The organism is Pseudoalteromonas luteoviolacea (assembly GCF_000814765.1).
GTDB lineage: Bacteria > Pseudomonadota > Gammaproteobacteria > Enterobacterales > Alteromonadaceae > Pseudoalteromonas > Pseudoalteromonas luteoviolacea_H.
In genome coordinates this window covers 1-230686 of record NZ_JWIC01000005.1, presented here as the reverse complement: position 1 = coordinate 230686, position 230686 = coordinate 1, and the positions used below count along the sequence as shown (strand labels likewise).

183 protein-coding genes, 5 tRNA genes and 4 pseudogenes (1 of these 192 cut by a window edge) are annotated in these 230686 nt (G+C 41.2%); 106 read left to right on the top strand and 86 right to left on the bottom strand.

Annotated elements, in window-relative coordinates; genetic code table 11:
- From JF50_RS08565 to JF50_RS08540, 6 genes are all read right to left on the bottom strand, one after another.
- Positions 1 to 288, bottom strand: the 5' portion of a protein-coding gene (locus JF50_RS08565) for an ExbD/TolR family protein (protein WP_039609044.1). Its footprint begins 123 nt before the window's first position; the window shows 288 of its 411 coding nt (coding positions 1-288); it begins with the start codon at positions 286 to 288; its stop codon lies beyond the left edge, outside the window.
- Positions 285 to 668 carry a MotA/TolQ/ExbB proton channel family protein gene (locus JF50_RS08560; RefSeq protein ID WP_039609043.1) on the bottom strand — a complete coding sequence of 128 codons (384 nt, stop codon included), beginning with the start codon at positions 666 to 668 and terminating at the stop codon, positions 285 to 287. The genes JF50_RS08565 and JF50_RS08560 overlap by 4 nt, the downstream gene beginning before the upstream one ends.
- Positions 661 to 1911, bottom strand: a complete 1251-nt coding sequence (locus tag JF50_RS08555) for a MotA/TolQ/ExbB proton channel family protein (protein ID WP_160290460.1) — start codon at positions 1909 to 1911, stop codon at positions 661 to 663. Before JF50_RS08555 ends, JF50_RS08560 begins: the two co-directional genes overlap by 8 nt.
- 47 nt (positions 1912 to 1958) lie before the next feature.
- Complete coding sequence (locus JF50_RS08550) at positions 1959 to 2747, bottom strand: DUF3450 family protein (protein ID WP_080760213.1); 789 nt, start codon at positions 2745 to 2747, stop codon at positions 1959 to 1961.
- 320 nt (positions 2748 to 3067) lie between these two features.
- A complete protein-coding gene (locus JF50_RS08545; protein ID WP_039609040.1) occupies positions 3068 to 5602 on the bottom strand; it encodes a TonB-dependent receptor plug domain-containing protein in 2535 nt (844 codons plus the stop codon).
- A 123-nt stretch (positions 5603 to 5725) separates the two neighbouring features.
- Positions 5726 to 6646 (bottom strand): LysR family transcriptional regulator, encoded by a 921-nt coding sequence (locus tag JF50_RS08540; protein ID WP_160290459.1) that lies wholly within the window; start codon positions 6644 to 6646, stop codon positions 5726 to 5728.
- A gap of 95 nt (positions 6647 to 6741) precedes the next feature.
- On the opposite strand from JF50_RS08540, the gene JF50_RS08535 reads away from it, so the two are divergent.
- A complete protein-coding gene (locus tag JF50_RS08535; protein WP_039609038.1) occupies positions 6742 to 7110 on the top strand; it encodes a cupin domain-containing protein in 369 nt (122 codons plus the stop codon).
- Positions 7111 to 7309: 199 nt separating this feature from the next.
- Entirely contained in the window at positions 7310 to 9334 is a 2025-nt protein-coding gene (locus JF50_RS08530) for a methyl-accepting chemotaxis protein (protein WP_039609526.1), read from the top strand.
- A 235-nt stretch (positions 9335 to 9569) separates the two neighbouring features.
- Here the strand turns inward: JF50_RS08530 and JF50_RS08525 are convergent, their stop codons facing one another.
- The 7 genes from JF50_RS08525 to JF50_RS08495 all read right to left on the bottom strand — a co-directional run bounded on the left by JF50_RS08525 (position 9570) and on the right by JF50_RS08495 (position 20860).
- Positions 9570 to 11504, bottom strand: coding sequence for a YcaO-like family protein (locus JF50_RS08525; RefSeq protein WP_039609037.1), 1935 nt, complete (start codon positions 11502 to 11504; stop codon positions 9570 to 9572).
- Positions 11504 to 12415, bottom strand: a complete 912-nt coding sequence (locus tag JF50_RS08520) for a Gfo/Idh/MocA family oxidoreductase (protein ID WP_039609036.1) — start codon at positions 12413 to 12415, stop codon at positions 11504 to 11506. The genes JF50_RS08525 and JF50_RS08520 overlap by 1 nt, the downstream gene beginning before the upstream one ends.
- Before the next feature lie 49 nt (positions 12416 to 12464).
- Positions 12465 to 13244 carry a hypothetical protein gene (locus JF50_RS08515; RefSeq protein WP_039609035.1) on the bottom strand — a complete coding sequence of 260 codons (780 nt, stop codon included), beginning with the start codon at positions 13242 to 13244 and terminating at the stop codon, positions 12465 to 12467.
- Positions 13245 to 13256: 12 nt separating this feature from the next.
- Positions 13257 to 17342, bottom strand: a complete 4086-nt coding sequence (locus JF50_RS08510; protein ID WP_052262191.1) for a TOMM system kinase/cyclase fusion protein — start codon at positions 17340 to 17342, stop codon at positions 13257 to 13259.
- Between the two features lie 616 nt (positions 17343 to 17958).
- Positions 17959 to 18477, bottom strand: a complete 519-nt coding sequence (locus JF50_RS08505) for a hypothetical protein (protein ID WP_152614488.1) — start codon at positions 18475 to 18477, stop codon at positions 17959 to 17961.
- Between the two features lie 197 nt (positions 18478 to 18674).
- Entirely contained in the window at positions 18675 to 19460 is a 786-nt protein-coding gene (locus JF50_RS08500; protein ID WP_039609033.1) for a nucleoside-binding outer membrane protein, read from the bottom strand.
- An 86-nt stretch (positions 19461 to 19546) separates the two neighbouring features.
- On the bottom strand, positions 19547 to 20860 hold the full coding sequence (locus tag JF50_RS08495) for a Na+/H+ antiporter NhaC family protein (protein ID WP_039609032.1): 1314 nt from the start codon (positions 20858 to 20860) through the stop codon (positions 19547 to 19549).
- A gap of 350 nt (positions 20861 to 21210) precedes the next feature.
- Here JF50_RS08495 and dapB point away from each other — a divergent pair, with 350 nt between their 5' ends.
- The 6 genes from dapB (at position 21211) to ccoG (ending at position 30245) form a co-directional block, all read left to right on the top strand.
- Positions 21211 to 22011: a 4-hydroxy-tetrahydrodipicolinate reductase gene (gene dapB / locus JF50_RS08490; RefSeq protein WP_039609031.1), complete on the top strand. Its 801-nt coding sequence runs from the start codon at positions 21211 to 21213 to the stop codon at positions 22009 to 22011.
- 209 nt (positions 22012 to 22220) lie between these two features.
- Entirely contained in the window at positions 22221 to 23357 is a 1137-nt protein-coding gene (gene carA, locus JF50_RS08485) for a glutamine-hydrolyzing carbamoyl-phosphate synthase small subunit (protein ID WP_039609524.1), read from the top strand.
- Between the two features lie 18 nt (positions 23358 to 23375).
- The gene (gene carB / locus JF50_RS08480; protein ID WP_039609030.1) at positions 23376 to 26594 is read left to right on the top strand and encodes a carbamoyl-phosphate synthase large subunit; all 3219 of its coding nucleotides are present in this window, start codon (positions 23376 to 23378) and stop codon (positions 26592 to 26594) included.
- Between the two features lie 46 nt (positions 26595 to 26640).
- Positions 26641 to 27117 carry a transcription elongation factor GreA gene (gene greA / locus JF50_RS08475; RefSeq protein WP_039609029.1) on the top strand — a complete coding sequence of 159 codons (477 nt, stop codon included), beginning with the start codon at positions 26641 to 26643 and terminating at the stop codon, positions 27115 to 27117.
- Between the two features lie 167 nt (positions 27118 to 27284).
- Positions 27285 to 28724, top strand: coding sequence for a sigma-54 interaction domain-containing protein (locus tag JF50_RS08470; RefSeq protein ID WP_039609028.1), 1440 nt, complete (start codon positions 27285 to 27287; stop codon positions 28722 to 28724).
- A 138-nt stretch (positions 28725 to 28862) separates the two neighbouring features.
- Complete coding sequence (gene ccoG, locus JF50_RS08465) at positions 28863 to 30245, top strand: cytochrome c oxidase accessory protein CcoG (RefSeq protein ID WP_039609027.1); 1383 nt, start codon at positions 28863 to 28865, stop codon at positions 30243 to 30245.
- Positions 30246 to 30683: 438 nt separating this feature from the next.
- On the opposite strand, the gene uspE is transcribed toward ccoG, so the two are convergent.
- From uspE to ccoN, 10 genes and pseudogenes are all read right to left on the bottom strand, one after another.
- The gene (uspE, locus tag JF50_RS08460; protein WP_039609026.1) at positions 30684 to 31607 is read right to left on the bottom strand and encodes a universal stress protein UspE; all 924 of its coding nucleotides are present in this window, start codon (positions 31605 to 31607) and stop codon (positions 30684 to 30686) included.
- 95 nt (positions 31608 to 31702) lie between these two features.
- The gene (locus JF50_RS08455) at positions 31703 to 32431 is read right to left on the bottom strand and encodes an FNR family transcription factor (RefSeq protein WP_039609025.1); all 729 of its coding nucleotides are present in this window, start codon (positions 32429 to 32431) and stop codon (positions 31703 to 31705) included.
- Positions 32432 to 32616: 185 nt separating this feature from the next.
- Entirely contained in the window at positions 32617 to 33285 is a 669-nt protein-coding gene (locus JF50_RS08450) for a sulfite exporter TauE/SafE family protein (RefSeq protein WP_039609024.1), read from the bottom strand.
- Positions 33275 to 33448, bottom strand: coding sequence for a cbb3-type cytochrome oxidase assembly protein CcoS (gene ccoS, locus JF50_RS08445; protein ID WP_039609023.1), 174 nt, complete (start codon positions 33446 to 33448; stop codon positions 33275 to 33277). Before ccoS ends, JF50_RS08450 begins: the two co-directional genes overlap by 11 nt.
- Complete coding sequence (locus JF50_RS08440; protein ID WP_039609022.1) at positions 33445 to 35817, bottom strand: heavy metal translocating P-type ATPase; 2373 nt, start codon at positions 35815 to 35817, stop codon at positions 33445 to 33447. Before JF50_RS08440 ends, ccoS begins: the two co-directional genes overlap by 4 nt.
- Positions 35818 to 35822: 5 nt before the next feature.
- The gene (locus JF50_RS08435; protein WP_039609021.1) at positions 35823 to 36314 is read right to left on the bottom strand and encodes a FixH family protein; all 492 of its coding nucleotides are present in this window, start codon (positions 36312 to 36314) and stop codon (positions 35823 to 35825) included.
- A 122-nt stretch (positions 36315 to 36436) separates the two neighbouring features.
- The gene (gene ccoP / locus JF50_RS08430; RefSeq protein WP_039609020.1) at positions 36437 to 37402 is read right to left on the bottom strand and encodes a cytochrome-c oxidase, cbb3-type subunit III; all 966 of its coding nucleotides are present in this window, start codon (positions 37400 to 37402) and stop codon (positions 36437 to 36439) included.
- Complete coding sequence (locus JF50_RS08425) at positions 37399 to 37584, bottom strand: cbb3-type cytochrome oxidase subunit 3 (protein ID WP_039609019.1); 186 nt, start codon at positions 37582 to 37584, stop codon at positions 37399 to 37401. Before JF50_RS08425 ends, ccoP begins: the two co-directional genes overlap by 4 nt.
- A gap of 6 nt (positions 37585 to 37590) precedes the next feature.
- Positions 37591 to 38214: a cytochrome-c oxidase, cbb3-type subunit II gene (gene ccoO, locus JF50_RS08420; protein WP_039609018.1), complete on the bottom strand. Its 624-nt coding sequence runs from the start codon at positions 38212 to 38214 to the stop codon at positions 37591 to 37593.
- 12 nt (positions 38215 to 38226) lie between these two features.
- Positions 38227 to 39661: pseudogene (gene ccoN, locus JF50_RS08415) on the bottom strand (cytochrome-c oxidase, cbb3-type subunit I).
- A gap of 613 nt (positions 39662 to 40274) precedes the next feature.
- Between ccoN and JF50_RS27135 the strand changes: the two are divergent.
- The 6 genes from JF50_RS27135 to JF50_RS08385 all read left to right on the top strand — a co-directional run bounded on the left by JF50_RS27135 (position 40275) and on the right by JF50_RS08385 (position 48792).
- Positions 40275 to 40445, top strand: a complete 171-nt coding sequence (locus tag JF50_RS27135) for a hypothetical protein (RefSeq protein WP_160290458.1) — start codon at positions 40275 to 40277, stop codon at positions 40443 to 40445.
- A 607-nt stretch (positions 40446 to 41052) separates the two neighbouring features.
- Positions 41053 to 44121, top strand: a complete 3069-nt coding sequence (locus JF50_RS08405; RefSeq protein ID WP_039609016.1) for a hypothetical protein — start codon at positions 41053 to 41055, stop codon at positions 44119 to 44121.
- Between the two features lie 52 nt (positions 44122 to 44173).
- Positions 44174 to 45253: a hypothetical protein gene (locus tag JF50_RS08400; protein WP_235423407.1), complete on the top strand. Its 1080-nt coding sequence runs from the start codon at positions 44174 to 44176 to the stop codon at positions 45251 to 45253.
- Between the two features lie 10 nt (positions 45254 to 45263).
- Complete coding sequence (locus JF50_RS08395; RefSeq protein WP_039609015.1) at positions 45264 to 47153, top strand: hypothetical protein; 1890 nt, start codon at positions 45264 to 45266, stop codon at positions 47151 to 47153.
- A gap of 58 nt (positions 47154 to 47211) precedes the next feature.
- The gene (locus JF50_RS08390) at positions 47212 to 47688 is read left to right on the top strand and encodes a GreA/GreB family elongation factor (protein WP_039609014.1); all 477 of its coding nucleotides are present in this window, start codon (positions 47212 to 47214) and stop codon (positions 47686 to 47688) included.
- A 504-nt stretch (positions 47689 to 48192) separates the two neighbouring features.
- The gene (locus JF50_RS08385) at positions 48193 to 48792 is read left to right on the top strand and encodes a class I SAM-dependent methyltransferase (protein WP_039609013.1); all 600 of its coding nucleotides are present in this window, start codon (positions 48193 to 48195) and stop codon (positions 48790 to 48792) included.
- Here the strand turns inward: JF50_RS08385 and JF50_RS08380 are convergent.
- The gene (locus JF50_RS08380) at positions 48781 to 49770 is read right to left on the bottom strand and encodes a GlxA family transcriptional regulator (RefSeq protein ID WP_039609012.1); all 990 of its coding nucleotides are present in this window, start codon (positions 49768 to 49770) and stop codon (positions 48781 to 48783) included. The two genes, JF50_RS08385 and JF50_RS08380, sit on opposite strands and share 12 nt — an antisense overlap.
- A 120-nt stretch (positions 49771 to 49890) precedes the next feature.
- Here JF50_RS08380 and JF50_RS08375 point away from each other — a divergent pair, with 120 nt between their 5' ends.
- Positions 49891 to 51792, top strand: a complete 1902-nt coding sequence (locus JF50_RS08375) for a beta-ketoacyl synthase (RefSeq protein WP_039609011.1) — start codon at positions 49891 to 49893, stop codon at positions 51790 to 51792.
- 49 nt (positions 51793 to 51841) lie between these two features.
- Here JF50_RS08375 and fghA read toward each other — a convergent pair whose 3' ends face one another.
- Both fghA and JF50_RS08365 read right to left on the bottom strand, forming a co-directional pair.
- On the bottom strand, positions 51842 to 52687 hold the full coding sequence (gene fghA, locus JF50_RS08370; protein WP_039609010.1) for an S-formylglutathione hydrolase: 846 nt from the start codon (positions 52685 to 52687) through the stop codon (positions 51842 to 51844).
- A gap of 81 nt (positions 52688 to 52768) precedes the next feature.
- Positions 52769 to 53890 (bottom strand): S-(hydroxymethyl)glutathione dehydrogenase/class III alcohol dehydrogenase, encoded by a 1122-nt coding sequence (locus JF50_RS08365; protein WP_039609009.1) that lies wholly within the window; start codon positions 53888 to 53890, stop codon positions 52769 to 52771.
- 99 nt (positions 53891 to 53989) lie between these two features.
- Here JF50_RS08365 and JF50_RS08360 point away from each other — a divergent pair, with 99 nt between their 5' ends.
- Positions 53990 to 54865 carry a LysR substrate-binding domain-containing protein gene (locus tag JF50_RS08360; protein ID WP_039609008.1) on the top strand — a complete coding sequence of 292 codons (876 nt, stop codon included), beginning with the start codon at positions 53990 to 53992 and terminating at the stop codon, positions 54863 to 54865.
- On the opposite strand, the gene JF50_RS08355 is transcribed toward JF50_RS08360, so the two are convergent.
- Complete coding sequence (locus JF50_RS08355) at positions 54862 to 56529, bottom strand: SulP family inorganic anion transporter (RefSeq protein ID WP_039609007.1); 1668 nt, start codon at positions 56527 to 56529, stop codon at positions 54862 to 54864. The two genes, JF50_RS08360 and JF50_RS08355, sit on opposite strands and share 4 nt — an antisense overlap.
- Before the next feature lie 156 nt (positions 56530 to 56685).
- Here JF50_RS08355 and JF50_RS08350 point away from each other — a divergent pair, with 156 nt between their 5' ends.
- Genes JF50_RS08350 through JF50_RS08340 form a run of 3 tightly spaced genes read left to right on the top strand, consistent with a single transcriptional unit; the run spans position 56686 to position 59810 of the window.
- A complete protein-coding gene (locus JF50_RS08350) occupies positions 56686 to 57888 on the top strand; it encodes a lipoprotein-releasing ABC transporter permease subunit (protein ID WP_039609006.1) in 1203 nt (400 codons plus the stop codon).
- Positions 57881 to 58588, top strand: coding sequence for a lipoprotein-releasing ABC transporter ATP-binding protein LolD (lolD, locus tag JF50_RS08345; protein WP_039609005.1), 708 nt, complete (start codon positions 57881 to 57883; stop codon positions 58586 to 58588). Before JF50_RS08350 ends, lolD begins: the two co-directional genes overlap by 8 nt.
- A complete protein-coding gene (locus tag JF50_RS08340; RefSeq protein WP_039609004.1) occupies positions 58581 to 59810 on the top strand; it encodes a lipoprotein-releasing ABC transporter permease subunit in 1230 nt (409 codons plus the stop codon). Before lolD ends, JF50_RS08340 begins: the two co-directional genes overlap by 8 nt.
- Before the next feature lie 13 nt (positions 59811 to 59823).
- On the opposite strand, the gene JF50_RS08335 is transcribed toward JF50_RS08340, so the two are convergent.
- The 10 genes from JF50_RS08335 to JF50_RS08290 are packed head-to-tail and all read right to left on the bottom strand — an operon-like array spanning position 59824 to position 70398.
- Positions 59824 to 61449 (bottom strand): bifunctional diguanylate cyclase/phosphodiesterase, encoded by a 1626-nt coding sequence (locus JF50_RS08335; RefSeq protein ID WP_039609003.1) that lies wholly within the window; start codon positions 61447 to 61449, stop codon positions 59824 to 59826.
- Positions 61450 to 61451: 2 nt separating this feature from the next.
- A complete protein-coding gene (locus JF50_RS08330) occupies positions 61452 to 62525 on the bottom strand; it encodes a protein-glutamate methylesterase/protein-glutamine glutaminase (protein WP_039609002.1) in 1074 nt (357 codons plus the stop codon).
- On the bottom strand, positions 62522 to 63325 hold the full coding sequence (locus tag JF50_RS08325; RefSeq protein ID WP_039609001.1) for a CheR family methyltransferase: 804 nt from the start codon (positions 63323 to 63325) through the stop codon (positions 62522 to 62524). The genes JF50_RS08330 and JF50_RS08325 overlap by 4 nt, the downstream gene beginning before the upstream one ends.
- 9 nt (positions 63326 to 63334) lie before the next feature.
- On the bottom strand, positions 63335 to 63880 hold the full coding sequence (locus JF50_RS08320) for a chemotaxis protein CheW (protein WP_039609000.1): 546 nt from the start codon (positions 63878 to 63880) through the stop codon (positions 63335 to 63337).
- Positions 63873 to 64469: a chemotaxis protein CheW gene (locus JF50_RS08315; protein ID WP_080760166.1), complete on the bottom strand. Its 597-nt coding sequence runs from the start codon at positions 64467 to 64469 to the stop codon at positions 63873 to 63875. The genes JF50_RS08320 and JF50_RS08315 overlap by 8 nt, the downstream gene beginning before the upstream one ends.
- Before the next feature lie 5 nt (positions 64470 to 64474).
- A complete protein-coding gene (locus JF50_RS08310) occupies positions 64475 to 66457 on the bottom strand; it encodes a methyl-accepting chemotaxis protein (RefSeq protein ID WP_052262190.1) in 1983 nt (660 codons plus the stop codon).
- 19 nt (positions 66458 to 66476) lie between these two features.
- Positions 66477 to 68591, bottom strand: coding sequence for a chemotaxis protein CheA (locus JF50_RS08305; RefSeq protein ID WP_039608999.1), 2115 nt, complete (start codon positions 68589 to 68591; stop codon positions 66477 to 66479).
- 9 nt (positions 68592 to 68600) lie between these two features.
- Positions 68601 to 68876 (bottom strand): STAS domain-containing protein, encoded by a 276-nt coding sequence (locus JF50_RS08300; protein ID WP_039608998.1) that lies wholly within the window; start codon positions 68874 to 68876, stop codon positions 68601 to 68603.
- A gap of 9 nt (positions 68877 to 68885) precedes the next feature.
- Positions 68886 to 69254, bottom strand: coding sequence for a response regulator (locus tag JF50_RS08295; protein WP_039608997.1), 369 nt, complete (start codon positions 69252 to 69254; stop codon positions 68886 to 68888).
- Between the two features lie 7 nt (positions 69255 to 69261).
- Positions 69262 to 70398 (bottom strand): methyl-accepting chemotaxis protein, encoded by a 1137-nt coding sequence (locus JF50_RS08290; protein ID WP_039608996.1) that lies wholly within the window; start codon positions 70396 to 70398, stop codon positions 69262 to 69264.
- Positions 70399 to 70569: 171 nt separating this feature from the next.
- Between JF50_RS08290 and JF50_RS08285 the strand changes: the two genes are divergently transcribed.
- Complete coding sequence (locus tag JF50_RS08285; protein ID WP_039608995.1) at positions 70570 to 70983, top strand: DUF4826 family protein; 414 nt, start codon at positions 70570 to 70572, stop codon at positions 70981 to 70983.
- Here JF50_RS08285 and JF50_RS08280 read toward each other — a convergent pair.
- From JF50_RS08280 to cspD, 8 genes are all read right to left on the bottom strand, one after another.
- On the bottom strand, positions 70967 to 71425 hold the full coding sequence (locus JF50_RS08280; protein WP_039608994.1) for a GNAT family N-acetyltransferase: 459 nt from the start codon (positions 71423 to 71425) through the stop codon (positions 70967 to 70969). The genes JF50_RS08285 and JF50_RS08280 overlap by 17 nt on opposite strands.
- 129 nt (positions 71426 to 71554) lie before the next feature.
- Positions 71555 to 72709, bottom strand: coding sequence for a cupin domain-containing protein (locus tag JF50_RS08275; protein WP_039608993.1), 1155 nt, complete (start codon positions 72707 to 72709; stop codon positions 71555 to 71557).
- Positions 72710 to 72784: 75 nt separating this feature from the next.
- The gene (purB, locus tag JF50_RS08270) at positions 72785 to 74155 is read right to left on the bottom strand and encodes an adenylosuccinate lyase (protein ID WP_039608992.1); all 1371 of its coding nucleotides are present in this window, start codon (positions 74153 to 74155) and stop codon (positions 72785 to 72787) included.
- 36 nt (positions 74156 to 74191) lie between these two features.
- Positions 74192 to 74794 (bottom strand): high frequency lysogenization protein HflD, encoded by a 603-nt coding sequence (gene hflD / locus JF50_RS08265; protein WP_039608991.1) that lies wholly within the window; start codon positions 74792 to 74794, stop codon positions 74192 to 74194.
- Positions 74794 to 75894 (bottom strand): tRNA 2-thiouridine(34) synthase MnmA, encoded by a 1101-nt coding sequence (mnmA, locus tag JF50_RS08260; protein ID WP_039608990.1) that lies wholly within the window; start codon positions 75892 to 75894, stop codon positions 74794 to 74796. Before mnmA ends, hflD begins: the two co-directional genes overlap by 1 nt.
- Positions 75895 to 75973: 79 nt before the next feature.
- Positions 75974 to 76627, bottom strand: coding sequence for a pseudouridine synthase (locus JF50_RS08255; protein WP_039608989.1), 654 nt, complete (start codon positions 76625 to 76627; stop codon positions 75974 to 75976).
- A 112-nt stretch (positions 76628 to 76739) separates the two neighbouring features.
- Positions 76740 to 78962: an NADP-dependent isocitrate dehydrogenase gene (locus JF50_RS08250; protein ID WP_039608988.1), complete on the bottom strand. Its 2223-nt coding sequence runs from the start codon at positions 78960 to 78962 to the stop codon at positions 76740 to 76742.
- A 347-nt stretch (positions 78963 to 79309) separates the two neighbouring features.
- Entirely contained in the window at positions 79310 to 79528 is a 219-nt protein-coding gene (cspD, locus tag JF50_RS08245; protein ID WP_023401678.1) for a cold shock domain-containing protein CspD, read from the bottom strand.
- A gap of 201 nt (positions 79529 to 79729) precedes the next feature.
- On the opposite strand from cspD, the gene clpS reads away from it, so the two are divergent.
- Both clpS and clpA read left to right on the top strand, forming a co-directional pair.
- The gene (gene clpS / locus JF50_RS08240) at positions 79730 to 80047 is read left to right on the top strand and encodes an ATP-dependent Clp protease adapter ClpS (protein ID WP_039608987.1); all 318 of its coding nucleotides are present in this window, start codon (positions 79730 to 79732) and stop codon (positions 80045 to 80047) included.
- 28 nt (positions 80048 to 80075) lie between these two features.
- Positions 80076 to 82340: an ATP-dependent Clp protease ATP-binding subunit ClpA gene (gene clpA, locus JF50_RS08235; protein ID WP_039608986.1), complete on the top strand. Its 2265-nt coding sequence runs from the start codon at positions 80076 to 80078 to the stop codon at positions 82338 to 82340.
- Positions 82341 to 82490: 150 nt separating this feature from the next.
- Here the strand turns inward: clpA and infA are convergent, their stop codons facing one another.
- The 4 genes from infA to trxB all read right to left on the bottom strand — a co-directional run bounded on the left by infA (position 82491) and on the right by trxB (position 85254).
- Positions 82491 to 82709, bottom strand: a complete 219-nt coding sequence (gene infA, locus JF50_RS08230; RefSeq protein ID WP_010560183.1) for a translation initiation factor IF-1 — start codon at positions 82707 to 82709, stop codon at positions 82491 to 82493.
- 89 nt (positions 82710 to 82798) lie between these two features.
- Positions 82799 to 83503 (bottom strand): arginyltransferase, encoded by a 705-nt coding sequence (locus tag JF50_RS08225; protein ID WP_039608985.1) that lies wholly within the window; start codon positions 83501 to 83503, stop codon positions 82799 to 82801.
- Entirely contained in the window at positions 83496 to 84212 is a 717-nt protein-coding gene (gene aat / locus JF50_RS08220; RefSeq protein ID WP_039608984.1) for a leucyl/phenylalanyl-tRNA--protein transferase, read from the bottom strand. Before aat ends, JF50_RS08225 begins: the two co-directional genes overlap by 8 nt.
- Positions 84213 to 84303: 91 nt before the next feature.
- The gene (gene trxB, locus JF50_RS08215; protein ID WP_039608983.1) at positions 84304 to 85254 is read right to left on the bottom strand and encodes a thioredoxin-disulfide reductase; all 951 of its coding nucleotides are present in this window, start codon (positions 85252 to 85254) and stop codon (positions 84304 to 84306) included.
- A 255-nt stretch (positions 85255 to 85509) separates the two neighbouring features.
- On the opposite strand from trxB, the gene pssA reads away from it, so the two are divergent.
- The 4 genes from pssA (at position 85510) to JF50_RS08195 (ending at position 90390) form a co-directional block, all read left to right on the top strand.
- Positions 85510 to 86835, top strand: coding sequence for a CDP-diacylglycerol--serine O-phosphatidyltransferase (gene pssA, locus JF50_RS08210; RefSeq protein ID WP_039608982.1), 1326 nt, complete (start codon positions 85510 to 85512; stop codon positions 86833 to 86835).
- A 420-nt stretch (positions 86836 to 87255) separates the two neighbouring features.
- Positions 87256 to 88527, top strand: coding sequence for an ergothioneine biosynthesis protein EgtB (egtB, locus tag JF50_RS08205; protein WP_039608981.1), 1272 nt, complete (start codon positions 87256 to 87258; stop codon positions 88525 to 88527).
- Complete coding sequence (locus tag JF50_RS08200) at positions 88524 to 89522, top strand: L-histidine N(alpha)-methyltransferase (protein ID WP_052262189.1); 999 nt, start codon at positions 88524 to 88526, stop codon at positions 89520 to 89522. Before egtB ends, JF50_RS08200 begins: the two co-directional genes overlap by 4 nt.
- 85 nt (positions 89523 to 89607) lie before the next feature.
- Entirely contained in the window at positions 89608 to 90390 is a 783-nt protein-coding gene (locus JF50_RS08195; protein ID WP_080760164.1) for a PhzF family phenazine biosynthesis protein, read from the top strand.
- Positions 90391 to 90473: 83 nt separating this feature from the next.
- On the opposite strand, the gene nrdA is transcribed toward JF50_RS08195, so the two are convergent.
- The 3 genes from nrdA to ubiG all read right to left on the bottom strand — a co-directional run bounded on the left by nrdA (position 90474) and on the right by ubiG (position 94448).
- A complete protein-coding gene (gene nrdA / locus JF50_RS08190) occupies positions 90474 to 92759 on the bottom strand; it encodes a class 1a ribonucleoside-diphosphate reductase subunit alpha (RefSeq protein WP_039608979.1) in 2286 nt (761 codons plus the stop codon).
- A 334-nt stretch (positions 92760 to 93093) separates the two neighbouring features.
- Positions 93094 to 93741, bottom strand: a complete 648-nt coding sequence (locus tag JF50_RS08185) for an HAD family hydrolase (protein ID WP_039608978.1) — start codon at positions 93739 to 93741, stop codon at positions 93094 to 93096.
- A complete protein-coding gene (gene ubiG / locus JF50_RS08180) occupies positions 93738 to 94448 on the bottom strand; it encodes a bifunctional 2-polyprenyl-6-hydroxyphenol methylase/3-demethylubiquinol 3-O-methyltransferase UbiG (RefSeq protein ID WP_039608977.1) in 711 nt (236 codons plus the stop codon). The genes JF50_RS08185 and ubiG overlap by 4 nt, the downstream gene beginning before the upstream one ends.
- 181 nt (positions 94449 to 94629) lie before the next feature.
- Between ubiG and gyrA the strand changes: the two genes are divergently transcribed.
- The 13 genes from gyrA to JF50_RS08120 all read left to right on the top strand — a co-directional run bounded on the left by gyrA (position 94630) and on the right by JF50_RS08120 (position 109665).
- Positions 94630 to 97305, top strand: a complete 2676-nt coding sequence (gyrA, locus tag JF50_RS08175) for a DNA topoisomerase (ATP-hydrolyzing) subunit A (protein WP_039608976.1) — start codon at positions 94630 to 94632, stop codon at positions 97303 to 97305.
- 191 nt (positions 97306 to 97496) lie between these two features.
- The gene (gene serC, locus JF50_RS08170) at positions 97497 to 98579 is read left to right on the top strand and encodes a 3-phosphoserine/phosphohydroxythreonine transaminase (RefSeq protein ID WP_039608975.1); all 1083 of its coding nucleotides are present in this window, start codon (positions 97497 to 97499) and stop codon (positions 98577 to 98579) included.
- Positions 98579 to 99859, top strand: a complete 1281-nt coding sequence (gene aroA / locus JF50_RS08165; protein WP_039608974.1) for a 3-phosphoshikimate 1-carboxyvinyltransferase — start codon at positions 98579 to 98581, stop codon at positions 99857 to 99859. Before serC ends, aroA begins: the two co-directional genes overlap by 1 nt.
- A 158-nt stretch (positions 99860 to 100017) precedes the next feature.
- Positions 100018 to 100725, top strand: a complete 708-nt coding sequence (cmk, locus tag JF50_RS08160; RefSeq protein WP_039608973.1) for a (d)CMP kinase — start codon at positions 100018 to 100020, stop codon at positions 100723 to 100725.
- Between the two features lie 95 nt (positions 100726 to 100820).
- A complete protein-coding gene (rpsA, locus tag JF50_RS08155; protein WP_039608972.1) occupies positions 100821 to 102488 on the top strand; it encodes a 30S ribosomal protein S1 in 1668 nt (555 codons plus the stop codon).
- A 60-nt stretch (positions 102489 to 102548) separates the two neighbouring features.
- Positions 102549 to 102839 (top strand): integration host factor subunit beta, encoded by a 291-nt coding sequence (gene ihfB, locus JF50_RS08150; protein WP_023401704.1) that lies wholly within the window; start codon positions 102549 to 102551, stop codon positions 102837 to 102839.
- Between the two features lie 48 nt (positions 102840 to 102887).
- A complete protein-coding gene (locus JF50_RS27510; protein ID WP_327077596.1) occupies positions 102888 to 103124 on the top strand; it encodes a LapA family protein in 237 nt (78 codons plus the stop codon).
- Positions 103121 to 104257, top strand: coding sequence for a lipopolysaccharide assembly protein LapB (lapB, locus tag JF50_RS08140; RefSeq protein ID WP_039608970.1), 1137 nt, complete (start codon positions 103121 to 103123; stop codon positions 104255 to 104257). Before JF50_RS27510 ends, lapB begins: the two co-directional genes overlap by 4 nt.
- Positions 104258 to 104296: 39 nt before the next feature.
- Positions 104297 to 105001: an orotidine-5'-phosphate decarboxylase gene (pyrF, locus tag JF50_RS08135; protein WP_039608969.1), complete on the top strand. Its 705-nt coding sequence runs from the start codon at positions 104297 to 104299 to the stop codon at positions 104999 to 105001.
- A 161-nt stretch (positions 105002 to 105162) separates the two neighbouring features.
- Entirely contained in the window at positions 105163 to 106500 is a 1338-nt protein-coding gene (locus tag JF50_RS08130; RefSeq protein WP_039608968.1) for a DASH family cryptochrome, read from the top strand.
- On the top strand, positions 106490 to 107938 hold the full coding sequence (locus tag JF50_RS08125) for a cryptochrome/deoxyribodipyrimidine photo-lyase family protein (protein ID WP_039608967.1): 1449 nt from the start codon (positions 106490 to 106492) through the stop codon (positions 107936 to 107938). Before JF50_RS08130 ends, JF50_RS08125 begins: the two co-directional genes overlap by 11 nt.
- 5 nt (positions 107939 to 107943) lie before the next feature.
- Positions 107944 to 108090: a DUF2256 domain-containing protein gene (locus JF50_RS26690; protein ID WP_080760162.1), complete on the top strand. Its 147-nt coding sequence runs from the start codon at positions 107944 to 107946 to the stop codon at positions 108088 to 108090.
- A 3-nt stretch (positions 108091 to 108093) separates the two neighbouring features.
- Entirely contained in the window at positions 108094 to 109665 is a 1572-nt protein-coding gene (locus JF50_RS08120; protein WP_039608966.1) for a cryptochrome/photolyase family protein, read from the top strand.
- On the opposite strand, the gene JF50_RS08115 is transcribed toward JF50_RS08120, so the two are convergent.
- The 3 genes from JF50_RS08115 to JF50_RS08105 all read right to left on the bottom strand — a co-directional run bounded on the left by JF50_RS08115 (position 109666) and on the right by JF50_RS08105 (position 115098).
- The gene (locus JF50_RS08115; protein ID WP_039608965.1) at positions 109666 to 110862 is read right to left on the bottom strand and encodes a hypothetical protein; all 1197 of its coding nucleotides are present in this window, start codon (positions 110860 to 110862) and stop codon (positions 109666 to 109668) included.
- A gap of 85 nt (positions 110863 to 110947) precedes the next feature.
- Positions 110948 to 112558 carry a trypsin-like serine protease gene (locus JF50_RS08110; RefSeq protein ID WP_039608964.1) on the bottom strand — a complete coding sequence of 537 codons (1611 nt, stop codon included), beginning with the start codon at positions 112556 to 112558 and terminating at the stop codon, positions 110948 to 110950.
- 242 nt (positions 112559 to 112800) lie between these two features.
- The gene (locus tag JF50_RS08105; RefSeq protein WP_052262188.1) at positions 112801 to 115098 is read right to left on the bottom strand and encodes a TonB-dependent siderophore receptor; all 2298 of its coding nucleotides are present in this window, start codon (positions 115096 to 115098) and stop codon (positions 112801 to 112803) included.
- Between the two features lie 439 nt (positions 115099 to 115537).
- Here JF50_RS08105 and JF50_RS08100 point away from each other — a divergent pair, with 439 nt between their 5' ends.
- From JF50_RS08100 to JF50_RS08085, 4 genes are all read left to right on the top strand, one after another.
- Entirely contained in the window at positions 115538 to 115909 is a 372-nt protein-coding gene (locus tag JF50_RS08100) for a hypothetical protein (RefSeq protein ID WP_039608963.1), read from the top strand.
- Between the two features lie 84 nt (positions 115910 to 115993).
- A tRNA-Ser gene (locus JF50_RS08095) sits at positions 115994 to 116084 on the top strand.
- 53 nt (positions 116085 to 116137) lie between these two features.
- On the top strand, positions 116138 to 116506 hold the full coding sequence (locus JF50_RS08090; protein ID WP_039608962.1) for a hypothetical protein: 369 nt from the start codon (positions 116138 to 116140) through the stop codon (positions 116504 to 116506).
- Between the two features lie 102 nt (positions 116507 to 116608).
- Positions 116609 to 117226 (top strand): FKBP-type peptidyl-prolyl cis-trans isomerase, encoded by a 618-nt coding sequence (locus tag JF50_RS08085; protein ID WP_039608961.1) that lies wholly within the window; start codon positions 116609 to 116611, stop codon positions 117224 to 117226.
- Positions 117227 to 117283: 57 nt separating this feature from the next.
- On the opposite strand, the gene JF50_RS08080 is transcribed toward JF50_RS08085, so the two are convergent.
- A complete protein-coding gene (locus tag JF50_RS08080) occupies positions 117284 to 119701 on the bottom strand; it encodes a methyl-accepting chemotaxis protein (protein ID WP_039608960.1) in 2418 nt (805 codons plus the stop codon).
- A 188-nt stretch (positions 119702 to 119889) separates the two neighbouring features.
- Here JF50_RS08080 and JF50_RS08075 point away from each other — a divergent pair, with 188 nt between their 5' ends.
- The 5 genes from JF50_RS08075 (at position 119890) to JF50_RS08055 (ending at position 124463) form a co-directional block, all read left to right on the top strand.
- Positions 119890 to 120882, top strand: a complete 993-nt coding sequence (locus tag JF50_RS08075; RefSeq protein WP_052262187.1) for a cytochrome-c peroxidase — start codon at positions 119890 to 119892, stop codon at positions 120880 to 120882.
- Between the two features lie 9 nt (positions 120883 to 120891).
- Complete coding sequence (locus JF50_RS08070) at positions 120892 to 121500, top strand: hypothetical protein (RefSeq protein ID WP_039608959.1); 609 nt, start codon at positions 120892 to 120894, stop codon at positions 121498 to 121500.
- A gap of 11 nt (positions 121501 to 121511) precedes the next feature.
- Entirely contained in the window at positions 121512 to 122096 is a 585-nt protein-coding gene (locus JF50_RS08065) for a cytochrome P460 family protein (RefSeq protein WP_039608958.1), read from the top strand.
- A gap of 548 nt (positions 122097 to 122644) precedes the next feature.
- Entirely contained in the window at positions 122645 to 123067 is a 423-nt protein-coding gene (locus JF50_RS08060) for a globin family protein (RefSeq protein ID WP_039608957.1), read from the top strand.
- A 178-nt stretch (positions 123068 to 123245) separates the two neighbouring features.
- Positions 123246 to 124463, top strand: coding sequence for a glycoside hydrolase family 18 protein (locus JF50_RS08055; RefSeq protein ID WP_039608956.1), 1218 nt, complete (start codon positions 123246 to 123248; stop codon positions 124461 to 124463).
- A 284-nt stretch (positions 124464 to 124747) separates the two neighbouring features.
- Here the strand turns inward: JF50_RS08055 and asnS are convergent, their stop codons facing one another.
- The gene (gene asnS, locus JF50_RS08050) at positions 124748 to 126145 is read right to left on the bottom strand and encodes an asparagine--tRNA ligase (protein WP_039608955.1); all 1398 of its coding nucleotides are present in this window, start codon (positions 126143 to 126145) and stop codon (positions 124748 to 124750) included.
- A 345-nt stretch (positions 126146 to 126490) separates the two neighbouring features.
- Here asnS and JF50_RS08045 point away from each other — a divergent pair, with 345 nt between their 5' ends.
- On the top strand, positions 126491 to 126925 hold the full coding sequence (locus tag JF50_RS08045) for an AAA family ATPase (protein ID WP_039608954.1): 435 nt from the start codon (positions 126491 to 126493) through the stop codon (positions 126923 to 126925).
- Between the two features lie 32 nt (positions 126926 to 126957).
- Here the strand turns inward: JF50_RS08045 and JF50_RS08040 are convergent, their stop codons facing one another.
- Positions 126958 to 128295, bottom strand: coding sequence for a KamA family radical SAM protein (locus JF50_RS08040; RefSeq protein WP_052262186.1), 1338 nt, complete (start codon positions 128293 to 128295; stop codon positions 126958 to 126960).
- Positions 128296 to 128507: 212 nt separating this feature from the next.
- The gene (gene bioA, locus JF50_RS08035) at positions 128508 to 129797 is read right to left on the bottom strand and encodes an adenosylmethionine--8-amino-7-oxononanoate transaminase (protein WP_039608953.1); all 1290 of its coding nucleotides are present in this window, start codon (positions 129795 to 129797) and stop codon (positions 128508 to 128510) included.
- Positions 129798 to 129910: 113 nt separating this feature from the next.
- Here bioA and bioB point away from each other — a divergent pair, with 113 nt between their 5' ends.
- The 6 genes from bioB (at position 129911) to JF50_RS08005 (ending at position 136776) form a co-directional block, all read left to right on the top strand.
- A complete protein-coding gene (bioB, locus tag JF50_RS08030; protein ID WP_039608952.1) occupies positions 129911 to 130954 on the top strand; it encodes a biotin synthase BioB in 1044 nt (347 codons plus the stop codon).
- The gene (locus tag JF50_RS08025; RefSeq protein WP_039608951.1) at positions 130955 to 132088 is read left to right on the top strand and encodes an aminotransferase class I/II-fold pyridoxal phosphate-dependent enzyme; all 1134 of its coding nucleotides are present in this window, start codon (positions 130955 to 130957) and stop codon (positions 132086 to 132088) included.
- Positions 132085 to 132837 (top strand): methyltransferase domain-containing protein, encoded by a 753-nt coding sequence (locus JF50_RS08020; RefSeq protein WP_039608950.1) that lies wholly within the window; start codon positions 132085 to 132087, stop codon positions 132835 to 132837. The genes JF50_RS08025 and JF50_RS08020 overlap by 4 nt, the downstream gene beginning before the upstream one ends.
- On the top strand, positions 132837 to 133514 hold the full coding sequence (bioD, locus tag JF50_RS08015; protein ID WP_023401731.1) for a dethiobiotin synthase: 678 nt from the start codon (positions 132837 to 132839) through the stop codon (positions 133512 to 133514). The genes JF50_RS08020 and bioD overlap by 1 nt, the downstream gene beginning before the upstream one ends.
- A 415-nt stretch (positions 133515 to 133929) precedes the next feature.
- Positions 133930 to 135792, top strand: coding sequence for a S8 family serine peptidase (locus tag JF50_RS08010; RefSeq protein WP_039608949.1), 1863 nt, complete (start codon positions 133930 to 133932; stop codon positions 135790 to 135792).
- Positions 135793 to 135888: 96 nt separating this feature from the next.
- Positions 135889 to 136776, top strand: a complete 888-nt coding sequence (locus JF50_RS08005) for an NAD-dependent epimerase/dehydratase family protein (protein ID WP_039608948.1) — start codon at positions 135889 to 135891, stop codon at positions 136774 to 136776.
- A gap of 53 nt (positions 136777 to 136829) precedes the next feature.
- Here JF50_RS08005 and JF50_RS08000 read toward each other — a convergent pair whose 3' ends face one another.
- From JF50_RS08000 to JF50_RS07970, 7 genes are all read right to left on the bottom strand, one after another.
- Positions 136830 to 139478 carry a DUF2339 domain-containing protein gene (locus JF50_RS08000; RefSeq protein ID WP_039608947.1) on the bottom strand — a complete coding sequence of 883 codons (2649 nt, stop codon included), beginning with the start codon at positions 139476 to 139478 and terminating at the stop codon, positions 136830 to 136832.
- 353 nt (positions 139479 to 139831) lie between these two features.
- Positions 139832 to 139908: transfer RNA gene (locus tag JF50_RS07995), tRNA-Val, on the bottom strand.
- A gap of 33 nt (positions 139909 to 139941) precedes the next feature.
- Positions 139942 to 140018, bottom strand: a tRNA-Val gene (locus JF50_RS07990).
- A gap of 31 nt (positions 140019 to 140049) precedes the next feature.
- Positions 140050 to 140126, bottom strand: a tRNA-Val gene (locus JF50_RS07985).
- Between the two features lie 36 nt (positions 140127 to 140162).
- Positions 140163 to 140239, bottom strand: a tRNA-Val gene (locus JF50_RS07980).
- Positions 140240 to 140340: 101 nt separating this feature from the next.
- On the bottom strand, positions 140341 to 141327 hold the full coding sequence (locus JF50_RS07975; RefSeq protein WP_039608946.1) for a DUF3080 family protein: 987 nt from the start codon (positions 141325 to 141327) through the stop codon (positions 140341 to 140343).
- The gene (locus JF50_RS07970; protein WP_039608945.1) at positions 141296 to 142657 is read right to left on the bottom strand and encodes an MATE family efflux transporter; all 1362 of its coding nucleotides are present in this window, start codon (positions 142655 to 142657) and stop codon (positions 141296 to 141298) included. Before JF50_RS07970 ends, JF50_RS07975 begins: the two co-directional genes overlap by 32 nt.
- 138 nt (positions 142658 to 142795) lie before the next feature.
- On the opposite strand from JF50_RS07970, the gene JF50_RS07965 reads away from it, so the two are divergent.
- Positions 142796 to 143437 carry a riboflavin synthase gene (locus tag JF50_RS07965; protein WP_039608944.1) on the top strand — a complete coding sequence of 214 codons (642 nt, stop codon included), beginning with the start codon at positions 142796 to 142798 and terminating at the stop codon, positions 143435 to 143437.
- On the opposite strand, the gene JF50_RS07960 is transcribed toward JF50_RS07965, so the two are convergent.
- Both JF50_RS07960 and JF50_RS07955 read right to left on the bottom strand, forming a co-directional pair.
- Entirely contained in the window at positions 143434 to 143637 is a 204-nt protein-coding gene (locus JF50_RS07960) for a CPXCG motif-containing cysteine-rich protein (protein WP_039608943.1), read from the bottom strand. The genes JF50_RS07965 and JF50_RS07960 overlap by 4 nt on opposite strands.
- 76 nt (positions 143638 to 143713) lie before the next feature.
- Complete coding sequence (locus tag JF50_RS07955) at positions 143714 to 144568, bottom strand: fructosamine kinase family protein (protein ID WP_039608942.1); 855 nt, start codon at positions 144566 to 144568, stop codon at positions 143714 to 143716.
- A 126-nt stretch (positions 144569 to 144694) separates the two neighbouring features.
- On the opposite strand from JF50_RS07955, the gene JF50_RS07950 reads away from it, so the two are divergent.
- Positions 144695 to 145387, top strand: a complete 693-nt coding sequence (locus tag JF50_RS07950; protein WP_039608941.1) for a hypothetical protein — start codon at positions 144695 to 144697, stop codon at positions 145385 to 145387.
- Positions 145388 to 145442: 55 nt separating this feature from the next.
- Here the strand turns inward: JF50_RS07950 and JF50_RS07945 are convergent, their stop codons facing one another.
- Positions 145443 to 145790 carry a DUF3718 domain-containing protein gene (locus JF50_RS07945; protein WP_052262185.1) on the bottom strand — a complete coding sequence of 116 codons (348 nt, stop codon included), beginning with the start codon at positions 145788 to 145790 and terminating at the stop codon, positions 145443 to 145445.
- A gap of 472 nt (positions 145791 to 146262) precedes the next feature.
- Between JF50_RS07945 and JF50_RS07940 the strand changes: the two genes are divergently transcribed.
- Positions 146263 to 147648, top strand: a complete 1386-nt coding sequence (locus tag JF50_RS07940; protein WP_039608940.1) for an amidohydrolase — start codon at positions 146263 to 146265, stop codon at positions 147646 to 147648.
- Positions 147649 to 147658: 10 nt separating this feature from the next.
- Positions 147659 to 148900: an amidohydrolase family protein gene (locus tag JF50_RS07935; protein ID WP_039608939.1), complete on the top strand. Its 1242-nt coding sequence runs from the start codon at positions 147659 to 147661 to the stop codon at positions 148898 to 148900.
- A 156-nt stretch (positions 148901 to 149056) separates the two neighbouring features.
- Here JF50_RS07935 and JF50_RS07930 read toward each other — a convergent pair whose 3' ends face one another.
- Entirely contained in the window at positions 149057 to 149863 is an 807-nt protein-coding gene (locus JF50_RS07930; RefSeq protein ID WP_039608938.1) for a hypothetical protein, read from the bottom strand.
- Between the two features lie 1006 nt (positions 149864 to 150869).
- Here JF50_RS07930 and JF50_RS07925 point away from each other — a divergent pair.
- Complete coding sequence (locus JF50_RS07925; RefSeq protein WP_039608937.1) at positions 150870 to 151553, top strand: hypothetical protein; 684 nt, start codon at positions 150870 to 150872, stop codon at positions 151551 to 151553.
- A gap of 136 nt (positions 151554 to 151689) precedes the next feature.
- Here the strand turns inward: JF50_RS07925 and JF50_RS07920 are convergent, their stop codons facing one another.
- Positions 151690 to 152562: an SDR family oxidoreductase gene (locus JF50_RS07920; protein ID WP_235423406.1), complete on the bottom strand. Its 873-nt coding sequence runs from the start codon at positions 152560 to 152562 to the stop codon at positions 151690 to 151692.
- A 589-nt stretch (positions 152563 to 153151) separates the two neighbouring features.
- Here JF50_RS07920 and gdhA point away from each other — a divergent pair.
- Positions 153152 to 154495 carry an NADP-specific glutamate dehydrogenase gene (gene gdhA, locus JF50_RS07915; RefSeq protein WP_039608935.1) on the top strand — a complete coding sequence of 448 codons (1344 nt, stop codon included), beginning with the start codon at positions 153152 to 153154 and terminating at the stop codon, positions 154493 to 154495.
- Positions 154496 to 154706: 211 nt separating this feature from the next.
- On the opposite strand, the gene JF50_RS07910 is transcribed toward gdhA, so the two are convergent.
- Positions 154707 to 155000: a hypothetical protein gene (locus JF50_RS07910; RefSeq protein ID WP_039608934.1), complete on the bottom strand. Its 294-nt coding sequence runs from the start codon at positions 154998 to 155000 to the stop codon at positions 154707 to 154709.
- A 62-nt stretch (positions 155001 to 155062) separates the two neighbouring features.
- On the opposite strand from JF50_RS07910, the gene JF50_RS07905 reads away from it, so the two are divergent.
- On the top strand, positions 155063 to 155383 hold the full coding sequence (locus JF50_RS07905; protein WP_039608933.1) for a DUF2834 domain-containing protein: 321 nt from the start codon (positions 155063 to 155065) through the stop codon (positions 155381 to 155383).
- 106 nt (positions 155384 to 155489) lie between these two features.
- Here the strand turns inward: JF50_RS07905 and JF50_RS07900 are convergent, their stop codons facing one another.
- On the bottom strand, positions 155490 to 157622 hold the full coding sequence (locus JF50_RS07900; protein ID WP_039608932.1) for a winged helix-turn-helix domain-containing protein: 2133 nt from the start codon (positions 157620 to 157622) through the stop codon (positions 155490 to 155492).
- A 296-nt stretch (positions 157623 to 157918) separates the two neighbouring features.
- Here JF50_RS07900 and JF50_RS07895 point away from each other — a divergent pair, with 296 nt between their 5' ends.
- From JF50_RS07895 to JF50_RS07885, 3 genes are all read left to right on the top strand, one after another.
- Positions 157919 to 158476, top strand: coding sequence for a hypothetical protein (locus tag JF50_RS07895; protein ID WP_039608931.1), 558 nt, complete (start codon positions 157919 to 157921; stop codon positions 158474 to 158476).
- 74 nt (positions 158477 to 158550) lie between these two features.
- Positions 158551 to 158994 carry a hypothetical protein gene (locus JF50_RS07890; RefSeq protein ID WP_039608930.1) on the top strand — a complete coding sequence of 148 codons (444 nt, stop codon included), beginning with the start codon at positions 158551 to 158553 and terminating at the stop codon, positions 158992 to 158994.
- A 334-nt stretch (positions 158995 to 159328) separates the two neighbouring features.
- Positions 159329 to 160642, top strand: a complete 1314-nt coding sequence (locus JF50_RS07885; protein ID WP_039608929.1) for a hypothetical protein — start codon at positions 159329 to 159331, stop codon at positions 160640 to 160642.
- Positions 160643 to 160729: 87 nt separating this feature from the next.
- On the opposite strand, the gene JF50_RS07880 is transcribed toward JF50_RS07885, so the two are convergent.
- Entirely contained in the window at positions 160730 to 161917 is a 1188-nt protein-coding gene (locus JF50_RS07880) for a lactonase family protein (protein ID WP_039608928.1), read from the bottom strand.
- A 207-nt stretch (positions 161918 to 162124) separates the two neighbouring features.
- Between JF50_RS07880 and JF50_RS27770 the strand changes: the two genes are divergently transcribed.
- The 4 genes from JF50_RS27770 (at position 162125) to JF50_RS07870 (ending at position 163458) form a co-directional block, all read left to right on the top strand.
- Positions 162125 to 162493 carry a LysE family translocator gene (locus tag JF50_RS27770; RefSeq protein ID WP_268747813.1) on the top strand — a complete coding sequence of 123 codons (369 nt, stop codon included), beginning with the start codon at positions 162125 to 162127 and terminating at the stop codon, positions 162491 to 162493.
- Entirely contained in the window at positions 162391 to 162750 is a 360-nt protein-coding gene (locus tag JF50_RS07875; RefSeq protein WP_268747812.1) for a LysE family translocator, read from the top strand. Before JF50_RS27770 ends, JF50_RS07875 begins: the two co-directional genes overlap by 103 nt.
- 101 nt (positions 162751 to 162851) lie before the next feature.
- Positions 162852 to 163013: a hypothetical protein gene (locus tag JF50_RS27130; RefSeq protein WP_160290457.1), complete on the top strand. Its 162-nt coding sequence runs from the start codon at positions 162852 to 162854 to the stop codon at positions 163011 to 163013.
- A 91-nt stretch (positions 163014 to 163104) separates the two neighbouring features.
- Positions 163105 to 163458, top strand: coding sequence for a hypothetical protein (locus JF50_RS07870; protein ID WP_039608927.1), 354 nt, complete (start codon positions 163105 to 163107; stop codon positions 163456 to 163458).
- A gap of 34 nt (positions 163459 to 163492) precedes the next feature.
- Here the strand turns inward: JF50_RS07870 and JF50_RS07865 are convergent, their stop codons facing one another.
- Positions 163493 to 165031 carry a M20/M25/M40 family metallo-hydrolase gene (locus JF50_RS07865; protein WP_039608926.1) on the bottom strand — a complete coding sequence of 513 codons (1539 nt, stop codon included), beginning with the start codon at positions 165029 to 165031 and terminating at the stop codon, positions 163493 to 163495.
- A gap of 387 nt (positions 165032 to 165418) precedes the next feature.
- Here JF50_RS07865 and JF50_RS07860 point away from each other — a divergent pair, with 387 nt between their 5' ends.
- The 10 genes from JF50_RS07860 to JF50_RS07815 all read left to right on the top strand — a co-directional run bounded on the left by JF50_RS07860 (position 165419) and on the right by JF50_RS07815 (position 178789).
- A complete protein-coding gene (locus tag JF50_RS07860) occupies positions 165419 to 167332 on the top strand; it encodes a Hint domain-containing protein (RefSeq protein WP_039608925.1) in 1914 nt (637 codons plus the stop codon).
- Between the two features lie 293 nt (positions 167333 to 167625).
- The gene (locus JF50_RS07855) at positions 167626 to 168363 is read left to right on the top strand and encodes a carbon-nitrogen hydrolase family protein (RefSeq protein ID WP_039608924.1); all 738 of its coding nucleotides are present in this window, start codon (positions 167626 to 167628) and stop codon (positions 168361 to 168363) included.
- A gap of 155 nt (positions 168364 to 168518) precedes the next feature.
- On the top strand, positions 168519 to 169025 hold the full coding sequence (locus JF50_RS07850; RefSeq protein WP_039608923.1) for a GNAT family N-acetyltransferase: 507 nt from the start codon (positions 168519 to 168521) through the stop codon (positions 169023 to 169025).
- A 61-nt stretch (positions 169026 to 169086) separates the two neighbouring features.
- Complete coding sequence (locus JF50_RS07845) at positions 169087 to 169434, top strand: lactoylglutathione lyase (RefSeq protein WP_039608922.1); 348 nt, start codon at positions 169087 to 169089, stop codon at positions 169432 to 169434.
- 108 nt (positions 169435 to 169542) lie between these two features.
- Positions 169543 to 169953: a GNAT family N-acetyltransferase gene (locus tag JF50_RS07840; RefSeq protein WP_039608921.1), complete on the top strand. Its 411-nt coding sequence runs from the start codon at positions 169543 to 169545 to the stop codon at positions 169951 to 169953.
- A gap of 183 nt (positions 169954 to 170136) precedes the next feature.
- Complete coding sequence (locus JF50_RS07835) at positions 170137 to 171540, top strand: pentapeptide repeat-containing protein (protein ID WP_160290456.1); 1404 nt, start codon at positions 170137 to 170139, stop codon at positions 171538 to 171540.
- A gap of 90 nt (positions 171541 to 171630) precedes the next feature.
- The gene (locus JF50_RS07830) at positions 171631 to 173226 is read left to right on the top strand and encodes a pentapeptide repeat-containing protein (protein ID WP_039608919.1); all 1596 of its coding nucleotides are present in this window, start codon (positions 171631 to 171633) and stop codon (positions 173224 to 173226) included.
- A 217-nt stretch (positions 173227 to 173443) separates the two neighbouring features.
- Positions 173444 to 175078, top strand: coding sequence for a methyl-accepting chemotaxis protein (locus JF50_RS07825; protein WP_039608918.1), 1635 nt, complete (start codon positions 173444 to 173446; stop codon positions 175076 to 175078).
- Positions 175079 to 175280: 202 nt separating this feature from the next.
- On the top strand, positions 175281 to 175652 hold the full coding sequence (locus tag JF50_RS07820; RefSeq protein ID WP_039608917.1) for a DUF2237 family protein: 372 nt from the start codon (positions 175281 to 175283) through the stop codon (positions 175650 to 175652).
- Positions 175653 to 175858: 206 nt separating this feature from the next.
- Positions 175859 to 178789 carry a M14 family metallopeptidase gene (locus JF50_RS07815; RefSeq protein ID WP_039608916.1) on the top strand — a complete coding sequence of 977 codons (2931 nt, stop codon included), beginning with the start codon at positions 175859 to 175861 and terminating at the stop codon, positions 178787 to 178789.
- A 132-nt stretch (positions 178790 to 178921) separates the two neighbouring features.
- Here JF50_RS07815 and JF50_RS07810 read toward each other — a convergent pair whose 3' ends face one another.
- Positions 178922 to 179776 (bottom strand): CPBP family intramembrane glutamic endopeptidase, encoded by an 855-nt coding sequence (locus tag JF50_RS07810; RefSeq protein WP_039608915.1) that lies wholly within the window; start codon positions 179774 to 179776, stop codon positions 178922 to 178924.
- 226 nt (positions 179777 to 180002) lie between these two features.
- On the opposite strand from JF50_RS07810, the gene JF50_RS07805 reads away from it, so the two are divergent.
- The 10 genes from JF50_RS07805 to JF50_RS27125 all read left to right on the top strand — a co-directional run bounded on the left by JF50_RS07805 (position 180003) and on the right by JF50_RS27125 (position 186370).
- The gene (locus JF50_RS07805; RefSeq protein ID WP_039608914.1) at positions 180003 to 180377 is read left to right on the top strand and encodes a MazG nucleotide pyrophosphohydrolase domain-containing protein; all 375 of its coding nucleotides are present in this window, start codon (positions 180003 to 180005) and stop codon (positions 180375 to 180377) included.
- 2 nt (positions 180378 to 180379) lie between these two features.
- Entirely contained in the window at positions 180380 to 180829 is a 450-nt protein-coding gene (locus tag JF50_RS07800) for a GNAT family N-acetyltransferase (RefSeq protein ID WP_039608913.1), read from the top strand.
- Positions 180830 to 180862: 33 nt separating this feature from the next.
- Complete coding sequence (locus JF50_RS07795) at positions 180863 to 181207, top strand: VOC family protein (protein ID WP_039608912.1); 345 nt, start codon at positions 180863 to 180865, stop codon at positions 181205 to 181207.
- A 48-nt stretch (positions 181208 to 181255) separates the two neighbouring features.
- Positions 181256 to 181747, top strand: a complete 492-nt coding sequence (locus JF50_RS07790; RefSeq protein ID WP_039608911.1) for a hypothetical protein — start codon at positions 181256 to 181258, stop codon at positions 181745 to 181747.
- 52 nt (positions 181748 to 181799) lie between these two features.
- Positions 181800 to 182252: a pyridoxamine 5'-phosphate oxidase family protein gene (locus JF50_RS07785; RefSeq protein ID WP_039608910.1), complete on the top strand. Its 453-nt coding sequence runs from the start codon at positions 181800 to 181802 to the stop codon at positions 182250 to 182252.
- 62 nt (positions 182253 to 182314) lie between these two features.
- Entirely contained in the window at positions 182315 to 183196 is an 882-nt protein-coding gene (locus tag JF50_RS07780) for a PhzF family phenazine biosynthesis protein (RefSeq protein ID WP_039608909.1), read from the top strand.
- Between the two features lie 229 nt (positions 183197 to 183425).
- Positions 183426 to 183938 (top strand): hypothetical protein, encoded by a 513-nt coding sequence (locus tag JF50_RS07775; protein WP_039608908.1) that lies wholly within the window; start codon positions 183426 to 183428, stop codon positions 183936 to 183938.
- 197 nt (positions 183939 to 184135) lie between these two features.
- Entirely contained in the window at positions 184136 to 185149 is a 1014-nt protein-coding gene (locus JF50_RS07770; RefSeq protein WP_039608907.1) for an IS110 family transposase, read from the top strand.
- A 621-nt stretch (positions 185150 to 185770) separates the two neighbouring features.
- Positions 185771 to 186016, top strand: a complete 246-nt coding sequence (locus tag JF50_RS07765) for a hypothetical protein (RefSeq protein WP_039608906.1) — start codon at positions 185771 to 185773, stop codon at positions 186014 to 186016.
- 177 nt (positions 186017 to 186193) lie between these two features.
- A complete protein-coding gene (locus tag JF50_RS27125; protein WP_160290455.1) occupies positions 186194 to 186370 on the top strand; it encodes a hypothetical protein in 177 nt (58 codons plus the stop codon).
- A 648-nt stretch (positions 186371 to 187018) separates the two neighbouring features.
- Here the strand turns inward: JF50_RS27125 and JF50_RS07760 are convergent.
- Together JF50_RS07760 and JF50_RS07755 are read right to left on the bottom strand one after the other, a co-directional pair.
- On the bottom strand, positions 187019 to 188113 hold the full coding sequence (locus JF50_RS07760) for an NAD(P)/FAD-dependent oxidoreductase (protein ID WP_039608905.1): 1095 nt from the start codon (positions 188111 to 188113) through the stop codon (positions 187019 to 187021).
- Positions 188114 to 188115: 2 nt separating this feature from the next.
- Positions 188116 to 190290 carry a LodA/GoxA family CTQ-dependent oxidase gene (locus JF50_RS07755; protein WP_052262184.1) on the bottom strand — a complete coding sequence of 725 codons (2175 nt, stop codon included), beginning with the start codon at positions 190288 to 190290 and terminating at the stop codon, positions 188116 to 188118.
- A 473-nt stretch (positions 190291 to 190763) separates the two neighbouring features.
- Here JF50_RS07755 and JF50_RS25990 point away from each other — a divergent pair, with 473 nt between their 5' ends.
- Positions 190764 to 191951, top strand: a complete 1188-nt coding sequence (locus tag JF50_RS25990; RefSeq protein ID WP_052262183.1) for a hypothetical protein — start codon at positions 190764 to 190766, stop codon at positions 191949 to 191951.
- A gap of 16 nt (positions 191952 to 191967) precedes the next feature.
- On the opposite strand, the gene JF50_RS07745 is transcribed toward JF50_RS25990, so the two are convergent.
- The 3 genes from JF50_RS07745 to JF50_RS07735 form a co-directional block, all read right to left on the bottom strand.
- Complete coding sequence (locus JF50_RS07745; RefSeq protein ID WP_080760158.1) at positions 191968 to 192969, bottom strand: sensor domain-containing diguanylate cyclase; 1002 nt, start codon at positions 192967 to 192969, stop codon at positions 191968 to 191970.
- A gap of 134 nt (positions 192970 to 193103) precedes the next feature.
- Positions 193104 to 196265 carry a M43 family zinc metalloprotease gene (locus tag JF50_RS07740; protein WP_052262182.1) on the bottom strand — a complete coding sequence of 1054 codons (3162 nt, stop codon included), beginning with the start codon at positions 196263 to 196265 and terminating at the stop codon, positions 193104 to 193106.
- An 894-nt stretch (positions 196266 to 197159) separates the two neighbouring features.
- A complete protein-coding gene (locus tag JF50_RS07735; RefSeq protein ID WP_039608903.1) occupies positions 197160 to 198041 on the bottom strand; it encodes an alpha/beta hydrolase in 882 nt (293 codons plus the stop codon).
- A 747-nt stretch (positions 198042 to 198788) separates the two neighbouring features.
- On the opposite strand from JF50_RS07735, the gene JF50_RS07730 reads away from it, so the two are divergent.
- The 3 genes from JF50_RS07730 to JF50_RS07725 all read left to right on the top strand — a co-directional run bounded on the left by JF50_RS07730 (position 198789) and on the right by JF50_RS07725 (position 200692).
- Entirely contained in the window at positions 198789 to 199145 is a 357-nt protein-coding gene (locus JF50_RS07730) for a VOC family protein (protein WP_039608902.1), read from the top strand.
- Positions 199146 to 199242: 97 nt separating this feature from the next.
- Complete coding sequence (locus JF50_RS26910; RefSeq protein WP_152614486.1) at positions 199243 to 199419, top strand: DUF6435 family protein; 177 nt, start codon at positions 199243 to 199245, stop codon at positions 199417 to 199419.
- A gap of 175 nt (positions 199420 to 199594) precedes the next feature.
- Positions 199595 to 200692, top strand: a complete 1098-nt coding sequence (locus JF50_RS07725; RefSeq protein WP_052262181.1) for a serine hydrolase domain-containing protein — start codon at positions 199595 to 199597, stop codon at positions 200690 to 200692.
- Positions 200693 to 200822: 130 nt separating this feature from the next.
- Here JF50_RS07725 and JF50_RS07720 read toward each other — a convergent pair whose 3' ends face one another.
- Positions 200823 to 201650 carry a S1 RNA-binding domain-containing protein gene (locus tag JF50_RS07720; protein WP_080760156.1) on the bottom strand — a complete coding sequence of 276 codons (828 nt, stop codon included), beginning with the start codon at positions 201648 to 201650 and terminating at the stop codon, positions 200823 to 200825.
- Between the two features lie 3 nt (positions 201651 to 201653).
- Entirely contained in the window at positions 201654 to 202982 is a 1329-nt protein-coding gene (locus tag JF50_RS07715; protein WP_039608900.1) for a DEAD/DEAH box helicase, read from the bottom strand.
- A 265-nt stretch (positions 202983 to 203247) separates the two neighbouring features.
- On the opposite strand from JF50_RS07715, the gene JF50_RS07710 reads away from it, so the two are divergent.
- The 12 genes and pseudogenes from JF50_RS07710 (at position 203248) to JF50_RS07650 (ending at position 222756) form a co-directional block, all read left to right on the top strand.
- Positions 203248 to 204234, top strand: a complete 987-nt coding sequence (locus tag JF50_RS07710; protein WP_039608899.1) for a rhodanese-related sulfurtransferase — start codon at positions 203248 to 203250, stop codon at positions 204232 to 204234.
- 255 nt (positions 204235 to 204489) lie between these two features.
- A complete protein-coding gene (locus tag JF50_RS07705) occupies positions 204490 to 205596 on the top strand; it encodes a sensor histidine kinase (RefSeq protein ID WP_039608898.1) in 1107 nt (368 codons plus the stop codon).
- Positions 205597 to 205611: 15 nt separating this feature from the next.
- On the top strand, positions 205612 to 206454 hold the full coding sequence (locus JF50_RS07700; protein WP_039608897.1) for a LytR/AlgR family response regulator transcription factor: 843 nt from the start codon (positions 205612 to 205614) through the stop codon (positions 206452 to 206454).
- Positions 206455 to 206734: 280 nt separating this feature from the next.
- A pseudogene (locus tag JF50_RS07695) lies at positions 206735 to 209391 on the top strand (family 16 glycosylhydrolase); the annotation flags it as partial.
- 580 nt (positions 209392 to 209971) lie between these two features.
- Positions 209972 to 212938 (top strand): TonB-dependent receptor, encoded by a 2967-nt coding sequence (locus tag JF50_RS07690; protein WP_039608896.1) that lies wholly within the window; start codon positions 209972 to 209974, stop codon positions 212936 to 212938.
- A gap of 93 nt (positions 212939 to 213031) precedes the next feature.
- The gene (locus tag JF50_RS07685) at positions 213032 to 214285 is read left to right on the top strand and encodes a sugar MFS transporter (protein ID WP_052262180.1); all 1254 of its coding nucleotides are present in this window, start codon (positions 213032 to 213034) and stop codon (positions 214283 to 214285) included.
- Complete coding sequence (locus tag JF50_RS07680; RefSeq protein WP_039608895.1) at positions 214282 to 216831, top strand: glycoside hydrolase family 3 protein; 2550 nt, start codon at positions 214282 to 214284, stop codon at positions 216829 to 216831. The genes JF50_RS07685 and JF50_RS07680 overlap by 4 nt, the downstream gene beginning before the upstream one ends.
- An 832-nt stretch (positions 216832 to 217663) precedes the next feature.
- Positions 217664 to 219289 (top strand): methyl-accepting chemotaxis protein, encoded by a 1626-nt coding sequence (locus JF50_RS07670; RefSeq protein WP_039608893.1) that lies wholly within the window; start codon positions 217664 to 217666, stop codon positions 219287 to 219289.
- A 1133-nt stretch (positions 219290 to 220422) separates the two neighbouring features.
- Positions 220423 to 221247 (top strand): alpha/beta hydrolase family protein, encoded by an 825-nt coding sequence (locus JF50_RS07665; protein WP_039608892.1) that lies wholly within the window; start codon positions 220423 to 220425, stop codon positions 221245 to 221247.
- Positions 221248 to 221331: 84 nt separating this feature from the next.
- Positions 221332 to 221484 (top strand): hypothetical protein, encoded by a 153-nt coding sequence (locus JF50_RS27120; protein ID WP_160290454.1) that lies wholly within the window; start codon positions 221332 to 221334, stop codon positions 221482 to 221484.
- A gap of 219 nt (positions 221485 to 221703) precedes the next feature.
- The gene (locus tag JF50_RS07655) at positions 221704 to 222366 is read left to right on the top strand and encodes a hypothetical protein (RefSeq protein ID WP_039608891.1); all 663 of its coding nucleotides are present in this window, start codon (positions 221704 to 221706) and stop codon (positions 222364 to 222366) included.
- A gap of 126 nt (positions 222367 to 222492) precedes the next feature.
- A complete protein-coding gene (locus tag JF50_RS07650; protein ID WP_039608890.1) occupies positions 222493 to 222756 on the top strand; it encodes a hypothetical protein in 264 nt (87 codons plus the stop codon).
- 1279 nt (positions 222757 to 224035) lie between these two features.
- Here JF50_RS07650 and JF50_RS07640 read toward each other — a convergent pair.
- Positions 224036 to 225445 (bottom strand): annotated as a pseudogene (locus JF50_RS07640) (alpha-amylase); the annotation flags it as partial.
- Positions 225446 to 225573: 128 nt separating this feature from the next.
- Positions 225574 to 227588, bottom strand: a pseudogene (locus tag JF50_RS07635) (alpha-amylase).
- 255 nt (positions 227589 to 227843) lie between these two features.
- Here JF50_RS07635 and JF50_RS07630 point away from each other — a divergent pair.
- Positions 227844 to 228344 (top strand): DUF523 domain-containing protein, encoded by a 501-nt coding sequence (locus JF50_RS07630; RefSeq protein ID WP_039608888.1) that lies wholly within the window; start codon positions 227844 to 227846, stop codon positions 228342 to 228344.
- Between the two features lie 5 nt (positions 228345 to 228349).
- Here JF50_RS07630 and JF50_RS07625 read toward each other — a convergent pair.
- Positions 228350 to 230686: cation:proton antiporter (locus JF50_RS07625; protein ID WP_039608887.1), on the bottom strand; the 2337-nt coding region annotated here is incomplete at its 5' end.

Here is a 230686-nt window from a genome sequence, read left to right as displayed (position 1 = left end):
TTCTTTGCGATTGAGGTGCTCAAGGGTGCTTCGTATCCCATTAATACCAATATTTGTGCCACCATAAATAACTTGACCGTCGTTGGTGATGGCCAGCAAAAAGACATTTTTTGCTAAACTTTTACTTGAGACGGAAGTTGGTTTATCAACTTCAACACCTGTTTCTTTGACAAATACCGTAGTGACGATAAAAAAAATCAGCAGAATAAACACCACATCAAGCAGGGGAGCCAAATCAATATCCTGGGTTTGATCGCTCCCAGTTTGTTGTTCAAATGAAGATTTCATTTCAGCCCTTGCAGCGCTTTGTATTTAAAAAGTAAGAGTTGACGAAATATAAGTGCAGGAATAGCTAAAACGAGACCTAATTTGGTTGTGATAAGGGCGCTAGAAATGCCGCCTGACATCACTGCTTGTTGATTTAATGCATCAAAAATTGATATGAGTTCAAAGGTATTGAGCAACCCCTGAATGGTGCCGAGTAATCCCAGTAAAGGGAGTGCGGCAATTAATGAGAGTAGGGCGATCTGCCAATTCTTTACACTGGTTTCCCAATCATCTCTCGAAGGGTGGCTATAGAGATCAAAAATAATATAGTAAGTTAGGCTAGCGATACATAATAGCGCTAACACAACCCCATTAGAGAGTATGTGAGTAATGTCAGTCATGTATCTGTTCCTGTTGCCTGATCTCAAGCTTGCTCAAATGCAACGCCAATGATTCTAATGATGATTGAAAGCTTTTCACGCGTCTTGTGAGTAGTGCACTGACTATCAGGGCTGGTATGGCCACTATCAGTCCGAGCTCTGTTGTGATCAACGCTTGTGATATCCCACCTGATACGACTGAAGCTTCTCCTGAACCAAAAATATTCATCATCATAAATGTATGGATCATGCCCGATACCGTACCAAGCAAGCCGAGTAGGGGAGCAACCGTTGCACAGGTTGTAATTACACCAAGATATTTTTCATTCAGTACTTTTCGTTTTGATAACTCTGCTAATAACAGGTCATCTCTTTTTTGTGAAATCGTACTGTGCTGCACAATATGAAAGAGTGCCTGCTCAATTGGGCTAAGTTTCATATAAAGCGCTTTCAACTCTATGGGAGATATAGGCTTATTGGCATATCTGATGACTTGTGCTGTGACCCTATTTATATGTGGCAGCCTCAGGAGTTGAATTGCTTTTAACAGCCCAATGATGAGCGCTGCGAGTGCAAATGAAATAATCACAATAGCCCATGTGCCGCCTTTATTTAGGTAATCAATTAAGGAAAACTGACTCTGCGCTAATTTATCAGCATTGCCAAGAGTGGGGTCAAAGTGAATAAATCCAGTCCCATTACTTTTTAAATGGGTTAGGTCATTAAATAGCGTATTTTGCTGGTGGAACTGCTTTAATACGGGTGTATTGTTATCAGTGCCTTTGAATACAATACCTGCTTCTTTGCTATTAATGGCATATTCCATTGGCCCAATTTTTATCACCTCAAATGTGGCCAGCGTGTTGTCACTGCCAATCAAGTGTTTTGGTTTAAATGCAGGCTCAAGTTTTTGATCTAAAGCGCTGATAATACGGCTGACATCAATGTTGCCATTGGTCTTAGAAATATGACTTTGTGTGGCTTGCTCAAATGCTGCTATGAGCTGAGCTTGGTAATTTTTCTGATTTAACCATTGTTGATTGCGTTGTTCCAACTGGTTAACGTTGAGTAGTTGCTCATCTTCTAAACGGCGAATATTTTTGGCGTCACTACGCAGTTGTTTTACGGTATTTAGTTGACCCTGAAGTTGATTGGCCAGTTTTTTGTGCTCGGCGTTTATGCGCATTTGAGCCTCAGAGAGTTGTTGTTGGGCAATGGCAATGCGGTTGATAAGTTGCGCTTTTAAGTCGGACTCCATAGCCATTGAAGGCAAGCACGTAATTAGCAGGAATATGTAAAAAACTAGATGAATCATAATGCACCACTGCTGTGAGCGTGTATTGCCAGTGGCAGCTGAACGTATTTTGCGCTCGTTGGGTTTGTTAAGATGTGAGTAACTTGGGACACATGCATTTGCGTAAGTGGAATATTCATCTGATCTTTGTGTTGCCATTGAAACTTGTTGCCATGATTTTGCCCATAGCCAAAATGGTGTTTATCTTTTGAGATATACCAACCATGAGCGAGCCCTAAATATACTTGTTCAGCCAAAATAGATTCGTGCTCATTAAGCTCAATTAAACCAGTATGAAAAACCACCCTTTTATCAAAGTCATGAGCTTGCTTGATTAGATTAAGCGCTACCTCTAATCGAACCGCATTAGACTCGGTATCTAGTCTGGATATCGTCTTTTTCCACTGTTGTTGGAGCGGAGGGGGCAGTTTAGTAATTATTGATTTAAGATACTCTGAAAGCATATTTAATTGATGGGTCAGTTCGGTATTGGCCTGTTCAAAAGCTAACTGTTGAGAACTGAGTTCAGCGCGTTTTTCAGATACAAGAGATTGATTTTTATTACTATTACTTACTAGCTTTTGCAACGCAGCTTGTTCTTTTGAAAGTAATTCACGCTTTAGTTGTAAATGTCCCTGTCTGTTCTGCCATGAGGTCGTCAATGCACTTTTTTGCTGCTCAAGATTAAGCCATTGTTCAATGAGTTGTGTTTCTTCCATTGCTTGCACGGACCATGCGCTAAACAACAGCATAATTATATTTAAATACCTTTGTTCAACGTTAAGGGGAATAATCTTTAATCTCATTCTAGGCACTTTTTGACTGAAATTTGTTCGTTTTTTATCTTAAGAACAATGAAGATTTTTTGTCAAACCGCTGAATTTGAGTTAATTTTTGAGTTGAAATTTTTTGAAGTAATAAACTGTCGAATTGATTTAAATTTGTAAAAATGTTGATAGGTGAGTATTAGACATTGTGCAATGTGTGTTTATTTAAAATAAAAACACGTTCATTTTTTATTATAAATGTGGTGATTTTTCAACCAATAAAATTGTGGTAATGGCATATATAGTAAGTTTGGCGTGCCTATGTATTGGCCATATGGCCAATACATAGGTGGAATTACTTAAAAGCTAAAGTTAACTTTTGCGTAATAGGTCATCCCATCAAAGCCATAGGGCAGCGCTCTTAGTGGATAACGCATTGCGCCGTTGGTGATAAAGTTCAGTACTTCATCTTCTCCAAGCTCATTGGGTGTTTTATCGAATATATTGTCTATACCGACCGATAAATCAAAATTGTCGTTAATTTGGTACGCAAAATTAACGTCAACTAACACGGCTGACTCAACAACGCTGTTTTCTTGCCAATGATTTGTGGGCGATAAAAAGTCAGGTAAGACGATGTGTTTACCTGCAAAGTATGACACCTCAGTTTTGCCAAAATAATTCAAGCGAAGTAATGAAGACCACTTATCTTTTTTATAATCAAAAGTAAGTGTGGCGCGTTCTTTTGGTTGACCATGGGTTAAGAAAGACTGTGTTTGTTCATCTAACGCGATGTCTTCGGATATGCCTGTTGGCGTATTTATTTTATCAATCGTGGTTTCATTTTTATTTGCAGCAAATGTGACTTCAAGCTCACCTGCAGCGACCTCAGTCGTATAGGATGCGATTAAATCAATCCCTTTGGTTGTCGAGTCGAGCGAGTTTGAGAAGAAGTTAGCTTGCACTGCACCAGAAGCTTTAAGCGCTGCGTTGGCTTCTGGGAAGTTTTCAAGCGCCGCGCTGTCAATGCCAATGAAACTACCTAAATTTATACGGTCATAGATCTTAATTTGATAGAAGTCTAACGTGATGGATAGATCATTACTAGCGTCCCACGCGAAGCCTAAATTTAAGTTATCAGAGGATTCAAGTTGTAAGCCATCAATACCTAATGCACTTGGGAATGGTGAGCCCGCAGTTGCTGTAAAAGAAGTCGCAAGTGAACCGTCGCCACCTAAACTTGTGGTGAATGCACTGTAACCGGCTTGTTGTAAAGACGGGGCTCTAAATCCAGTTGACGCCGCAGCTCTGACAGCCAGATCTTCTGTGACTTCATAGCGAGTCGCGAGTTTCCAAATGGTGTCATCACCTGAGTCTGATACATCTTCATATCTTAGTGCACCACTGACTAACCAATATTCGTTCAGTAGCGTTTCTGCTTCAATGTAAACAGCGTGACTGGCGCGATCCGCTTTGTTGGCGGCGTCAGGTCTCAAACCTTGGTACGCTTGGAATCCACAATCAGCAAAAACGCTTGAGTCGATCACTGATGGAAATGAGCTCGCTGCGTTTGAAGCACCACATGCGTATGATGCGACTTCACCGGGTACAATTTCGTAATTTTCTTTACGGTACTCTGCGCCAACAGATACATAAATAGGTTCGGCATCGCCACGCTCGATAACCCCATTTAAGTCAAAGTTAGTTGTCCATTGATCAAATCTAAACCCACCAGAATAACCCCCATGAGGCCCAGCGTTTTCTCTGATCTGTTCATCACTGGCATTGGGGTTGTTGGCAAGGAACTCAGCTGCGTATGAAGCGTTAATGGTATTTGATGACGAGTAGTCGTATTTATTTTGGCCATACACGCTTGAGAAGTCAAAACTCCAATCTGGGTTGATATCTCCCTTAAAGCCAACTGCAAACGAGATATCGTCCGCTTCGTTGTCTATGCGAGGTAAAAAGCCATCCGGGTATACCTGTGGTACGTTGCGCTCTGCACGGTTAAAGTCACGGTAAAACCCATTGCCGAATGCGGTTCTATTAGAGTATCCGCCAAATGAATACAGTTCTTTATCACCAAATGGCAATGCAGCATTGAAAAAGAGCGAGGTGAATTCACTGTCGGAGTTACCTTGTCGCCATCTGACCGTATCGGACAACTCTCCCGCAGCGATTGTTGATGATCCGCCGGTATCACGTTCAGCGCGGTTAGTGCCCTCTGCATCTCGATACTCTAGAGACAAGTTAATAAAACCGCCTTCGGTGCCTATATCAAAGCCTCGGTTTAAACCAAATGCGTAGGTATCTCCGTCACCTTCGCCAGTTGCACTGCCTTGGAAAAAACCTGTGGTCACGCCGGTTGTGTCATTTAAAGATAAATTGATCACCCCAGCAATTGCATCTGAACCATATCGAGCAGCGGCCCCATCTCGCAGGATCTCGACATTTTTAAGTGCCATCATTGGAATTGAGTTCATATCGGTGCCAGCAGCACCAGCGCCTACGGTTCCAGTAAGGCCAAAGATAGCTTGAGTGTGTCTTCTTTTACCATTGATAAGTACCAATGTTTGGTCTGGTTGTAGTCCTCTTAATGTGGCTGGACGGAATAAGTCAGAACCATCAGAAACTTGAGTTCTACTAAAGTTAAAAGAAGGAGCGATTGACTGTAAGCTCTGTCCAAGTTCAGTGTAACCTCCTTTGTTGAGCTGCTCTGTATCAAGAATATCAATAGGTGACGTTGACTCAGTTGCAGTACGATTTGAAACTTTAGAGCCTAATACTGAGATAGTTTCAATTTTAGTATCTGTTGATTCGGCTTGTTGTGCGAAAGATGCGGTGCTTGCTAACAGGGCAAGCGCGATTGGTGATAGTTTGAGAGATCCTGTCATAACTTACTACTCTATAATTTTTATTTGTTTTAAAGGCTTAGCCTAAGTTCAAGTTGTCATAAAAAAATCTCAAGTGCAACACCTTTGTATCTATAATGTAAACTTTAATGTGTTTTTGACCATTTAGGCTGATGACATTGCAATTGCTGCAATCTCATTGAGTTCTTTTTTTAACCAATTTAGTCCGGGGTCTAGTTCAAAAGCGCGATGCCATGCCATGTATAAACGATACTGGGGTAAGGCAATTGGTGGTGTGTAAATATCAATCAAATTGTGGTCGGTAGATGAGATTGCCCGTGTTGGGACCGTTGCTATCAAATCACTAGTTGCAACTAAGCTGACTGCTTGCATAAGATGTGGAGTGATGGCTGCAATGTGCCTTTCTGTATTAATCTTGCTCAACTCAATATCTAAACTACCGTATTCTTGGCCCCAGGGAGAGACTAAAATATGTTGTGCTTGTACATAACGGTCTAATGACAACCCATTTTCGAAAAGTGGGTGGTTTTTACGTGAGATCACCCGGTAATCGCCGCTAAATAAGGATGTATATTCAATATCTGAACCTAGGGTCTCAGCGTGGTTAAAGGTCAAAACAAGGTCGATTTGATTGATGGCCAAAGCGGAAATTGGCAGTTCAGACTCTAACTCTATAATTTTTATTTTAATACTGGAGTGTGCAGCGGAGAGTTTAGCCAGCAGTGGAAAGATAAAAAGCTGGGTGATGAAATCTGTGGTCGCAATTGTGAATTGTCGATTCGATGTATCTATTTCAAATGTATCTAAGCTACTGGCTACCTGATTAAGTAACGCCACCCCCTGTTGTGCAAGAGGTTGGATCATAAGCGCTTTTTTTGTTGGTTTCATTTCTCCTTGCTGTCTTACGAACAAAGGGTCATCAAATGCGGTGCGCAAACGTTTTAATGCATGACTCATAGCGGATTGGCTCAAGCTTAGTAGCTCTGCGGCTTCGGACACACTGCGTGTTTGGTATAAAGCGTCTAAAACAAGCCACAAATTCTGATCAAACTGTCTTAAATTCATAGTATGTACAATATTCATAATTATCTGAAAAATGTACATTTGATTCATGCCGTATTGCAACATATTCTTTTTAAGAACATGAGAGTGAGTAGACAATGAAAAACCAAAATGCGATCAACTTTGCACATAAGTTGGCATTATTTAGTGACCATTGGTCACCAAAAGTAGTAGCACAGATGAATGATTATCAATTTAAACTTGTTAAAGTAATTGGAGAGTTTACTTGGCATCAACACGAGGATACAGACGAGACATTTATCGTTTTAAAGGGGCAGTTAGATATCTATTTTAGAGATAAAGTAGTGCATTTAAGCTGTGGAGAAATGTATGTGGTCGAAAAAGGAATAGAACATAAACCTGTCGCAAGGGAAGAGTGTCATCTATTAATCATCGAACCTAAAGGGGTGATTAATACTGGTGATGCTGGTGGCGAGCTGACCGCTGATAATGATGTGTGGATATAGCTTTTGAGTGGAGGCACTTTATGAGTTGGGATAGGTTTATAAACTTGTCAATTCAAAGCTAACTTTAACTATTTACGACCTAGATTGGTGATTTTATATCAACTAACTAAACTATTTAAGTACGGTTTAATAGTTTCCACCAAAACATAGAATAACGCGGATGCGACATTTTATGTGTTTGTTAGGTTGGGCTTTGGCGATGCTTAAACGGTTATCAATTAAGCAAAAAATTATTGCGGGTTTTGGTGCGATAGGCGGGTTATTAATTGTCGCTTGTGTACTGGCTTACGTTGCGCTCTCTCAAGTTAGTGACGCCAACAGGCAAGTATTAGAGGTCACGCTACCGAGCCAACATGCTGTTGAAGCGCTTAAGTTGCAAGAATTAAGACTTGCAATGCAGGTTGCACAAACATTTAATATGCAAACACTTAATGAAGTGACGGCTGCCTCTTCTCGGATTAAGTCAACTTTACAACAACGACATGAGTTGACGAGTCACTTACATTCAAAAATATCACACGCACCCGAATTAAGCGCTTTGCTTATAAAGACTGAAGACAATATGTCTAAGCTTGAGCAAGCCGTATATAAGATGTTATCACTAAAAATCTCACTGATTGAAACTCAAAATGGTCTTAATGCGATACTTCAGACGTTAATTGTTAACAGGCAAAAAGCCAGTGAAGCGATGCTCAGCATTGAGTTAATTGAAAATGCACCACAAGCGCAGTTAGAAGAGATGGTTGGCACCGGGTTTCGTATTGATGATGCGCTTTTCACCTTAGAGAATAACATTCAGCAGATTATTAATTTACCGAACGAAAAAATTGAGCCTCATAAAAGCGATGTGTCATTCATTGTGAAAGATATTGAAAACAACTTTGCTTTTTTGCAGCGCCAAGCGCAAGGGGTTAACAGTGGCAGTATTTTTGCTGAATTTATTGCTGTTGTTGGGCAGTTGAATGCGTTGTTAGTAAATCCAGGTCACGCATATGAAGCACTGATAAAAAAACACAGGCTTACAGTAGATGTTGTAAATACCTATCGCCAAGCCGAACAGTATTCTAGTCATGTGCTTAGTTCTCTGAGCGATATGAGAGACAAAACGAAGTTATTATTGACTGAGTCTCAACACTCTACTGATGAGCTCATCACTAGCGCCAAGACGGGGACTATCTTGGTGGTTATTACACTGGTCGCGTTAGCAATCATCATTGCTACGTCAACGAGCAGGGCCATGTTGATACCGCTATTATCAGTAAATAAAGTGCTAAACTACCTTGCTGTCGGTGATTTTTCTCTTGATATAAAAAAACGCAATGATGATGAGTTTGGCAATTTAGTTGATAATATGAAAAAAGTACAAACAAGCTTAAGCAACCTGCTTACAGAAATTAATCTTAAAATTAGCGAACTGAATGCGTTTTCTGAAAAATCTTTGACAGAAAACCATGGGCTTGCTGGTCGCTCTGCCTCTCAAATGGCACGCATGGACAATGCGACAAACTTAGCACAAGCTGTGTCTAAATCAGCTGTTCAAGTATCACTCAGCGCAAAACAAAGTCTGGATAGCTTGATGCAGGCAAATGAATTTGGCGCACAAGCTTCTAGTGTAGTGGTAGACAACCAGACACATATTCAGTCATTAGATAATAAAATGCAGCAAGCTGTTGAAGTCATGTCAAGCTTAAGTGAACATAGTACTAACATAGGCTCTATTCTCGATACAATCGTCTCTATCGCTGAGCAAACCAATTTACTGGCTCTTAATGCCGCAATAGAAGCTGCAAGAGCAGGTGAGCAGGGAAGAGGGTTTGCAGTTGTTGCGGACGAGGTACGCACGCTTGCTTCCAGAACGCAGGACTCAACAGAAGAGATAAATAAAATGATCTCCTCTTTACAACATGATACGAAGCGGGCAGCTGAAGTCATCAATAGTGGACAAACTGATGTATCTGAATGTGTTGAGCAAATAAAAGTATTGGCAATGGATATTGATCAGATAAGTCACGCGTTATTGGAAGTGAACAGCTTAAGCAAGCAAGTGGCAGAATATGCGCATTTACAAGAGGAAGACTGCCAGCAAATTGAAACCGTGATGTTAGAAGCAAAAGAGGTGGCAAGTTGCAATGTATCGTCGACCAAAGCGCTGGCAAACGATGCAGAGTCTCTGACTAATTTAGCGCAGTTTTTAGCGCAGCTGGTGGCGCGTTTTAAGTTGTAATTGAGCCAAAGGATTCTGATTAAATATAGAGCGAGATTTCAACACTTTACCAAAACAAATTTGTATTGATGATTAGACGCTTTTTTTGATTTTCTTTTATGTGATAGTACTGCATATTTTATTTATGAGCTAACCTCAAGCCACAAATATAACAGCCATATTATGATTTTTATGTAGAGCCTTCTGTATCGTGTCTATGAGAAGGCTCTGTGCTATTTAGAGGTAAGTAACACAATTACAAATAAAGTGGTATTTGATTGAGTTCATATTCAGCGCTTTTTTCCTGCAATAAGCCTTGTTTGACGGGGACAGAGTAAAGCCGTTCATTTGCGAATTGAGGCCACATATGATTTGTGCCAGGAATAATTACTTTTACGCACTTTAATGGGATCTCAGGTCGATTGTAGTCAATGATAAAAGTGTCTAAATCACAAGCAGACAATTTATTAAGGCAATCTTCTAAGCATTGTTTAATGTTACTAAGAGAACTGCTTTTTGGTAATTTTTTGGGCTGATGGTGGCAGCCATTTAAAAACGCTTCGTTTTCTAGTGATTTAAAATCAAACATTGCACTGTGTTTATCTTTCACGTCTAGGACTTGGCACATTTCAGAAATGGCTCTTTCAATGGCAATATTGGGTGATAAGTGACAGCCAAACCCAAAAATACATTCGTGCGTTTTAGCATTACGAGCGATAGCGATATAGACAGGTATATCAATATCATGGGTTGCATCTAGCAACTGGCATTGCCAGTCTAAGCCCAAGTCGCTATTTAATGCGGCGATAACCCCTTCGTCCACAGTATTTAAGTCAACATTAGGGAGTACTAATTTGTTATACCACCAAATTGCAATAGCGTCTCTTTCTACAACTTCGAAAATGCCTTGAAGCGCAGCTTCTTCTATTGTCTGACCTGCAGCACATCCATTGGAGGTCCAAGAGCTATAGTTAAACCCATGTGGTGCATCAGCAAAGACATAATTTAGTGGAAAATACTTAACTGTATTTGAAGTAAGGGAAATACCTGGGTACCAATGACAGTGTTCTTGGGCTGTAAAATTGTTATACCTACTGTCACTCGACTTTGAAGGGTAGTTGATTGTTTTATAATTTTGTTTTTGTTGGTGAGAGAGCGAATTTAGCTCCTCAGGACGAAACGCTTTGTCTGCAATGGCACTATATGGGGCAATAAAACTTTGCTCATTACCTTGGTAAAAGGCAGCATATCGCTCGAAACATTCACCAATTGCACTCATTTTGGCTTGCTCTTCTGTTTTACCTTTACCTAAGGCTGCAATTTCATACGAACTGACAGTCGGTTCTTCGTCTTTGCGAATAGTTTTGTTAAAGCTTGCTCGATATGTTTTGTAATTTAGGCCATTGTCTCGACTTATCTCTCTAATTGAATTAACTACGCTTAAGGGGGAGCCTAAATACTTTGTTAGTCTGGACAATGTGGTTGATGCAGGTTGTTGTCGCAAGCCTCCATCTTGAGTTTTACAGTCGCCATTATCGACGATATGGAGCGGTCTTGGCCATAATTCAGGTGCGTCACGGTACAATTGATAAGGCGTATCATGAAAGAAGTACTGGGATGATGTAACACTGTAGAGTGTATTCAAACACGCTTCGGAGAGTGCCTGACTTATTGCTGGTCGCTTAGTCTTAATGGCAAACTTGTTTTCAAACCACGTTCTAATAGGATCGCTGGCTAATATTCGGTGTACAAGTTGTTCTTTTTCAGTGTCGTTAGAAATTAAAGGCCCAAGTATTCGCTTTCCTTCTATGTAAGAAACGAGCTGTTTAGGTGAAGTTATTTCTGTTGTAGCCAATTGAAAGATATCTGAGAGATAAAGTACATTGTCGCCTAGTTCATCCTTCTGGGTGTCGACAATAGTGCGCTTTATAGGGCTACTGGCATTACAAATAACCCCTTCGAAGCATAGTTCATCAAGCATTTGAAAGAGTTGAATTTTAGATGCGTCATCAAGCGTACTTGCATAAGTCGATGGCGGGACTGCTTTATCGAGCATGCTGGCTAGGTGCAAAAACCAAGCACTTTTAAACAATTTAGTTGATGTTTCAGTTAAGATTAATAAGTAGTCACTTTGGATGTACGAGCAAATATTATTTTTATAAGTAATTGCAATTTTATAATCTAAAAACATTAAGCTTCCTTCAATATATCGTAAAGAGTAACGATACTTAACGCTCTGTTCAGACAAAACTCTGTAGGCGAGTGATTAAACAGGAGTGCGCGTTCTACAGAGCTTAATACATGTCCTATCGCATTCTCTCTGAATGAAAGCAGCTTGTTCATGTCGATGGATGTATCTGAGAATTTTTGTATATTTGAAAGAGAATTTGGCTCAGGTAATTTCGACGTAACTGTCGTCCCCCATGAACCTGTCAGAGATAAAGAAGTGGACCCATAGTAATTAATAATATTATGCCCGACTATCGAGTCTTTTATATCATCTTTCTCGCCAATAGATTTAAAAATCTTCATTGATACATTGATATATTTAAACTGGATGATAGCAATTTTATAGTCTGGGCATTCTATCGATTGGATAGTGTCAACGCAGGGCTCACCTAAATACTCATACAATATGTCTAGCGTAGAATATAAAGTTCGAGCATAGCAATTCACAGATACACCGATTAGTTCTTTTTGAGGCAGTTGCTTTGACCTTTTTATAAAATCAGCAATGTTTTCCATATATAAAAAGTGTGAATTAATGAACAATTTGGTGTTGTATTGCTGTGCAAGGGTTTGCAGTTTTTTAAAGTCTTTTAAATCAATAGGGTGTTCAAGCAGTACAGCTGTTTTGCGTTGTAAAAAGTGGCGTGCAGTCTGTAGGGCAACTTCTTTTGGTAATGCAACGATAGCAAGCTCAAATGTATCAGGCACTTCATCGAGGGTATTGTAATTTGTAACATTTAATCGCTTAGCAATATCTAGAGAACGTTCTCCACCTCGTGAGAATAGTGCATTTACGCTGAAGCTTTCGTTGATCAGCAGGCTCCTAAGGTAGACTGAACCATAATTCGTCCCACAAAGAATAGTTTTTATCATGTTAACTCACATTAAAAGGTTGAGAAGCTCAACCTTTTATTTTTAATACTTATTGCGCGCACATAGTGCAAGGATATGATAATCCAGCTAATTTGTAGTCGGCTAATGCCATAGCTTGGTCTTGAGGGTCCTTTGGTGATGGTGGAATAACCAAAACTAATTGAGATAATAATAATGCTGGAGCTGTCTCATCTTGAGTGTACCAACCATTTTCACCTTGCTTAAACTCATATGGGTTTTGAAGATATTCTTCGATCGAAAGCGCACCATTTCGAGTTTGGCTTAAGTTAGCATATCTTTTGAATCGACGAAGAATTTGCGCTTCTAAGCTGGGTGCTAGAGGGGTTTCATTTGCCTCAATACCGGCTTCCACCTTTTTAATTCTTTCTAGTGCGTCTGTCGCACATATTACGGAAATTGGAGGTAAAGCAGCTGGTTGGCATTCTCGGGCATATTCATCAGGGTCATTGAAGCCTAGGACACCAAAAGCAGCAAGTGGGTTACCAATTAAAAACGCTTTATACGTCTTGTAAAAAGTCTTATCTTTAGGTTCACCATCTGTGTTTTCGGCGTCAGATGCTTCGTATTCATTAATTTGTTCTTGCGTTAATCCAGTAAGTTGCACCCAGCGCTTAGCTGTTTTGTCACCTACAGTCGTTTCTTCGAATTTCCATGGGATTTCATTTAGCTTCGTATTCCATACAATGGAAATAGCTCTTAACCAAGTGTCATGCATAGCAAGGTTGACGTGGCTAAGCTCTAGCGGTGTTGCATCAAATTTTTCGCCTTCTTTAGGCAATGGTTGTTGAGGCATTAAAGGATATGTCATTTATATCTATTCCTATGTTGCTTTAGATTCAATGGCGGCTATGCCATTTTTGAATTGTTGTATGAATTCACTGGGTATTGCAGAGGTAGAGTGTTGGTAGCTGGATTGCCACAAACTATCATCTGGAAAGCAAGCTAAATAATTCTGTTGATTTTGAATTTCTTGCAATAGAGATGCTTGCTCTTTCGCTACATTAGCTGAACTTTCGAATAATTTTTTGCTTTCTTCGGTTTTACCCGTTTTGAAGAGGGCTATGGCTCTAAAAGATAAAATATCGGCTTGATAATTATATTCACCGTAATCTTTAATAAGCTGAAGCGTCTTGGCCGTTCTTTCTATTATTTCTTCGTATTTCTCTAAAGTGAGTAGGTTACGTAAGTAGACGGATTCCATGATAGGGTTCCAATGCACAATTTTGGCACTTAATAACCCGTCAAGATACTGTTTAGCATTCACCGTCTTTGATGCTAGTGCATCTTTTGGTATTGCCGTTACACTTGCAATAAATTGAGGACCGTATTTGTCCTGGAGTAGATCAACGCTGTCAATGATCTGAATGAGCTTGTCTCGTTCACCTGTAATATTGAAGAGTAAAGCTGCACACGTATAGGCGTAGCATGTATTCCCTGCATGTCCTAACAATAGCCCTCGGTCAATTGCAGCCTCAATGGTTTGCTTCGCCAATTCAAAACGTGCAGTTGCTGTGTAACTTAAAGCTAAAATACTGAGCGCATAGGTTTGTGCATCTAGTCCGTAATGTTGTATAAATGAGCTCACGTCAGTTGATATTTCATTCAACTTATTGAGCGTATCATTAAGCACTTTAATGGATTTTGTAAATTCGCCAGTACTCCAATAAAAACAACCTTCAAGCACTTCAGAAAACAAAACTTGTTCTTTTAATTCTGCTTGAATCGCAAATCGATTAAATTCTTGTATAGCTTCAAAGGTCTCAGATCTTGTACCCCGGTTATTTTTCCATAAAAAGCTTGCCCATAAGATGGTCAATGCGTATTTTTTCTCGTCGGGAGTTATTAGGTTTTGAGCGATTCTGTAGTTAATTATTTCATGACAACGCAGCGAGACTTCATTTAATTTTTTAGGCGCGTAGTTTTCGCCAACAATCAGACTCGGGATCAGAGTTGCACTGATAGCCAATTCATTAATTTGTGCATGCTCTTGGTTACTAATTTTTGTGTTCCAAGTATAGGCAAGATCACAGTACTCTTGAGCTTCAAATTCTAATGAGAGGATCAGCGCTTGTCTTGCAGCCGTTACGGCGTAATGGATTGCGTCATTAAATCGTGACGCTTTGGAGAAGTGAGTAGCAATCAAAAAGGGTGAGTCTGACTTTTGTTCATCAAAGTTGGCTTGCAAAGTCATTGCGATATTTTCGTGTGCTTGTTCTCTGGCACTTAAACTCATGCTTTCATAAGATGCGTCTCTGACTAAGGCATGTTTGAATATATAGCTATCACTTTCTACTCTTCGTTGATGTATGACGAGATCATTTTTAATAAGCTCATTCAAGTCATTCTGAATTTGATTTTCGCTTAGTGTAGAGGACTTAACCAATAGGTGATATTCGAACTCTCTCCCAATAGTTGCGGCAATTTGAGCTGTTTCTTTCGCGTGTGATAGGTTATCTAGTTTTTGTTGTAGCGACTCTCTTAAGCTGCTAGGTACCAGCTCAAGGTGTTCGGGGCTTTTGAAGCAAACTTGGTTGTTTGACATATCAACAAGTTGTTTATGCTTCAACATACTCACTAATTCTTCTATAAATAGAGGAATACCGTCCGTTCTATTTATTAGGATGTCTAGCACATTCGAAGAAACCTCATGGTAGTCAAATAGCTTTTCTATGAAGGACTTAGTCGCATTTACCGTCAATCGGTTGAGCTTCATGGTATGACAGTTAATCTCACTCAACTCAGTCGGTAGTGGAGCCCTTGAGGTAGTAAATAAAACCGTGTTGCCTGTTATTCTTTCTGATAAGAATTTTAAAAAGGCCACAGTCGTACTATCTGCCCAATGTAAATCCTCAACAATAATAAGTTTATGGTCTGAAATACTGTACAAATTGGACATCAACATGACAGCCAACACATCAAAAAGTAATGATTTTTGTGCGTCCGCTGGAAGCGTAGAAGGCTTAACTTCTCCTAAGTCCATGTGCAGCCAAATTAGAAGTACGGGAAGTGCTTGTTCAACATCCAGTGTATTACTTTGCGCTTTAGCATGCTTTTTAATCACTTCGGCTAATGCGTTCGCGTCTAATTGGGATGTATTAAAAAGATACTTCACAAGAGTTAACACTGGGTACAAAGCATTATTTTTATGCTCAGGTAAACACTGGGCAACCAAATGCTGACTTCTACGCGCGTTAACCCTTATCTCTTGAATTAACCTAGATTTCCCTATGCCAGCTTCGCCATAAATATGTGAAATTCTCTTATTTTCAATGCCATTATTGAGTAGCTCAAGTGCGTTTTTAAGCTCGTTATCTCTCCCAGTGAGGTCATATCGATTACGAGTACCCCGCATGAACCCGAAGGCTTCTACTTTTCTTTCCCCTTTCAATTCGAAAACCAACTCGGGGTTTGGACTTTGTCCTAGTTTGAGTTCTACAAACTTTTCAAAATCACTGAAGGGTTCTAATATTGCTCTTGTCTCAGCACCACAAAGTATTTGTTTGCTTTGAGCCGTTCTCGCCAGCGTCATTGCTGCATTGGCAGTATGTCCTTCAGGAGTACTATTTGCGTAAGTGACAAACACCCCAGTATGAATCCCTATATGAGCATTTAGCAATGCGCCATGTGCATCTTTCATCAGTGAATTTCGTTTATTTATTTCACTAATGATTTCTAAAGCTGTACGAGCACAAAGCCGAGTGTCATTTTCACTGGCAGAGGGGTGACCAAAATAGAATAGAGACGTATCGGCGACACTGCCTACGTGATACGCACCAAAGCGGGTGGCGATATCGATGCAGTGGCTTCTTTGAGATTTGAATAAAGTGTCGATAACATCTAAATCATGCTCTCTGTGATCTGTAAAGGTTGTGCTAAAACGTAAGGCCAGTACAGTTATTTGTTTGCGCTCCGTCAAAGCGGTGTAGTTGAATTGCTGATTTATCGTGTCACTGTCGTTACGCATGACAATGGTTTCGTCATCTGCTTGAGACTGGCTAACCTCAGATAAGATACCAACTAAGTTAGAAACATTAATCGCTTTTAGTTCGTTAAACGCTTCTTCACCTGTGATCACTCGCTCAATGGCGCTTTTATTTAAGACTCGGCGTAAAAGTCCTGACAAAGGGTGGCCCAGTAAGGCGCTGGGCATGGGAATGTGCGCATCACTTAGTTGCTTATGGTAAATAGACGCGACGCTCGTACCATTCATTGCTGGGGCGCCGGTAAGACACTCAAGGTACACAAGGCCCCATACATACAGATCTGTTTTTGTTGTTGCAGGCTCGCCTCGCAATTGCTCTGGCGCACTATAAGAGGGTGTACCAAGCGTTTCTTGCGTGAGGGTTAAAGTCCGAAAATCAGCTTGGCGACTATCGTGTGTGAGCGTCCCGATACCAAAATCAAGAATCTTTGCATGCAGCTTAGCACCTGTTTTGCTTAGCATGATGTTGGCCGGTTTTATATCCCTATGGACAATCCCTTTACTGTGGGCGTGAATGAGGGCATCTAGCACTTGAGACATGATATCCGTTGCTTCAGGTGCACTAAATGGCCCTTCTAATAAGAGATGTTCACGTAGCGAACGTCCTTCGACAAATTCGAATACGCCGTAAAGTAAGTCGTCATTTACTTGCCCCTGGTCAAGTAACCTGACGATATTAGGATGCTGTAATTGGCTACTTAGCGATGTCTCTCGTTTGAATCGCTCAATATATCTTAGTTTTTTTTGTTCTTCGCAATGAGGTTCAATGGCGAGGAATTTGATAGCGACGTATTGGCCTGTACTGTTTTGTTTTGCTTTAAATACCTTACCGAAGCCGCCTTCACCAATTTTACTGAGTAGTTTGTAATGTGAAGACTCAAAGCTGTCGTGTATGTATGAATCAGAAAATTGCGTTAATGACATAATAGTAATGAGCTTCTCTAAATTAATATCCGTTTATGGCATATATATGTTACTAATTTATACATTAGCGATAGATTAATAGCTAACTTATAAAACTGACATCCACATTATAACTACTGTTAACACTAAAACCAGAATTATTCGGTTATCGGTATAATTGGGGTTTGTTTGTTAATTTCCTGATTTGAAAAATTGATGTTAACACCAACGAAAAACCCTTATTATCCTTATTTTTGCAATTTAAGTTGTGTCCATACAGTTTAAAATAATAGTGCTTGGGCAGTAGAGAGTAAATACATGTGTAATAGAGTGTAATATTTGTATGGAAATAAATCAGCTCTATTTTATGGAGTAATGTTCACTTATTTGGAGCTCATAAAACCCGTAATCATTGGTTTTATTCTTCGGTGAGTGACATGAACTATGCTGATAACACAAGAGGTATGTTCACCTAACCTATGTCGCTTCAAACCTGAGTGATTAAATTATTATTGTTATAATCGTAATTAATAAAAAAGTATTGTATTTTTCTGGTGTATGTTAAATAAAGTGTATATAGCTTAAAAAACTGCATTAAAACATTGAAAAAGATATGCTCGGTTTATCGCAGAGCGGGCTAAGCAATGGCCTTTATTAAAATACTCATGTCGGTAATGCCAGCCTCTTTCATGGCATCTTTAACACTCTCTATCATGTCGAAGTAGTGGATTTGCAGTTGCATGAAATACTGATTTCTTGAATCGAAATAGGCTTTTTGCGCTTCGTCATTATGGTCAGTTTTGGCGTTGAGCTGTGCGACTTCTTGTTTAACCAGGTCAAGTTCTTCCTTCATCTCTTCTAGTCGTTCTAGCATTCGGCGGATGTGATCGGGAATATCTCCGTACTTATCTTCAGCCTTTTCTTTGGCTTCTCGCCCTGAGAGCTTTTCTTTCTCTTCGTCCGAAAGTTTATGGGTGCCCTCTAATTCTGAAGTTTTGTCTGTTTTGTTTGTGGCATCTCCGTTTTTGTTATTTACTTCATCGTTATTACTTTCAGCTTCCAATGCCTCTTGCTCTCTTTTGGCAGCTCTTTCCTGAATTTCAGTCGCTAGTTTATGACCATAAGCCACGCTCACTTCATGTAAAAAGTTCATCATTAAATCCTTGGTAATAGATTACCTACAAAACAGCGGTGATAAAATACAATCTAATATCGGCAGTCAAATGAAAAGCTTTAATACATTTTTCCTAATTTATGTGATTATTTAAAATGGGCAGGGAAGGGAATGAAGTGCACAGTATAGTGCTTTCTTAAGAGGCGCTTATTGACAACGCCTCTGTATGTATAAAACGGTTAAAATGTCCAAGCGACATGCATTTGAGGTACTGATTCATTGGTGTCAGTGCCGAGCTTATTGCGCCAATATTGCCATTCTAAACCCAAGTATAGCTGGCCTTCAGACATTTCAAGTGCATGGCCCAGATCCCAGCGAACAATAGGCTGTGCCAGTAGCCAGCCTTTAACATCAACGCCTAATTCATTCTCTCTTTGAGCAATGTATTCAACATGCCCCGTAACTTCAAACTTTTGGTTGCCGATATTAAATGGGTACCCCCATGCGATATCAATCATCCAGCTACTTGATTCTGCTGGCGCACCACCTTTAGCTACGCCCTCATTGTCATCAATGTACGCTGTGAATAAGGTAGATAAGAAACTAAAACCTTCGGCGTTCCATGAGACTTTTACACCCGGTAAGTATTTCATCACTTTTGAGTCGCCAGCCATGTTAAAGCCTGCAACTAACCCGATGTCTTTTATCACCCCATTTTGAAACTCAAGCCCAGCTGTTTTTGACAGGCTAAATGTAGAGTACCACTCGCCATAAAAGTCTCTATCTTGATAGTTATCATCTAAGTCATCAACGAGGTAGTCTATAAAGAAAAAATTATCTCCGTATTGATAACCAGAGCTGTGCTGCAATGAATAAACCGTGGTATTGGCCTCATTTTGTGAGAAAGGGTTTTTGAAATCCCCATGATTAATATGAAGCTGAGTATTGCTCCAATCTGCAGCATATGCTGAAGAAGCGATGCATGTGAGGGCAGTGGATAGTGTCAGAGAGAGTTTTTTGTTCATTAATATATCTTCAAAGTTGAGGAACTTTGTAATTATATATTAATTCAGGGGGTTATGTGCACCTGAAAGCAGGTGCACAGATCAAGTTAGGCTTTATTACGGCGCAAAATAATAACTGCAACCGCAGTAAAAGCTAAAATAAAGCAATAAAATGAAGATGTAGATACATCCCAAGGGCTGATGCTGAATGTCGCACCGAGCAACAACGCTTGTGCACCATATGGCAAAGAGCCCTGCATTACACATGCGAAGATGTCCAATAAACTTGCTGAACGCTTTGGTGATATATCGCTATCGTCTGCTAACTTTTTAGCGACAGGCCCTGCAACGATAATACTGACCGTGTTGTTTGCAATACACATATTACTGGTCATAACCAAGGCAGCAATACCAAGTTGATCTGCTACTTTACTGTTCAATTTACCAAGCTTTGATGTGATTTTATGGATTTTAGTTGCGATATACTCTAAGCCCCCATTAATACGGATAAACTCAGACAGGCCACCAATAAACATCGACAATAAAAAGATTTCCTGCATGTCAGTGAAGCCTTTATATACGTCTTTAACGAATGCGCCGCCTTCATAATCACCGGCAAAGCCGACCGCGGCCGCAAAAATAATACCGCTGAAAAGCACTGCGAATACGTTCAAGCCCATCACAGCAAGAATAAGAATAAATGCATAAGGTAGCACTAATAACCAATCGAAATCTTTAGTTTCAACTGCTTGTGGCTCCGGCGTTAAGAATACCAGTAGTAGTACAGTGAAGAAGGCTGCCGGTAGTGCAATTTTTAAATTCTCTTTAAACTTGTCTTTCATTTCACAGCCTTGCGTACGTGTCGCTGCGATTGTGGTATCAGAAATAATAGATAAGTTGTCACCGAACATCGCACCAGAGACGATGGTCCCGGCCATCAGGGCTGGGTCAATGCCTGTTTTTATTGACACCGCGTATGCGATCGGGCCTATGGCACCGATAGTACCCATAGATGTACCCATGGCAGTCGATACAACTGCAGCGATTAAAAATAAACCTGGAAGTAAAAATGCCGGAGGAATTAGTGATAGACCCGCATTTACAACCGCATCAACACCACCTGTCGCGCCTGCAACTGCCGAGAAAGAACCTGCAAGCAAGTAGATAAGACACATGGTAATAATATTACTATGTCCAGCGCCTTTGATGAAAGTTTCAACGCTTTGATTAATTGACGTTTTATTTAACCAAAAAGCAAGCACGATCGCTGGCAAAATAGCCACCGGTGCGGGTAATTGGTAAAAGGCATAGTCAACGCCTTGTGATTGTAGGTATAAACCTGCGCCTAGAAATAGGGCAACAAAGGTAAGTAAAGGTAGCAAAGATAACTTTGCACTTGTGTTGTCAAAAGATGGCTGCATAGCACTCCCCAAAAAACAGTATCTACTTAAGTTGCAGTGTGTAAGTAGACATAACCACAGCCAACAGGGCTATTATTAGCTGTATTTAAACTTCTACGCCCGCAATAATTAAATCGGCGAAGGTGGAAGTTTAAATGTTTAGACGTCTAAAGTCCACGGTCTTTATTATAATTATTGAATAACTGACTATGACATAGAGATACGCTAAACTCTAGGCCGGTACAAGCATGTGCTAATTAGTTGTTTACTCGATTAAATGCGAAAAGAAAATGCGCATATAGAATGAAGAGGGCGAATTGGTTATCGTCTATCTATCTGAAGCGTTGATAAAAATTAGGAATGAGAAAGTAATGACAAAAATAGGTGTATTTGGTGCAAACGGCAGAATGGGACAGGCACTGATTGAAGCGGTAGAAATTGAAAAAGAGGTTGAACTAGCTGGCGCATTTGTAAGAGAAGGCTCGCAATATTTAAATACGCAAGTCAAGGCACTACAACCTGTTCACACATCAACGCTTAAATTTAGCGATGAAAAAAGTGAAGACCTGCAAGCTGATGTACTCATCGACTTTACATTGCCTGAAGGTATGTTGTCTCATTTAAAAGCGGCTGTAAGCAAACAAATCCCCATGGTGATTGGTACAACCGGTCTATCTGATCAAGAAATGGCACAGTTACAAGAAGCCAGTAAGCACATCCCTATTGTATTTGCGCGCAACTTTAGTGTCGGCGTCAACCTGTTATTAAACTTGGTGCAAACGGCAGCAACCAAGCTTGCTGATGAAATGGACATTGAAATATTTGAAGCCCATCACAGAAATAAGATTGATGCACCGTCAGGTACGGCTTTAGCGATTGGTGAAGCCATTGCGGAAGCGAAAGGGTGGGATCATGATACCGTTGCGAGGTATGACCGCACTAGTGTCCATGAAGCGAAAAGTCAAGATGAAATTGGCTATTCAGTCCTCCGAGCAGGTGACATAGTTGGTGAACATACAGCTTACTTTGCAACCATGGGTGAAAGGCTTGAATTAACCCACAAAGCAGCATCAAGGTTAACGTTTGCATCAGGTGCGGTAAGGGCTGCACAGTGGTTGAAAAACAAACCAGCAGGACTTTATGACATGCAAGATGTCCTAGGTTTGAAGTAGTTTGTTTATTTTTTTGGCGGTTTCACTTGAAAATGACTTTTAAATGCTTATTTTCAAGTTTTTTACTCTAATCATTAGACGAATCCCAGAAAGTGCTGTAGACTATAACGAATTTGCCAAAATTTAATTACTGCGTGTTACCAAGCGCTTTGTAGACGGGAAAAAAGCGTGTTTGCTTATCCCGTTTTTTTATATCTATGGAGGTTAACTTGACTAAATCCGCTCTGTTAGTCCTTGAAGACGGTACGGTGTTTCGCGGTACTGCCATCGGCGCCGACGGTATTTCTGTTGGTGAGGTAGTATTCAATACGTCTATGACAGGATATCAAGAAATCTTGACAGATCCGTCTTACGCGGAACAAATTGTCACCTTAACTTACCCGCACATCGGAAACACTGGTACCAACAGTGAAGACGAGGAAGCGGACAAAATCTGGGCTAAAGGCCTTGTGATTCGTGACTTACCATTACTAGCAAGTAATTTCCGTAACGAACAATCGTTAAGTGATTATTTGAAAGAACGTAATATTCTAGGGATAGCGGATATCGATACGCGTAAGCTGACGCGTATCCTACGTGATAAGGGAGCTCAAAACGGCTGTATCATCGCTGGTGATGACGTTGACGAGCAAAAGGCGCTTGAGGCGGCTAAGGCATTCCCTGGCCTTAAAGGAATGGATTTAGCAAAAGTTGTGACAACAGAATCTTCTTTCCCTTGGAATGAAGGCAGCTGGACACTTGGCGAAGGCTTTAAAACGCTTGAACAAGGTGAAGAGCAGTTCCATGTTGTTGCATACGATTTTGGTGTAAAGAAAAATATCTTACGTATGCTAGTTGACCGAGGCTGTAAGCTAACGGTTGTTCCTGCAGAAACCTCCGCTGCAGAAGTGCTGGCATTAAACCCAGACGGCATCTTCCTTTCAAATGGACCTGGTGATCCAGAGCCATGTACTTATGCAATCGATGCTATCAAGTCTTTCCTTGAAACAGACACTCCAATTTTTGGTATTTGTCTTGGTCACCAATTACTGGCATTAGCATCTGGTGCAAAAACAGTAAAAATGAAGTTTGGTCACCACGGTGGTAACCACCCGGTTAAAGATTTAGACCGTGACGTAGTGATGATCACAGCGCAAAACCATGGTTTCGCTGCTGATGAGCAAAGCTTACCTGACAATCTTCGTGCAACGCACAAGTCATTATTCGACGGTACGTTACAGGGTATTCACCGCACTGATAAGCCAGCTTTCAGTTTCCAAGGTCACCCTGAAGCAAGCCCAGGTCCACACGACGCAGCGCCGTTGTTTGACCACTTCATTGAATTAATGCAAGCACGCAAAGCCTAATTTATTACTGGAGTAACAATGCCAAAACGTACCGACATAAAAAGCATTCTAATCTTGGGCGCAGGCCCAATTGTTATCGGCCAAGCATGTGAATTTGACTACTCTGGTGCTCAGGCCTGTAAAGCGCTTAGAGAAGAAGGCTATCGAGTCATTCTTGTAAACTCGAACCCTGCAACTATTATGACTGACCCAGAAATGGCTGATGCAACGTACATCGAGCCAATTCACTGGGAAGTTGTTGAAAAAATCATCGAAAAAGAAAAGCCAGATGCGGTCCTTCCAACGATGGGTGGTCAGACTGCACTGAACTGTGCGCTTGATTTAGACAAGCACGGCGTGCTGGCTAAGCACGATGTTGAACTTATCGGTGCAACTGCGGATGCAATCGACAAAGCAGAAAACCGTGAGCGTTTCGACATCGCGATGAAAAACATTGGCCTTGAGTGTCCTCGTGCAGAGATCGCACACTCAATGGACGAAGCAAAAGACGTATTAACGCGTATTGGCTTCCCATGTATCATCCGTCCTTCTTTCACAATGGGTGGCACCGGTGGTGGTGTTGCTTATAACATGGAAGAGTTCGAAGAAATCTGTACACGTGGTTTAGACCTTTCACCAACTAATGAGCTTCTAATTGACGAGAGCTTACTTGGTTGGAAAGAGTATGAGATGGAAGTTGTTCGTGACAAAAACGACAACTGTATCATCGTATGTTCTATTGAAAACTTTGATCCAATGGGTGTTCACACTGGTGATTCAATCACGGTTGCACCAGCACAAACACTGACTGATAAAGAATATCAGCTAATGCGTAACGCTTCGATGGCGGTATTGCGTGAGATTGGTGTTGAAACAGGTGGTTCAAACGTTCAGTTTGGTGTAAATCCAAAAGATGGCCGTATGGTTATCATTGAGATGAACCCACGTGTATCTCGTTCATCTGCACTTGCGTCAAAAGCGACGGGTTTCCCAATCGCGAAAATCGCAGCAAAATTGGCTGTAGGCTACACGCTTGATGAGCTTCAAAATGACATCACTGGTGGCGCGACACCGGCATCATTTGAGCCTTCAATTGACTACGTTGTGACTAAGATCCCTCGTTTCAACTTTGAAAAGTTTGCAGGTGCAAATGACCGTCTGACGACTCAGATGAAGTCTGTTGGTGAGGTTATGGCAATTGGTCGTAACCAACAAGAGTCTCTTCACAAAGCACTTCGTGGTCTAGAAGTTGGCGCAACGGGTTTCAACCCAATTGTTGCACTTGATGACCCTAAAGCAAAAGAAACCATCATCCGTGAACTACGTGAGCCAGGTGCAGAGCGTATTTGGTACATTGCAGATGCAATGCGTCACGGTATGACTGTTGAAGATGTATTTGAGCTAACTAAGATTGACCGTTGGTACTTAGTTCAGATTGAAGACATCATCAAAGATGAAGCTAAAATTGCAGAAGCAGGCCTTGCAGGTCTTAACAAAGACTTCCTTCGTCGCCTTAAGCGTAAGGGCTTTGCTGATGCGCGCATTGCTGAAATTGCAGGTGTGTCTGAAAAAGAAATCCGTAAGAAGCGTCATCAGTTAGAAATCCTACCTGTTTACAAGCGTGTTGATACTTGTGCTGCAGAGTTCAGCTCAGACACAGCTTACATGTACTCTACATATGACGAAGAGTGTGAAGCAGCACCGTCTGACAAAGACAAGATCATGGTTATCGGCGGTGGCCCTAACCGTATCGGTCAAGGTATCGAATTCGATTATTGTTGTGTTCATGCGGCGCTCGCAATGCGTGAAGATGGTTATGAAACTATCATGGTTAACTGTAACCCTGAGACAGTTTCTACAGATTATGATACGTCTGATCGTCTATTCTTCGAGCCGATTACACTTGAAGATGTGCTAGAAATCGTACGCGTTGAGAAGCCAAAAGGCGTTATCGTTCAGTACGGTGGTCAAACACCACTTAAGCTAGCGCGTGACCTTGAAGCGAATGGCGTACCAGTTATTGGTACTTCTCCTGACGCAATCGACCGTGCAGAAGACCGTGAGCGTTTCCAGCAACTTGTTGAGCGTCTTGACCTTCTTCAGCCTGAGAACGCGACAGTTACTTCATTAGAAGAAGCGGTTGCTAAGTCTCAAGAAATCGGTTTCCCATTAGTTGTTCGTCCATCATACGTACTAGGTGGTCGTGCGATGGAAATCGTATATGACGAAGATGACTTACGTCGTTACATGACTGAAGCGGTATCTGTATCTAACGAAGCACCAGTTCTTCTTGACCGCTTCTTAGATGATGCAATCGAAGTTGACGTTGATGCTATTTGTGATGGTGAAAACGTGATCATCGGCGGTATCATGGAGCACATCGAGCAGGCAGGTGTTCACTCAGGTGACTCAGCATGTTCATTACCAGCACACTCTCTATCGCAAGATATTCAAGACGTTATGCGCAAGCAAGTACGTGACATGGCGCTAGAGCTTGGTGTCGTGGGTCTAATGAATACTCAGTTTGCTGTGAAAGATGGCAAAGTATACCTAATCGAAGTTAACCCTCGTGCAGCGCGTACAGTACCATTTGTTTCTAAAGCAACAGGTGTTGCACTTGCGAAAGTAGCTGCACGTTGTATGGTTGGCCAATCACTAGAAAGCCAAGGCGTAACAAAAGAAGTAATTCCTCCATATTACAGTGTGAAAGAAGTTGTACTTCCTTTTGCTAAGTTCTTAGGTGTTGACCCAATGCGTGGTCCAGAGATGCGTTCAACGGGTGAAGTCATGGGTGTTGGTGAAAACTTCGCCGAAGCATTCGCAAAAGCTCAATTAGGTGCATCAAACGCTTTACCACGTGGCGGTCGCGCGTTACTATCTGTCCGTAACAGCGACAAGTCACGCGTTGTTGAGCTTGCTAAAACGATGAAAGCTATCGGTTTTGAGCTTGACGCAACGAACGGTACAGCTAAAGCACTAGAAGAAGCTGGCATTGAAGTTCGCCGTGTGAACAAGGTATTTGAAGGTCGTCCTCATATTCTTGACCGTATCAAGAATGGTGAGTACAGCTACATCGTAAATACCACTGAAGGTCGCCAAGCGATTGAAGATTCGAAGGTGTTACGTCGTGGTGCACTTCAGCATAAGACTAACTACACCACCACGCTAAATGCAGCGTTTGCAAACTGTACTGCACATGCCGCAGATGACAGAAGCTCTGTAAACTCTGTACAAGAATTACACCAGCGATTGAACTAATGGATATAAGCCAAGGCCTTTGGCCTTGGTGGTAAGTGAGAGACTTATGCAATCAATTCCGATGACTGTACGAGGCGAAGAGTTGCTTCGTGAAGAACTGAACCATCTGAAAAAAGTGGTTCGCCCCCAAATTGTTGCCGATATTGCCGAAGCGCGTGAACACGGTGACTTAAAAGAAAACGCTGAGTATCATGCTGCGCGTGAACAACAGGGTTTTTGTGAAGGGCGAATTCAAGAAATCGAAGCTAAATTATCGACTTCTCAAGTAATTGACGTCACAAAGATGGCTAATAATGGCAAGGTTATTTTTGGTAGCACAGTAACGATTGTTAATGTAGATACTGATGAAGAAGTAACTTATAAAATTGTTGGCGACGACGAAGCAGACATTAAAAACAATTTAATTTCTGTAAATTCACCAATTGCTCGTGGCTTAGTCGGCAAAGAGCTAGATGATTCAGTTAATATTCAAACTCCAAACGGTACTGTTGAATACGAAATCATCGAAGTTGAATACGTCTAATTAGTCTAACCTAAAGATCAAAAGCCCAGTTCATTGTAACTGGGCTTTTTTATTTCTTACGCAGAATAAGTCCCGTTTTTGACCAAGATCATCCTTTCTATGAACACTGCTCGCTAGATAAAGCTCATTGGCGTACTATCAATCGTGAAATATCACGAGGAATGATGATGTCATCTGTTATTAAGCACTTCTTAAATGACCCAAAACTCTTACTCAATGCTGTCGGCGAAGGTATCTATGGCTTTGACTTGTCTGGTAATGCCGTTTTTATCAATCCTGCAGCAGAAAAAATGACCGGGTGGGGAGCTGATGAGCTACTCGGCAAGAAAATTCACCAGTATCACCATCATAGCCACCCAGATGGTAGCGAATACCCCGCCGATGAGTGTCAAATTTATAAAACCATGTTTGATGGTGAAACGCGTTATGTTAAAGGGGAGGTTTTTTGGCGTAAGGATGGGAGTTGCTTTCCGGTTGAATACACATCGACACCGGTGTATCGAGATGGTCAAGTGATAGGTGCTGTGGCGATATTTCGCGATATTTCACAGCAAGAGGAAACAGAGCAAGCACTTCGTGATGCGCTCAAACAAGTGCAGTCTTTATCAGAGCAATTAAAAGACGAAAATAGTTACCTATTGTCTGAAATTAATCAAAATTGGCAAGGTTCTGGTTTGGTGGGTCAAAGCCATGTTTTTAACCGTATGCTTGAGCAAATAAAATTAGTCAGTACAACAGACAGTACGGTGCTCGTTTTAGGCGAAAATGGTACTGGTAAAGAGCTAGTTGCACGAAATCTACACGCCTTAAGCGGTCGCTCAAAAATGCCTTTTGTACGTGTGAATTGTGCTGCATTTTCCCCAAGTTTGTTAGAGTCTGAATTATTTGGTCATGAAAAAGGCGCATTTACTGGCGCACATGATAAAAGAAAAGGGCGCTTTGAGCTTGCACACAATGGCACCCTATTTTTAGATGAAATTGGTGAGCTACCTCAAGAGGCGCAAAGCAAGCTGCTACGTGTATTGCAAGAGCAAGAGTTTGAGCGTGTTGGCGGTACAAAAACCATATCCGTTAATATACGAGTAATTGCAGCGACAAACAGAGACTTGTGGCAAATGGTGGAAGAGGGCGCGTTTAGGATGGACTTATATTATCGATTAAATGTATTCCCTATTAAAGTGCCTCCGCTTCGTGAAAGAAAAGCAGATTTACCTATGCTGTGTGCCAACATGATTAGTAAGCTTAATGTTAGATTGGGTAAGCAAATCAAAGGGATAGCAAAATCATCTTTAATCAAACTAGAATCCTATGATTGGCCTGGAAATATCAGAGAGCTTCAGAATATTTTGGAGCGTGAAGCCATTTTAGCAAGCGGTTACACATTGCACTTGTCACAGCCCTTACACATAGATGAAAATGTTGTCATTAAAGGTGAGACTGCAGTTCGTTTGGATGAAGTTCAAAAGCACCATATTATTAAAGTGTTAGAGATGAGCGGTTGGAAAATTTCAGGTGCGAAAGGAGCGGCTGAAAAGCTAGGATTAAATGAAAGTACACTGCGCTCTAAGATGAAAAAGTTGGGGATCTCGAAAAAACGCGATATTTAAAGAGGTTTCGTGAAATATCACGTTTAATTAGAAAGTATTTTTAAAAAATTCATTTAATATCATGTGGTTAATTATCTTTCAGTTTGGTCTGAAAGTTGCAAATAACTAATCGTGTTCCACTTACCGTAAGCAAGTAATATGAAGTTTGATATTAAAGAAGAGGATATGATTATTAAGCCCTACAAGCAAGAAGGGCCAATTTATATCCGAGAACAAAAAGGTTTTTTTCAGAAAATCCGTCGCAACCTTGGCTGGATCTTGATGTTGGTATTTATCGCCATTCCTTGGATCCCCTACAAAGGTCAGCAAGCGGTACTTTTTGATGTTTCAAGCCAGCAATTTAGAATTTTTAGCCAGACATTTTTACCACATGACTTTATGATTTTGGCCTGGGTATTTATGGCAGGTGCATTTGGCTTATTCTTTGTCACCAACTGGTTAGGTCGTGTTTGGTGTGGTTATACCTGCCCTCAAACCATTTGGATGTTAATGTTTACATGGGTAGAGCATCGAGTTGAAGGTACTCGTAATCAACGAATTAAACTAGATAAATCGAATTGGAATTCACAAAAAACACTGAGAAAAACAGCTAAACATACGATTTGGTTATTGATTTCTTTATTTACCGCGACCTCTTTCATGGCTTATTTTGTACCAGCGAAAACCTTGTATATCGATATGTTCACTTTAGAGTGGTCTGGTTTAGTGAGTTTCTGGGTGTTTTTATTTGCTTTTTGTACCTACGGCAATGCAGGTTTCTTAAGAGAAAAAATGTGTAATGTGGCATGTCCTTATTCGCGTTTCCAATCAGTTATGTTCGACAAAGACACTTTGTTAGTTACTTACGACGCAATACGAGGAGAGAATCGTGGGCCACGCAAGCGTAAGTCTGATCACAAAGCACAAGGGCTTGGAGATTGCGTAGACTGCAACTTGTGTGTTGAGGTGTGTCCTGCGGGCATAGATATACGAAATGGCCTTCAATATGAGTGTATTAACTGTGGATTATGTATAGATGCATGTGATGACACCATGTCTAAGTTTGGTTATCCAACTGGCTTAATACAATACGTTAGTGAAAATCAAACAGTTGGAAAAACATCTAGCCCTTTCAGACTCAAGCTTGTCGGCTATGCAGGCTTGTTTGCTGTTATCCTTGTCACCATGGCGATTTGGGCGTTCAATCGTACACCCATTGAAGTATCGGTTATACGTGATCGTAATGCACTTTACCGCGTCAATTACGAAGGGTTAGTCGAAAACCCATACACGTTAAGTATTATTAATAAAACGCAGCAAACGTTGCAATACAAAGTAAGCTTCAATGGTCTGGATAACGCTAAACTGACAGCCCCACAAGAGATTGAAATACAAGGCGGTAAAATGTTACTTGTGCCTGTGACCATTGCGGCTGACGGTTATGATATCCCGAGCAAGCGAACCCCAATTCAATTTACTATCTCCGCGAATGAAGATAGCAGTATTTCAATTACGAAAGACAGCTATTTTTACAAAAACTAGTGTTTTAGTAGAGCACTGGGTTATTCCTCAAAGGGCCGCTTGGCCCTTTTTTACACCCTAGTTAAAGTATGAGAATATAACGGACTATACGGCGTAAGAATTTTCCTGTCATTTGGCGTCGTTAAATCTGGTAAAAGGTTAATATGTTTTGGTTTCGAAGTTCTGATTGTTCACCATGTGAACGTTGTGGTGTGTCTTTGAGCGATGAACTTGATGAGTGTCCACATTGTAAAGGTTTATCAAATAGAGAGGCCTTGAATTTGAAAGCATTTAGACAATATGAAATGCCCAAGTCTATCCGTTTTTTAAGGGGCGCAATGTTATGTTTGTTTGGATTGTGCTTTGTAGGGGTTGTTTATCTATTTATGCTATAGACAATATACTGGAACTTGATGCATTGAAGAAAAGTCCGATACTGAATATCGGACTGCTCAGTAGCTAGTTTTCTAAGGGGCTTTTATACCCATCAGGTTTGAGTGCTAAGACGTCGCAATCTAAGCTATCAATAACATGTTCTGCCGTATTACCAATTAAAGCGGCACTTAACCCTGTTCTTCCTACCGTACCTATGACGACAAGCTCGGCAGATTTTTTCTCTGCGACAGAAGGGATAACATCTTCCGGTAGACCCTCTTCAATGATACAGGTCTCTCTCGCAATATTAAATTGGCTTGCTAAAGACCAGGTTTCATCTTCATGATGTTTTTTAACCGCCTCACTATACTGTGATGGGTTAAACTCTGGGATTTCTATTGCAATATTTACAGGCGTAGCTGGGTAGGTATTGACTAGACTTAAAGAGGCATCAGCGAGGTCACAAATAAATAGTGCATCTTTAATAATACGTTTGTTTAATTCTTGGTGCTGCTCATTGTCGCTAACCGAGTTTACCGCTGCGATGATTTCACCATGCTCTGGCCAAGCGTGCTCTTTTACCAACAGTACTGGGGTAGGGCATTTACGTATTAGGTGCCAGTCAGTGGGGGTAAATATTACAGACTTTAATGTATCGTGTTGGTGCGTAGACTTGATAACAATGTCAAATTGTTCATTAAGTACTTCTTCGATAATGGCTTCGTAAGGGCGATTATGCCACACCACTTTTGCTTGAATATCGAGGTCGGTATATTTTTCTATAAATATTCTAATCCATTCCTCTCTATCTTTGATGACGGCATGTCTCATTGCTTCACGCTCATCTTTGGAGAGCATGGTCGTCATTTCATACGAAAAGTCATAGATTGACAGAAATGCTGTTATTGTTGCACCGGTTTTTTGTGCGAGACTAATAGAGCGTTCAAGGCTATTTTGCTGCTCTTTGGTGGGATCAATAACAGTGAGAATTCTCTTTATCTTGTCCATAAAAGCCTCCTATGGCACTTGGCTAATCAATATACTTTGAGTGTAACTGATATAGCCAAGGTATAAAGTGAATTGAGCACAAATATTGGTTTAGATCAAGCCGTAATACCAGCTGCCGCAGCTAAGCCTTCAGGCTCTAAAATGGTAATAAATTTACCTTCAACCTTAATTAAGCCAGCCTTTTGAAAACGACTTAACAGGCGGCTGATCGTTTCAACGGTAAGACCTAAATAGTTACCTATTTCACCTCGAGTCATAGTAAAACGGAACTCTTTTCGAGAAAAGCCGCGTTCACCGAACCGATTAGATAAGTTAAAGATAAAGGTTGCAAGCCTTTCTTCAGCGGTTTTTTTGTTGAGTAACAACAGCATTTCTTGATCATAGTTGATCTCGTTACTCATTAATCGCATGATTTGCTGTCGAAGCTTTGGTAGCTTACCTGCGAGCTCATCCAGTGTTTCAAACGGGATTTCGCACACCATTGACGTCTCAAGGGCTTGCGCAAAGCTTTGATGCTGCATTTTGTTGATGGCATCAAAACCGACTAAATCACCTGCTAGATGAAACCCAGTTATTTGCTCATCGCCTTGTTCAGATAGGGTGTAAGATTTAAATGAGCCAGACCTAACGGCATAAATTGCTTGAAGTTGTGAGCCAGACTCGAATAAAAAGTCTCCTTTATGTAAAGGCTTTTTACGTTCGATAATTTCATCGAGCTTGTCCATCTCGTTACCGTTCAGGGAATAAGGTAGACAAAGTTGGCTTATACTGCAATTTGTACAACTGATTGTACACTGACTTTTGGAGCGATTATTTAAATCCATAATTAATCCATTACTCTTAGACGCACATAATAAATAAATTAAAAAATTGCCAAAAATAAAAACTTAAATATTCTTTTTAAGTTAAGTACTTCGAAATTTTCACCATATAAGCAATTAAAAACTCCTGCTTTTACCTGCTTATGTACTACTTGCCATTATCTAATATTAACAAGCAGAAAACTAGATTAATCTACTAGTTTATTACTAGCGATGATAATCAAGTAAAACCCATACCATACGAAGAGGTTGCCCAGTGTAATCCTTGTAACGGCATGGTTTAAAAACTTGTTGAGTATTTGAGCTGATTGTCCTGCAACGAGTAGGGCAGGAAAAGTACCTAAAGCAAATGCGACCATAGTTAACGCACCGTGTAACGCACTTTTTGCTTGCAGGCTCCATATCAACGCACTATATACAAGACCACAAGGAAGCCAACCCCAAAGAGCACCATATGCGAGCGCTTTGGTTTTGGTATCGATTGGCAAAATGTGCCGATTTAACTTTACGAGACGTTGCCAAATTACGACATTTCCCAGCTTTTCTAGCCAGTTTAAGGTACCAGCAAGGCGCATGATATAGAGCCCAACTAATAACATAAACACACCACTTAAATAAGATAAAGCCAGTCCAAATCCAGTGTGCTGTTCTGCTAATGACGCCCCTAAAGCAGCAACTAATAAGCCAGCAGTGGCGTAACTCAAAAGCCTACCAAGGTTGTATAAAAACGCAACGATGAGCGGTTGCTGTTTTGACTGTGCAAGTTGCAAACTTGATGCAATACCTCCACACATCGCAAGACAGTGTCCACTTCCCATTAAGCCCATAAAGAAGGCACTGGCTAAGCTAATTTCCATCGTTACTCTTTTTATGTTGCTCTTTGTCATCTTCAAATAAAATGCTGTGAGCTTGTTTATTTAAATCTGAGAATTGTTCGCTTTTGACAGCCCAAAAGAATACGCCAATAGCGATGACAACGAATAAAATAGCAATGGGGATCAATACATAAATAATACTCATAACCTTAGCAACCTTAACGAGTTAGTTATGACCACAATGGAGCTTGCTGACATACCAATGACAGCGAGCCAAGGTGGCACAAGCCCTAGTGCAGCTAGTGGTAAGATAGAGCCGTTATACAAAAGAGAAATCGTCAAATTTTGTTTGATGATTTGCTTGGTTTTTACAGCCACACTTTGTAGCATTTTTAGCGAATTTAGATCACTATTTAACAGTACTACATCTGCGGTGTTTTTTGAAATATCCGCGCCAGTTTCCATCGCGATAGATAGGTGTGCACTATTAAATACTGGGCTATCGTTTACGCCATCACCCACCATAGCGACAATGTGTCCTTCATTAGACCATTGTTCAACTTCTCGTTGTTTATCTTTTGGCGCGCAAGCCTGCTTATAAGAGTCTAACCCTAGTTCGTTAGACAAACTACTGGCGGCTTTCGAACTATCGCCGGTTAACATATGGCAAGTCAGTTTTTGAGTTTGTAAATATTCAATGACTTCGGGGGCGCTTGTTCGTACTTTATCTTGAAGGTAAAAATCGGCGATAGGGCGCTTGTCAACAAACAGTGTTGCTTGTGCAAAAGATGCATGGCTTCCAAACCAGCTAGGTTTGCCTATTGCGATGTGTTTACCTTCAAACTTACCACTGACTCCGAGCCCTGTTGAAACACTGACTTGATGTATTTCTATAAAACTTGCCTTGTTCTCAACAAAGGCTTTTGCTATTGGATGCTCAGAGTAACGTTCCAGCGCGCTTGCAAGGGATAAAATCATCGATTCGGTATACTGCTCATCTAGGATTGTTACATTAGAAATGGTAAATCGACCCTCAGTGAGAGTACCTGTTTTGTCAAAAGCATATCGACTTACTTTTGGTGTTGTCTCGAGCACATGCGCTTCTTTTATCAAGATGCCTTTTTTAGTGAGTGTCGCAACTGCACAGGTTAAAGCTGTAGGGATAGCTAGGCTTAATGCGCAAGGGCAGGTGGCAACCAAAACAGCGATCGTGACCCAGAATGCATGTTCAGGTTCGACATGATACCAACCAATTGCTGTAATGGAGGCAAAGATCAGTAAGCAGGCCACAAACCACTGGGCGACTTTATCGGTGACTTCAACAATTTTTGGTCTTTTCATTAAAGCGTTATGCTGAAGTTTAATGATTTGGTTAAGTAGTGTGTTCTGCCCAACTTTATTAATTTTTAAGGTGATCACACCATCGTGATTCAGCGTGCCTGCATAGACTTGGTGATTGGTAAACTTTTTAATCGGGAGGTGCTCACCGGTCATCATAGATTCGTCGACTGTACTAGTACCATCAACCACAATGCCATCGGCAGGGATTGTTTCGCCAGGTTTAACCAAGATTAAATCATTTAATTGTAGGCTTTTTGCCGCAATGACTTCTTCTGTTCCACCAGCTAATCGTCTAGCGGTAAGAGGTAATAGTTTTTGCAAGTTAGCGGTAAACTCACTTGCTTTCATGCGGGCTCTGAACTCTAGATACTTACCTAGTAGTAATAAGAACGTGAACATGCAGATGGATTCAAAATAAACCTCGCCGACAGACATCACGGTCGCATAACAACTTGCACCATAAGCACCAAAAATTGCCAGTGATACTGGTAGGTCCATATTGAGTTGCCAACTTTTAAGACCTTTGATCGCATTGGTCAAGAAAGGCAGAGCAGAGTATAGAATAACAGGGGAGGCTAAAATTAGGCTTATCCAGCGGAAGTACTGTTCAAACCCTTCTTCCATTCCTGAAAACATGCCAAAATACATGGCAAAAGCGAACATCATGACTTGCATGGTCATTAGTCCAGCAACGCCTAAGCGACGCATATAAGCTTTTGCCGCGGCTTGCTTTTGTGCGGCTTCTTCATCGGCTTGGAACGGATATGCTTTGTATCCAATTTGCATCAGTGCAGCGATGATCTCACTGAGCTTGGTCGTTTCATCTTGCCACAAGATCATTGCTCGGTGTGTTGATGTATTAACATCCACGCGTTTAATACCGGAGATTGCAAGTAATTGCTTCTCAATGAGCCAGGCACATGCAGCACAGCTTATTCCTTCAACGCTAAGTAATACTTCTTTTAGATTGCCTTGTTCAGCAACAAAATCTTTTTGAATATCTTGGTTGTCATAGCTGAGCAGTTCTTTTAATTGTTCTGGTACTAGCTCTTCAACTTTACCACTTGACTCTGTACGAAACTTATAATAATCACTCATTCCTTGCGCAAGGATGGTTTCTGCAACTGCTTGGCACCCTGTACAACATACAGGGTTGGCGACTCCTTCGAAAATAACTTCACCTTGAAAGCCAGAAGGCACAGCTTCAAGGCAATGAAAACAACTTTTTGCCATAAGAGTTACTTGTATTGAGGTGTAATAGAAACTGGCTTATCTGTTGGTAATTGTAAGTTCTCTTTCATTTTCCAACTGCCGTCCATAGGTTCAATGAACACGGTAAATGCGCCTTTATGCTCATTATCCAGCAACGCAGTAAAAGTGCCGCTGGCATTGGCAAGTAGAGTGGTAGAGAAATCGTATTTTTTGATGGTACGATGATAAAATGACACTTTTAATGCATTTACTTTACTGTGATCACCTTTGGTGAAATCAAAACTGATACGATCATTTTCAACGATTAAATCACCGTGCAGGTACAGTGCTTTCGCTTTATCGAATTTACTTAATTCAAGGTTGATGGCTTTACCTTTCTTGTAATAATCATCGACGACCATATCGGGACCATTACCAACAGCATAAGTTACTAAAAATACGCATGCAATGATGGTCACAAGTGGGAAAAACATTAAAAACCAAGGCCAAAAATTCTTATACCACGGAGTTGGATTCATAATTTGTCACTACTTTACAATGTTGTTGGTGCCGATGTCGGCTGTCATTAAAGACGTAATTTTTGTTGTCTTTTTACTATGAGTAAGCCCCCAACAAAGGAGGCTTACGAGTTATGTGAAGCTTATTTCTCTTGAGATAAGCTATATACATAGGCCGTTAACAGGTGCACTTTATCTTCACCTAAGATGTCTTTCCATGCTGGCATTACACCGGCACGACCATGGCGGATTGACTCTTCAACAGCACGTTTTGAGCCGCCGTATAACCAAATATTATCCGTTAAATCAGGTGCTCCAAATGGTAACCCAAGTGCTACTGAGCCTGTGCCATCTGCACCGTGACATGCTGCACACATGCCAAACTTAGCTTTACCTGCATCAGCATCTTTTTGGTTTACTGTACGTCCTGATAGGCTCAGCACATAGGCGGTCATTTCCTTTACGCCTTGCTCGCCAAGTGCAGCCTCCCAACCTGGCATGGCTGCGACGCGGCCATTCAATAAGGTTTCTTTGATTTGGTCAGGTGTGCCGCCATATAACCAGTCTTTATCAGTTAGGTTAGGAAAACCAAGGCCACCGCGCGCATCTGAACCATGACATTGTGCACAGTTTTGTGCATAAAGTCTTTGTCCGATCTCAAGTGCATTTGAGTCTTTTGCCAGCGTGAGTACATCTTGCTCTGCAAATGCTTTAAAGATGGGGCCAAAGCGTTCATCAGCCGCTTCAAACTCTTTATCAAGCTGAACCCAAAGGCCTTTATCTTTTGCGTTTAACACCGCTTGTTTAGACTCTTCAAGCGATGTGACACCTTGGTTAGAGCTGGTCCAGCCGAGTAAACCAGCAAAGTTACCTAAGCCAGGATACATTGCAAGATAATATACAGACCAAACGAATGTTGCGAAGAACATGTAAGTCCACCATTTTGGTAGTGGATTATTGAGTTCTTCAATGCCGTCAAACTCATGACCACAACTGGCACCTTCTTCGACACCTGTGTAGTTTTTCAGGTTCCAAATTAATAGGCCAAAAATGAGAGCCAGACATGCTAAGGTCAATACGATGACCCAAATACTCCAAAAGCTAGTCATTTTTCAGACTCCTTTTCCTCTTTTGAAATTGTGTTGTCGTGTTTTATTTCATCGTCAAATATGGCTTTTGCAGCGTCGTCAAATCGACTTTTGGTACGCTTGCTGTATGCCCACAAAACAATCACAATGAACAGTACTAAAATTACCAGAGTTAAAATGCCTCTGTATGTGCCGTAATCCATAATAAATTACTTCAAATGTGTGCCAAGTTGTTGCAAGTAAGCAATTAAGGCTTCCATTTCTGTCTTCCCTTGAACTGCTTGCTGTGCATTCTTGATATCTTCGTCGGTGTAAGGCACACCGAAGTTCTTAAAGACTTCAAGCTTCTTAGCGGTTAATTTACCATCCAGTACGTTCTCATCTAGCCAAGGGTATCCCGGCATATTTGACTCAGGAACTACGGAGCGAGGGTCGATCAGGTGCGCATAATGCCAATCGTCAGAGTAACGACCACCTACACGTGCGAGATCGGGTCCAGTTCGTTTCGAACCCCATTGGAATGGGTGATCCCAAACAGATTCGCCAGCGACGGAGTAATGCCCATAGCGCTCAACCTCATCTCTGAAAGGGCGGATCATTTGTGAGTGACAGTTGTAACACCCTTCACGTACATAAATGTCTCTACCTTCCATTTCGAGTGCGGTAAGCGGGCGTAAACCTTCAACCGGCTGTGTTGTGTCTTCTTGGAACATTAGTGGCGTTATTTCTACTAGTGCACCGAAGCTAATGGCAAACACTGTGAGAATCGCCATCAGTCCAACGTTCTTTTCTACAATTTCGTGTTTATTTGTCGAATTATTATTGTTGCTCATATTCGATACCTCTTAAGCCATTTGCGTGTTTGCATCAGTAGCGAGAGAGCCACTTTTTGCAGTAACAGTGCGGTATACGTTATAAGCCATTACTAGCATGCCGACCACGATGAACACACCGCCTAAAAAGCGCATGATGTAGAATGGATATGAAGCTTCTAAAGATTGTACGAAACTGTACATCAAGGTGCCGTCAGAGTTTACTGCACGCCACATCAAGCCTTGCATTACACCTGAAATCCACATTGCAACGATATATAAAACAACACCCACAGTGTGTAACCAGAAGTGTGTATTAACCAGTTTCACGCTATACATGTTTGCATGGCCAAATAATGCAGGGATTAAGTGGTAGATAGCACCAATTGAAATCATTGCAACCCAACCAAGAGCACCAGAGTGAACATGACCAACAGTCCAGTCAGTGTAATGCGATAGGGCATTTACAGACTTGATTGCCATCATTGGCCCTTCAAATGTTGACATACCGTAGAATGACAGAGAAACAACTAAGAAGCGCAATACTGGATCGGTACGAAGCTTATGCCATGCGCCTGACAGCGTCATAATACCGTTGATCATACCGCCCCATGAAGGTACAAATAGAATCACCGACATAACCATACCAAGCGACTGAGTCCAATCAGGTAAAGCGGTATAATGAAGGTGGTGTGGACCCGCCCAAATGTAAAGAGAGACAAGTGCCCAGAAATGTACTACGGATAATCTATATGAATACACAGGACGTCCAGCTTGCTTAGGAACGAAATAGTACATCATACCTAAAAATCCAGCGGTTAGAAGGAAGCCTACCGCGTTGTGACCGTACCACCATTGTACCATTGCATCTACCGCGCCTGCGTAGATTGAGTATGATTTAGTCAGTGATACCGGTACTGCCATGCTATTAACGATGTGAAGGACAGCAACAGTGATAATAAATCCTGCATAGAACCAGTTTGCGACATAGATATGAGATACCTTGCGGTTAATCAATGTGCCGAAAAAGACGACTGCGTAAGTTACCCAAACGACTGCAATTGCAATATCAATAGGCCATTCTAGCTCTGCATATTCTTTTTGAACTTGTAATACCTAGAGGAAGTGTAATTGCGGCTGCAACGATAATTGCTTGCCAGCCCCAAAATGTAAATGAAGCTAATTTGTCGGAGAAGAGACGCGTTTGACACGTGCGTTGCACGACGTAGTAAGACGTTGCAAATAATGCACTAGTACCAAAGGCGAAAATAACAGCGTTCGTATGTAACGGACGAAGTCGAGAGTAAGTTAACCATGGAATGTCGAAGTTTAAAGCAGGCCAAGCAAGTTGCGCTGCGATAAAAACACCTACACCCATGCCAACGATGCCCCAAATCACTGTCATAATAGCGAATTGGCGTACAACTGTATAATTGTACTCAGTTTGTGATGCTACTGTTTGGCTCATTTTCTGGATTCCGCTGCAGTTAATGCGTTTAGAAATGATTAACCTGTAAAACAGGCCCTCTTTTATATTTCAACAGTCCCGCTTTACGTACGCTAAATATGTCAAAGCAAGCCTGAGAAACCCTTATTTTTGCAAGGAAATAATAATTTTTTTGCAAAACAAAAGATACCTAAAACACCCCAAAGCATGACATCAATCAAGTTTTCAGCAGGTAGTTTAAAACCGTTCAGTTTTCATGACCATGGTCAATTAAACCGAGATTTAATTGACCCCTAGCTGGCCCTCGAAGCTTGATAAGCGTAGTATCATAGGCACACAATTTTGACTTTAGTCAGATTAAATTATGCGCTATTTTTCAACGTTCGCTTTGGTAATTTCAATTTATTTACTTACGTCCTGCTCAGAGCTACCTATAAGTATACATGAAAGTTCAGAAAAAAATGAAAGTTCAATCAAAACTAAAAATTGTGTCAAGTCGGCGCCTTGCCAAGTGAACTCTTCAACCCAGTTTTGGTTATCAAATAAACTTATCAGAGCAGAAGAACCTTTCGTTATTTTCGTTAAAACACAGCCTGGAATTAAACTGAGCAACGCATATATAGAAGGGGTATCTATGTATATGGGAAAAATCCCGATTGCATTTACTAAAGTTGAGTCTGACTTATGGCAGGCAGAAGTGATGGTCGGAGCCTGTAATTTAGCGCAAATGCAATGGCGGGTTTTGGTTCCTTCATTTGAACGTTCAACGTCAAGCAATCCACTTTACTTCTTTTCATACCGTTAAACATAAGCTGTTAATTTCGTTTTTACCGGCTAATTTGCTTTTGCCTCATGACGTTATAGGTAAGCAACCAAAAGTAACCCTTTCGCTTTATATCATTTAACACATCAATTTGCCCCATCGTTTTGTTTAAAAAACACCCGTTGCTTTTTTGGCAACAGATACAATTTGTATACATTTTTGTTTGGGTTTGGTGTTTGATATCTTTAAATTGATTGAATTGCAACGTTTCTGAAATGTGTGTGTTTTTTGTTCTTTTTATTTTTAGGTTTATGCTATTGTTTTAATTGTTTTATTTTTGATTTTGTGGTGGTTTTGTTAGTTCTTTACGTGTGTGTTGCGTAATTGTTTTGTTGATTTTTTTTGATTGGTTTGTTTTCATGTGTGTAACATTGCGTGGGTTTCATATGTTGCTAGTTTCTATATTGTTGTTTTTTTGTATTGGATTGGTCAGGGTATTGCAAAAGTTTAGGGGGTTTTTTGAGGGTAAGTGCAAATTAATTAACAAGAATTTTGGAAAAAAGTAGCTTGTGTACTAGAGATTTACTCTTTAGCAACTACGCTTAAAACAATTAAAAGAAAAATTCTAAGGCATTTAAGGAGGCCTCCTGTGGTGAATAAAAAAATTTACCGTTCCTCTCTTTCAGTTTCAGTCGCATTAACACTCGGTTTATCTGGGTGCAGTCTTTTTGAAAGCGAAGACTCTACGAGTACGGTTCCTGTGGAGCCTCTGCCATCAAATATTGAAGGCACAGCTTCAGTTGATTTTAATGTGTTTGTTTCTGGTAAAGCTGTAAAAGGCACACTCAGAGGTGCTGAGCTCGTTGTAAAAGAATTAAAAAATGGTGAGTTGGTTGATGTAGCCTTTAGGAGCGATTTAACAACCGTAGAGAAAACAGCGACAGGTACCAGTGAAGCCGTTGCGGTTGAATTAGCTAAATCACAAATACTCAGTGAGAGTCCACAGTCACTGCTTACCGCTGATGACGGCACATATGGTTTTTATATTGATCAACAGTTTAGCGGTGCTTTGTACATCACAATTAAAACGACGAAGACAAGCGGTTTTATCAAGTGTGATGCGCTTTTAGGTTGTGGTGATTACGCAGAAAGTTCAGAAAATGACGCTAACTCAAACTCAGAAATTGACTTCGGTGAATGGTATCAAGATGACTTGACACTTAATGTGGTTAAAGAAATTACAGCCCAAGCAAGTCGTCAAGCGAAAGGTGCTGAGGGTACGACTAAATCTTACACAGCACATGCAACAATATTCACCACATTGGCGTCGGAGTTACTACAAAAAGTGTCACAAGATGGTGGTACTGTAAGCGCAGAAACAGTTGCCGATGCAAGTTTGAATACGCTATTAATCCTTCTTGGTCCAGAAGCTGCAAAAGATGCCGTATTGTTATCTGGAGACATTTCTTTAGGTGGTGCGGTTGATTTCACAGATGTGACATCAGAGGATACCATCGACTCGGGGACGTTAGCGCTTATCAATGTTGCCTCAACGCTGCAAAACATTGCGTCTAATTCTGGTGATGGTTCTTCACTTGGTTCTGTGCTTGATACATTAAAGAAAGGAGTTACTGATGGCAGCTTTAAAGGTAATGAAGATGCTGCTGTAGCTCAACTTGCGGTCACACTTCAAGAGGAAGTAAATAAAACAGCAACGGTATTCGTGGCGATAGCAAGTGGTGATGTTGAAGCGATCAAAGCGGCGCTTAAGGAAGTTGCACCAGATCTGGATGATGAATCACTAAACGAACTTGCTGAAAAAGCGAAAGATGCTCGCGATCAGGCAATTGAGTCGGGCGCAACGGATGAAAATGCACTTGAAGACGCCGCTGAAGACTCCAAGAATGCGGTTGAAGATTTGGGCTGTGAGGGAGAAGAGTGTAACGCTGACGATAGCACTTTGATCAATGATAGCTTAACTGAACTTTTGGCTTCATTAACTCAGTCTCAAACACAACTATCATCTTTAAATGTGATATTCAATGGATTAACGCCTGGTTTGCAAGCGGTTACTGCATTAGGTGAAACTGCACAGACTCAAGAAGAAAAAGAAAACTATTTGAAAGCGGCTGATGACTTTATTGCAGAGTTATCTGGCTCTAACTTAGAACAAGATACAGTTGCATTGGTTTCAAGAGCTGGGCAAATTTTGGCAAGTGCTGAGGGGCTATTGGCATTAACTACGGATGCACAATCGGCTGCGACGGATTCTCAAACACTTGTTAACAACGCGGCTTCACTGAGTTCAAATGTCACTGGTATGGTGACGTCCGCAAACGCAGAGAGGGAAAAAGCTGTCGCATTGTTGGATGATGCTTCGAGTGCAGCGAAGGTGCTTGCTGAAGCTGCATTAGAACGCGCTAAGGAGCGGGAGCAAACATTCAATACTGCTAATGCTGATGTTCAGTCTCAATTTTCAGATGCGACTAATTTATTTGCATCGGCTGGTACAGATTTAGCAGCATTGGAAACGGCATTTACAAGCTCGCAAAGCGCTGTAGATAAGTTTAATGCGCTAAATGTTTTGACCACAGATATTTTGAATGACATCGAGCTTGCCAAAACACGTGCTGAAGAATATTTAGCGTTGGCGACAACCGAAGAGCAAAGATCAGAAGCGCAGCAGTTGGTCACAGAGTCAACGACAATACAGCAAACAGTGACTGCAAGCGTTACAGCGTTTAAGGCGACTGAGTCTGATATCCGAACTTTAAATAGTACTGTTTCATCTGCGGTCGATAACGCAAGAGGTAAGTCAGGCACAGATAAAATGACATCGGTTGCATTTGTCACTAAAGAAGGTGCGGATGCGGTATTTAATGCCGGTGAAGTCGTGTATGACGTAGTTAGAGATATTTGGGATCAAAACTTGGATTCTGGTTCTCACAGTGGTACGGCTCCTAATTACCCAGCGTGGACTTATCGCTACAACACGGATACCTATGAAGTTGAGCTAACGAATACGCAAGGTGATGAGCATATCTTAGCTAACGCGCAGGTCAATTCCGGCGCGACAAGCAAAATTATTTTGACCTGGACTGGCACGCTAAAATCAACCGATGGCCAAACTGTGTTAGTCAAATCTCCAGATTTGGCAGAGTGTGAACGTTGGTCTCTGGATGTGGTTGAACAGCCAAATGCGTCATGTTCTGTGATCTTTATCGACGGTAGCATAACAACGATTGAAGATGCGAGAAACTTTGATGCATCTAGTGCACAGACGTTCAATATTGTCGAGTTTGTTGATGGCCAGTATGGGTTTAACGGTACTTTGGCATCAGAGCTGACTTCTACAGACAGTGCCGGTAATACCGTCCCATTGTTTGTAAGTGGTGCGATTGAACATGCCAGTATCGTTATGTCTGGAGTCACTGAGGACCTATCATTTACAGCTGATTTTGCGCTTAGAAACGAAGATGATAATGATGAACTAGGCTTAGCCAAAATAATGCTCAATGAGTTTAATGGTTATGTGTTTAACGTCAATTTAGTTGACACTGACGGGCCGCTCGTTGGAGATGTTACGCTCTACAACGACACGACGCCAGTTAAGGTGGGTGATGTTGTTGAAATCACAAATGGATTTAGAGTCACTTACATTGATGGCCAAGTTATCGATTACACTGATATTGACTTCTTGGGGCAAAACATCAACTAACCGTTCTCCATAATAATAAAGGAAGGCGGTTATTACCGCCTTTGATCTAATAATGATGATAAAGCCAAATGCACTTCTTCTCGCGATACTATTCTCAAGCTCTACATATGCCAATGATTTTGAGATAATTAACACGTTTGACTCAGAAATATATACAGAAGCACAGCCTGTAAAATCTTTTCTTGATGAGTTTGATAAACCGCTCAGTTCTGGGGACAGTGCCTTCACATTTAATGTGTTTGAGCTTGGGGTAAAATATAAAGGCGTTGCGGTTGGCGCTCAAAGCCGATACAACTATGCACTTGAATTTGACCCAGATACAGCACTTTTTACTTACCTAGAAAAAAACGATTTACCATTTGAGGCCAGAAATTACCGATATTATTTAAAGGGTAAACAATCCACCACTCATGGGATCTTTTTTTCCTATGACTTTAACTTTGTTGATGAAACTCTCACAATAGTACCAAAAGTTACCTACTATCAGAGTGCGCATTTTCAAGATGCTATTGTTGATGGTACTGTTTTTAGTGATGAAATAAAGGGCGCATTAGAAACGCAATATTTCTTCTCGAAGGATATCTTATTTAAGTCATTTACCCCGAAACAAAGTCCTGAAGGTGAAGGGTACTCGATTGATTTGGCGATTAAATGGCGAGTAAATGACGACCTGACATTGTCTTTCAAAGGGTTAGATTTAATCAATGAAACAAAATACTCAGGTGTTGGTTTTGTAAATGGCGTAACGACCGATGTGCCATTCACTGAACAAGGCGATAGTATTGAAACCTCTCCTTCTGTTCGTTTACGAACATCCGCATTTGGTCGTGAGGTAGATTATTCTTTTGAACATGACGCCAGATATTTTTTTGATGTGCAATATCGTTTAAATGACCGAGTGTCTTTTGACGTATTCACTCGCCGTTTTTATAAAGATACGTTTATTCAAGGAAATATAAATTATCATTTTAATGATAGTTGGCGTGTATTCTCTGGATATGAAACAAATTCTAAGGCTGTTGAGTTCGGTATTGCAAATGACTATTTTGGGCTTTCTGTCAAAACAGACCACCTAGACCTTGATGACGCACACTACGCGAACATTAACTGGTTTATCCGTTTAGTGTTGTAGGAGAATAATAATGAAAAAAGTAAGTGTTTTATCTTTGCTTATGGCATTAATAGCTGGTTGTGGTGGAAGTGGTGCCGATGTCCCTCAAGTCTCTGATATTCAACCCGGCTTTGGTAATGATACGGCTGAAAACTTTGAAGCAAATATGCGCTTTTACTCGCCTGATTTTGTTGATAAAAGTGGTAAGTTAACTGTGGTCAACCTGAGTGACAATTCACAGCAGGTACATAACATAGAGTCGTTGAATCAATTTGCGCTAACTGTCTCGGTTGGCGGGCGATATAGCTTTATGTATGCACCAAATAGTAGCGTTGTGACTTGCCCTAAGCGCTCTGGGTGTGGCCGTTCATTGTTAAATGACCCAAATGATTTAAATGGTAATAATGAAATCGACTTTGACGAACCTATTAATGCAGAAGTTCATTTTGAGATGGTTGTATTACCAGTGCCGGGTATTAACCAAGTATTATTCTCCAGTTTTAATAGTGCGTTGGCCTCTTCAAAACTAGATAGTTCAATTTGGTCACTGACAGCGGCACCTAATAATCATTTGACGCAAAGCACTATTCAGAGCAAACAAAAGGCTGAATATGTGTCAGACGTAATGACCTATATCGACGTGATGCATCAACATAGTCAAAATCAGAAAGATAGCGAGTTATTTGTCAATGCGATCGAAGAGGGCTTGAGTGGTAATAGTACGGCGCTAACTCCGTATAGGCAACTTGCTAACGATTACTTAATCGAGACGCTCATTACTGAAGAAACTAATTCTTTGTATCGAGGCGTATCGGAAAAGGTATTAATTGAAGTAAATGAATTGCTTAGACTAGACTCTAGCAGGGAGCTACACGCTGAAATAGAGCCATATAGCAATGAATTATTGAACCATATTCGAAACGCTATCGGTGTTTTACGTTTGCAAGATGAGCAATATAGCGAAGAGCTAAAAGTGAAACTAGAAGAGGTAGAAGCGTTGGTCAATGATGATGCCCAAGATGCGTTTTTGGTTGCGCTTGAGGTTATTGGTGATGTTGTAAAGCATGTTTCACCTTTTGAAAACTCTGTGCCGGGAAGTTATACCCTGCCTGGTTTAGATATTGATTATCAAACAGAAGGAGGTTTTAGGTGGATTATAACTGGTGTAAGACAAGGCTTTGAGGTGGGCGTTGATATTTCAGTTCCAGAGTGGAGGATCAGCCCAGCACTTGGTGATAAAATCGTAGGTCATGGGGTAGGTGAAATATCAAAGCCAGGCACAAAACTAGAGTTTAGTTTTGACGAGTTTGAAATTGTCAGTGAGAGTAGTTTTGACCCTAATAATATCGATGAAGTAATCGGCATTGCAAACGTATCTGGAGACATAAAGCTTTCACAGGATGACGCGGTTTTAACTGGGAACATCAACGTAGACTACTTAAGACAAAACTTGAGTATCCGTAACACCAAGTCTATTTTACCTCATCTTTCTGTTGATGGTATGCTTACAACCAATAATCAAGTAACACCACTGCGCATATACGCGAATGAACGTTCTCCTCTGGCATTGAGAACAGATATGGATTTGGTTTTTGGAGCTCAACTAGAGCTGGCACTCAATGGTGGTAAAGATCTTAGAATACAAGTGACAGGAGAGCCAGATGACTTATCTGACTTTACTACCGCAGATATTGCAATCATTCTTGGTGGTCACGTGAGTGAAATTACAGTTACAAATTTGGTAGGCAATATCAATGTCATTGTGAGGGGTCGAGACGGTTATTGGGTAGATATCAAGAAAAAGAAAGATTTGTATACGGGTGGTTTTTATTTTGGTGATAAACTAGTTGCTGATGTAAGAACGATTAGAGGTATTCCGGGCATTTTGTTTCCAGATGGAAGCTTTGAATCCTTGTTCTAGTTGTCGGAATTAAGTAGTCAAAGGGCCTAAAAAGGCCCTTTTTTGTTTTGGATAGAAAATGAAAAAAATCGTTGTGATTGAAGCGCTCAAGATGGCACTAGAAAAAAAATTGTATGAGGCGCAAGCGGCGGCAGATAGCGCGAGACAGGATGCTATTCATGAACAAAGTGCCGCTGAAACACAGTATGACTCTTTGAGTATTGAGTCAGGTTATTTAGCTGAAGGTCAAAGTGAGCGAGTAGAGCAAGCCCATCGTGCAATTAGCGCATTTGAGTCTGTTTTTAAGACAGACAATGTCAGCTTAGTGGCAGAGGGCGGGTTAGTTAAACTGAGCGATGAAGAAGGAAACTGTTTTTGGTATTTTATTGGCCCATTGGAAGGGGGCTTAAAAATCACAATTATTGATACGCAAGTTATGGTGCTAACCTTGCACTCACCTTTGGGTCAGGCTCTAAAAGGCAGACAGTTAGATGATGAGATTGAATTTGATTTTAATGGCTCAAGGCGCATTTTTTATATAGACGACATTCTTTAATTTGCTCTTAAATACAGATACGGAGACTGCACTATAAATTTTATAGTTAGTTTGTTGCTTTTATGAACTTATTGAGTGGAATAAGGCAGTGAGTATTTTTAATAAGCATGCAGTTAACATAATGCACCCTATTGATTAGGAACGTCTATAAATCGTGCTCATAGTAGGCACTATTGGCTACCTTGCTACTTAGCTTTTCTCCTGCTGCGTTAATTTTATTGCTCTGTGTTACGAAGGTGAGGTGGTGGGTAAAGCATGTATTTTTACATAAAAATATGCAGAAGAAAAAAGTGTATTCTGCCAGCTATTTGCAACTTATTTTTCTAAATTCTATCAAGTTGTTTTCGTTTTATTATTTAAAAGCGATATATCGGTTGTACCGCAAAGCTAGGTTATCAATAGGGCAAATTAGTTTATAGTCCAGAGGCGATTTACACTGTTAGGCGCGCTTCTTGTGGTTTTACCGTTATACGAACAATATTTTTTTAACATAAAGTAGGGTAGATGGTCGCAGGTACTTTTGGATATGAAAGTGACATTCAAACTTTCGCAGAGGCAAGTTTTGGTCTTAAATTTGAAAACATAAACCAAGATTTTTTGCCATTTTTACCAGGTAAAGGTTCGAGAGTATTGGATGCAGGTTGTGGAGTAGGTCAAAATGCTGCTGCACTTGCAAAGTTAGGTTATGAGGTCGTTGCTGTAGAGCCATTAACCGCGTTTTTAGACAAAGCAAAGGCCCGTTATAAAGGCAGCTCGGTTGAATGGTTGGAAGATAGTTTGCCCGATTTGGAGCTACTTGATAATTCGAAGTATACCTTTGATTTTATTTTGTTAGATGGTGTTTGGCATCATTTAAACTCTCAAGAGCGTAAACGATGTGTTAATAGACTCTATGAACTGTTAACGCCAAATGGAGTTTGTGCAATTTCTTTGAGAAATGGGCCCGCAGGCTTGGGAAAACATGTGTTTCCTGCGAGCTGTGATGAACTTTTGGGCTTGGCACGAGTGTATGGCTTGAAAGTGGTTTTTCAAGCACAAAATCAACCCAGTAAAATGCCCAATAAACAGGATGTGGTTTGGTCTCGAGTTGCGCTAAGAAAATAGCTTCTTGCGGACAATTTTGCGATATGCACTTGGTGTCTGATTCATGTGATCTTTAAATGCACGCGACAGTTGGCTTTGTGAATTAAATCCAACTGTCAACGCAATTTCTTGAATACTTAAGTTGCTAGATGCCAACAATTCGCAGGCTTGTTGAAGCCGAACTTCCTGCAGATAAGCAATTGCCGTTTTTCCTGTTGCTACTTTGAATCGTCTGTTGAAACTTCGGTAGCTCATATCAAATTGCTGTGCGACGGAAGCTAATGACTCAACTGAACTGGCATTATTTTTCAGCCAAAATTGAATTGCGGCGATCTGTTCATCGCTATATCTATCAACTGCGCCCTCTAAGTAACGTTGTTCTTCGTATGGTTTTCTTATTTCGTGTGAAAAGTTTTGCTGTACATGGTTTGCGGCATCTTTGCCATAAAACTGCCCTATCAAATGTACGACAACATCAGCCAGTGCATTGAGGCTTGCTACTGTGTAAAGTCGGTCTGACTGCGTAATGAAATAATCCGGTTTCAAGTCCACACTTGGGTAGCTTTTCATGAACTGATTAGCATAATGCCAGTGAGTGGTAGCTGAGTGGCCATTTAAGATGCCTGACTCTGCTAAAAAACAGACGCCCGTACCGACACCTATAATGGTTGCACCTTGTTCCCAAGCATCGCCTAAGTTTCTAGCAAGCTTGGGGTTATGTCTCACCACGGGTCGGGGGTTTCGCCAAATACTGGGTACAATGACATAGTCGTAAGTTTCTAGTGCCTGAAAATCAGTTTGCACCGCCATACTCATGCCAATACTGCTTTCTACAGGGCCGCCGTTTTCACTTAGGCAGTGGATTTCTAAAGGCTTGTAAGCATCTTTATTATGCCGTTTTGCATAAGCCTCTCCTGCACGCAGCATTTCAACGGGGAGTGTCACACTGGTGATCAATAATTGCTCATATAGGGTAAGGGCGATTTTAACTTTTTGCATATTTACAGTTAGATTTGTGTTTTTTGGCGAAAAATGTCAATTCAGTGGCGAATTATGTAAAGCTATATTATCTACTTCATTCTAGAATTATTGCAACAAATAAGTATTAAAGAGTTAAGTATGACAGCATTACCTATTATTGTCGGTATGGGTGGTATTAATGCCGCAGGTAGAACATCTTTTCACCAAGCATATCGTAGAATCGTTCTTGATAAACTCGATCATAACGACAGAGCAGATACCTTTTTAGGCCTAGCTACGTTAATGAATTTAGTGTCTGTAGACGGTGATAATTTGATCACTCAAGATGGCGAAGTGATCTCCAAAGCAGATGTTGAAAGCAAAGTAGGTGATCAGGTTATTGCAGGTACTTTAATTCGTAAAATAGAAAAAAACCACTTTGATGTTGACGCGACACATTGGCAGCAAAAGCTAACAATTACAGCCAATACTGAGCAAGGTCTTCGTTTCACCTGTCGTAAAAAAGATTTACCGACACCAGTACCTAGCAGCTGGGCAGTTGAAGAAGTCGATGCCAAAACTGTGAACGTGCATATACCGGAGCAACTTGAAGTAAAACACGATAGTTACAGAGATAACCCGATAAAAGCAGCCGGCCAGTTACCAACGGGCTTTGAACCTGCAAAAATGTATAACAGTCGCTATCAACCTCGAGGTTTACAAGCGACTATCTTCGCAGCGACAGACGCGATTAAATCAACAGGCCTAGATTGGGATAGCGTGATGTCGAGCGTTAAACCTGATGAAATTGGCACTTATTCAGCGTCAGTGGCAGGTCAAATGGACAATGAAGGTTTAGGCGGCCTAGTGCGAAGCCGATTAAGAGGCGATCGCGTAAGCACCAAACAGCTTGCGCTCGGTTTGAATACCATGTCTACTGATTTTATTAATGCATATGTGACAGGCAGTGTAGGTACGACTTTCTCAACAGCGGGTGCATGTGCAACTTTCTTGTATAACTTGCGAGCTGCTGTCAATGATATTCAAGCAGGTCGTACACGTGTAGCGGTTGTCGCCAGTGTTGAATGTGCTTTGACACCAGAAGTGATTGAAGGCTTCGGAAATATGGGCGCCCTTGCAAACGAAGAAGGGTTGAAAAAGTTAGACAATACGGACGAAGCTGATCATCGCAGAACGAGTCGTCCGTTTGGTGAAAACTGTGGTTTTACCATAGGTGAAGGCGCTCAGGTTGCTATTCTAATGGATGACAAACTCGCGTTAGAACTAGGTGCAGAGGTGATGGGCTCTGTTGTTGATGTATTTGTAAATGCGGATGGTGTAAAGAAGTCAATTACGGCGCCAGGTCCGGGTAACTACATTACAATGGCAAAATCAGTAGCGTTGGCACAAGAAATTGTTGGACAAGAGTCTTTGCAAAAGCGTAGTTTCATCTTGGCACACGGTTCTAGCACACCGCAAAACCGTGTGACTGAATCAGCTATTTATCACAAAGTTGCGGAAGCGTTTTCAATTAATGGTTGGAAGCTGGCAGCGCCTAAAGCTTATGTTGGCCATACAATTGCGCCTGCATCGGGCGATCAGCTAGCTATCGCATTGGGCGTATTTAGCCACAATATTATGCCGGGTATAACAACAATTGATAAAGTCGCTGATGATGTATTTGATGAGCATTTGGATATCCGTAACTATCACTATGATTGTGGAGATATGGACATTGCATTCATCAACTCCAAAGGGTTCGGCGGCAATAACGCGACGGCCACCGTGTTTTCTCCAAAAGTGACAGCGCGCCTGTTGGCTAAACGTCACGGTGAAGCTGTGGTAGCTGAATATCAGCAGAAGCTGACAAAAACCTCTGAGAGGCAGCAAGCGTATAAGCTAGCGGCGGATTTAGGTAATTATGAACTGATATATCGTTTTGGTAACGGTATGGTTGATGAGTCGCAGCTGACCATAGATCAAAATGAATTACATATACCTGGCTTCGATGAAGCGATTAAGCTTACAGGTAATAATCAGTACACTGATCTGAGCAAATAGAATTAATGTTAAGCAACAAAGGCGCTAAGGAGTAGCGCCTTTTTTATTTTTACGCTTTTAAATATTGCGCGTGGAATTGAATATGTTGCTCGATGAATGAACAAATAAAAAAGTAGCTGTGATCGTACCCGTTATGAAGCTGATAATCGATATCGTAACCAGTTGTTTTAGCCGCGTTAAGCAATACTTCGGGCTTGAGCTGCTCGGTTAAAAACACGTCATCACTGCCTTGGTCAATTTTGATAGGGATCTTTCTATCGATAGTGTTTTCAAGCAGTATCTTGCTTGCATCATATTGTGCCCACAGAGATTCATCCTCACCCAAGTAACCGGTAAATGCTTTTACACCCCACGGACAGCCCATTGGGTTTGTGATTGGTGCAAACGCAGAAATACTTGTATATTGCTTACTATTTTTAAGCCCGATAGTTAGCGCACCGTGCCCCCCCATGGAATGTCCACTGATGGCTTTTTTATTCGAGACAGGAAAATGAGACTCGATAAGTTTAGGTAGTTCAACCGTTATGTAGTCATACATATTATAGTGAGATGCATAGGGCGCTTGAGTGGCATTTAAATAAAAGCCAGCACCAAGACCGAAGTCATAGCTGCCATTCTCATCATCAGCAACATCCTCACCACGAGGGCTGGTGTCTGGCGCGACAATGGCGATACCATGTTCGTTGGCATACTTAAACACACCTGCTTTTTGCATGAAATTTTCATCTGTACAGGTGAGTCCAGAAAGCCAATATAGTACTGGTAACTTACAATTTGTATCGACTGTTTTTGGCAAAAAAATGGCAAACGTCATTTCGCAGTTGTTAGAGATACTTTGGTGCTTGTAGCGTTGATGTATGCCACCAAATACTTTGTTTTCGCTGATTAGTTCCATATTGTAGGCAACTTAAAATTAAATAAGAGTTTTAACGTGATAAAAGCAATGCGTGTTAACGCACCGCTTTTTAAGTTTTTGTTAGTAGTGAATTACTGAGCGAATGCTCTTACCTTTATGCATTAAATCAAATGCTTCGTTGATGTCATCTAAAGCCATTGTATGGGTAATGAAATCATTGAGTTTAAACTCACCAGCCATATATCTTTCAACAATTTCTGGTAGCTCTGAGCGACCCTTTACCCCACCAAAAGCAGTACCACGCCAAACGCGTCCAGTTACAAGTTGGAATGGGCGTGTTGAAATTTCTTGACCTGCACCAGCAACGCCGATGATAACTGACTCGCCCCAGCCTTTGTGGCAGCACTCAAGGGCGCTGCGCATCACATTGACGTTACCAATACATTCGAATGAGAAGTCTACGCCGCCGTCGGTCATGTCCACAATCACTTCTTGAATTGGCTTATCATAATCGTTCGGATTGATTAAATCAGTTGCACCAAGCTTCGTTGCCAGTTCAAATTTATCGGTATTGATATCTACACCAATAATTCGGCTTGCACCAGCCATGGTTGCACCAATAATCGCTGACAGTCCAATACCACCTAGACCAAATATAGCAACGGTGTCACCTTTTTGTACTTTCGCGGTGTTCAGCACTGCACCCATACCGGTTGTTACACCGCAGCCAAGTAAGCAGATCTCTTCAAGGGGGGCTTCTTTATTAACCTTTGCTAGAGAAATCTCTGGTAATACGGTGTATTCAGAGAAAGTAGAAGTCCCCATGTAGTGATAAATAGGCTCGCCATCTTTATAGAAGCGCGTTGTGCCATCTGGCATGAGGCCTTTACCTTGCGTTTCTCTTATTTTTTGGCACAAGTTGGTTTTACCAGACGTACAAAACTTACATTCACCACACTCAGGCGTGTAAAGTGGTATAACGTGGTCACCAATCTCTAGGCCCGTCACTCCCTCACCAATAGCTTCAACGATACCTGCGCCTTCGTGCCCTAAAATTGCAGGGAAAACACCTTCAGGATCTTCACCTGATAGCGTAAAAGCATCCGTATGACATACACCAGTGGCTGTAATTTTAACCAACACTTCGCCAGCTTGAGGCATCATGACATCGACTTCTTCGATGCTGAGAGGTTTGCCTGGACCCCATGCGATGGCGGCTTTTGATTTAATAAATTGTGCCATGTTCTTGTTTTCCTATTTTTATAGAGAAGCTTAAGTATAACCTTTATTATAAATTTGATAATCTCGAAAATAATAAAAGACTTTTACGGATTTGTAATAATGGATAGGTGGATTGGAATAGATGAGTTTGTAGCTGTCGCGGTGTATGGCTCTTTTACAAGTGCCGCAGAACAATTAGACACCTCGGTAGCACAAGTGAGTCGCCGGGTTAAAACGCTTGAAAGCACTCTTGGCTATCAATTATTAAACCGTACGACAAGAAAACTGTCTTTAACAACGGAAGGTAATGTTTTTTTATCCCATGCAAAACACTTACAACATGCATTAGATGATGCGACTTCCGCGCTTCGACAAAGAGATAGTCAACCTGCGGGAAAGATAAAGATGACAGCGCCAGTGATGTATGGAGAGCAATATATTATGCCATTGGTCAACGAGTTTATGGCGTTGTATCCGAATATTCAAATTGACATGGAGCTTAATAACAACAAGCTTGATTTAATAGAGCAGGGATTCGATTTTGCGATTCGATTGGGGAATTTGAAAGATTCGTCAATGAGGGCGAGGTTATTATCACATCGGCAAACTTTAGTGTGCGGTTCACCAGCATATATATCCAAATCAACACCGATAGAGCACATTAGAGATCTAGAACGACATACTTGCTTGGTTGGTCAGTCGAGTGTTTGGCGTTTCATAGACGGCGGCAAAGAGTGCCAGATGACTGTTAAAGGTAGGCTCCGATGCAACAGTGGTTGGGCGCTGGTTGATGCCGCCAAACAAGGGTTAGGATTAGCGCAGTTGCCTCATTATTATTTAACAGAAGCCATTGAAAAAGGTGAACTTGTAGAAGTATTGGATGGATATAGACCAGAGTCAGAAGGTGTCTGGGCGGTGTACCCACCCAGACGGTATTTACCAACATCAGTCAGAGAATTACTTGAATTTATTGCCGATGGCTTAAAGTCAAATTAGCGCTGTGTTGTTGATATTGACATAGCTTCAAGTGCTTTGTGTAGCGCAGCTTCACGACTATGACAGAAAGCATCGGTTCCAAGCTTTTCGCGAATATTAATTTTGTTCAGCTTTTCACTCGTCTCTTGGTTGGGCGAGTAGATAAATACTTGAACATTGGCATCAATAGCATCTGTGATCGCATTTTCGATTGCTAAGCTCACAGTGACATCCAGCATAGCAACATCACTTAAGTCCAATACCATGGTTTTATATTCACTGATATATCTGTGCTGCCGCGCAATCGCTTTTGATACACTGAAAATCATTGGTCCAGATAAGTAGAAAAATAGTAATTTGCCTTGTGCTTTTTCTAAGAGTTCCTTTTCATGGCTATTTAATGGCACCTCTTCGTCAGTATCATTGTCGCTAATGGCTTTAACATGCTGCTCTTGTACTCGACTTAAACGCTCAATAACCATGATGTTAGAGATAAACACACCTAAGCCAACTGCCACGATCAAGTCGACAAATACAGTTAAGAGCATCACGCCATACATAATCGCCATTTGACTTATACTCAGTTTGTGCGCGCGTTGAATGAAGCTCCAATCCAAGATGTTATAGCCTACATAAACCGCGATACCGGCCAGTACTGCCATTGGAATGGGTTCAGTGAGACCGCCTGCAACAAAGACCACTGCCATTAAGATCAATGCGCGAATAATGCCAGCAAGGGGCGAACGTGCACCCACTTGAATATTCACCACCGTACCCATTGTCGCACCTGCGCCAGGTAATGCGCCAAATAAACCTGAAATCATGTTTGCAACACCCTGACCACGAAGCTCTTTGTCAGAATCATGTTCAGTTCGAGTCAAGCTGTCTCCGATAACTGCTGTGAGCAGTGTATCAATACAGCCTAATGTGCCCAGAACAAGTGCATCAATGACCATTGAAGTAAACTGTTCAGCGGTAAAGGTTGGCCAAACTACTGAAGGCAAACCACTGGGTATTTCACCAATTCGGTTTATGCTGTCAGTATCAAAAATGATGATAGAGACTAATGTTACTGCTACCAATGCAACCAATTGAGCGGGTACGTATTGGCGATACTTTTGAGGTAAATAAAACAAGATAGCCAGTGTTAAAATACCTAAAAATAGCTCAGCAAAATGTAAGTCTAAGAGTAGAGCAGGTAGCGCACCCAGCGTGCCTAACACGCCTCCTGGTGGAGCTTGATGTCCCAATAAAGGCGCAAGCTGTAAAATGATGAGAATGACCCCGATACCTGACATAAAGCCGGAAATAACGCTGTAGGGCATTAATGTGACATATTTGCCGAGTTTTAATGTACCGAGTAGTATCTGAAATGCCCCGGCCATCATTACAACAGTAAAGCCCATTGCAAGTCCGTTTTCGGGGTACTGTGCCATCATAGTGGTCAGAACAGCGGTCATAATAACCGTCATCGGACCTGTTGGCTCAGAAATCAAAGAGGTAGAACCGCCAAATAAGGCAGCAAAGAGACCGACGAGAATAGCGCCCCACATTCCTGCTTCTGCACCGGCACCAGAAGCAACCCCGAAGGCGAGGGCTAGGGGAAGAGAAATAATAGCAGTGGTCACACCACCGAACAAATCCCCCTTAAAATTCATATGCTTAAATCTGTCTAGGGATAACATAGAACTTCCATACCGCAAGATTTCACGCATTTTACACCAAATTGAGACATTAAGTAGCGGATAATTAAAAAATTTTTACACATCAAGGTGTGACCAGTTGATCTCATCTGTGTTAGCATTACTCAATTAGAAGAAATTAAAGAAATAAATTTTAATATGTTTCAATCGGTTAGCCTTTTTGTTGGGCTTAGATACAGTCGTTCTTCCAAGGGAAATGCGTTTGTTTCTTTTATCTCATTTTTCTCGATAGCGGGCATAGCGCTTGGATTAATGTCATTAATAACAGTGAATTCGGTTATGAATGGCTTTGAACAAAGCTTAAAAAACGCCATGCTTGATCTCATTCCGCATGTACAGCTTTCTGAAAAAGATAATCATCAACCAGCAGCCAGTTTAAATACTCTATCGGTATTGCCTGGAGTGAAACGGGCTTCACCCTACGTCACATCTGATGTCATATTGCAAACCAATAAAGAACTTGTTGGTGTCAGATTACAAGGCTCGTTTTCTGGTCATCCAACGGCAATTAATCCGCATATTGAATCTGGTAGTGTAAAAGCAATGCATGATAAGCGCTATCAACTAGCCATTAGCCGATTTTTGGCGAATAAGTTAGATGTGAGCATCGGTGATAAAATTCGCGTTATTTTCCCTGATATAACCAGTTATACCCCGTTGGGTCGAGTGCCAAAACAGAGACTGTTTTCTGTGGCTGCTATTTATAACTCTCGAAGCGAAGCGGATACAACATTGGCGTTTTCCGATGGCGCAAGTCTCATGAAGTTATTGAAAAAGCAACCAGGTAAATATGATGTCAGCTTGACGTTAGACGATGCTTTTTCTGTAGCAGATTTTAAGTCTAAAAATAAGCAGCTGTTGTCTGAGTTTAGCTATCAAGACTGGCAAGTGCAGCAAGGGGCACTATTTGCAGCTGTTGCCATGGAAAAACGAGTGATGTCTTTATTACTCGCGCTGATTGTTGTGGTTGCTGTTTTTAATATCATATCTGCGCTTTCAATGATGGTGAGTGAGAAGCAAGGTGAAGTCGCCATATTACAAACTTTAGGGTTTACACCAAATAAAATAGCGCAAGTATTTATGATTCAAGGTCTTTATAACGGTCTTGTAGGTACTCTTATTGGCGCCGTATGTGGCCTTTTGCTGGCTGCAAACATCAATGAGGTGTTAAACCTCGTTGGTTTGTCACTATTAGGTGGCATGGAACTACCCGTTAAATTCGATAGTATGAGTCTATCTTTTATAATTTTTACCAGTTTGTTATTAAGTTTTTTAGCCACACTTTATCCTGCGCAAAAAGCAGCTAAAGTGATGCCTGCCGAGGTTTTAAGATATGAATGATCCCGTGATCCAATGCCAAGCACTCAATAAATCATACCATGAGGCAGGTAACCAAGTGTCCGTACTCAAAGGAGTGAACTTATCTTTAGAACAAGGGGAAACGCTCTCTATTGTCGGTAGTTCAGGCTCGGGTAAAAGCACGTTGCTACATATTTTGGGCACTCTCGATTCAGCGACAGAAGGCACATTGAAAATTAAAGGCACTGACGTGCAGACATTATCACGGGCCAAGCAAGCTGACTTTAGAAATCAACATATGGGGTTTATTTACCAGTTTCATCATTTATTAATGGACTTTAGTGCGCTAGAAAATGTTGCGATGCCACTTTTAATTGGTGGTAAGTCAAAACAAGACGCTAAAACCGAAGCTGCGCAAATGCTTGATAAAGTGGGGCTTGGTCACCGAGTTGATCACCGCCCATCGGAGCTCTCTGGTGGGGAAAGACAGCGTGTTGCAATAGCAAGGGCGCTTGTTACAAAACCGTCGTTGGTGCTTGCCGATGAACCAACTGGAAATTTGGACAAGCACAATGCACTTAAAATTTATGAGTTATTAAACGAGTTAAATAAAGAGTTTGATACCAGTTTTGTTATTGTGACGCATGACCTTGAATTGGCTGAGAAGTTGGGACGTGTTGTGCAACTGGATGATGGCGTACTCGTTGAATATCAAAAAGACGGTGGTCGCTCGCATGCTTAGTCTGTTTTTAAGCAAACGATTACGAGAAACCAAACATCAAAGTGGTTTTATTGGTTTTTTGAGTAAAGCATCAACCATTGGCGTCTTTTTGGGCGTAACGGTTCTGATTGTTGCTTTGTCAGTCATTAATGGTTTTGAACAGCAACTTAAAGAGCGCTTACTTTCTGTGGTTCCTCATGTCAGCTATCAAGCACCTTATGAGCCGATTCAGGATTGGCCTACAAAGGTTGAGTTGCTTGAAAATCAGCTGGGTGTGGTAAGCGCAACGCCAGAGATAAACGTTACGGGCATGGTGCAGTACAAAGGCAAATTGAAAGCTGCGCAGCTAAAAGCGATTGAGCCAAGCAAGCATAATCAGGTTTCTAGTATTCACCGCTATATCAATCCCCTTAAACTTGAGCGTTTAGATGAGAATGAGATTGTGCTCGGTAAAGGGATTGCAACTCAATTAGGCGTGAGCCTAGGTGACAAAGTCACTGTGCTGATTGCTAATCAACACGCTAAGAATGCGTTAGCGGCACCAAAGCGTGTGTCATTTAAGGTAGCAGGACTTATCTCAATGGGCGGGGAAGTTGATAAACATTTAGCGATCGTGAGTTTGGCAAAGGTACAGCAAGCCTTGTCGCTGGACAGAAAAACGGTTACAGGGCTAAGGTTATCAGTGGATGATGTATTCAATGCGCATCAAATTGCTATGAGTGCAGGACGTGCATTGCCTGACCTAGTTTATGTACAGAGCTGGTTTAGAACACAGGGCAGTTTGTATCAAGATATTCAAATGGTTAGAACCATCGTTTATTTAGTTGTGTTTTTAATCATCGCAGTTGCAAGTTTTAACATTATTTCTTCAATGGTGATGGAAGTAAAAGAAAAGCAAGCTGACATCGCCATTTTAAAAACCATGGGGACACGCGATAGTACTATTTTTATGACATTTGCCGCACAAGGGCTAAGTTATGCTTTGGTAGGGGCGTTTTGTGGTTTGCTTGTTGGCACACTGATCGCGCTCAATATCTCAGAGCTGTTTATGCTTTGGACCTCTATAGATGGAAGTAACCCATTGCAGGGGGTGTACTTTATCGAGTTTTTGCCGAGTAAATTAGATTTCACGGACATTGTGATTGTCTTGTTGGCAACGGTCTTTATTTCAGTTATTTCTAGTATCTATCCAGCATGGCAGGCTACTAAAGTTGAGCCCGCACGTGTGCTTGGAGGTGGGTAATTTGTTGGAGTAACTAGCTTTCAAAATGAAGATAACTAGATTTGTCTTCTAAAACATACTCAACAAAGGCGTCAATTGGCAGCGGTTTACTATAGTAGTACCCCTGAACATATTGCACGCCTTTTGCTTTTGCATAAATCATTTGCTCCATATCTTCGACACCTTCTGCAACCAAGGGTTTATCTAGATTTTTTGCCAGTGAAACAATCGAGTTAAAGACCGACTGCAACTTGCCATCTTTAACCACATTCGTAACAAACGAGCGGTCTATTTTTATTTCATCGAAGTGTAACTTACAGAGGTAGCTTAAGCTGGAAAAGCCCGTACCAAAGTCATCGATTGAAATAAGAAAGCCTTTGCTTTGCAATGAAACCAACACTTCATTGACGTATGAAAAGTTGTCTATCAGGGCTGATTCTGTGAGCTCAAGTTTGATACAACGCGGGTCTATTTTGTATTCAGACAACGCATTGAGTAATTTGCTTTCAAAGTTAACGTCTAATATCTCCACCACACTGATATTAATGGCAAACATATAGTTTTTTGGCTCAATGCCTTCACTTCTGAGCTTATCTTTTGCTTCTTTTATCTGTGAAAGGGTAAACATGGTAAGTTTGTTGATGTCACCAGTACTCTCAACAATCGGTATAAATTCTACAGGTGAGACCGGCTGGCCATCCAGCGTCCACCTCATTAAACACTCAGCGCCGATTAAACACTCTGTTTTAGTATCATGCAATGGTTGCAATACGACGCTGAACGTATTGTTAGAGTTTTCATTGTGCAAAGCATCTCGTAGAGCGGTTTCTATTTTGTTCTGTCGCTCAATCTGCCGCGCTAACCCTTCTTGAAATTCGACGAGTCTCAGCTTCTCTGATAATACATCAAAAGTAGCCATCTCAGCTTTGTTGAGGCTCAGTTCATGATCGTCTTTACCCAATTCTTTGTAGTAACCCAAAGCGACGTTACTGTAGAAACTACTGTCGTTAAATTCAAAAGGTTCGTTAAGGTGGTTATATAGGGCTTCAATATTGATAGGGGATGAATTAGGAATAAATACACAGAAGCAATCGGATGAATGTTTGGAAAATACCCCTTGTTCATATTCCCCTTGAAAGCGTGAAAGCACTTCCATAAAAACTAAGTTTGCGACGCCAATATTCCACACCTCAGATATTCGCTGATAATTACAGATTCGAATACAGCACATAACTCCAGGTGTATCCAGCTCCTGAACTTTCGCAATAAAGGCTTCTCGGTATAATAAGCCTGTATGCGGATCTCTGATTGCCAGTTGTTTATTTAAGCGTCTAATCGCGACTAGCTCTTCAATTAAGTCGACTTTAACAAAGGTAAGCTCATTCTTTCTTGTGTAACTGAACCTGACCCAATGTACATTGCTGTTATCGACACTTACGCCAAGTTCGAGCTGATCAAAACAAGATTCAAAAAGCACCTTTTTTGCGTCTAAGTCATTAAAGTCTTCATCAAAAAATTTCAAAGTAGGGCAGTTGACAATATTATCACCCACATTCAGTGTTATTAAATTACTGGCTTTATCAGAAATTCCTGTAATGGTACCGTCCGGTTCATAGGCAACGTAGATGATACTTAGCAGTTCTAACAGGCTTTTTTGCATAGCTAACACCTTAACACTTTTAAAATTTGATACGGGATATTACTGAGCGAAAAGACTTTATCTACCGCGCCTCTTGCAATCGCCTCTTTTGGCATACCAAAAACAACACAACTTGCTTCACTTTCGGCAAAATTAATGGCACCTGCTTGTTTCATATCTAACATACCTGATGCACCGTCATCACCCATACCTGTCAGAATGACGCCAATGGCGTTGCGGCCAACAGACTGCGCGACAGATCTAAATAACACATCTACAGAGGGGCGATGTCGACTTACCAACGGGCCATCCCGTACTTCTAAATAGTAGTCGCTACCTTGACGTTTTACCAACATGTGCTTACCACCGGGTGCGATATACACATAACCAGCTTTAAGTCGCATTGCATTTTCGCCTTCAACTACCGTGTGACGAGTGATCGTATTTAATCGTTGAGCAAACGCATGCGTGAACTTGCTGGGCATGTGTTGAACGATGACTATGGGCGGAGTATCAGGCGGTAGGAGAGATAAAAACCCTGTGAGCGCTTCGGTGCCACCCGTTGATGCGCCTACGGCAATCACCTTGTCGTGCGTTATAGGAGGTTTGAGCTCATTAGGTGATGTGGCTGGTAACACTTCGTCAACCGTATGATTGTGCCTAATTGACTCCTCAGACAGGTAACGCATGGGCTTAACTTTGGCCTTTCCGGCTGCTTTTATGGCATCAACGATTTGAGTAATGCCTTGGTTATTTAAGAAATCAGTTAGGCCTTGAGTAGGCTTCGCGATCACGTCAACAGCGCCAGAGGCAAGCGCTTCCATAGCGGTTTCAGTATGTTTTTGGGTGAGAGCGGAGCACATGATCACAGGGGTTGGTTTTTCTTGCATGATTTTTTTGAGAAACGTAATGCCATCCATTTTTGGCATTTCTACATCTAATAATATGACATCTGGCCAACAGAGTTTCATTTTTCGTTCAGCCAATAAAGGATCGGGTGCTGAACCAATTAGTTTAAGCTCTCTGTCATGCTTGATTATTTCACCCACGAGTTGCCGCATTACCGCAGAGTCGTCGACGATAAACACGCTAATCATAACCTAACCTTTTTATAGATACAGGGTTGAATTAATTCCAGTCCAGGGCGTTTCTTGCGGAGAGACTCAGAGTGCCCTAAAAATAACAACCCGCCATGGTTTAATCGATGTATTATGTTGTCGATAATGGCTTTTTGTTTGATTTCATCGAAGTAAATCAAGACATTCCGTAAAAATATGATATCAAAAGAATAGTCTACATTTTTTAGTCTCAGCAAGTTATCAACATAGAAAGTGCAGTGGTTTTTGATGGCTTTGTTGACCGTGAATGTGCCCTCATTGTGGTCAACGCCTTTAAGGCAGTACGCTCGGCGGTATTTTTTAGGTATTTTCTGCGATGTAGACATAGCAAAACAGGCTTCTTTTGCCATTTCGACCGCTGTCGGAGAAATATCCGTGCCAGTCACAGACCAGTTTCGGCCGTAAAATAAGTCATCGAGCACCATCGCGATAGAGTAGGCTTCCTCGCCTGTGGATGACGCCGCACTCCATGCTTTAATATGAACTTGGCGACTGTTTTTTCCTCTAAAGTATTGATATAAAAATTCAAACTGAGCTTGTTCTCGAAAAAAATATGTTTCGTGCGTTGTCATCTTATCGATGAAGATATCAAGCTCTTTTCTCCCATCTGGACTAGTGATCAGCTGATAATATTTATTATGTGTCGTACATTTAGTCGCTCTTAAGCGAGAGCTAAGTCGACTGGCCATAATATCCGATTTTGATGAATTTAGCCGTATCCCAGTGTGTTCATCAAGCACTCTATTTAATTGATTAAACTCGAGCTTACTGATCGCCATAGGCCATAGTTACCTTTGACAGTAATCTATAAAAAATTGCTCTTGTTCATGCTTTAATGAGGAGTTTATTTCATTCACATTAAGTACTCTTTTTATATCTAGTAACGTTGTGAGTTTGTTATTAATTTTTGCCATTTTCCACTCAAAGTGTCTTGGTATGTTAGACCCAAAAGAGGGGGATGATTCAAGTTTATTTAAATCGATAAACTCGATGGATACAACGCTATTCACTAACATGCCAAGCGTCATTGACTCTTCTAGTGATTGGTCAAAAAATTCATATAACACAATGCAGCTATACTTATCGTAGGGTGTTGTGGACTTTAAGCCTAGCCGACTTTGCAAGTCCAATACGGGTATGACGCTACCGCGCACGTTAATTACTCCTCGAATTACATCCGAGCACATAGGCACCATGGTGGTGTCCACGAGCTCAATGACTTCTTTAACCGATTCAATTGGGATCCCAAAGTGGTCATGACCAACTTTGACAAATAAATAGCGCAATTCACCTTTTTGTTGAATGTGGGCAATCTCTTGGTGACTATCATTCATGATTTACCTCATCTGATATTTCATCAGTCGCACTTTCAAGTATCGGACTGTCCTCACAAGTTTCTTCAGCTGATTCACTGTCACTTAACTCAGCATTATTGAGATCTTCTATTAACTTGATGTCGTCTAAAGTGAGTATTTTTGAGATGTCCAAAATAGTCATAAGTTTGTCTGGCAACTTGGCGAGTCCCAGTACGAAACGGCTGTGAAATTGCCCGCCAATACTTGGCACGCTATCTATGTCTGCGCCTGATATATCTAACACTTTAGTAACCATGTCGACTTTGAGTCCAATGGTAATTTCTTGGGCGTTAAATTGACATTCCGCGATGATAATACAAGTTCTATTGGTGATCTCTTGTGGCTGCTTTGCCAGTCGCAAAGATAAGTCAAAAACGGGGATCACCTCACCACGTAAGTTAATGGCTCCAATGATGAACTCTGGCGCCATCGGGATAGGATCCACCTCAATATACTCCATAATTTCTTTTACTAACGAAATATTGATGGAGTAAGACGCGTGATTGAGCTCAAACGCCAAATACTTATCTTTGTCGACTAAACTATTTTGGGTTGTATGATCAGTCATAACATTTACTCATCAAATGGCGTATAGCCTTCTTCTGGCATTGAGCTTGAAGATTTCGACTCTTGTACTGAGCGTCTCAACTTGATCATTTGCCTATCATTGCTGAGTTTAAAGTAGTTCACGGTTGAACGAATGTCGCTGGTTTGGTCTTGAACCATTTTAGCGGTTGAGGCTAATTCTTCAGACGCAGACGCATTTTGCTGTGCAATTTCATCCAGCTGCGATACTGTTCTGTTTATCTCGGCAACACTGGTACTTTGCTCGGTAGACGCTGCGGTAATTTCTTGAACTAGATCTGCGGTTTTACCAATGTTTGGCACCATTCTGTCTAACATACCACCAGCGTGCTGGGCTATCTTCACACTGTTATCGGCAAGGGTGCTTATGTCTTGTGCTGCAACTTGAGAGCGTTCCGCTAATTTTCTAACCTCATCTGCAACCACGGCAAAGCCTTTACCGTGTTCACCCGCTCTGGCCGCTTCAATGGCTGCGTTTAAAGCCAATAAATTGGTTTTGTATGCAATGTCTTCAATTATGCCAATTTTTTCGGCGATTTGCGTCATGGCTTTGACGGTATCTTTTACAGCGCGTCCACCATCATTGGCCTCGCTACTTGATTGTTTAGCGATGTCATTGGTGACTTTAGAGTTCTCAGTGTTCATTGAAATTGAAGAGCTCATTTGCTCTAAGGACGCAGAGGTTTCCTCTACGCTTGCCGCAAGTTGATTTGAAGTGGAGCTGAGCATTCTTGAAGTCGTACCAACTTCGTTGGTGCTGTGCGCAATAGACTCAACCGACTCTTGAATATCGAGAAGAATATTCTGTAAGCGTTCTATAAACCCATTGAAACTTCGTGCGGTTTCTCCAATTTCATCATTGCCAAAATCAGGTATACGTCTGGTCAAATCGCCTTCACCAGAGCGTAAATCTTCTGCTGCTTCTGCGAGGGCATTGATTGGAATAACGATACCACGGATAAGGAAAGCAGCCGTTGCGGTAGCTAAAACAATGGCAACGACCAGTAATGCCCAGACCAAAGAGATACTTTCTCTTGCTGCGGTGACCAAGGCATCGAGAGACTCATCACCTTCTTTTATTGCCTCATTGGAGATTTCTTCTAAAAGGTCTTCAATTTTGTTGAACACCTCGTGCTCTAGGCGGTCAACATCACTGGACGCTTTGATTTTGTCACGAGGGTCGTACATGGCGAAAATTTCTTTACCACCATTATATAGCTCCATATACATACGTTCGACTTCGCTAAGCGCTTTGATTTCAGAAGGCTTTCTTTCTAATGGCTTGAGATCTGCCAGAAAGCCTGTGAAGGTTCTGGCATCTTTCTCAAAAGCGGCGTCTGCGCCGAGCGCGCCACGCATATACGCATTCATGGAGCTCATCATATCGCCTTGCTCGTCGATCAGCTCTAAGTAATATCTAACACCAGGGAGGTCGTCATTCACCACCTCATTAAAGTCACCACTGCTGCCCGCATCTGCAACTTCTTCTTCTTTTAACGTGTCAAGTAGTTGCTCAAGGGGGATCGCAAATTCTTTATTTAGGTAATCATATTTATCAATGGCTTTGGCTTCTAAGAGTGGATCGAAACGATCAAAAATCAGCTCTTGATTCTCATTGGCGTAGCGGCTTACTAACTCTTCTAGCTGGCGCAGCAAAGAATTGTTGACTGTGCCTAACTGTTTTAAGTCCTCAAGATAACGAATAAATTCGTTATAATTTGACCTAAAGTCTTCGCTTTCATCGGATTCGCCAGCGATGTATTCCAGCACATTGCTATTCATATCTCCTAATTCGTCTAGCATGTTTAAGGCGTAGATAGTTTCAGGTATGTCTACTTTACCGACGTCCACCGCAAATTCTTCAATCTCTCCATTTTTAAGTTGAACAGACATTGCTATGACTAATAGCAATACGCCCATGGTAAACATCGCAAGTATGATTTTGTTGCGAATGGTAAAGTTCTTAAACATGTTAGCTCTCCGGAATTACCTAATGCTTTTTCTCTAACGCCTCATATACTGAAATTGCAGACTTTATCAGGGCAGAAACATCTAAAATAATGGCTACATTTCCGCTTCCTAAAATCGTCGCACCGCTAATACATTTGAGTCCTTCGAACAACCTTCCTAGTGGTTTTACTACTGTTTGAAACTCACCTTTGAGTGAGTCGACAACCAAACCTGCCCGTAATGTACCAAACTGCACAATTACCAATGACTCTCTGGTATGGTCGATTTGTTCTTCAATGCCAAATAAGGTTCTAAGCCGAATAAATGGCAGTACTTCGGTTCTTAAATTGATATAGCTCTTGTCTTGTATATCTTGTTCAGAAACGACTTCATGTAGCTCTAAGCACTCCACAACGGTATCTAAAGGGATCACGTAATTTTCTTTGTGCACCTCAAACATGAAGCCATCTATGATTGACAGGGTAAGAGGGAGTCTAATTAATATGGTAGAGCCTTGCCCTGGCAAACTTTCAACCTCAACACTGCCTCTTAAGCTGTCAATGTTTCGTTTAACGACATCCATACCGACACCACGACCAGAAATATTCGTGATTGATTCAGCTGTTGAAAATCCAGGCTCGAAAATAAGTAGGTTGATGTCTTTTTCTTGTAGTGTTTGATTAGCACTCACCAAGCCTCTATCTACAGCACGCTTCAAAATTCGCTCTTGGTCTAAGCCTTTACCATCGTCACTGACCTCAATGACGATGGAGCCTGAGTCATGATAGGCCTTGAGTGTTAATTGCCCTTGCTCTGGCTTACCTTGTGCTCGTCTAGTTTCTGGGTCTTCTATACCATGATCAATGGCATTTCTGACTATGTGCATGAGCGGGTCACTGACTTTTTCAACAAAGGTTTTATCAAGCTCAGTCTCAGCACCAATGATAGTCAAGTCGACCTGTTTACCTAGCTCATCAGCGATGTCCCTGACGACCCGTTTGAATTTATTAAATGTTTCACCTATTTGAACCATTCGCAGTTTTAAAGAGCTGTCGCGAATATTCTCAACCAGTCGTTCAAGGAGAGCCATTGCTTCTATTAATGTTTCGTTGCCTGTTTCATGGGCAAGCAAATTAGTTCTGGCTCCAGTAATCACCATTTCGCCAACTTGATCAATTAGCCTGTCTAATTTTAGGGCTTCAACACGTAATGTTTTGCTTTTATGTATCTTTGAGGTGTTTGCCGCAGTGGGAGGATTTGGGCTAGTGCCAGCTAGCTCCGTATTGGTAGTTTCCTTTTTTTGGCTTAACAGTTCGATAATATCTGCCAGTGCAGGATCAGCCTGTTTAAGTGCGTTGGTGACAAAATCAATGTCTTGGTATTTCTGAATGCTCGATTTTAAAACGTCTGCATCCCCGTGAGGGGGCAATATAGCAACATGTGCCTCTCCGAGAATAAATTCGAACACGTCTTTAATTTCTTCTTCAGTTTTGTCCGTATTAAATGAAAGAATAAACGAAAGGTAGTTGGATTCTGGATCAAACTGCTGTGGTCCAAACATAGCATCAAACCAAGTGCTTACTTTGAGATCTTGTGTTTCAGAATCTAAATAATGTATGAAAGAGTAGGGATCGAGTCCGTTTCTTAAAACATTTTCGTTTGGTACAAAAAACACAATCCAGCGCTGATTGTCCAATAAGTTTCCAGAGGCCTTTGCGGCTGAAATGCCTTCATCAGGGTTACTGGACTCCGCATCAATGTATTTTGAGAAGCACCCGACGAGATGATTAACCTTATTTAATAAATCTTGATCGGGCTCTGTCTCAGCTGCCGCAAGTGTGATCAGTATTTCAGTGGCATCTCTTGTTTCTAGATACAGTGAAATCAGGTCTTTATCTAATTGTAATTCGCCGTTGCGAGCGCTTTCTAACAAAGTCTCTGCGATATGGGTGAGCGTAACAACGTGCTCAAAATCGAATATGCCGGCGCTGCCCTTTATCGTGTGAATGGCCCTAAACAGCGCATTAATAATTTCGCTGGTATGCTCTTCAGAGGATTCAGATTCTAAATCTAAAAGCCCGTTCTCCATTTCTTGTAACAGTTCTTTTGATTCAGTTACAAAAGTGGCTATAGCAGACGACAAATCGATAGACATGACTACCCCTTAGTCATTTTGAGGTGCTGACATACCAACACCCAACTTTTTACACCGTTTTTCAATGAGTTCATTTGTAGAGATAGCATCGATTTTTAGTCCAATTTTTTGACTGTGATAAACAACCCAAATAATGAGCTGTAAACCAGCAGAGTCCACTTCTGTGGTATCGCTAAAATCAAATGAAACACTCTCTTTGTCCGAAATATAAGACTTAATTTCATTGAACGTTTCTTGAACTTCGTAAATCGTTAGTTCAGAAGGAAATTTAAAACACTCTGACATATGTGCTCTCTACATCATTAATAGTTTTGATACTGCTTGTAGCATTTGTGCAGGCTTAAATGGTTTAACCATCCATGCTTTTGCACCAGCTTTCTTTCCTTCTTCCATCATGCTTTGCTGATTTTCTGTGGTTAACATTATTACGGGAGTAAACTTATATTGGGGAAGCTGTTTAGCTTGCTTAACAAACTCAATACCATTCATATTTGGCATATTTACATCACTGATTATCAGATGTATTTTGTTACCATTGAGCTTGGTTAGCGCATCTTTCCCATCTCTAGCTTCCACGACATTAAAGCCTGCGCCTGTTAAGGCGATATTGACGACTTGTCTGAGTGAGTCAGAATCATCTACTACTAATATGGTTTTACTCATAATGGCCTCATAAGAAAGTTAAATCATCAACCGTATCGTCATCGCCATCTTTTGATAAGATGCTACGTTGCTCGTTGGTTGCTGCGGTTTTCTTCAGTTCGTTACTGATCCTTTGGTGATTAAATTTAGCTGTTTGGCATTTCCTGCGATTCAGAATAAATTGGTCAATCTCTTCGGTCATGATGTGCAAAGCGATTGTCACGCTATCCTGTATCTGGTCGACTCGATCTTGAAACTGTAAATCGACCATAATGTGTGAAATTTTTTCCCGTATCTCTATATTAGAAGCGTGTAGCTCAGAGGCTTGCGCTTCGACTTGTTGAGATAAATCAAGCCATTCATCTACGACATTATTTATTTCAGTTCGATATTTCTCAGTGAGGGCTTGCTTGTTTTCTAATTCACTGTTCATCATATCCATTGAAGTACGCATGGCGTTTGCAATGCTCTCAATAAGCTGTCCGATGCGTACGCCTGTTTCACCGCTAGAGTTAGCTAATGACCTGACTTCGTCAGCAACAACCGCAAAGCCTCTGCCGTTTTCACCTGCACGAGCGGCTTCAATAGATGCGTTTAGTGCCAATAAATTAGTCTGTTCGGCAATTTTAGACACATCAACCGACATCGTTTGCAATTCGTTACTTTTGTCTACTAAATCTTTAATCGTTACTGTCATTTGAGCTTGGGAGTCATTGGTTTGCTCAATATAAGCGAGTACATCGTTGAGTTTTTCTCGGCTCGACTCAGATACACCTTGCAGGGTGTTGCTACCATCACTTGTTGTTCTGTCCAAAGTATCTGAAATGTTTCCAACCAGTTGAGAGAACTCTCCGGACATATTCACGATTGAGCTTTTGGTTTGTTCTCGCGCACTGGATACTTGCGCGATCAGTTGAGGAATGATGACACTGCTCAGTTGCTCTAAACATGCTAAATCTTCTTTTTGTTCTTGGGTGTTGACTGTTTTAGACAGCTCAGGCTCAATTTGCTCTTCAGGTTTAGTCTGTTTAAGGCCGATGTTTTGACATACTAGCGCGATAGCTGACATCCCAGCTAAAAGGAGTGTGGTTAGCAGAGACTCTACAAAAAGTAATCCAATCACCAATATTAATATCGGTGCAATGTAAGCTACAAACAAAAACATGTTACTTATTCTTCAGCTGAGTTATTTTTAGCCTAGTAAAGTATGATTATTGTGCAAATTTTAATTTGTCTCTGCGCTTTGCCATTTCTTTGTTGCAACGAGTTAATGAAATTAATAGAGTGTGGGTAAAGTTTAAGACAGTTTAAAATAAAGAAGTAAGCAGGTTTAATTATGTCAAATTCGCAGCAGCAGAAATCACTCCAATCGTGGCAACGAGAACAACTACACGTAGCTCAACGCTACCTTGCAGAAAAAGGCATCATCACAAACAAAGTAATTGAAAAAGAATGCCGTATTTTGCCGCCAGCACTTGCAATTTGGCGGCTTGAAGACCAAAAAGGAAAGGGCTACTGGGCTATTTCCGGGCAAGTACCAACCGATGCAGTAGAGGTGAAAGTGGCTAACAGTGCAAGGGATGTACTAAGACACCTATCATTTCAGTGGCAATTAAAGGCCGACGGCATTATGTCATCAGGCATAAAAGATCAAACACAGATTAATTTTGCAAACTTGCTTGTTAACAAGGCGCATGATATCTATGCTATTTACGACAATGATAAATTGTGGGCTAATGTAGCATCGTAAATGGCTCCGAGTTTATCATTGAAGCAGGGCATTTGAGGCGCTGCCTTGGGATCCCTGCTTCCATAAATACGGCACCTTGTTTGCTAAATCCCGATTTTATAAACGTGGGTACTTCATCTAAAATACACTGAACAAAAACGTCTTCTAGACCTTTCTGTTGAGCAAGATCTGCTAGATAACCGATTAATGATTGATAGGCTTGTCTGTTTCGATGATCTTTAATTATTGCAATACGGCTGATTAACCCGTCACTGCATAGCCGACCGGTGCCCACAGCTTGGTCGTTTTCATCACGTATTAGCACATGATCAGCTGTTTTGTCATGTTGATCGAACTCTACTTGTTTTGGTAAGTGCAATTCACAAACGAACACTCTTTCACGAATTTGGCGCAGCTGTCCCTGAGTTTGTTTCCAACTCACTTTGTCGACGTGATAAATCATGATTACCTCTTTGCGAAAAATCATAGAACACGTCCTGACGAATAAGGGAAAATTCAACCCTTATTATTATTTTGAGGTGCCACGAATTTGGCACCTCATTTTTGTTCGGTTGGCCCTGTCAGTCAGGCATTAAGACCAAGCTTCAATGTAAAATAGCCCGTCATTAATAAGCGTAGTTAACGTTTGTTTGAATTCCAAGCTAATTAACGCTGGTTTTACCTGTTCAAAAGAAAAAGTTGTACTATCTGTTAACAATTTTACCTGTTCCAGAGTACTTTTGGGCAGTGTGTAATTTTCCCCATTCACGCTCAACAATATGTACGTGTCGGCGACTTGATAAATTGCTCTCACTCCACCAGAACGAATTACTGTATCGTGTGGCTCAACTTCATCTTCTAGAAACTCTGCGACTAATGCATCATCAAGGGGCGCTAAGTCCATATCGTGCTTGGGTTGACTTAAGTAGGTACCTAGCCATTGGCTATATAATGTGTCATTCTCAATTAATCCGGTTAACATAGCCTGGATTTTGAGCTTGTCATCTAAATTAATTTCACCAATTGATGGTCTTGTGTTGAGGTCGGCATCACTGTAGCGGCTTTTTCCCGCTTCTTCGTCAATAATGTGGTCAGCAAAACTACTGATCAGGTCTTTTTGGTCAGGTGCTCTAAACCCAACAGAGTAGTTGAGTGCATTTTCAACGGCATAGCCTTCGTGAGGGCAACCTGGTGGAATGTAGAGAATATCACCCGGCTCAAGGACTTCATCAATTATGGCTTCAAATTGTTCAACTTGCAGTAGCGCCTTGTCTTTTGTGAACTGTTTCAAATTCGCATCTGGCATACCAACACGCCAGTGTCTTTTACCTTCACCTTGAATAATGAATACATCATACTGGTCTAAGTGAGGTCCAACGCCACCTTTAGGGGTTGAATAACTGATCATTAAATCATCGATGCGCCAGTTGGGAATAAAACGAAATGGTTCAAGTAATTCGGCAGCTGGTGGATGCCAATGATCAACAGCTTGAACGAGTAGGGTACTGTTGGTTTCAGTTAACTTATCAAAATTTTCAAATGGACCATGGTGGGCTAACCAATTTTCATCATGATTCGTGATTAATCGAGACTCTATGCTGTCTTCCATTGCTAAGCCTGCAAGTTCCTCCGCTGACAGAGGGTCTTGAAAATCTTTAAAACCTCCTTTGATGAGCAGAGGTTTTTTTTGCCAATACTCTTTTAAAAAGGTTTCTGGGCTCATATTGTTAATAGACAGCTGGTACATATTTTCTCCATAAAAAAAGCGAAAGTAACAAGCTATTTGCTTATCCTTTCGCTTAATAAAATCTAATAATTTAGATTAGTTTAATTCGTCGATAAATGCTTCTGCACGACCAATGTAATTAGCCGGAGTCATCAGCTTCATCTCAGCTTTAACTGCATCAGGTAAATCTAGGCCGTCGATGAACTCTGCCATGATCTCTTGATTAACACGCTTACCACGCGTTAATTCTTTAAGCTTTTCATATGGCTTTTCGATGCCATATTTACGCATAACTGTTTGAATTGGCTCTGCAAGCAGCTCCCAGTTATCGTCAAGCTCTGCAAGTAGGCGATCGGCATTGACTTCTAGCTTGCTAATACCTTTAAGTGTTGCTTGATATGCAATCAGAGTGTAACCCATACCAACACCTAGGTTACGAAGTACTGTTGAGTCAGTAAGGTCACGCTGCCAGCGAGATACAGGTAGTTTTTGCGCAAGGTGAGCAAAAATGGCATTTGCTAGGCCTAAGTTACCTTCAGAGTTTTCGAAGTCAATTGGGTTTACTTTGTGCGGCATTGTTGATGAGCCGATTTCGCCAGCAATTGTTTTTTGCTTGAAGTGGTTTAGTGCAATGTAGCCCCAAACATCACGGTCAAAGTCTAATAGAATTGTGTTGAAACGTGCAATCGCATCAAACAGCTCAGCAATATAGTCATGCGGCTCGATCTGAGTTGTGAAAGCATTCCAAGTTAGGCCAAGGCTTGTTACAAATGACTCAGCGTGTGCATGCCAGTCATATTCAGGGTAAGCACTAAGGTGTGCATTGTAGTTACCTACAGCACCGTTGATTTTTCCTAATAGTGATACATTTGCAATTTGCTCGCGTTGACGCTGTAGGCGAACATAAACGTTAGCAAACTCTTTACCCATAGTAGAAGGTGATGCAGGCTGACCGTGAGTACGTGTCATCATTGGTACTGACTTATACTCAATTGCCTTATCTTTGATGGCATTAAGCAGGTTATCACAGTAAGGAAGTAATACTTGATCACGTGCTTCGCTAAGCATTAAACCATGAGATAGGTTATTGATGTCTTCAGATGTACAAGCGAAGTGAATGAACTCATTTACAGCTTGTAGCTCTGCATTATCCGCAACTTTCTCTTTAAGCAAATATTCAACTGCTTTAACATCATGGTTTGTAGTACGCTCGATGTCTTTAACACGCTGTGCATCTTCTTCGCTGAAGTTTGCCACGATGTCGTCAAGTAGCGCATTCGCTTCGTCACTGAAAGCAGGTACTTCTTTGATTGCGTCAGCTTTTGCTAAAGCTTGTAACCAACGAACTTCTACAGTAACACGGTATTTGATCAGACCGAACTCACTGAAGATGCTTCTCAGTTCTTTGGTTTTGCTACCATAGCGACCATCCACTGGAGAGATAGCGGTTAACGCTGAAAGCTCCATAATTTCTCCTAACTAATTGGTTTTTTGAACGATATTTTAAATAAATTGTTGTGCTGTGTGGATAATCTTCTTTTTAGAGAAAAAGAAGTGACGGCGTTTGCCGCCTAACTGTCGCCACAACACGGCACTTCTAATACCTGCTAACAGCAAAGCACGTATCTTATGTTGAACATGGGTTTGCTGTAATAAATCTGGTTTACCAAAAACTTGGATCTTTGGACCTGCAGGGCTGATAACTTGGGTGTAGATATCAGCAAGTGCGCCTAGAACTTGTTCGTCATAGACATTGAAATGTAATGTTTGCCTTTCTACTTGCTCAATACGTTTTGCTAGTTCTGAGAAAACAGCATCATTAGATGATAAGGCTCTTTCTAATTGTAATAGGCTGCCGACGTATTTTACTATCTCAACGTCTTTTTCACCGTCACTTGAAAGTTGAGCAACTAGGGATTGATAACCACCTTTAAGGGCAAAGTGATCATCATAGACATCTTCTGGATTTTGAGGCGCGGTATTTAATATGCTCTGCAAAAACGTATGCACTTCGTTTTCATTGAAGGTGCCATAGCGAGCACATTTTTGAACAAGCTTTGCTATTTGGCAAATAGCAGCGAGTGGAATAACGGCTTTAGATTGCATTATTTAATCACCGACTCAATGATACCACCACCTAAGCAAGCATCATCGGAATAAAAAACAGCAGATTGACCAGGCGTTACGGCTTTTTGTGGCTCATCAAATAAAACACGCGCCATGCCGTCTTTACCAACTAATAAAGTACAAGGGATATCTTCTTGTCTGTAACGTGTTTTCACTGTGCAGCGAGTCGTGCCTTGTGGACCTGCACGATCTACCCAATGAAGTTGGTTTGCATTCAGGCCATTACTGTAAAGGCGAGGGTGATCTTTACCTTGTCCAACAACAAGTACATTGCGCTCTACATCTTTATCTACTACATACCAAGGTTCACCAGAGCCTTCTTTCATTCCGCCAATAAGTAGGCCTTTTCTTTGGCCAAGGGTGTGGTACATCAAGCCTTCATGTTCACCGACTTGGTTTCCTTCCGCATCTTCAATAATACCTGGCTGGGCTGGTAAGAATTTTTGTAAGAAATCTTTGAACTTGCGTTCACCAATAAAGCAAATACCTGTGCTGTCTTTTTTGTTGTGTGTAATTAGGCCTTGCTCTTCTGCAATTCTGCGTACTTCAGGCTTTTCGATTTCACCCACTGGGAACAGGGTTTGTGCAACGTGTTCATGACTGAGTGTGTATAAGAAATAACTTTGGTCTTTGTTATTGTCTAAGCCTCTTAGCATGGCAAACTTTCCGTCACGTTCCTCTCTGCGAACGTAGTGCCCGGTGGCGATGTAGTCGGCACCTAATGCTTCGGCAGCAAACTCTAAAAATGCTTTGAATTTAATTTCTTTGTTACACATAATATCTGGATTAGGCGTACGACCAGCACGGTATTCTTCCAAGAAGTATTCAAATACGTTATCCCAGTATTCAGCTGCAAAATTGACTGTGTGTAATTCAATGCCAAGCTTTTCACAGACCGCTTGTGCATCTTTTAGATCTTCAGCAGCAGCACAGTATTCATCGTTATCGTCTTCTTCCCAGTTTTTCATAAACAAGCCTTCTACTTGATAGCCTTGTTCTTTTAGAAGGTAAGCTGAAACTGAAGAATCTACGCCGCCAGACATGCCGACAATGACTTTAATGTTACTGTTATCGCTCATAATATCGCTGTACATCTATATGTAATATTTGAAAGGTCGTGAGTATAGCATGCATTTGGCTACCCTCAAAAGACACACTCTAGACTTTATTTGGCTGTAAAACCTTATACTGTCCGTTATTTAGACCATTGAGGGTATATTTACCAATACTGTATCGGATTAATCTCAGTGTTGGGTGGCCTATGTGTGCAGTCATACGACGAACTTGTCGGTTGCGTCCTTCAGAAATGGTAATGCTCAACCAAGTTGTAGGAATATTTTTACGCTCCCTGATAGGTGGCGTGCGTGGCCAAACATTTGGCTCTTCTATTACTTCAATGTGTGCAGGTTTAGTCAAGCCATCTTTAAGCTCAACGCCTTTTCTAAGCTGGTCCAACGCCTGCTCATCCGGTGTGCCCTCTACCTGAACCCAGTATGTTTTATTGGTGTTCTTTTTGGGTTCAGTCAGTTTGTGTTGCAGCTTGCCACAGTTTGTGAGTAGCAATAGACCTTCACTATCACGATCAAGGCGGCCCGCGGCATATACAGATTTAACATCTATATAATCAGCAAGTGTTTTACGATGTTGATCATCCGTAAATTGGCAGAGAACATCGAATGGTTTATTGAACAAGACTATTTTGACATCCTCAGGTTTTACTGGCGGCTTTTTAGCGCCTCGTGATGGTCGTCGTGAGATGTTATTTGGCTTGTTCCGAGCAGCGTTAGGGCGCTGACTGTTTTTGTATGTCATAGCTTACAAAGAGGTAATATGAATGGGCGCATACTAACAAAAGTCTCGCCATACTTCAGCATGAAAACGAAAAAAGGCAGCGCATGGCTGCCTTTTAAAGCTTGAATTTAACTTATGCGATTAGGTTTAATGCATCGTTAAATAATTTACTTGGACGCATTGCAGCAAACGCTTTCTCGTCATTTGGCTGGAAGTAACCTTCTACATCCATAGCTTGACCTTGAACGTCGTTTAGCTCTGCAACGATAGCAGCTTCGTTTTCAGTTAGTTGCTTAGCAACTGCTTCAAACTTAGCTTTAAGCTCAGCGTCAGTGTCTTGTGCAGCTAGCGCTTGTGCCCAGTATAGAGATAGGTAGAAATGGCTACCACGGTTATCTAGTTCATTCACTTTACGAGATGGTGATTTGTTCTCGTCTAGGAATTTACCCGTTGCCGCATCTAGCGTATCTGCAAGTACTTGTGCTTTAGGGTTGTTTGTTACTTGGCTTAGGTGCTCAAGAGACGCCGCAAGCGCTAAGAATTCACCTAAAGAGTCCCAACGTAAGTGGTTTTCTTTTTCGAACTGTTGAACGTGCTTAGGCGCTGAACCACCTGCACCAGTTTCGAATAGACCACCACCGTTCATTAGGGGAACGATAGATAGCATTTTCGCACTTGTACCAAGCTCTAAAATTGGGAATAAGTCAGTTAGATAGTCACGTAATACGTTACCTGTTACTGAAATAGTGTCTTGGCTGTCTTTCATGCGAGCTAGTGAGAACTTAGTCGCTTCAACAGGTGCAAGAATGCGGATATCAAGACCGTCTGTGTCGTGCTCTGGTAAATATGCATTTACTTTTTTGATAAGCTCAGCGTCGTGTGCACGCGCTTCGTTTAACCAGAATACTGCCGGTGTGTTAGATGCACGTGAACGGTTAACAGCTAGTTTAACCCAATCTTTGATTGGTGCGTCTTTAACCTGACACATACGCCAGATATCGCCTTGCTCAACATCGTGTTGAAGTAGTACGTTACCTGCTTGGTCAACGACACGGATAACACCATTTGAAGGTGCTTCGAATGTTTTGTCGTGTGAACCGTATTCTTCCGCTTTTTGAGCCATAAGACCAACGTTAGGAATTGTACCCATAGTACGAGGATCAAAAGCACCATTTTCTTTACAGAAGTCGATAGTTGCCTGGTATACACCTGAGTAACAACGATCTGGAATAACAAAACTGGTGTCTTGTTGTTTACCTTCAGCGTTCCACATTTGACCGCTTGTACGGATAGCCGCTGGCATAGATGCGTCGATGATTACGTCACTTGGAACGTGTAGGTTTGTGATGCCACGATCTGAATCAACCATTGCAATGCTTGGACGAACGTCGTAGACCGCTGCAAGATCTGCTTCGATTTCAGCGCGCTTCGCGTCATCTAATTTAGCAAGCTTGTTATATACGTCACCAATACCGTTGTTAACGTCAACACCTAGCTGTTCAAAAGTCTCACCATGCTTTTCGAATACTTCTTTATAGAAGACTTTAACAGCGTGACCAAAGATGATTGGGTCTGACACCTTCATCATGGTTGCTTTCATGTGTAGCGAGAATAGAACGCCTTTTTCTTTTGCAGCTTCTACTTCAGCAGCTAAGAAAGTACGAAGTGCGTTAACACTCATGCGAGACGCATCGATGATTTCGCCAGCAAGTAAAGGTGTGCTTTGCTTAAGTACATTTACAGTACCATCTGCTGCAACATGTTCGATACGAACGTCCGTTGCTTCAGCAACAGTTGTAGATTGCTCTGAACCGAAGAAATCGCCTTCGCTCATGCTCGCAACGTATGACTGAGAGTCAGCAGACCATGCACCCATTGAGTGTGGGTTTTTCTGAGCATATGCTTTTACAGAACCAGGCGCACGACGGTCAGAGTTACCTTCACGTAATACTGGGTTTACTGCGCTGCCTTTGATTTTGTCGTAAGTTGCTTTGATAGCAGCTTCTTTGTCATCTTTTGGCTCTTCAGGGTAATCAGGAAGTGCGTAGCCTTTTTCTTGTAGCTCTTTGATAGTTGCTTTAAGTTGAGGGATTGAAGCACTGATGTTAGGTAATTTGATGATATTTGCTTCAGGCGTCTTAGCAAGTTCGCCTAGCTCAGATAGTGCATCTGCAATTCTTTGCTCTTCAGTAAGAAACTCAGGGAAGTTAGCGATCACACGACCAGCTAAAGAGATGTCTCTTGTTTCTACTTCAACACCAGCTGCTTTAGTATAAGCTTGAATTACTGGCAACAAAGAATATGTTGCTAAAGCTGGTGCTTCGTCGGTTTTTGTATAAATAATTTTTGATGTCATCATCATTCCTAGATAGTTTTGGGCCAATTTCGACCGTTCAACAATAAGCAAAATCTTGCTAACTTATGTTACCCAACGTTATTTTGACGAATGGATAGCAAAAAAATTAGCTTTAAAAAAAGCTTAAACTCTTTGTAATTAGCAAGTTTGTTAGTTATTCCTACTGAAGTTAGGTAATAGCAATAACTAACAGACCTGGACATCGGCAGGGATTGTACCAATCTAATCGTAATGCTGCTAATGCAATTTACTTAAGTTATAGAAAAATATGTTACAAGGGGCGTTTAGAGGAGAAAAGAGATGAAGCGAGCGACTTTCGTAGCCCGCTTGTAGAGCCTTAGAATTCGCTATGCCATTTCACCAACTTTCGGTGCAATATTAGTAGCATGTAAGCCCTTAGGCCCTTCCTGTAGCTCGAATGTTACATCTTGACCAGCTTTAAGCGTCTTGTATCCATCCATTACAATCGTCGAGTAATGTGCAAAGATATCTTCGTCACTGCCGTCTTCTACGATGAAACCAAACCCTTTGGCGTTGTTAAACCATTTGACTTTTCCGCAAGCCATACTTCTACATCCTTCTATAAGTTGACTAATTAAGTTAATCTAACCTTTGAAATTTGCTAAGCTGTCCATATCATGAACAACTAGGACTAGAATGTAGTTTAAATAACCATACAGTCAAGTTTTTTAGTGCAGTTTTTTAACATTTTATTTATTTTTTAATTCAAGTTTGCTTGAGTATATAAGACAAGACTATATTTAATTATGAGTGGGATAAAAGATTCGGGTGTGTTGGAAGAGGTTAAAGACCTCGAGAAGCAAAAGTTACAACCACCTAAGAAATATAAAGTGATTTTGAACAATGATGATTATACACCGATGGATTTCGTCATCGAAGTGTTAACGACTTTTTTCAACATGGATAGCGAAAGAGCAACTGAAGTGATGTTGAAAGTACATCACGAGGGAAAAGCGGTATGTGGAATGTATCCTGCAGACATAGCTCATACAAAGGCTGAGCAGGTAAACAGATACGCTCGCGATCATGAGCATCCGCTCCTGTGTAGCTGTGAGCAAGAATGACCTTATTTATTCTCGTTGGGGGTTGCCAATGCTAAATAAAGATTTAGAAATTACACTTAACACCGCGTTTCGTGAAGCTCGTACTCGTCGTCATGAATTTATGACGGTGGAGCATTTATTACTTGCACTGATAGATAACCCATCAGCAAGTGAAGCGCTCAATGCTTGTAGCGTAGATACCGACAGCTTGAAAAAAGATTTGTCGGAATTTATTGATGAAACAACGCCGATAATCCCTGAGCTAGAGGAAGACAGGGAGACTCAACCCACGTTAGGTTTTCAACGTGTTTTACAAAGAGCAGTGTTTCATGTCCAATCTTCTGGTAGAAATGAAGTTACCGGCGTCAATGTATTAGTCGCAATTTTTTCAGAGCAAGAAAGCCAAGCCGTCTATTTGTTAAAAAAAGCGGATGTCAGCCGCTTAGATATAGTGAACTTCATCAGCCACGGTATTTCGAAATCTGATGATGATCCTGAGCCAGAAGAGCATGAAGACATCAATGAAGAAGGCGCAGAAGTTCAAGGCGAAGAAAAAACCAAGTTAGAGAATTTTACTGCAAATTTAAATGTGCTAGCGAAAGCAGGGCAGATTGATCCGCTGGTCGGTCGTGACCAAGAAGTAGAGAGAACCATCCAAGTACTCTGCCGTCGTAAGAAGAATAACCCTTTGTTAGTGGGTGAAGCGGGGGTTGGTAAAACAGCAATCGCGGAAGGTTTGGCATATCGTATTGTTAATGATCAAGTGCCAGAGGTCATTGAGGACGCTGTTGTTTACTCATTAGATATGGGAGCACTTCTAGCGGGTACAAAATATCGGGGTGATTTTGAAAAGCGTTTTAAAGCGCTTCTGAAAGAGCTTCAAGCAAAACCAAACGCGATTCTATTTATCGATGAAATCCATACTATCATTGGTGCTGGTGCTGCGTCAGGTGGCGTGATGGATGCGTCAAATTTGATCAAGCCATTACTTTCTAGTGGCAAACTTCGTTGTTTAGGTTCTACAACGTATTCAGAGTTTAAGAATATATTTGAGAAAGACAGAGCTTTAGTCCGTCGTTTCCAAAAAATCGATGTAGTTGAACCGAGTGTTGCAGATACAGCGAAGATTTTATACGGCCTTAAAGACCGTTATGAGGAGCACCACGGTATCCGCTACACACAAAAAGCATTAAAAGCGGCGGCTGAGTTAAGTGCCAAATATATCAATGAACGTCACCTTCCAGATAAAGCAATTGATGTTATTGATGAAGCGGGCGCAAACCAACGCTTACTGCCAATGTCTAGACGCAAAAAAACCATTGGCGTATCCGATATAGAGCAAATTGTTTCTAAAATTGCTCGTATTCCTCAGCAAAATGTGTCGTCAAGCGATAAAGAAGTCCTTAAAAATCTCGATAGAAACCTGAAAATGTTGGTTTTCGGTCAGGATGAATCAATTGATGCGCTTACTTCTGCAATTCGTTTATCACGCTCAGGCCTTGCCAATGAAGAAAAGCCTATCGGTTCATTCTTATTTGCAGGACCAACAGGTGTTGGTAAAACGGAAGTCACTAAGCAGCTTGCTAAATGTATGGGGATTGAGTTCATTCGCTTCGATATGTCTGAGTACTCTGAGCGCCATGCTGTGAGCCGTTTGATCGGTGCCCCTCCAGGGTATGTTGGTTTTGAGCAGGGCGGCTTGTTAACAGACTCTGTCATCAAACACCCTCACGCTGTTGTTTTACTGGATGAGATTGAAAAAGCGCACCCTGATATTTATAACATCTTACTGCAAGTAATGGATCATGGTACGTTAACTGACAATAATGGGCGTAAAGCAGACTTCCGTAATGTTATATTTGTTATGACAACAAACGCAGGTGTGCAAGAGACGGTGAGAAAGTCTATCGGTTTCCAACAGCAAGACCACTCTCATGATGCAATGATTGAAATTAATAAAGTATTCACGCCTGAATTTAGAAACAGACTTGATAACATTATTTGGTTCAACCATTTAGAGAAAGAGGTTATCCTTCAGGTTGTTGATAAGTTCATTGTTGAGTTGCAAGCTCAATTAGATAAAAAGTCGGTTAACTTAGAGCTTACTAATGAGGCAAGAGACTGGATTGCTGATATTGGCTACGATAAAGCAATGGGTGCGAGACCGATGGCACGTATTATCCAAGACAATCTCAAAAAGCCGTTGGCGAATGAAATCTTATTCGGCTCACTTGTTGATGGCGGTAATGTAAAAGTAACTGTGAAAGCGAACGCGCTTGAGTTCAATTTTGAGCAAGAGTTAGTGTCTGCATAGTCTTTCGCTTCGGTTACAGCAGTCGTTGCAGGAACTTAGCCAACGGCTGCATATCTTTACCATGCTTTAAAAGCAAAAAACCTAGCCAAGGCTAGGTTTTTTGCTACATACGTCTTATAGCATCAAAATGATGCTGGCGAGACGGTAGAATTAACGTGCACGGAAAACGATGCGACCCTTGCTTAAATCGTAAGGAGTTAATTCTACAGTGACCTTGTCACCTGTTAAAATACGGATGTAGTTTTTGCGCATCTTACCAGAAATATGAGCCACAACTACGTGACCATTTTCTAATTCAACACGGAACATTGTATTTGGTAAAGTATCAAGGACCGTGCCTTGCATTTCAATAACGTCTTCTTTCGCCATTTGGAGCGTATCACCTCTGTATAAGTTTATCGTTGGAGATTTTGCCCAAAAGCACACAATAAGTAAAGGTAAGAGCTTAAATTAGTAACTTAAATATTTACCCATGTATCTTCTTTAAGCTGTTGAGCAGGTGAAAACTGCTTTTTGTAGCGCATTTTTTTACATTCGTCTATTTGATAACCTAAATAAACGAAGTCTTTATTTTCTGCATTGGCCAGTTCAATTTGGGCCATTATCATGATTGTACCTAGACTTAGGTGCTCAAATTCAGGATCAAAGAAGGTGTAAATTGCCGATAATGCATTTGGCATAGTGTCAGTTACTGCAACAGCAATGAGGGTGTTTTTATGCCATAGCTCGATGAATGAGATAGGCATCCAACGACAAAATAGGAAGCTTTCATACTGTAACCTATTTGGTGGGAACATTGTGCCATCGCTGTGTCTTAAGTTTATGTATTTTTCGTAAAGTGGAAAATAGTTATCTTTCTCTTCAAAGCTGACTTTTACACTGTAGTCGCTGTGTATTTTATTGAATTTCCGCTTTTGTGATTTGGAAGGTGTATAGTGTTTCGCTAGTACACGTATAGATTGGCAGGCACTACATAATGGGCAATGAGGGCGATATATTTGGTCGCCACTGCGTCTAAAACCTAACGATAATAATGCTTCAAACCGCGTTGCTGTGTAGCATTCACTGTCTAAAATTACCAATAGCTGCTCTTTTCTATCTGGTAAGTAGCTGCAATCAAACTGTTGACTGAGGCCTATTTTAGAAGGAAAGTGTTCAGTCATATATTGCCCCTATGTCTTGTGGTTGCCACATGGTTTGTACAGGGTGATATCCACTTGCTCCTTTTAGTTTAGTCAAAAATTCATCTCTGGGAATGACTTTTGCGCCCATTGAGCTCAAATAAGGGTTATCTAATTGGCAATCTATAAAATGGGCATTGTGCTTTTTTAGCCAATTTACCAATGCCCACATCGCTAATTTAGATGCATTGGGTTGACTGTGAAACATGGATTCACCACAAAAGACACCAGAAACCATTATGCCGTAAAGGCCTCCTGCTAATTCGCCATCAACCCAAACCTCTAAGCTGTGGGCAAAGCCTTCTTGGTGGGCTTGGCAGTATGCTTTTAACATGTTTTTGTTGATCCAAGTACCTTCGTCATTCAGTCGCTGCTCTCTACACTGTGTAATGACTTGTTCAAATGCCCTGTTGATCGTAACTCTAGGGTTTAGTTTATTTTTGGCTTTTCTAAGAGTACGGCCGATATGAAAGTCATCAAACTCAATTATTCCACGTTCACTTGGCGACCACCACATAATGGGCTCTCGCTCATTAAACCAAGGGAAAATGCCGAGCTGATAGGCTTTTTTTAATCTGAGCGTGTTTAGGCAGCCGCCGATTGCGAGTAAGCCATCGGGTTCTTTTAAGGCATAGTGACAGGGCGGAAATATATAGTCTGTTAGAGATAAGTGGAACAACTGTTGTGTCATAGGTGACTTAAGTTTCGTATCAGAAGGTAGCTAAAATAAGTTTAGCAAATTGAAGAGTAAAGCACGCCATCAATTATGGCGTGCTATGGCATTATTTAAGGTTGTCTAAATAACGCTCTGCATCAAGGGCTGCCATACAGCCTGTACCAGCTGATGTGATAGCTTGACGGTAAATGTGGTCAGATACATCACCTGCAGCGAATACACCTTCTACGCTAGTTTGAGTCGCATTACCATTTAAGCCTGACTCAACAACAAGGTAGCCGTCCTTCATTTCTAGCTGACCTTCAAACATGTCTGTATTTGGCTTATGACCAATAGCGATGAATACACCAGCTAAGTCTAGGTCTTCAGTTGCATCAGAATTCGTATCTTTGATGCGAATACCTGTTACACCCATATCATCGCCAAGTACTTCGTCTAAAGTGCGATCGAAGTGAAGAACGACATTGCCGTTTTTCGCCTTCTCTAATAGACGGTCAGATAGAATCTTTTCACTACGGAAGCTATCTCTGCGGTGAACAACATGCACTTCGTCTGCAATGTTAGAAAGGTAAAGTGCTTCTTCAACAGCTGTGTTACCGCCGCCTACTACTGCCACTTTCTGACCTCTGTAGAAGAAACCATCACACGTTGCACAAGCTGACACGCCACGACCTTGGAAATTTGTCTCAGACTCAAGGCCAAGGTATTTAGCAGATGCGCCTGTTGCAATGATTAAAGCATCACATGTATAAGTGCCTTGGTCACCTGTAAGGGTAAACGGGCGTTTTGTCACGTCAACTTTATTGATGTGATCGAAAATAATTTCCGTTTCAAAGCGTTCAGCGTGCTCTTTCATACGCTCCATAAGAGCTGGACCAGTTAAACCGTGAGCATCGCCAGGCCAGTTTTCTACTTCTGTTGTTGTTGTTAGCTGACCACCTTGTTGCATACCCGTGATTAATACAGGGTTTAAATTTGCACGTGCTGCGTAAACAGCGGCAGTGTAACCAGCAGGGCCTGATCCAAGGATCAATAGTTTACAGTGCTTATCACTCATTAATTTCTATCCTAAAATTTAGTATTAGCATTACAATGATGCCGATTCTAAGTAAATCAACCCAGAAGTAAAATAAAAATCAAATAAAGCAAATCTAGAAATTCTGATCTTGTCAAATATAATGTACTTGATGGAAAAGTAAGCCAATGAAGCGTAAATTGTCGGATCTTCATGACCTTTCTATTTTTTTTTGTTATGTTTTAAAGAATTTTTTTTGCTACTAAATTATCTGTAGCCCAAAGTTAAAAGGTGTATATGGCATTTTGGCAGGACAACTCTGGCTTTGCTCTCCAAGCGAGCAGCTGTAGAGTCTTAACAGACGCTAAGCATTATCACAGCGAGCTTTTGTCTCTTATTCGTAACGCAAAGAAGCGAATTTATATCGCTGCATTGTATTTACAAGATGACACGGCAGGCCAAGGAGTATTAACTGCGTTGCATAATGCATCGCTTCAAAATCCAGAATTAGACATTAAAATATTGGTGGATTTTCATCGGGCGCAACGAGGGCTGATCGGTGAGGAAAAATCTGAAGGAAATGCACGATTATACTGTGACTATTTGGAAAAGTTTAATTCAAATGTAGCGGTGTATGGCGTACCTGTTAAAGCGAAAGAACTCTTTGGTGTTTTGCATTTGAAAGGGTTTGTGATTGATGACACCGTACTTTACAGTGGCGCGAGTATTAACGATGTCTATTTACATCAAGAGGATAGATATAGATTAGATCGCTATTTTCTTATCGACAACGCAAAACTTGCTGATAGCTTCACGGACTTTATCGAAAAGCACTTATTGTCTTCAGAGGCTGTGCCTAGAATTGATAGCAGACCATTAAAGCCATTTAGTGAAATTAAGTTAGCTCAAAAAAAGTTAATGCGTTCACTAAAAAGAGCAAATTATGACATGTCTGAAGCAGATGAAACTAATGCACTAAACGTTAGAGCGTTTTTAGGTTTTGGGCGAAGAACAAATAAGTTAAATAGATTAATCAAAACACTCTTTGATACCACAGAGCAAGAGCTGATTTTATATACGCCTTATTTTAACTTTCCGGCGCCTCTATTACGTTCACTACGTCGTCTGTTAAAGCAAGGTAAATCAGTAACTATTGTTGTTGGCGATAAGACAGCGAATGACTTTTATATCTCACCAGATAAGCCGTTCAGTCGAATAGGCGCACTGCCTTATTTGTATGAGCGGATTTTACATAAATTTCTAAAGTCGCAAAAAAGGTATATCGAGCAGGGACTACTCAATGTGTATCTATGGAAGGACGGAGACAACTCATTCCATCTAAAAGGCATCAATCAAGATAATCAAGTGCACTTGATGACAGGACACAATTTAAACCCAAGAGCATGGGGTTTAGACATCGAAAATGGCATTCTAATAGAAGATAGAGCGCAAGAATTGAAAGCCTTTGTTGACACTGAGAAGCAAGCGATTTTATCCCATTGCAGAAAACTGTCTGGGCCTGATGATATTGAAACATTGCAAGATTATCCAGCACCTGTGCAAAAGATTTTAGGGCAGGCAAAACGAGTCAAAGTAGATTTTATCATCAAAAAGTTCATTTAGTGCTTGTTACGCTTAAACTCAATGAGAACTTACGGCCAACTTTGTTTGGTCGTTTTTATTTTGTATATCGTTATCCTTTTTCATCGTACTCACCTGTAGATAGCTGAATTTATCTTCACCCTTTCTCTCATAAAAATGTCATTTAATTCAGTCACACTAAAAAGTATGACTGGCTGTCTTTTGGTCGACTGTTTGTTTCAATATTGAGCGTTGAATTTTCTAAGGGTGCCATGCATAAACTTGACACAATGTGGGACATAGACAATGTTAAATGTGCGCATGATAATTTGATTCTAGGTAATTCTTTTGTATACCACTGACCAGACACGATAATCGCAGTACATGCGATCCTAAAACATGGATAGGCAAAGCTGCTCCATGCATAGACGATAACGATAAAAATTTACAATTAGGCGGTTTATGACTTGGCTGCATTTAAGTTTACATGAAAAGGCTCGGTATTTTACGGGTGAATACCACCGGATCCGCGAGCACACGACCGCATTATGTACTAATTTGAAAGCCGAGGACTACACTGTCCAACCGAGCTGTGATGTGAGCCCTCCAAAGTGGCACTTAGGACACACAACCTGGTTTTTTGAGGAATTGATACTGGTAAAAAACGTGCCAAGTTACGTCAGATTTGACGAGCAGTATCGATATCTATTCAATTCTTATTACAAGTCTGCCGGTGAACATTGGCTTCAAAGTCATCGAGGAGACTTATCAAGACCAACGGTAGATGAAATTAAGCGATATAGAAAGTATGTTGATAAGCATATGCAGATATTACTATCTCAAGAACTGGTGAATGAATCAGTTTATCGCTTTTTGGAAATAGGGTTACATCATGAGCAGCAGCATCAAGAGCTGATCATGATGGATATCAAGTATATCTTTGGTTGCAACCCTTTAGCTCCAACGTACTTTGATAGTCACTTTGAGTGTGCACAGAGGGTTGAATCTCAATGGTGTAGTTTCACTGAGGGGCTATATGAGATTGGGGCTGAAGGAGAAGGGTTTGCTTATGACAATGAAAAACCGAGACATAAGAGTTACAGCTATCCCTTCATCATTGCTGACAACACAGTGACAAATGGCGAATTTCTTTCATTTATTGAGGCTGGTGGTTATGACAGGGCTGAATTCTGGCTGAGTTTAGGCTGGGATTGGTTAAAGCAACATGGTATCAAAAGTCCGCTTTATTGGCGTGAAATAGAGGGGCAATGGTATGAGTTTACACTATATGGTTTGATGAAATTAGACCTTAATGCACCAGTGACCCATGTTAGCTATTTTGAAGCGGATGCTTATGCAAATTGGGTGGGCATGAGATTGCCAACGGAGCAAGAATTAGAAATTTATATGCATGCGGACAGCGTCAATTTAAATCAAAATTTAGTCAATGCCGAAACCATAGGCCAGCTAATAATGCATCCCAACAATAGCAAAGCACGTTTTGGCCAAGTTTGGTGCTGGAGCAAAAGCCATTACTCTGGATACCCGGGATACAAGCCATATCAAGGGATGTTAACAGAGTACAACGGCAAATTTATGTGTAATCAATTTGTTTTGAAAGGTGGGTGTGTAGCAACACCCGCAGGGCACTATAGACATAGTTATCGCAACTTTTATCAACCACATCAGCGCTGGATGTTTTCTGGCATCAGACTCGCAAAGGATATTGAATGACGCATTTTAGATTATTAACGCAAAACCCTCATGAAGAAGCGGCACCTGATGACCAGCTGGCAATTGATGTATTAACGGGGTTAAGTGCAATGCCCAAGCATCTGTCAGCAAAGTACTTTTATGATGATACGGGGAGTGAAATTTTTCAAAAAATTACTCAGCATAAAGACTACTATTTGACTGCGAAAGAAGTTGAAATCATCACCAATATAAAAAAGCAACTGGCTGATGTCATTGACGAGCAGGAAATCGATATTATTGAGCTTGGTGTTGGAGATGGTCACAAAAGCCAGCTCATTATTGATGGTTTTTTGCAAAGTGGCTGCAAGGTGAACTTTTATCCAATTGATATTTCAGAAAAAGCCATGCTCATGCTACAAGAAAATATTGTTCCGAACGATAATCTGACTATTCGTGGTGTGATAGCCGAGTATTTTGATGGGCTAAAGTTGGTAAGAGGCCAGTCTACTAACAAGCAATTGGTTTTATTTTTAGGTTCAAACATAGGCAACTTTAATCGTGAACAAAGCCTTGGATTCCTTAGGAAGCTATGGGCTAGCCTTAAAGCCGACGATTATATATTTATTGGGTATGATTTAAAGAAAGACGTGCAGAGGCTTACTGCTGCTTATAATGATGAAGATGGATTAACTGCGCAGTTTAATCTCAATTTATTGAGTCGCATAAACAAAGAGTTAGGCGCTAATTTTAAGCTAGAAAAATTCCAACATTTTGGTGTCTACAATCCAGTGTTAGGGGCAATGGAAAGCTATGTACTGTCTACTGAAAAACAAGAGGTTTATATCTCGGCACTACAACGAGCATTTCAATTTGAGGCCTATGAAGCGATTCATTTAGAGTATTCTTATAAATTCTCAACGAAAGATATAAATCAGTTATCTCAACAAACGGGTTTTAAAGTGGTGAAGCATTTTACGGATAGCAATGCGTATTTTGTCGACTCCTTATGGCAGGTTGCCAAAGAAGATCGCTAATAAATATTTGGTCTTAGGTACGTAAATACACCTACAGTACTTAAACCTTTAAAATAGATACAACTCATGTTTAGGGTTACTCAATATGAGAATGAGCGGTCTTCGGCGAGTATTTTGCTCGCATGATTGCATGGGAAATCTTGCATTTGTGGCTAAATGTGATGGTCATGATGAGTTTCACGACACACAATATCTTCATCGTATTGCGATCATTAACAAAGTTGCTGCAACCGCTTTTGTTGTTAAATTTGGTAATGGGAATTATGGGATTCGATGGTTTTCGTCATACGGGGAAATTCAATTTTGTGGGCATGCGACGCTTGCTGCGGCCGATGTATTAACCTGTGATTTTGATACAGGGCAGGACGAAATCACTTTTGAATCATCGTATCAGGTAATACGTGTGTTCAATAAGGGTGAGAATTTTTATGGGATGTGTTTGCCTCAAATAAGGCTAGAAATGACAGCGAATTTTCTTCAAGTATCACAGCTCTTTAATCAAGCCCTCAGTTATGTGAAGCAAACAGAGCCTAGCGACGGCTATTTTGTTGCGCAAGTAGCCAATAAACAAAGCTTGATCGAACTAGACTTTGATGCCAAGGAATATAGTAAATGCACTCGCAGGGCATTGCTCGTGACTACAAATGATGGCTTAGATAGTAATGGGTTGTATTTTAGATATTTTGCTCCTCAATATGGGAGCAAAGAAGATCAAGCAACTGGATCTGCAGCGCCGTTATTGGCGTCTTTTTGGCAAATACCTCAAAATACGTTGTTTAATTGCTATCAGCTCTCACTAAATGGTGCATTTTATCAGATTTGTAAAAAAGCACAGCATATCTGTGTAAAGGCTAAAGTAATCAAATAAGGGTTAAAAATGAGTAGTGTGGATTAAGTATGCTCATATTAAAAAGCCCAGCTTGTAAGCTGGGCTTTTTATCATAATGCTTGTTAGATCTTACAAGCACCGCCTTCACAGCCATCATCTTCTGGCTCAGGCTTTAACTCGTCTTGGGCATCAGCAGCACCATCACGTGTGTTGTGGTAGTAAAGTGTCTTAACCCCTAGCTTGTATGCTGTTAATAAGTCTTTAAGCAATAGCTTCATCGGTACTTTACCGCCTTCAAACTTAGTTGGGTCATAGTTTGTATTCGCAGAGATAGTTTGGTCTACAAACTTTTGCATGATACCAACTAGGCCTAAGTAACCATCGTTAGAAGGGATGTCCCATAGTAATTCATACTGATCTTTCAGCTTCTCATATTCTGGTACAACTTGTTTTAAGATACCGTCTTTACTTGCCTTAACACTGATATGTCCACGAGGTGGTTCAATACCATTAGTTGCATTTGAAATTTGCGACGATGTTTCAGAAGGCATTAGTGCTGATAATGTTGAGTTTCTCATACCATGCTCTTGCACGCTTGCTCTAAGTGCGTCCCAATCAAGGTGAAGTGGCTCGTCACAGATTGCATCGATGTCTTTTTTATAAGTATCGATCGGCATAATACCTTGAGAGTATGTTGTTTCGTTAAACTTAGGACAGGCTCCACGCTCTTTTGCAAGCTCATTGGACGCTTTCATCAAGTAGTATTGAATCGCTTCAAACGTTTTATGCGTTAGGCCGTTTGCGCTACCGTCTGAGTATTTTTTGCCATTCTTAGCTAGGTAATAAGCAAAGTTAATAACACCAATACCTAGAGTACGGCGTCCCATTGTTGCAGTGTGTGCTGCTGGAACAGGGTAGTCTTGGAAATCTAATAGGTTATCAAGCGCACGTACAGCAAGTTCTGCAAGCTCTTCTAGCTCAGATAAATCTTCGATTGCACCTAAGTTAAATGCAGACAGTGTACATAGCGCAATTTCACCTTCTGCGTCATTTACGTTGTTCAGTGGCTTAGTTGGAAGTGCTATTTCTAAACATAAGTTAGACTGACGAATTGGCGCAACTTTAGAGTCAAACGGGCTGTGCGTATTACAGTGGTCAACGTTTTGTAAATAAATACGACCTGTGCTTGCACGCTCTTGAGCAAACATAGAGAATAATTCGATGGCTTTAATACGCTTTTTACGGATTGATTCATCTTGCTCATACTTAACATATAGCTCTTCGAAAAGCGCTTGGTCTTCAAAGAACGCATCGTATAGTCCCGGAGTATCCGAAGGGCTAAACAAAGTGATGTAATCATCTTTAAGTAGACGCGCATACATCGTTTTGTTGAACTGAACACCGTAATCAAGGTGACGAACACGGTTTTCTTCAACACCACGGTTATTTTTTAGAACCAGTAGGTTTTCAACTTCTAAGTGCCAAAGTGGGTAGAATAAGGTTGCAGCACCACCACGTACACCGCCTTGTGAACAGCTTTTCACTGCTGTTTGGAAGTGTTTGTAGAATGGGATACAGCCAGTGTGGAAAGCTTCACCATTACGGATAGGGCTACCAAGTGCACGAATACGACCTGCATTAACACCGATCCCAGCACGTTGACTCACGTATTTGACAATGGCAGAAGAAGAAGCGTTGATTGAGTCTAGGCTATCGTCACACTCAATCAGTACACATGAACTAAACTGACGTGTCGGTGTACGAACGCCCGCCATAATCGGTGTAGGTAATGAGATTTTAAATTGTGAAACAGCGTCATAAAATCGTTTGATGTAGTCTAAACGCGTCTCTTTTTCATAATCTGAGAATAGGCTAGCAGCTACTAATATGTATAAAAACTGCGCGCTTTCATAAATTTCACCAGAAACACGGTTTTGTACTAAATATTTACCTTCTAGCTGTTTTACAGCAGCGTAGCTAAAAGTCATGTCACGACTATGGTCAATATAGTCATTTAACTCATTGAATTCTTCACGAGTATAATCTTTCAATAGGTGTTCGTCGTAGCGCTTGTCGTCGACAAGTTTAGCAACATGATCATATAAGTGCGGCGGCTCAAATTGACCGTATGCTTTTTTTCTTAAATGGAACACTGCTAGACGTGCTGCAAGATATTGATAATCTGGCGTGTCTTTAGATATTAAATCTGCAGCTGCTTTAATGATTGTTTCATGAATATCTTCAGTACGGATCCCATCGTAAAACTGGATATGAGATTTCAGTTCCACTTGAGAAACAGAAACATTGTCTAGGCCTTCGGCAGCCCAAGTAATAACACGATGGATTTTATCTAAATCAAGCGGCTCTTTGCGACCGTTTCTTTTACTGACAGATAATTGTTGGTTCATAAGCTATGCCCGTATTCCCAAATTCTTATATTGGCTAGGAAATCACCACTAGATATGGTGCCTATTTGAAAGTGCATCACAAGATAGTGTGGTTGATATTATTTTGCAATAGAACAACTTCACTCAAATTGTGGATAACATTGGGATAAATTACCTGTGTTAGTATTTACTAACCTTCTGCTATCCACGGTGTCTGAATGCGTAAAAAAATCAACTTCAGTTCAGTAATTTTTGCCTTTTTTTAGCAAAAAAACTGAATGATTTTTTTATGTTCAATTCTTTACCCAAATAAGTGTAAGGCACAATATGTAGTGTCTCAAATTATAATTTCTCACTATATGTGCGAAATGATGTCTGTCGGGTGGTTTAAGTTAAGATCGGCCTGCCAAGACTGAGCCTCCTCTAAGGATGGTATAAAGCCCCACAGTGCTGCTATTGAACGCATATTGGCTGCCTTTGCTGCTGCGATATCACGCTCAGCATCGCCGACATAGAACGTTTTTGATGCAGGAACACCTAGTTTCTCAGCGGCTAACAAGAGTGGATCAGGGTTAGGTTTAGCAACCTCAAGCGTATCACCACATACAACGACTTTGATATTTTTTAGCGTATCAATATGTTTTAACAGCGGAAAAGTTAAAAACTCTGGCTTATTGGTTACTATGCCCACTGCAACGCCATTTTGATGTAAGTGTTGCAAGAGCTTGTCAATGCCAGTGAAGCAATGGCTATGAATCGCAATATTACTTTCATAATAGTCTAAAACTTGTTGCCTCAAGGTCGCTAAGTCATAGTTCTTTAACTTTTCTTTAAAGCCAACTTCAAGCAAAGCTTTGACACCATCAGATATTGCGGGACTGTACTCATTTTTAGACAGTGTTGGTAAACCATGTTCTTTGAGTACATGGTTTAATGCAGCGCCTAAATCATCACTGGTATCGAGTAAAGTGCCGTCTAAATCAAATAAAACAGCTTTTGTCATGCTAATTTCTCAAAATGAAGTAAGTAATTGACGCTTACGTCATCTGTTAAAGTAAATGTTTTTGTGAACGGGTTATAACTAATGCCTGCCGAAGCGCGCACTTTTAGTCCATGTTGCTCTGCCCAGCCAATTAACGTCGAAGGTCTAATGAACTTGTTATGATCATGCGTACCTTCAGGGACCATTTTTAACAGTTTTTCAGCAGCTACTACTGCTAACAGATACGCTTTATGTGTTTTGTTCAATGTAGAAAAGAATACGCTGGCTCCCGGCTTTGCGGCTTTTGCGACAGCGGCAATGATGGCTGACGGGTCTGGCACATGCTCTAACATTTCCATACAAGTAACGACATCAAACTGTTCAGGGTGCTGCTCAGCGAAAACTTCAGCAGGTATTTTTTGATAATCTACATTAACTCCACTTTCTAAGCTGTGTAGTTTAGCCACATTTAAAGGCTCTTGGCCCATATCGATACCAGTGGCCTCTGCGCCAAGCTTAGCCATACTTTCAGTTAAGATCCCGCCGCCACATCCAACATCAAGTACTCGCTTCGAGAACAGGCCTGCGCTTTTATCGTTAATAAAGTCTAATCTTAACGGATTGATATCATGTAGCGGTTTAAATTCTCCTTCAGTATCCCACCATCTTTCAGCGATTTCTTCGAATTTTGCGATTTCTTGATGGTCTACATTTTGATGTTCGGTCATAAAAAGCTTCCTCGTTTATCTGGGCGCATTGTATTGGCTATTTATAAAAATACCAGACATTTTACGACTGCAAATTAAATTTAACTGTGTTACTATCGGCAGCCGAATAAATAATAACTTAACCCTTTGTTACTATTAGTGTGACACAAAAGGGCAAGACTCTGAAGGAAAGTGGTATCAAATGACTGATCTCGCCAATGAAATCCTCCCGGTCAATATTGAAGATGAATTGAAAAATTCATACCTTGATTACGCCATGAGCGTAATCGTAGGGCGTGCATTGCCAGACGTACGTGATGGACTGAAACCAGTTCACCGTCGTGTACTTTTCGCAATGAACGAGCTACGCAATGACTGGAACAAACCTTATAAAAAATCAGCTCGTGTAGTCGGTGACGTCATCGGTAAATACCACCCTCATGGTGATAGTGCAGTATACGATACAATCGTACGTATGGCTCAGCCGTTCTCATTACGCTACATGCTGGTAGACGGTCAGGGTAACTTCGGTTCTGTCGATGGTGACTCAGCAGCGGCAATGCGTTACACAGAAGTACGTATGGCAAAGATGTCTCATGAGCTTCTTGCTGATCTTGATAAAGAGACTGTCGACTACGTACCAAACTATGATGGCACAGAGCAGATCCCTGATGTGCTACCAACTAAAGTGCCAAACTTATTAGTGAATGGTTCTTCAGGTATCGCAGTTGGTATGGCAACAAACATTCCGCCACATAACCTAACTGAAGTGATCAATGGTTGCTTAGCAATTATTCAAAACCCTGATATCACTATTGAAGAGCTGATGGAATATATTCCAGGTCCTGATTTCCCAACTGCGGCAATCATCAGCGGTAAAAAAGGCATCGAACAAGCCTATAAAACTGGCCGTGGTAAGGTTTATATCCGTGCTCGTGCAGAGATTGAGACGGACGAGAAAACCGGCAAAGAGACGATTATTGTCCATGAGATCCCTTACCAAGTTAACAAAGCACGTCTTATCGAGAAAATTGCTGAACTAGTAAAAGACAAGAAAGTGGAAGGTATCAGTGCATTACGTGATGAGTCTGACAAAGACGGTATGCGTATTGTTATTGAAATCAAGCGTGGTGAAGTAGGCGAGGTTGTTCTTAATAACCTGTACGCTCAGACCCAACTACAAACCGTGTTTGGTATGAACATGGTTGCACTTGATAACAATCAACCTAAGTGTTTCAACTTAAAAGAAATGCTAGACGCGTTTGTTATTCACCGCCGCGAAGTGGTCACACGTCGTACGGTTTATGACCTGCGAAAGGCAAGAGACAGAGCGCACACGCTTGAAGGTCTTGCTATTGCACTGGCAAACATCGACCCAATTATTGAGCTAATTCGTAAGTCACCAACACCATCTGAAGCAAAAGCGGCGTTAACAGCGCGTGCTTGGGAGCTCGGTTCGGTTGCACCTATGCTTGAGCGAGCTGGAGAGCAAAATGTTGCAAGACCTGATTGGTTAGCAGATGAGCTTGGTATCAGAGATGGTCAATATTACCTTTCTGAACAACAAGCACAGGCAATTCTTGATTTACGTTTACACAAGCTTACTGGTCTAGAACATGAGAAGATCTTAGGTGAATACCAAGAACTACTAGACTTAATTGCTGAGCTACTGCACATCCTTTCATCACCTGAGCGTTTGATGGAAGTTATTCGTGATGAGTTGGTTGAAATCAAAGAAGTATATGGTGATGAGCGTCGCACAGAAATCACTGCTGCGGCACACGATATTAGCTTAGAAGATCTAATCAACGAAGAAGATGTTGTTGTAACTCTATCTCACGAAGGTTACGTGAAGTATCAACCTCTATCTGACTACGAAGCACAGCGTCGTGGTGGTAAAGGCAAAGCGGCTACGAGAATGAAAGATGAAGATTTCATCGAACGTCTACTTGTTGCCAATACACACGACACAATACTTTGTTTCTCGACTGCGGGTAGATTGTACTGGTTGAAAGTATATCAATTACCGCTGGCTTCGAGACAAGCGCGTGGTAAGCCGATTGTTAACTTACTACCACTTGAGGCAGACGAGCGTATCACAACGATTCTACCTGTGCGCGAATATGAAGAAGACAAATATGTCTTGATGGCGACAGCTAATGGTACGGTTAAGAAAACACCTCTGACTGCATATAGCCGTCAGCGTGCAAGTGGTATCATCGCAATCAATTTGAATGAAGGTGATAACCTGATTGGTGCTGACATTACTGATGGTAGTAATGACATCATGTTATTTACTGATCACGGTAAAGTAGTTCGCTTTAATGAAAAACTGCGTGATTCAGAAACCGGTGAAGTGAAGCTGGACCCTGAAACGGGCGAGGAAATGTTGGCATTGCGTCCTATGGGTCGAACTGCAACAGGTGTTCGTGGTATCAAAATGCCAGACGGAGTGAAAGTTGTTTCACTGATCGTCCCTAAAAATGACGGTGCAATCCTAACAGTCACAGAGAACGGTTATGGTAAGCGTACGCCACTTGAAGAGTACCCTGCGAAGAGCCGTGCGACACAAGGGGTTGTATCAATCAAAGTGACAGAGCGTAATGGTAATGTAGTTGGTGCCGTTCAAGTTGAAGACAACAACGAGATTATGCTTATCTCTAACCGAGGTACTTTGGTTAGAACACGTGTGAATGAAGTATCTACAGTCGGTCGTAACACACAAGGTGTTATCTTGATCCGTACAATAGAAGATGAGCAAGTTGTAGGACTGCAGCGCATTGAAGAAATTGAAGTAGACGATATTGACGAAGCTGTAATGGACGATGCGCCAGGAGAGGAAACCCCTCCTAGCACACCAGAACAAGATTCTGAATAATTAAAAAAGCGGCTTAGGCCGCTTTTTTATTAAAAAAATTCAATCTAATTAAATAATTTGTCCCAAATTTTTGTTTTATCTGACCCCGTATTTGATGTAAATTCATAGACTGAAAATTTATTTCCGTGTCGCGCTGTATGAACATTACTCGGTCTTATTTTGCGGCATGTTTTATTTGGAATGAGGAAAATATGACTGTTTATAACTTTTGTGCAGGCCCTGCAATGTTGCCACCTGCGGTTATGGAAAAAGCACAAGCAGAATTTATCAATTGGCAAGGTTTAGGCGTCTCTGTGATGGAGATTAGTCACCGCTCAAAGCCATTTTTAAAATTGGCTGAAGAGTGTGAAGCCAGTTTGAGAAGACTGATGAACATCTCTGATGAATTTGAAGTGTTATTCATGCATGGAGGCGGGAGAGGGCACTTCTCTGCTGTGCCGCTGAATTTGCATTTGGATAATGCGCCAGGTGTTTATGTAGAGAATGGCATTTGGTCTGTTGGTGCAACGAAAGAAGGTGCTAAATTCACTCAAGTAACATCTGTTGATATTCGCACAGATAAAGATGGCCAATTCGATATTTTACCTGTATCAGAGTGGTCATTACCTGAAAATGCGTCATTTATACACTATTGTCCGAATGAGACCATTGACGGCATTGAAATATTTGATGTGCCAAAGCACCCAACAGCGCCTATTGTCGCAGATATGTCTTCGATGATTTTATCTCGTGAAATTAATGTCGATGATTTTGACTTAATATACGCGGGCGCACAAAAGAATATTGGTCCTTCAGGCTTGAGCATTGCTATCGTTCGTAAGTCTCTGTTAGAGAGAGAAGGCTTACCGCGACCAGCAATTTTAGATTATGCAATCGAAGCTAAGCAAAATAGCATGTACAACACACCGCCTACGTATGCATGGTACTTAGCTGCTGAGGTATTTAAGTACCTTGAATCAATTGGTGGTGTGCCAGCAATGGAAAAACACAATCAAGAAAAAGCAGCATTGCTTTACGAATATATTGATGGCTCTGATTTTTATTACAATAAAGTATCAACGACTTGCCGTTCACTGATGAACGTACCTTTTTGGTTGAAAGACGATGCGTTAAATGAGCAATTTTTAGAACAGGCAGAACAAAATGGACTCATGGCTTTAGAAGGCCATCGTTTTGTAGGTGGTATGAGAGCAAGCATATACAATGCAATGCCAATTGAAGGCATCAAAGCGTTAATTGAATTCATGAAAACATTTGCAGCGGAGCATAGCTGATGGAACAGTTACCTTTAAAGCCAATTAAGAAAGTGTCCGGTTCAGTGACGCTTCCGGGCTCAAAGAGCTTATCTAATCGAATTTTATTGCTCGCAGCCTTGTGTGACGGCGTCACAGAAGTGCGCAACTTGTTAGATAGTGACGACATTCGTCATATGCTGGGTGCACTGGACGTAATGGGTGTAAAAGTTGAACTAAACGATGATAAAACAGTTGCTAAAGTTCACGGTAACGGAGGCCAGTTTAAATCACCAGAACAACCGTTGTTCTTGGGCAATGCCGGTACCGCTTTTCGACCATTAACAGCGGTGTTAGCTGCGACAGAGGGCAAGTTTACTTTAACTGGTGAGCCTAGAATGGAGGAGCGCCCGATTGGTCATCTAGTTGATGCATTAGACGTGTTGGGTGCAGAGGTCACTTACTTAAAAAGTGTACATTATCCACCACTCGATATTGTAGGGAAAAAGCTCAATGGCGGAACAGTTGAGATTGATGGCAGTATTTCAAGTCAATTTTTAACAGCGCTGCTGATGGCGGCGCCACTATTTGATGGTGATAGTGAAATTAAAATATCTGGCGAACTGGTTTCAAAACCTTACATTGACATCACCTTAGGCGTTATGAAGCAGTTTGGCGTGGTTGTAGAGCATGATAACTATCAAGTTTTTTATGTTAAAGGCCAACAGGGTTACACGTCACCAAATAGTATTATGGTTGAAGGGGATGCGTCGTCCGCGTCTTATTTCGTGGCTGCTGCGGCAATTGCTGGTGGAGAGATAGAAATAAATGGCGTGGGTAAGGCAAGCGTACAGGGCGATATTGGCTTTGCGAAAGTTATGGAGCAAGTTGGTGCCAATGTTGAATGGTATGACGAGAAATTGGTTGTAACTAAAGGCGATCTGATCGGTGTTGATATTGACGCTAATGCTATTCCCGATGCGGCAATGACGCTGGCAACCGTTGCTTTGTTTGCGAAAGGAAAAACAGCAATTCGTAATATCTATAATTGGCGAGTTAAAGAAACGGATCGTTTATATGCCATGGCCACTGAACTTCGCAAGGTGGGAGCGGATGTCGTTGAAGGCGAAGACTTTATCGAAATAGTTCCGCCGACAGAATTTAAACTTGCTGAAATTGACACATACAATGACCATAGAATTGCGATGTGCTTTTCTATGGTGGCTGTGGGTGGTCAATCAGTGACGATTAATGACCCAGGCTGCACTGCAAAAACATTTCCGACATATTTTGATGTGTTAGCATCAATTTCACAGCACTAAAAGCTGTAAAAAGAGCGTGTTTTTCACACGCTCTCATACCTAATTAAGATACAAATCTGACAATAGAACAAAAAGTTACATGTTGATAAGGATCTATTCATTAAACTTGCGTATAATAGGCGCCGATTTATATAAGGTGTGCATTTCAGGAGGTTTTAATGCAGGCTGCAATGCCCGTAATCACCGTAGACGGCCCAAGCGGATCTGGTAAAGGAACTGTGTGTCGTTTGTTGGCTGAGAAGTTAAATTGGGATGTATTAGATAGTGGTGCGATTTATCGTGTGTTGTCTATTGCAGTGTTACATCATCAAATCGCGCTGGATAACGAAGAAGCGTTAGTACCTTTAGCGGCTAACCTCGATGTTCAGTTTATGATTGATAGTGCGTCGAAAAAATCTAAAATTGTACTCGAAGGCGAAGATGTCACGAGTACGATTCGAAATGAAGAGGTGGGTGCCACAGCTTCAAAAATAGCGATGCTTCCACGAGTTCGAGAGGCGCTTCTACGCAGACAGCGAGCATTTAGAACGGAAAATGGCCTTATTGCAGATGGACGAGATATGGGTACGGTTGTATTCCCATCAGCAGAGCTCAAAATTTATCTCACAGCGAGTGCTGAAGAGCGTGCAAAGAGACGCTTTAATGAGTTGAAGGAAAAGGGCCTTGATGTTACACTACAGGGCCTTTTAGAAGATATCAAAGCTCGTGATGAACGAGATATGAATAGAAAAGTTGCACCTTTAGTGCCAGCTGACGATGCTATTCATATTGATACCACGACTTTAGATGCTGACCAAGTATACCAACAAGTCCTTAAGCTTGTTGATGAAGCAGTGTTGGCCGGCAAACTTCCAAAAGTGAGCTAATTAACCATATCACTGGCAGGGCTGCCGGTGTTTTTTTAACTACCCCATGCAGCATGGTCGCTTATTGGTACATTTATATATGAGACGTATTTAGTATGTCAGAAAATTTTGCGCAGTTATTTGAAGAAAGCCTAAAGGGTTTTGAAGCAGAGCAAGGCTCTATCGTTAAAGGTACAGTTATCTCAATCGAGAACAACATCGTTCTTGTTGATGCTGGCCTTAAGTCTGAAAGTGCAATCCCTGCAGAGCAATTCAAAAATGCTGCTGGTGAACTAGAAGTTGCTGTTGGCGACGAAGTAGATGTAGCACTAGATGCAATCGAAGACGGTTTCGGTGAAACTATCCTTTCTCGTGAGAAAGCGAAGCGTCACGAAGCTTGGATCCGTCTAGAGAAAGCATGTGAAGAGCAAGAAACTGTTATCGGTATGATCAACGGTAAAGTTAAAGGCGGTTTCACAGTTGAAGTTGATTCAATCCGTGCTTTCCTACCTGGTTCACTTGTTGATGTTCGTCCTGTACGTGACACTGCTCACCTTGAAGGTAAAGAGCTTGAGTTCAAAGTAATCAAGCTTGACCAGAAGCGTAACAACGTTGTTGTTTCTCGTCGTGCAGTTATCGAATCTGAGAACTCACAAGAGCGTGAAGAACTTCTTGCTAACCTTGTTGAAGGTCAAGAAGTTAAAGGTATCGTTAAGAACCTTACAGACTACGGTGCATTCGTAGATCTTGGTGGTGTTGACGGTCTACTTCACATCACTGACATGGCTTGGAAGCGCGTTAAGCACCCAAGCGAAATCGTAAATGTTGGTGACGAAATCGCTGTTAAAGTACTTAAGTTCGACAAAGAGAAGACTCGTGTTTCTCTAGGTCTTAAGCAACTTGGCGAAGATCCTTGGGCAGCTATCGCTGGTCGTTACCCAGAAGGCGCTAAGCTTACTGGTCGCGTAACTAACCTTACAGACTACGGTTGTTTCGTTGAGATCGAAGAAGGCGTAGAAGGTCTAGTACACGTTTCTGAAATGGACTGGACTAACAAGAACATCCACCCTTCAAAAGTTGTTTCACTAGGTGATACTGTTGAAGTTATGGTTCTTGAAATCGACGAAGAACGTCGTCGTATTTCTCTAGGTCTTAAGCAGTGTAAAGCTAACCCTTGGCAGGAATTTGCTCGTCTACAGAACAAAGGCGACCAAGTTACTGGTAAGATCAAGTCAATCACTGACTTCGGTATCTTCATCGGTCTTGAAGGCGGCATCGACGGTCTTGTACACCTATCTGATATCTCTTGGAACACTCCAGGTGAAGAAGCGGTACGTGAGTTCAAGAAAGGCGACGAGATCACTGCAATCGTACTTCAGGTTGACCCAGAGCGTGAGCGTATCTCACTAGGCGTTAAGCAAATCGAAGCTGATCCTTTCAATAACTACCTAGACGCAAACAAAAAAGGTGCTATTGTTAAAGGTAAAGTGACTGAAGTTGACGCGAAAGGCGCAACTGTTGAGCTTGCTGAAGGTGTTGAAGGTTACATCCGTGTAGCTGACATCGCTCAAGAGCGCGTAGAAGATGCAACTTCTGTTGTTTCTGAAGGTGACGAAGTAGAAGCTAAATTTGTAGGTGTTGACCGTAAGAACCGTGCGATCAGCCTATCAGTTAAAGCTATCTTCGAAGCTGAAGAGAAAGAAGCTCTAGAGAAGCTTAAGAAAGAAGAGCCAGCATTCGAAAATGCAATGGCAGCTGCTTTCAAAAATGCTCAAAAAGACTAATTCTTAAGTCTAATCAAGAAGGGCACTTTAGCCCTTCTTTTTTTATTTAAAGGAAACGTTATGACAAAGTCTGAATTAATAGAAAAACTTGCTGAACAGCATGCACATGTTCCTGTAAAAGACGTAGAAAATGCAGTAAAAGAAGTTTTAGAACAAATGGCGGGTTCACTATCTGGCTCTGATAGAATCGAAATCCGTGGCTTTGGCAGTTTCTCTCTGCACTATCGCTCACCTAGAACTGGTCGTAACCCTAAAACTGGTGAAACAGTTGAATTAGATGGTAAATATGTACCGCACTTTAAGCCTGGTAAAGAATTAAGAGATCGCGTAAACGCTAGTCTCGAAGGGTAATTGGAGATACCTAATTTGGTTCGAGTTTTAAAAAAGGGACTACTTTTGGTGTTGCTTTTAGTGGCGTTTGTAGTAGGCACACAAAATCCGAATGTTGTTGAAGTAAACTTTATCGTTGCAAGTGCCGAAATGCCGTTAGCGACACTTCTCAGTTTGTGTCTGTTTTCAGGTATATTACTTGGAGTTTTGTTTAATTTGGCCTCAATAGTCAGGCTAAAGCAAAAAAATCATCAGTTACATAAAACGAACAACTTATTATTGAATAAAGATCAAAGCAAACCATGATCGAGCTTTTGTTCTTGCTGCTTCCTGTTGCCGCTGCCTATGGGTATGTAATGGGTAAGAACAGTGCTAAAAATTTGGCACATGAGCAAAATAGAAAAATCACATCAGAATACAGTAAAGGCCTAAAATTCTTACTTGATAGAGAGGAAGATCAAGGTCTTGAACACCTTATACAACTTCTTGAAGTGTCAGCTGACTCCGTCGAACATTACCTTACCCTTGCAACCTTGTTTAGAAAGCGCGGAGAGCTTGATAGGGCAATTAAAATCCATGAATTGCTGATTGAACAACCTAATCTCGATATTGAGCAGGTAAAGTCTTGCCGATTAGAGCTCGCCAAAGATTACATCATGGCGGGGTTGTTAGATGGAGCAGAGTCCAATTTAGTTGTCCTTGTAAAAGCGGGCTTTGATGAAGCTTTAGAGCCGATGATTCAGCTCTATTCACAAACTAGAGATTGGCAAAAAGGCGTTAATATGTATGAAGCATATTCTGAGCTTTTTGCAGATAAAGCGAGTTGTGCGGCAATTGCTAATTTTTACTGTGAAGTCGCAATTGAATCAAATGATAATAAGTACTTTGAAAAAGCAACAAAACTTAATCATCAAGCTGTAAGACCCTTATATGAATTAGGTCTTGATGCTCATGAGCGTCAAGACAATGTTAAAGCCATTTATTATTGGCGTAAGCTGACTTCTGAATTTCCTCAAATTGCACCTCTCGTTATCAATGACCTCCAGTCCTGTTATGAAGCACTAAATATCACCACTGAATTCTATGGATTAGTTGAAGAACTGCTGCCGAATGCGGGTGTGACTATAAAAATAAAACACTGTCAGGGATTAGTTGAATCTGGAAATGTCGCAGAGGCCATCATGTTTTTGACTGATAGTTTAAAACGAGAGCCTTCCATTCGAGGTTTCAGTTATTTGCTTCAGTTATTGAGTGCAAAGAATGTAAAAATTCAAGGTGTGTTAGAAGAGATTGATCATCTAGTTACATCTTATATATCCACTAAACCAGACTATCAATGTAACAAATGTGGCTTTACGAGTCATAAACTATACTGGTTATGCCCATCGTGTAAAACTTGGGAGTCTGTTGTTCCTAGCAGGGGCTTAGATGGATATTAATATTGTATGTGATTCTTTTAAAAGAAAATTAAGGTAATTATGTCAAATATTGAACAAAAAAAAGTGCTAATTGCATTGGATTATGACAACGAGAGTGCGGCTTTAGCATTTGTGTCTCAGCTTTCACCAGACGAGTGTCGCTTAAAAGTGGGTAAAGAAATGTTTACTTACTTTGGCCCTCAGTTTGTCAAAAAGCTAGTAGATCTTGGATTTGACGTATTCCTTGACTTGAAATTCCATGATATTCCAAACACGGTTGCAAAAGCCGTGACTGCTGCTGCTGAATTGGGAGTATGGATGGTTAATGTACACGCAAGCGGCGGCACAGAAATGATGTCAAAAGCAAAAGAGGCGTTAAGCCAATATGGTGATAAGGCCCCTTTGCTAATTGCTGTAACGGTTTTGACAAGCATGGACCAAGCTCAGCTCAGTAAATTGGGCATCGATAAAACACCTCAAGAGCAAGTACTTTACTTGGCAAAGTTGGCAAAAGAGTCAGGGTTAGACGGTGTTGTGTGTTCAGCTCAAGAGGCTGAGACATTAAAATCGCAACTTGGTAATGAGTTTAAGCTGATCACGCCAGGGATCAGGCCTGCGGGTAGCGATGCGGGTGATCAAAAACGTATCATGACACCAGCTAAAGCCATCGAAGCTGGTAGTGACTATTTAGTGATTGGTAGACCAATTACTAAAGCACAAGACCCAGCAAAAGCATTGAGAGATATTAACGCAAGTATCGCGTAATATGCATACAGGTTAGGGCCAGCTGTGTCCTAACCCACCTTTTTTCATTCCAAAGAGTATCCTTTCCTTTTTTCTGTTTTGTCTTTTATAAATCTAGATTGATGTTTGATGCGTACAAATGGGATTAGTAACCGTTTGTAAGGCAGGATAAAACAAGCGTCATGAGTAAAGCTCTTTATTGGTTTACCGACGATTTGAGGCTTCAAGATAATTTAGCTCTCAACTCTACACTTTACGCATCTAACAGCATTATGTTCATTTATGTGTTGGATGATTCTTTATTTTCGGCAACTAACTTTGACCATGTCCACCTTGGGAAAAAGCGGCTCACATTTATTCAGCAATCGCTGGTTGATTTGTCTGAGCAGCTACAGCAACTCGGGTACGAATTATATGTTTTAAAGGGACAAAGTAGAACAGTTCTAAACCAAGTGATAGACCAGATGGGCATTGAGGTCGTTGGTTGTCATCAAGGCGCCGGTTACGATGAGCGAAACACCTTACTACATGTTAAGTCTGACAATGACACGGTCCGTTTTATTCATCAACACAATAATCTCATGTTTGGCCCACAGCAATTAGAGGAAAAAGACTTGAGTGGGTCTTTTTCCAAGTTCAGAAAAAAGGCAGACAAACTCACGGTATCTTCACCTGTTGAAGAGGTGTTCTCAGAGACTTTGCCTCTGCCTTTATCTATCGGTGATGTTCTCTCTACCAAGTACAGATTTGAACTAGTTAGCGCAATGCACACTTGTGCTGATCTCATCGAAGGCGGAGAAAAAGCAGCGCAAAAATATCTAGAAGAATACTTCTCGACCCAAAGCGCATCATCATACAAGCTGACTCGAAATGCATTAGATGGAAAGTATAACTCCACGCAATTTAGTCCATACCTCTCTGTAGGTAACATCTCACCAAGACAGATCATTAACCGGCTTGATATGTATGAGAGAATACATGGCGTAAATGACTCTACGTATTGGATCCGTTTTGAATTGATGTGGCGGGACTTTTTCCACCACAAAGCAATTCAAAAAGGGAGTAGTTTATTTAAGTTTGCCGGAGAAAGGGGAGTTCGACCTTTAACAACATATTATCCACAGCGATTTAAGCGTTGGTGTAATGGTACAACTCAATTCCCACTTGTAAATGCATGTATGAGAGAGTTGAATGAAACTGGATTCATGTCCAATCGAGGCAGGCAGATTGTGGCAAGTTGCTTGGTGAACGAGTTGCAAGTGGACTGGCGATATGGCGCCGCTTATTTTCAGCAACAACTCATTGATTATGATGTCGCTTCTAATTGGGGAAATTGGCAGTATATTGCTGGAGTTGGCGACGATCCAAGAGGTGGCAGGCATTTCAACATAGAAAAACAAGCGCAAATGTATGATCCAGATGGTGCTTTTCAAAGGAAATGGGGAAACGGGGATGAGCAGTTTGACAGTGACGTTGATATGGTTGATTGGCCAGTGATGGGTGTAAAACATGGCCATTAGTGTTGTGTGGATGAAAAGGGACTTGCGTTTACAGGACCATGCTGCGCTCTATGAGGCGTCAAAGACGAGTAAAAAAGTGCTGCTTTTGTATTGTTTTGAGCCGATTATGGTTAAAGACGAACATACGTCGCGCCGCCATTTAAGGTTTATTTCCCAATCCCTTGAGGATATTTCAAAACGCATTCCCTGTGACAGCCTTTATTGTGCTTATGGGAATATTATGGATGTTCTTGAAGAAATTAATCAAGAGGTTGGAATCGATGCATTGTATTCTCACCAAGAAATAGGGTTGGGGTTTACTTTTGAAAGGGACAAGCAGGTTGCGTTGTGGTGTGATAGGCATGGTGTCAATTGGAAAGAGTCGCCTCAAGGGGCTGTGATCAGAGGGCTTAAAGCCAGAACTTGCTGGGACAAAAACTGGCAGAAGGTCATGCGTGAGACGACAGCGGATGTTGAACCTGACAAGATAAATTGGTTTTCAGTTGGTAAGCATTTTTCCATGCATGTAGACATCGCGTGCTTTCATTACGAAGCAGAGGCAGCACACTTTCAGCCCGGTGGAGAGTCACTTGCTTGGCATGTTATCAACTCATTTTTTAATGAGAGAGGGAAGGAATATGCGTTTTCTCTTTCCAGTCCCGAAAAGTCTCAGCACCACTGCTCTCGTCTGTCTGCTCATCTTGCTTGGGGCAACGTGAGTTTGAGGCAGGTATATCAAACCGTCTTAGCGAATTGGAAAAAGCCACATTGGAGACGTTCTCTGGTTGCTTTTACATCAAGGTTGCACTGGCATTGCCATTTTATCCAAAAGTTTGAAAGTGAATGTGATATGGAGTTCAGGTGCGTCAATCGTGCCTACGAAGGCATGCCAAGGGTAAAAGGGAATGAAGCCTCTGCACGACTAAAAGCATGGAAAGAAGGAAACACGGGTGTGCCTATGGTGGATGCCTGTATGCGCAGCTTGATAAAAACAGGATATCTGAATTTCAGAATGCGTGCCATGTTGGTAAGTTTTCTATGCCACCATTTAGAATTAGACTGGCGTGCAGGCGTGACTCACTTAGCAAAGTTATTTTTAGATTTCGAACCAGGAATACACTACAGTCAATTTCAGATGCAGGCAGGGGTTACAGGGATAAATACAATCCGTATTTATAACCCAGTAAAGCAAGGTGAAGACAAAGACCCAGAGGGGGTATTTGTAAAAAGATGGGTCCCTGAATTGGCTGATATACCAGCGCCTTTAGTTCATGCACCTTGGGATTTAACAGAGATGGAGCAAATGATGTACGGTATCGAACTTGGTGTCGATTACCCAACCCCCATTATTGATTTAAAACAAAGCTATACTCAAGCTCAAGCACTTATGTGGCATTGGAAAAAAAGAGAGGATGTAGCGATTGAGGCCAAACGTGTTTTGGCAATACATGTAAGGTAAGCTCGGTGCATAAAAAAGTAAATTTGCCTACGAAAGTGTGTGTGACATGCAATCGCCCGTTCACTTGGCGTAAAAAGTGGGAAAGAGACTGGGCTAATGTCAAATATTGTTCTAAGCGCTGTGCTTCAAACCGTCAGAAAGAGAGTGAATGAAATATGCCTCAAACTTATCAAACACTGCGTTTAATTTTAGGCGATCAGCTTAACGCCAGTCATAGCTGGTACAGTTCGAAAGATGAAAGCACGTTATATGTGATCGCTGAACTAAATCAAGAAACGAGTTATGTGAAGCACCATATTCAAAAAGTTTGTGCCTTCTTTGCTGCGATGAAAGCATTCTCAGTTGCATTGCAAAAAGCGGGTCATCATGTCATTCATCTCACGCTTGACGACACGCATTCGTTTGACACTTTGCCAGCATTAATAGATCACTTGATTAGCAAATATGACATTGCCAAGTTTGAGTATCAATTGCCCGATGAATATCGCCTTCGAGAGCAGCTGAGCATCTATTGTGCTGAGATAGATCTTGACACGTGCGCATATGAATCGGAGCACTTTTATTTATCTGATAGCGAGCTTTCCAACTATTTTTCTGCTGGTAAAAAGCACCGATTAGAAGCTTTTTATCGGAAAATGCGAGTACGCTTTAATATTTTGATGGATGGTGAGAATCCGTATGGTGGCGAGTGGAATTTTGATAGCAATAATAGAAATAAGCTTAAACAAAAAGATTTGTCTGATATACCCGAGCCCTTGATTTTTGCTAACGATGTGAGTGATATCTGGAACAGGCTGAAAAGACATGAGGTGAATACATTTGGCACCTATGAAGCAAACAGTTTGTGGCCAATCACAAGAATGCAAGCGAAAGAGTTGTTGAACACGTTTTGCGAAACTCAACTACCAAAATTTGGCTTTTTCCAAGATGCGATGACTTGTAAAGCTGATGATATGTATACAAAAAAACAATGGAGTTTGTATCACTCGAGGCTATCGTTTGCACTGAACAGCAAAATAATCAGCCCTCAGTTTGTGGTTGATACGGTTATCGCGCATTTTATGCAACATAAACAGACAGTGGATATCGCGCAAGTTGAGGGGTTTGTTAGACAGATCATAGGCTGGCGAGAGTTTGTACGTGGTATTTACTGGGTTAATATGCCAAAGTACGCTGAACTTAATGAACTAGATGCAAAACGAGACTTACCTGACTGGTTTTGGGATGGTAAGACGCATATGAATTGTCAAAAGCATGCGGTTAAGCAGTCTTTAGATTATGCATATGCTCACCATATTCAGCGGTTAATGGTAACAGGAAATTTTTGCCTAATAGCTGGTATTGATCCCAGACAAGTCGATGACTGGTATTTAGGTGTTTATATCGACGCAATTGAATGGGTGGAAATGCCGAATACACGAGGGATGAGTCAATTTGCAGACGGAGGCATTGTTGGCTCAAAAGCGTATGCTGCCAGCGGTAACTATATTAATAAAATGAGCGATTATTGTTCTGACTGTCGTTACGATATTAAATCCGTGGCAGGTGACAATGCTTGTCCACTTAATGCAATGTATTGGCAATTTATGAATACCCATGAGGCACAGTTTGCTGCTAACCCTCGTAACCGTATGGTATACGCAACCTGGCGTAAAAAGCCCCCAGAACAGAGGGTATTAATTTTAGAAAAGGCTCAACATCATCTCAATAATCTCAATGAGCTGTAACTATTGATGTTCAAAGTAGATTCTATAGGTGCTTGACCAAATAGGGTAATCTACCTCGGTGGCGTAGCAGATGAAATTATCAGCAGCTATGCCACTCACAGCAAGCAAATATCTTAGCTTTTCTTTGTGAGTCTCTGGTAATTGACTATGAGCAAAGTCGTTTGCGAGGGGCGTAATTTTTAATTCTGGAAACTCTGGAAACCTTTCTGTCCATAAATCACTGGCTTTGAGCTTGCCTTCCTCTACTTTTTGATTGCTATGATAGCAGCCAATATTGACAGTGCTACAGCGATCAATTTGCTTTTCAAGTAGGACGAGCATCGTGAGCTTTTTTACAGGGTTTTTGATGGATAAGCTGGTCGAGCTACACGGACTTTTATGGTCTAGTGGATTAACCACTTCATCTGGGTTATTAAAAACAAAGGTAACGTCACTATTTTCACTGGGTAATGGGTCAAAGACCAATCCAGAGTTACTTGGTGAATAGGTGCTAAATGCATCCAAAAAACCATCGCTTGAATACTCTTTGGAGACGCCTAGTGTAAACTCATTGGCTTGGAGTACACTATTCGCAGTGACTTCGACTGGACCGTCGAAATGTTCAGGATGAGGGTGAGTATAAAACTGTACAAAAGGAACCGCACCTAAACGCCGTTTGATGCCGGACTTACTGATAAGTGCAACTTCTTGCAAGAAACTTGGATCGTTCTGATTTTCGCGCAAAATATAGATGCAAAAAACCTCTTCAACACTAAATTTGAGTAGGGCTTTCGCGGCATGATAGAGCTGAGCTTTATGATCGGACGCTTCGGAATGCACTTCTTCTTTTTTGGGAGCTTGGATCAAGCGTTTTAAATCGGCATGACTTTTTGCGTTATTTTCAATGCACTGAGAAAACAAGTCAACGACTTGATTAACTTGACTCATTAATGATGGGGGAAGCAGGGGAGTAAGCTTCAGAGACAGTATTTGGAGTGCATGAGTACCAGGGATCTCAACCAAGACTTGCAGACCGCTACTGGCTTTACATGCCGCGAAGAAGCGTTGGCTGTTTGAACGATTGTATTCTAGTAATTTTGCGAAACCGCCAATCGTTTGTGCATGTTCAGGTAAGGTATTGCTCACGGCAATAAACGTTTTTTGGATCCGCTCACCTAAACGAGTTAATTCAGTGCGATTGTGTTGATTAAGTCCCATGCTCTCTGTAATGGTAGTTTTTCATACAAGATTACATGGGACTCCTTCGCTTTAAAAGTAAAATTTACATTTTACTATCAGTTTGTTAATTGCAAGGCTGGATACGAGACCAAGGGCCCCAATCATCCGAGTTCGCTGGATTTTCTCCTTGAACCCACCAGTTGGCTTCGTAGATCACATTCTCATGTGCAACACGATCTCCTTTGAAATACACCTTTTCAGCTGACCAAGAAGGTAAACCATGACAGCCTCCAGACGAGTCACCAACAGTGACTACTTTACTGAGTGTTGCTGATTTTCCTTGGTTATTTTCTGCTGTAAGTGTAATGGTGTATTGGCCTTTAACAGCATACGTATGCGTTGGTGACTGTGTTGTGCTCGTTTTCCCATCACCAAAATCCCACGCGTAAGAAGTCGCGCCGGTGCTCTGATTTTGAAGTGATACGGTTAATCCATTTTGAACAACAGTAAAGTCAGCAATCGGGGCTGGGTCCGATGAACCATCGCAATCACTTCCTTTTCTCCACACATTGCTATATAAGTCTGGTTGAGCACCTTGAGACCACCAAATGGCTTCATAGACAACGCCATTGAATGTTACTTTATCGCCAGGTGAATAACTCTTTGTTGCTAGCCAGTTTTCTCCGCAACTAGGCGGTGTGCCAACACGGACTACTTTAGACGTACTGTTGGTCTGTCCTTTTGTGTCAGTGACGGTTAAAGTGACATTAAACTCTCCATTGGCATTGTAATCATGATTTGGGTTTTCGACGTTTGACGATGCGTTACCTTGACCGAAGTTCCAATCAAATTGAGCGATGCCTTTATCATCTGTAGAAGTGCTTGTGAAATTAACCGACGTGCTATTTACACTATATCTAAAATCAGCGACTGGTGGTTTGTCATTTGGAATATCAATAATACCCGTTTTCTGTTTGATCCAATCTAGGTAGCTAGTCGTTCGAGTAAATGCGGTCGCACCTTGGCAGGCAATCCCCCAACTGACGGTACCAATACTGTAAAAATCATTTCCGACGCGCACTGCGTACGGACCACCACTATCGCCATTACATGCAGAGCGTCCTCCTTCGCCACCACCGCATATAACTGATCCAGGTATTGAAAAGTTGAGCAATGAGCTACAGCTGCTGTTGCTGATAACAGGTAGTTCAGCTTCTCGAAGTACATCACTAGGTCTGCCCCGATTGGAGGTTAATCCCCATCCAGATACAGTGACGTATGCACCAACGTTTGCATATTGAGACTCAATTGCGGCGGTTGGTAATTTTGCAGGGGTATATTGACTGGACGCTGGTGAAGCGAGTTTCAAAAGTGCGATATCATAACCTGAGCGTATACCATTAGCACCACGCCATCTTTCATGATTTATAATCTGAGATACTCTGAGTGTTTGACCATCTCCTCGACTGATTGAGTGCGCACCAACTCGAACGGTTAAGCTTGATGTAGACGCGCTGTCTAGACAGTGTGCTGCCGTTAACACCCAATCTGGGCTGATCAACGTACCGCCACAGCCTTGACGGCCATTCATCAGCAATGCTACTTGGTATGGTCTTGAATAAGCTGGTGTTTCAATTCCCCCTACGACATTCGGGTGAACATCAGTTGGTGGCATAGCATAGGTGTTTGCCGCAGCGATTGTGAGTGCAGATAGTAGTAATTTAACCTTTTTCATGATGTATCTTTTCCTTTATGTGCTCGAAATTGAGCTTGTATATGAATAATCTGAGATACACCAAGATTTCAAGGTTTGATTGAAAAATAAACAGTGGTAAGACTTCTTAAAAAGATTAAGAAAACTTTAACTTAAGCAGGGTTAACAATGATTTGCGTGTAACAATAATTTTACATTGAAGCGATTTTGAAATAAATAAAAAGCGAGCATGGATGCTCGCTTTTGTCCTGAAGCACAATAAATTAGAAGCTGTATCTGGCAGATAGCTTCCAATTTCGGGGCTCACCCCAGTTTACGCGGCCTTGACCAGTTGAAATCGCATCGTAATATTCCTTGTCGAATACATTATCGATGTTCAATGAAACGCTCAGGTCGTCGGTCACGTCATAGCGTGCCATTAGATTGAATAATGTGATTGAACCATGAGTACGAATCTCATCAACTTCAATTGGTGACACCTCCCCCCATCTATTGAGACCGTAGTCAAAGTTGCCTGAAGGGCGTGTACTTTTTACCCAGTAGCTATCTTTCCAATTGACGCCAAAACCAATCGTTAAGTCTTCAATTAAGTCCGTTGGTTGGTATGTCGTGTAGATGTTTAATAGCTGCTCTGGCACCTCAGTATTTAGCTGTGAACCATGTTCGTCTTCTGATCTTGCATATGAATACCCTGCGTAGATATTAAAACCAGGGTGAACTTCACCGCTTAGTTCGACTTCGAAACCGCTTGTTTGAGTTTCATCGATTAGCATGGTGACGGTATTACCATTTGGCGTTTGTTGCTGAGCATATGCAGGATCTGCTTTGGCAACATTATTCCTGTTGCTCTCGAATACAGCAAAGGAGAAATTTAGTAAGCCTATTTCAGCTTTTAAACCAGCTTCAATACTTTCGCCAACAATAGGGGCCTGTAGGTTATCGTCCTTGTCATACGCATTTTGAGGTTCGAATGCATCGGTATAACTTGCGTATAAACTAAACTCATCGTTGATATCGTAAATAAGACCTGCATAGGGCGTGAGTTCATTGCTTACCTCATAGCTGCCTTTGATATTATGAGCAAGTTGTTGCGTTTTACGATTCGTTCTATGCTCGACAACTTCCCAATCTGTTTGTCTAACGCCAATGATTGACTTTAAATTATCTGTGAGTGATAAACGAGTTGCTACATAAAAACCGCTACTCTCATGATTTGTAGTATAATTAGCTGTGTCTATATGTTGGTATGAATAGCGTGCGATGTCGCCTGTCCAGCCGAAGTAATTAATATTTTCAATCGAGATGTCACGCTGTTCGTCTTTTTTATTGTAACCTATGCGTTCTCTATCAAACAGATTAAATCCAACTATCAAGTCGTGTTCACGTCCTAATAATTCAAAACCACCTTGTAAATTAATATCAAATGTTTTTTGTGTGTCTTTCGAGTCACTGATCACAAAGTTATAGTCGTGACCAACTTTAGGGTTTACGGAGCCATCTTTAGCATAAAAATCGTTTGTCCAAACAAAGAACAGGTTGCCGCCTTCCATTTCGATGGTGTTATACGTTGCGATAGTATTTAATTGCCAACCATTGTCAAAGCCATGGTTTAAACTTGCGAATATAGTGTTTTCTTCCAGAGGCCATGAACTGTAGTTTGCTGCAAGGCCTGTTGAGCCTCGTTCCAAGTTCATTAAAGAGCCGTCAATGAAATAATAAGGCGTTGCATGTGAGTTCATTGCGCCTAAAGACTCAGTATCAGCGTATTCATAACCTACGCGAAACAGGGTAGCATCAGTGATATCTGCTTCTGCTGTCATATATATTGATGTTTTTTCTTGGCTGTATCTATCAATGAAGGAGTCTCTGTCATAATGTGCAGCCGCTACGCGTCCACGGATACTACCGTCACTGTTTAATGGTGTTGAAATGTCTAATTCGACACGGTTATTGTTCCAGCGTCCAGTTGTAACACCGACATGACCATCAAGCTCTTTGCTAATGGCACGTTTACGCACTAAGTTTACTGTTGCAGTCGGTGAACCTACGCCTGTCATTAAGCCGTTTGCACCACGCAAAATTTCTACGCGCTCATAGGCAATTGCGTCGCCATTGACGTCTGAGCGGCGGCCTCCGGGAAACTGTTGCACACCGTCTACTTGAACTAAGTTAATGCGTTCACCACGTGCGACAAAAAAAGGTCTATCATGACTTCTAGATGAGCTGGCATAAACACCCGTAGTGTGTTGTAAGATGTCTTTGATATTAACAGACTTCCAATCTTCTAATTGCTGCTGAGTGATTACAGACACTGATTGCGGCGTTTCTTTTAAAGACAAAATCATTTTTGTTGCTGATTTTGTTGCGGCATCTGAGTAGTTACCTGCAGTTGAGGCGGTTACATAAATGCGCTCAATTTCGTTTGCCGTTTGACCGTCATCTGCGACTGTTTCTGCGAGTGCGGGTAAACCTGTTAGCGCAGCGGTTAAAGCGATTGTTACAGGTGTCAAACGAAGTGTATTACGACGTGAGTTAGAAGATTGCAAAATAAAGTTGTCCATAAAATCCTATCCAAAGAACAAATAAATGTCACTGACCTAAATGGCACGTTACAAAGCCCTAGCAAAGTTGAAGGGGAGGGTTGTACCAAATATGGTGTTAAATGATAACGGTTTGCATTATCGTTACGTTAAAGTTTAAGTCAAGCTGAATCGGATGTAGAAACATGATTATTTGTCATATATTAAGTTTTTAATATAACTGAGGATTTTTATTTAAATTAAAGCTAGGTCGTGTAGTCTATAACTAAGGCTGACGTAAAACGCCACCTGGAAAATACCCATCGTTTTTCAAAGTTTGCGCCTTTATAAATACATTTGTGATCTAGAAAAATAAATCATCATACTTTGGTTGTTTTTTAATCTGTGTTTGTTAGTCTAAGAAGTCTTAGTATGGATGTACCTAGTTTGTTACCTGTGAATAAATATAAGAAGATAGGTTATGGGAGATTTATTTCTAAAGAGACGAGAGAACTGGTGGGTCTGGATAACTTGGGGTGGGGTAGGCTGTATTATTTGTCACTACTTACTCAGTTACGTCAGTAATGCTTGGCTATCTCTAACATCACCAGTTTTATTACTTGTTTTGCTCACTGCTTGGATGAATTTCAATAAGCGTTTTGATTTTTTTGCAGCCTTAAAAATATTTATGGTTGTTGCCTCGATTTCGGTTATTCCGCTGTTGGCACAAAAGATAAGCAGCTGGGAAAAAATGATTCATATTGCGGTTGATTCAAGTGCTGTGCTGCTTTGCATAATTATAGTCAGCGTTGTTTGTGCGTTTTTGGCGAGGCGACCAAAACAATATTACTGAACAGCGTTAACTCAAACTATTGTCAAATTATCAAAAAAATACTTTACATATTTTTGAATAGCCCTTATTATGCGCGCCAACAACGGAGAGATGGCTGAGTGGTTGAAAGCACCGGTCTTGAAAACCGGCATACGTTAATAGCGTATCTAGGGTTCAAATCCCTATCTCTCCGCCACCTCATTCCCAAAACCGCCTAATAATGGCGGTTTTTTTCGTTTGGAGAGTTCAATGGCTCAGGATGTTGTTAAACATTGTTCATTATGGATTGTCTTTAGCTTCTTTTATTTAAGCGGCCTAGAAATGGCCGTGATTATGTCAATTGATGGTCAGCCACAGCCCACGCTTTGGCAAACGCTTTTATACACATTTTTATATAACGCGCTTATTGGACATCTCGTTACAAAATACGAAAAATTATGGCCATTTTTAGCGTCAGTTGTCATTTCATTATTCGGCGTAATCGGCTTTGGTGTCTTTTTTGGGGATAAACTTGCAGGTTATAGCAATGAGCTAATTATTGGCTTGGTATTATCTTTACCGTTTGCAACATTTTTGGTGAAGCAGTTAAAATCAAAAAACTTTGAGAATAACGCATAAGCCAGTATTTATAGGGCGTGTATTTGCTTTTCGCCCTATAAGTTATCCCTTGTATATGCTACACTGCGCGTCCTTTTATAATGATAAATAAAGTGAATTTATATGTCAGATTTATTCAATACAGACGCTGGTAAAGCGAGCTACGGTATCGGTCTACAAATGGGCGAGCAATTAAAAGCTAACCCTTTCGAAGGCCTTGACTTAAACGCAGTTTTTGAAGGTATGAAAGACGCTTATACTGGTGGTGAGTTCCGCGTTGAGATCCCTGAGATCCAAGCTGCTTTCGAAAAAATCAACAGCGAAATTCAAGCTCGCCGTGAAGAAGAAGCAAAAGTACTGGCTGCTGAAGGTACTGCTTTCTTAGAAGAGAATGCAAAGCGCGCTGAAGTAACTGTTACTGAGTCTGGTCTTCAGTACGAAGTTATCACTACAGGTGAGGGTGATAAGCCTTCTGCTGATTCAACAGTTCGTGTTCATTACCACGGTACTTTAATCAACGGCACTGTATTTGATAGCTCATACGACCGTGGTCAGCCTGCTGAGTTCCCAGTAAATGGTGTGATCAAAGGTTGGACTGAAGCGCTACAGCTTATGACTGCTGGTTCTAAATTACGTTTATACATTCCGCATGACCTTGCTTACGGTGAGCGCGGTGCTGGTGCATCTATCGCACCTTACTCAACACTAATCTTTGATGTTGAGCTATTAGAGATCCTATAATTTAGGTTATCTTTAAAGCTGCATGCTCGGCCAGCGCTGAGCATGCATTCTTTGTTTCTACTGATCAAAAAATTCGTAAAGTTCGGATAGTGCATTTTGTCTTTCATCGCTTTCCACTAAAAATTCCATTCCATAATACGTGTACTCTTGATTTTTCTCTTCTTTTCTTACCACTCGCGCAGAAATTTTCATTGGTGATTGGCCCATATATTCTTGATAATTTTTCCTTGGTAAATACATTATCAGTGTAAGCTTTGCGTCAATATCCAGTTCTTGGTTTAACTGTTTACTTAATGTAACACCACATCCTACGCAGCTAAGTTCTCGTGTGATCGTAGAGTAGTCCTTCTCTTCAGAGATAATTTTAATTTTAATCTTTGCCTCAAGTCGGTCTGAGCGCCTTTTTTCGTGACGTTTTTTGATTGCATCTTTGTCTTCGTCGAAATGAAACCCATCCATTAAGTTATTTACAAGTTCTGAGGTTTGATAAAGGTCTGCGCCGATCATAGAGACCATTTGTGCTTTTTCAGCATTTTGCTGAAGAGAAGAGAACAAGTGTTGAAGTTTAAGTTGCATTTCATGCATTTGATGGCTTTGCTGCTCAGAACGATGCGCTATTTGGTCATTTGCCGAGATAATACTGTCTATGGTGTTTGTCATGGCTCTTAAGGCCTGCCCACTCTCATCTGAGCGTTGTTTACTGATATCGACCTGATGAATTATATCTGTCATTAAACGTGTTACATCGACGACTTTATGAGTAAGCTGGGATATTACTCCTCTGATTTCATCGGTTGAATTAGCCGTTCTTTGTGCCAAGCTTCTGACTTCGTCTGCCACTACTGCAAATCCACGACCTTGCTCCCCAGCACGGGCAGCCTCAATGGCTGCGTTGAGTGCAATTAACGCAGTTTGATCCGCAACAGTTGAAATAGCATCAGTTACAGATTCTATTTGCTCACTCGCCGATTTAAGTTCCTCAACGCCTGCTGATGCAAGTGTGACGACTTCGACGGTTCTCACCATTTCAGTTAAGTTACTTTCAACGGCTTCAATTCCCGTATCCGCTTCTGTTTTAGCTTGTTCTAGCACCGTTTGACTTTGCTCTATCGCTTGTCCAGATTCTACTAATAAGTCCATAAATGACTCGATGACGCGCATAACCTCTGAGTAACTCGCATTTTCATTTTTTGCAACGGTACTTATTTCAGTTGCAATAGCTGCCACTTGGTGTGCTGAGTGGCCAACCTGTCTTGATTGCCGTCTCACTGTAGAAATAGTCGAGGATAAGGAGAGCGTCATATGATTGAAACTCTCAGAAAGTTGGTTCAATTCATCGTCGGCGCGGATCACAAAGTAATCTTGTTTAGTTTTAAAGTCACCGACGGATATATTCTTAGCTCTATTAAGTAAAGATTTGACACGGTTACGTAATTTACTGCTAAACATGACACTGATCACGCTAGCGATAATGATTGTTAAAACTGAACTTAAAGCGAGGACAACAAACATGTTCGAAAGGGCATTTTGAGTGTCATCAATGCCTTGTTCTGTGACTAACTCAACATGTTGATTCATTTCACGGAGTTCATTAAAAATGGTTTCCGTAAGTGGTTTAATTGTATTGCTCAGGTGATGGGTGGCAAAATTGGATTCTTCGCTGGCTTGTTTTTCAAACGCTAAAATGGTCACGGGTGCAAGCTTTTCACGCTCTTCACTATATGACTCCCAGTATTCAAGCTGCTGGTCGGTAAATAGCTCTTCATAGTCATCAAGAATAGAAACAAACGCATCACTGTTTTTAAACCATGCTTGATCAAACCCATCTATATTTTTCTGTTCTCTAGTTAAAAGAAAAGCACGCAGTTCGGAAATGGCGGTTGCGAAGCTGATCTCAGAGTCAACAAGTAGTTTAAATAATTCTATTCTTTCTTCATCAAGGTCTTGTTCACTTTCGATTTCAATGAGTCGAGCTAATAACTGTACCATAGACTCGGCTAGAGGGATTGCCTCTGTCACCAGCAATTTAACGGCAGGTTCATTGTCAAGTGTATTAGCAATGTTAGATATCACTGATTGTTCTTGTTTCAGTTTGAGCAGGTTGGTCCGAATGACAGATAGTTTTGCATCACTGAATCCAGTTTGTTTTGCAAAATTGCTTAATTGTGAAAAGTCTTGCTCTATTTCTTGCCAAGCTTCATCGCGCTTCGCTATGGCATTTTTTCGAGCTTGCTCATTACTGCCTGTGATGATTTGTTCTTCTAACGCTATTAGGGAGTCCAGTATATGCATCTTCAAATCAGAATTTACATTTACTAAAGGGATAGAGACTGATGAGACCTGAGTAAAATTGCCAGCCAGCGTACCCGTACTCAGGTAAACGAAGAAGTTACTAAATATACCTAAAGAGGTAATAACGCCAAACGCTAACAGCATTTGCGCAGCAATGCCCGGAACGAAACGAGAAATTTTCATATTTTGTTGTGAGCTCTTATTTTTAGCAGCTTAGGATGACGATTTGTACCTAATTATATGGTTTTACTAAACTTTTATTAAAAGCTACTAATTTTTTGATTTATTGAAAAATATAGACAATCCTTCGATAAGGTCAAAGTTTATATCCAAATATTTACAATTGATGGTAAACATTGTGGGGGCGAGGAATGAATTGTAACAAGTGGGTTCTGCTTACGTTAGCGCTGGGGTTGAGCGCCAACGTGGTGGCTGTTGATTCGCCAGCGTATGGCAATTTAGCAACACCAGATGTGGATGATATAGAGTATTTTGATGACGAAGAGCCGACTGAGCGGGAGGTTGAGTTAGGTAAAATGCTCTTTTTTGATCATAGACTGTCAAAAAACCAGAACCAGTCTTGTGCAACATGTCATAACCCTGAACTCGGTTTTAGCGATGGACTCGCGAAGGGAATTGGCAGCGGTGGAGATATTTTAGGACGTAATGCGCCGCACCTTTATAACCTTGCGTGGTCAGCTATCTTTTTTTGGGATGGTCGTGCGCAAACATTAGAAGAGCAGGCGCTTGGCCCCATTGTTTCAGATGTGGAAATGCAGATGACACCAAAAGAAGCTGTGGGCAGACTTAAAAAAATTCCTTTTTATAAAAAGGAATTCAAAGAAATTTATGGTGCAGTTACGTTTGAAAATATAGGTAGAGCAATCGCGGCATTTGAAAAAACCATAATTAGTGACAACTCTGCATTTGACCAATATCTTGCGGGCGAAAAAGAAGCCATGTCCCATTCAGCTGTCAGAGGCCTACAGCTGTTTGTAGGCAAGGCGCGTTGTGTAAAATGTCATGATGGCGCTAACTTTACCGACGATAGCTTTCATAATATCGGCATTGAGGATAATGACGACGGTCGGTTTTTAATCGACCCCAATAGTAAGCTGAAGGGGGCCTTTAAAACCCCAGGTCTAAGAAATATCATTATGAGTGCGCCTTATATGCACGATGGCTCCCTAGCGAGTTTGGAGGAAGTTGTTGAGCATTATGACCAAGGTGCGGTGAATGTTAAAAATGTGAGCCCACTGATAGTACCACTTAATTTAAACCCACAAGAAAAAGCAGACCTCATCGCATTTATGGCTGCACTGACTGATCCTGTTGTTATACAGCGACCTAAACTACCAAACTAAGGAGTAGAGATGAAACAGTATATGTTAATTGGCATAAGCTTATGTTCGATGTTTTCGGCGCATGCAGCAGTATTAACTGGGGAGTTGGAATTTGTTAAGAGACCATCTTTTGTTGGGGTTGTTTACGCAAAAGGAGGAAAGGGACCAAGTACAGCAGAGCTTGATCAGTCTAATAAGGTGTTTGATAAAAAAGCCGTTGTGATAGGTAAAAATGGTGAGATTACATTTAAGAATTCCGATGAATTTCAGCACAATATTTTCGCCAATGACCCAAATTCTGGGGTAAAGTTCGACGTTGGCTTGATGAATCAAGGCCAGACTACCAAAGTGTCTGCCGACTGGAGCGAGAATACCTTGACTAGAATAGGGTGTAAAATCCACCCTAAAATGCGTAGCTATATCGCTAATGTAAACTCCGATGCATATCAAGTTCTGCCATTTACGAAAAAACAAAAGGTGTACCCGATTAACCTTGATGTTGGCACGCACACTGAATTTGTTTTGCAAATTCCTAAATATGATTTGGTTGAGCTCAAATTGGCAAAAGGGCAAGAAACCAGCGTTGATGTGATGTACAAAGGTAAAAAGCGCGCCACTTTGAAGCTTGCTCTTAACTAGGAAAATTAAACATGACTCGTATAATCAAAATGCTATGTGTCAGTATTGGTTTGTGTGCATGTTCAGTTTTAGCAAATCCGTTTGGCGTATATCCTTTCAAAATGCCAGAGAAATACAAAGAAGCGTTAAAAGATTATAGAACTCAATGGCATAGGGTGACAGGGTTTGAGCATTCAGGCTTACACTGGCAGCAATTTATTGTCGTCTTTTTAAACCAAGATGTGAAAGTCTACGAAAATAACTATTTAGAATATCTCCGGTATTATCAAGATTACGATGAAGAAGAGGATGAAGACGAAGTTGCAGAGCCCAACTTTAAGCCGTACCAACCGGGTACAATTGTGTTGAAGGAGAACTTTTCTTCCCAATCTGGTGCGCCACACGACGCATTGACTGTTACAATGATGATAAAGCGTGAAAAGGGATATTCAAAAGGGTTTGGTGATTGGGAGTATGTGCAATTCGATAAAGAAGGGACAATTATTTTGTCGGGAAAAGGCAGTGAGCCAGCCATTAAGCACATGTGTTCAAATTGTCATGCAAGCATTGAAGAGCGAGATTTCATCTTTGCTAACTTCTATTCTAGGAAAAAATAATCACATCAAGCTGGCTTTTTACTAGCCAGCGGGGTTGTTTCTGCTCTAAAAATAAAGTCAGTACGCTTATAATCGGGCTACAGTTGGTTGTTGAGTACGTCAATTTTGATATTACATAAAGATTAAAGTGTCTATAAATCTTACGAGTATTTGTGATACGTAAGTGTCTTTTGTGCAATTGGCCTCAAGGCGGCATGAGCTTACTCGGTTATTCTTATTTACATAAAAAATGATTCAACAGTTCACCAGTAATATACAGCTAAGACGCCATTTATCCTGTTTTAGATCCATTAAATTCATTTTCTGATAATCGTTAAATAAACTGACTTAAGCTTTTAATGTCAAGAACCAGCTGTTTAATTGGTCCGCACAAAAAATAGATGGGACTTTAATCAATCTCTTATGGTGTAAATTGATTTTTTCTCATTAAGAAGTGTATGAAACCAATTGGGGGAATATCTTAGTTTGTTGTTCATATAGGTATTATTAGCAAGATGGCGATATAGGGTCTAGAGTTGTAAAAATACCAATAATGTATGAGTGTCAGAATGAGTTTAACAACGAGACAAAAGCAGCTGGTGCAGCAAAGTTTCGCAAAGGTAGAGCCGATCGCTGAACAAGCAGCAGAGATATTTTATACAACGTTATTCGAATATGACCCGTCACTGAAAGCGTTGTTCAAAAATAGCATAAAAAGCCAAGGGCAAAAGTTAATGGCGACACTGAAGGTTGCTGTGAATTCGCTGGATGACCTCGATGGACTTGTTCCAGTTTTACATAAGTTGGCAGAGAGACATGTAGGTTATGGGGTTAAAGCGGAGCATTTTACATTTGTTGGAAATGCATTGCTTTATACCCTGAAAAAAGGGCTTGGAAGTGAATGGAATCAAGAGCTAAGAGAAGCTTGGGTAAGCGTATTCAGACTCGTAGCTACTGTGATGAAAAGCCATGCGTTTAATACGAGACATTAAATAATATTTATATTCTTGCGATTGTCTGTGTGTCTAGATACCGATGTTTATTTGTTGTCTTTAATAGCATTAACGTACTGAGTTGTTAAAAAATCGTCGGTATAAAAATTCAATATTCTATGACCTGTATTCATGTTACTTAAATTAAGGATACATTTTTACAACATGGAGAAAGGTTATGTTTAAACGAACTTGTATGGCGGCAATAACCGCTGCTGTTTTTGGAACGATCACTATGAGTGCGAGCGCTGTAGAGTCTTGCCCAAGGGTTGAAGGGTTTTATTCTACTTGGGATTATCCTGCTGGCGGTGAGTTGGATGTTAAAGACTTAGCGACTGATCAACTTACGCACATAATCGTTGCATTTGCTTACCCTCGTCCTGATGGCACGATGGATACGACACAGGCTGATAGATATATCGATGATATTGTTGAACATGCGCATGCTAACAATACGGGTGTAATGCTATCTGTTGGTGGCGCTGGCGTTGATTTTCTATCTATGGATGCCGCTGCACGTAGCAATCTTGTTGATAACTTGGTTGCCTATGCCGAGTTACATAAATTGGATGGTATCGATGTCGATTGGGAAGACTGGAGCACTTATAATCAGCCAAATCCGGTTGAGAGTGGATACCTTCTGGAGCTTGTTAAGGAGCTGAGAGAAAAGCTGCCATCGCACCTAGAAGTATCTGTGGATGTGCAAGCGGGTGGATGGTCAGGTATTAACTTTCATAAAGATTTAGATGACCATGCAGACATTATTCGTTTTATGGCGTATGACTATACGGGAGGTTGGGGCGGCTCACCTAAAAACCACCATGCAGCTTGGGAATATATCCATGGCGGATTAGTGCATCCGGCAGAGTGGAGCCAAAGCATGATCACCAAATATGATGTGGCTAAAACCAGTCTAGGTGTGCCGTTTTACAATAAATCATTCCCGTTAGTTAGTGGTCCTGTCAAAACACTAACTGCACGGGAAATTGTTGATACGATAGTAAAAGGCGAGGGCGTAGATTACAACCAAGGCTACTATGAGCTAGATAACTATGTACATTTTTGGGAAACGCCTGAGTTGTTAAAAACAAAAACCGATTTTGTGTCTGAAAATGGTTATCCAGGCATCTTTATTTGGGAATTGCACCAAGACTCAAGAGACGATGAATATAAGTTGTTAGATGTGATTGCTAAAGAGCTGCCTAAGTGTCAGCCTTGTGCTGAGCAGTGGCAGCCGTACCCAAGTGTTTATAGCACAGGGGATGTAGTCAGCTTTGAAGGTAAAAACTGGCGTGTGAACGGCGGACCTTTACACGGTGTTGCGCCAGAAACCTTAGGTCATGCACATCGATATACTGATCTAGGTGCTTGTAAGAGCTATGTATTGAATAAATAAAAACGAGCCCACATTGTTTTATTCATTGAGCCTATCGCCTGTGTGTTAAATGATACATCGCAGGCCAAAAAATAGGCACTGAATCAGGTTCAAAGTGACGGTGTTAATTGCAGTGCTGACACTTTGGGCTTGTCTGGATCCTTATCAATCTTGATACCCAACTACGTCATTCTGAGCTTGCCTCAGAATCCAGGTGTGCAAGTTAACATACTAAAGTTAGGTGGTAGCAAGACATAAAAAAAGCTCTGTAAAAACAGAGCTTTTTATAATCAAACGAATTTGAATTAGTAAGTTGCACTGCCTTTAGTACGTGGGAATGCGATAACGTCACGTACGTTACCCATACCTGTTACATAAGCAACTAGACGCTCGAAACCTAGACCGAAGCCTGAGTGTGGTACGGTACCGTATTTACGAAGGTCTCTGTACCAGCTGTAATCTTCTTTATCTAAGCCCATTTCTTCTAGGCGCGCATCAAGTACGTCTAAACGCTCTTCACGCTGTGAACCACCGATGATTTCACCGATGCCAGGTGCAACAACATCCATTGCTGCAACTGTTTTACCATCTTCGTTTTGACGCATGTAGAATGCTTTGATGTCACGCGGGTAGTTTTTGATAACGACTGGTGCGTTGAAGTGTTCTTCAGCAAGGTATCGTTCGTGCTCTGACTGAAGGTCTACACCCCACTCAACGTCAAATTCAAACTTTTTACCAGACGCCTTTAAGATTTCGATGGCATCTGTGTAATCAACTTGAGCAAAGTCTTTATCTACAAAGCTCTCAAGACGAGAAATCGCTTCTTTGTTGATACGTTGAGCGAAGAATTCCATGTCGTCACGGCGCTCTTCTAATACTGCTTTAAACACATATTTAAGCATGCTCTCAGCAAGGTTTGCCACATCGTCTAAGTCAGCAAATGCAACTTCAGGCTCAACCATCCAAAATTCTGCTAGGTGGCGAGACGTGTTTGAGTTTTCTGCACGGAACGTAGGGCCGAAGGTGTAGATTTTAGACATTGCACTTGCGTACGTCTCACCATTTAACTGGCCAGATACTGTTAGAAATGCTTCTTTACCGAAGAAATCTTCGTTGTAATCAACATCACCTTTGTCTGTGCGAGGTAAGTTATTCATGTCTAACGTAGATACGCGGAACATTTCACCTGCGCCTTCACAGTCACTCGCTGTAATGATTGGCGTGCTGATCCACATATAACCTTGCTCATGGAAGAATCTGTGGATTGCTTGTGATAGGCAGTTACGAACACGTGTCACCGCACCAATAACGTTAGTGCGTGGACGTAAATGTGCGTGCTCACGTAGATATTCAATAGAGTGGCGCTTTGCTGCCATTGGGTATGTATCTGGGTTTTCTACCCAGCCTAATACCTCAACAGAGTTTGCTTGTAGTTCGAAGCTTTGGCCTTTACCTTGAGACTCTACAAGTACACCTGTTACTGCAACAGAACAACCAGCAGTAAGACGAGTTACTTCTTCATAATTATTAAGCGAATTAGGTACTACTGCTTGAATAGGGTCGAAACAAGAACCGTCGTGGACGGCAAGGAATGAAATACCCGCTTTTGAATCGCGTCGTGTACGGATCCAGCCTTTGATTGTAACTTGGCTGTCTACCGCAACGGTGCCTGCTAGTAGCTCCGTTATCGCTATGTGGCTCATCTTTACTCCAAAATGATTTGTAAAAAGGGCTTATATTGCCCAGCTAGTTTTTGTTTATATATGCTCATCAGTGCAAATTTCAATGCACTGAGCGCAAATTCTGCGGTGACTCGTTTTTTTAACGCAATTTGCTTGTTGTGTTTGGAGTCACGTGATCGATATCTTACCCCCGTTGGCTACATAAAAAAACTACCAAATGGCCCAATTTAAAAAAAATTTAGCCACAATGGCTAAAAATTGGCTTGTCACCGTGAATGGAGCGGCATAGAGCACTGTGCGAAGGTCGATTTTTGTGGCATTATAGCCCGGTTATTAATAAAAAAAGTCGGAATGAATTTTCATTAAATGAAACAAGCTTTTATTTTAAGAGGATTACCAGGTTCTGGTAAAACACACTATGCGCAAACATTAGCCGACGAGCTGGTGGCTGGTGACCAATCACAATATACAATTTGCTCTACAGATGATTATTTTACAGACGAGCAGGGCAATTATGAGTTCAATAAGGCGAAGTTGCCGCAATATCACAACTTGAATATTGCGCGCTTTATCAATGCGCTTTCAGAAGGTATTCCTTTGGTTATTTTGGATAATACCAACATCAAAAAGTGGGAATTTATCGCGTATGTCAGTGCAGCGCATGCGATGGGCTATCAAGTGAAAGAAGTCATTGTTGGTGAGGTGAAAGATAAGTCCTTGCAACACTTATATGCGAAACGCAACCAGCATGGGGTTGCACTGAAAACCATCAGTAAAATGGCACATATGTTTGAATGGTAAAAAGCCGACTTTTAAGTCGGCTTTTTTATGTTTTACATCGCTTCGTATTCTTCTTGCCAGAAGAATTTCTCTTCACCAAATGCTGGTTTCAAGTCGTCTAGCCAATGCGCGTTTTCGTTAAACTCTGCAAAGAATGGACGTTGTACCCACTCAGGGTTACGTGCTTGAATAAAGCGTAGAACGAATACTTTTTCGCCGTTGATTTCTGTTACGCCAGAGATCTCGACTTTACCTGGGCCTGCGCTCATTGATGGACCACGCACTGTACGGCTCACACCTGATACTTGCTTGTATGCATCTCTGAAAATTTCCCATGTTTTGTGCAACGGTAATTCAAAGTAACGCTTTGCACCTGTATCACGCTCGATGAACATGTAATAAGGGATCATGCCCATTTGCGTTTGCTCTTTCCACATTTCAGCCCACATATTTGGATCTGTATTTAAGTGGTTAAGTAAAGGCGCTTGGGTTCTGATCTGTGCACCCGTTTTGCGAATAAGCTTAATTGCTTCTTTTGCAACATCAGTTCGAAGTTCTTGCTTATGGTTTACGTGTGCCATAAACGAAACATGTTTACCAGCGTCAACAAGTTCTTTAATCAGTGCCAATAAATCTTCTGCATCTGGGTCAGTGACGTACCTGAATGGCCAGAAAGTTAAAGACTTAGTACCGATACGAATAGTACGGATGTGATCAAATCTTGGCTCTTTGAGTGCCTCAAGGTACTTACGTAACTTCACAGTACGCATTACCATAGGGTCGCCACCCGTCATCAGTAGATCTGTCACTTCAGTGTGCTCTTCTAGATATCTGTGTAGCAACTCTTCATCGTTATTGTTGAAACGTGTTGCTTTACCAACGAACTGTGCCCAACGGAAACAGAAAGTACAATAAGAGTGGCAGTATTGACCTTGCGCAGGGAAAAATAATACTGTTTCTTTGTACTTATGTTGCACACCTGCAACGTTTTCGCCTTCAAAAGACGGTACGTTTTTGTCCATTTGGCCTGCTGGGTGTGGGTTCAGCTTTTGTCTTAGCTTAGTTGCCAGCTCAAATACTTCTTCTGGCGTATGTTCACGCTTTAATAAAGCAGCCATTTCATCATATGACTCGTCATCAAGCATACCGCGCTGTGGGAATGTTAGCTGGAACACTGGGTCATTAGGTACCTTGTCCCAATCAATCAATTCGTCGATAACGTAATTATTTACACGGAATGGGAATACGTTCGCAACGACTTTCATTTGAAAGCGCAGGTGTTCAGGCAGCTTATCAAGCTGTTCGATCTTATCAATTTGACGGTGTTGATACACAGTAAAGCGAGGTGGCTGATAGGCCTCTGCCGGCTGCAATTGGACGGATTGTTGCATACTTACTACTTCTCGGCTTGCTAGATTTTAAAAAAGAGGCGTATTGTAGCAAAAACTTGAAGTAAATTCAGGTACAAATCATTAAAGGTTTTGAAAAAATAATAGTTTTTATCGTATGTGATTGGATTCTATACAGGCTTGTGTGAAAAATAATCACTTGGAGATATAAGATATCAACATATACGCTAAGCATATGTTGATATCTTATGATTTTAGTAGGCTTTTTGCTCAATCGCTTGATAGATACCATCGATTAGCTGAGCGATGTCGTCATTAGAAGTGATATAAGGAGGCATAATGTATATCAGTTTGCCAAATGGGCGGATCCATAATCCTTTTTCGATAAAGAATTTTTGAATTTTTGCTACATCGACCACATCAAATAGTTCAACGACCCCAATGGCACCGAGTGTTCTGACTTCTTTGACTGCCTCGAGTGACTCACAGCGGTGTAAGTCTTGCATTGCGTTATAAAGACGGGTGACATTGCCATGCCAATCCGTTTCTTCAAGCAATTCAAGACTGGCAACTGCCGTTGCACAAGCCAGCGGGTTACCCATAAAGGTTGGGCCGTGCATCAATACTTTTGCTTCACCTTGGCTTATTCCCAGCGCGACTGTGTCTGTCGTTAAGGTGGCTGATAACGTCATACATCCACCTGTTAATGCTTTGCCGATACACAAAATATCTGGTGCAATGTCAGCATGTTCGCAAGCAAACATTTTACCGGTACGACCAAAGCCTGTGGCAATCTCGTCAAGTATTAACAGCACGTCGTACTGGTCGCACAATTCGCGCAGCTTTTTAAGATATTCGGCATTGTAAAAGTTCATACCGCCCGCGTTTTGCACAATTGGCTCAATGATGAAGGCAGCAAGCTCATTGTGGTGTTGCTTAAATGTATTTTCTAAGGCGATTAGTTCAGCGTCGTTTTGCTCTTCGCCAAACTTAGATTGCGGTGCATTAACAAAAATATGCTCAGGTAAAAAGCCTTGGTACATGCTGTGCATCGAGTTGACTGGATCACAGACACTCATGGCAGCAAAGGTATCACCATGGTAGCCTTTTTTGGCCGTCATTAATTTATTTTTAGAGTGATGGCCTTGGCTCAGCCAATATTGCAAAGCCATTTTAATGGCCACTTCAACACTCACAGAGCCACTGTCAGCCAAAAATACCCGTTGTAGGGACTTTGGTGTGATCTCAACGAGCTTTTTACATAAATTGACAGCAGGTGCGTGAGTAATGCCGCCAAACATCACATGACTCATTTGACTGGCTTGCTCGGTCATTGCTTTAACAAGTTTTGGGTGATTGTAACCATGCAGGGCGCTCCACCAAGAGGCCATACCATCTATCAGAGACTCACCCGTTTCGAGAAATATGCGGTTTTTATCTGTGTGTGTCACTGGATAAACAGGCAGCGGATCGATCATTGACGTATAAGGATGCCAGATGTGGGCTTTGTCAAAATTCAGATCGATTGGTTGATTTTTATTCATTTGTAAACCTTGTTTGCTCATCACTCGTTGACAATACTAAAGCAAGAAGTAGACTAAGCCAATCACCGTCAAATTATCTGGCGAAAAAAACCAGAAAAAGAAGAGATTAAGTTATGGAATATGGCATCGTTCGTCACGATTGGAAACACGCAGAAGTAAAAGCATTATTTGAAATGCCTTTTAACGACTTACTATTTTATGCTGCGAGCGTTCATCGCAAAAACTTCAAACAAAATGAAGTCCAAATCTCTACTCTTCTGTCTATAAAAACAGGCGCATGTCCAGAAGATTGTAAATACTGTCCGCAGTCAGGTCATTATAAAACAGACCTAGAAAGAGAACGACTGATGGAAGTTGAAAAGGTTGTTAACCAAGCAAAATTGGCAAAAGAAAAGGGCGCAACGCGTTTTTGTATGGGTGCTGCTTGGTCAGATCCAAAAGACAGAGACATGCCATACATTGAAAAAATGGTTAAAGAAGTCAGCGCACTTGGTCTAGAAACATGTATGACCCTAGGTAAGCTAGATAATCAAAAAGCACATGCTTTAAAAGACGCCGGTCTTGATTATTACAACCATAACCTAGATACCTCACCTGAGTATTACGAGCAGATCATCACAACACGTACTTACGCAGACCGACTAAATACCATTGATCACGTGCGCGATGCAGGCATGAAGGTTTGTTCTGGCGGTATCGTGGGTATGGGTGAGCAGGCTGCGGACCGTTATGGTTTATTAATGCAGTTAGCAAACTTACCAAAGCAACCAGAAAGTGTACCAATTAACATGCTAGTTAAAGTAGCGGGTACGCCGCTTGAAGATGTGGATGATTTAGATCATTTTGAGTTCATCCGTACTATTGCTGTGGCACGTATCATGATGCCAGAGAGCTATGTGCGTTTATCAGCAGGTCGTACTGCGATGAATGAGCAAATGCAGTCAATGTGTTTCTTTGCTGGTGCAAACTCGATTTTCTATGGTGATAAGCTATTAACTACAGAAAACCCTGAAGCAGATGCGGATATGAACCTACTTAAAAAGCTAGGTATGAAGCCTGAGACTCGTGAAGACTACTCAGATGAAGCGTATGAAGCGTCTCTTAACTCTGCAATTGCAGACAAAGCAACGTCAGAGCTATTCTACGAAGCAAAATAAATGGCGTTTGAATTTATAGATCAAGCGCTAGAAGACAAAGCACGTGACGCATTGCAGCGTCGCCGTACCTGCATAGATAAAGTGTCTGCTCGTCATATTCAAGTTGATGGGCAGCAATACTTAAACTTTGCCAGTAATGATTATTTAGCGCTTGGAGATCAAGCTATTTCTGGAGACTTCGTTGCTGGCAGTAGAAGCTCAGCGTTGGTCACTGGATATCAGCGCACCCACCGATTGCTAGAGGCCAAATTGTGTGAGCTGCTCGGCTACGAGCGAGCCATGTTATTTGCCAGTGGCTTTGGCGCTAATTTTAGTGTGCTCAGCACTTTATTTCATGATAATAAGGCTGGCCAAGACAGCGCTATGTTTCAAGACAAGCTCAATCATGCCAGCCTCATCGATGGTGGGCTGAACAGCAGCGCTAAGTTAGTCAGGTTTAATCATAACGACATGGGTCATTTGCGTGCACGCTTGGAAAAAACACGTGTCCAAAACAAGCTTATTGTCAGTGAAGGTATTTTCTCAATGGATGGCGATGGTGCGCCGTTGCATGAGCTGAAGACTTTGGCTGATACCCACAGTGCTTGGTTGATGATTGATGATGCCCACAGTTTCGGGGTGTGTGGCGAAAGAGGCTTAGGCTCTGTCGAGTCCGGTGTGAGGCCTGATGTTTTAGTGATCACATTCGGTAAGGCCATGGGATGTCAAGGCGCTGCTGTGCTCTCAAGCAAACGAGTGATTGATTACATGGTACAGTTTAACCGTGAATATACTTACTCAACGGCCATGTCGCCAGCTTTAGCTGAAATTGCCTCGACGCAGTTATCAAGATTATGTGATAGTCATAATGCTCGTGATGTACTACATCGCCATATTACGCAATTTAAAGCGCTTTGTAGGGATGCGGGTATTCCAGTACAGGCATCCAATAGTGCGATTCAGCCTATTGTTTTGGGTGATGCGCAAAGCACCCTAAATGTGCAGCAAAGCCTTGCACAAAAAGGTATTTGGCTGACTGCAATTAGGCCGCCAACGGTGCCACACAATACGGCCAGATTACGTGTAACACTGACCGCTGCGCACCAGCAAGCTGACATCGAATACTTGGTGGAATGCCTCAAGGAGGTAATATGAGTGCGATGTTAAAAGTGAATATTGCAGATAAGTTTTCACGCGCGTCTGCTCAGTACATTAAGCACGCCAATGTACAACAGCGCTCAGCCGAAATTCTGTTTGCCGGTTTAAACCGTCGCTACAACACCATGTTAGACTTGGGGGCGGGGCCAATGCAACATCACGGCGTATTGTCTCAAAAGTGCGATACGTTAGTGGCATTGGATTTGAGCGAAGGCATGCTGAAACAAGGCCCTGAGTCTGCCATGAAAGTGTGTGCGGATATGGATGCACTGCCTTTGCAAGCTCAGTCTGTTGAGTGTGTGTTTAGCAATTTTGCGATGCAGTGGAGCAGTGACCTACCTGCATTATTTACTCGTCTGAATACCGTGCTAAAGGCTGGTGGCAGTGCGCATTTATCCATTGTTATTGATGGCTCTTTACGTGAAATTGCTAAAGCTTGGCAGGGTGTAGATGGCCATTGTCATGTAAACCAATTTACACGATTTGAAGACGTACAGCAGATTGCAAGGCAGGCTGGGTTTTCGATCCGGTCGATGAGTAAACGTTGTTTGGTTGATATTTACAACACCCCACGCGAGGCGCTGAAGTCGGTTAAAAGCATCGGTGCAAACCAGTTAAATAATACAGATACGCGTCGTGGCTTAGTGGGCAAGGAAAGTTATCAGGCTTTGTTAAAAGCCTACCCACTCGTCGATGGCTTTGCCCATGTTAGTTACGAAGTGGCATTTTTGGAGTTAACAAAATAATGAGTCAGTTTTTTATTACCGGCACAGATACTGAAGTTGGCAAAACGTATGTTACGAGTTTGCTGCTGAAGTATCTAGTCTCAAAAAAGAAAAAGGCCCTTGGTTTTAAGCCCATTGCTGCTGGTGCAGAAGAAGCATTTGGCGAGTTGGTCAACGAAGATGCTTTAACTTTAATGGAAGCGGCTAATGTGCATGGTACATATGAGCAAATTAACCCGTTTTGCTTTGCGCCGCCAATAGCACCGCATATTGCAGCAAGTCGCGTTGATGTGCATATTTCAAAACAGGATTTGACGAATAAACTGGCTGATGTGTCTACGCTAGGTGCTGAGTTTACCATGGTCGAAGGTGCAGGTGGTTGGGCATTGCCAATCAATGATACAGACTTTTTATCTACTTGGGTTGCAGAGCAAAACCTACCGGTTATTCTCGTGGTTGGTATGAAGTTAGGTTGCTTAAACCATGCGTTTTTAACGGCCCAAGCCATTGAGGCGTCAGGCGCAAAATGTGTTGGCTGGATTGCCAATCAAATTGATCCAAATATGGCAGAATATGACGCGAACCTAGAGACGCTCAAGCAACGTCTTGATTTTCCGCTTTTGGCTGTCACGCCTTATTCTGAAGAAAAAGCCAAGATGCAAGTGCACTCGGCACTGAATAGTTTACTTGGTGTTTAATAACTCATCTTTATAAGTAACCTCTATATTCTAGAAGGTTACTTATAGAAGTACACTTTCCTTACCCAATTATTAGTCGTTACATTAAAAAAATAGCTTTCCTATATTCTACTTGTAATGTCTATGCCCAGTGCTATTTCGGTTATATTTAAAATTTTACTGTAAATAATTTATTACTCACGGGTCGATTAATACTCTAACTTACTAGCTGTTTGGTGTTTTTTAGCTATGTTCCTCTATTTTCTTATCGCAAATCTAAAGTATTTAATTTTATGTGTTTTTATCTTCATTAACCTTTAAATTTAATTATAAACACATTTTGTTACTTATTATCTTGTATTCAATATGGGTACATATGTTATATTTTTATTTCCAATTCATTTCTAGCAATGTGAGTAGAAAAAAGGAAAATGCTATGAAGTATAAATTTGCTCCAATTAGTTTAGCTATTTTGTTGGCATGTCAAGTCAATGCAAGCCCAACAGATCGCCAGTATGAAAATAGATGGTTAGACCCAAATGGGGATCCATACCTATCTCTACAATGGAATTTACTCAACGATGGTAGTATTGATAATACAGTTGCAGGGCATGACTTGAACTTGTGGCAATCACACCTTTGGGGGCATAAAGGTCAAGGCGTACAAATATCGCTAATTGACACCGGTGTAGATGAGCTGCATTCGGATTTGATCGACAACTTAACTTTTGACCCGAGTATTGATTCAACGGAACCCTGGGCCTCGGCACATGGGACTTATATGGCTGGCCTGATCGCAGCAGTACAAAATGATGTTGGGATCAGAGGCGTCGCGCCAGAAGCGGATGTGATTGTGCACAATAGACTTGGTTCATACATGAGTCGTCATGAGAGTTGGGCTTATCATCGTGGCATTGGCCTGAAAAATGGCAAAACTTCGATTGCTCAAAATTCCCGTGTTTTCAATACCAGCTTTGGGGTAACTCCTGCGCATAGTACGCCGTATAACTATGCGTATACAACCACGGATCCGGATACTGGCGAGGCCATTCAGATGGTTAACTTTAGGCTCAGAGATGAGGTCATGGAGCGCATAACACTGTCAACGGAGCAAGACAAACGCACCGCGCTTTTTGTTCAGGCTGCGGGCAATGGCTACTTCCAGACATTAATAAATGCGTATGGACCTAATGGTATAGATACACTGGGATATCACCATGCAATAAATAATGGCGGGCTTCCATTTCATAACGCAAATAGTGGTCATTTAACCAGTTTCTGGAAAATTAATGTCAGTGGGGTGAGTGCTGATGGTAGGTTAACCAATAGCTCTACTGTGGGCAGTAATATCTTTGTTACTGCGCCTGCGGGAGCAGATCGTAACACACCAGGTATGGTGACCACGACATTAAGCTGTGATTGGCGTGAGAAATATCAAGGTCGAGAGCAAGCGTGCACAGGTCCACAGGATTATTATTTTAGAGTGAATGGCACATCATCTGCAGCAGCGAATGTAACAGGTGCAGTGGCATTGCTCATGTCGGCTGCAGAGCAGCAAGGTCATGACCTGACCGCAAGGGATATCAGGCACTTATTGGCCAATACAGCAACCAAAGTAAACCGAGATATGGAAGACATTAAGTTGTCTAATGTGGTGGCATTGGAAGGTTGGTCTACTAACGCAGCTGGTGTTGAGTTTTCGCCTTATTATGGTTTTGGTCTAGTCGATGTTGATAAAGCGGCAGAACTTATTCGCCGTTATGCTGTTGAAAATCTACCTGCAGATTTTGTCAAAACGAAATGGTTTGGCGAGAATGACACCTTTAGCAAGCCTATTTTAGAAGATATTACACACACGACCACCTCAGAAATTGAAGTGACTGAAGATATGTTCATTGAGGGCGTGCAAGTGCGCTTGAGTGCTGAACATGAACGTATTACTGATTTAAAAGTTGAGCTAGAGTCACCAAGTGGTACTCGCAGTATATTGATGTCGCCAAATAATAACTTGGTAGGACAAAACACAGATTATATCTCGCCATCTGAAAAGAGCTTGCTTGGTTATGATGATCATAAACTACTCAGTTATAAGTTTTGGGATGAAAGATCTGTTGGCACGTGGAAGCTACATATTACGGATATGAATGATCAACAGCGCACGATTGTCACCGACCCGTTTGGCCAACCACGTAGTCGCTACACCATTGAGAATAATACCAAACCGGGAACATTCACGAATTGGTCAATTCGCGTGCTTGGTCACACAGATAAAGTGACGAAGAAAAAGACGTTGAACTAATTATCAAAATTCCTTTCTGAGTTACTTCCTAGGGCCAATTTAAAGGCCCTTTTTCGTTTGTTACAATAAGAGCAAGGTATTCACATTGAGCGTTATATGAAGATTTTAGTCACGGGCTCCGCTGGACGAGTCGGGCGAGCCATTTATATTCATCTAGCACATAGCTACGACGTGGTGGGTTTAGATAACACACCTTGTTCAACCGCAGATTTTGTTGGTGATATTCGCGATGACACGCTTTTACAGCAGGCGCTGGTAGGCGTTGATGTGGTTGTCCATACAGCGGCATTGCACGCGCCGCATATTGGCTATGTTAGTGATGAGATGTTTTATAACGTGAATGTAGGTGCGACCATAAAATTAGCAGAGCTTGCTATCGACAGTGGCGTAAAGCAGATGGTGTTTACTAGTACAACGGCCTTATATGGGCACGCAAGTACGCCAAATGGGCGAGCAGGGTGGGTAACAGAGCAGACCAAACCTTTACCTAAAACCATCTATCATCATACTAAAATTGACGCAGAACAACGGCTCGAAGCGATATGCAATGAGCGTGCTTTTCCCGTGACTGTACTGCAAATGTCGAGATGCTTTCCTGAGCCGGTTGAGCAAATGGTACTGTATCGGTTAAATCGAGGAATTGACTACCGTGATGTGGCCGCTGCTCATCGCTGTGCCATTGAAAAGGGGTTATCTGGTTTTAATCGTTTTATTATTTCAGGTAAAACACCGTTTGCTCCTAGTTTCTGTGAGCAATTATTTTATGATTGTGAGGCCGTTTTACGTGCGCGATCACCAAAATTAGTGGCGGTGTTTGAACAGCGTGGTTGGACTTTACCAAAAAGCTTAGACAGAGTGTATGACTCATCTAAAGCGCAAAATGAATTGGGCTGGGTTCCTAAGTACGGGTTTGAAAATGTGATTGACTTGTATGATGAAGGCTTTGCAGAAGTCCTACCCAGTAAAAAGCAAAGTTCAAGTTAGTCTTATTTATGGTAAAAAAGCGAGTGACCTGCACTCGCTTATGATAACTGTGATTAAACCTCTTTGCCTGAAGCGCTGTCAGCGGGTTTTGGCTGCATTTTTTGGAATAGCCAACCCACACCCACCAAGCACAAACCTAACCCAATGAATGATAAGGCTCTGAGCAGCCCTTCAAGGTTAGACATATCGACCATAAAGGCTTTTAGAATCACCATGGCTAGACCAATAAAACCAATATTGATTAAGTGCTTATAGTTAAAATGCTGCGCGACAAAAATGGTTGCGGTTGATATCAGTAACCACACAATCGAATAAGTATAAAGCTCTGCTTCTTCCACACCCAAATGCCAATTGATAAAGCCATCATTGAATAAGGTGCGTATTTCTCCGTTGATAAACATAAAGCCAAGCATGGCCATCGCCGCATATATAAAACGGTTGAACTGCGCTTTGACAAGTTTAAAGTGCATAAACCCATACAGGCATAACACAGGTGCAAGCCATTGGATCCACAACCAGTTTATAACATAGCCACCTACGTTTTGGCTGTGTACAAATGGGCTTTCAAACAAAGAGAACTGCACATGTATTAGCGTAGTTGCACCGAGTAAAATGCTGCCGCCAATCATATACAGCTTGTGCAGGTTGCGCGTTAGCTGGCTGCGCCAAAAATATACGCCAGCCAAAATTAACCAGTTAAGGGATAAAACGACACCTTCTTGATAGCTTAAATTACCAAAGTTTGGATAATCTCCTACGAGTAAGTAACTGGTTTCTGTGGTGACAAGTAGTGCGCATAAGTGAATAAACACACCCATAAACCAAGTATTAAGCAGTCTTGATGGGTTATATTTTGCAGCAAACCACACTAAAGCAATCGCAATTGGGTAGACGATGAGTGTCCAATGAATACCTAAAATGGCTTCATGTTTGTAATCAGCAGCCCAAGGTGCCACAGACAATCGAGTAACCACAACCAATAAAGCTACTTTGTACAGCCAGTCAGGGATCTTAACTTTGTATTTCCAGCTTAAATAGCTCATGGATGCGACTTGCGCCGTAATAGCCAAGGTCAGCGTGCTTGCAGATAACAACATGGTCAAACACAAAGTCAGCATGGTATTTGCCAACACTAAATATGTCACGCGTTGTAAAGGTATTGATGATTTGGCAGCTGCAAGCGCAGCGCCAGCGGCGATAACCAGAAGTTCAAACGCCCAGACAGGGTAGAGGATGGCGTCATTGTTCACAGGCAGTGAAATATAACTGAGACCAAATAAACTCAGTGGCACTAACACAAGTAGCAGTAAATAAGCATGGCGTGTTGTATCACGTTTGATCATCAAGACGCTAAATGCCATACCTAACAAGGCAGCGATTTGAATAAACAAATATTTGCCAGTAAATGGGTATAGAATGTCATTAAAATCGACTTTTTGATGTATGTTGCCAAACATAAACAAAGCAAAACCCAGTGCCAAATATGGCCATGTATCTAGGGCGCTATGCCTGTAAGCTGAAGCAAAAGCGATGGTAGCGACAATGAAAGTGGCTATAGCCATGTGACTGAATACGGGTGAAAACATCAGGTAAATGGCGAACAAGAATAGGGTGATAAGGGTTGCGACTTGCTCTCTTCTTGCCATCAACAATGATTTAATAGGAAGTGGACTGTTCATGGATAAATTAAGCCGCCAACCAAGCAGGTTTGAGAGCACGTAAAAATATAAGGTTGCGACCGTGTACAGGGTAATAGCGGCAAAGTCGCCTTTATCACCTAATGCAATAGCACCGATTAACCACATACAATGGCCAACAAAACTTTGCCACCACAGCCACTTTTGTTTGACGTAATCAGCAACCCACACTGCCGATAAAGACACAAACGCGACATACAACAACAATGCCCCGATATTATTAGATCCAGTGGAGACTAGCGCTGGCACAGCATATGCGCCGATGATCCCAATGCCTGCCAAGACAGGCCCAAAGCGCAGTGCCAAATAGGTAGCACACAAGGCTATGGCCGCTAAAAAGACAAAGGCTAGGTTGGCGGGCAAAAAGTGATAGTGATTAAACGATACCAAAACCATCGCAAAGCAGGTGATTACACCGCCACTGGCAAGCGCCGCAGAGATATATGGCGTATTCACATTAAGTTTAGTTTTAAAGCGGTTAACCAGTTCGGCACCAGCGACTAGCGCACAGCCGAACAAAGCGCCTAAAACAACACGCACGGCTGGTGGCATAAGGCCGGCCTCAATCGAATATTTAGCGAGGAAAACCCCACCAATAGATAAAATAAAGGCGCCTAACCAGAAAATACCATTGCCTTTGAGTAGCGTTTCCAAGCTGAACTCGGGCAGTGTAAATTGCTTTTGAATCGTTTGCTTGGGCGGGCTTTTTACGTCCGGCTTTGCAGGGTTAGATAAGTGTACTGGCTCTACATTATCAGCCTGCACGGTATCAGGTTCTGCGGATTCTATTTGTATTGTTGGCTCATTAGTGGAGCGGGGCGATGAGGTAGGCTCATTCAACGCTTGCTTGAGCTTATCGATTTGCGCTGTTTGAAAGTCGATGATTTTTTGAAGATGTATAACCTTTTTCGCGAGTTTATCTATACGGGTGCGATCTTTAAAAGCAATCACAACACCTACAAACAAAAATAGATTAAATGCAAAGGAAAACAACTCAGTGTCCATACCTTTTCCTTGTAATTCTCAGTAGGTAAGATGAGTTTGCTTTAAAAACAGAACATTATCAAGTAGGGTGCAAAGGGCTAATGACTGCGAACGCAGTGAGTACATTTCCTTTGCGCAAGGTGAAGCGAGCAGTTTTAGCTGGTGCCAGCTGCTTATCGTCAGATACAAGCTCAACATGGATCCCGGAGCAAGCCCGGGACGACGGGTTTATACCTTTGTAAATTGGGATGGCGAGTTTAATTGAAAAAGCGAGTGCTCATTTTAACGGACGACAAGAAAAGCTTTGACTTAGACAAAGATAGATTCAAATGTATAGGATAAAATGATTGATTAAGATCAGGGAGATGTAAACTTGGTACGACCGAGTGGATTCGAACCACCGACCCCTACCATGTCAAGGTAGTGCTCTAACCAACTGAGCTACGGTCGTACTACAGAGATGTGTTACTTAACAAAGTTAAGTTGGTACGACCGAGTGGATTCGAACCACCGACCCCCACCATGTCAAGGTGGTGCTCTAACCAACTGAGCTACGGTCGTACTATAGAAAGTCACTTTATTTAGTTAAGTTTGGTACGACCGAGTGGATTCGAACCACCGACCCCTACCATGTCAAGGTAGTGCTCTAACCAACTGAGCTACGGTCGTATCATAAGCGATTTTTTTAACTTAACTAGATTAAGTTGGTACGACCGAGTGGATTCGAACCACCGACCCCCACCATGTCAAGGTGGTGCTCTAACCAACTGAGCTACGGTCGTACAATGTGCCGTGTTTCTTGGCAACGGCGGCTAATATATAGTGGTCTGCGAAATGGATCAAGTATCTTTGCTAAATTTTTGTTTGTCTGCGGTTTTTTCGCTCACAACGGACTAACTTTGCACACTTTGTAGAAGTTTTGCCACCAATAAACATGTTCCTTTGCTGATCCCTTTAATTCTTTAAGTAATGGTGTTATGAGATTAGGGTAGGCCTGTTGACCAAATTTTTCCGAAAAAGTCTCAAAGTGGGGTTCAATATCATGTAAACGTTTGGCTAGGTGTGACTGGTAAGCTTGAATGTCTTGAATGTAGAACTTTTGAAATACGTTATTGAGTACCTTGGCGCGCTTTTTATTTTTTCCAGCGGGACAAACTTTGTTCTCTAAGTTTAAAGTCTCGAGCCATGCCGTAGTTGTTTGATTCCACGCAATTTGTGTTCTGGTACTGGTGATCAGGCTTTGCACATAATTATTGTTATTCAGCTTTTCAAGGGCGTCTGTCAGCATGTCGCCATCGGCTCTGTTTGGTTCAGTTAAGCTATCTATTAAGCTGCTTAGCGTATTTAACGCTTCCAAGGCATGAATCTCCCCTTGGCTAGTCTCACGCTGAACCTCACTGAAGGTCAGTGTATAAAACTGATTCAGTTCTTTTTCATGAGAAAATACGTAAGCCAGCATAGGGTAGAGCTGCGCAAGCTTCTCCTGTCTTGCAAGTTTTAAGGCCTGCTGCACATCTTGTGGTGTTCTATCGTCATCAATACATGCTTGCGCATAACGTATAAAGTTAAGATTATACTTGAATTGTTCGCTTGGCTTAGCAAGCTTGCCCAATTGATTGTTGTGATTGGCAATGTGTGTAGAAACACGGCAGTGTCCGAGTTTGGCAAGAGCTATAACAGAGATGGAGTAGCTGGCTTTTGGTTTGTCGAGGGCTGAGTGTGGCAGCACACTCAACGATTCGATAGATAACCCGTCGGTACTGAACACCTTGCCAAGGCGTTCCGTATACGTCTGGTTTGTGTCACTGGGTGCTGGTGTGCACCCAAACAAAACCGTGCTAAGTGCTAACAGCAGCAGTCTGCATTTCAACGAGCTTTCTCCTCACAAAATAAATTAGCAGCACCGCGGCTACTGTAAGCCCGACAATGATACCTACCCAAAATCCGATAGGTCCCATTGCTGGCACAATATAGTCTGTTTTGGCTAATACGTATCCTAGCGTAAAGCCGATTACCCAATAAGAAATAAAGGTGACACCCGTTATTGGTTTAGTGTATCTCAGGCCACGTAAAACACCATTTGCCGATACTTGCAATGCGTCGGGTAATTGGTAAATACAAGCTAAAATAATGATACTTGAAGCGAGCAGAGCAACTTCTTTTTCCTGTGTATAAAGCCAACTGATGTCATGTCTGATCAGGTACGTGCCTAATGCCACAATGGCTGCAACACCCACGGCCAAGATAAAGCTGGTGTAGGTTGCATTGACCAATCGTTCAAGGTTGTTTTGTCCGCTGATATTACCAATCCTAATACCGATCGCCATAGATAAACTGAGCGGTAACATAAATAAGATCATGGTCACACTCGCAGCAACCTGATGTCCAGATACAGCGACGGCACCTAAATCAGCAATAAATAGTGGAATACACGCAAATAACGTCACCTCAAAAAAAGTAGCAAATGAAATAGGTAAACCGAGCTTGGTTATCTGTAAAATGGTTTCTTTGTGCGGCTTCATAAAGTCACTGATCAGCCACTTGCCTTTTAGCTCTTTGCTTTTTAGGCTATAGCAAATTTGTGCAATGGCCATGGTCCAAATAACAATGCTGGTGGCAACACCGCATCCAGCTCCACCTAAGGCTGGCATACCTAATTTGCCATATATAAAGATGTAGTTGGCAATGACGTTTATCCCCAAGCCAAGCAAGCCGATATAAAAAGCAACTTTAGTATTGCCCATACCCTCGGTGACATTTCGGTACACAGTGAAGACTAAAAATGCAACGAGACCATATTTAACATAATCGATATAATCTTGTGCCATTTGGGCAATTTCAGGGCTTGCACCTGTACTGGCAAATAAATAAGGGGTAAAAAAACTGGCAATAAATCCTAATGAGGATAGCATCAAAGCCAAATATAAACCTTGCTGAAAATAGCGTTTTATACTGTCCTGATCATTGGCGCCGACACTATGGGCGACCATACTGGTCAGTGCCAATAAAATAGCCTGTAATGAAAACATCAAAGGGTTGAGTGCGCCAGTCGCAATTGAAAGTGCAGCCAAGTCGTTTGGACTTACTTGTCCTGCCATCATGGTGTCTACGACCGACATCATGACAAGGGTTACTTGAGCTAATAGAACAGGCGTTGCCAGTCTTATTAATTTTTTGGCTTCCCAGAGTTCAAACTTCATCTTAAAACTCAGCAAATTTGAAAAAATGTATTCTATTGAAGTTTGTTATTTTTATCTACGAAATAAGTGTGTAAATCTGTTTCCGAGTAGGATCAGCTTCAGGTAGAATAGCGGCATCATTTTTACCTCGGAAGAAACATGTTTACGGGAATTGTTCAAACTCAGGCATCTGTTGTCAGTGCTCTATTAAATGATGGCGTTATGCGCTTGGTATTATCAGTTGGCAATGAGCACTTACAGCAACTCACCATTGGTGCAAGTATCGCCGTGAACGGTTGTTGTTTGACCGTTGTGCATTTTGAAGCCAGTCATTCAGATGTCGTCGGCCAAGTCAGTTTTGATGTGATTGATGAGTCCTTAAAACTGACGAATTTGGGTCAGCTTAAATGTGGTGACAAAGTTAACTTTGAGCGCTCTGTTACTTTTGGTACTGAACTGGGTGGGCACATTGTCTCAGGCCATATTCACGACATGGCAACTGTAGAAAGTGTGATCAAAACGGCTGATAACGTTAAGATTAAACTGTTGTTAGATGCGGTTTGGACAAAATATGTTTTTTACAAAGGATTTATCTCAGTTAATGGTGCAAGTCTGACGGTCGGTGAGGTTGACGAGGATGGTTTTTGGCTGCACCTAATTCCGGAAACACTGTCAATAACAAATATTGGGCAGACGAAACGAGGAGATAGGCTCAACATCGAAGTTGATCAGCAAACTTACACCATCGTCAACACAGTTGAGCATTATTTGCGTAAAAATACTCTGAGCCCTATGGGCTAAAAAATTTGTTCGTCGTCACTGTCGATCCGTAATTCCAATTTATTGATTGCTTCGTCTATATGCATGTTTAAATGAATAGGGTTACAGCATGCGGCGCAATCTTCATAGAAATCCTGGTCGCCCTCACTGGTGTCTAAGTCAACAAATATATGATGACCACAGTGTGGGCAGCTGATACGTTGGTTATACAGCTGTTTCATAATTTGGCTCCAACAACCGCCTTGAACTCCTTTACTTACTATAGCAGTTATTGCAATTATTACCGCATGGTGACAGTTATTTCAGGATATGTTCAATCTGTTGTTTGGACTGGAGCACATAGTCGCCTGCAAAGACATTGGCATGACATAGCAAACTGTACAACTGGTAAATTGGCTTACGTTGTTGATAACCTTTATCTATTTCATAGGCTTCATTATAGCCGGTATAAAATGCTTCAGGCAATTGCGCAAACAGCTCGCTATGAGCAAGATCAACCTCTCTATCACCATAATAACAAGCGGGGCAATATACGCTTGGCTTATCGTTTGAAAAAGCAATATTACCTCGCCAAAAAAAGCCGTGAAGTAAGGAGGGCTGAACAGGATGATTGACTAAAGGCTTGATGTACTCAACAAAGTTATCAATTTCGACAAGTACAATGTTCTTTTCTTGCAATAATTGCAATTGCCATGCGATACGTTCCTCTGCAAAAAACACTGACCACTTTTTATGCCATTGATTTGGTTGAGCTAGGCCTAAGAAATAGTTATCTTGCTCGAAACCAAACATTTCTTGTTCGTGACGGCTGTGCATTTTTGCTAATGTCTTGCCGCATAAATACCAGTCTTCCTTATCTGGTTGAGAGGGTAACCACTCGTAGACGCTAAAACAGTACTCAAGACTGGACCCGATAGTAATTGGGTCTGCCACTAAAAAGTCACTGTCTCGTGTGAGTAGGGTGTGGTTATCGGCTTCACACTCGTAACGCTCAAGGGCGCTCACATGGTCAACCTTAACTAAAAAGCGATGCTTGTCGTTCTCAATTTGGTAGTTTTTAGATTTGTGGTTGCTTGGCAGTTGTGTTTTTCGAGTAAATTCAAACTTGTCATGAATCGCTTCACTGATGTACTGGTTTACTAGGTTCCACATAGTTAGCCCGGTGGCGTGTGAGCACTTTACCTAACTATGATCGATTTTGGCTATAACACAAATACTTGAGTGCAAATTTAAATCGAATAGAATAGCCACAGTTTAGAAATGTTTTGGAAGTTCACCTTGAATAAAAGTGTTATCACCAACCTAGTTGCAGCCTCGCTCGTTGCCGTAGGTTATGGATTAGATCATGATTTGGTTTTTACAATGGGATTGTTTGCGCTCTCTGGCGCTGTCACCAATTGGCTTGCTGTACATATGTTATTCGAAAAAGTACCTGGTTTGTACGGCTCAGGTGTCATTACCATTAAATTTAAAGAATTTAAAATAGCGATTAAAGAGCTGATCTTAGATGAATTTTTCAACCAAGATAAACTAAAAAGCTTCGCAGAAAAAAATCAAATCGACATAGATTTAAACCCAGTCATTGAACATGCAGATTTATCGATTGCCTTTAACAAGTTGGTGCAAGTTATCGAAGGCTCACAATTTGGTGCGATGCTGGCCATGGTGGGTGGCAAAGAGGCTATTGAGCCAATGCGCGATACTTTTACTGAAAAAATGAAAGAAGCCTTGCGTGAAATGAGTGAACAGCCAGAGTTCAAAGATAAGATTTCAGGGGTGTTAACCAATGGACAGTCTTTAGACTCGATCCGCACGGCCATTGAACATGCCGTAGACGAAAGGTTAAATGAGCTAACGCCGGTTATGGTGAAAAACATTGTTCAAAATATGATCCACACACATCTAGGTTGGTTGGTTGTGTGGGGAGGGGTATTTGGTGGAGCATTTGGTTTATTGGCAAGCGTTTTGTAAAGCCGTTAATCAGGTGTGCATTACTTTTATTTAATGCACACCATTCGCTCAGGCATTATTTAGAGCCAGATAAAACTACAGGCATTGTAGGCTGTATTTTTGCAATGTCTTTGATTGAGGTTTTGGTTTCTAAGTCGATTTTCATAAACTTCGCATTTCGAGTAATGCTATAAGCCTGCGCGAATTCATTTAAACTCATATCGTTACATTCTAGTTTGCTAGTGATACGTGTTTTGGCGGTGTGTTGTCCTCGCAATGCTGCCAACATCACATGTGGGCGGTCTGAAGCAAATGCCATGCAAAGCTCGGTTGCATGACTGTTGTCAGCGGCAACAAATTCAACAGCATGCGCGTTTGACATAGTTACTAGCGCAGTGAGTGCAGTGGTTAATAATACTTTCATCTTTGTTCTCCAAGCAGGTTGTTAAGTGCGATTCCTCTAGAGTATTGGCCTGAACGGGAGAAAATGCTGTAAGGGAAGATTGTACGAATGTAAGGAATTATGTATTTGTATTACTGCAACTGTAAGTACCTCTAACTTAGATGAAAAAACACCTCATATTTATTTCATAACAGCCGAAAAAATTACAAATAAAATTTTGTTAACAGTTCACTATCTGTATGTTTTAACGCTTTTAGCGACTTTTCCTATTTTTATTAAAACCTATTTCAAAAGTATGTATAAGTGTGTGCAAGTGTGTATGTTCTTCGCTCATAAAACAGAAAAGGCGTGCCTGTTTTTTATACAATATTGCGTTTTATGACGTAATTTATCGTAATTTATGGCATTTTGAGGTTTTTACATCGAAATTTTTGTGAAATTTCGCTACAGTCTGTTTGATAACTACAGTCACAAAAACTACAGAGACGAAAATATGAATATGTTCAAACCCTCTGTGATCGTGCTTGCTCTAAGCACAGCTCTTTTGGGATGCCAGCAAGACACTGGTCCTCAAAAAGATAAAGTCACAATCGAGAAAAATCCATATCCAAGCACTTATCAGCCTCATTCAACGACAAGTACCTTAATTACTAATGCGACGGTATTAACGGGCACAGGTGAAAGAATCAATGACGCTGATGTCTACATTGTTGATGGCAAAATTAGTCAAGTAGGCAAAGACTTATCAGTAAATGCTGACACAACAATTGACGCTGCTGGTAAATGGGTAACACCTGGCATTATAGACAATCACTCACATTTAGGTGCGTATCCAAACCCAGGTGTTGAATCTCACCAAGACGGTAATGAAATGATCCACCCTAATACCGCGCAAGTGTGGGTTGAGCATTCAGTATGGCCACAAGATCCTGGTTTTAACCGTGCACGTGAAGGCGGTATTACGTCACTACAAATTTTACCAGGCTCTGCAAACTTATTTGGTGGCCGAGCGGTAACGCTTAAAAACGTACCATCAGAAACCATGCAAGGCATGAAGTTCCCTGAAGCACCATATGGTCTGAAAATGGCGTGTGGTGAAAACCCTAAACGCGTATATGGTGGTCAAGGTGTTGCACCAAAAACACGTATGGGTAACATGGCAGGTTATCGTGAAGCTTGGATTGAAGCGACAGAATACAAGCGTGCTTGGGAACAGTACGATGCTGAATATGCAGCGGGTTTAAACCCAGATGCACCACATCGTGATATTAAGCTGGATACGCTACGCGGCGTACTTGACGGTGAAATCTTAATTCATAACCACTGTTATAAAGCTGAAGAAATGGCCATGATGATCGACCTTTCTAAAGAGTTTGGTTATCACGCAGGTACTTTCCACCACGGTATTGAAGCATATAAAATTGCAGACTTACTAGGTGAGAATGGTAACTGTGCTGCACTTTGGCCTGATTGGTGGGGCTTTAAAATGGAAGCATATGACATGTCACTTGAAAACGTGGCGATTGTTGATGCTGCTAAAAACTCATGTGCGGTTATTCACTCTGACTCAGATACAACTATTCAGCGCCTGAATCATGAAGCGGCAAAAGTCATGTATTCGGCAAATGAAGTTGGCTTTGATATTAAAGAAGAGCATGCGATTAAGTGGATCACATATAATGCGGCGAAATCTCTGGGTATTGAAGATTTAACAGGCTCTATTGCGTCAGGCAAACAAGCTGACGTTGTCATTTGGGACCAAAGCCCGTTTAGCGTTTATTCAAAAGCTGAAAAAGTATTTATTGATGGTGCTAAGGTATATGACCGCCATGACAGTAAGTACCAAGCAGTTAGTGATTTTATGTTAGGCCAGCGCTAGGGGAGTCGCCATGAACAAGTTTAAATTATCTATTCTAACTGGTGCACTACTGAGCTCTTCAGCGGTATTTGCACAAGTAACAGCGATTACCAATGCGACTGTACACACACTAACCAAGCAAGGTGTGTTAGAGAATGCAACTGTGGTGATTGAAAACGGCAAAATCACGGCTGTAAATCCGAAATCTTTTAGCGCAGATATCACTGTAGATGCGCAAGGTAAAGTATTGACACCAGGTTTAATTGGTACAATGAATCAACTTGGTTTAGTCGAAGTGGGCGCGGTTTCGCGTTCAGTGGATGCTTATGACAAATCAGGTATTGAATTTGATCCCAGTAGTGCATTTAACCCACGTTCTAGCTTGATCCCATATGCGAGAAAAGGCGGTTTAACGCAAAACTTAAGCATTCCTTCTTTACCGTGGGGCGAAAGTGGCGTATTCATGGGTCTTGGTTTCGTTGCTGATCTGTCTGGTGAATTTGGGAGTGTAACAGACAGTCACTCTGCATTGATTGTTGATTTAGGTGCTGTAAGTGGAGATGGCTCTCGCGCAGCCTCTTTACAAGCATTTTCTAAAAAGCTGTCGGAGCAGAAGAAAAAACTAGCGTCGAAAAAAGACAAAAAAGATGACAAAGAACCGTCATCAGAAGAAAAACTTTTGACAGACGTGTTGAATGGGAAGCTACCTGTAGTGGCTTCTGCTTCTCGTGCATCTCAATTACTTGAATTGATCAAACTAAAAGAAAAGTTTGGCTTAAATTTGATTATTGAAGGCGCGCAAGATGCGGTATTGGTAAAAGATGAGCTAGCCAAAGCGAAAGTACCTGTTATTGTTAGCTCGGTTGCAAACCTTCCTACTGGTTTTGATGCATTGCATGCAAACTTGGGTAATGCTGGTACACTTGAAAAAGCGGGTGTAAAAGTAATTCTAAATGTGGCCGGAGATGGCAGTCACAATGTTTACCAAATGCGTTTTAATGCAGGTATTGCTGTCGCAAATGGTATGTCTCACGAAGGGGCATTAAAAGCGATGACTGTAAACGTTGCTGATGCATTTGGCATTGAAGGCGGTAAGATTGCCAAAGGTGAACGTGCAGATGTTGTGCTTTGGACAGCCGATCCTTTTGAGTTTAGCACGCGTGTTGATAAAATTTGGATAAATGGTGAGCAAGTCACAACTGAGTCTCGCCATGACAAATTAACAGAGCGATATACCACAGACTCATCAATGCCTCGTGGTTACACCAAGTAATTACGTGAATAATTGACTTAGGCGCCTATTAGCGCCTTTTTTATTGGCCGCCAATGTGTTTTTCCTCGTTACTTTGTGTAATCGCGTTGATAGGTGATGGAGAAAAAGCAAAAAAAGAAGTGCTAGGCACTTCTTTTGAGGTTTTCGAAGTATAAATTACTTATAAACAGTGTAATCTACTTCAAGGTTGATGTCGTTTTCACCAGATACAACCCATACTTGTGTACGCTGGATGCGGCCAACAGGGCTGTGACAAGTCACTACTTGTCTGAATGCTGGGCCAGAGTAATTGTATACCGCGTTTTCAAGACCGTAATGGTTTGTGTGGAATAGTGGGGTACTGTCATAACCGTTGAAAACACGAGACTCAAAGCCTTCATTCATTGTTGCTGAACAATATGTATCTTTGTTTTTGTTGTCAATGTGCAATGACGAAGTGTAGCTTACTTGATCATACCAGCCACGACCGCCACAATGTGAGCTTGAACCAGTGCAGTCTGGCATTTTATATTCGCCAACACCGACTAGGTTTGTTTCCCAAGTGATTTCTGGCAACGCTGAGAACTTATGATAGACCTTGTACTGATCTCCCGCTAAAGTTTGACAGTTCAAAGCTAAGACACGGTTACGCTTTAGTTGCTCGTCAGAGAAACCTGCATTGAAGTGAACCGTATCGACCATAGTCGCGCCAATACCCGCTGTACCAATGTTGACAGTGCCGTATTGTTGACCTGTAAGCTCGTCAAAGATGTATCCACTTGTACACTCAGAACCTGCTTCTTTGTAGTAAACCCAAGCTTCAAAAGAGCGAGCACTTAAAGAGTCAGTTACGATTCGATCGACAGCGCCATTTGCGTAAGACGTTGCTCTATCATAACCATCTAGATCTTGCACGGCAGTTTGAGCAAATGCTGAGGTTGCTAATAGGCTAGATGTAAGCGCTGCGAGTAATTTAAGTTTCATTGGTAACTCCATTGTTTTTAACAGGATGCTTTTTCCTGATGATTGGTCTGACGCAGATGTATTTCCTTAGTTGGGAACTTACATCTTGAATATAAATTTATTCATGCATCGAATTCTATTTAATCCGCTAGTATTGATATATTTGTAATGTATATAGCAATGTTCAAACGGCACTAGAAAATAAAAACTAGATGTTAGCTGGGCTCTAAACTTAGTTTTTATTTCTGTCCGTTGCGGATTGCCAAATAACCTAACGGCTAATTTTTATTGTGTAAACCCCTTGGAGTGACTTCCGTATTGATGATTATTTTTATATACAAAACTTAATTAATTGGAATTTAATATTCTTAATTTTATGTTTAATTTTATTTTTTATATTTCAATAATGTGGTTTTTATCCGTTATGAAATTGTTTTCTTTTAATGTAACCATATGAAATTAATAGCTATAAGTTTTCACTTTCTAAACGATGCTGAGCTGAATAGCTATATAGTAATAAAAGTAAAGTTAAGGGAGGTGTTGAATAACTAAGCTGTTGCTAAATTCTCAGTTATGAAAGTGGAATTTTCACAATGGGCAAACAGGATTTTTAATGTAAAAAATAGGACTATAAAAAATTAAAAATAATTTTTTATTTTGATCTAAATCTATTCTTGGTTCTAATTTGTTTTGCAAATGCGGGGTGATCACGTAACTTTGCTCAGCTTATTTATGTATTGTAGAGTTGATTTGGTGTTACATAAGCACAATGCTCTTCGGAGTCAGTCATTTCCGTTTGCTGCTTATATTGTCAACAGCTAAGCGTGAAGCTGCACAAAAGAGGGCTATCATTATAGTAAATGTTAATGACACGCATTTAAATTATTAGTAAAGTGAAGCGTGTTAGTATTGAATAAATCTGCTTGTTTTTAGATTGTCAGTTTGAAAATCAGTAACCAAAAGCTACAGTGAAAATAGTACATAAATTGGTGTTTAGTAGATAAAAGTATTGTTGAGGTTTTAAAGTGTGTTGATAGATGTTTTACAGATCAGCTATTTATCGAGCGTAGTGATCGTATTTTTGATTACAGTATCCTTGATATCCATTCAGCAGGGGCTACCGAAATTCCAGCGACTTGAGCTTGCGTTGTGTTGGTTGATGATTTTGTCACCTGCCGTTGAATTTATGAGCTTACTTGAATTTGACATTCCATGGTTGGCAGTCGCATTTATACATGCTTCGCCTTTGTTACTTGGACCATTGATCGTTTTGTATCGACAAGAAATGAGCCACATGCGGTCTGGGTACTGGTGGCCTTGCATACATGCCATCCCGTTTCTTTTGTTTTTTACTTACCGCCTGATAGAAAATATAGAAATCACTCTGGTTGTGGGCGTTTTATACTTAACACAAATTATTTTTTATCAGGTTAACTTAATTAAAGCGTGTTGGCCTGAGCAAACATTTCAGTTTCCTAAACCAAAATCTACAGTTGCACTCATTCCTCATAAGGTATTGGTCGCATTTTATTTTGTATTTTCATTCGCAGGCGTGGTTCAAATGATTGGCTACTTGTTTAATCTTGAGCAAATATGGTTGCTTTTACACGTCACAAATACAGTTGTGTTCATATATGTCGTGCTACTTTGTAGAGGATATATAAACTTGTTACTCAAAAAGTTGGATAATTTAAATCAACCTTCTTGTTAGATTCTACAACTAAGTCTTTGCGGCATATTACTGACTGTAATCACCGCCTCACCCACAGGTTAGGCGGTTTATATATACATCTGCTTTAAAGCCAGTTTTTGGTGCTTCTCTAATTTAACATCAGTTAAGTCATGTTTTAGATAAATGCGGCACGGTTTTCAGCTACAAATTCTTTAAGGGTTGTGAGCTTCCTCCCAAGTAATGCCTCTCCATCAGGGCTCACTACAGCTGCTTGGTTGTCTGCAAATAGGTTAAATAATTCAACTAACCCTTCTGCTTGCCACTGCGGCCAACCAGCATCAAGTAAAAATGCTAATGTGGTTTCATTGTCTGGTGAAATATGCGTAACGTTTTTGTCTAATATCGTACTAAACGTGTGTGCTATTTCTTCACCGCTGAGCAGTTCTGGGCCTGTGATGTCGTAAGCCTTATTCTGATGCGCATTAGATGTTAAGACATTGGCTGCAATTTCACCGATGTCGGACACCAATAAAGGTGCAAATTTACCAGTACCTGTACCTAGGTAAAGGGTCCCTTGTTTAATGCCATCAGCCCAGCCAAGCAGATTATCTTGGAAAAAGATGGCACGTAAATGTGTCCAGTTAAGGCCCGAATTCTCAAGGTACTTTTCGCCAAAACGGAATTGGCGTCCAAATAAAATCGCTTCATATTCGGCACCAAATACAGAGTAAAATATAAAGTCTTTGACTGACGTTTCTGCGATGGCTGCATCTATGACTAGCTTGGCGTGTTGCTCACGCTCTAAAACGTTTCCAGTAATGTAAAAGACTTTATCTATGCCATGCATTGAGGCGGTCAATGTATCTGGTTGCTCGATATCCATAATGCGTGTTTTTAAGTTGGGAAATTGTGATTTTAGTGCTTGCGCTTTTTCTTCGCTTCTCACACCTGCGATAATTGTATCCTGCAGATTTGTCTTAGCGAAAAGGGCTTTAATAGTTGCAATACCGTTAAGGCCAGCTGCACCGATGATAAGAATATTAGACATAATCATTTCTCCAATTTATGACGTTATTTGCTTTGATGGGATGATTTTATGTTTAATTTTTAAGATTAAAAATTTCAAAAATATGGGCTTATCATTCTTATTTTTGAAATGTCTGGTTTTACATGTGCATGCTTCGAGTTGTGCGTCAAGACACCCTTGCGACCTATGTGGATTAATTTGTATTCAGAGACATCAGTGCCATGTTTTGCAATGAGACCAAGTACGATAAAAGTTGTGGGAAGTGACATTACATAGCCATTACCTAGTGGCTGAATATCGCAAATTATGAAGGTGCATCAGAGTGACCATAAAATCTAAATATTGTTTGTATATAAATTACAACACTCTGTGATAATCCAATTGAATGAGCGTGCCGTATTCACCGGTCTTATAAAATGTCACAGAGCGAACTATATTTTAATCAAGATACTTACTCGTTGTTTGTTGCTCAGCTTATTCTGATATTGCGAATGAAATGTTCTAAAAACACCAAATGTTGGATTATCAAGGCTGAGTTAACATGACAAATACCAAAGCTTGAATGTAGCTAATCTTAGAAGCGCTATTTTAACAAATAAGAAGGTAAAAAATGTACGATGATTTGACACTTGAGCATTTTATGGAAGGGCTGATAAAACGTAATCCACATGAGCCAGAGTTTCATCAGGCTGTAAAAGAGGTTGCTGAGTCGGTTATACCATATATTAATAAACACCCCCAATACAAACAAGCACATATTTTAGAAAGGATGACTGAGCCAGATAAAGTCGTCTCGTTTAGAGTTTCTTGGGAAGACGATGACGGCAATATTCGTATCAACCGTGGTTATCGAGTTCAGTTTAACAACTCGATAGGCCCTTATAAAGGGGGGCTGCGTTTTGACTCTTCGGTTAATTTAAGTGTGTTAAAGTTTTTAGGGTTTGAGCAAACATTTAAAAATAGCTTAACTACGTTGCCAATTGGTGCAGGCAAAGGCGGATCAGACTTTAATCCAAAAGGAAAGTCTGATCGTGAGATTATGCGTTTTTGCCAATCGTTTATGACGCAGCTGTATCAGCACATTGGGCCAAATATGGATGTTCCTGCAGGTGATATCGGAGTGGGTTCCAAAGAGATAAGTTATCTATTTGGTCAATACAAGCGTTTAACGCATCAGTTTGAGAGTGTATTAACTGGCAAGTCACTTGAGTTTGGTGGAAGTTTAATTCGAACCGAGGCTACCGGGTATGGTAACGCATACTTTATGCAAGCCATGTTAGCGCATCAGGATGACGAAATAAAAGGAAAGACATGTTTGGTCTCAGGGTCAGGGAATGTCGCGTTACATTGTGCTGAGAAAATCATTCAATTGGGAGGGAAAGTTCTGACACTTTCTGATTCGGGTGGCACGCTGTTGGTCCCTGAAGGAATAGATCAAGACAAACTCAATCTCATCAAAGAGGTCAAAACTAACCAAAGGAAGCGATTGAGCACGTTAACAGAGCAGTTCTCGTGTGAATTTTTTGAAGGTAAGAAGCCATGGCATATCAAGGCAGATCTTGCGTTTCCATGTGCGACTCAAAATGAGCTCAATGAAGCAGATGCAACCATTTTAGCTGAGCATGGGTGTATTGCGGTATCTGAAGGCGCAAATATGCCTTGTACCCCAGAAGCGGTGCATATTTTTCATCAGCGAGGTATTTTATATGCGCCAGGTAAAGCGGCAAATGCTGGTGGCGTGGCTGTCTCTGCATTGGAGATGTCTCAAAATAGCATCAGAATGTCGTGGTCTGAACAAGAGCTTGAGCAAAAGTTACACATGATAATGCAGCAAATACACGACCAATGTGTGAAGCATGGTACTCAACATGGCAAGGTTAATTACGTTGATGGTGCAAACATCGCTGGGTTCATTAAGGTAGCGGATGCGATGTTGGCGTATGGCGTTGTTTAACTTTGGGTCAAACAAGTGTGATTTGGTACTCTGACTTAGAAACGAACTACATAAGCCGGTAGTTTATAGCTCCCAAAATAAGGGAGCTATTCAGTCTGTGTTTATATCTCTTCTAAAATACAAGGTTTAGTGCCACACAGGGCGTGCTGTTGTGGAGTTATTTCAACAAATGCGGCATCAAGTGGAGTATTTTCGCACAGACCGGCATTTTTTAGTGCTGAATTGGCTTAAAGCGTTTCCATGAATTTCTATCGACAAAATGTAATTTTGAGTCTCTGTAGCTGGCGTTATACACAAACTGTAAGCCGCTATAGTATCGAACCAGTAGCTGACCAGAACAGTCTTGTGATGTGAAATGTAGATGCCTTTCGGAGAGGTCATTTGGTCTAAACTGTCTGAAAGTGTTACTTTCAGCTGGTGCTAGATCCCATACCAGACCACTGTTTAGATATCGAATGCCCATAACGCGCCAAATTTGAGTTACACCATGACCTTGATATAGCATCGTAATGCCTTTTTAGGTAACTTACTATATGGTCATTTTAAATGGCGGATAATAAGGAAATCATGAAATATATCTATGGCGTATTATGTGTTTTAGGTGCTGTGCTACCTTACTGTGTATTTTTGCCTTGGCTTGCAGCAAATGGGCCGAACTTGTTACTGTTATACACTCAAATTAGCACTAATCCTTTGTCATCTATGGCATGGCTCGATGTCATTGTTTCTGCCTTTGTATTGGTTGCTTTCATTATTTATGAAGGCAGGCAGCTGAAAATGAAGCTTTTGTGGCTGCCTATTGTAAGTACATTCACTGTTGGGGTATCACTTGGCTTACCTTTATTTCTATTAATGAGGGAGCTGCATTTAGAGAAAACAAAACTTTAATTGAGTTCAAAGTGGTGTTGCTGCATGACTTTTGACGTTGTGATATTCAAATAGAGGCGCTGCTTTAACTAAACTGATAAAGCAGCCAGCCTAACAACCCGACATGTTATTTGTTTAATATGAGTTCAACGACTTCCTTTTTAGAAGCGATTCTGGCAGTGATAAATATATGTGTATTGTCTACATCATCAATGCTCACAGTATTGCTTGGTAATTTCCCGATGATATTCAGCTGCTTCTCACGTAAATTAAATGACCAAAGTTCAAAGTTATTATTCATTCCATAAATGATCTGGCCTTTCACGATAAAGGGTTTATTGTCGCCACCTTGATTATTTAATGCGGGAATAGGTTCTGCCTCAACACTTCCTAACAACCAAAACTTATCCATTGTATCTGTGTATATCAATTGTCCACTGTCTGTTTTACCTGCCCAGTTTATACGTTTATCTGTTAATACCTGAAACTGTGACGTATTTAAGTCGTATTCGACTAGCTTTTGCACGCCACGAATATTGGCAAGTGTGAGTACCGTATTGTGTGCTTTGTTCCAATTAAGCAGCTCTAAAATGAGGTGTGGGGTAGTGTAGTGATGCTGTGTGCCGTCTAGTTGAACGTGAATAAGTTCATTGTTTACATTCGCAAGTATACTTGAGCCATCGACTGCCCAATGTATACCGCTTATATAGCTATCAATAGGGAATTGGGTCAATTGGATAAGCTTCGATTGCTCGCTCAACCAAATTTGTTCACTGCCTGAGCGGTTTGATGAAAATGCGATTAAACTCCCATTTGGCTGAACTGTTACCGAGTCTTCTGCAACCGTTGAGCGTTCAATGATGTGCTGAGATAGTGTTAGTGTGTTTGTTCCAACGCGGTTGGTCGGAATTGCTGCAATATCGCTGTCGAAGTTGCCTTTGATTACAAGCGCTTTATTGCCATCAGGGTGAAAGTTTGGAGAGAATGTCGGTTGATCTAGCGGTATGCTGATATTTTTTACTTCACCCTCAAAAGATAGTGTAAAAAACTGTCTACCTGTACTAAAAATAAGGTGATTCTCGATGGGTGAAAAGTTTGCGACTAAAAATCTTCTCCGTTGTGCTTCAGGTGGAAAGTTGATGGGGTTGCTTGAGATGAGTTCACCACTTGAATTAAGAATATCGATATAGTATCTACTGTCATCATGAACACTGATAACGGAAAACAAATCCTCTTTAACTGAGTAGTCATAGTAGACAATATTGCCGTTATCCACTTGATAGAGCACCGTACTTTGATTGTTTTGTGCAGAATAGCTTATGAGCTGCCACTGGGTACCTTCTCGTTGCATTAACGCAATTTTATTGTTGTTCAACCAATGAGGTAAACGGATTTCCGAGGTTTTACATTCTAGTAAAATATTAATTGGCTGGGGCTCTCGAAGGGCCATCTTAAAATCCATGCTAATCAATTGATAACACTTCTTTTGTATCGTTGGTTGTTCGCAGTCCATGGTACGAATAAAGACTAACTGTTTGCCATCGGGAGAGAAGCTGTGGCTACCGTAGCTGTCGATGTTTTCAGTGAGTTTATGTTCTTGCTGTGTGTCTAAGTTTTTAGCCCAGATATTGTTGACACACTCTTGCTGTGAATAGCGGTGAAAAATGATGTATTTGCCATCAGGAGAGTAGATGCTGGCGAATTCTCTCCCATCTGAGGCTGTTAAGGCGCGTATTTCTCCAACTGAAAAAGATTGAGACGTATCTGAAGTGGCAAAATGAGCACCAATGAATCCGCATAATACCAGCGTTGTGAAAAAGAAGAGGAGTTTAATATGCCAACTTGCGAAAATTGTCGGTATGTCTTCAACACTTTTAAGTGGCTTACCTTTTTCTGGAACTAACCGACTTTTCGATGTAGTCACTAATTGGGGTTGTGGCTCTGGTTGCCAGCGGACGTGACACTCTAAACTGTAGCCTTGTTTAGAGTGTGTTTTGATATAAACCTGTCCTTTACCATCGTCACCTAAGGCTTTACGAAGTTGCGCAATACTGCGCTGTAAGCTGTTTTGAGAAACGATAGTATCTGGCCAAACTTCTGACAACAATGTGTCTTGGCTTACCACTTTCCCTTGCTGCTTAGCTAGACTAGTTAAAACCGCCAACGCTTTTGGGGCGACGATTTGTGGCTGTTTATTTCGCGTTATTTGATTTCTGGATAAATCGACAAAAAAATCACCAATCCAATATTGTTTTGCCATAGTGCTTCAATTTCACTCTTTGATTGTTATTATTTCTTTGATGAAACGTTTTAAGCATACCTGCGTTATAGTTAAATTTCAAACTCATAACCATATGATTTTTATGGCTTTAAATTCTAAAGTTTATGGCGGTAAGGTAATAGGATAGAGCTAGTATTGAGTTGATTTTTTGCAGTTTATTTGCTGTTTATGACAAAAAACATCTAAAAATAGGTTAGACTCCTCCCCGTGATAACGACGCTTGAATTAGCTTTGCGGTGTGTTTAGTTTCAACTACTTATGAAAAAGACTTTATTATGAAAAACATTTACTTGTCTCTTATCTTACTCTCGTTGATTGGGTGTGCAAATATCCCTCAGCCTTTGGAGGTAAAATCAGATGGTTATTTCCCTGCATCTAAAGAGATTGATCAACAGTATCTTCTCACTAATATCAAAGCAGACAAGAAATACAAAATCGTTTTTATGCGTGAAGAGATAAGTTACCGTTTGAGAGCAGATATAAAAGAGGGCTACAGCACGGTTCATAGACAAGCCTTACTTGATATGGGGTTTACTGTTTATAACTCTGAAGAGTTAATAAAGTTAATGCAAAATCATAATATTAAAACGGATCGTTTTTTGGTGGACTATGACGCCGTAAAAAAACTCCAAAAGGTTGTTGGTGATATTCTGGTGGTAGACATTAAATATTTACCTGAAAATAAAGAATGGAATAGATACACCATAAAAGCATCTAACTTGAGTGAAGAGGTTTACTTTCATATTTCATTTTTACCATTCACATTGAGCTCTTATGAAAAAGGCATGGTGTATCCTGCCTTCAACCGGTTTGTCGATTGGTATAGGCAGTAATTATGGTTTAATACGGTACAAACACAGTTTCAATCTTTTTAGACTCGCACAAGAATATACTTAAGGATAATAAGTTGAAAAAAATAGAAAAAATAGGCTTATGTGCTTGTTTATTGCTTATGACTAATTTTGCACAATCTCAAGGTAGTAATGGCATGTCTGCGTGTATCTCATTGCACGAAGTTGTTACGTCGGTCATTGAGCGAAAAGCCAAAGGCATACCTAAACAAGTTATGATAAGCCGACTTGCTCCTAAACGAGTATTAGAGCAGTCAGAGTTTACGAGCCCGAAAGAGATTATTGCGCTGAATATGCATGAAATCATTGATGATGTATATGACTTTGAAACTCCAGATCGAGATGTTTATGCACATTACGCTGTTGAAAAGTGTTTGGTAAGGGTAGATGGAGGCATTGTTAAGCCTTATCAGTTATTATTTTCAAATCTGAAAAAATGTGGAACATTGCACACAGGCATAGTGCAGCGTCAATGTGTGTCAGCTGCTTTGCGTCACTAGGTCAAATTCATAAGATTCACTATTATTTTGGCGTTAGTACGGGGTATCTTTATATAAACGTGATATGTCGCGGGTTATGTGTCGATGACTCCACTGTTTTGGCTACATCAAATATTCTATTATAATCGCCACGGTCTATTTTTTGACTCTACTAAGAAAGGATTATCTAAATAGTAGGGTTACTATTCTCTGTGGATGGTATGTCGTATTTTCGCAACGTGTACTTTTATGGTTTTAAATATGTCTTTATTCACTCATGATTTAAAAATATAACACTAAAGAAGATATTGCGCCTGCCGATAGGTCTAATCAGAGTGTGTATAAGGAGATCACGATGAAAATAAGACCTGCTCTTAACCTTAATTTGTCAAATTCAAAGTTTGCCGAGTCTAATACTTCGATTATAAAAAGTGAAAAACTTGAGCAAGGTTCAAAAGTGCTACCGACTTCTACTATAGAGACTCCAGTTGAGACATATAGCCCGTATTCACGAGCCAAGCAATATAGAGTTCATTTGATTAACTTCTCTAGTGATAATGGTGGTATCGCTAAGCCGCCAGAGTATCGTTATGGTGAACTGTCGACATTAGAAGACATTGATGCGTTTCTCACACATGAAGATCGGTTAACAAAAGAACAGGCAGACATACTTCGCTCTCATGTACCGTCTAAAGAATTACTCTCGTTAATGGATAAAATGGACGATGAAACATTGAGTCAATTCGTCGATGTTTTAGCAAATTCATTTAATGTTGGAAGTGTTCTTGGAGTTGGGGCAAATATGGAAAAAGCACAGGAGTTGGTGTCTGTACTCAACTCCATGTCTGAAGATGACATAGAAGATACCGTACGTACATTGACGGCACTCTCTGAACAAGAAAATGAAGATAGTGACTTTGGCTTTTATTTATCGTCGTCTTACCATAAGAATCAAGAAGATGTGACTTTTCGAACTTTTTCTGAGGCGGCAAATTATAAAACCCTCGCAAGTCAAAAGTTACATTTTGGCAAGATTACTCACCAGTACGTCGATTTATTAGCGAAAAACCGGTACTCGCAAGGAGACATTGAATCAATTAATCAGCATTTGAAAGAAAGCAGTTTCGAACAAAGCCGTGGGATTTTAGATATGGCGACTCATATAAAGAATAATGATCGAGCGTCTTTTCTCAATCTACTAGATGAAGTCGATAAAGACAGTGAAAACAATATATTTGCGTACGTGAGCAGACTTGTAGATGTGGATGAATACACCAGTGCATATGAGAGTTCAGAGGGCGGTAAGGTACTATTTACTGATAAGATGGAAACTGAGTCTGAACGTACAGAGATGTATACTCACCTGTTTGATGCTTATGAAAAGCAAGGCGTTACTTGGATGGAAGATGTTATTGAACATGCGCATGATCATCCACCTCAGGTCCAATCTCAAGTATGGCAAGCGATTAATCAAACCATCGAAGATAACCCAGCTTTATTCGAAAAATCTGATTCTGTAGAAATGTGGATTACAATGCGTCTTTCATCTATACAGCGGGACTTTGAAAATAAGCAAATTGATGAAATTTATGATGCCGCTGAACTACCTGACATACCATATAACTTAGGAAGGCTCAGTTGGATAAAAAATGAAGAGGTGGCAGAGTGATTAAAGTTTGGTTTAATCTCAATTTATTTAAAGAGCATGTGTGATCACAAGCATGCTCTTGTACTCTAGGCTTGAATTGAAATGCGGTCAGATAATCTCAAAAATAAAGATTTCATTATTTTTACCTGTAGTCACAAATACACGCTGACCATCTTGAGATAAACTAATCGAAGATACACCGTTTATATTACTTAGACCACTGTGTTTGATGTGTTCAATTAAAGTCAGTTCACCACTGCTAGGTGATTGCCTAAACACTAAAAAACCTTTATCAGCTTCACCAGCTGCGAAGACTAAGTTATGTTTATCAGCATAAGCAATACAGCATGCACCGGATAAACCATCAGTTTGCTTGTGGTCAATTACTTGAATAAGTTCAAAATACTCTGAAGCATTTCTTTTAAACACATTAAGACTATTACTTTTGGATGCTGCAACAAATAAAAATTGATTGTCAGGGGTAATGACAATTTGTTGTGGGTTTTGCATGGTTTGGATTTGTTTTTCACCATGAGCAATAGATTGACTTAACCTGTACTTTGCGCCTTTTTCTCTATGTAAAATAGATATTTTACTCTGCTCGAAGCCGCTGATATAAAGCCAATTCGCGTCTTTAGATTGAGCGATAGAGGTGGGTTTTCCCCAATTATGATTGGGCAGCAACTGGCCTAAGAAATTGAGCTTCCCCGAACTTTTGACCTCAAATGTACTAACGGCATTGCTTTGATAACTGGCCACATAGAGCGTTTTATTGTCTTGTGAAATGAGTGTATCCCATGCACCAATGAGCTTAAAAGTGTCTTTATCGCGGACCTTTTTATAGTCACGAAATGCCTGTTTCATATCTATGTGATCACTAAGCGTTTCTACATGTTTAAATTGCCCGTTATCGTTGCGTTTAAATGTCGATAGTGAACCACTATAAAAAGATGAAACAATAGCAATATCGCTGTCAATGACATAAGAAATATCAGAAGCCCCTTCAAGTGCCAGTTGGTGATTGTGCTGCTTTGAAAAACTTTGAGAATATTGAAATTTTTGCTGCTCATTTTGCTTAAAAATGGACAGTGCATTGCTATCACCACTCACAACCAAAAGCACTTGTGCTGCGGTGTTAAACACATATCTGGGGTTGGCTATTTCAAAGTGAGGGTTATTTGCATTTTTAATTGTTTGTTTGTGTCGTAGTGGGCTTTTGTTTGTAATTACTTGATCTGCTAATGTAAGAGAGGACGCGCATGCCAGCGTAAATAAAAAGAGTGTACGAAACATCATAATCGGTACTTAATTTCATAAAGTAACCCTATATGAACATGCAAAAGATCATAAATCAACCTATAAGCTTATGATCAAATTGAACTTTTCGTGCTTAAATTGCTAAAGAGCGTGCGGCTATAAAAAGTATCATGTTTTAGAATTGTATATTTTTAATATAATTTTTAATTTTGAATTCGCTTTGTACAACACACATAGGAAAAATAAATGGAATTAAGTGCTTTCTTTATATTTTTGATTGCTTGTTTAGCGATTAACTTGGTCCCTGGCCCAGATGTAATTTATATCGTAACAAATACGATGAAAGGAAAGACACAGGCGGGTTTGAAAGCCGCCGCAGGATTAGGTGTAGGTTATGTATTTCATACTATTGCAGCATGTCTAGGGTTGTCGGCTATTATTTTGAGCTCGGCAGTATTATTTAGCATCATTAAATTCTTAGGTGCTGCCTACCTGTGTTACTTGGGCATTAAATGCTTGTTATCGTTCTACCAAAAAAAATCAAATGTCAGTTTACAGTTAACACAAGAACGACAGGGCAATATTTCATTCAAGGTATTGTCGTTAGTGTCTTAAATCCGAAGGTGGCATTGTTTTTTCTTTCTTTTTTACCTCAATTTATCGACCCACACAGTGAAAACCCTACTTGGGTTTTACTTATTTATGGCCTTACTTTTAGCACCATGGCAACGTTGTGTAATTTAGCCTATGCCGTTGCGGGCAGCTGGGCATTTAGCCAAGCAAAAACAACTCACTATACGCGTATATTAGAAGGGGTGTCTGGAGTCATGTTAATTGGACTTGCAGGAAAAATCGCATTAGACAATAAATAAATTGTAATATTTACAAATAGAAACAGTTTTCGAGTTTTTTCATGCCATTTTTTCAAAAAATTATAGTATTTTAAGAGGGGAATAATGAGAAGAACTCTATTATGCACTGCATTGTGCAATTAGAAAAAGAAGACCCAGTCGGCACAGAGTACCAATACGATAAGGTTAATTTATTAGAGAATACATTTACTTTGACAGATGGTGCGTATCAGTTTTTAGGGTATGAGTTTCAAGGTGGTGTAGACATGGATTGTAGTAAATAATTCAGGTGGTGCAGTAAATCTGACTTTCGCTTGCTCAGGGGAAGGCAAAGTTATGCTCACACGATGGAACCGGTGATTTGAAGGAACTGAAATGAATGTAAAGGGCTGTTTTTCTCATGTGTACGCTTGTTTATTGGTCATCACTTCACTGCTTTTACTTGTGCCAAGTTTTGTTCCTGGTGCTATGTCTGTGTTGGCTTTTTATTCGTCGATTTTTGTTCTAGCGCTTTCTATTCTTACTGTTAAGCGTGGTCGAAGCTGGTGTTTTAACATGACCGCTTTGTCAGTAACTATAGGTACGCTATTTATCAATGATTATTTGAGGTTGTTTGAACCAATACCAACAGCCACTTGGACGAGTAAAGGTATCTTATACGCAGTACTTGCTGTGACAATATTGACGGGTATTAGGCGGGTTCAACGTTATGTTGAACCGACAAGTTAGCAATTTGGGGCAGCCATAGTGCTGGCTGTTCAGGTTATAGTTGTTGATTCAGTACAGAAGTAATGGATGCGATTCCTTCTAGAAAATTTCCTATCCGAATGTTTTCGTTAGGACTGTGCTGGTTATTGTCCATATTTACACTAGGCACTATGGCCGCAGGAATGTTCAATGTATTCACTATTGGTGCAATGGGGATTGAACCGCCTCCAGAACGCAATATAATCGGCTTTTGACCATAGAAGTTTGTCATGCCTTCGATGGCAACTCTTCCAGCCAGTGAATGTGGTTCGCTTCGAAATGAGCCATAGATTGAGCGTGACTTCATGGTGACAATATACGGATATTTCATACGCTCTTCATGAGTAGGGAGACGGTCAATTACAAAATATCCAAGCCTTTCAATGTGTTTTTTTACCAGTTGTATCAGTCTGTCTGGGTTTGATTCTTGCACCAGTCTTATATCTAGTTCTGCGATGGCCTTACTGGGTATAATTGTTCTAGCTTGTTGTTCGACCCATCCACTGTTCATACCGCGAATGTTCAGTGAAGGATATTGGATAGACTCTTGAAGCGTATTTCCTACTTTATCGTGGCTTGAAAAGCCGAGCTGTGCTTTGAGCTTTGTCTCATCATCAGGCACTTTCGCCAGTCGTGTTTTTAATTTGTCATTGAGGTTTACACCATCATAGAAGCCAGGAATGATTACTCTACCATTTTGTGATTTCATTGACCCCAGAATTTGAGCAAGGTGCAGCGCTGGGTTAGGTGCATAATTGCCATAATGGCCGCTATGTTGGGGCTGATAAGCTCCGAAAGTAGTAAGTTGTATTGTTGCTATCCCTCTTGCACCTAGTGCAACTGTCGGTTGATTTGAATTGTGAGGTGGACCGTCAAAAATAAGCAATAAATCAGCTTGTAGTTTTTGCTTATGCGCAATAATGGCAGCTGGGAGGTGTGGTGAGCCGATCTCTTCTTCGGTGTCCATGATGATTTTTAAGTTATAGTTTAGGAGTATTTTTTGCTCATTCAATATATCCAATGCAACAAGAAACTGTGCAATGGGGCCTTTTGAGTCTGAAGCGGAACGCGCAAATATGCGTAAATTTGGATCTATTCGATTATTTAGTTGCGACCATGGAATAATCTCCCAAGACCCATTATCTGTTTGCGTTTTTAATACGGCTCGATAGGGGTTAGGTTGTTGCCAAGCTGAGGGGTCAACAGGTTGACCATCTGCCTGAAGGTAGACCAGCATAGTTTTGGTGGCGTTGGGATTAATACGCTCTGCATAAACGAGTGGACTGCCCGACATATCAAGCGTTTGCGCTTTAAAGCCTCTCTGGCTAAATGCTTTGATTAGCCAATTGGATAACTGTTTGATGTCTTCTGGGTTATGTGTGTCATTGGGTAGACTGAGTAGCTCCCTAAATAGCGCAATCGCATCGGGTGTTTTAGTTTTAACTGCCCGTTTTAGTTCACTGTTACTTAAAACCTCTATGGCTGGTGCGTGAAATGGCAATGTGCAAATTAAAAATATATACGATAAAGTTGTGTATTTTATTGTTTTTATCATCTCTAAAACCTCCTTTTTACAAATTTATACTTGGTGTTTTTAAACCCTAATCAGCTTTATCTAAGGTTTATTTTAAATTTAATCATACGGTGTATTTCTGCTTTTGTAATTAGAATGGGTTGTAGGAATGGTAGTGAGTTAAGCAATGACGTTAACGACTGTATTTTCATATTTGGCAATGCCAAGTTTAGTTTTTTTCTTTTGTGCTGCATTCGTGTTTTATTTAATATGTTGTTAACTCTCCTTGCTAATAAATAGATAATTTCATTATTTTGTATAAATATATTTATAATTATTTCAAAAATTGAATTTATCCAATCTTTGATGTGAGGCTCGGTGAGTGAATATTTTTACTTTAAAAATTAAATAAACAATAAAGGAATAACAATGAAATTTGCCCTAAGGACAGTATGTTTCGCTTTGAGTTTGATTGCATCACCTATGTATGCAAACGACCCAAGCAGCCAACATGCACCTTCTTCGCCCGCATTCACGCAGTTGGAGAGCAGAGCCGTTGATGCTCTTAAATCTCGTTATATGCGAGCAGGACTGAACCACAAAACGCGCCCGTTTTTATACAAATTACTCACCACAAACAGTGTGTCTGAGCTCGGCTCAAAGGCGCTGCCAATAGGCATGTTATCGAGTAGTTCGTGCCAAGCTTCTGTTGTGCGTGATTGCTTTCACTTCACTAACCTCGGGTTTACTATTGAGGAGAATGAAAAAACAGGAGAGCAATTTTTAACGACAACAACGATGTACTCTCAAAATGAGTTAGCAGAGTATATATTGTTGGACGTTCACGTCGCCAATACACATGGAGAAACAATCATTGATTATCAAGTGGAAGAGTATTTCGGTGATGGTGCAGAGCAAAAACGAAAGCTTATTTCAGCAAAAGCGCCTTTGAAAGGCATTAAAGAAAAAATTAAACAATCAGATCTGATTGTGACTTCTTCGGTACTAACAACGTTTTTGGACAAACAGGGGGAGCGGAAAACTTTCTATAAGCAAATACAATCTGAGCATGTTTTTGAAAGTATTACCGCATTGATAGGCGGTTCGAATAAGGCGTCATTTAACCTAGTCTCAATCCAACACCCAGTTGATAGCACGTCGAGCTCAGGCGCCGGCATGCCTGATGGCAAAATTAACGTCTGTTTAAATCGTCATCACTTGGACTGTGATTATGTGAGTGATCATCCTTACGATACACCAGTGGCAGATTTAAGACTGCGAATACCAATGAAAGGCAGTTATACCGTCTTGGGAAAGGTTAAAAAAATATATCGCCGTGATTGGACGTCGTTTGACGTTGTTGAAGTGTCTGAAAATTACTTATGGTTGAACTATAACCCAGTTAAACATCAACCCTCAGTGATGTCGTCTGCAACGAATGTTTACATACAAACAGTAGAAGGGGGCGGAGCACATTTATTTGGTAATACTGAGTTTTCAGATTTAAATAAGGAGTTTGCAGATCACCTTTCTTTAAAATATGTTCAAGGCTGGGATGGGCGCTATAACACTGAGGTTTCGTGGGATATTCCTGCTGACAAAGGGGTTTTTGGGGATTCATACCTTTATTCTCGTCAACAAGATGCAAATTGGTTTATCCATTTGTCGGTTGCAACAGAGTATATGAGAGGACCGCGTAAACTCGTCAGAGATTTATCAGTGATTACGGGGACTTTTGATATCCCTGGGTCGTCAAATAGTGATATTTCTCAACTACCACTACAAGTTGTTTATTCTTGTTTAGCTGGAGAGTCTGAAATCACCCTGCTTAATGGGGATAAAAAACCCCTTGAAAAGTTAAAAGTGGGAGAGACCGTGCTTGGTAGTAGCCAGTTTTCTCCTGGGCATAAAATACCATTAACCATTTCAGATATTTCCGTGGGAACAGAGATATTGCCTATGATTGAAGTCACAACACAAAAAGGTGCCACACTATTACTGACTGAATCACATCCAGTTGTAACTGGAGCTGGGCAGTCTATATGGGCGAGTAAAGTTAACTTAGGGCAGTCGATAATGACTGAATCTGGACTGGACATAGTCATAAAAGTCAACAAAATTGCTTATGATAAGCCTGTATACAACCTAAAATTAGCACGTCTAGACGATGCATCAAATGCCATAGAAGGCGAGACATTTAATATGTTTGCAAATGGTTTGTTGGTGGGTGATCTGGCAACACAACTGCAAAATGAATTTGAAGAGGTGTCCTTCTCTCGTGATGACATGCTTAATCGCATCCCGTCCTATTGGCACCAAGATTATTTAAACAGCCTTAATTAACATTGAATTGCTTGTTAGGAGATCAAATTCACCTAGCAAGCAATTTTTAGGTGAAGTACACAAATGGACCTAATCTCTGTGTTCTCGCTTGATTACAAAAAAAGAGGATTAAATATCGCAATGAATTATTTAACTCATGAGAGCACCGTTAGACCTTCTGGTAATAACTGGTCTAAAAAATAATAACACGTATGATTGAAGTGCTTCACAGGTAATCTGTTGTTGATAAGTTATAAAGCAACATGCAGTATTACTGATTATGAACATTAAAAAGTTTAAAATGAGTAGTAATTATGAAAATAGCGGTGGCGCAAAGTAGCTCGGTTAAAGGAGATGTGAACGCGAATATTGTCAATCATCTCAGGTATATTCATCAAGCCAGTTTATATGACGTCAATTACCTTATTTTTCCCGAGCTGTCTTTAACTGGTTATGAAATGGAATTGGCGAAAGAGCTCGCTTTCAAACCAGATGATGTACGTTTAGCGCCGTTTGTTGACGCTGCTATAAAATGCAATATAACGGTTGGTATAGGCGCACCTATTCAATCGACTGGGTTAGAGAAAATTGGCCTGTTGATAATTCATAATACGGGTGAAATTGAAACTTACGAAAAGATATACCTTCATGAAGGTGAAGATGTATATTTTAGCAGCGGTGATCAATATCACTTAGTTCAACTCGAGCAAGAATCGATTGCCAATGCCATATGTGCAGACACGATTAATCCAGCGCATGCAAAGACTTGTTCAGAGCTTGGAGCATCCATATATGTTGCTGGCGTTTTGGTAACCCCTAATGGTTATGCAAATGATGCGAAAATGTGGGCTAGTTATTCTGATGAATATCAAATGTTGGTTGCTATAGCGAATTTTAACAAGCCAAGCGGTGGTCTACCCGCGGCAGGTAAAAGTGCGATATGGTTCAAAGGAGATTTGCTTGCACAAGCTGGGGAGTCGCAAGATGCGTTGGTTATCGCCCAAAAATGCGATGGTCACTGGGTCGGTGAGGTGCACGAAATACCTAATTAGACTCGTAGCAGAGTCATTTTTCAGCGATGACGGGCCAGTAAGTCATTGGAATAGGTGAAATAAGTGTGTGATGAATAGGAAATCAACATCATGGCCGGACTTGCTTCGGAAACCACTTAAACGTTAGGTGTGTCATTGATAGGGGATCAAGGAATATGTGTAGAGTCGCAACTTTTGATGACAGCGCGAATATTGCAGTATTGTCTGCACAAGTTTGGTTGCATAATTACGCCACTGAAGGGATTAATACTGCCATTTCGGACTATGTTCTTCGCGAGTTTACTTCTCAAAATATCGCAAAAAAACTGAGCGCCGATGATTACAAATATATTGTATCAGAGCGTGATGGTAATTTAATAGGCTTGATTTCGCTAGACTTTTCCAGTATTTGCCCTATTACAAAAACGACAACCCCGGAGCTTGATAGGCTCTACATTCAGGAGCCATTTACTGGACAAGGATTGGGCTCTCAATTACTCAAGGTTGCCATCAAAGAGTGCAAAAATTTGGGTTGTGAACGGGTGTGGCTGACGGTAAATCATAAGAATACCAGAGCTCGGGCTTTTTATAACCGCCATGGTTTTGAAGAGATCGGAGAGACTTATTTTGTATTAAATGAAGAACAACATTTAAATTATGTATTGAGCAAATCTATCGTTTAACTATGTGGCAGTTACCAAATGAATGAATATAGCGTTAGTACTAAATGCTTGAGGAGCGATAATGAATTCACTTGATATTCGTCCATTTATTCCAGTCAAAGAGTTGAATGTGTCGAAAGCATTTTATGAGGCGCTAGGGTTTGAAAGTGATGATACCAATGACGAAATGACCATAATAAGTAATGGAACATGTACCTTCTTTTTATATCAAACTGTCGATATAGGCACAGAGGCTAACCTTATGTTTCAGCTCATTTTGCCAGATATTCAAGCGGCACTTAATTCTATCCAAAAAGTACAAAATACAGATATAAGGTATGAACCCATCAAAGAAGCACACTGGGGTAAAATCATCTACCTTTGGGGGCCTTCAGGAGAAATGTGGCACATTACAGAACTGGCAACGTGACTAAACCTATATTTTAACCGTCAGTGCTGGGTATGGGCTAATAAATCACAGTACTGTTTATTTATACAGTTATGTGTATAATCGTTCTAGTATTACCGAGGAATGATTATGAATTATACAATTGAAGAACATGTACCTACGCCCCAAGAATATTGCGATATGCGCGTGACAGCTGGCTTGTCAGCAAAATCCTTAAAAGCAGCCCAAATTGGCTTACCAAATACGCTATACGGTGTGTCTGTTCGTCATGATGGCGAGTTAATTGGTATGGGACGAGTTGTGGGCGATGGTGCATGTAATTTTGAAATTGTAGATGTTGCGGTTGACCCAAAATACCAAGGCCAAGGCTTAGGTCGACAAGTGATGGAATATATAGATAGATACTTAACATCGGTAGCGCTTGAAGGCTCGTATGTATCCATGATCGCTGATGAGCCGGTATTTTACGAAAAACTAGGCTACCGCTTAGTGACACCAAAAAGTCAGGGCATGACAAAGAAGTTTTATCAAGCTAATTGAGTTGGGTAGGGGGAGCTGGTGTTTCCCTTCATCTCGTTGTTGTCTGAATAAGTTGCGCAAGTCTATTCACACCTTTTGTTCACACAGTTTTTTCACCATTCAAATTCAATCTGTTAACTCTTGTCGCAAAAGATTATTATATAGTTTAGCTTGTCATATTGAGATATGGGTATGGGAAAGGAATTGGGTTCAGAACAACTCACAACATCACAAACAAAAAGCTTAAATAAGCTGGAAGGGGATAAAGCTCTACTTCTATGGCTAAGAGGGAGGGAGGCTTGGAATGATTGGATGAAAAAACACCCAGAAGCTGAAGTAAGTTTTGAAGGAGTTGTGTTTAGTTATTTGGCACTATCCGAACGGTTAAAAGGAAAAAGGCCAGTGCCACAAAAGCTTAAAAGTTACGTGGATTTTTCTGGGTATATCTTTAATGGTTACATTTCTTTCGATGGTGCTGAGTTTCACTCTAAAGCGCTATTTAGAAATGCAAAATTTAGTGGCGTTTCAAGTTTTTTTCATACCTGCTTCAAAGATTTAGTTCATTTTAGTAATTCTGAGTTTCATGATCGAACTGATTTTTCTAGTGTAGAGTTTATTAACGAAGTTGATTTTAGTAGGGTTAAATTTAAGAACTTTGCTGATTTTTTTAATGCCAACTTTGGTTCATTAAGTGAGTTCTATGAGATAGAGGTCTGGGAGACGATAAACTTTAGATCTTCAGTTTTTCTTGAAGAAACGCAATTTATCGGAGCTGTATTCAAAAATAACGTTTCTTTTACTCGCGCCAAATTTTTCGGCGGAGCAGTATTCAATAGAGCGAGTTTTTGTAAAGAGTTTAGTCTAAAGAACTGCCAGTTCCTTAGTAATGTCGACTTCGGAAATGCTAGTTTTGGTAACACCTTTTATTGTTCACCGCTAAACTCTGAAAAAATAAAAAGTATTGATTTTAAAGGCGCTTCATTTGAAAAGTCTTTCTCTATTTCTGGACACTTTGAGTGTATCCCTGATTTACGACTAACTAAAACAAGCCACCACGTAGATTTAAGCCATCTATCAGTCAAGTTAAATAGGATATTTATCAAGAATTGTGGCCTAGAAAGAGCAATAGATGCCGAAGATTCAGAGCGGCTTTGTAGACTAAAAGAAATAGCTGAGTCTAACAAAAATCATAATAGGGCATTAGCATTTCATGCTGACGAACAAAGAGCTAGCAGGTGGGGTGTATTAAATTCATGGCAATCAATGTTAGATATGCTTTATTCGCTTACAAGTAATTACGGACAAAGCTTAGCAAGGCCATGCTTTTATCTAGTGCTATCGATCATATTGTTTGCAGCATTTAGTTTAAAACAACCCGAAAACATACATAAAGAAGAAGGTCAGCTCAAAACCGCTCTGACAATATCAATAGCAACAGTGACACCGTTCATCTCTATTTCTAAAATAGAGCGTGAGGCGGGTATTAAGAAGTTATATGGTCAAAAGCCCCCAGAAGACTATGGTTTATACAGCTATGCGCATGCTGGCATTTCATTTGTTTTTATATTCTTAATAGGTTTGGGCCTTCGGAATCGATACAGGATATAAATATAGCCCATACAGAGGTTGTACTTTCTTATTTCATATCCCCTCTAAATCAGTATCATAGAATCAATATACCTCTAAGAGATATTAAATATGGAAAAGGAATTGGATTTAGGAAAACTCCTAGCACAAGAAGCGCAATTAGATGAGCCGGTGTCCCTTTGGGGTGAAAATGCGCTTCTTCTTTGGCTTAAAGGAAAAGACGCTTGGAATCAATGGATGGAAGAAAACCCCGGAGCTGAAGTTAGCTTTGCTCATGTGATTTTTGATAACCAAAAATTAAAAAAGCATTTTCCTGATTATTTTAATACTCAGGAGGAGACTTTATTTGATGAGGTAGAGGAATTTTGCTTTGAGGGGTTCATATTTGGTGGCGATACAGATTTTTCCAAAGCAACTTTCAATGGTATTGCGAGTTTTAATAACTCAACGTTCAAAGGTGATGTGAATTTTAGCAATTCAATCTTCAATACCTATGCGTTCTTTCAAGAATCAAGCTTCAGCGGCGAAGTAGATTTTATAGAATCAACTTTCAGCGACGACGCGTATTTTGACAACTCAACCTTCAGCGATCATACCAGATTTAAAAAAGTGATCTTTAGCGGCGGTGCAGATTTTAAAAATGTAACTTTCAGCGGTTATACGGTCTTTTCCGGAGCAACCTTCAGTGGCGATGCAAATTTTAAACGGGCAGGATTCTCAGGTTTAGCGGACTTTGTGTCAGTGAACTTCAATAATGGTGTTGATTTTACAAAAGCGAATTTTATTTTCGATATTAGTTTTGGTGGCACCCAATTCAATGGGCTTTTAGACTTTTTAGGAGCAAACTTTTTGGGCGAGGCGCTATTTAGAGATGTAACCTTTAGTAACTCTGCAAACTTCAGTAATACGGCTTTTTGTAGTACGGCTGATTTTAACAATGCAAACTTTGGTGGTTATGCTGACTTTCTCGAAGCGATATTTAGTGATCATGTCGAATTTAATAATGCTGTATTTGAATCTACTTTTAAGTTTAAACCAAACTCCTCTGAAGAAGTTGTTTCACTTGATTTTAGGGGGGCTGCATTTAATAAGTTATTTTTAATATCTGGTAATTACACTTGTATCCCCGATTTGAGGCAAACCAAAACAAGTCACCATTTAGATCTTAGCGAACTAAAAGTTCAGCTTAAAAGAACCGCTGAAGGAGTTGGTGCCATCGGAGAAAGGGCTATAGACCCTTTAGACTCCGAACGACTTTGCAGATTAAAAGAAATAGCTGAGTCCAATAAAGATCAAATAAGAGCCTTAGCATTTCATGCTGATGAGCAAAGGGCTAGCAGGTGGATAGCATTAAATCCATGGCAATCAATACTGGACTCTTTTTACTCGTTAACCAGCAATTATGGTCAAAGTATATTTAGGCCATTTGTGTTTTTGATGATGAGCATTTTTGTATTTTCTCACGTTACCATAAGTTATGCAGATTCAAAAAAAGATGTTCAGCTAACCACTGCGATTGTTATATCAGTGGCTACTGTTACACCTTTCATGGCTATCTCTAAAGATGCCCGAAGTAACAATATTAAAAAGATATTTAGCAACGATATACCAGAGAGCTACGTTATGTATGGCTATTTTCACTCATTCTGCTCATTTATATTTATCTTTTTAATAGGTTTAGGTCTTAGGAACCGATTTAGAATTTAATTACAAAAGCACCGCAGGTGCGGGTTTTTTGCTGTATCAAGACTCAATAAAGACGATGCCTATGATGTATGAGTTTAATAGCTAATAGCTTGTGAATGTCTCAAATATGGCCTGCGGTTACTAGCTTGAAAAAAGCAAAATTCAACACCAATTTCTCCTGAAAACTCGCTATTTCTAACTATATTTGTAATAAGTAACAAGCAAATAGTGAATTTAGATGAACTTTAAAAGCCTTCAAGTCAAATACTCGTTTTTGTTTTTTGCCATCTCTGTGTTTTTCATCGCGGTTGTGTCTATCAATCTATACCTCATATCTAAAACAGAACACAGTCTCAGTGAAGTTGGCAACAAGTTTAACCCCGCAATCTCGGCGGTTATCAATGCGGATAGAGACTTATACCAAGCGCTATCCGCGGAACAGCACACTTTATATAGCACCAACCTAGGTAGCAGCTACAACAGCTTATACGCTGATTATCAAGAAAACGCGCAGCAGGCGCTTGATCGTATGAATAAATACCGTGAGTTAATGCAAGACTACCCCAGTGCACTTTCTCCGCTGCAAGGGTTTGATAACCAGTACAGGACTTGGCTCAGTGACTCTCAAAAAGTGTTTGATTTGATGCGTCAAGGCGATAAAAGTGCCGCCATAATCCAAAGTGAGGGGGTGGCAACACAAAGCTTTAACGACCTTCGGGAGTATTTTAATTTGGCAGGGGAGGCCGCTGATAGAATCAGTGGTGAGGTGAGCAGCGAGTCCATCAGTGAAGTAAATAGCACTTTGACCGTGATTTGGGTGATCAGCGCCATAGTGGTTGCGATTATTATTGCCATTGGGGTGGTAGCACCTAAAAAAATGGCTAATGCGCTCAATGATTTGGCAAAGCAGTTAAAAGAGATGAGCCATGGTGATGGGGATTTAACGAAACGTATTAATTCAGACCGCGATGATGAATTAGGCGATGTGGCCAATGAGTTTGATAGATTCGTAGCAGGTCTATCAGAGCTGATACGCACCATTGTTGATGAGTCTATGTCGGTTGTTAAAGGGGTGGAGTCTCTTGAACGGGGCTCTAAAGATATCCACGATACGTGCTCTAATCAACTACAAGCAATTGAAGTGATTGTTACTGCCGTCAATGAAATGTCTTATGCAATTAAAGAAGTAGCTAAAAATGCCAGTTTAACTGCGCAAGATTTATCTCATGTCAATGAGCTAACAGACGAAGGCACGAATGTTACCAATCAAACGGTTAGCCAAATAACGCAGTTATCGGAGGTGGTTGCACATGCGTCAGATACAATCACTAAGGTTGCCGAAGATTCAACGAATATTGCGTCTGTTTTAGATGTTATTCGAGGCATTGCTGAGCAAACGAATCTACTGGCGTTAAATGCGGCCATTGAGGCTGCGAGGGCGGGGGAGCAGGGCCGAGGCTTTGCAGTGGTTGCTGATGAAGTACGCACGCTTGCTAGTAAAACACAGCAATCAACCGAAAATATTCAAGAAATGATCTCTAATTTACAACAAGGTGTTGAGCAGGCAGTCTCATCTATTGAAAAGGGCAATGAGTCAACGAGTTCAACGGTGGAATGCTCTGCGCAGACACTGGAGTCGTTAGATAAAATTGCGCAAGCATCATCACGTGTTTCGGATGTCGCAGCGCAAACTGCCACGGCGACAGAGCAGCAAAGTAAGGTGACAGAAGACATCAGCGGCAACCTGACGCAAATGTCCGAAGGCACACGTCATAACTTTGATACCGCTGTCGAAAATGAAGAGATTGCGGATCAAACGATGGCCAGTGCTATAAAACTGCGCGAGGCAGTTGGTGGTTTTAAGTTAGGGTAGAGTTTTGCTTTAACAACATAGGAAAGAACGCGGTTATTTTGTAGCTCTTTTGTTGTTTTAACTATGAATGATAGGTTTAATGTACAATTGATATTGTATAAGCCTGATTTTAATCTTCTAAAAAAGTAATCCCTATTTAGTTGCACCTCGTACCACCATTTATTTTTTATGATTGACCATCAAAATAAATGGAGTCGCGATAATGGCGTTAGAGAAAGCGAAAAATGTATTGGGTGGAGACCTAGAGGTATGCTGTATCGATCCGTTAACCGGATTTATGCGTGATGGCTATTGCAATACGAATGACATGGACCATGGTACACATGTGGTGTGTGCAATTGTCACTGCAGAATTTTTGGCATTTACCAAAGCGAGAGGCAATGACTTAAGCACACCTATGCCTCAGTATCAGTTTCCAGGGTTAAAGCCGGGCGATGGCTGGTGTTTGTGTGCGCTGAGATGGAAAGAAGCGCATATAGCAGGCTTTGCGCCACCTGTTAAGCTAAGTGCAACGCATGAAAAAGTTTTGGAGTATGTCGACTTGGATGTATTGAAAGAGTTCAGCATTGACTGAGTTCATACATTGAAATTATGTTAATCGAACTGGTAGCTCTATACCAGTTCACTCAACACTTACCATCTGAATTTGAATTTTGTCTTATATTTCTTCACTTTATCGACCAAGGTTTGACCGAAAAAATGCTCAGTGATAGTTTTTTTGTGCTGAACTTTATAAAAATAATCAGTAGTCGTTAAATTAAAATAACAAGGAAATCAATAATGCATTTGCGCAATTCAAAAAAGGCATTGTCCATTGCTATTGCCAGCGTTTTGGCGATAAGCGCCCACGCAAACGCCGGAGTAAAGCTTTCACCGACAGAATTACAAGGACTGAATTACAACAAACCTTTGGTAGAAGGGAAACTTAACCCGGCGATTACGACACCCAAAGATATGCTTGGCTTTGCTGTTGGACAAAGGGCTGCGACACCTGCGCAAATTACAGAGGCGCTCTCACAGTGGCAGCAAGAGAGCAATAGAGTGCAAGTCGTGGAGTATGCGCGTTCTCACGAGGGTAGGCCACTGCATTATGTGGTGCTCTCGTCGCCAGAAAACTTAGCAAATGTTGAACAAATTAAGTCTGATTTAGGCCGACTCGCCAATCCTATCAATTTGTCCAAATCTGAAGAAGCGCAAATTATTAACCGCCTTCCAGCTGTGTCTTGGTTAGCCTATACCATTCATGGCAATGAGGCATCAGGCAGTGACGCCGCACTTGCGACCATTTATCAGTTAATCGCATCTCAAGAGCAAGACATTGAAACACTGCTTAAAGACAGTGTTATTATTATTGATCCGTTAATGAACCCTGATGGGCGCGCTCGCTTCACTAAGCAGCTTCAACAGCGCCGGGGGATTGCGCCTAATGTGGATACCCAATCCACCTTGCATACCGATGCCTGGGCTACGGGTCGAAGTAATCACTACTTTTTTGATTTAAACCGTGACTTCACCTTGGGTGTACACCCAGAAACGCGGGGAATTGTTAAATCTATCAATGAATGGAATCCCCAGTTGATGATAGACGCGCATGAAATGGGGTCGATGGACTCCTACCTATTTGGTCTAGCGAGAGAGCCTGTGAACAAGAACCTATCCTCTTACGCTAGAAAGTGGGGGCGTGTGTTTGAAAAAGATCAGGCTGATGCTTTGGACAAAGAAAACTGGCCCTATTATATGGGAGAATGGCTAGAGAACTTGTATCCAGGGTACTCAAGTTACGCTGCGTTTAGAGGGACCATTCATATTTTATATGAACAAGCGCGGATCAAAGAAGATGGCGTAAGACAATATAATGGACGTATTGCCAGTTATGCAGAAGGGGTAGATAAACAATATGTGAGCAGTATCGCTAACATTAAAACGCTAGCAAAACACTCTAAAGATATTTACCGTGACTTTGTCAAAGATAAACGTCAGCTTATCTCAAAAGGAAGCCCTTTTGCTGAGCAAACCTTTGCGATACTCCCCACTAAAAACCATCAAAGAATGGCCAAATTTGTTGACTTGATGCAATTACAAGGCTTTGAGCTACATCAAAGCACTCGCCCAATAAAAGTCAGTAAAGCTAAAAACCAACTTGGTGAAATGGTCAAAGCAGATCTGCCAGCAGGGACACTCTTAATTAGGAATAGGCAGGCTCAGGGGCGTTTGGTGTCAGCCATGTTAGAGTTTGACGCACAGATCACAGACGAAGTGCTAATTGAAGAGCGTCAACGATTGCTTCGAGATGGTTCGAGTTTAATGTATGACGCGACCGCTTGGAATATTACTATGATGTACGGTTTAGAGGCTTTGACGGTCAAAGAGGATATCACTGATGATATCCGTCCGTATGATGCACCTCAAAATCGCCCACCCATTGTTAAAAAAGCCAATTCGTTAGCTTATGTGGTAGATGGTCAAGATGATGCATCGGTCGGCTTTGCAGCAAGATTAATGGAACGTGGTGTGACGACGCGCATTATAGATAAAGAGACGATATTGGATGGCGTAAACATAAGTCGTGGTTCAATCATTGTCTCTAAATATGACAATGAGTTTTTTGCTGGTGACTTAGATGCGGTGGTGGAGAAAACAGCACGAGAAATGCAGGTAACAGCCGAAGCGATTGCTGGTGGACGAGGTGATGGCGATTTACCTGACTTTGGTGGCTCACATTTTAAAGTACTTGAGCAGCCTAGAGTGGCAATATTGAGCGGTAATGGCATCAGTTCATTAGACTTTGGCGCGATTTGGCACAGTATAGACAGCCACTTAGGTATTCGTCATTCACACATTGATAGCAGCCGATTTAACCGAACAGACCTAAGGCGATACAACACCTTGATCCTACCGTCGACATGGAGAAGCACCCTAAGTAAACAGGCCCTAGCAGAGATTTCCACTTGGGTTGAAGCAGGAGGCACGTTGATTGCCATTGATGGCTCAGTGCCACAATTGACTAATCCTGAAGCGAAAATAAGCCAAGTTAGACAGATACAAGACGCTTTTAAAGAGATTGAGCAATATGATATTGCTTTACAAAAAGAGTGGTTAGCGCAGCAGAACAGCTACCCTGAAATAAGCAGTGTCTGGCAACATACCGCTGCTGATACAGTACATTACCCGTGGGATGCTAACGCAAAACTACCCTCAGAAAAGCAGCTGAAAAAGCAAGATCAGTGGCTTGCACAGTTTAGAACTGCAGGCGCGATTGTCGCAGCGCGTACAGATCAAAAACATTGGCTGACCTTTGGCGCACCAGCGGTATTACCTGTTTTGACATCGAGCGATCCGGTCTTGATGACAAAAGGGAGTGTCCAGTCTCCGGTGAGGTTTGGTACTTACCAAGAGATGGATGACAGTGCGTGGAAGAAACAGGTCAAAAGCACCAAAGATGGCCAAGCTGCTCGTAAGATCGGTTGGGCAACTTTACCTGAAAAGCAAAACCTGACTTTACGAATGAGTGGCTTGTTATGGCCTGAGGCGAGCAAACGCATTGCGAACTCAGCGTACTTAACACGTGAAAGCAAAGGCGATGGTCAAATTATTCTGTTCTCGGGCCAACCTGTATTTAGAGGTTCAACGCTTGCTACTAATCGTTTGTTACTTAACGCGATTGTTTATGGCACAGGGCTCGGTGCACACACGCCAGTCACCAAGCTATAAGGTTTATTGGATGGCTCTACCATGGGGTATTTTATATGGTAGAGCCTCTAAGTTTTCAAATATCAACACCACATCGTATTTGAACGCTGGCAATAACGTTGTGTTGTCGTTGCGATGACCTACAGAAGTTCTTCACTGCCGACTTTTTTTGAATCGGCTATTCGGTGTTTTTAAGATCTCATGATAACAATATGGGCCAATCACTATCGATGACAACAGCAGTAATATGGCAATCTGTTCATGGCTTGCTGGGCCAACAAAGATAGAGGTAAACGGGTATTGGCTCAGATCGAAAAAGTAAGAGGAAAAGATAAGTAAAAAGGCGATTAAGTTGTTAAGCATATGGATAAGTATGGGCGCAAAAAGCGTTCTATACCTTAACCTGATCAAGCATAAAACGATGCCAAAAATGATGTTGGCAACGTAATCATGATGCAACAAGCCAAATATCAATGAGGTAATTGCAATGGCCCATAGAGGAGAGAGTTTTAAACTCAATCTATCAAGCAGGATCCCTCTAAACATCAGCTCTTCTAAAATAGGTGCAACGATGACCATTGCGATAAACAGTAAACCCATATAAAAATAAAAACCGCTGTCTTGAGCCGAAATGGTGAGATCCAGCTCTCTCGAATCAACAAGGTTCAAATCTGCTTCTGTGTATAGTTGCATAATGTCTAGCCAAGCAATCGATACACATAACATAGCAAAGGTTAAAACGATTAAGTGGACAAATTTTGGCTTCGGGGTAGTACTCAAAAACATTAAGCGTCTATGCTTGGGTTTAATAAAGCGCACAATTAAAGCAAGTAAAAGTATATCGCAAAGCACATTGAGCATTTCTTCCCCTTGCAGCTCGGATAAGCCAAAAAATATACTGTGTATGTCGTCCGTTAAAATCAAAATAATGGCTGCGGGAATGATTACTAGCAAGGCTGAGAGCAGATAATAGGCGACAAGTCGAGTGATCGAGAATGTGGCAAACATGGTTTTTTAGTCCGGTTAATATCTCCTTATTGGTTTAAATTTCGCTCATTTTACCCAAAATAGATAAAATTACCATTGTTGTTGATATGGGTACTTTAATTGGTAGGCTTGGTGTTTCCTCAGAATACTACCTGTGTAGTATTGTTGCGAAATTTGAGAGAGGCAGTATCGCTTTTCAACCATAAATATCATACGCTTAACGTTAAAGGTCTGTTTTGAGAGAGATATGCGAGATTTAGAAAGTTTGTTAGACATTGCCAAACGTAAATATGTTTATGATCAAACTAACAGTTGGTACTCAGGCTCTGAGACCTACTTATCTGCTTTAAAGGATGAATTAGCTGAAGTATTAGAGGAGATCCCAAAACAAAGAATATGTCATTTAGAAGACGAGTTGGGAGATATTTTATGGAATTACTTAAACATCATCTTGGCCCTTGAAAAAGAGTCAGGTGTCGACATGCACTCTGTACTCAATCGTGCCGTCAAAAAGTATGAACAACGAGTTTCAACGATTGAACAAGGCGGTAGTTGGCAGAGGGTGAAAGAAAAGCAAAAGAAAATGCTTGAAGAAGAACAAAGTAAAGTTAAGAAAGGCTAAAAATGACTTACATGGAAGTAAACAACACGGATGTACCTATTGAATTGCTTCTTGAGGCAGATCCAAGTAAAGAAAATGTTTTGTCTTACTTACAGGACGCATGGTGTTTTGTTGCGATGGATGACATGCAAATTATCGGCATATGTGTGGTAACGCAAAGGATGAACGGCTTAGCTGAAATTGACAACATATCTATAGAGCCAAGTCACCAAGGTTTAGGGATTGGCACAAAATTGTTGCGCTATGTATTAAAAGCGCTGAAATCTAAAGGCATGACAAGAGTAGAGTTAGGCACAGGGTCATTTGGTTATCAATTAACGTACTATCATAGATTGGGGTTCCGAGTTGAGTCTGTTGCTAAAAACCATTTTTTGCAAACGTATTCTGAACCTATTTTTGAAAATGGCATTCAACATAAAGATATGCTGCGGCTTTACCTAAACTTGGCATAAATACTCAAGTCAAAATTGTTTGGAGGAGGTGTGATGAGATTACATTACTTAGAGATAGTAACTACGGATGTCGAGACTGTGGTGCAAGCATACGAAAAAATATATCAAAAAACTTTCTCTGAAGCAGAGCCTCTGCTTGGTGGTGCAAAAACGTGCAAGCTTGATGATGGCAGTGTATTGGGTGTTCGAGCGCCACTTAGAGAGACAGAAGAATCTGTGGTTCGCCCATATTGGCTGGTAGATGATATTGATGAAGCTGTCTGTAAAGTGCAAAAACAAGGCGCTGAAATAGCAATGTTGCCAATGGAAATACCTGGTAAAGGTCAATTTGCAATATATATTTTAGGTGGAAATGAGCAAGGCTTATGGCAGCTTTAAATAAGTAAGCCTTCTAATAAGAATAAATAATAACAATAGAGTAACTAAATGCTGAACATCACAAGACACAATAAGCTTTTACTTGTACTCGTATCATCTATCATATTTGCTGTGTTTATTATTGCATGGGCAAGGCAAGACAACCCAATATTCAGGCCACTTGTTCAGGATATGCGTTTAGTCGATGCAGTGCTTATTTCAGATATCCTCGACCAAGAGCGCATCGCATATTATGCCGACGTTAAAAACCACATGTTGTATGTTGACCAAGCAAAAACCGAGCACGCACGTATCTCTTTGGCAAGAGCGGGCATAGTCATTAATTATCCAAAAATCATCAAACACAGTGACTTAAATGAGGCTTATCAGGCATTTCTAGAGCAAAACTCACGTGCGCAAGCTGAAGCCGAGTTATGGGAGCAGCCTTGGTTTATTGAGGTGTTGAGACTGACCATGGCAGCGATTATTTTAATTGTATTTATTTTGAGTGTAGTCAGACCTGCTTTGGTTGCATTTATATCAGAACAGGACAAATCGTAAGGTAAGTTGGTCATATTTAACGCCTAGCACGTTTTTATTAAAAGGAATGAGCATGTTTACAGTAGAAGTTAAGTCATCAATTCAACAGAGCGTATTATGCTGGTTGGCAACGGTTGACAAAGAGGGGTGTCCAAGTGTTTCACCTAAAGAAGTGTTTGTTAGTTATAAAGACAGTGAATTGCTCATCGCGAATATTGCATCTGCAAACAGTGTTCGTAACATAAAATATAACGATAATGTGTGCGTGAGCTGTGTGGATGTGTTTACGCAAAAGGGCTTTGGGCTTTATGGTACAGCCAGTTATGTCGCTAGAAGTGATAGTAACTTCCCTTTATTATTTAAAGAAATAGAACCTATAACAGGAGAAAAGTACCCCGTTGCAGGCGTTATTCATATTGTGGTGAATAAAGTAAAGCCCATTGTAGCGCCCAGCTACAAACTCTTCCCAAACATCACCGAAGCCGAACAAATTAAAAATGCTAAAAATACATACGGCGTAAAATAATGAGCGCGATAGCTTTATAAAATTAAATAAAATCATAACTATAAAACTTGGAGTGGTTTAGATTGAAACCAGTTGAAACGTATTTGGTCAATTCATTTGTGTTAGATGGTTCGGGCGGCAATCCTGCTGGTGTTGTATTGAATGCTGAGCTCTTATCTGAAGCTGAAAAACTTCACATTGCTCAAGCTGTGGGCTTTTCAGAAACAGCTTTTGTGATCCGTGATGAAGAGGTGGATTTTGAGCTGACTTTTTATACAACGACCGAAGAGGTCGACTTCTGCGGACATGCAACATTGGCTGCGTTTTCAGTGATGTTTGAGCAGGGCATCATTAACGTTGGAAAATATGTGCAAAGAACCAAGGCCGGTATACTCGAAGTGTATATTGAGGGCAATGGAAAAGTCGTCATGCAACAACGTTTACCTGAGTTTTTGGGCAGTTTTTCTTACCAAGCCGTATCGCCGTTAATTGGGGTGGATACTGAAGTATTGGCTGCCGCAAAATTACCCATTGAGGTGGTCAGTACAGGGCTTGCGGATATGATTGTACCCGTACCAATGGGCTACCTTGATAAAGTTAAACTCAACGAAGATTTGATGAGTGCATTTTGCAAACAGCATAACTTGGTCGGAGCACATGTATTTGAATTGAGTGACTCAAAGTCAAATTACACCGCCAGTTGTAGGAATTTCGCACCACTTTTTGGGATCCCAGAAGAGTCTGCAACGGGTAGCGCCAGTGGCGCCCTTGCATGTTATTTGACGAAGCATACCAATACTGACTCAGATACGACCATCGATTTTCTATTTGAGCAAGGCCGTGCTATGAAATGCGCATCCGAAATCTCTGCGTCTATTCAATTTAACGGCGGGCAGGTGAGTGAGGTGAAAGTCGGTGGTTTTGCACAGGTGTTTGATAAAGAAAGTATTTTACTAGAACTTTAACTTAGCGATAAAACCTATTTTATAGAACATATTAACATCACTTTTTTTTAAAATTATTTGAACGTAACAACGAGGCTGATGTGTGTCATGGTGAACAATGAGTTTAAATTCTAAATGGTAACCACTCAATGGTGTCTGCGCTTGAGGTAATAAAATATCAGTATGCCTTATTGAGATTGTGTAATACTTAACGCTTTATGGTTGTTTATAATAAAAAAGAGAAAAAATAATGGTATGTGGTTTTAAATGGCCTTTAATAATTATTATGTCGGTCGTTGCTCAATCGGTATTTGCTCAAGGCGACGATGTGTGTTCTGACGAGTATTTGAAGAAGTATAATAACTATTTATATTACATTGACAACTTACATGTTACTGGGAATGCAGATAAGCTTTTCTCAATGTGGGATTTAGATAACTTAGCTAATGGGTATAAAGATTTTTACCCTAATGATAGTGATGGCGAGTTTATATATAATATGGTGAAAGGGATTTTTGTTTTTCCGGATGTTCTATTTTCTTCCAAAGAATTGCTGTCTTATGTGGTAGATCGAACTATTAACCCACATGAAATGACCTTGAAAGTTATTAATAATAAAATGCCAAAGTATAAATATTTAGTTGTTAACTTTAATGAACATGGAAAAATTCAAGGGATTATGATTAGGGATGGCGTAAGAAAAGAACCTATCAATAAATGTGAAATGTTAATGGGGGAAGCTGAACTCGCGGTAGGGCTATAAAAATATAGTATGTCCTAACTTGAGAAACTAAGCATAACAACCGTTTTAATTTAGGGTAGGGTCTTTTTTATGACCATTATGTCATTCTGGCTAGCTATATTAGCTTCAAAAAACATGGATCCTGAAGCGATATATGGACTCCACCACACTTCACATACAGTGTAATGTGGTGTCGACCAAAACAAAGGAGTCCATATATGAATAATCGTAACGTGATTGCGCTCGATCTTGCAAAAAATATTATCCAAGTCGCAAAAGTCTCTAAACATGGCGAAATTATTTTTAATAAAGCACAGTCTCCATCTAAAGTTCGCCAGATACTCGCTAACTCTCCTCCTAGCATTGTGGCAATGGAGGGATGTGGCAGTTTTCATTATTGGGGGCGGGTTGCTCAATCCTATGGTCATGAAGTGAGAGGGATGTCTCCGAAACATGTTAAGCCTTATATAAGCAAACAAAAAACAGATGCCAATGATGCTATCGGGATTGCGATTGCTGCTATTCAACCAAATATGCCCTTTTCTCCAGTAAAAAACATAGAACAGCAAATTCTCCAAACGCTCACTGTGAGTCGTAAGTTTCTGGATAAACAACTTACACAACTCAGTAATCATATTAGGGCCTTATTTTATGAATATGGCATCACTATTCCTCGCTCCAAGAAAGCATTGAAAGAGGTTTTAACAGAGTGCAATAGTTTACCAGAGGTATTATTGCCATTACTCAGTGTCTTAAAAGCTCAATACCATCAAATAGAGCAATCTCTGAATAAAGTCACTAAAAACCTAGAACTGCTTGTTTCTCAAAATGAACAATGCCAACGTGTTATTGCGCTTGAAGGTGTGGGAGTTTTAGGCGCAGCGGGGCTAATTGCCAGCTTGAGTCAAACGGAGCATTTTAAAAATGGGCGATGTGCTTCAGTATATTTAGGCGTTACCCCAAAACAATTTAGCAGTGGCGGAAAAACCGTGATGCTGGGAATTGATAAATGTGCTGGAGATAAACAGCTAAAGTCCTGTTTATTTTTGGGGGCATTGTCATACATTTCTAATCTGCCGGAGAAACCCAAGACATTGAAGCAGCAATGGCTCTTAAGGTTAGTTGCTCGTTCAGGAGTGAAGCGAGCTTGTATTGCGCTGGTGAATAAAAATATCAGAACTGCTTGGGCAATGTTAAAACAAGGTACGAATTACCAGCCAGTTATGATTTAAAAAACATTTTAAAAAGAGTTCGACAACAATGTAATTAAAAGGTAAGACCAACCTTCTGAAAACCTGTCTGAACTTGAAGTGATAATACACTAACGAAGCGTTTAGGACAGAAGGTGCGAATAAATCAAAGGTTAGAGAGTAGCGCTCTCAAAAGAAACCGCATATACGCAAGCATCTTTAATTTTAAAAAACATGTTGTCAAACAAGTGGAGTCCATATACAAGTTCAGGATGACGCGCTAGAAAGTGTATGGTGAAAAGCCTTTGTGACAGCGGGTGCAGCGAGTTCCTTTGTCTTTGACATGATGAAAGAAAGTGCTCTGAAGCTCTGTTCAACATAAAGCTTTTTACTATACCCATCTACGTTACCCTGAACTCGTTTCAGGGTCCAATATGTTAAACCATATGCAGGACGATAATTTAGAGGTTAGGTGTATTACCAACAAGAAGTCAACATCATAATACCCTTGCTGATTTAGGGCATGTTGTTTTAGTGCAGGCTCTACCATTTTACCTCTATGTCATTCCGGACTTGCTGCGGTGAAAATAAACATGACACCCATCTTAATGTGGGGAAAACCGTGCATGACAGCAAGAAGTCAATTGAGAGGAGTTTGCAGCAATGGTTAAGGTATTGGCTACGATGATATCCACAATTATAGTTTTTGCTGGCTGTTTGGGGTTTGCCTTCGATATCGAGATAGGCATTGATTCAGATAAAGCGTTTTATTTCTTAGCTGTTGCCATAGCAATTGCATCCACCGTTGGTTATCAGCTTATATGCAAAGACTGGGGTCTTAAAAAAGCTTTTGTCTGCCTTCATGTTATCCCCATATTGTTAGTTGTAACGCTTCGCCTGCTTAATTAACCGTTTACTTAGAAGTTAATATGACACCCACCTTAATGTGGAAAAGATAAAGCAACGGGTAAGTCACTTGATCACCGAAGAGGGTTGGTTGAATTCGGGTAGTGCATAGTTTGGTTTTTAGCGTTTGATTGTTTTCTGCATTACCCTTGTATCAGAACGACTTAATCGGTGCTCAATATGTTTGATATCATTGCTGTCAGTATTTTAGGGATACTCGCGGCTGTTATCGCTTTGAACTATTATTTTTGTAAGGTTTTTTATCGAGCTTGGTTAAAGCAGGAAAAAGCAAACTGGATTTCTTGGGGGAAGCCATCTTTTCAAGCGTTTTATGAGGCTCAACTTGATGATTTTTAACCGATAATTTTCGGCAATGAGTGTGTTAAACTAAAGAATAAGGCGCTGATGAAGGCAAGTTCAGATATTAAGTTCTCTTGGTATGCGGCTTTGATTTTAGTGGTTACAGGCTGTGGACTTGTTGGTTTTGAAGCTAATTTAACTTCTGGTTGGGCGATTGTGTAAATAAAATCACCCCAGACCTAAATCTGTATAAAATAGTGATGTTTCGTCAATCTCTAACCTAATTTATAACCTCAATAGAAATTACCAATGTAAGTGCGAATTGAAGTTTGGAACCTAAAATCTAAGCCTCTATCTATATTCTGCCCCCTGATAAATTACTTATCTTTTCCTCCTATTTAATCTGTGACTTTAGATAAAAAAAATAAACGTGACGCTCATTTTAAAAATCAGCCATTTTAATCAATTTGAAGGAAATCAATACACCTCTTTAAGCGCACAAAACGAGTCAGAACAGGTCAGAAATGGATCCCGGATCAAGTCAGAATGACGGGGTAGGGTGTGGATTGATAGGGCATCAACGTCATGACACCCTTGCTGATTTAGGGCATGATGTTTTAGAGCAGGTGCGAACATAACGAATGTAAATAGCCCTACACACCCATGTTTTGTACCAATTCAATGACAACCTACCAAGTTGCTAAATTAAGCGACTTTTCTTCTTTGCCAAAAAGCAGATTGATAGTGTGATACCTTACTGTACTCAATGTCTTTTTGTTCTAAGAAATCTAAAAAACGAGCTTGCATTAACTGCTGATACACACCTAAATATTGAGGCTCATTATTAAAATATTTAAGCAATGCGCTTGCTCCATAAAATGCGCTACCCAATGCCGATGTCACCCCATATGACGACAATGGGTCATAACTACACGCAGCATCTCCGAGCGCTAACCATCTTTTACCAAAATAACTCGCAAGGCTAGATGAATATGCCGGTACAATTTTAAACGGAGTCGTTTTGTCTGGTTCACAGGCCGTTAGATATTGGGTTAATGCAGAATGTGTATTCGCCATTTCTAGTAACGCATCAGCAGATTTAGGGATCGATAAATCAGTATCTGTAAAATAGCATAAACTGGATTGACTAGACGAAAAAGGAACCAAATACCACCAGCCATACTGATCACTTTGAATGATTGCTTTTTTTGCAAACATAGAATGTTTAGCTGAATGCTGCAAATAACTACAACACGCAATCAATGTATCGGCTTTCTTTTCAGAAACCCCGAGTTTACGGGTTAATACTCTCGCACGTCCAGATGCGTCGATTGCAAAATTGGCAGTGACTGATGAATGTGCGCCATCATCGTGCTTTATAACTAAATCCCATTTTTCGCCTTGCAATTTGAGGTCATGTAATCTGGCATGCCAGAATATCTCAACACCTGCTTGCTGGGCTTGCAAAAACAGCGTTTTATCAAATGCAGAGCGATTTAAAATCCATCCTGTGCCATGCGGGCTAGTGAGTAGGTGACGTTCATATTCTCCAGCGCCATCCCATTCGATCTGATACCCTTGTAAAGCGAAGTGGCCTGTTTGCTCGAACTGTTCCAATAAGTTTAATTTCGCCAAAATTGGTGCAATATTGCCGTGAACACACTCACCAAAACTCCGTTTTTCTGGGCCCTGGCTGTCAAAAACAGCCACTTTTAATCCTTGTTTAGCCAGCACAAGTGCTGCGGTTAAACCCGCAACACCTGCACCAATGATAGCTACGTTGTAATGTAGACTTTGCATGGTTAGTTTTGATCTTGTCGTATCGTGATTTTTCTTCGGGTAAGGCCCTGCTCACAGGCTTGCTCGTCTTCTTTATCTAGCAGGTCGAGTTGTTCATTTGTCACTGCATTTTCACCTAGCATGAGGTCATTACCTTCAAAGTGTGCTAAGTTTTCTAGATTAAGTAGTTGACGATAGCTTGTATCATTCGCTAAAAAGCGCTCATTTACTTGAGATTCTACCCAAATGTGGTCGACATTGTTGTGATCAGCTTTTAGAGCCGTGGTTGGCGTTTTCACTACGATGCCTATTTTGTCCCAATACTTCACCATATTTACACGTGCCTTTTCACCACCTTCTCTTAAAAAGCGCAGCCAGTCTTGTCTATAACTGTAACTTTTCGCTCTTTGTCCAAGTCCTATTGCCTCGTTTTGCAGTTGCTCGAACGAGCGTTGACTCAGTACTTGATTGGGGACTCGTGCAGACCAGAATGTCATTGTTGGTAAGTATTGAGCAGGATCATAACTTTCGTTCGATTGACAGCTGCCTTCATCAGATTGCCATGGTACGCCCATAAATCGGGTTAACGTTCCAGGGCCACTGACATTAAACATATCCTTGAGTGCAACCTCAGGTGTTAAAATTGGACCATAGTAATCTTGCACATCATCGTCACATTCAACAATATTAAGACGCATAGGGTCGAACGGATCCGCTGTATTCCACATTGATTTACGGCGTAAAAACCAAGTCAATTCAATGCCAGGATGGAATGGACCGCCCAAACATTGTTGCAGGTTGGTTTTGGTTAAAGTATGCGGCCAATTATTCTGGTCATTGATCACCTGTAGCGGATCTGTGATGGTACAGCTTGAGTTGATTGTCGCCTCTCTAGGGTTTTCTCCTTTTTCAAACTTACCATCAGCCCAGTTTTTTAAATGCTTATATTGGGTGTTGGTTAAACTGAGGCCTATCAGTGGGGAGTCCGCATAATCCCCATAACCATCGCCGAATATTGGTGGTAGCTTATCTGCTTGAACCGCCGTTTGCGTTTGCTTTACAGCCTCGTCAAAAATAGGCTCTAATACTTGCTTATTTACATCTTGAACTGCTGGATCTTGCAGTAACAGCTCAACTTTCTCAGCTCTGCGCGTCGCAGTTATGTCAGGTGTAACTCGAAATAAGTCAAACACGGCAGTTCTAAACGATTTATATTGTTCGGAGTTAGACTCAAGCTTTTCTAATATGTCCGGCTGAGTGAAGTTGGCAGGAGAATAATCGCCAAAAGCCATAAAATAGCCTTCGTTCACGCCTTGGTTTTCAACTAAGCTTGACAGGATAGGGTAAATGTCGCGGTAAAATTCAGTTTTAGTATTAGCGTCTAAGAGCAAGTCACTCACTACGTCATACATGGTGATCACACCCGGCATACCCGGTGCAAAGTTCGGCGGGGTAACAGCTACCATGGCAGGCTCAGCCTCAATTGGCTTATTGTCTATCGTTACTGTTGCACGGACAGTACCATCACTGATGTCATCGTGCCAAGTCTCGTTATTGGCAAAAGTTGTAATGGGGCTATTATTGTAGCTGGCCGAGTGTCCAAGCCCACCTAATACCAGTAAACGACCTTCACTGTCTGTTCTTAGCTCACCCAAATATACTTGGGTTTCGTAGCTTGTGCCCGCAAAAAAGGTTCCATCATTGAACTGATAGGCTGGTTTATCAGACTGATTACACCCTTGAATCTTGCATTGACTGGGCTTTATGAGTAGCTTCTTTTTTCGTTCATCTAAATTTGTTATGAAGTCATTACGCAGTTTACAGTCTTTGGATAACTTGCCTAGATCCATGGCATTTTCGAACTGATAATTGATTGATTTTCGGTTAGCCAAATTGACACGCCACTCAATTTTGGCGTCTTTGTCAGTGATTTCCCTAACATTATTCCCACAGTCACTTACTTCAAATATTCTAAAACGCGCTGCTTGACGCTTAACCTTACCCTCAGCATCTTTAAAGTCTAATGATGACCCAGGTAAATTTTGCAAACTGCCTGCTTCATAGCAACTTCCAAAATTATCGCCTGTATAATTTGGATTCACTTCTTGATGGGGTACCTCAGGGCCGACAAAAAATTTTGATTCCGAATTGCCCACACGTGCAATACCTATGGCCGGATAAACGTAGTACTTTGGCATAATCAATATCCTTACTTAAAAATCTTAGCTCAACGCTTTGGTCCGGCAATGATTGCCATGGAATGAACCAAAGATTAAGCGTCTACTCTTGTCAAAAGAGATAAAAACTATAGCCACTCCATTGGTTTTATCTATTACAAATAATTACACGCTTTGCCAAACCCACGTATATCGAAAGTTGTACCAGAGTTTTGAGAGATCGAGGTGGAAAGTGACCGAGTTCTCAGGCTTTGAAGCTGTGTTCTGAATATATTAGAGTCATGTTTATGAATTGAAATAGTCGATTCTAATGTGAGAACAACGAAAGTTTCGGTGCTCAATAAAGATAGCGTGTGTATCAATCGTCCCTCGATAGAATCTAAAAAAACGAAAAACTCACCAAATACAGTAGAAGTGATTGTACTAGGTAAAAATATATGTTCAGCAAAGCGTGATTTTGATAACGTCATTACAAGGAACGACTAAGGATAAGTATGAGTACCTATAAAATTATATTTAGAGGCAAAATTGCGCCAGAGAAGGACCAAAATAAAATCGGCAAAGCGTTAGCTCGGTTTTTAAAATTGCCAGAATCCAAAGCGCATTTACTCTTTGATGGTCGGGCGTATGCCATTAAAAAGAATCTAGAGCGTGAAAAAGCAGAGTTGATACAAAAAAAGCTCAAATCTGCAGGTATTTACACAGAGTGTAAAGTCGAAAAGTTAAAAGGAAAGACGGCTCAACAACCTACCGAGCTCACTCCCAAAAATACAACAAGTCATCAACTTGATACGCAACCGCATGTCTCTTGTGAGAGTAATAATGATAGTAAAACTTCACTAAACGCACATACACAATTTAGTGACCAAGACGTTGTGGCCTCAAATAAGGACGTTGCTGAAGAGAAACAAGATAAATCAGCAATTGAGGGAGCAAGGGTACTGGTTTATGTTGGCATATTTTCTGCTCTTTTTTATTTTACAGGAAAAGGAGAGCAAGCCTTCTTTATTACAATCGCAGCCACTTTGTTGCTATCTTTTATGTATTTTGCTTACTACATATATTCAGAGAAAAAGTTGAAGCAGATGTTAAAGGGCGTGGTGCTATCGTTAGTGCTATTAGCGGTTTGTATGGCATTCCCAATTTTATTACCAATACTCATTGTCTATACCCTCTATCAACTCAAATCATTATGGGATATTTTCAAATCACTTCAAACCCAAGCGTGGCTTAGTGTCAGTGTATGGGCAACTTTATATCTTTATCATTACTACATTGAATTAGACTACGGCAAGTATGCTTTGGCGGGCATATTTTTTATAACGGTGTTGGGTTATTCGGGTAACATAATGGAACATAGACTTAAAGATGGTCTGATGAAGTTATCTGTAATGATGTTATCAATGCCATTGTGTTTAATTTTATTGGCATCCATTGTCAGTGGGTTAAGGAATTTGTTGCAAACTACGCTAACAAACATTTTGAGTCCAGTCACTACAACTCAAACAGTTGCATCACATATGCGGGGGGATACTTTTATCAATAGCTATACGAGAGACATCACCAAAGAAGTGACTTCAACAGTATCTACGACCTCACTTGGTAGCGGCAGTGCCATTATTGGTAGTACTAATAGTATTGCTAAAGCCGTTGATTCAGACTCAAAAAAGCAGCGGGAGTAGGAATGATGAGGTGGGTTTAAATTGCTGTGGTTTGATTTCGACCGTTTTTCTTAGATTGATACAGTGCTTTATCAGCTCGGTTATACAGGCATTCTAAAGAGCTGTCTTGATTTTGCACCGAGGTTACACCACAGCTAACAGTTATGATAAGGTTGTCTTCGTTATGTTTAACGGCCATGTCTTTGATAGCAACCCTAATACGTTCAGCAAGTTTTGTTGCAAGCTCTGCGTTCCCCTCTAATAAAATAATAAACTCATCGCCGCCGATACGCATAAAGTGTTCTGACTTACGAATGACCTGATTAATGACTTTGCTAAAGGTCACCAGCACCTGATCGCCAACATGGTGTCCATAGTTATCGTTAAACAATTTAAAGTGATCAATATCTATCATGATCATAGAAAAGGGTTTTTTATCCGTCTCCCAGAGTTTTAGTAGTGCATTGCCAACGGTATTTAGGCAGTGCCTATTGTTTGCTTTGGTGAGTGGGTCTGTCTCGGCACGTTTTTTGTGCTCTGTGATTTCCATTTGAGCGTGAATATAATTGGCAAGCCAATTGGCGATGCATTCGAGCTGGGCACCATCTTCTGGTTTATAAACATCGGACTCGATACTGCCTAAATTTAGCGTACCAAAGCAGGTCCCTGAGTGTTGCAGCGGCGCATCAATACACGACCCTAGGCCGCCTTTGTGTAAAATTTGGCAATCTAGGTCTTTGCTTTGTGCAAGGTTATTATTTATCTCTAGTTGCTTATTTGAATACACTCGACCAACCATTGTGCTGCTTATGGGTAAAATGGTATTTGCTTCTATGGCGTTGTTACCGAACAAAGCGAATACCTCTAATGTTTCTTCCGAACCATTATTCAAGCATACACTCGCTCTATCTGACTCAATAATTTGTGGAAGCCAATTTGAAATTAAAGTTAATGTCTCATGCAAATCATTCGACCTCGACAATTCATTAATGAATGTTATCGGAAGGCAAATGGTGTCATGACGAGTTGAATAAGACATATGTATCGACTAAGGGTGGTTGGTTACGAACTTAGAGTATAGTTCAAGTACCAAAATCATCTAAAAATCGACGGGAGATAAAAAGCACCAACTCAGAGGTTGATGCTTTTGGTGTAAAGGTTGAAACAATTGGCCTATGGCAGCCTGCATTGCTCGCTATCAAAGTCGACGATAATACTGGTGCCTTGTGTATCACCAGAAACTTTTAAATAGGACCAATATTGATTGCCAGCAGGAATTGTGATGCATTCAGACGTGGTGCCTGAGTTAGACTCAGCATCCTTATCATCATCACTTGGCCAGCCGCCATTTTTATATAAGATATGTAAGTTACTCTGGCCATGTGCGGTAGTAATGGCGACGTTACGTGCTGAATCGACACCGCCAATACTTAACCAAAGTGCGCCATCTCTGCCAAGGCACGCCGCTTTTCCGGCCTCTAACCGACCACCAGAAATCGGCGATTGCGTTGCACAAGCATTGGGAATTGGCTGTATTACGTCATTTGGTTTAATAGTTACTGTATAGTCTTCAACTTCGCCATCGCCGATATTGCCACAAGCCGAGTTGGCTTCACCATTATATTTCATAGCGATACGCATTCGAACAGATTTACCAACATTGCCGCTCGAAATGGTGGCAGTGCCAGTGACAGTGCCTTTGCCTGATAGGTTATATAGTACCTGCTCTGATTGCTCAAATAGTCCGTTTTCATTAAAGTCTATCCACGCAACCCAATGCTCTGTGTAGTTACCACCTGGGGTTAAGGTAAACTGATTGTCACCTTCAGTTAGCTCAATGACTTGTGAGGTAAAATCGCTATAGCCGTTAGCTTGTGAAGCGTTGCTAAATGCGCCTGATTGCACTTTGGCTATCCATTCATACCTAGTGTTACCTGTTGCTTCGCAATAGCTGATGCTGTTTACGCTAACGCTCGCTTGGGCGCTATGGTTTAGACCATCGTTATCGGTGACAGTTAAGGTTGCTGTGTAATCTCCAGCTTCTGTGTAGCTGTGAACAGGGTTTGCTTCAGTACTTGATTGGCCGTCACCGAATTGCCAGAGGTAACTGGCAATATTGCCATCTGGATCAGATGAATTTGCACTACTGAATTGAATGTCTTTGCCAGCTTCACCAGTATATGGACCGTTCGCAACAGCTATCGGTGTAAGGTTTTGTGCTCTAACTACAGCGGTTGCAATATCACTTGCGGTGTTACCGTCATTATCGGTCACGGTTAATTTAACTGAGAACGTATTAGCACTATGGTAGGCATGCGTCGGGTTTGCTTCTGTTGATGTGTTACCATCTCCAAACTCCCATAAATAAGCTGTGATATTGCCATTTGCATCAAATGATCCTGCGCTACTAAAGCTGATTGGATTGTTAAGTAAGCCAGAGTAGGGACCATTTGCCTGTGCGACCGGCAATTCGGAGTTTGCGGCTCTTTCATAATAAACAACAAGAGACGCGTCACTGTATTCTAAGAATGGGTCAATTAAGAGGTTGAGTGTGCCACCACCTGTAGATAATTCGCAGTATTCACTCAGCCTCGGTGCACTAAAGGGCCCACAATCAAAGGTTTCTTTGGTTGGGACTTGATTCATGCTAGCGTATAAATCAGGGTCACCCTGATATCCGCCCGTGATGACTGCTACCGTGCGCACAGCATCAGCTGGGATGTCATATTGATAGGTTTTAGGTTCAGCGCCTTTGGCTGACTTCAAGTCTTTAACTTCAGCTAAAAAAACACGCTCGCACCCTGAGCACAGCGTATTATCAGCACCAGCAATAATACTCAATGTCGCGTTGGAATAAGCACTATAAGCATCGATGGCGGTGTAATAGCTTTCAACACTCGATGGCGCTGACAAAGTAACTAGCTCAGGAGAGCCCGCACTTCTAAAAGAGATGAAATCCGCCTCCCAATTATCGCCCGTTTTAATAGGCGCTTTGCCTTTTGACACATACATATCAGGATCTTCGTCGTATCCGTCAAGATAAAAAGCGACAGCTTGAGTGCCTTCAGGTACCTGAATCTCGAAGTTATCTATTTCGCCTTTTGCACCAGATAGGTTAGTAAATGATTGGAGCACTTCTCCTTTAGGCGGAACGACGGCGCCTGATATGCCATCCCAAGGGTGATCAGCATTACTGGTGTACTCTCCCAAACCTGTGGCGATAAGGTTGGCGTTAGACCATAGTGTCGCACGAGCAGGACCGTGGAGCGCGGCGGTCATACGATCGACTTGATCTTTGGTAAACATCGCATAATTATCTGAGTAGTGCATAAAGTTTTCGGTATTGGTGGCTTGCCCTAGACAATTTGTTGCATTGTCTTGCAATATACTGCTACTCATCTGAGGGGTGTCACAGGTGCCATCTCCTGTCGCGTTACAAAATGCCTCAGAGTGAATAGTGCATCCGCCATCAAACGTATGCGGTAAGTTCAACCAATGGCCAAATTCATGGGTTAATACGGAGCGAAAATTTTCATTGGTATTTGCACCAATGTAGTCGCCATTATAGACAACACGGGAAAGCCCATTTTGTGACATGCTCAATTGCGGGTACCAAGCAACACCTGAATTATTAGTTTTACCATCATCGTACAAGTCTTGCTGAACATAGATATTCATATACTTAAAGTTATCCCATGCATCAGCAGCGATTTGCTCATCAACGCCGCTGCCTTTGCCATAGCCCGCCTTTTCTGGGTAACGGACAATCCCTGTCGTTGGCTGCCCATTTGGGTCTGTTTTGGCTAGTACAAATTCAATATTCAGGTTTTGTCGTATTGCTTGGAATTCTGGGGCAATAGGGCCATCATCTGTGATGAGCCCTAAAAAGTCTTGATTAGATTTGTTGAGTCCATCAATCACTTTCTGCTCCGTAAGGCAGTAAGTCCCTGTGTCACAGTTGTACCTGTCTCCGTAGATGTGTACGACAACAGGTATGTAATATCGACCAGGAACGCCATTGCCATTTTGTGCAGCGAAGTCGTCTTGCGCGGCGAGGGTATTCAATATTTGAGATGAAAAGCTGGTGCTTAACTTTGCTTGCTGTGCGCTTTCTTTTTGAATTGCTGACCAGTTTTGACTGTTGTGGTCGGTACCGCAGATTTCACCTGCATGTTTATGTGTGTGTTGAGTGGCTAAAGCTGCATGTAGTTTACTATCTTGTACTCCTTTACCTGCGAATGAGCTTGCAGATACGCAAAGTAGTGCGGCGGTGATGCAGTTAAGCTTTTTTGAATGTTTAGCTGACGACAAACGCGTCGAGTTAGACAAATACATGTTGTTCTCCTGTCATCTAGTTTTATTGCTAACTTTTGGGGTTATTGCTTATCTGATTTCTGTAAAAGTTAACAAAAGGTATAGTTACCATTCCTCTTGATTGTGGTTTAATTGTTATGTTTCAGTTATTTAGAGTATTTTGTTTATTAGTGTAATGCGTGGTTGCATGTAATAAACGTTTCTTAACTTACATCAATGAAAATAAATTGTATACAATATATTTTATAGTGCGGTTCTTTTTGAGGTTTTTTGTTAGTTTAAATTAGCTGTGGAATTAAAATTACTGAATAAAATACATGAAGTTATAGTGAGTTCAGGGTAAGTAATTAAAAGTGTCCATATAGCAACTTTTTATCTATATGCTAAACAAGCTTAAGAGAAGGCGGGTAGTAATTTAAGGTACATTGAACGAAATTCACACCAAGTGAGCGTGCTCATTGAATATGCCGACGCTTCGAGTTGCTTATATTAAGGCACGTGCAGTTGCGGCACAAATTGCTGTATGACCTTGAAGCCTTCAATAACGTATCGAGATATAAAACAATTCAATGTTAGTTTTTTCATTGTTAGCATAATTAACGTAACCTGCGGGTATGGGAAGTCGAGACTTTAAGTTGCGACGGAGAACGAGATATGGCATGAGCGTAACTTATGATAGGAAACTGTAGTAATTTTCTTTATATTGGGTTATTTGGCGTGGTTCGATGCCAAAGATATATTGATTTACTGTGCAGACGAGCAGGTAAAACAGCTGCAAATTAACTGAGCAGAAATGAGCACTTCTATGCACTTAAAAAACGCAGGAGCATAGAAGCTAAATCAAAAATGACCAAAGCTTCTATGCTATGCATCAAGCTTACAGGCATAAAAGAGAATGCCGATTGCTTGTTGGCACTAATTATTTGTCTGAATTGACTTGTCGCAAGCTGTCGGATAACACTTAAAAGCTGCTCTTAATCCTTTATATAGACCTTGATGTAACATAGACATATGAGTTTCATCTTGGAAAACATCATAAGTTCCAGTCGTCTTGTTGGATGCATAAAGCATGTGTCCGGTTCTGGCGATGGCTTGAATGTGAGCCAGATAGTCTGCTGTATCATTCGCAGCATCGTTTTGATTGTGGGCAGCTGCAACATAAATATTAAATGCTTTGCTATTTAATAGGCCGAATGACTGCTCTAACTGGTTTACGGTTGCTGCATTGTCCCACCACATGGACGGGTCGAGTGCGATATACGATTTGAAGGTGTCTTGGATTTGTGGGTTAAGTACCGCTGTCATGGTAAATAGTCCACCTAATGAGTGACCAGCAAGGACCCTGAAGTCATTAGTTCGGTAGTTTTGATCGATAAAAGAAACGACTTCTTGTTTAATAAAATCCTGAAAAATCGCACTTTTTCCGGTTGTTAGGTCCGTGCTGTGGCCGTCGTTGGGTACCGAGGGCGTTAAGTCTCGCGTTCTATGCTCTACCGTGTCAATTGCCACTAAAATAGCTTGCGGAATATAGCCAACCATGTTTGCAAACCACATACTTTCGGCGGTAATAAATTGATACACCGCACCATCTGTTATGTATACCACAGGGTAGCGTTTATGTTGATTTTCAGGGGCATGGTAGCCAGTCGGCAGCGCAACCCAAACGTTTTTGCTTTCAGCCAGTATATTTGGGCTGAACGTATGTGCTATTGGTTCGTGTTTATAAGTGAATGGCTCGTAGTTGGCGAATACTGTAAAACTGAATACCGAGAGTAATATAGCTATGAGTGTATGCATAAAATCTTCCTTATAATTTAAGTAAAAATGTAGGGTGTCTGTATGAAATTTGTACTATTTTTTTTATCATTGTTGCAGTACGAATTTTGTAAACTTTTGTTCAAATATGCAGACATCAGTCCTACAGATTTTAGGTAGATTTAGTGTTATGGCATTGTTATGGATTTTTAAGTATAAACAATGAGTTATGATTAAAAAATAGTATACTGTAGTCTACAAAGCACTCAACGATGAGTTGTTCAAACCAATATAGGAGATAGCAATCGACAGAAATGTAACTGACGGTTACAGCAGCAACACCTTCCCAACTTCTCTTTACTCGCAGCTCATAGCAATTTTTTGAAATTGATGTAAGTATATGCTTTTATTGCACTTGTATTATTCATCAACACAATAATATGGATTCATTTTGTGGTTAGAGAGTATAACGGCGGTTGCTTATGCGGAAACATTCGGTTTGTCGCAACAGGTGAAGCATGCAATCCACATACTTGCTCGTGTAAAATGTGCCAACGTCTTAGCGCTGAGGTTTGATAACCTCAGAAATTGTTATATTCATAGTTAAGGAGCGTGAAATGATAAAAAATACAATGAAAGTGATCACATGTGATGATCTGTTAAAGCGTGTATCTGGTGGCAGTGGTGGAGATCAACTCCCTAAAGAAAAAAGGCCGGGCACGGATAGTTAGTGGCAAACGCTTGTAGCCATTATCAGTGAAAAAGTAGTCAACCTTGAGAGGAAATAATATGAATCAACATGAAAAACTCAATTATGTGGAGTTTGCTGCAAATGATTTGCATGCGACAAAAGCTTTCTTTACTCAGGTTTTTGGTTGGGAATTCGTCGATTATGGCCCCGAATACACTGCCTTTTCAAACCAAGGGTTAGATGGGGGCTTTTATAAAGCTGATATGTCTAGTCAAGTTGCAAGTGGTGGTGCGCTGTTGGTCTTTTACAGTCATGATATCAAGGCAACACAAGCCAAAGTGACGAAAAGTGGCGGGGAAGTTGTAAAACCTATTTTTGAATTCCCTGGAGGATGTCGCTTTCATTTTTTAGAGCCAAGCGGCAATGAATTCGCTGTCTGGTCAGAAACGCAGTAGTTTGATTTAATTATCTCAGTGAATTATAAAAAGCACAATTGATCCATACCGTTACTCGATTCGTTTAGAGAAATAAATACTAACGCGAGATAAAGTTATGTTTGGATTCTTAAAACCTGACCCAGTAAAAAAACTCAGAAAGATTTACGACAAAAAGCTTGAGCAGGGCATGCATGCGCAAAGAAATGGAGACATTAAGGGCTATGCCATGTTAACAGCTGAAGCTGAGGCTATTTGGAAAGAGATTGAGACATTGCAAAATAAAAGCAATTAGCTTGAAGTTGTTGCGATTAATCATGCACAAAAAACGGCCATTCTGAATCAAGGTATGGTCGTTTTCACTAATTTATTCTTATTTATGGAATAAATGCTCTCACTTCACTTACTGTAAGATGTTATTTATTGTATCCTCCTTGTGAATATGTATTAAAAACAAGGACAACATACGGATGATGACATCGGTCTTCAAATCGGCCAGATTTGCCGCACTCTACACAATAATTGCTAGCACGACATTGTCTGCATACGCTAACTCCGTTGATGACCTAATAAAAAACACTATGGAAAAACGCAATATTCCTGGGTTGCAACTTGCAGTGGTGAAGAACAATAAAATCGTAACAGCCCAAAGCTATGGTTTGGCTAACTTACAACATGACGTACCGGTTAAAAATAGCTCCATTTTTTCGATAAATTCAATGACGAAAGCCTTTACAGGGGTTGCCTTAATGCAATTACAGGAGCAAGGCATATTGTCAATTGATGATGAAATTGGTAAGCATTTACCTGATTTACCAAAAGCGTGGCAAAAGATTAAAATTAAACACCTGATGGCCCACACCTCTGGTTTACCAAGGATTTTAAGCGGGCACAACATAGACTTAATTGTGAGAGGCAACCCAAAAGCGTCTTGGGATAAAGTGCAAACATTACCTATGGCGTCTGAAGTGAATAGCCAATTTTCTTATAACCAAACGGGTTATGTGATAATCGGTAAAATCATTGATAAATACGTTGATGGTAACTTTATTGAGTTCATAACAGAGCATCAGCTAAAACGCGCTAAGATGACTTTAACCGCTGACGCTGGTTTTGAGTATATGACGCCAGTGATTAAAGATCAGGCGCAGCAGTACGTTTATGATGGTCAAAATAAACGCTTTATAAATATTCAGGGTCAGTTTTCATACATGATGAGAACCGCGGCAGGCATGAATTCAACTGCGACAGAATTGGCCAATTATCTGATTGCGCTTACAAACAAAAAACTGACTAAAAACTTGGATGGGCTTTGGGCGCCAGTGGTACTAAATGATGGCACTATCAGGGGCTTTGATAAACTACAAAATGGTTATGCCATTGGTTGGCAAGTGATTGACAGAAAAAATCACCCCGCGGTCAGTGCCAGTGGTGGTAACGCGGTAACCATGGTGTATTATCCAAAAGATAACGTGTCTGTGGTTGTGCTAACAAACCTTGCTGGTGCTTTACCGATTCATTTTGCCGATAAAATAGCAGCAGAATATATCGAAGGGTTTGCATTGTAGAGACTTAAAGGATGGTTCGAAACGAGGTTTAGATAGAAACGTCGGGCCGCTTAAATTCTGTTTAATTGGTTCATCACTAGCGCTATGAAAAGAAAAGGTGACTCAAACCGAGTTTAAGTCACCATAAAGACTATTTTCGAAGTGAAATTGAGTTCGCTTCAATATCAATCTTGCCTTGCTTGAATAAGCCACCAATGGCTTTTTTAAAGTTAGCTTTACTGGTTGAGAAAGCTTGCTTGATAAGCTGAGGGTCTGACTTGTCACCCAAAGGTAAAAAGCCGTTGTTTTCTTCTAGCTTGGCAAGGATTTGCTCACCAAGACCAGAAATCTTCTCGATACCTGGCTTCTCAAGTAATACATCAATTTTGTCGCCTTCACGTACTTGCTTAATAAAGCCTTTCATACGCTGGCCGATGTACATACGCTTAAATACCGTATTAAAGAACACCATGCCAAAGTGCGTTTCGTTGATAACGACTTTGTAGCCAAGATCTGTTTTAGCAGCCACGATTAAGTCGACTTCTTGGTTTTTCTCGTAATTTGCAGGTGTTTTATTAACAAACTTATTGAGGTTACTTGAAGCACATAAACGCTTGCTGGCATTGTCCAAGTACAGCTTTACAAGGTAGCTATAGCCTTCACGCATTTTTGGCTTTTGCTCGTTGTATGGTGCAAGTACATCTTTTGCAATGCCTAAGTCCATAAAAGCACCAACTTTGTTGATTTGCTTCACACGAAGTAAGGCAAATTCACCCACTTTTGCAATGGGATCTTTGGTTGTTGCACAGGCATGGCCTTGGTTATCTGAATAAATAAAGACTTCGACGTTGTCGCCTTCTTCTAAATATTCAGGCTTTTCATCCAAAGGTAAAAATACATCACCCAGTTCTTTGCCGTCGAGGTATGCGCCTTCTGCACAGATCTCTTCAATCATTAAAAATTGCTTAGTTCCTAGCACGGTTTATTCCTCCGTTGGCTTTGGTTTTCTGCGAAGTGGTGCATGACCATCCACATCAAATGGTGCTGCAATCGGTTTTTTCGGCGCTTTAGGCTTTTTAGTAAACTTACGTTTCTGTTCTGGCTTGTTCGCTTTTTGCGGCTTCTTACCTTTATAAGCAGGCTTTTTCGGCTTTTCTTTAAAGCCTTTAAATTTACCTTCTAAGCCTTCTACGGTGTGGAAAGACAGTTCTTCTTTTAAGTACTGAGCAATCGCCTTGTAGCTCTTCCAATCTTTTGGACCAACCAACGATGCTGCTGTGCCTTTGAATCCAGCACGTCCTGTACGACCGATACGGTGAACGTATTCTTCCGCTTGTTTTGGTAGGTCAAAGTTGATTACGTGTGTCACATTTAATAGGTCAAGACCACGTGAAGCGACATCAGTAGTCACTAACACTTTATAAATGCCACGGCTGAATGCATCCATGATATCTAGTCGCTTGTTTTGCGCTAAATCACCTGCAAGGCCAATTGCTTTGATGTCCATCTCATTTAACAGCTCGCTTAAACGTGTGGTATCTTGGCGAGTCGCGGTAAAGATGATGCACTGGCCAACTTCGTCTTGTTGAACAAAGTGTTTAAGTAACGCTTCTTTGTGATCAAGATGGTCTGCGAAATACAGCGCTTGCTGAATGTCGCCGTGCTTTTCGTTACTGCCACTTAGTAAAATCTTTTTTGGAGACTTTAAAAGTGATTTGGCAGTGATCTCAACCTGTGCGTGCTCTAAAGTTGCTGAGAACAACATGGTTTGGCGAAGACGGTGGTCTGCTTGGTTGTTAATTGCATTTAGCTGCTTGTCAAAACCCAAATCAAGCATTCGGTCTGCTTCATCAAAAATAAGTAATTCAAGGCCAGACAAACGAAGCGATTGCTGTTCTAAGTGGTCAGTAATGCGACCCGGTGTGCCAATCACAAAGTGCGGGTTTTTACGTAGCGCTTTAACCTGATCATTAAAGTTCTCGCCACCGAGTACCTTCGTGGCTGTCATCGCAGTACCAGCGATTAATAGACGGCACTGTGAAAATACTTGGTTGGCAAGTTCACGGGTAGGAGCAACAATGAGTACACGTGGGTCGCGTTTACTCAGCGCTTTTTGCTTCATTACACGCTGGACAGCAGGTAATAAAAACGCCAAGGTTTTTCCTGAACCGGTTTTTGACTGGGCAAAAACATCGTGGCCTGCAAGTGCGGTAGGGATAGCATGAGCTTGGATCTCTGTTGGCTCATTAATTCCTTGATGTTCTAATTGCTTCTCAAAGCGTAGGTCAAGGCCGAGTTCGGAAAATCTCAAAGTTACTTTCTCCAATCATTATTCTAAAAAACGCGCCATTATAGCAAAGTGCCAGACAAAGGCACTATATAAATATAGGGTTAAAACTGTTTTTGCTTTTGTTTTAATCACTTGGAACAAAAACTCGGCACTTGATTCTGTGTGTTTTGCATTTGTTTCATAAATCCGTAAAATACACGCCTCAGCGCCGGATTTACGATTCGGTTTGTGCCTACGCGTCGTGTTTAAGTGTAGGTTGTTTTAAAGCTTATAAAAGAGAATTATTATGACTAAACCTTATGTTGTTTGTGCAATGTATAAGTTCGTTTCACTGCCTAACTTTGAGCAGATCCGTCAACCTTTATTGCAAGTAATGGAAGAAAATGAAGTGCGTGGTACGCTACTTCTAGCAGAAGAAGGTATTAACGGTACCGTTGCAGCGCAGCGTGAGGGCATTGATGCATTACTAGCATGGCTAGACAAACAACCCGGTTTAGACAACATCGTTTACAAAGAATCTTACGACGAAACATGTCCGTTCTACCGTACTAAAGTGAAGTTGAAAAAAGAGATCGTGACCATGGGTGTACACGGTATCGACCCGAAAAAAGTGGTAGGTACTTATGTTAAGCCTGAAGATTGGAATGCACTTATCTCAGACCCAGAAGTAGTACTTGTTGATACACGTAACGATTACGAAATTGAAATCGGTACGTTCAAAAATGCGGTTGACCCAAAAACGAAAACTTTCCGCGAATTCCCTGAATGGGCTGAAAAAAACCTAGACCCTAAGAAAAACAAAAAAGTAGCTATGTTTTGTACTGGTGGTATCCGCTGTGAAAAATCAACTGCTTACATGAAAGAGCAGGGTTTTGAAGAGGTTTATCACCTAGAAGGCGGTATTCTTAAGTATTTAGAAGACGTGCCAAAAGAAGAGACAATGTGGGAAGGTGAGTGTTTCGTATTTGATAATCGCGTCGCGGTTGACCATGATCTAAACAAAGGCTCTTACGAGCAATGCCACGCATGTCGCATGCCTATCACTGAAGAAGAAATGCAATTAGAGCAGTACATGGAAGGGGTGTCTTGCCACCACTGCTTCGACAATGTGACTGAAGAGCAAAAAGCTCGCTTTGCAGAGCGCCAAAAGCAAATGGAACTAGCAAAAGAGCGTGGTGAAGGCCATATTGGTCACGAAGCGCAAGAAGCACTTCGTCAACGTAAAGAGCAAAAGCAAGCGCAAAAAGAAGCGCAGCGTAAGCAATCAGCTTAATTTGCTCTAGCTTTTAAAAAGCAATATCGATTTTTAGCGCCCTCGGCCTTATGGCTGGGGGCGTTTTTATTTGCATGCTTCAACACCTATTCCTTTTTCTAATTTTATAAATTTATATAAATTCAATGGATTATGATTTAGTTTTCTTTCCAAGGAATAAAATTGAGCGTGCTCAATAATATTTGTTGCTGATTTGGGTTTCTCTGACATGTGCGCTTATACTCAAGCAGGATAAGTTTATACTGTACAATAATAATGCATGCACCAACCCAATCAGAATTAACCATTTCATTGCAAGCTTTTTCAAAGCAAAGTCATCAATTTTGGTCTTTACAGATCTTAGGTTGGCTTGGCTACACCGTCGTTGTATTTATCTCGATTATTCATCCACAGTTTGATGACAGTGACTTTAACTTAACGGGCCAATTATTGAATTTGGCGGTTGAGGTGGGGTTTGGCTTTATTTTGTCGTTTTTACAGTGGTCGATCATCAGGCGCATTGTGCATTGGCCGCTCAAGCGTACGCTGATAACGAGCTTTGTCAGCGCCGCTATTTTAGGCTTGGTATTTAATATCATTAAGCTGGCTTCATATAAAACCATTGTTTACAACCAAGTATGGTATCAAGAACTTAATATGCTTGAGTTCGGCGGTTGGTTTTTGTTTTCGGTCTCTACCATGTTTGTATGGACAGCGATATTTTTTATTATGCTATACAACGCGCGTTTGCAAAAAGAGCATGAGATGTTGCTTAGAGCCCAAACGGCGGCCAAAGATGCACAGCTGCAAATGTTGAGATATCAGTTAAATCCTCATTTTATGTTTAACACCATGAATGCCATCTCGACTTTGATCATGAAAAAAGAGAATGACATGGCACAAGAGATGTTAGACAAACTTTGTGATTTCTTCCGCGCATCGCTCCAACACGACACATCAGATGCCAGTCACCTTGGCAAAGAACTCGAGCTGCTCAATTTGTATTTGAGTATTGAGAAGGTTCGATTTGGTGAACGCCTGAAAGTCAAGTTTGACATCAATGACACGTCAAAGCAGGCCAAAATTCCTCCTTTGGTTTTGCAACCGATTGTAGAGAACGCGATTAAATACGGTGTTGAAGCGAGAAAGCAGCAAAACCAAATCGATATTCGGGTTACCAAACAAGATGGTCATTTAAATATTTTGGTCGAAAACGACGGTGGAGCCTCAGACAAACCCAATGAAAAAGGGTTTGGGATAGGGTTAAGTAATACCAAAGAGCGCCTAGAAACTTTTTTTGGTACACCCTGTGAACTCGGTGTTGAGAATGGCAATACAAAAACGCGCGTCTCTTTGGTTATTCCCTTTGTGATAGAAAAATAAGAATTGGAAACAAATATGATTACTGCGGTACTGGTGGATGATGAACCTCTAGCAATAGAAGGGCTAAGGCTTAGACTTGAGAACATATCAGATATTAAGATAGTTGGAGAAGGGTTTGACGGCGATGATGCAATTCGCTTGTGTCATGAGCACCAGCCTGATGTGCTATTTATTGATTTAAGACTGCCGGGACTCAGTGGCCTTGAAGTGGTTCAAGGTTTGCAGTCTGATACGATGCCGCTGGTTGTATTTGTTAGTGCATATAGCGACTACGCGATAGAAGCTTTTGAACTGAACGCTTTGGACTATCTGATGAAGCCTGTGAACCTTGGCAGGCTTAAAAAAACAGTAGACAGGATCCGCCATTCTCTCAATGAATCATCTCGCTCTCAAAAAAGTGAAGAGAAAGCCAAGCTTTTAAAAGCGTTAGGTGAATCATCGGGGTTAAGTATTTCGCAGTTACAAGAGTGGCTAGACAAAGAAAGCGCACCTTTTCCGGCAAAACCAAGACATGAATTACTGATCAAGAATCATGATAATGAGCAAGTGTTCTTGTGCGTTGATGACATTATGTGGGTCGATGCCGCTGGAGATTACATGTGTATTCATACCGACAAAGAAAACTATATTGTGCGGATCACACTCAAGCGACTCAGTGAAGAGTTAGATAAAGCGACGTTTGCAAGAATTCATAAATCTACCTTGGTCAATGTGAATTTTGTTAAAAGTTTTACCACACTAAAGAATAATGAATCGATGTTGGATTTAGGGGGAGATATCCGGCTCAAAGTGAGTCGTAATTATAGTGACACATTGAAGTCATTGTTGAAATCTCGTGTGGGGGATGCATTTTTGTAACCAGCATGCCTCACATTTCATCGTGTAATTGTTTCGTCTTGTCGTGTGCGGTGCAGCTGCACCAGCATTGACGCAAAATTGCACCGCGATAGCGCATTTCAATTGTCACATTATTATCTTTCTATCAATATTTTAACTGCCAAATTTACATTTTTAATTTGCATTTAAACTAAATGCATTTGGCCAAATGACAACGATAAATGTGCCAAGGTTCACAGAGTGATGTTTTTAAATAAGAAAATATCACACATGCACTGTGAGCAAATGTGGAAGCAATGAAATGAAACCAACAGTAAACCAAGTGTTTGGCGTTTGCCTGCTGAGTGCGACACTGCAAGGGTGTGGCGGGGGCGCTGAAACAAACACTGATACCAGCCAAATCTCACCAGAAATTCCCGTATCTGATTGGCAACTCGTTTGGAGCGATGAGTTCGATACAGACACCATTGATGCTAATAAGTGGCAACATGAAGTGAATTGTGCTGGTGGCGGCAACAACGAGCAACAATGTTACACAGCCAGTAGCGATAACTCTTACATTGACAATGGCGTACTACACATTGTCGCTTTACCGGCGGCAGAGGGAGAGCAAAAACCTTATACGTCAGCGAGGTTAAGTTCAAAAAACAAAGCAGATTTCAAGTATGGACGTTTTGAAGTGCGGGCAAAATTACCATCTGGCCAAGGAAGTTGGCCAGCATTTTGGCTGTTACCCACCGATGAAGCATACGGCGGCTGGCCAAAGTCCGGTGAAATTGATGTGGTTGAGTCGGTTAATCTAAAAGCAAAACGTGAAGATGGGACTTTAGAACGACATGTATATGGCACTTTGCATTATGGCAAAGATTGGCCAGACAACGAATCAAGTGGTAAAGCATATCTACTACCAGATGATATGAACCCCGCGGATGACTTTCATACTTATGCCATTGAGTGGCAAGAAGGGGAAATTCGTTGGTATGTTGATGGTTACTTGTACCAAACTCAGCGCCGTTCACAAGCGCTTTATAATGGAGATGGTGATGCCGTTGGGCTAATTTATCGCGGATGGTTCACTGAGTATTTTGGGCAAGATTCTGGCGAGTTAGAAACCCATTGGGATAACGCGCCGTATGACCAAGCATTCCATATGCTGCTCAATCTTGCGGTAGGTGGAAACTGGCCTGAAAGTGTGAATGAACTAGGCATCGATGCCTCTGCTTTTGCCAACGGTCAGCATTTTGAAATCGATTATGTGCGTGTGTATCAATGCCAAATTAATCCAGAGACGGGGAAAGGGTGTGACACAGTGCGCGGAGGATTTGATAGCTTAGAGGATGCATTGGTTGAGGGTAAAGCGCCCACGCCAATTCCGCCTTCCTCCGGCATCGCCCAGAATCTAGATATTTTTACCGGTACACCCAATCCGAATTGGCCAGCTTGGGACTGCTGTGGCGGGTCGACACCTACTTTAGTTGATGATGCTGAAAAAGGCACTGCTTATGAGTTTGTGGTTGGAGAGAGCCCAACCGTGAATGGGTTTATTTCTCGAGATGAGTTTATTACTGACGAGACGGGAGCAGCCACCCATTTGATGCAAGCCCACTTCTAGATGGCGGTACGCTTAGTTTTGAAATGAAGGTTGTTAGCCTTCCAAGTGTCGCTGACACCCCTTGGCTTTTAAAAGTTGAAAGCGTCGATGCATCAACGGCTGCTGAAGTTGCGTTGACCACCAGTGTTGAAGGTCAAGCGCCTGCACTTGGCCAGTGGCAAACGTATACATTTCCTCTGCAAGCGCTGGCAAATGGAGGCCTTAACCTGAGTGCAATCGATGCTGTGATGATATTCCCGACATGGGGCAGTGGCGACGGCGCGGTATATCAAGTGACAAACATGCGTATTGCCGGTGATAGTGTATCTGCGCCTCAATCATTTGTCGTTTTTGAAGAGTCGATTAACCCAGCTTGGCCACTATGGGATTGCTGCGGAGGCACAACACCACAAATTGTTGAAGACGATGCCCAGCACGGCAATGTTGCTGAGTTTTCTGTGGGGAGTGAGCCAACTGTTTTAGGTTTTATATCGCGCGCTGACAATATCACCGAAGCTGGAGTATCACCAGCACCATTTGACGCCTCGTCTATGTTTTCCGATGGTATGCTTCAATTTGAAATGAAAGTGGTGAATGCGCCAGCGGATGCCGAATCGGTTTGGAAGCTAAAAATAGAAAGTAATAACGCTGAAACCGCAGCTGAACTTGACCTTGCAAGCAGTATTGAAGGATTGGCACCAGTTACGGGTCAATGGCAAACCTATACATTCAAGCTATCGGATTTAGCCAGTGCAGGGTTGGATGTGAGTGCCATTGATGTGGTGATGATTTTTCCTGCATGGGGCACGGGTGAAGGTGCACTTTATCGCGTCGATAATCTGAAATTCTATCAACCAATGGATGCACCAACATTTGAAGGGCATGTGCTGTTTCAAGATGATGTGTTGTCACAGTGGTCGCTATGGGATTGTTGCGGTGGGTCGACACCTGAGATCGTCAATGACGATGCGCAACATGGAATGACTGCTCAATACACCATTGGTGCCGAACCGACAGTTGTTGGCCTATTTGCAGACGATGGTGTTTATCTCGACAGCAGTGCATTTTTGCAATCGGGTGTCATTCAATTTGAGATGAAAGTGGTGAATGCGCCAGCCAACGCAGAGTCTGTTTGGAAGTTCAAAATTGAATCTATGGATGCGACCACCGCGGTGGAGCTGGACTTGGCAGCAAGTCAAGAAGGTAAAGCGCCAGTCGTTGGCCAGTGGCAAACCTATACTTATTCCCTGCAAAGTCTATTAGAAGCTGGGTTAGATGTGACAGCGATTGATGTTGTGATGGTCTTTCCCGCTTGGGGAACTGGTGAAGGGGCAGTATTTAGGCTAGACAATGTGCTTATCTACAATCCAAGCTCAGTACCTCAATCACACTCTCTTACGCTGTTTAAAGATGGACAAAACAGTAGCTGGCCAATGTGGGATTGCTGTGGAGGCTCTACCCCTACAGAACAACAAGATGATGCAGAGCATGGTATGACCGCAGAGTTCACAATTGGCGCCGAGCCTACAGTGATGGGGTTTTTGGCAAATACTGGTTCACATTTTGATGCCAGCGCCTTGCAAGCTGAAGGGGTTGTTCGCTTTGACATGAAAGTGCTTAACGCACCCAATGACGCCAATAGTACTTGGAAATTCAAAATTGAATCGCTCGATGCGCAAACCGCTGTCGAGCTTGATTTGAGTGCGAGTATTGAAGCACAAGCGCCAGCTACAGGGCAGTGGCAAACCTATACCTACTCTTTACAGTCGTTGGCCGACGCAGGTTTAGATTTATCAAAAATCAATGTCGTGATGGTGTTCCCTGCATGGGGCACTGGCGAAGGTGCGGTTTACAGAGTTGATAACGCAGAAATCACGGTGCCGTAACGCGGCAAATACAAGGGGGGACAAATTTCCCCCCAGAACAGAGAATTTATGTAGGTTAGTTATGAAACAAGTTCAATTTGTAGCTTCGCGCGTGGCTTTGTGTGTGTCATTAGCTCTATCAGGGCAGGTATTTGCCGAAGAACAATCAACAGCGAATTTAACGACAGATGCGCAAAATCCAGAAATAGAAGTCATTGAGATCCGTGGGATCAAGGGCAGTTTGACCCGTGCTATGAATCTAAAAAGAAGTGCATCAGGGGTTGTGGATGCGATTTCAGCAGAGGAAATGGGCAAATTCCCAGATACCAACTTAGCTGAATCTCTACAGCGTATTACCGGTGTTGCGGTCAGTCGAAGTAATGGTGAGGGTTCCCAGATCACAGTCAGAGGCTTTGGTCCCGATTTCAATTTAATTACGTTAAACGGTCGCCAAATGCCGGGCACAGGTAACTCAAGATCTTACAGCCTTGAGAATTTATCTGCTGATGGTGTAATGGCATTAGAGGTATTCAAAACAGCACGCGCGGAAAACCCAAGTGGTGGCCTAGGCGCCACAGTTAACATTGTGACTAGAAAACCGCTGGCAAGTCCCGGTGAGCGCTATACCTTTTCGGCAAAAGCGATCCATGATTCGTCAAACGTCGAAAATGACGATGTGACACCCGAGTTATCAGCGCTTTATTCAAACACCTTTATTGACGATACATTGGGCGTGTCGTTCTCTCTCACACATCATGAAAGAGACTTTCAAAAGCAGCAGGCGCATATTCAAGGGTGGCAAGCCAATGTCGATTTGCCCGGCAATATCGATGACAGCAAGGTGATTGATCCTAGACCACTAGATAATGAAGGAAATCGAGTAGGCGATTACTTTTTTCCTCGAGACATGAACTATGGCATTGAAGATTTGGAAAGGGACAGAACCAACGGCCACGTTGTGTTTCAGTATGCGCCCACTGACGACTTGGTGCTTTCAGTAGACTACACCCACACCAAAGCCGTGACAGGCAAAAATGGTATTGGTTGGGGGATGTGGAATGAATATGGTGGCAACATCAATGCCTATGAATTAGATGAAAATGGTACAGCGGTTTTTGCCGATATTAGTGGTAATGATGGCTCTTTTACCGCATCACGCTCAACAACCGAAGTCATTGAAAAGTCAGCAGGTATCAATATCGATTGGCAAATTAATGACGTATGGCATATCGCTGTGGATTATCACGACTCATCAAGTGAAACTGATAACGGTATTGATAAAGGCATCGGTAGTGAAGGTTCTTTGGTGTTAGGATCTGATCAGCTACGCACTAAAAACTATGATTATCGCACTGGCGATGTTCCACATGCGCAAATACATTGGTTGAATGGCTCTACAACACTGCTTGAAAGTGAAATTGACTCGCACTTTAGCCAGTTTGTTCACTCGCCTGGAAAGGCAGAGGTTCAGCAGCTACAAATAGATGCAACATGGGAAAATGACCGCTTTGACATTCCATTGATTGATGTCAAATTTGGTGTTGCTATGACGGATCAAACGATGGGCGGATCTAACGCTTGGAGTGGTTTAATTGGCGGGTTTTTATTTAATCCGGCATGGCCACAAATGTTCCCTGACAGCATGTTTATCAGAAACGATACCAATGGATTTTTAGATGCTTTTGCCAGTGGCGGTGCAAATTTAAATCCGAATTACTACTATACCTTTGACTTTGACGAGGTCGTCGCACGCTCTGAAGCATTCCTTACCAATGACGTGCTCGGTGGTGACGATTATTTCGCCACCACGGCATACCATGATTTGGGCACCTTTTCTCGTAGCTCTGTGCAAGAAGAGACAATGAGCTTTTATGTTCAGAGTGCTTGGGAGTTTGAAGTCGCCTCATTCCCTGTTGCTTTAAACATCGGTGTTCGATACGAAGAAACCGACGTAACTAGTATTGATGAACAACAAATTCCGATTTCGGTTTGGTGGCTAGGTGGCAGTGAGTGGCACACACAATATCTCCCAGAGGATAATACATATACGTCTGAAGGGCAGCATGATGTGCTACTGCCAATGCTCGATGTGAAAGTGGATATCACCGATGAGTTGGTTGGTCGTGTTTCTTGGGGTAAAACCATCACGCGTGCACCACTTGGCGATTTAGCGGGGGGGCGTGTGCTCTCTGGTAGCCCTAAAATAGGTTCACGTAACGGCAATGAAGGTAATACGAACTTAGAGCCATTTGAGTCTACAAATTTAGATTTAAGCCTTGAGTATTACTACGATGAAAGTAGTTACGCAGCAATCGGGTACTTTAAAAAGTCAGTTAAAAACTTCATTGGCAGTCGGGTTACTGAAACAACCATTGATGGATTTAAAGATATCTATCAAGGTCCGAGATGGAATCAGGCGGTTGCTGATATTGAAGCACGCGGTGAGCAAGCAACCAGTGATGCTATTTTTCTGCAAATGCAGGCCAATGGCGCGACGCTTAATTCGCAAGGTTACATAGAGCCCGCCGACGATGATCCGTTATTGCTCTGGAAGATAACCCAACCATTTAATGCGACAGATACTAAAAAGGTCGATGGCTTCGAAGTGGCATTTCAACATGTGTTTGGCGAGAGCGGCTTTGGCATAGGACTCAATGCTACATTTGTCGATGGCGACGTAGAATTTGATGTAAATAGCTTAGATCAGCAAACACCGCTTACGGGGTTAAGTGACTCCGCAAATGCACAAGTCTTTTATGAGAAAGATGGGCTGTCTATTAAGTTCACTTACGCGTGGCGTGACGAATATTTGATAGGTGTTGGCCAAGATCAAGGCTCAGCTGACAACCCGCCTCAATTTGCAAAAGCCTATGCCCAGCTAGATGCCAGTGTGAATTACGACCTTGATGAACGCTGGACAGTCTTTTTTGAGGGCATAAACCTCAACGATGAAACTGAACAAGGCTTTGGTCGGTATGAACGACAATTCTTATTCGCAAGGCAGTATGGCCCAAGGTATACACTGGGTGTGAGATACAGCTTTCAGTAAATCTAGTCACTTATTTATCTCTTAGTTATTTTTAAGTATTGAGCATGCAACAGACGCTGTTGCATTGTCTCGATGCTGGTTGGAGTTTTTATTATGGCAACCGAGTTTGCTTCAAAAGCTGCGCAAGTGCAATTATCCGAATCCCCTAAAAACATTGGATTTGCACTTTGTGCGCTCACCAGTTTATTTTTCATGTGGGGGTTTATTACCTGCTTGAACGATATTTTAATTCCCTATCTAAAGGGGGCATTTCAACTTAGCTACACGCAAGCGATGCTCGTGCAATTTTGCTTTTTTGGCGCGTACGTCATTGTTTCGATCCCCGCAGGCAACCTCGTCAGTAAAATAGGCTTTCAAAAAGGCATTGTATTTGGCCTGTTCATTGCTGCTTTGGGTTGTGTGATGTTTGTACCAGCAGCGGTTATCGGACTGTATGAAGTCTTTTTACTGGCTCTGTTTGTATTGGCGTCAGGTATCACCCTATTACAAGTGTCTGCGAACCCTTATGTAAGCGCACTGGGTAAACCTGAAACCGCACCTTCAAGGTTAACGTTGACACAGGCGTTCAACTCACTGGGTACCACTATTGCGCCATTTTTTGGTGCATATTTGCTGTTTTCGGGGCAAGATTCGGTGTCGAGTGGTGCTGAAGCGGTACAAGCACCATACTTATTGCTTGCCGCTATCTTAGGGGTATTAGCACTTGTGTTTTCTGCACTTAAGTTACCAAAGTTGGTCGAATCACAGGATGAACACCCAAAAAGTACTAGGCCGCTGACTGATCATCCACACTTGATTTTAGGCACTATTGGTATCTTTTTATATGTAGGTGCAGAAGTGTCGATTGGCAGTTTTCTAGTAAGTTTTTTACATCAACCCAGCATTGCAGGTTTAAATGAAGCAGAAGCTGCCAAGCTCATTGCATACTATTGGGGTGGTGCAATGGTTGGACGCTTTATTGGTGCTGCGGTGATGCAAAAAATCGCCGGTGGAAAAGTGCTGGCGTTTAATGCTGCTGTTTCAATGAGTATGATTGTTTTTGCCGTGAATCAAACTGGCGCAATTGCCATGTGGGCGATGCTTTCGGTTGGTTTATTCAACTCAATTATGTTTCCGACGATTTTCAGTTTAGCAATTTCGGGTTTAGGTAAAGACGCGAGCCGTGGCTCTGGTTTATTGTGCTTAGCAATTGTTGGTGGCGCGATCATCCCTATTTTACAAGGGCTGCTTGCAGACAATATCGGGCTACAAGGCTCATTCTTCTTACCCGCTGCTTGTTATATCTTCATTGCTTATTTTGGACTTTGGGGGTGCCATAAAAAATCGATAAAGGAGATTGCGCAATGAACAACTTAAAACGAACCTCTTTACTTTGTGTGTATATGGTGAGTTTGCTCAGTGCATGTGGACAATCCAAACGCTTAGAAACAGCAGCTGATAAAGGCAAAAATCCAACTATTTGGCCAAATATTGTGTCTGAAATTGAAAAATCTGAAGAGGTTGAATCACTGGTTTTAGCTTTACTTGATGAGATGACCATTGAGCAGAAAGTCGCGCAAATGATCCAACCAGAAATACGCGATATCACGGTTGAAGATATGCGCAAATATGGCTTCGGTTCTTATTTAAATGGCGGCGGGGCTTTTCCAAATGGCGACAAACATGCATCAGTGGCTGATTGGGTGGCATTGGCTGAGTCTATGTATCGAGCGTCTATTGATACTTCTTTGGACGGCTCTTCTATCCCGACGATGTGGGGCACCGATGCGGTTCACGGTCATAACAATGTGATTGGTGCGACTTTATTTCCTCATAATATTGGTTTGGGTGCTGCAAACGACCCTGCATTGATAGAAAACATCGCTCAAGCTACCGCAAAAGAAGTGTTGGCTACGGGCATTGATTGGATCTTCGCACCCACGGTTGCGACTGTAAGAGACGACAGATGGGGAAGAACATACGAAGGGTATTCAGAAGACCCAGAAATAGTCGGTAACTATGCCTATGCGATTGTTAAAGGGCTTCAAGGTGATGGGCGCACTAATTCCGTATTTAAAGAGCAGCATGTGATCAGCACAGTTAAGCATTTTGTTGGTGACGGTGGCACTCTAAAAGGAGATGATCAAGGGAACAACGTTGTTAACGAAGAAACACTATTTAAAATTCATGCACAAGGCTACGTAGGTGGCTTAAAAGCTGGGTCGCAGTCAGTAATGGCATCCTTTAATAGTTGGCATGGCGACAAGATACATGGCAATAAATACTTGCTGACGACAGTGTTGAAAGACCGAATGGGCTTTGATGGCTTTGTTGTCGGAGATTGGAATGGTCATGGGCAAATCCAAGGGTGTACTAATGATAATTGTCCACAAGCAATCAATGCGGGGTTAGATATGTTTATGGCACCAACGCAAAGTTGGAAGCCATTGTTTTACAATACGGTCAGTCAAGTGAAAGACGGCACCATAGCGCTTAGTCGAGTGAATGACGCAGTGAGCCGTATTTTAAGAGTAAAAATACGTGCAGGTCTGTTCAATAAGCCAAGTCCTGCCCAGCGACTGTATGCTGGTGACAGTAAAATAATGGGTAATGAACAACACAGAGCACTTGCCAGAGAGGCAGTGAGAAAATCTCTGGTGCTGCTCAAAAACAAAGCAGGGATATTACCTTTATCTCCTAAACAACACATCTTAATTGCTGGAGATGGCGCAGATAATATTGGTAAACAGTCAGGTGGATGGACCATTACTTGGCAGGGCACCAATAACGCCAATGCAGATTTTCCCGGTGGTACCTCGATTTATAAAGGCCTAAAACAACAGGTGTTAAAAGCGGGCGGTGATATTACCTTGAGTCTTGATGGTTCGTACGATAAAGATAATAAGCCTGATGTCGCAATTGTTGTATTTGGAGAGGAGCCTTACGCAGAGGGACAAGGGGATAGACCGCATTTGGCGTATCAATACGGCACTAACAAGGACTTGATGCTATTAAAGTCATTAAAAGCGCAAGGTATCCCAGTTGTATCACTTTTCATCAGTGGTCGTCCGATGTGGATGAATGCTGAGCTAAACGCCAGCGATGCTTTTGTGGCACTTTGGCTACCGGGCTCTGAAGGCGGTGGTGTTGCTGACGTGCTACTAAAAGATAAAAATGACAGTATCCAATATGACTTTACAGGTAAACTGTCGTTTTCGTGGCCGAATTCACCGACACAACACGTCAATCGTTTTGATGGACAAACCCCATTATTTGAATATGGGTTTGGATTGGATTACGAAACAAAGGATACCTTGAAAGACAATTTGAACGAATATTTTGATATTAGTGCCAGCGTCAATGAAGTCGAGTTTTTATACGATGGTCAGCCTAAAAAGCCATGGGCGCTATATCTCACTGAAAGTAATAAGAGAAAGCCGATCCGTTCAAATAGTGAGCAATTCAATGGCGTAGACTTCAGAACGATTGACCGTTTTGTACAGGAAGACAGCATGCAATTGTCTTTTAGTGATTCAAAAGTGGTGGGCATTCAATTACTGAGCAAACATGGGTTCCCTGAAGACCTGAGTGCGTATGTTAACTCGAGTGCGTACTTAACATTTGATATGTCTTTAAAATCAGGTTCAATTTCAAAAGCCTATATAGGGATGAATTGTCAGGAAGAGATGAAATGCCGCTCACAAGTTAAAATACCAGATGAAAAATTGAGCGCACTCACAAATGGTTGGCAGCAGTTGGCCGTGCCTTTGACTTGCTTTGCAAACCTTGGGGCTGAGTTATCTCAAACAATGTCTCCATTTAAACTCTCGCTAGTTGGAAACGCTGAAGTAGGGTTGAGTAAAATAGCGCTTAGGGCATCAACATCCGAAGCTTTAATCGTTGAATGTAACTAGGACATGCTTGACGAAGGCCCGCAAATAGCGGGCTTTTTATTTTTAAGACCGGTCACAATTTGTTCGTTTATCAATGTGTTTTAATAACCTTTTTGTTATTTCATTGCGTGAAAAGGTATCAACCTGAGAGGCGTATCTAACAATGGAACTAAGATTAAGATTAAGATTGAAGTTGAAAATGACAGAGTTCAAAAAATGAAAGAAATATCAGGTTGGGAGAGAGCGCATTTTATACCGTTGCGTGATGTCTATGTGATTGACCGCCCATTAAGCTTTGAGTCATAGTGACATTATCATTATGTCGGTGTGTTTCTGTAAAAGGATATTTTAGTGATTTTTAAACAGGCATTTAGTTTTTGGAGCTTGTCACATACTGCTTTGCTGTTATTAAGTATTTGGGGGGTGCTACAAACGATATTGGCCAGCTTAATGATAGAGCGTTTTTATGCGTGCTCCTATGACTGTGATTTTTATGTACCGCAAAAAATTGTATTTTTTTTGGCAATTATATGCTTCATCTCTCTTATATTTTCATTCATTTTCGCGTTTTTTTCTGCATTTAAAACTCGGCAGCCAGTCGCATATAACATATTGGTTTTAAGCTTTTTAGCAGTAGTTTGCCAAGCGTATTACATCGCAAGTTTATAATATTGAATGCGTCGCTAAATTCGCTCGTCACACAGTGAGCGTTTTCGATTATGTGACAAAGTGGTTTGAACAGTCTTTGTGATCCAATACTTTAGTGGATCAGTCACGTTTTTACATTGTAATTTCACATAGTTAGTCAATACTCAAATATCAAGGTAACTAGGCAAAGCCTAAGGAAAATTTGATGTTGAATAATTTCTCTGTACAAAGCCGTTTATTGTCGTTGTCTGGATTACCCGCAATCCTTTTTGTGATTGCGACAGTGTTTACGCTCACTACGATTTCCCACCTCGTAGCGAATATGGATAAGATGTATTCTGGGAGGGTCTTACCACTTAAAGAGATTAAAGTGGTCTCAGACAACTATGCGGTGGTTATTGTTGATACATTTCATAAGTTAAGAGGCAAGCAATTAACACCATCACAAGCGCTTGATAATATTGAAGAGGCCAAATCAATTGCGATTGCTGAGTGGGAAATTTACTTAGGGGGTAAGTTGACCAGTAAAGAGCAATCGATTGTTCAGCAAATTAAGCAGTCTGAGCGAGAAGTTAATCAGCTAATTCAAGAATACCAGCGCTTAATTGCACAAGATAACTTTGATTCTGTACCTTACAATCAATTTGTCAAAGACCTCTACGAGACGTTTGACCCGCTTAGCGAAGGCTACAATGAATTAATGGTTTTGCAGCTTGACGAGGCCAGCAAACTGATTGAAGTGAGCCATGAAGAAGCCGATGCAGCAAGAGTTGGAATGATAGTCGCGTCTGTACTTGTGATTGTGGTGATGTTGAGTGTCAGTTGGTTGATCTATGGCTCTATCCATAAGCCATTGAAAGGCTTGCGACGCACCATTAAAACCATTGCACAAAATGCGGATTTAACGCAGCGGGTAAAAGTGGTTGGCGAAGACGAGCTTAGCGAAATAGGCAACGATTTTAATATGATGGTCGATTGTTTACATAACCTTGTTCAAAGTCTGATTGAAATGATAGGGGAATTGACCTCGACATCTAACAACTTGACATCAATCAGCTCATCGATGGCAAATACGTCTCAAGATCAAGAGCAGCAAACAGCCATGATTGCGACAGCTGTGACGCAAATGAGCGCTGCTATTCAAGAAGTGGCCAACAATGCGCAGTTAACAGCACAAAAAGCTGAAACCTCAGGCACGCTCGCGCAGCAAGGCACAAGTACGATCACACAAAATATCCAGTCGATTGAGAAGTTGGCTGGCTTAGTTGCAGACAATACCGAACAAATTCAAGCTTTAAATACGCAAAGTAATGAGATTAACCAAGTTGTTTTGATGATTCAAGGTGTTGCTGAGCAAACCAATTTATTGGCATTAAATGCCGCAATCGAAGCTGCTCGGGCAGGTGAGTCGGGCAGAGGGTTTGCGGTCGTTGCGGATGAAGTTAGGCAGCTGGCGCATAATACGCAAAAAGCAACTGAGTCAATTAAAGAGATGATCACAAAGTTACAGTCAATGGCGCAAAATGCCGTTACTGCGATGGAAAATGCGCAAACGAGTGCAACTTCGAGCGTTGAAAAAGCGAATGAGTCTGCTAAGTATATGAATGAAATCAATAGCGCAGTGAATGAGATTATCGATATGAATGTGCAAGTATCGACTGCGACTGAAGAGCAAACCTCTGTGATTGCGGAGATAAGTACCAACATTAATGAGTTCAACAATAGCATCATTGAAATTGCTAAAAACGCCCAGCTAAATGCTGAAGTAAGTAGTGCATTGGGTGACTACACCAGTAGCTTAAAAGAAAAAGTCGATTCTTTTAAAGCATAAGGTTATGAGTGTTTGTTTCTCTGAACTTGATTCAGGATCCATTTTTCAGTGACTAATTTATGGGTTCCGGAGCAAGTCCGGAATGACGTAGAGAGAACGTGCGATGGTTTAGTTGAGGTGTCATGATATTGATTTACTATCAGTTATGCACCTCCCCCCGAATCCGTCGTCCTGAACAAGATTCAGGATCCATTTTTTTCTGTGACTAATCTATGGTTTCCGGAGCAAGTCCGGAATGACGTAGAGAGAATCTGCATTGGATAAATAGAGGTGTTATGGTGTTGATTTACTATCAGTTATGCACCACTCCCCGAATCCGTCGTCCTGAACAAGATTCAGGATCCATTTTTTCAGTGACTAATTTATGGGTTCCGGAGCAAGTCCGGAATGACGTAGAGAGAACGTGCTCAAAATTAATTGCGGTGTCATGATGTCGATTTCTTATCGGTAATACACCAATCTCCAAATCCGTCATCCTGAACTTGATTCAGGATCTATTTTTTCTGTGACTATTCTATGGTTTCCGGAGCAAGTCCGGAGTGACATAGAGAGAATCTGCTTTGGTTTAATAGGGGCGTAACGACTACCTTTGGTTAGAATGGTTCATTTCACCTTGCGTGAAAAGAATGCCAGCGCTTCGCGCTGTGTCATTAACCTTTCACACGATATTCACCTTGCGCAAATTGAACGTACTCGCTTCGCTCGCAGTCGCTACATTTTGCACGTTGCTACCAAGCATTGAAACTGGGTGGCGCTTACCATGACAGTGAATATAGGGAGAAATCTACTTAAGTTATGTATCAGCGGTTCTGTGTTAATATTGCTTAGTCAACATAAACTCGACGATGTGATTTAAAAATGCTGAACGAGTTGTCATTAAGTTAGCGCTAAACGATAGCTGTGTTTATATAAAGTCTTGCTGTGTTCCTACCATAGTCAAGAAAACGACCCTTTGGGTCGCTTTTATCCTTTCCTTAATGTCTATAATGATTGAAAAATATAACTGTAGCAACAGGTTAGTTATTGTGATAAAACTGGGTGCAATGATAACAATGCCCCATGGCTTGGTAGAAAAACGACCTATTCGGTCGATATTAGATTGTTATTACCACAATAGATATCAGGAAGTATCATTGAAATTTTTATTATTTTTATCAATTAGTCTTTTTTTCGTAAATACGGTTGAGGCTCAATGTAATAGTTCTTTGAATGACGTAAATGTTCAGGGTGTTTGTACTAAAATAAAAACTTACAAAAGTGGCGAAATCACAAAAACACCAGTACTCGTAGTTGCACTGCATGGTGACTCACCGTTTAATAACCCGTCTTATCAATATGAATTTGCAAATCAAATAGCTCTGCATTCTATAAATACTGTAAGCGTGGGTATGCTTCGCCCTGGATATACTGATCATTTAAAACGTACTTCTGATGGCATTCGAGGTGAAACGGTTGGGGATAATTATGATGAATCAAGAATCCATCAAATAGCAAAAGCGATTCAAAAACTGAAGGAATACCACAATTCAGAAAAAGTGATCCTTGCTGGTCACTCCGGAGGTTCTGCCATAACAGCTAAGTTAATTGCTCTATACCCTAGACTTATTAACCATGCATTTATTGTATCCTGCCCATGCAACATCCCTCAATGGAGAGCGGATATGTATAAAAGTTCTCATTATGAAGGTTTTAAAAAGAGTCTAGTTACTATTTCACCAATTGAGATGATTGACAATGTGGCTAATGATATCGGTATTACATTATTCGTTGGTAAAGATGATAAGGTAACGAGGCCATATCTGAGCAATGAGTATTTTATTGCACTTAAAAAAGCAGGTAAAAAAGTTGATTACCATGTAATTGATGGCGATCACAGATTGTTTTTGAACCAGACCGTTTTAAATTCGGTAGTGGACGTGGTGAGTGGCTATAACAAGCCAAGTCAGCCGGATTTGTAACATTGTCACGATTTTTTCTTTCCCACTTCGCGGGCAAAAAGCCCGCCAATACTAGTCAACACTGCTTGGGGCGTTATGTGAATTATGGATAGTCGAGCATTTTCAAAATTAATTGAGTTCTTAGAAAAAGTACCCTCTGTCACAGGTGTGATAGTGCATGGCTCTGAAGAGAAAGAAAGTTGGTGGGTTAAATTCACAATTGATACAACACATCATTTAGCGTGGAATACAGTCTAATAATTAGGACATGTTTTAAATTATTTATCACTAGATGAGAGGCAGACCTGCTTTTCGAAACCTACTTTAAAGAATTAGAAATAAACACATAACAAACCGCTTGAACAGAAGCTCAAAACTCCAGCTGCCTTGTGATTCGCTTCGCTCATTTTATTTCAAGGCAATATCCGTATTTGTCTGGGGTTAGCGGGGCGTTATGCACCTTATGGGAGTTAAGCTGTGTTTTTCAAGAAAAGTGAAAAATTCAAAGTTTATAAATTCTATATTATTGACGATGACCAGAATAAAATAGATAGACCTAAGTTGATGGACTTCATTCTGTTATTTTTCGAGAATAATTTACAAATACCATTGGATTTTGATATCGGCGGTCCTTATGGGATAAGAAAAGGCTCATCTTGTGGCATTCAAGCTCTTAGAAATAAACTCGAAAAACATGGGCACGATAAATATTATGCTTTAAGTGGTGTTACTGAAAATGTTGTAGGATTCGAACTCTTATTTAATGCAGTTTACAATGAACATGCGTATAGTGAATTAATTATTTGGTATAACCCGAAGGATTACGATTTAACTTTTGAAAAGGTAATTCGTGATTTGATATGTAGTTGTGTCATTAGCTATGCATATGAACTAGAAATCGAAGCTGGGTATAACATTAGCACGGAAACAAAGATTAAAAAGGGAATTCTGGGAGGGTTGTCTGTTAAAGTTTCATATGAGCATTTGGCATGGTTGGATGATTATGAAAATGGTGGCTACCGGGATATATTCAAAAATAATTTCATGAATCGCGCCCAACTAGCAAAGATGCAAGAGATAAACCAAAGTCTTAAAGTGAAAGAAATAAAAGGTAAGTACCTAGTAGAAATGGGTGCATAACAAGTCATTCAAGTCGTACAAAAACAGTTGGCTTTGTTCGTGCCTCACAAATTATCACCAACTATTATTAGCTGGTTGCAACGACGTTATGTACTAAGAATTTTGGTCTGCTGATTAGGAAAGACTATGCCTCAATTAAAAGATGGAAGTGATTTTCAAATAGATCACCATATTGTTGGTGATGAATCTGGTTTAAGAAATTTGATTTATGCTTGTGAAAAAGCGATTGAACAAGGCGAGTACATTGGAAATGTCCGTTTTAGTTTTCGTTTGTTCGTGGTTCACTTTTGCTTTTGGACGCAAAACAGCAGGCTTTCGCTCATTCTTCGCTTAGTTTATCCTGCTATTTTTCGCCGTTTATTAAGGCGTTATATACACTCTAAGGTTTGATGTTCTTTATGTTCGAATATTCACCAATAATTATCGGTTTCAGTTCTGTTTTATTGCAATTTTATATATTATCTAGCTTCAGAAGACTAAGCCCTAAATTGGCAACGAAGTTATATGGTGGTGTTGCCTTTAGCTCAAAATGGGAGCACCAAAAAAAAGCAACCAACTTTCTATATAACCCTAAAATTTGGCGTTTTGTTAAACAAACAAATATTAAGTGCGCACTGTACTTGAACTTTACTCTAACACTGACTTTTTTATTTCTAATATTTGTGGGTATTTAGTACATATAACATGTTATTAAAGCGGGAATGCTAAAGCTTAGCTCGGTTTCGCTCCGCTTCACAGTTTTCATTTTTTCTGTGACTATTCTATGGTTTCCGGAGCAAGTCCGGAATGACATAGAGAGAACATGTTCAAAATTAATTGCGGTGTCATGATGTTGATTTCTTATCGGTAATACACCAATCTCCAAATCCGTCATCCTGAACTTGATTCAGGATCTATTTTTTCTGTGACTATTCTATGGTTTCCGGAGCAAATCCGGAATGACGTAGAGAGAACATGCTCAAAATTAATTGCGGTGTCATGATGTCGATTTCTTATCGGTAATACACCAATCTCCAAATCCGTCATCCTGAACTTGATTCAGGATCTATTTTTTCTGTGACTATTCTATGGTTTCCGGAGCAAGTCCGGAATGACGTAGAGAGAACATGCTCAAAATTAATTGCGGTGTCATGATGTCGATTTCTTATCGGTAATACACCAATCTCCAAATCCGTCATCCTGAACTTGATTCAGGATCTATTTTTTCTGTGACTATTCTATGGTTTTCGGAGCAAGTCCGGAATGACGTAGAGAGAACATGCTCAAAATTAATTGCGGTGTCATGATGTTGATTTCTTATTGGTAATACACCAATCTCCAAATCCGTCATCCTGAACTTGATTCAGGATCAATTTTTCTTTGACTATTCTATGGTTTCCGGAGCAAGTCCGGAATGACATAGAGAGAATCTGCTTTGGTTTAATAGGGGCGTAACGACTACCTTTGGTTAAATTGCTCACTTCACCTTGCGCGAAAAGAATGTCAGCGCTTCGCGCTGTATCATTAGCCTTTCACACGATATTCACCTTGCGCAAATTGAACGTACTCGCTTCGCTCGCAGTCGTTACATTTTGCACGTTAATCACCTTGCGCGAAAAGAATGTCAGCGCTTCGTGCTGTGTCATTAACCTTTCGTACGATAGCGCTTTGCACCAAGGCCATACTACTTCAATCTTGCAAGGTGATGTATGGCGATTGCATCCATCGGTTTTAGTTGTATTAAAGCAGTACCGTCTTGCTTTACAGTGATAGATTTCCCTATACACGGCCCTTGATTGGTATCCATGCTCAACTCATCACAATATGTGCCGGGTAGTAAACCGGTTTGAAACGTGGCATACATCATTTTATCTTCGCGATTAATCGCGACAAACCCAAGATCTCCGCGTGAAAACGCAATTTGGTTTTTACCATTGTCCCACCAATTTGAAATGGTTGGATTGTCGGCCGTGTAACTTCTAAAACGCATTGCGCCGGCGATCATGGGTTTTCTATGTTCACATTGCCACAAGGTGTCTTGGCAGTTGAGTTTACCAGATTGGTGAACAGGCACTTTTGGTCCGCCAGCATCAGTATCGCCATTAAATTCATAACTGGACATCACTTTTGGATAACCATACGGATAGGCCAACATAAATACGTTAGCAAGGTCATACAGTGTTTTATCTTTAAACGTGACGATGTCGCCAGCACCACCGTGACCGCGCTGGTTATCGTGGTTGTCTGTGAATATAATGGCTTTTTCACTGGGTATTAAACCCCAGTCCTTAACAAAGGTTTTCAGTGAAGCCAGTTCCCCTTGTTTAAAAACATGGCTCAGTTTGACGCTGTATTTGAACTCTGTGACCATACCGTTGCTGAGATACGGCACTGATGAGATTGCTTCTCCCCCTTGATCTATGACTTCTTGAAAAATAAGCGGTGAGTCATTGAGCTGTTTTAAAATTGCGGCGATATCCTCAGTGGGCATATGTTTACTGGCATCAAGTCTGAATCCTGCCACGCCTAAGCCTGTAAGTTTGTTTAGGTAACTGGCGATTTTTGCCTGAACACCGATAGAGTCAGTATTTAAATCATGTAGGCCAACCAGTTCACAGTTTTGCACGCGCCACGCGTTATTTACGTAGTCAGTGCCATTGATAGTACAGGGTTTGTGGAAATCTTTAGGAGAGTAAATGGGGTAGTGCTTATTGCCATACGACTTGCCAGTAATACTTTTACCGCTACCGTGGGCCATGTGATTAATCACTGCATCGACATAGATGTCCACGCCTTGCGCTTTGCATCGCTTAATCATATCGACAAATTGCGCTTTGTCGCCACTGCGACTGTTTATTTCATAAGTGACGGGCTGATATCTTGTCCACCACTGATCGCCTGCGATATGTTCATTAGGCGGTGACACTTGAACCGCTTTATAACCTTGAGGTCCTAAAAATGTCTCGCATTCAGTGGCAATATCGGGCCAAGACCACTCAAACAAATGTACAAATGTGGTAGGGGTATGCCCTGATGCATTCACGTTGGAAGATGCAATGAGTGCAAGTCCAGCTAGAGTAGGGAGTCGGTTATTTTTCATTCTTATATTTCTCATTTCTTTGAGAAAGACAATATATCGGTCTTATGGGAATAATCGTATTGAATACGTATGCAAAATGGCAACCAAAAACGGTTGCCATACACAAATTTTAAGGTGTTATCTTAACACTAGAGAGCCTGTATGAGGTGTGTGTTTTTACCAAACTCAAATACGTTTAGTTTGCCACACTGCGCGAAGTGGTTATTGCTAGCATAAGGTCGGTTTGCTTGAAGAATATCACTTTCCCATCCTTGACCATTTTTGACAAATGCTTTTAGCTCAAACCAGCCTTGGTGAGTTTGATTGCAATCCATTTCTACATCAAGTTTCCAGTAGTGTGGTCCCCATTGGTTTAAACCCGACTCACCAAATCCATGAAGATCGTAGGTTTTCTTTTCGCCCCAATTTGCAGGCCAAATATTGGTTGTCCAATCTAAAGCAGTCCCTTGGGCATGAATTGATTGATCAGGCTCAGTTGCCTGCCAGTCTAGGTAGGTATCTCCTGATTTCCATGGTGCAGTGGTTTGATTTCTGAGGTTTAGATGTCTAATTGGAATTTGGCAAAGTATGGGGTTTTGGTCGCATTGCAATCCTCGTTGTGACGCTGCATTGTGGTCCAAGCCGCCGCGTACAAACATATCTTGGCCGCTTTGTGTTTGTGCCTTTATAAATACAACCGTTCTTTGCCAATCTTCGTCGCCGTCATTAGGGGTATCTGTAGTCATACTTTGGTGATGGATCGCGATTGCATCCATAGAGGATAGTGATATTTGAGCAGTCCCATCGCCATCAACCGTAATTGCTCTGCCATTGCAATATCCCGAAGTTTTACCGCCAGAAAGCTCGTCACAATATGTGCCCGCAGGAAGACCGGTTGCCAACCTCACATTCATATTGTTCGATTCTCTATTGATGGCCACAAACCCTAAATTACCCGCGCGAAAAAGCAATTTGGTTATTGCTATTGTCCCACCAATTTTGTACTGACCAGTCCATCATTGGTATGATTTCTAAAGCGCATTGCGCCTGCAATAAAGGGCTTTCTGTGCTCACATTGCCATTGCTGTGCGTTGCAATTTAGATTATTACCTTGATGAACGGGTACCGTTGGACCGCCGGCATCGGTATTGCCATTAAATTCATAGCTAGACATTACTTTTGGATAGCCATAGGGGTAGGTAAGCATGAACACATTGGCCAGTTCATATAGTTTACCGTCGTGGAAGGTGACAATAGAGCCTGCACCGCCATGCCCGCGTTGATTGTCATGGTTATCAGAAAATACAACGGCTTTATAGCTTGGCATAAAGCCCCATTGCTCACCAAAAGATTTAAGCCAAGCAAGCTGGGCCTGTTTTAAATGTTTCGCTGAGTTTAATGCTGTATTTGAACTCAGTGACTAAGCCATTTTGAAAGTATTCAGACGCTTGAACTGCTTCACCCCCTTTGATTCTATGACCTCTTGAAACACCACAGATTGCTTATTGAGTTTACCGAGAATATCGCCGATGTCGTTTGCAGGCATATGCTTGCTTGCATCCAAACGAAAACCCGCTACGCCAATATCGAGCAAGTCATTTAAGTAATTTGCAAGCTGCGACTGCACATAAGGTGCATCGGTGTCCAAGTCGTGCAATCCCACTAATTCACAATGCTGCACGCGCCACGGGTTATTGCCGTAATCTTCAGGGTTAATTGCACAGGTTTGATGGAAGTTATTTGAGCTGTAGATGGGGTATTGTTTGTTACCAAACTGACTGCCTGCGACCCCGGTACCGCTTCCGTGTGCCATATGATTTATCACCGCATCAACATAAATATCGACCCCTACAGCTTTACATCGAGAAACCATGTCGATGAACGCAGCTCTATCTCCGCCGCGACTGACAAGTTGATAGCTAACAGGTTGATATCTTGTCCACCATTGACTCCCGGTGATATGTTCACTCGGCGGTGAAACCTGAACTGCCGCATAGCCTTGTGGCCCTAAAAAGGTTTCACATTCTTTGGCGACATCAGGCCAAGACCACTCAAACAGGTGAACAAATGTCGTGGGTGCACCCGTGTTACTAGGCGTAGCATAGGTGCAGTTTGATGCAAGTACCGAAACACTTGCGACGATTGGTAGTATTATATTTTTCATTATTGTGCCTCTCATTTACATGAGTTTTACAATATAAGGTGCTTTGAGGAACATTCCATTGAATACGTATGCAAAATAGGATCAAAGTTGCATGTTGTTGTTTTATAATGCTATGAATTAGGTGGTTTAAGTTGTTTATTATCTATTAAAAGAATAAATATTTCTTTAGTGTTAAATAATTACTCTACTATAATGAACTCGGTGTACTTTTTATGGGTAAATAGAAGTTAGTGCAGTATTTAATCTGGAGTATGGATGCAAAAGGTCTTTGTAAGCGCCTGTTTAATGGGTAATAAAGTGAGGTATAACGGAAGTAACTTATCGCTGGATGAGTCAGATAAGCGTTGGTTAGATTTAAACGTTAAGCTTGTTGGTTTTTGTCCAGAAGTCTCTGCTGGTTTACCGATACCTAGAGCGCCTGCGGAAATTATCGGAGGCGAAGGGCGTGATGTCATCCACCAACAAGCGCGTGTTGTCGGAGATGATGGAGTCGATGTGACCGATGCTTTTTTAGATGGTGCGTATCAAGCGCTGCAAATTTGTTTGCAACAACAAATAAAATTCGCGGTTTTGGCAGAGGGTAGCCCATCTTGCGGAAGTGAAAAAATATATGATGGCACTTTTTCTGGTAAGAAAGTAAACGGTGCTGGCGTCACTGCACAACTGCTCAGATCCAAAGGCATCAAAGTCTATAGCCAACACTCTGTTATGCAGTTAATTGAGCAGCTAAAACGTAATAGCGAAACGGATATCTAAAACAATTAGTTAGTATATTCTTGCATTAACTTGCAAACTACTTGGGTTAATTGGCTATCATTTTGCATTAATTGCTTAAGCTTATCACAAGGTAGCCACATAATATCACAGGGTGTGTCACTGGTAATGTCGGTTGCGCATGCACCGCTTAGCAATGCTGTAAGAGCAATTGATTCGCCCGGCCCTTTATTTGTACAAGTGTGATTTACGTCATTACCTGATGATACGTTCCATTGCTCTTTAACGCTTCCTCTTACAATAACGCCAATTTTCGACATCGGCTGATTTTCGTTGCAAATTACTTGCTGCGCTTCATAAACCTGATGTTCTACAAAAGCGGACAGTTTTTCACGTGTGGTGAGCGGTAAGTTCTTAGCCCAAGGAATATCATTGGTAAATTGCTGTTGCTTGGTCGTTTTGAAGATTGACTCATTTTGAAGATTGGCCATCTTGTCTTCAACGCATGCTAATAACCTTTGTGCTTCGGGTTTATCTAACACAGCTTGCTTAAGTTGTGCGTTGATGACTGCACGTTCGCGATTGAGTAATAACCTAGTGGCAGCTTGTGTCTGTAAGGATTGAATAATTTCTGGAAAACTTTCGTGTAGTTCATTCATGCGCTCTAGTGTACGTGTTTTGTTATCTTTGACATCTTTCAACACTAAATCAGCTGCAGACTGGCTAGGTGCTAACGTTTGGACATGACTTTGCAGTGCCTCTTGTGCGTGCATAAAGCCCCGAGCAATGTCGTAACCCAAGGCAAGCTTCTTAAAGTAAAAGGTCAATAAGAGCTTGTTTAACCATGAATACTGTCTAAGTGGTTGCAGCCATTTTGGGGTTTGCCATACCGTATAAATGGAGGTTCTTGGGCTAATTTGGGGCTCACCGTCAAGGGCAGATTCAACTGCTTCGACTAACTTGCTAGTAGCTTGTTTGCTCAACATCCCTTGTTCAAATTGCGTCCAATAATGTTTGCGTTCAGTCTCGAGCAGTCGTCTTTTGTATGCCGTGTTGAGCTCGTCTGTGGTTATTTTATTATTTGATTCAGTCTCATTGAGCACTTGTAGCTGCGACTTTTGCTTCACGGTTTCCCAGTCTGCGCCTTGCAAGAATGGGTTGGTCATCATCACCGGCAGCATCTCGTGTAGCTCATTACTGATAGTGCCTTGGGCTTTGTCTACGGTCGCTTGCTTTGCCGGAGGTAATGAGCTTAAGCCGAGTATTTTAAGTAACCAGCCCATCGTGGAGCCATTAACCAAAATGGTTAAGACCACGATGCCTGCACATAAAAACAGCACCCGATCACCAATTTCTTTTGGTATTACATCACTGGCGACTACGGCCAGTGCCAAGGCTAATGACACCGCACCGCGCAGTCCACCCCAGCACAGCACCGCGGCTTTTGGAAAATTAATACCAATACCTAATCTAGTTAGGGCCGGCATACACACGGTGATAGAGAGTGCCCGAATGATTAAAATACCAGCGTAAAGTAATGCCAGCATTTTCCATGCTTGCATATCATTCAGTGGTACACGGATAGCGACCAATATGCCAACCAGTAAAAAGATGAGTGTGTTGGCCATATGGGCCATCATTTCCCAAAAATGATGTAAAAATCCAGCGACTTCAGGGCTGATCCGCGTTCGACCGATACTCGCAAACATTATGGCTAACGTGACAACCGCAACAACTCCTGATACGTGAAAATTCTCCGCAATAAAAAAAACTGAGTAAGCTGCCGCAATGGTTAAAGAGATCTCGATCATTGGGTCGTTAAATACATGCTCAATCCACATAATACATAGGCCACCCACGGCTAAGCCTATTGCCAGACCCACCAAGACAACTTGCAAAAACTCGCCAGTGACATGTAAAGGCGATGAAAGTCCAGCGTTGATATCACCACTGTAAGTTGCGGTAACCCACGCAAAAAAGAGTGAAAAGAATACGATTGCGGTACCGTCATTGAGTAGTGACTCGCCTTCAATGAGGGTTTCAAGGCGCTTTCGAGAGCTGACTTCTTTTAAAAGCGCGACGACAGCGACCGGATCTGTGGCACTGATCAAAGCACCAAACATCAGGCAAATGGCCCAGCTCCAGCCCCAGCCATCGGGTACAATGGCAAATATGAGCTCTGCAGTTAACCAAATCGCCAGCATTAAACCAGGGACAGCTAAAATCGCGATTTGTGTAAACATGCGGCGGAATAAATGCACTTCCATGGCAAATGCGCTTTCAAAAATGAGCGTCGGCAAAAACAGATATAAGAATAGGTGAGAGTCTATTTCGGCAACCAAAGATAAACTTTGGCCAAACTCTGGGGCATATGCATTAAATAA

Coding starts and splice junctions, on each gene's coding strand:
- ccoG (WP_039609027.1), top strand. CDS start 28,863: ATGAAGTTTGATATTAAAGAAGAGGATATGATTATTAAGCCCTACAAG.
- JF50_RS07790 (WP_039608911.1), top strand. CDS start 181,256: ATGCTGAACATCACAAGACACAATAAGCTTTTACTTGTACTCGTATCA.
- JF50_RS08300 (WP_039608998.1), bottom strand. CDS start 68,876: ATGTCAGAGTGTTTTAAATTTCCTTCTGAACTAACGATTTACGAAGTT.
- gyrA (WP_039608976.1), top strand. CDS start 94,630: ATGACTGATCTCGCCAATGAAATCCTCCCGGTCAATATTGAAGATGAA.
- JF50_RS07650 (WP_039608890.1), top strand. CDS start 222,493: ATGCCTCAATTAAAAGATGGAAGTGATTTTCAAATAGATCACCATATT.
- JF50_RS07725 (WP_052262181.1), top strand. CDS start 199,595: ATGATGACATCGGTCTTCAAATCGGCCAGATTTGCCGCACTCTACACA.
- JF50_RS08075 (WP_052262187.1), top strand. CDS start 119,890: ATGAATTGTAACAAGTGGGTTCTGCTTACGTTAGCGCTGGGGTTGAGC.
- lolD (WP_039609005.1), top strand. CDS start 57,881: ATGAATGATCCCGTGATCCAATGCCAAGCACTCAATAAATCATACCAT.
- JF50_RS07930 (WP_039608938.1), bottom strand. CDS start 149,863: ATGAAACTTAAATTACTCGCAGCGCTTACATCTAGCCTATTAGCAACC.
- ccoS (WP_039609023.1), bottom strand. CDS start 33,448: ATGAGTATTATTTATGTATTGATCCCCATTGCTATTTTATTCGTTGTC.
- JF50_RS08500 (WP_039609033.1), bottom strand. CDS start 19,460: ATGAACAAAAAACTCTCTCTGACACTATCCACTGCCCTCACATGCATC.
- infA (WP_010560183.1), bottom strand. CDS start 82,709: ATGGCGAAAGAAGACGTTATTGAAATGCAAGGCACGGTCCTTGATACT.
- JF50_RS07920 (WP_235423406.1), bottom strand. CDS start 152,562: ATGTCTAATATTCTTATCATCGGTGCAGCTGGCCTTAACGGTATTGCA.
- JF50_RS08425 (WP_039609019.1), bottom strand. CDS start 37,584: ATGGATTACGGCACATACAGAGGCATTTTAACTCTGGTAATTTTAGTA.
- JF50_RS08385 (WP_039609013.1), top strand. CDS start 48,193: ATGGTCGCAGGTACTTTTGGATATGAAAGTGACATTCAAACTTTCGCA.
- JF50_RS07775 (WP_039608908.1), top strand. CDS start 183,426: ATGGTATGTGGTTTTAAATGGCCTTTAATAATTATTATGTCGGTCGTT.
- JF50_RS08360 (WP_039609008.1), top strand. CDS start 53,990: ATGGATAGGTGGATTGGAATAGATGAGTTTGTAGCTGTCGCGGTGTAT.
- JF50_RS08350 (WP_039609006.1), top strand. CDS start 56,686: ATGTTTCAATCGGTTAGCCTTTTTGTTGGGCTTAGATACAGTCGTTCT.
- JF50_RS26910 (WP_152614486.1), top strand. CDS start 199,243: ATGTTTGGATTCTTAAAACCTGACCCAGTAAAAAAACTCAGAAAGATT.
- aroA (WP_039608974.1), top strand. CDS start 98,579: ATGGAACAGTTACCTTTAAAGCCAATTAAGAAAGTGTCCGGTTCAGTG.
- JF50_RS08335 (WP_039609003.1), bottom strand. CDS start 61,449: ATGCAAAAAAGCCTGTTAGAACTGCTAAGTATCATCTACGTTGCCTAT.
- JF50_RS08005 (WP_039608948.1), top strand. CDS start 135,889: ATGAAGATTTTAGTCACGGGCTCCGCTGGACGAGTCGGGCGAGCCATT.
- uspE (WP_039609026.1), bottom strand. CDS start 31,607: ATGGACAAGATAAAGAGAATTCTCACTGTTATTGATCCCACCAAAGAG.
- egtB (WP_039608981.1), top strand. CDS start 87,256: ATGACTTGGCTGCATTTAAGTTTACATGAAAAGGCTCGGTATTTTACG.
- JF50_RS08080 (WP_039608960.1), bottom strand. CDS start 119,701: ATGAAAATTTCTCGTTTCGTTCCGGGCATTGCTGCGCAAATGCTGTTA.
- purB (WP_039608992.1), bottom strand. CDS start 74,155: ATGGAGCTTTCAGCGTTAACCGCTATCTCTCCAGTGGATGGTCGCTAT.
- JF50_RS08010 (WP_039608949.1), top strand. CDS start 133,930: ATGAAGTATAAATTTGCTCCAATTAGTTTAGCTATTTTGTTGGCATGT.
- JF50_RS08560 (WP_039609043.1), bottom strand. CDS start 668: ATGACTGACATTACTCACATACTCTCTAATGGGGTTGTGTTAGCGCTA.
- JF50_RS08000 (WP_039608947.1), bottom strand. CDS start 139,478: ATGGACACTGAGTTGTTTTCCTTTGCATTTAATCTATTTTTGTTTGTA.
- JF50_RS08510 (WP_052262191.1), bottom strand. CDS start 17,342: ATGTCATTAACGCAATTTTCTGATTCATACATACACGACAGCTTTGAG.
- JF50_RS08085 (WP_039608961.1), top strand. CDS start 116,609: ATGTCAGATTTATTCAATACAGACGCTGGTAAAGCGAGCTACGGTATC.
- JF50_RS08320 (WP_039609000.1), bottom strand. CDS start 63,880: ATGAATGATAGTCACCAAGAGATTGCCCACATTCAACAAAAAGGTGAA.
- JF50_RS07875 (WP_268747812.1), top strand. CDS start 162,391: ATGCTTGTTATCGTTCTACCAAAAAAAATCAAATGTCAGTTTACAGTT.
- JF50_RS08130 (WP_039608968.1), top strand. CDS start 105,163: ATGAGTAAAGCTCTTTATTGGTTTACCGACGATTTGAGGCTTCAAGAT.
- JF50_RS07960 (WP_039608943.1), bottom strand. CDS start 143,637: ATGAAACAGCTGTATAACCAACGTATCAGCTGCCCACACTGTGGTCAT.
- JF50_RS08550 (WP_080760213.1), bottom strand. CDS start 2,747: ATGAGATTAAAGATTATTCCCCTTAACGTTGAACAAAGGTATTTAAAT.
- JF50_RS07805 (WP_039608914.1), top strand. CDS start 180,003: ATGCGAGATTTAGAAAGTTTGTTAGACATTGCCAAACGTAAATATGTT.
- JF50_RS08400 (WP_235423407.1), top strand. CDS start 44,174: ATGATGATAAAGCCAAATGCACTTCTTCTCGCGATACTATTCTCAAGC.
- JF50_RS07965 (WP_039608944.1), top strand. CDS start 142,796: ATGTTTACGGGAATTGTTCAAACTCAGGCATCTGTTGTCAGTGCTCTA.
- JF50_RS08055 (WP_039608956.1), top strand. CDS start 123,246: ATGTTTAAACGAACTTGTATGGCGGCAATAACCGCTGCTGTTTTTGGA.
- JF50_RS08100 (WP_039608963.1), top strand. CDS start 115,538: ATGGGAGATTTATTTCTAAAGAGACGAGAGAACTGGTGGGTCTGGATA.
- JF50_RS07830 (WP_039608919.1), top strand. CDS start 171,631: ATGGAAAAGGAATTGGATTTAGGAAAACTCCTAGCACAAGAAGCGCAA.
- JF50_RS08120 (WP_039608966.1), top strand. CDS start 108,094: ATGCCTCAAACTTATCAAACACTGCGTTTAATTTTAGGCGATCAGCTT.
- JF50_RS07700 (WP_039608897.1), top strand. CDS start 205,612: ATGATTACTGCGGTACTGGTGGATGATGAACCTCTAGCAATAGAAGGG.
- JF50_RS07760 (WP_039608905.1), bottom strand. CDS start 188,113: ATGCAAAGTCTACATTACAACGTAGCTATCATTGGTGCAGGTGTTGCG.
- JF50_RS08070 (WP_039608959.1), top strand. CDS start 120,892: ATGAAACAGTATATGTTAATTGGCATAAGCTTATGTTCGATGTTTTCG.
- JF50_RS08390 (WP_039609014.1), top strand. CDS start 47,212: ATGAAAAAAATCGTTGTGATTGAAGCGCTCAAGATGGCACTAGAAAAA.
- JF50_RS08305 (WP_039608999.1), bottom strand. CDS start 68,591: ATGTCTATCGATTTGTCGTCTGCTATAGCCACTTTTGTAACTGAATCA.
- JF50_RS08330 (WP_039609002.1), bottom strand. CDS start 62,525: ATGATTAGCGTGTTTATCGTCGACGACTCTGCGGTAATGCGGCAACTC.
- JF50_RS08200 (WP_052262189.1), top strand. CDS start 88,524: ATGACGCATTTTAGATTATTAACGCAAAACCCTCATGAAGAAGCGGCA.
- JF50_RS08310 (WP_052262190.1), bottom strand. CDS start 66,457: ATGTTTAAGAACTTTACCATTCGCAACAAAATCATACTTGCGATGTTT.
- JF50_RS07755 (WP_052262184.1), bottom strand. CDS start 190,290: ATGCCAAAGTACTACGTTTATCCGGCCATAGGTATTGCACGTGTGGGC.
- gdhA (WP_039608935.1), top strand. CDS start 153,152: ATGTACGATGATTTGACACTTGAGCATTTTATGGAAGGGCTGATAAAA.
- JF50_RS08290 (WP_039608996.1), bottom strand. CDS start 70,398: ATGTTTTTGTTTGTAGCTTACATTGCACCGATATTAATATTGGTGATT.
- JF50_RS07940 (WP_039608940.1), top strand. CDS start 146,263: ATGAATATGTTCAAACCCTCTGTGATCGTGCTTGCTCTAAGCACAGCT.
- JF50_RS08450 (WP_039609024.1), bottom strand. CDS start 33,285: ATGGAAATTAGCTTAGCCAGTGCCTTCTTTATGGGCTTAATGGGAAGT.
- JF50_RS08395 (WP_039609015.1), top strand. CDS start 45,264: ATGAAAAAAGTAAGTGTTTTATCTTTGCTTATGGCATTAATAGCTGGT.
- JF50_RS08280 (WP_039608994.1), bottom strand. CDS start 71,425: ATGATTTATCACGTCGACAAAGTGAGTTGGAAACAAACTCAGGGACAG.
- ihfB (WP_023401704.1), top strand. CDS start 102,549: ATGACAAAGTCTGAATTAATAGAAAAACTTGCTGAACAGCATGCACAT.
- JF50_RS08520 (WP_039609036.1), bottom strand. CDS start 12,415: ATGATAAAAACTATTCTTTGTGGGACGAATTATGGTTCAGTCTACCTT.
- JF50_RS07970 (WP_039608945.1), bottom strand. CDS start 142,657: ATGAAGTTTGAACTCTGGGAAGCCAAAAAATTAATAAGACTGGCAACG.
- JF50_RS25990 (WP_052262183.1), top strand. CDS start 190,764: ATGAGTACCTATAAAATTATATTTAGAGGCAAAATTGCGCCAGAGAAG.
- JF50_RS07865 (WP_039608926.1), bottom strand. CDS start 165,031: ATGATAAAAACAATAAAATACACAACTTTATCGTATATATTTTTAATT.
- JF50_RS07710 (WP_039608899.1), top strand. CDS start 203,248: ATGACTAAACCTTATGTTGTTTGTGCAATGTATAAGTTCGTTTCACTG.
- JF50_RS08125 (WP_039608967.1), top strand. CDS start 106,490: ATGGCCATTAGTGTTGTGTGGATGAAAAGGGACTTGCGTTTACAGGAC.
- JF50_RS07745 (WP_080760158.1), bottom strand. CDS start 192,969: ATGTCTTATTCAACTCGTCATGACACCATTTGCCTTCCGATAACATTC.
- JF50_RS08375 (WP_039609011.1), top strand. CDS start 49,891: ATGACAGCATTACCTATTATTGTCGGTATGGGTGGTATTAATGCCGCA.
- JF50_RS07840 (WP_039608921.1), top strand. CDS start 169,543: ATGAATTATACAATTGAAGAACATGTACCTACGCCCCAAGAATATTGC.
- cspD (WP_023401678.1), bottom strand. CDS start 79,528: ATGGCTTGCGGAAAAGTCAAATGGTTTAACAACGCCAAAGGGTTTGGT.
- JF50_RS08275 (WP_039608993.1), bottom strand. CDS start 72,709: ATGTACCAGCTGTCTATTAACAATATGAGCCCAGAAACCTTTTTAAAA.
- pyrF (WP_039608969.1), top strand. CDS start 104,297: ATGTCAAATATTGAACAAAAAAAAGTGCTAATTGCATTGGATTATGAC.
- JF50_RS08340 (WP_039609004.1), top strand. CDS start 58,581: ATGCTTAGTCTGTTTTTAAGCAAACGATTACGAGAAACCAAACATCAA.
- JF50_RS07670 (WP_039608893.1), top strand. CDS start 217,664: ATGTTGAATAATTTCTCTGTACAAAGCCGTTTATTGTCGTTGTCTGGA.
- JF50_RS08065 (WP_039608958.1), top strand. CDS start 121,512: ATGACTCGTATAATCAAAATGCTATGTGTCAGTATTGGTTTGTGTGCA.
- JF50_RS08020 (WP_039608950.1), top strand. CDS start 132,085: ATGAGTGCGATGTTAAAAGTGAATATTGCAGATAAGTTTTCACGCGCG.
- JF50_RS07885 (WP_039608929.1), top strand. CDS start 159,329: ATGAAAATAAGACCTGCTCTTAACCTTAATTTGTCAAATTCAAAGTTT.
- JF50_RS07935 (WP_039608939.1), top strand. CDS start 147,659: ATGAACAAGTTTAAATTATCTATTCTAACTGGTGCACTACTGAGCTCT.
- rpsA (WP_039608972.1), top strand. CDS start 100,821: ATGTCAGAAAATTTTGCGCAGTTATTTGAAGAAAGCCTAAAGGGTTTT.
- cmk (WP_039608973.1), top strand. CDS start 100,018: ATGCAGGCTGCAATGCCCGTAATCACCGTAGACGGCCCAAGCGGATCT.
- JF50_RS08315 (WP_080760166.1), bottom strand. CDS start 64,469: ATGACTGATCATACAACCCAAAATAGTTTAGTCGACAAAGATAAGTAT.
- dapB (WP_039609031.1), top strand. CDS start 21,211: ATGACAAAAATAGGTGTATTTGGTGCAAACGGCAGAATGGGACAGGCA.
- JF50_RS07825 (WP_039608918.1), top strand. CDS start 173,444: ATGAACTTTAAAAGCCTTCAAGTCAAATACTCGTTTTTGTTTTTTGCC.
- JF50_RS08505 (WP_152614488.1), bottom strand. CDS start 18,477: ATGATGAACTTTTTACATGAAGTGAGCGTGGCTTATGGTCATAAACTA.
- JF50_RS08325 (WP_039609001.1), bottom strand. CDS start 63,325: ATGGCGATCAGTAAGCTCGAGTTTAATCAATTAAATAGAGTGCTTGAT.
- JF50_RS27770 (WP_268747813.1), top strand. CDS start 162,125: ATGGAATTAAGTGCTTTCTTTATATTTTTGATTGCTTGTTTAGCGATT.
- JF50_RS07845 (WP_039608922.1), top strand. CDS start 169,087: ATGAATTCACTTGATATTCGTCCATTTATTCCAGTCAAAGAGTTGAAT.
- JF50_RS08540 (WP_160290459.1), bottom strand. CDS start 6,646: ATGAATTTAAGACAGTTTGATCAGAATTTGTGGCTTGTTTTAGACGCT.
- asnS (WP_039608955.1), bottom strand. CDS start 126,145: ATGAGCCACATAGCGATAACGGAGCTACTAGCAGGCACCGTTGCGGTA.
- trxB (WP_039608983.1), bottom strand. CDS start 85,254: ATGAGTGATAAGCACTGTAAACTATTGATCCTTGGATCAGGCCCTGCT.
- nrdA (WP_039608979.1), bottom strand. CDS start 92,759: ATGAACCAACAATTATCTGTCAGTAAAAGAAACGGTCGCAAAGAGCCG.
- JF50_RS07685 (WP_052262180.1), top strand. CDS start 213,032: ATGGCAACCGAGTTTGCTTCAAAAGCTGCGCAAGTGCAATTATCCGAA.
- JF50_RS08195 (WP_080760164.1), top strand. CDS start 89,608: ATGAGAATGAGCGGTCTTCGGCGAGTATTTTGCTCGCATGATTGCATG.
- JF50_RS07765 (WP_039608906.1), top strand. CDS start 185,771: ATGGTTAAGGTATTGGCTACGATGATATCCACAATTATAGTTTTTGCT.
- JF50_RS07785 (WP_039608910.1), top strand. CDS start 181,800: ATGTTTACAGTAGAAGTTAAGTCATCAATTCAACAGAGCGTATTATGC.
- JF50_RS08525 (WP_039609037.1), bottom strand. CDS start 11,504: ATGTTTTTAGATTATAAAATTGCAATTACTTATAAAAATAATATTTGC.
- JF50_RS08365 (WP_039609009.1), bottom strand. CDS start 53,890: ATGGCACAATTTATTAAATCAAAAGCCGCCATCGCATGGGGTCCAGGC.
- JF50_RS08530 (WP_039609526.1), top strand. CDS start 7,310: ATGCTTAAACGGTTATCAATTAAGCAAAAAATTATTGCGGGTTTTGGT.
- JF50_RS27125 (WP_160290455.1), top strand. CDS start 186,194: ATGTTTGATATCATTGCTGTCAGTATTTTAGGGATACTCGCGGCTGTT.
- JF50_RS07860 (WP_039608925.1), top strand. CDS start 165,419: ATGAAATTTGCCCTAAGGACAGTATGTTTCGCTTTGAGTTTGATTGCA.
- JF50_RS27130 (WP_160290457.1), top strand. CDS start 162,852: ATGCACTGCATTGTGCAATTAGAAAAAGAAGACCCAGTCGGCACAGAG.
- JF50_RS08040 (WP_052262186.1), bottom strand. CDS start 128,295: ATGCAACAATCCGTCCAATTGCAGCCGGCAGAGGCCTATCAGCCACCT.
- pssA (WP_039608982.1), top strand. CDS start 85,510: ATGGCATTTTGGCAGGACAACTCTGGCTTTGCTCTCCAAGCGAGCAGC.
- JF50_RS07900 (WP_039608932.1), bottom strand. CDS start 157,622: ATGGCAAAACAATATTGGATTGGTGATTTTTTTGTCGATTTATCCAGA.
- mnmA (WP_039608990.1), bottom strand. CDS start 75,894: ATGAGCGATAACAGTAACATTAAAGTCATTGTCGGCATGTCTGGCGGC.
- JF50_RS08380 (WP_039609012.1), bottom strand. CDS start 49,770: ATGCAAAAAGTTAAAATCGCCCTTACCCTATATGAGCAATTATTGATC.
- JF50_RS07705 (WP_039608898.1), top strand. CDS start 204,490: ATGCATGCACCAACCCAATCAGAATTAACCATTTCATTGCAAGCTTTT.
- clpA (WP_039608986.1), top strand. CDS start 80,076: ATGCTAAATAAAGATTTAGAAATTACACTTAACACCGCGTTTCGTGAA.
- clpS (WP_039608987.1), top strand. CDS start 79,730: ATGAGTGGGATAAAAGATTCGGGTGTGTTGGAAGAGGTTAAAGACCTC.
- JF50_RS08440 (WP_039609022.1), bottom strand. CDS start 35,817: ATGGCAAAAAGTTGTTTTCATTGCCTTGAAGCTGTGCCTTCTGGCTTT.
- bioD (WP_023401731.1), top strand. CDS start 132,837: ATGAGTCAGTTTTTTATTACCGGCACAGATACTGAAGTTGGCAAAACG.
- JF50_RS08225 (WP_039608985.1), bottom strand. CDS start 83,503: ATGACTGAACACTTTCCTTCTAAAATAGGCCTCAGTCAACAGTTTGAT.
- bioB (WP_039608952.1), top strand. CDS start 129,911: ATGGAATATGGCATCGTTCGTCACGATTGGAAACACGCAGAAGTAAAA.
- JF50_RS07630 (WP_039608888.1), top strand. CDS start 227,844: ATGCAAAAGGTCTTTGTAAGCGCCTGTTTAATGGGTAATAAAGTGAGG.
- JF50_RS07820 (WP_039608917.1), top strand. CDS start 175,281: ATGGCGTTAGAGAAAGCGAAAAATGTATTGGGTGGAGACCTAGAGGTA.
- JF50_RS08470 (WP_039609028.1), top strand. CDS start 27,285: ATGTCATCTGTTATTAAGCACTTCTTAAATGACCCAAAACTCTTACTC.
- JF50_RS08455 (WP_039609025.1), bottom strand. CDS start 32,431: ATGGATTTAAATAATCGCTCCAAAAGTCAGTGTACAATCAGTTGTACA.
- JF50_RS08105 (WP_052262188.1), bottom strand. CDS start 115,098: ATGGACAACTTTATTTTGCAATCTTCTAACTCACGTCGTAATACACTT.
- JF50_RS07945 (WP_052262185.1), bottom strand. CDS start 145,790: ATGAAAGTATTATTAACCACTGCACTCACTGCGCTAGTAACTATGTCA.
- JF50_RS07680 (WP_039608895.1), top strand. CDS start 214,282: ATGAACAACTTAAAACGAACCTCTTTACTTTGTGTGTATATGGTGAGT.
- JF50_RS07855 (WP_039608924.1), top strand. CDS start 167,626: ATGAAAATAGCGGTGGCGCAAAGTAGCTCGGTTAAAGGAGATGTGAAC.
- JF50_RS08295 (WP_039608997.1), bottom strand. CDS start 69,254: ATGAGTAAAACCATATTAGTAGTAGATGATTCTGACTCACTCAGACAA.
- JF50_RS08555 (WP_160290460.1), bottom strand. CDS start 1,911: ATGGCTATGGAGTCCGACTTAAAAGCGCAACTTATCAACCGCATTGCC.
- hflD (WP_039608991.1), bottom strand. CDS start 74,794: ATGCAATCTAAAGCCGTTATTCCACTCGCTGCTATTTGCCAAATAGCA.
- carB (WP_039609030.1), top strand. CDS start 23,376: ATGCCAAAACGTACCGACATAAAAAGCATTCTAATCTTGGGCGCAGGC.
- JF50_RS07800 (WP_039608913.1), top strand. CDS start 180,380: ATGACTTACATGGAAGTAAACAACACGGATGTACCTATTGAATTGCTT.
- JF50_RS07850 (WP_039608923.1), top strand. CDS start 168,519: ATGTGTAGAGTCGCAACTTTTGATGACAGCGCGAATATTGCAGTATTG.
- JF50_RS07690 (WP_039608896.1), top strand. CDS start 209,972: ATGAAACAAGTTCAATTTGTAGCTTCGCGCGTGGCTTTGTGTGTGTCA.
- lapB (WP_039608970.1), top strand. CDS start 103,121: ATGATCGAGCTTTTGTTCTTGCTGCTTCCTGTTGCCGCTGCCTATGGG.
- JF50_RS07795 (WP_039608912.1), top strand. CDS start 180,863: ATGAGATTACATTACTTAGAGATAGTAACTACGGATGTCGAGACTGTG.
- ccoP (WP_039609020.1), bottom strand. CDS start 37,402: ATGACTAGCTTTTGGAGTATTTGGGTCATCGTATTGACCTTAGCATGT.
- JF50_RS08115 (WP_039608965.1), bottom strand. CDS start 110,862: ATGGGACTTAATCAACACAATCGCACTGAATTAACTCGTTTAGGTGAG.
- JF50_RS07870 (WP_039608927.1), top strand. CDS start 163,105: ATGAATGTAAAGGGCTGTTTTTCTCATGTGTACGCTTGTTTATTGGTC.
- JF50_RS08185 (WP_039608978.1), bottom strand. CDS start 93,741: ATGACAAAAGCTGTTTTATTTGATTTAGACGGCACTTTACTCGATACC.
- JF50_RS27135 (WP_160290458.1), top strand. CDS start 40,275: ATGTATATGGGAAAAATCCCGATTGCATTTACTAAAGTTGAGTCTGAC.
- greA (WP_039609029.1), top strand. CDS start 26,641: ATGCAATCAATTCCGATGACTGTACGAGGCGAAGAGTTGCTTCGTGAA.
- JF50_RS07770 (WP_039608907.1), top strand. CDS start 184,136: ATGAATAATCGTAACGTGATTGCGCTCGATCTTGCAAAAAATATTATC.
- fghA (WP_039609010.1), bottom strand. CDS start 52,687: ATGGAACTAATCAGCGAAAACAAAGTATTTGGTGGCATACATCAACGC.
- JF50_RS07735 (WP_039608903.1), bottom strand. CDS start 198,041: ATGCATACACTCATAGCTATATTACTCTCGGTATTCAGTTTTACAGTA.
- JF50_RS07880 (WP_039608928.1), bottom strand. CDS start 161,917: ATGATGTTTCGTACACTCTTTTTATTTACGCTGGCATGCGCGTCCTCT.
- serC (WP_039608975.1), top strand. CDS start 97,497: ATGACTGTTTATAACTTTTGTGCAGGCCCTGCAATGTTGCCACCTGCG.
- JF50_RS08045 (WP_039608954.1), top strand. CDS start 126,491: ATGAAACAAGCTTTTATTTTAAGAGGATTACCAGGTTCTGGTAAAACA.
- JF50_RS08285 (WP_039608995.1), top strand. CDS start 70,570: ATGTCAAATTCGCAGCAGCAGAAATCACTCCAATCGTGGCAACGAGAA.
- JF50_RS07815 (WP_039608916.1), top strand. CDS start 175,859: ATGCATTTGCGCAATTCAAAAAAGGCATTGTCCATTGCTATTGCCAGC.
- ubiG (WP_039608977.1), bottom strand. CDS start 94,448: ATGACCGAACATCAAAATGTAGACCATCAAGAAATCGCAAAATTCGAA.
- JF50_RS08355 (WP_039609007.1), bottom strand. CDS start 56,529: ATGTTATCCCTAGACAGATTTAAGCATATGAATTTTAAGGGGGATTTG.
- JF50_RS08515 (WP_039609035.1), bottom strand. CDS start 13,244: ATGACATATCCTTTAATGCCTCAACAACCATTGCCTAAAGAAGGCGAA.
- aat (WP_039608984.1), bottom strand. CDS start 84,212: ATGACACAACAGTTGTTCCACTTATCTCTAACAGACTATATATTTCCG.
- JF50_RS08250 (WP_039608988.1), bottom strand. CDS start 78,962: ATGACATCAAAAATTATTTATACAAAAACCGACGAAGCACCAGCTTTA.
- bioA (WP_039608953.1), bottom strand. CDS start 129,797: ATGAATAAAAATCAACCAATCGATCTGAATTTTGACAAAGCCCACATC.
- JF50_RS08435 (WP_039609021.1), bottom strand. CDS start 36,314: ATGAATCCAACTCCGTGGTATAAGAATTTTTGGCCTTGGTTTTTAATG.
- JF50_RS07740 (WP_052262182.1), bottom strand. CDS start 196,265: ATGTATTTGTCTAACTCGACGCGTTTGTCGTCAGCTAAACATTCAAAA.
- ccoO (WP_039609018.1), bottom strand. CDS start 38,214: ATGAGCAACAATAATAATTCGACAAATAAACACGAAATTGTAGAAAAG.
- JF50_RS08545 (WP_039609040.1), bottom strand. CDS start 5,602: ATGACAGGATCTCTCAAACTATCACCAATCGCGCTTGCCCTGTTAGCA.
- JF50_RS07910 (WP_039608934.1), bottom strand. CDS start 155,000: ATGCTATATCAAGGTCATGGTGTAACTCAAATTTGGCGCGTTATGGGC.
- JF50_RS08060 (WP_039608957.1), top strand. CDS start 122,645: ATGAGTTTAACAACGAGACAAAAGCAGCTGGTGCAGCAAAGTTTCGCA.
- JF50_RS07955 (WP_039608942.1), bottom strand. CDS start 144,568: ATGTGGAACCTAGTAAACCAGTACATCAGTGAAGCGATTCATGACAAG.
- JF50_RS27120 (WP_160290454.1), top strand. CDS start 221,332: ATGGATAGTCGAGCATTTTCAAAATTAATTGAGTTCTTAGAAAAAGTA.
- JF50_RS07810 (WP_039608915.1), bottom strand. CDS start 179,776: ATGTTTGCCACATTCTCGATCACTCGACTTGTCGCCTATTATCTGCTC.
- JF50_RS08110 (WP_039608964.1), bottom strand. CDS start 112,558: ATGAAAAAGGTTAAATTACTACTATCTGCACTCACAATCGCTGCGGCA.
- JF50_RS08025 (WP_039608951.1), top strand. CDS start 130,955: ATGGCGTTTGAATTTATAGATCAAGCGCTAGAAGACAAAGCACGTGAC.
- JF50_RS08090 (WP_039608962.1), top strand. CDS start 116,138: ATGGCTCAGGATGTTGTTAAACATTGTTCATTATGGATTGTCTTTAGC.
- JF50_RS08255 (WP_039608989.1), bottom strand. CDS start 76,627: ATGACATACAAAAACAGTCAGCGCCCTAACGCTGCTCGGAACAAGCCA.
- JF50_RS07730 (WP_039608902.1), top strand. CDS start 198,789: ATGAATCAACATGAAAAACTCAATTATGTGGAGTTTGCTGCAAATGAT.
- JF50_RS08535 (WP_039609038.1), top strand. CDS start 6,742: ATGAAAAACCAAAATGCGATCAACTTTGCACATAAGTTGGCATTATTT.
- JF50_RS07905 (WP_039608933.1), top strand. CDS start 155,063: ATGAAATATATCTATGGCGTATTATGTGTTTTAGGTGCTGTGCTACCT.
- JF50_RS08495 (WP_039609032.1), bottom strand. CDS start 20,860: ATGCAGCCATCTTTTGACAACACAAGTGCAAAGTTATCTTTGCTACCT.
- JF50_RS07895 (WP_039608931.1), top strand. CDS start 157,919: ATGAAAAACATTTACTTGTCTCTTATCTTACTCTCGTTGATTGGGTGT.